The following is a 181,490-nucleotide window of genomic DNA, read 5'->3' on the forward strand; positions in this document are numbered from 1 at the left end:
GGGTGGCCACGCATTGCTCGCTGGCGCCAAGAATGGCGTGAATGCGATTCAGGCCGTCCTTGGCCGGGCAGCCGGTGCCAGGCTCGCGCTTGTTGCACGGCATCTTCGAATCATAGAAGTAGTAGCAACGCGTGCGTTGCAGCAGGTTGCCACCGGTGCTGGCCATGTTGCGCAGCTGCGGCGATGCGCCCGCCAGAATCGCCTGGCTGAGCAATGGGTAACGCTGTTCGATCAACGGATGCCAGGCCAGGTCGGCATTGCTCACCAATGCGCCGATGCGCACGCCGCCGTCGGCGGTCTCCTCGACTTCGCGCAGCGGCAGCCCGGTGATGTCGATGAGCTGCTCGGGCTGCAGGACGTTTTCTTTCATCAGGTCGAGCAGGTTGGTACCGCCGGCGATGAAGCGCGAGTGCGGGCCGGCCAGGCGTACGGCTTCATCGACGCCTGCAGGCTTGGCGTAGGTAAACGGATTCATGAGCGCTCACCCCCCTGCACTTCGACCACTTCTTCGATGGCCGCGCGAATGTTGCTGTAGGCGCCGCAGCGGCACAGGTTGCCGCTCATCAATTCCTTGATGTCGGCGCTGGATTCGGCGCGACCCTCGTTGATCAGGCCGACGGCGGAGCAGATCTGCCCGGGCGTGCAGTAACCGCACTGGAAAGCGTCGTGCTTGATGAACGCTGCCTGGACCGGATGCAGTTGGTCACCCTGCGCCAGCCCTTCGATGGTGGTCAGTTCGGCGCCATCGCACATCACGGCCAGGGTCAGGCAGGCATTGACGCGTTTGCCATTGAGCAGCACGGTGCAGGCACCGCACTGGCCGTGGTCGCAGCCTTTCTTGCTGCCGACCAGGTCGAGTTGTTCGCGCAACAGGTCCAGCAGCGTGGTCCAGGGCAGCACGTCGAGTTGACGTGATTGGCCATTGAGTTGCAGGGAAATGCTGTGGCTGGCGTACGGCTGCGCACCAGCGCTTGTAGAAAGCGTGTTCATCGGGTCGACCTCACGGTAATTCAGCTTGCTGCGCGACATTTTTCTTGTCGCGTCGTTTGCAGGTACGACTTTGAGCGGTCGCCATTCGTTCAGACGAGCTGATGAGTGTTTCCATGCGGTGCTGCTGGTATGATGCGCGGCTTTTTTTACCGCCCGGATGTGCTTTGCTATCAGGGTCGACACTACAACACTCGATAACAACGGCAACGGCGCAAAAAGCGCCACAGGGAGCAGGCATGCTGGAAAGGCTGTTTCAACTCAAGGCGCACAACACCAACGTGCGCACGGAAATACTCGCCGGGGTGACGACCTTCCTGGCGATGGCCTACATCCTGTTCGTCAACCCCAGCATCCTGGGTGAAACCGGCATGGACAAGGGCGCGGTCTTCGTCGCGACCTGCCTGGCTGCCGCCATCGGCTCGACGATCATGGGCCTGATCGCCAACTACCCGATCGCCCTGGCGCCCGGCATGGGCCTGAACGCCTTCTTCACCTACACCGTGGTCCTGCACATGGGCCACACCTGGCAAGTGGCGCTGGGTGCGGTGTTCATCTCGGCCGTGTGCTTTTTCCTGCTGTCGATCTTTCGCATCCGCGAATGGATCGTCAACAGCATTCCCCTGCCGCTGCGCTCGGCCATCGCCGCCGGCATTGGCCTGTTCCTGGCGCTGATCGCCCTGCAGGGCGCTGGCATCGTGGTCGGCAATCCGGCCACGGTGGTAGGCATGGGCGACCTGACCAAGCCTGGCGCGGTGCTGGCGATACTGGGCTTCTTCCTGATCGTCGCCCTGGAGGCGCGCAAGGTTCGCGGGGCGGTGCTGATCGGCATTCTGGTGGTGACCACGGCCTCTATTCTGCTGGGCTTCAGCCCGTTCAACGGGCTGGTGTCGATGCCGCCTTCGCTGGCACCGACGTTCATGCAGCTGGACATCGCCGGGGCCCTGGACATCGGCCTGCTGAGCGTGATCTTCGCCTTCCTTTTCGTGGACCTGTTCGACAACTCCGGGACCCTGATCGGCGTCGCCAAGCGCGCCGGCCTGATGGGCAAGGACGGCCACATGCCGAAGATGGGCCGCGCGTTGATCGCCGACAGCACGGCGGCCATGGCCGGCTCGCTGCTGGGCACCTCCACCACGACCAGTTACATCGAGTCGGCCGCAGGTGTAAGTGCCGGTGGCCGCACCGGGCTGACCGCCATCGTGGTTGCGGTGCTGTTTTTGCTGGCACTGTTCTTCGCTCCGCTGGCCGGCAGCGTACCGGCCTATGCCACGGCACCGGCGCTGTTCTTCGTGGCGGTATTGATGGCCTCGGGGCTGGCTGAAATCGACTGGGACGACATCACCGAAGCCGCACCGGTGGTGGTCACCGCTTTGGCCATGCCACTGACCTATTCGATCGCCAACGGTATCGCCTTCGGCTTCATCGCCTGGACCTTGATCAAGCTGCTGGCGGGCCGTACCCGCGACTTGAATTCGGCACTGGTGATTCTTTCCATTCTGTTCGTTGTGAAACTGGGCTGGTATCCATGAGTGCTGTTCTCGACCCCTCCTCCTACACCCAGCAACTGGATGAAAAAGTGGCGCGCCTGCGCGCGCTGCTGGCGCCATTCGACGCCCCGGAACCGGCTGTCTTCGATTCGCCGCGCGAGCACTACCGGCTGCGTGCGGAATTTCGCCTGTGGCGCGAGGCTGGCCAGCGTCACTATGCGATGTTCGCTCCCGGCGAGAAGCATGTGCCGATCCTGATCGACAGCTTCCCCATTGCCAGCATCCGCATCAACGAGCTGATGCCGCGCCTCAAAGCTGCCTGGCAGAACGATGCAGCGCTGAGCAACAAGCTGTTCCAGGTGGAGTTCCTGACCACCCTGGATGGCGACGCCATGGTCACCCTGTGCTACCACCGCCCGCTGGACGAGCACTGGCAGCGCGCGGCCGAGCAGTTAGCGAGCAATCTGGGCGTGAGCCTCATCGGGCGCTCCAAGGGCAAGCGTGTGGTCATCGGCCGCGACTATGCAGTCGAGGCGCTCGAAGTCGCTGGCCGTACCTTCCGCTATCGCCAGCCCGAGGGCGCGTTCACCCAGCCCAACGGCACGGTCAACCAGAAGATGCTCAACTGGGCGTACGAGGCGTTGGGCCCGCGTGACGATGATCTGCTGGAGCTGTATTGCGGCAACGGCAATTTCACCCTGCCGCTGGCCACACGAGTACGCAAGGTCCTGGCCACGGAGATCAGCAAGACGTCGGTTGCCGCTGCCCTGCACAACCTCGACGACAACGGGGTCGATAACGTGACGCTGGTGCGTCTGTCGGCCGAAGAGCTGACCGAGGCGCTGAACGAGGTGCGGCCGTTCCGCCGTTTGCAGGGCATCGATCTCAAGGCCTATGACTTCGGCAGCGTATTCGTCGACCCACCACGGGCCGGCATGGATGCGGACACCTGCGAGCTGACCCGGCGCTTCGACAACATCCTGTACATCTCCTGCAATCCGGAAACCCTGGCGGCCAACATCCAGCAGCTGCATGACACCCACAAAGTGGCCAAGTGCGCGCTGTTCGACCAGTTTCCGTATACCCACCACATGGAATCGGGGGTCCTGCTGGTGCGCCGTTGAGGCACGCCCTGCGCCATCGGCGAAAACCATTTGACGTAAGTAACTAGTTCGTACAATTTATCTCCATTAAACAAACAATAACAATGGAGTCACCCGATGAGCGGCAATAACGTCCTGGCAGGCCTGATCGGCGCCGGTATCCAGCAGTCCCGTACCCCGGCCATGCACGAGCGCGAAGGCGCCGCACAGGGCTTGGGTTATGTCTACCGATTGATCGATCTGGATGCGCTGAAGCTCGACAACGGCGCCCTCGAAGAGCTGCTCACTGCCGCTCAGCGCATGAGCTTTACCGGCTTGAACATCACCTTCCCTGCCAAGCAGGCGATCATTCCTCTGCTCGATGAGCTGTCGCCGGAAGCGGCCGGGATTGGCGCGGTGAATACCGTGGTGCTCAAGGATGGCAAACGGGTGGGCCACAACACCGACTGCCTGGGTTTCGCCGAAGGTTTTCGCCGCGGCATGCAGGGTGCCAAGCGCGACCGCGTGGTGCAGATGGGCGCCGGTGGCGCCGGTGCGGCGGTGGCCCATGCGTTGCTGCTCGAGGGTGTGGGGCAACTGAGCATTTTCGATGTCGAGCCGGCACGGGCGCAGGCGTTGGCGGACAACCTCAATCAGCATTTCCCGGGGCAGCCGGCGCGGGTGGGCAGTGACCTGCTGGCGGCCTTGTCCGAGGCCGACGGCCTGGTCAATACCACGCCGATGGGCATGGCCAAGCTGCCAGGCATGCCCGTGCCCAAGGCGGCCTTGCACCCGGCGTTGTGGGTGGCCGAAATCGTCTATTTTCCGCTTGAGACCGAACTGCTGCGTGAAGCCCGCGCCTTGGGTTGCCGCACGCTGGACGGTGGCACCATGGCGGTGTTCCAGGCAGTGAAGGCCTTCGAGCTGTTCAGCGGCCGGCAAGCCGATGCCGAACGCATGATGGCGCATTTCGCCGAAATGAACGGATAAGCCAGGACCTCGATCACGACCCGTGTCGGCGGCCAAGGTGGTGTGTCAGGTGGAATGCGGCTACGGGGCCTGGATGAAGCGCAGGAGCGATTCGCAGAGCATTTCGCGGTGGTGCAGCTTCAACGTGGCTTCGTTGAAATCGACCTGGAACAACTCGCCGAAGGTGTGCTTGTTGGACACTCGGTAGAAGCAGAACGAGCTGATCAGCAAATGCACGTCCATGGCATCCAGGCCCGGACGAAACACGCCCTGCTCGGTACCGCGCCGCAGCAGGTCCGCCAACGCCAGCAGCACGGTCTTGTTCAACTCACGAATGCTCGTGGACTTCTTGACGTACTCGCCCTTGTGCATGTTTTCGTTGCACACGATACGCACGAAATCCTCGTTGCGATCATGGTGATCGAAGCTGAACTCCACCAACCGCCGGATGCCTTCCACCGGCGTCAGCTCGTCCAGATGCAGCTTGGCTTCGGTACCGCGAATATCGCCGTAGAGCTTTTCCAGCACCTCAAGGTACAGCTGCTCCTTGCTGCTGAAATAGTAATAGATCATGCGCTTGGAGGTGTGCGTACGCTCGGCGATGGCATCCACGCGCGCGCCCGCCAGGCCCTGCTCGACGAATTCGGTGATAGCGGCCTGCAGGATGTTCTCGCGGGTCTTCTCGGGGTTGTTCTTGCGGGGCTTGCGAGGAACGTCGGTCGATTGCGCGTCCGCCTCTGAGATCGTAGTCATGCTGGGCTCACGGCCGTCGTTGGTCAGGGGCCATTATGCGGCGCGCCGCGCGCCCATGGAAAGCCCGCAGCACACCTGCGCTGCGGGCAGGCCTTCACAGCTTGGCGTGACGGATGCCACCGGCGCGCGCCTTGGCCATGGCCGACAGCCGCACGGCGACGTTGGCCGCGCCATAGCCGGCATAACCACCACGACGCTGCAGCACCTCGAAGAAGAAACGCTCCTCGAACGGCTCCGTGTACACGTGGAACAGCTCGCCACCGTTGGCGTCACGGTCGTACAGCACGTTGTAGTACGCCAGCTCGCTGAGGAATTCGTCGTCGAAATCGAACCGCGCGCCCAGATCGTCGTAATAGTTGAGCGGGATGTCCAGCAGTGCCACCCCAGCCTCCTTCGCCTTGCTCACGGCCGCGAATATGTCGTCGCAATCGAAGGCGATGTGATGCACGCCCGAGCCGCGATAAGTCGACAGCGCATGGGAGATCGCTGTGTTGCGGTTCTCCGAGATGTTCAGCGGCAGGCGGATCGAGCTGCACTGGCTGCGCACCGCACGGCTTTTCACCAGGCCGTAGGGGTCGGGCAGCACCACTTCGTCGTCGGCCTTGAAGTCCAGCACGGTCTTGTAGAACAGCACCCAGCTGTCGAGGGTGTCCGGCGGTATGGCCATGGCCATGTGGTCGATGGACTTGAGCATGCCGGGTGTCGCCGCGGGTGCACTGAGGCTGAAATCGGACTCGTAGATGGTCGGCCCGTCGCTGGCGTCGTCCACCAGGTAGATCAGGCTGCCATCCAGGGCCCGCACGGCGGCCAGCTGGCGCTCGTTGGGGCCGACCAGACCGCGGAAGGGCTGAGCCTTGTAGGCCACGGCGCGCTCCAGCGCCTTGGCGCTGTCCTTGACCCGCAACGCCGTGGCACACAGTGAGGGGCCGTGGGATTCGAAGAAGTTGTGGGCGAAGGAGTACGGTTCGGCGTTGAGGATCAGGTTGATATCGCCTTGGCGCAGCAGGCTGACGCTCTTGGAACGGTGCTGACCGGCCTTGGCGAAGCCCAGTTGCTGCAGCCAGTGGCTGAGCTTGGCGCCCAGGCTTTCGTCCACGGCGAACTCGAGAAACTCGATGCCCTGGTATTCATCCGCAGCCGGGGGCGCGAAGAGAATATCCAGGTTGGGCACCGGCGTAGCCTCATGTTCCAGCAGCTTGCGGGTCTTTTCCTCGAGGTACAGCAGCGAGCGCAAACCGTCGGCCGCGTTGGCCCGAGGCGGTGCGGCACGGAAACCGTCGTTGAAGATTTCCAGGGACAACGGCCCGGTGTAGCCGGTCTTGATGATCGGCGCGAGAAAGCCCGGCAGGTCGAACTCGCCCTGCCCGGGGAAGCAGCGGAAATGTCGGCTCCACTCCAGCACGTCCATGGCCAGAATGGGCGCATCGGCCATCTGCACGAAGAAGATCTTGTCACCGGGAATGTCGGCGATCGCTCGCGGATCGCCCTTGAGCGACAGCGTGTGAAAGCTGTCGAGCAACACGCCTAGTGCCTTGTGGTCGGCCTGGCGAACGATGTCCCAGACCTGCTGGTAGGTGTTGACGTGGCGGCCCCAGGCCAGGGCTTCGTAGCCGATGCGCAGGCCACGCTTGTCGGCGCGTTCGGCCAATTGGCGCAGGTCGTCGACGAGAATCTGCTGTTCGCCCAGGGAGTCGGCAGCGGTATTGCTGCATACCAGCACCAGGTCGGTACCCAGTTCCTGCATCAAGTCGAACTTGTGCTCGGCGCGGTCGAAGTTGCGCGCCATGCGCGAACGGTTGCCGCCTTCGAAGTCACGGAACGGCTGGAACAGGGTGATGGCGATGCCCAGGTCGGCGCACATCTGCCGAACTTCCCGGGGGCTGCCGTCGTAGTACAGCAGGTCGTTTTCGAAGATTTCCACACCATCGAAACCGGCGGCGGCAATGGCTTCGAGTTTTTCCGGCAGGGTACCGCTCAGGGACACAGTGGCGATCGAACGCTGCATGGCACGCTCCAATGGCTGTTCGAGGGCTTACGGGGAGGCCTCGAAACGAGCCTTTTTCTGCAGTTCTGCCCTGCCCTTGCAAGCAGGCAAAACCGTGATGAAAGAAGTGGTTGTATCAGCTTGCTACTCTACCCGAGCACGTACCAACCAGTTAGTTTTGCGTGCGATTATCGACCAATTACCACGTGGGTCGATTGATTCGCTCGGTCGGTGTGCCCACCATCGTTCCCGACAGTGAAGCTGGTCGATGCACATTTTGCCAATCGACCGAGCGCGGACCGTCAGCAACGCCGGTCAACACCCCATAAGAATTTCAAGAACCCAGGTAATCGCTCATGCACATCCCTATCTGCTTCTGCGCCGTGTCCGTACCCGCCCCCGGTTGCGTCGAAGACTACCAAGACGCACCCCTCTGACCCCACCGAGCGCCCCCCTGACGGCGACGTCTGATACCGTGCACGCCCCTGTATCGGACTGCGCCGCGCTCAGTCGAAGTTCGGCGGTGGCTCCTGCCCACCGCGCCTGTACGGAAGCACTCAACGATGACCCAACCTCACAGCTCCGCCCTGCCCCGCGCCCAACAGGCGCCCGATGCCAAAGTCGGTTTCCGGGAGATGGTCAAAGCCGGCGCCGCGGTCGGCAAGACTCGCTGGGGCATGCTCGCTCTGGTGTTCTTCGCGACCACCCTGAACTACATCGACCGCGCCGCGCTGGGCGTGATGCAACCGATCCTGGCCAAGGAAATGAACTGGACGGCGATGGACTACGCCAACATCAATTTCTGGTTTCAGGTGGGCTACGCGATCGGCTTCCTGCTGCAAGGCCGGTTGATCGACAGGATCGGCGTCAAGCGCGTGTTCTTTTGCGCGGTGCTGCTCTGGAGCCTGGCCACCGGCGCCCATGGCCTGGCCACTTCGGCGGTGGGCTTTATGGTCTGCCGGTTCATTCTCGGGCTCACCGAGGCGGCCAACTACCCGGCCTGCGTGAAGACCACCCGGCTGTGGTTCCCGGCCAGGGAGCGCGCGGTGGCTACCGGCATCTTCAATGCCGGCACCAACGTGGGCGCCCTGCTGACGCCGATGATGCTGCCACTGATCCTCAGCGTCTGGGGCTGGCAGGCGGCGTTTCTCACCATCGCCCTGCTGGGTCTGGCCTGGGCGGTGTTCTGGGGCCTGAAGTACTTCGACCCGGACCAGCACCCCCGGGTCAAGGCCAGCGAACTGGAATACATCCAGGATCAGGAAGCGCCTGAACAAGCGGGCGTGCCGTTCTGGAAGATCATGACCATGCGCGGCACCTGGGCCTTCGCCGGGGCGTTCATGATGACGGCCCCGGTGTTCTGGTTCTACCTGTACTGGCTGCCGCCGTTCCTCAATCAACAATACCAGTTGGGCATCAACGTCACCCAGATGGGCATTCCGCTGATCATCATCTACCTGAGTGCCGATGTCGGCAGCGTGGGCGGCGGCGTGCTGTCGTCGTTCCTGATCGGCCGCGGCATGCAGCCGGTCAAAGCGCGGCTGCTGTCGATGCTGGTGTTTGCTCTAGCGATCATCAGCGTGGTGTTCGCCGCTGGCGCGGCCAACCTGTGGGTGGCGGTGGCGGCGATTTCGCTGGCCATTGCCGCGCACCAGGCGTGGACGGCCAACATCTGGAGCGTGGTGATGGACTACACGCCCAAGCACATGATGAGCACGGTGTTCGGCTTCGGCGGCATGTGCGCGGCGGTGGGCGGGATGTTCATGACCCAGGTGGTGGGCTACATCCTGACGGTGACCAACAACAACTACACGGTGTTGTTCACGATCATTCCGGCGATGTATTTCATTGCCCTGGTGTGGCTGTACCTGATGGCACCGCGCAAGGTGCCGCAGGGGGGTTGAGCCAGGCGCGGATTTGCGGTGGAGCTCTTCGCGGGCAGAGCCCGCTCCCACAGAGGCCGGTGACCCCACCCTAGATCCCAGCCAATAACACCTGGGTTTTCTCGAGGGCCGTCCGCGCTCTTTCATAAGCGCTCACACCCTGTTCCAGCAGGCGCGCCGTGGGTATCTCCAGGCTCAATGGCACATCGTCAGGCAGTGCCCGCAGCAGGCCGACCAGGTCGCAATCACCGTCTCCGGGAAAACGTCGTTCCTGGCGCGCCTGGCGCAGTATCTCCGCCATGTCATCGGGACGCGGGCCCGCCACGTCGCACAGCTGGGCATAACGCAAGCGGTGCGCTGGCAGGCTGCGCAGGTCTTCGAGTCGCGAGTTGGAGCGGTCGAAATGAAAGGCATCGACCAGGATGCAGGCATTGTCGCGACCGGCCTTGTCGAGCATGACCATCGCGCTGGCCAAGTCCGGGCAGTCGGTCCAAGGCATGAATTCCAGGTGCGGATGGATGCCATAGGGCCGCGCCAGGTCGCACAGCTGGGCCAAGTTGTCGCTGGCTCTTTGCAGGTCTGGATCATTACCCGCCACCAGCAATTCGCTCGCGCCGAACTCGGCGCCCAAGGCCAGGTGAGCTTCGAACTCCGCCACGCGGGTAAACGGCTTGAGCCGCAGGATTTCGATGTCCAGCACCTTGATGCCGGTGTCACGCAACCGTGCGGCAGTCTGGCGTTGCAATGCCTTGTCGCGCAGCAAAGGATAATGGTGCTCTTCGGCGGTAGCCGGCTCGGTACGCAGGCCGACGTGGCTGTAGCCGGCGCGGGCAGCGACTTCGACCATCTCGGGGGGCGACAGCTCGAGCACGGTCAATGCGGCCAGGGACAGGATGCGATGAGTCATGGGCGGCTCCTTGGGGCGTGAAAGGGACGACGGTGGCCAGGGCACGAGGATGTCAGCCAACCCACCGGGCTAGCCCAAGGCGCGTGGCGCACAGGCGCATCCACTACGCATCGCTTCGCCGATGGCGTCGACCAACGCCAGGGTGCGCGCGGCATCCGCTGCGCTCACCAGTGGCTCGGCGCGCCCATGCGCGACCTCGACGAAATGCTCCAGCTGCACGCGCAGCGCCTCTGCGGAATCAAAGGTTTCCTGCACCTGCAGCAACGGCTCATGCCAACCCTCACCCGGTTCAGCGTAATGCCAGCGCCTGAGTTGCGGCACGCTCAGCGCACCGGCAGTGCCCGCCAGCAGGTAGCACGGCTGATCGGCCTGGCGGGGATAGACCGGGTTCTCGCCCGAGCCGAGCTCCCAGCTCCAGGGCGCAGCCACACCGTCGGAACCGGTCAAGGTGCCGAGCGCGCCGTTTTCGAACTGCAGCAACACGGCCAGACTGTCTTCGTTGCCGAAGCCGCGAATACCATTGCTGCCGAAGGCCTGCACCTGGCGGACTTCGCCGCACAGGTAGCGCAGCAGATCGAGGTCATGAATCAGGTTGGTCAGCAGCATTCCTGCCCCTGGTTCGCGACGCCAGGCGATGTCGAAGTAACTGTCGGGCTTCTGCAACTGCCACAGCGCCGTCACCGTGGTCAGACGGCCGAGCACGCCGCTTTGCACGACGTGCCGGGCCCGGCTGATCATCGGGTTGTGCCGCCGGTGATGGCCGACCAGGACCGGTACGCCGCTGGCGGCGCTGGCAGCCACCAGCGCGGCCACTTCGTCCAGATCGATCCCGACCGGTTTTTCCAACAGCACGGGCACACCGGCTGCCAGGCAATCGAGTGCCGTGCGCACATGCTGAGCATTGGGGTTGGCCACGATGACGGCTGCGGGCGCTACCTGTGCCAGCATCTGCCGATGATCGGTGAAATGCGGCACCGCGCATTCAGCGGCAAAGGCCCCAGCGTCAGGGCCGGGGTCGGCGATGGCGCAGAGTTGGGCTGCGTGCATCTCGCGCAGGTGCTGGTAATGCTGCCGGCCCATAGTGCCGGCACCGATCAGGGCAATTCGCAGGGGGACGGTCACGATGAAGTCCTTTGTTTATTATTTTCTCCACTTATTTAGAACCGAGTTCCGGAATATTTCAAGTCGCGGATAACGGATTGGCGAGGAATCGGTGGACCAAGACCACACCGCTGGTTCCAGCGCTCAGCTGAACAGCTCCGACGCCAGGCTGACCTGAGACAGCTCCTGTGCCGCAGCCAACAGCCCATTGGCCAATTCGTGCATGCGTGTCTCGGACAGTCGCGCGCTGGGCCCGGCCACACTCAGTACGCCCACCACATGGCCGTCCCGCGGATGCCGTATCACCGCCGCCAGTGCCGAGGTGCCCAATGCCGAACTCTCGACGACCCAGGCATAGCCGGCCTCGCGGGCCAGGCGCAGACGTTCCAGCAGATCGGCATTGGAACGCGGCGCATTGGGCCCGAAGTCTTCACCAGCGGTAATCCCCTGCTGCTCCACCAACGCCAGTGCCTTGGCATCACTGAGCGAAGCCAGCCAGGCGTGCCCTGAAGCGGTATAGAACAAAGGCGCATCACGCCCCATTTCCGGGTCGTAGCGCAGGCCGGAACGAGCGCCCTGGGATTTGGCGATCCACGTCTGACGGTCGCCCTCGACCACGCCCAGCCGGACCAGCTCACCGGTTGCCTGGGCCAGGCGATCGAGAATCGGCTGGACGATATCGGCACCGCTGCCGGACAGGTATTGAAAACCCAGCGCCACCAACTTGGTCGACAAGTGATAGCGCAGGGTTTCCGCGCTCTGCCGTACATAGCCCAGTCGGGCCAACTCGGTGAGCATGCGGTGAGCCGCGCTTTTGGGCATTCCCAGCTGTTCGGCAAGGGCTTGCAAGGCTTGGCCGCGTGGTTCGTTGGCAAGGCTTTCAAGCACGCTGAACGCCCGTTCGATCTGACTGCCGGCCATGGTGAGGCTCTCGTGAAGTTGGAACGCGATGAAAAATTCCGCTGATTCTACACTTGGCGATTCGGGCGGCAATCCATAGAATGTGGAACTAGGTTCCATAAAATTACAATTCATCGGACGTGTATACCTCGGAGATTCATCCAATGCAGGGGCCTGACAGCGAAACGAAGAGCGTGGATTGCGACGTGCTGGTCATCGGCTCCGGCGCTGCTGGCCTGGCCACCGCAGTGACCGCCGCCTACCACGGGCTGCGTGTGATCGTGGTCGAAAAGGACAGCACCTTTGGCGGCGCAACCGCCTGGTCCGGCGGCTGGATGTGGGTGCCACGCAATCCGCTGGCGCGCCGCGCCGGCATTGACGAAGATCCGGCATTGCCGCGCACCTACCTGCAACATGAGTTGGGTGAGCACTTCGATCCGGCACGCATCGATGCCTTTCTCGAGGCGGCCCCGCACATGGTGGCGTTTTTCGAGAAACACACCAGCCTGCAGTTCGCCGATGGCAATGCCATCGCCGATATCCACGGCGATACACCGGGTGCCGGCACCGGTGGCCGTTCGGTGATCGCGGCCCCCTATGACGCACGCCAACTGGACAAGCCGTTGCTCAAGCGACTGCGCAGAACGATGCGCGAAACCTCCTTCCTGGGCATGCCGATCATGGCCGGCGCCGACCTGACCGCCTTTCTGACCCTGACCCGCTCGTGGCGCTCGCTGCTGCACGTGAGCCGGCGCGTGGCTCGACATATGCTGGACCTGGCCCGACACGGCCGCGCCATGCAGCTGTGCAACGGGGTGGCACTGGTCGCACGCCTGGCCAAGTCGGCCGATGACCTGGGCGTGCTGCTGTGGGAGTCCGCGCCTGTCCGGCGCCTGTCGAAGGAAGGCTCACGCGTCTGCGGCGCCGTGATCGAGACTGCCGAAGGCGAAGTGGTGATCAAGGCGCGCAAGGCCGTGATGCTGGCCACCGGCGGCTTCGCTCATGATATCGACCGACGCCGGGCACTGTTCCCGCGAACGCCCAGCGGCCACGAACACCTGGCTCTGCCGCCGCTGGGCGTAAACGGCGATGGCCTGCGCCTGGGCGAGACCGCCGGTGGCGAGGTAGCCACCGGATTGGCCTCGGCCGCAGCCTGGTGCCCGGTGTCTCGAGTGCCCTACCGCGACGGCAGCATCGGCCACTTCCCGCACATCATCGAGCGCGCGAAGCCGGGCATCATTGCCGTGCTGGCCAACGGCAAGCGTTTCGTCAACGAAGCCGACGGCTACTATGACTACGTGAAAGCCATGGTAGCCCATGCCCCCGGCGCGGAAGTTGCCTCATGGCTGATCTGCAGTCACACCTTCCAGCGCCGCTACGGGCTGGGCATCTCACGGCCGTTTCCGCTACCGCTCAAGCCGCACATCGACAGCGGCTATCTCAAGGTGGGCGACACGCTGGAGGCGCTAGCCGCTCTATGCGGCATCGACCCGAACGGGCTGCGATCTACCGTAGACCACTTCAACGAGCACGCGCACCTAGGCCGAGACCCGCAGTTCGGCCGCGGCGGCAGCGCCTACAACCGCAAGCAGGGCGATGCGCTGCACCGGCCCAACCCGTGCGTGGCACCGATCGAACAGGGGCCGTTCTATGCGGTCAAGGTTGAAGCGGGCAGCTTCGGCACCTTCGCCGGGCTCAAGACCAACGCACAGGCGCAGGTGCTCGACAAGCAAGGCCTGCCGATTGCCGGGCTGTACGCCGCGGGCAGCGACATGGCCAGCATCATGGGCGGCCATTACCCGGCCGGGGGTATCAACCTGGGCCCTGCCGCCACCTTCGGCTATATCGCCGCCCGACACATGGCCGGGGCCACCCATCACGAATGACCGCCAGCGGAACAGGAGACCGACATGCAACTCATCACCAACGCGCAGCACCTGAAGATGCCGAAACTGGGGCTTGGCACGTGGCCAATGCTCGGCGACGAATGCACCACAGCTGTGATTCAAGCCCTGGACCTGGGTTACCGCCATATCGACACGGCTGCTGGCTACAACAACGAGGCCGCGGTGGGCCGTGCCTTGACCGAGTCCGGCGTGCCACGCGGCGACATTCATGTCACCAGCAAGGTCTGGTGGGACAAGCTGGCGCCCGACGCCATGCGCGAATCGTTCCAGAACACCCTGAACGCCCTGCAAAGCGACTACATCGACCTGTTCCTGATCCACTGGCCTGGCAAGGAGGGCTGGGATGTGAAAGCGGCCATCGACACCCTGGTGTCGTTCAAGCAGGACGGCCGTGCGCTGAACATCGGCGTGGCGAACTTTCCCCTGCTGCTGCTGCGCCATGTCATGGAGGAGTTGAACGCCCCATTGGCGGCGATCCAGGTTGAATACCATGTGACCCTGGGCCAGAACGCCCTGCTCGACTACGCCCGCAAACATGACATGGCGCTGACCGCCTACAGCCCGTTGGTGCGCAACAAGGTGTCGCAGATTCCCGAGCTGCAGCAGATCGCCAGCAAGCACGGCGTGCTGCCGACTCAGGTGGCGTTGAAGTGGTTGCTGGATCAGGACAATGTTGCCGCGATCCCGAAGGCGGCCAGCAAGGCCAACCAGCAAAGCAACCTGGATGCGTTGAAGGTGCAGCTGGACGATGAAGATCGCCGGATCATTGCGGCGTTGCCCAAGGATCAGCGGTTGGTGAGCCCGGATTTTGCGCCGAAGTGGGATTGAGGTAGGGCTTTGAATCGCGGTGCTCCCATTCGCGGGCAGAGCCCGCTCCCACAGATTGCCCAGAGGTCACATGGGAGACCTGTGGGAGCGGGCTCTGCCCGCGAATGAAGGCACCGCAGTATCCGATCAGAAATCGAAAAACACCGTCTCCCCTTCCCCTTGGATACGCATATCGAAACGGTAGGCCAGCTTGCCGTCCACCTCGCAGCGCGTTGCAATCAGGGTTTCCCGACGCGCGGGTTGTTCGATCAGATTCAACACCGGATCCTTGCCATTGGCCTCGGCCTCATCGCTGAAATACAGCCGCGTGTGCAGGTGAATGTTCACCCCGCGGGCGAACAGACTGATGTTGATGTGCGGCGCCATGGGTACGCCCGCGGCGTTGTTCACCACGCCCGGCTTGATCGTCTGCACGGTCCATTCGCCGGCATCGAACGTAGTGGCGGTACGGCCAAAGCTGTTGAAGGGTTGTTCCTGGTCGAAATCGATGTGGTAGTGGCCCTGATCATCGGCCTGCCACAGTTCCAGGAACGAGTCGCGCACCAGATGGCCATTGCCGTCGTAGACATTGCCCAGCAGCAGGATGTGCTCACCCGGCGCTTCGGGCTTGGCCATCTGGTTCCAGATTTCATGCTCGCGCGGCTCGATGCCGGCGGCCGCCAGGGCCAGGCCGATGTGAACGTAGGGGCCAGCCGTTTGTGACGGGGTTTCTTTAAGCAGTTCGATAGGCATGTCGATTCCCCTCAACGGTTTTCGAAGTGAGTCTTGCGCTGACCGCGCAGCACGATGTCGAAACAGTAGGCCAGGCAATCCATGGGATTGGCGTTGGCCATGTCCAGCCTGGCGATCAGGCTCTGCACCGCCTCGGGGTCGTTGATCGACTTGACGATGGGGCACATCGGGATCAACGGGTCGCCTTCGAAATACAGCTGGGTGATCAACTTGGTGGCGATCGACGGGCCGCTCACCGAGAAATGCACGTGGGCCGGGCGCCAGTCGTTCGGCCCGTTGCGCCATGGGTACGGGCCCGGCTTGATGGTACGGAAACTGTAGTAGCCCTCGCTGTCGGTCAACGTGCGGCCGACACCGCCGAAGTTGGGGTCCAGGGGCGCCAGGTAGCGGTCGTTCTTGTGCCGGTAGCGGCCACCGGCGTTGGCTTGCCACATTTCCACCAAAGTATTGGCAATCGGTTTGCCGAATTGGTCGCAGACGCGCCCGGCGAGAATGATCCGCTCACCGATCGGCAAGCCACCATGGTTGTAGTTGAGCAGCAGGTCATTGTCGAACTCGCCGAACTTGAGGTGGGCGAAATTGGGGCCGGTGCTTTCACTGGCCGACTGCGGAATGCTCACCAAGGCCTGGCGCGGCGAGCGCATGGTCGAGGTCTTGTAGTCCGGCGTCAGCGCCTTGGGGTGCCAGTTGCGATCACGGATGATGAAGCGACTGCTGTCTTGGGAAGACATGCCGTTCTCCTGTTATTCGATTTATAGAGGACCTGTTTTCAGGCTTCGTACTAGTCTCAAGGAAATGGCCGACAACGAATATTGAAAAACACGGTCACAGGCATACCCGAATGGTTATGCATGAATCGAGTGAGGATTTGCCATGTTATGGAAGAAAGGCCGACGCAGCGATAACGTCGTGGATGCCCGCGGTGATGGTGGCGGCAGTGGCGGCGGCGGAATGCGCATGGGCGGCAAGGGCCTGAGCCTGACCGCCGTGGTGCTGATCGTCGGCTTCGGCCTGCTGACCGGGCAGGACCCCATGCAGATCCTCGGTGAACTGACCGGCCAGGGTCAGCAGGCCGCGCCGGTCGACACCAGCCAGCGCAAGGCGCCACCGGCCAACGACGAGCAGGCCGAATTCGTCAGCACGGTACTGGGCGATACCGAGGACACCTGGAAGCAGATCTTCCAGCAAGGCGGCCAGACCTACAAGGAACCCAAGCTGGTGCTGTTCAGCGGCCAAGTGCAGTCGGCCTGTGGCTACGCGACGGCGGCCAGCGGACCGTTCTATTGCCCGGCCGATCAGCAGGTGTATCTGGACATGGCGTTCTTCCGCGAAATGTCCCAGCGTTTCGGCGCCGCCGGTGATTTCGCCCAGGCCTACGTGATCGCTCACGAGGTGGGTCATCACGTACAGACCTTGCTGGGCGTGTCGGATCAGGTGCAGAAAGCGCGTCAGGGTGGCCAGCGCATGGAAGGTGCCAATGGCCTGCTGGTGCGTCAGGAACTACAGGCCGATTGCTTCGCCGGAGTCTGGGCGTTCAATGGGCAGAAGCGCTTGAACTGGCTGGAGCCGGGTGACATCGAAGAAGCCTTGAACGCCGCCAATGCCATCGGCGACGATCGTCTGCAACAGCAGGGCCAGGGCCGTGTAGTGCCCGATTCGTTCACCCACGGCACTTCGGCACAGCGCGTACGCTGGTTCAAGGCCGGCTTCGCCCAAGGCCAGATTGCCCAGTGCGATACGTTTGCGGCCAAGAGCCTCTGAATGGTTTGCCAACCACCACCTGCCCAGCAGGTGGTAGCGGGTTCAGATCAGTTCGCGCAGGTGTTTGCAGTCCAGCGCATGCCAGTCCGCCAGTTCCGGCCAGAGGTTTTCTGGCTGATTCACCAGCACCGTGGCGGTGCCCGCCGCCCGACCTGCCAGCAGGTCCATTCGATGATCCCCCACCATGACCATCTCCGGCTGGCGTACGCCCCAGGCGTCGGCCAGGTGCAATAGCCCGGCCGGGTCGGGCTTGTGCGCAGCTTCGTCGCGGCCCAGCACATCGTCGGCCTGAAAGCAGTCGGCGATGCCGATCGCCTGCAGGCTGATGTGTGCCAGTTCGCGCGCGTTGCGCGTGAGGATGCCCAGGCGATGGCCACGGTCGGCCAGTTCGCGGACCAGTTCCACCGCGCCCGGTGCTGCCGTCGACGCTACGGCCAATGCGCGCTCGTGTTCCAGCAACCAGGCATGCTTGGCATGTGATTCTTCGGCCGGCAAGGTGGCCAGGTGGTCGAGGATGTCGGCCTCCTGCGGAATCTCCAGATGACGGCGGATGGCGGCGAAGTCGTGCACGGCCACCGTCAGCGTGCCGTCCAGGTCGAACACCCAGTGGCGAACCCGCGCCAGGCTCATGACCAGTCCTGCCGATGGCGGATCAGACCTTCCTGGGCCGAAGAGGCCACCAACTGGCCGGTGCGGTTGTACACGCTGCCGCGGGCGAAACCACGTGCGTTGCCCGCCCAGGGGCTGTCCAGGGCATACAACAGCCAGTCGTCGGCGACCAGGTTGCCGTGAAACCACAGCGAGTGATCGAGGCTGGCGATCTGCATGTCACGGTGCCACACCGACTTGCCGTGAGGCAGCAGCGAGGTGGTCAACAGGTTGAAGTCCGAGGCATAGGCCATGACGTACTTGTGCAAGGCCGGGGTCTGGGCGAGTGCGCCGTCGGCGCGAAACCAGATGTATTTGATCGGGTCGGTCGGCGTGGGGTTGTACGGGTCGCGCTCGGCCACCGGGCGCATCTCGATGGGTTTGCCGCACAGCAGTTTGTCGCGCATGTGCGCAGGGATCAGATGGGCCACCTGCTGCATCAGCTCGAGTTCGGTGGGCAGGTTTTCCGGACCGACCACCTCGGGCATCACACTCTGGTGGGCAAAGCCTTCTTCGTCGTACTGGAACGAGGTGGTGCCGGTAAAGATTGGCTGGCCCTTCTGCACGGCGGTCACCCGGCGCGTGCTGAAACTGCCGCCGTCACGCACTCGGTCGACCATGTACACCACCGGCAGCTGGGCGTCGCCGGGGCGCAGGAAGTAGCCATGCAGCGAATGCACGTGGCGATCGGGCTCCACCGTCTGGCTGGCGGCCGACAACGACTGGCCCAGCACCTGGCCACCGAACAGCTGGCGAAAGCCCAGGTCCTGGCTGCGGCCGCGGAACAGGTTTTCTTCTATGGGTTCCAGGCTCAGCAGCTCGACCAGATCGTCCAACACATGGCTCATTCAAAACTCCTCGGCATAGGCAACACCCACATAGGCAGAACCAAATGGGCGCAATGATAGCGGACACTTGTACTGCGGACACCTGTGGGAGCGCTAGCGGGTGTGCTGCCACTGATCCTGGGTGATGCGGTACAGCATGTGCCGCTGCAATTCATGCCCGGGCAGGTTCGGGTGGTCGAAGTCGCCCTCGTGGTCGCGCAACATGCCGATCGATTGCATCACCTTTTCCGACGACACATTGGCCACCGCCGTGAACGCTACCACCTCATCCAGCCCCAAGCGATCGAAGGCGCAAGCCAGGCAGGTCCAGGCCGCTTCACTGGCAAAACCCAACCCCCAATGCTCATAGGCCAGACGCCAGCCAACCTCGGTAGCCGGGACAAAAGGCGCATCGAAACCTACCTGGCCCAGCCCGGCGAAGCCGATGAACTGCCCACTGTCCTTGCGCTCCAGCGCCCACAGGCCATAGCCCAATTCGGCAAAGTGACCGCGCACACGACCGATGACCGCTGCGCTCTGCAGCCGTCCCAAGGTTTCGGGAAAATAACGCATGACCCGCGGATCGGCGCACATGTCGGCAAACGCGGGCAGATCGCTGTCCCGCCACTGACGCAAGATCAGTCGCGCACTTTCAAGTTGGAGGATCCCGCTCATTGCTGATTCCTTGTCGATACCCGCCCGCCCCGACCCGATTCGGCCTGGCAAGCACCTTCCCGCTCATTTCGAACGCGAGGTGGCAAGGGAGTTTTCACGGCAAGACCAACGGCGCATGCAGGCATGTCGAGCAGCCATTTCGACCGGACGCGTTTCCCTCGGCCTGGCGGGCTAGCGCCGGGTACTGCGCTCCCAAGCGGCCAGCACCGTACGCTCCGAACGCACCAGATAGGCCTCGAGCAACTGCGTGGCCTCTTGCGCACGCCCCTCTTCCAGGCAATGCAGAATGCAACCGTTCATGTCCAGGTAGGGCATGTGCAGGAACCGCGGATCGTCGAGCAGGCTGAAGGCCAGCCGCAATTGCGCCGATATCTGCGCATAGAACGCCTCCAGGCGCGGGCTGTCGGCCAGTTCGACGACCGCCTGGTGGAACATCATGTTGGCCGTGCCCACGGCCTTCCAGTCCTTGGCCTCGCCAGCCTGCTTGCCCATGGCAACCGCTTCGCGCATGCGCACTGTGCCTGGGTGCAGCGGATAGCCTTGGGCAAGGGCCTGGCACTCGATGAAGCGGCGTACCCGGTAGATGTCGATGATCGACGCCATGTCGGGCACCGCCACGGTCACGCCGCGGTTTGGCTCGTGTTTGAGCAAGCCTTCACGGGTCAGGCCCCTGAAGGCCTCGCGCAGGGTGTTGCGCGAGATCTGCAGGGTTTCCGCCAGGGCGGCCTCGGACAGGCGCTGGCCAGGGACCAGTTCACCTTCCACCAGCATCCGGCGAATCTCCTGGGTAATGGATTCACCCAGGGAACGAGGCGCAGAAAGTGAGAGGTCGGTCATGTACGGTCCAGGGTCGGAAAAGTCGATTCGATGTTCACCCACTGCCAGATCTCAGGCAAGGCGAATGGCACTTCTGTGCATCATTAAGTAACAGCGCTCCTTGCAAGCGTTACAAACTGGTGCACATTGTGGGGTACTTCAAAACGTATTGTTGAACAATCCAAAGCATACAGATCAACTCCTTCCGCCGGATTGGCAGGCTCTGGCATGTTCATTGCTCTGTCCCTGTCATCTCCCATCGCAGGAACGATGCCGTGACACAGACAGCCGCGACACAGACCGCCAAGGATTTCACCAAGGCGCGTCGCTCTTCCCTGATCGCCGCGATCTTCATGATGGCGACCTCGGCCATCGGCCCGGGCTTCATCACTCAGACCGCCACGTTCACGGCAAAAATGGGCGCGGCGTTCGCGTTCGGCATCCTGGCGTCGATTCTCATCGACTTCGTGGTCCAGTTGAACATCTGGCGCATCGTCACGCTAACGCGCATGCGGGCGGCCGACATCGCCAACAAGGCGATTCCAGGCAGCGGCTACTTGCTGGCCGTACTGGTCATCTTCGGCGGTGTGGTGTTCAACGTCGGCAACATTGCCGGTGCAGGCCTGGGCCTGAATGCACTGATGGGGCTGGATCCGAAATGGGGGGGCGCCTTGAGTGCGCTGATGGCCATCGGCATTTTCCTTTCTCGCCGTGCAGGCCTGGCCGTGGACCGAATGATTGTGGTGCTGGGCCTGGTGATGATTGGCATGACGCTGTTCGTCGCCTTCGCTTCCAACCCGCCGCTGGGTCAGGCGTTGTACCAAACCATCCTGCCGGAAACCGTGGATTTCGCCATCATCACCACCATCGTCGGTGGCACGGTGGGGGGCTACATCACCTACGCCGGCGCCCATCGCCTGCTCGATCGCGGCACCACCGGGATCGAGAATCTACAGGCGGTGAACAAGGCGGCTTTGAGCGGCATCCTGGTCACCGGCCTCATGCGCTACATCCTCTTCCTCGCCATTCTTGGCGTGGTAGCCAGTGGCGTGGTCATCGACATTTCGGGTCAGGGCGCAAATCCGGCGGCGCAGGCCTTCCAGGCCACCGCAGGCGAGTTCGGCCTGCGCATCTTCGGCCTGATTCTCTGGGCGGCCGCCATCACCAGTGTGATCGGTGCGGCCTATACCTCCATCTCCTTCATCACTGTGTTTTCGCCCACTATCAGCGAAAAGGCACGCAACCGTGCCACCACCGTGTTCATTGCCGTGTCGCTGCTGATCTATGTCCTGATGGGCACGGCGCCTGCCGCGCTGCTGCTCTTCGCGGGTGGTTTCAATGGCTTGATCCTGCCCATCGGTTTGAGCATCTTCATCTACGTGGGCTGGCGCCGGTCCGACCTGATGGGCGGCTACCATTACCCTCGCTGGCTGCTGGTGCTGGGCCTGCTGACGTGCCTGCTGACCTGGTACATGGCGATCAAATCGGTCGGGCCGATCTTTGCCTTCCTCAAGGTCGTATGAACCAGAACAATTACAAGGAATCTCTGCAATGCCAAGCATCGATATCAACAGCGACCTGGGTGAAAGCTTCGGCGCCTGGAGCATGGGCGACGACGATGCCATGCTCGACATCGTCACCAGCGCCAACGTTGCCTGCGGCTTCCACGCCGGCGATCCGGCCGGCATCCTGCGCACTCTCAAGGCTGCCGCGGCCCGGCAGGTCAGCATTGGCGCCCATGTGTCCTACCCGGACAAGGTCGGCTTCGGCCGCCGCAACATGGATGTGGCCAGCGACGAGCTGACCGCCGACGTGATCTACCAGATCGGTGCCCTGCAGGGCCTGGCCCAGGCCGCCGGCACCCGCGTCAGCTACGTGAAGCCCCATGGCGCTTTGTACAACACCATCGCCCACGACCGCCGTCAGGCGCTGGCGGTGATCGCCGCGATCCGCGCCGTCGACTCGCGCCTGGTGCTGGTGGCTCTGGCCGGCTCGAGCCTGATCGAGCTGGCACGTGAGCAAGGCCTGACCTGCATTGCCGAGGCCTTCGCCGACCGCGCCTACACCCCAGAGGGCACCTTGGTTTCACGCCGCGAGCCGGGCGCGGTGCTGCACGATCCGCAACTCATCGCCCAGCGCATGCTGCGCCTGGTCGAAGACGGCACCCTGGAAGCCATCGACGGCAGCATCACGCGCATCCAGGCCGACTCGATCTGCGTGCACGGCGACAGCCCGGCCGCCGTGGCCATGGCGCGCGAGCTGCGCCGGGTACTGGAGCAGGCGAACATGCGCCTGCAAGCGTTTGCCGGAGATCGACCATGAGCGCCCTGAAGCTCGCCGCCCGGCGCGCTGTCGACGCCGCCCGCGCCGCGCGCGCGGGCTACCGTGGTGGTCTGGTTGCACCTTCTGCCGGGATCGCGCCGGGCATGACCCAGGCCAACCTGATCGCCCTGCCCCGCGACTGGGCCTATGACTTCCTGCTGTACGCGCAGCGCAATCCGAAAGCCTGCCCCATCCTCGACGTCACCGATGCGGGCAGCCCGCACACCGTACTGGCAGAAGGCGCCGACCTGCGCACCGATCTGCCGCTGTACCGGGTCTGGCGCAACGGCCAGTTGGCCGAAGAGATCAGCGACGCCCGCCCCGCCTGGGCCGAACACGACGACATGGTGACCTTTCTCATTGGCTGCAGCTTTACCTTCGAAACCGCGCTGCAGGAAGCCGGTATCGAAGTCCGGCACATCGCCGACGGCAGCAATGTGCCGATGTACCTGAGCAACCGTGCCTGCCGCCCCGCCGGGCGACTGCGCGGTGACATGGTGGTGTCCATGCGCCCTATCCGCGCCGACCGGGTGGCCGAAGCCTGCACCATCACCGCCCGCTATCCCTCGGTGCATGGCGCGCCGGTGCACGTGGGCGACCCGGCGCTGCTGGGCATCGCCGACCTGGCCCATCCCGACTTCGGCGAAGCCGTGCGCATCGAACCGGGCGAAGTGCCAGTGTTCTGGGCCTGTGGCGTCACGCCCCAGGCGGCCGTCATGGCGTCGGGCGTGCCGTTCGCCATCACCCATTCGCCGGGCCATATGTTCATCACCGACGTGCCTGACAGCACGTACCACGTCTAGGAGATTGCCGTGCGTTTTCTACCGGTCAACCTGGACACCCTGCTGGTCGAGATGAACGACCTGGAGCAGACCCTGGCCCTGTTCGACGCCTTGAGCGCCGAGCCGCTGGCGGGGGTGGAAGAGATCATCCCGGCCGCGCGGACGCTGCTGATCCAGTTCCGCCCCAGTGCCATCACCCGCCAGGCGCTGGTCGACCACGTCGCCCGTCAGGACCTGGGCCAACGCCGGGCCGCCGAGCAGCGCCGGGTGGAAATTCCCGTGCACTACAACGGCGAAGACCTCGACGAGGTCGCCGCGCTGCTGCAGATCAGCCGCGACGAAGTGATCCGCCGCCATACCGCCGAGGACTACAGCGTGGCGTTCTGCGGCTTTGCGCCAGGCTTCGGCTACCTGACCGGCGGCGCCGGGTTCCAGGTGCCGCGCCGGCAGACGCCGCGCACGCGCATTCCGGCCGGTGCCGTGGCGCTGGCCGGCGAATTCAGTGGTATCTACCCCAAGGCCAGCCCCGGTGGCTGGCAGATCATCGGCGTCACGCCCTTGCAGATGTGGGACCTGGAGCGCACTGAACCGGCTCTGTTGCGCCCCGGCTACAAGGTACGTTTCATCGATGCCGGGCCGCTGCCTGTAGGTGGCTTGCCGGTGCCCAGCCAGCCCGCTGCGGCCCTGCCACCGAGCGGCGCGTACCTGCAGATCCTCAGCCCCGGCCTGCACAGTGTGCTGCAGGACACCGGCCGCATTGGCCAGACCGGCCAGGGCGTGTCCCGCTCCGGTGCGCTGGACCTGGGCGCGTTGCGGGCCGCCAACCGCGCCGTCGGCAACCGCTCGGACATGGCCTGCGTGGAAACCGTGCTCGGCGGCCTGCGCTTCGTCTGCCACGGCCACGCCGTGATCGCCGTCACCGGCGCGCAAACCCCGGTTACCCTGACCAGCGCCAGTGGCCTGCAATGGCCTGTGGACAACTATCGACCCCTCGAACTGGTACCGGGTGACACGGTCACCCTGGGTACGCCCAGCGCCGGGCTGCGCAGTTACCTGGCGATCCGCGGCGGCTTCGACGTGGCGCCGGTGCTCGGCAGCCTGTCGACCGACACCCTGGCCCAGGTCGGCCCGCCCGCCCTGGCTGCGGGAGACCAGTTGGGGTTCACCTCGCCTAAGGGCGGCACCAGCGTGTCGCTGAGCGAAGCCCCGGCGTTCGCCCTGCCCAAGACGGCCGACATCGTCACCCTGGATGTGCTGATGGGGCCGCGCAGCGACTGGTTCACCGCCGATGCCATCGAGCGCTTGAGCAGCCAGCTCTGGCAGGTCACCCCGCAATCCAACCGCGTCGGCATCCGCCTGGCCGGTGAAACGCCGCTTACGCGCAGCAACCCCCAGGAGCTGCCCAGCGAAGGCACCGCCGTGGGCGCGATCCAGGTGCCGGCCAGCGGCCAGCCCGTATTGTTCCTGGCCGACCACCCGCTGACCGGCGGCTACCCGGTCATCGCCGTGGTCGCCAGCTACCACCTCGACCTGGCAGGGCAGATACCGGTCAATGCACGGATCCGCTTCAACCCGGTGGCCGCCTTCGAAGACATCCAGCCCACCGCGCCCGCCCCTTCTTCCTCTGCCGATGTGGAAAGACTTCCATGAAAAAGCTTTTGATTGCCAACCGCGGCGAGATCGCCGTGCGCATCGCCCGTGCCTGCCGCGACCATGGCGTGCAATGCGTGGCGGTGTATGCCGATGCCGACATCGACGCGCTGCACGTGCGTCACGCCGATGAAGCCTACGGGCTCGATGGCCAGCGGCCCGCCGAAACCTACCTGAACATCGGGAAACTCCTGGAGGTGGCCCGGCGCAGTGGCGCCGATGCCGTGCATCCGGGCTATGGCTTTCTCTCGGAACGGGCCGATTTCGCCCGCGCGGTCATCGACGCGGGGCTGATCTGGGTCGGCCCCAATCCCGAAACCATCGACGTGCTCGGCGACAAGGTAGAGGCGCGCAAGATCGCCCAGGCCGTGGGCGCGCCTCTGGTTGCCGGTACGCCGGGGCCGGTGGCAAGCGCCGACGAGGTGCTGGCCTTTGCCGAACAGCACGGCCTGCCCATCGCCATCAAGGCCGCATTCGGGGGTGGCGGACGCGGCATGAAGGTCGCCTGGCGCCTGGACGAGGTGGCTGAACTGTTCGCCTCGGCGGTGCGCGAGGCAGAGGCCGCCTTCGGCCGTGGCGAATGCTACGTGGAACAGTTTCTCGACCGGCCCCGGCACATCGAAGCGCAGATACTGGCCGACAAGCATGGCCAGGTGGTGGTGGTGGGCACGCGCGACTGCTCCCTGCAGCGCCGCAACCAGAAGCTGGTGGAAGAAGCGCCCGCGCCGTTCATCACCGAACAGCAGCGCGAGCGTATTCACCAATCGGCCCGCGACATCTGCGTCAAGGCCGGTTATGTCGGCGCCGGCACGGTCGAATTCCTGCTCAGCCAGGATGGCACCCTGTCGTTCCTGGAGGTCAACACGCGCCTGCAGGTCGAACACCCGGTCACCGAGGAGACCACCGGCGTGGACCTGGTGATAGAGCAACTGCGCATCGCCGACGGCTTGCCGCTGTCGTTCGATGAAACCCCGGCGCCGCGCGGTCACAGTTTCGAATTTCGCATCAATGCCGAGGATCCGGGCAAGGGCTTTCTGCCCACTCCCGGCGAGATCGACGAGTTCATGCCGCCGTTCGGCCCAGGCGTGCGCCTGGACAGCGGCGTGACCAGCGGGTCGAGCGTGCCCAGCCACTTCGATTCGATGATGGCCAAGCTGATCGTCACCGGCGCCACCCGTGAGCAGGCCATTGCCCGCGCCCGGCGCGCCCTGGCCGAGTTCCGCATCGAGGGGATCGCCTCAGTGCTGCCGTTCCACCGCGCCGTGATGGACCACCCGGACTTCACCGGCAGCGACGGTTTTGCCGTGCACACGCGCTGGATCGAAACCGACTTCGCCGAGACCATCAGCCTTGCGCCGCGGGCCGCACCCATGGCCGACACGGACGTTCTGCGCACCTTCGTCGAGATCGATGGCAAGCGCCACGCCCTCGGCCTGCCAAGCGCGCTGTTGCGTGGCATGAGCCTGAATGCGCCGGCCGCGGCCCCACCGCACGCAACGGCCGCTGCAGACCTGGATCCCCACGCCTTGCTCACCCCGGTGGCGGGTAACCTGCACACCTGGGTAGTGGATGACGGCGCGACGGTGTCCAGCGGCCAGGTAGTGGCAGTGGTCGAAGCGATGAAGATGGAAAGCTCGGTGCTGGCCCCGTGTGCAGGCCGTGTACGCATCAGCCAGCAGGCCGGTGACTACTTCGAGGCAGGCGCCGTGATCGGTCGTATCCAGGCCGACGACTGACCCATGGCAGCAGGCGGCACCGGGTCATGGCCCAGGTGCCGTTACCTGGAAAAAGCCCAGCCGAACGCGCTGCGCATCTGGAATAATGCCGGCCTTCATCACCCGCACCACTCCATGGATTTTGCACAAGGCCTGCAACAATGCTTTCGATCGTCGCTTCACTCCTGCCCATTCTGCTGGCGCTGGCCGGCGGCTGGCTGCTGGCAATCTTCATCAGCCCCGCACTGCGCCAGCGGCTGGTGAAGCTGATCACCCCATTCATCTGGCTGCTGCTGTTTTCGATCGGCTACGAATTCGGCAATGTCTTGGGCGCCTTGAACTCGGCACGCGAATCGGCGCTCACCGCGCTGGTCTTCGCCCTGCTCACCACCGCCGTGCCCTGGTTGATGCTGTCGTGGGGCACCGCTGCTGCAGTGGCCCACCCAGCGTCGGCGCGTCAGGGGCTGGCGGGCATTGTCCCACCGCTCAAGGAGTGTCTGATCGCGCTGCTCGCCCTGGCGCTGGGCGTCGGCATGTATCACCTGTGGGGCGCGGCCGACGGCTCGGGTTTCGCCTGGCCTTCGACCAGCTACTTCCTCTATGTACTGATCGTGCTGGTTGGGCTGGACCTCTACGGAGTCCGGCCCGACCCGTCGTGGTACTCGCTGCGCACGCTGAAGATTCCCGCGATGGTGGTGATCGGCTCGCTGCTGGGCGGCCTGCTCGCGGCGTGGGCCACCGGCCAGCCACTGGCCATTTCCATGGCGCTGTCCAGTGGCTTTGGCTGGTTCACCTTGTCCGGCGTGCTGGTGGGCCACCATGCCGGTGAAGCCTTCGGCGCCATGGCCCTGCTGACCGATCTGTTCCGCGAGATCCTCGCCATCGGTCTACTCTACAGCCTGGGCGCGCGGCGTCCGCTGCAATGCATCGCTGCAGGCGGTGCCACATCCCTGGACTCGACCTTGCCGATCATCAAGCAGAAGTGCCCGCCACAATTGCTCCCGGTGGCCCTGGTCAGCGGTTTTCTGCTGACGGTGGTCGGGCCCTTGTTGATGGTGTTCTTCCTGACCGTATAAGTTATGCACACCGGCGCAGCGGTGGATAAGTTACGCACAATCGCTGTGCAACTGCCTGTGGATAATCTGCGCATAAGCGCCTGGCGTGCCGTACAGGCGGGGGTATGAGCGAAGCGGTCATTTTTTGATCAGTGCTGTCGAGCGGTTTTGCACGCGCACGCGCCAGTTACCCACATCCGCTGTGCAACCGCATGTGGATAACCTGCGCAAAACAGGCTGCAGGCCTTGCGCTGTGGGGCTTTCAGTGATGTGATCACATTTTGATCAGCGCCGCCTGTGGATACAGGGGCGGAACGAGCCGTGTAGAATTCTCGTTCTTTCCCTGTCGATCCGCTTACATGCACTCTTCTTCCCCTCGCGTCGCCGTGATCGGCGGCGGCCCGGCGGGCCTGATGGCCGCCGAAGTGCTGAGCCTTGCCGGCGTGGCCGTCGACGTCTACGACGGCATGCCCTCGGTGGGCCGCAAATTCCTCCTGGCAGGCGTCGGCGGCATGAACATCACCCATTCCGAGCCCTACCCGGCTTTCGTTTCGCGGTATGCGGAACGTGCGCAGGACGTTCGAGCATGGCTGGACCCATTCGATGGGCAACGGCTGCGCGAATGGATTCATGGCCTGGGTATCGACACCTTCGTCGGCACCTCCGGGCGGGTGTTCCCCGCCGACATGAAAGCCGCACCGTTGCTGCGGGCCTGGCTCAAGCGCCTGCGCGAGTCCGGCGTGGTTATCCACACCCGCCACCGCTGGCTGGGCTGGAACGCCGACGGCAGCTTGCGCATCGCCAATCCACAAGGCGAGTTGGCCATACCTGCGCATGCCACGGTGTTGGCGTTGGGTGGCGCTAGCTGGGCGCGGCTGGGTTCCGACGGCGCCTGGGTGCCGTTGTTGCATGATCGCGGTGTACCGATCAAGCCGCTGCAACCCTCCAACTGCGGCTTCGAAGTGCCGGGCTGGAGCGCGCTGCTGCGGGAGAAGTTCGCCGGCGCACCGCTGAAGAACGTTGCCCTCGGGCTGGCTGGCGAGCCCTTGCGCAGGGGTGAATTCGTGCTGACCGAAACAGGGGTGGAAGGCAGTTTGGTGTATGCACTGTCAGCCGGGATTCGCGAGGCGATCAACCACACAGGCAAAGCGACCCTGCATCTGGACCTGCTGCCGGACCGTCCTGTGGATAAGGTTCGGGCCGCGTTGCACAAGCCGCAGGGGTCTAAAAGCATGGCCCGGCACCTGCAGGGGCAACTGGGTCTGGAAGGGGTGAAGGCCGGCCTTCTGCGGGAGTTGATCGATGCGCAAGCCTTTGCCGACCTCGATGCGCTGACCTTGGCGATCAAGGCCCTGCCGCTGACGCTGGTGCGCGCGCGGCCGCTGGACGAGGCCATCAGCACGGCGGGCGGTGTGGACTTGCAAGGGTTGGATCGGCACCTGATGCTCAACACTGTGCCAGGCACCTTCTGCGCGGGTGAAATGCTGGACTGGGAAGCGCCTACCGGCGGCTATCTGCTGACAGCCTGTTTCGCCAGCGGGCGGCGCGCGGCGGATGGCGTGCTGGAGTGGCTGGCGCGGGGGTGATGTTTGCCTCGAGGGCCTCTTCGCGGGCAGAAGGCTCGCCGCCCGCCCCGCTCCCACAGGGTCGGCATTCCCTTTAACCTGTGGGAGCGGGCTCTGCCCGCGAAGAGGCCCTCAGCCCCCCCACACACCTCAAGGCTTGCGCTTGCGCGGCCCGGTATTGAACACCGGGACCTTGCGCACTGGCTTGACCACCGGCACCGCATCCACCGGTGAGTCACCGCTGTCGACCCACTTGCCCAGGTTCTTCTTGCTGCCACTGACCTTGGGCTTCTTCGGCTTTTTCGGTTTCTTCACCACCTGGCCGCTGGCATCGGTGTCCGGCACGCGGTGGTCGGGCACGAAGTCAGGCTCGTCGACGCGCTTCAGCGTCTGCCGGGTGAGCGTTTCGATGGCCGACAGCAACTGCACTTCGTCGGCGCAGACCAGCGAGATAGCCTCACCGGTGGCCCCGGCGCGACCGGTGCGACCGATGCGGTGAATGTAGTCTTCGGCGACGATGGGCAGGTCGAAGTTGACCACCAACGGCAGGTCTTCGATGTCCAGGCCGCGCGCGGCAACATCGGTGGCCACCAGGATCTGCACCTCCGAGGCCTTGAAGCGATCCAGCGCGCGCTGGCGCGTGGCCTGGGGCTTGTCGCCGTGGATGCCATCAGCGTTGACACCCAGACCTTGCAGCTTCTCGACCAACGCGTCGACGCCGTTACGGGTCTTGGCGAACACCAGCACCTGTTTCCAGCGCTGCTTCTTCAACAGATGGCAGAACAGCTCGGCCTTGCGCTTCTTGTCCACCGGCACGATCCACTGCTGCACCGAGCTGGCCGCCACGTTGCGCGGGCTGACTTCGATGCTCAGCGGGTCGTTGAGCATCTGCCCGGCGAGCAAGCGAATGGCATCGGAAAAGGTCGCCGAGAACAGCAAGGTCTGACGCTTCTTCGGCAAGGCCGCATAGATGTCGCGCAGCTCCTCGGAAAAGCCCAGGTCGAGCATGCGATCCGCTTCATCCAGCACCAGGGTCTGCAGCTGGGAAAACTTGACTGCGTTCTGCCGATACAGATCGAGCAGACGCCCAGGCGTCGCCACCAGCAGGTCGACGCCCTTGCGCAGCTTCATCATCTGCGGATTGATGCTGACCCCGCCGTACACGGCATAAGTGCTCAACGGCAGGTGCTCGCCATACTCGACGATATTGGCGTGGACCTGCTCGGCCAGCTCGCGCGTGGGGCACAGCACCAGCGCGCGCACTGAATTGCTTGCCACCTTGGGCCCTTCCATGGCCAGCAACTGCAGCAATGGCAGGGCGAAACCGGCGGTCTTGCCGGTGCCGGTCTGGGCCGCGGCCATCAGGTCGCGGCCGGCCAGTACCGCGGGAATGGCTTGGGCCTGCACCGGAGTCGGCGTTTGGTAGCCAAGCGTTTCAAGGGCGCGCTGCAGGGGTTCGATCAGGCCAAGGGTGGCGAATGTCATGGGTCTACCGTCAGAAGATGTTTCGCAATGGCCGGCAGTTTACCCTGTCGGCAGCGCTTTCGCCTTGCGCCATTGCGGCACCCCGATCAACACCACCGCACCGATGATCACCGCCATCGCCACGCACTCCTCGACGCCGATGTGCTCGCCGGCGAAGAGAATGCCCAGCAGCACGGCCACTGCCGGGTTGACGTAGGCATAACTGGTGGCGGCTGCCGGGCGCACGTGCTTGAGCAGGTACATATAGGCACTGAAGGCCACGATCGAACCGAAGAACACCAGGTAGGCCAGCGCGCCCCAGCCGGCGGCGGTCGGCCATTGCTGCAGGCGCTCGCCGGAAATCAGGCTGCCGAGCAGCAGCACCGCGCCGCCGATGAGCATTTCCGCCGCTGCTGCCATGGCGCCCTGGGGCAATGGCAGGCTGCGGCTCCACACCGAGCCAAAGGCCCAGGCGGCCGCTGCGAAAATCAGCAAGGTGGCGCCCAGCGGGCTGGCCTGCAGGTTGGAACCCAGGTTGAGCAGACCAATGCCAATCAGCCCGAGGACGATGCCGGCCCACTCCAGACGAGTATTGCGCTGGCCGCGAAACAGGCCGAAGAACAGGGTGAACAGCGGCACGGTGGCCACGGCCAGCGCCGCCACGCCGGAGGACACCCCGGCGTGCTCGGCGACCGTGACCCCACCATTGCCGCAACTGAGCAGCAGGATGCCCACGCACCCGGCTGCGCGCCATTGCGGCCAGCTGGGGTTGGGCGCCCCGCGCAGGCGCAGGAAGCTGTACAGCAGGGTTCCGGCGATGAGAAAGCGCACCCCGGCCATCAGCAACGGTGGCCAGGACTCGACGCCGATACGGATGAACAGGTACGTCGAGCCCCAGACGAAGTACAGGGCCAGAAAAGCGCCGATAAGCAGCAGGGGGAAGCGGGACTTGGCAGGCATTTCAAAGGTCATCCATGGTGTGTTTTTATTCTTTCCTGATGGGAACGGCGCGGGCGGCACTCCCCTCTACCCGCGAAGAGGCCCTCCAGCCCTAGCCCATCCGATACTTCTGCAACACCTCGCGCATCTTCGCCATCGGCACTTTCTGCAGCGTGCAGAACAACCCATGGGACACCTCGGCCAGCCCGTGGCGTTCGCGCAGTTCCAGCGCCAGGTGCTGGGTCAGGTTGGCGGCCATCTCGGCGTCGGCCATGGCCCGGTGAGCCTGGCCGGTGTGTGGCAGTTTCGCCCACTGGGTCAAGGTGCCCAGCTTGTGATTCGGCGCGCCAGGGAACAGGCGCCGGGCCATCAACATCGAGCAGGCGAAACTCTGCACCCGTGCCCGGCGCAGCAGGCTCAGCTCGTGGTCCCAGAACTTCTGGTCGAAGGACGCATTGTGCGCAAGCAACGGCGTGCTGCCGACGAACTCGGCCACTTCGGCCATGACCTCGGCGGCCGGTGGTGCCTTGCGCACCATGGCCGTGGTGATTCCGGTCAGGCTGGCGACGAAGCCGGGCACGGGCAAGCCGGCGTTCATCAGGCTCTGGTAGCGCCCGACGATTTCGCCGCGCTCGAGCATGACCACGGCAATTTCCGTGGCGCGGCAGCCCATATTCGGCGAGATGCCAGTGGTTTCGAAGTCGATGACAGCAATGCGTTCCAAAGCGGTGAAACCTCAGTTCTTCAACAGTAACGCACCTTCGATGGGCACGTAGCGGGTGGCGGCGCGGATCAGTGAGTTGGCGGTCAGGCCCGGCACCCCATAGGCCACGGCCTCGACGCCATGCTTGCCGATGATGCGATCGAGCAGCAGGTCGAAGTCGCCGTCGCCCGAGGCAAGCACGATTTCGTCGACGTGGTCGGCGGCGTCCATGATATCAATGGTGATGCCCACGTCCCAGTCGCCCTTGGCCGAGCCATCGCTGCGCTGGATATAGGGCTTGAGTTTGACCGTGAAGCCGAGGTTGCGCAGGATCTGCTGGAATTGCTGCTGCTTGCTGTCGCCACGGTCGATGGCGTAGGCATAGGCTTCGACGATCTGCCCACGCTGGCCGATGTCGGCCCACAGCGCGGCGTAATTGAAATGGCAGCCGTAGGCCTGGCGCACGGTGTAGTAAAGGTTCTGTACATCGGCGAACACCGCGATCTTCTTCACCGCACTTCCTCGTCGCGCTGGGCGCCTGAGCTTCTGGATAGCCAGTATGCCAGTGTTGAGGCAAGGATGGGGGTGACTGTGCCGGCCTCTTCGCGGGCAGAGCCCCGCTCCCACAGGATCGCGCGCAACCCTGTGGGAGCGGGTCTCTGCCCGCGAAGAGGCCATGAGGTCCACCGAGCAATGTAAAGGCAGGTCGACGAGCCCTCTGCCCGCGAAGAGGCCCTCGGCCTTTACACGAAATCATCATCCTCGGACATGAAGCCGCCGTCATCGCCGCTGTCATAACCGGCATCCGCCAAACCACCCTGTTCATTCCAGCTGTCATTGCTGACCTGTTGGGCATCGCCGCTTTCGTTCCAGCCACCGCCGTCGCTGGCCTGGGCGGGCTCTTCCTTGATCACCTCGACGACCTCCTGCGGATTGTCGTGATGAAACAGACTGCTGATGCCCTGCGCCAGCATCACACCACCGGCCACACCCGCGGCCGTCTGCAGGGCGCCGCGCATGAAACCGCCACCTGCGGCCGGCGCCTGAGCACCTGGGGCGGCGTAGTTCTGCTGTGGCGGTGGCTGGTACGCCGGCGCCTGGCGGGCCGGCTCGCGCCAGCCATTGCCCTGCGGCTGCACTGCCCGCGCAGGCTGCTGTGCATCGCGAGTGCCGCCGCCGAAAATGCTCGACAGGAAACCACCACCGCCCTGCTGTGCCGGTGCTGCCGATTGGCTGCGCGCCTGTTGCAATTCGGTCTGCAGCTGCTGGTTCTGCTCGCTCAGGCGCTTGATCGCCGCTTCCTGGACCAGGATCGCCTGCGCCATGTAATAAGGCGCGGCCGGCTGGGCGGCCACATGCCCCTTGATGCGTTCGTCAGCCTGCGCATCACGCGCACTGCCATCTTTTTCGGCCTGCTGGAGGCGGGTGAACAGACCGTCGATCAAGCTTTGTTCATCAGTGTTCATGGCGACCTCGCTCGATTGCCCACAAAATGGGTACAGCCGGCGCACAGTGCGTCGGTTCTGCTTCAATGATGGGGCTGGCGCCCCGCCTTTCAATGACCGGCCGCGATTAAACTTTGTTCACCCTCCCCCGTTGCCGCCGTTCGCAGCCTGCGGGCCGGGTGTTGAAAAGCGCCACCATCGGCTAAAGTGTCGACCTGCTTTTTGACCTGTGACCCGGCCCCATGAACCCGCTGATCGTATTGCGCGACTCGTTCTATTTCTTCCGCATCAACCTGTGGGCGATCCTGCGCCTGTGCCTGCCGCTGGTGGTCTGCGAGGCCCTGGCGCGCGAACTGGTGGCGCGCGCCAGTGGCCCCGACGCCACTGTCATGTACGACGTGGCCGTGGGCTTGCTGTTCTACCCGCTGTACACCGCCGCACTGATCCTGTTTCTCGACGCCCGCACCGACGGCTACGAGCCGCAGGGTCGGCACCTGCTGGGCAAGGCCTTGCACCTGTGGCCACGCTTCGCCCTGATGGCTGCCCTCAGCACACTGCTGATCATGTTCGGCATGTGGCTGTTCGTGCTGCCGGGCCTGTACCTGATGATCAAGCTGTCGTTCTCGGAATACCTGCTGGTGCTGCGCAACATCACCCCCTTGCAGGCCATGCGCGAAAGCTTCGACATGACCAAGGGCAAGTTCTGGCCGATCCTGTTCACCCTGCTGGCGATCATGATCCCGCTGTGGCTGCTCGACGGCCTGAGCGCCATGGCCTGGACCGACACCCAGCCCACGCTGGTGCGGCTGCTGGTGGACAGCGTCAACAGCTTCCTGCAGCTGCTGCCCAGCGTCGTGTTGTTTCGCCTGTTCATGTTGATGAGCAAGCCTGACTGACCACTGCGTTCAGGCGCTGGCCTGGGTGCCGGCCAGCTCGTGGTAGCGGCGAGCGAAGTAGACCAGCACATCGGCTTCGTTTTGCTGGCGAATATCCAGTACTTCGCACACCAGAATGTCGTGGGTACCGACGCTGGTACTGCTGGTGATCTTGCAGTCGAAAGACAGCTTGGCACCTTCCAGTATCGGCGCACCGGTGACCCCCTGGCTCCAGCAGCCGCCCTCGAAGCGCTGCGCCTGGGGCGTCTTGCCGCCAAAGGCATTGGACAAGGCTTGCTGGCCATTGCCTAGGGTGTTGACGCACACCGTGCCGTTGCCCGTGAACGATTCGTACACCGATGCAGTGCGATTGATGCACACCAGCAGCGTCGGCGGCTGGTCGGTCACGCTGCACACCGCCGTGGCAGTGAAACCCGCGCGCCCATGGGGGCCGTCGGTGGTGATGACGTTCACGGCGGCGGCCAGGCCGGCCATGGCGTCACGGAAGGCTTGACGCTCGACGGGAAGCGAATGAGGCACGGTCATAGTGAAAGTCCTTGAAAGTAGTCCAGCACAGCATGATGGAAGGGTTGCGGGTCGCTGACGCTTGACGCGTGCCCGCCGTATTCGAGTACCACCAGCGTGGCATTGGGCAGCCGATCGGCCAGGTGCCGGGAACGCTGCCACGGCACCAGCATGTCGTCCCTGTTGGCGATCAGCAGCGTGGGCGTGTGAATGCCTTGCAGCCGCGATTCGATGTCGAAGGTTTCCAGCGCGTTGATCCGCCGCAGCAGGTTGTCATGGCTGGGAAAGTGGGCCAGAGCATGGGCCTCGTCTTCGGCCAGACGCGCGCCGTTGCTGGCGATCCAGTCGGCGGGATACAGAAACAACGCCTGCGCTTGTACGTAAGCCTGCGAGCCGCAGTGGCGCAGCAGGTTCTTGCGTACCGCAAAACAACGGGCGCTGTGCGGATTGGGGCTGCTCCAGGCGTTGATCAGCACCAGGCTGCTCAACCGCTCCGGGCACATCGCTGCCAGTTCCAGCCCAACCAGTCCACCCAGGGCATGGCCCATGAAATGGCACTGTTCGATGTCGAGTTCATCGAGCAGTGCCAGCAGCTCTTCGGCCATGTGCGCGATGCAGTAGCCTTCGGGCAGTTGCGCAGGGCTGCGCCCGGTGCCGGCGTGATCGTAGGTCACGACCCGGAAATGCTCGCCGAGCAGCGCCAGATCACCGGCCCAGAACCCGGCCGAGCCGCCGAGACCGGAACTGAGCAGCAAAGTAGGTGCGCTGGGGTCCTGGCGACCTTGAATGGAGTGATACATGGAAACCTCCGGGTTGAGCGTCAGCCGACGTGAGCGATGCTGGCGATTTCGATCAGCGCATCGGGCTTGACCAGACCGCACTGGATGCAATAACGCGCAGGTTTCTCGCCGGCAAAGTACTCGGCATACACCTCGTTGACCTTGGGGTAGTCGGCCCAGTCGCGGATCATGATCATGTTGAAGGTCACGTCATCCAGGGTACCGCCGGCCGTTTCCACCACACCCTTGATGGTCTCCAGCACGTGACGGGTCTGCGCTGCCGCGTCACCGACGTGCACCACGTTGTTGTCCTTGTCGAACGGCAGGGTGCCCGAGACGTACAGCACGCCATCGGCCAGCGAACCCGGAACGAACGGCGCCAGGGGCTTGCCGGTGCCTGCAGGGATAATCGATTGCTTGGTCATCTGTGCGTCCTCAGGAGGGTTGCCCGACAGGGGCGAAGGTGGTGCAGAAGTCATCGACGCTGGAGACCCAGCCGAAGAAGGTTTCGATGTTGAACAACGCGGCTTGCTGAGCGAATGCGGGGCCCGCCTGATGAGTGGCATCGGCCAGCACCACGCCGAAGTACTCCAGATGGAAGCCGTCGCGCAGGGTCGACTCGACGCACACGTTGGTGGCAATGCCGGTGAACACCAGGTTGCGGATGCCGCGCGCGCGCAGCGTGCTGTCGAAGGTGGAGTTGAAGAAGCCGCTGTAGCGGGTCTTCGCGACTACGATGTCGCCCGGCTGGGGCTTGAGCTCGTCGACCAGGGCATAGTCCCAACCGCCCTTGGCCAGCAGCTGGCCTTGCAGTTCGGGGCGCTTGCGCATGGTTTTCAGCGCATTGGACTTGTGCCAGTTGGGCGAGCCGGGCCCGCCGGCCTCGACGTAGGACGGGTCCCAGCCGTTCTGGAAGAAAATCACCGGGATGCCAGCGGCGCGGGCTGCCGAAATGGATCGCTGAATGGCGGCGATCACCGGCCCCGTGCTCGACACATCGAAGCCGGCCAGGTCCAGGTAGCCACCCAGCGTGGCGTAGGCGTTCTGCATGTCGACCACCACCAGCGCGGTTTCGCTGGCTTTCATGCGCAGCGCTTCGGGGCGGGCGGGCAGTTCACGGGCAGGGTGCGGGTCCAGCGGCAGGGACACGCCGGAAACGCTCGCGGGCGTATTCATCACACGGCCTCCAGGGTGCGCAGCACATGGCGACGGCTGCTCATCAGCGGCTGTATCTTTTGCCCGAAGTCTTCGATGCCTTGCACGAAATCGTCGAACGTCAGCATCACGCCCTGGGTGCCCGGCACGCTGGCGACTTCGTCGAGCATGCGCGCCACATTGGCCCACGAGCCGACCAGGGTGCCCATGTTGATGTTGACCGCCGAGGTGGGGTCGGCCATCTGCCGCAGGTTGGAGCTGGCACTTTTGTCTGCCGAGCCCTTCTCGCCCAGCCAGGCAATGGCCTCCTGGTCGGCACCGGCCTTGATGTGCTCCCAGCGCGCGCGGGCCGCCTCGTCGCTGTCGGCGGCGATGATCATGAACAGCACGCAGGAGGTCACGTGGCGCCCGGTCTTCTTGTTGGCCTCGACCAGCGCCTGGGCGGTGGGGGCGAACGCGGTCGGGGTGTTGACGCCTTTGCCGAAGCAGAAGTTGTAGTCGGCGTATTGCGCCGAGAAGGCCATGCCCGCTTCGCTCTGGCCGGCGCAGATCAGCTTCATGTCGGCCTGCGGACGCGGGCTGACACGGCAGTCCTGCATGGTGAAATGTTCACCCTTGAAGTCGCTGCGCCCGGTACTCCAGAGGTCGCGCAGTACCTGCGCGTATTCGCCCAGGTACTGGTAGCGGGTACCGAAGAACTCGTCGCCGGGCCACAGGCCCATCTGCTCGTACTCCGGTTTCTGCCAGCCGGTGACCAGATTGACGCCGAAGCGGCCATTGGAAATCGAGTCGATGGTTGCCGCCATGCGTGCGGTGATGGCCGGCGGAATGGTCAAGGTGGCAACGGTGGCGAACAACTGGATCTTGCTGGTCACGGCGGCCAGGCCAGCCATCAGCGTGAACGACTCCATGTTGTGTTCCCAGAACTCGGTCTTGCCGCCGAAGCCGCGCAGTTTGATCATCGACAGCGCAAAGTCGAAGCCATAGTGCTCGGCCTTCTGCACGATCTGCTTGTTCAATTCGAAGGTGGGCAGGTACTGCGGCGCGTTTTCGGAAATCAGCCAGCCGTTGTTGCCAATAGGAGTGAAAACACCGATATCCATGTGGGTCCCTCTCTGAGTAATGAGCGTTACGCACCGGACAGGTTGCGCATGAAAGGGTACTTAGCAGGGATCGGGCCAGGTTTGATTAAGCTATGCTTTTCATAAACTTATGAATTAAACAGGCGTATTGGTGGACCAATTGGTCCGAAGTAGAGCACTTGGTTTGTGCGCTTTTCCGGCTGCCGGTGCAAAACGATGCACGCCGCTGCCCTGCCTGTATCGTCGGCAGACATTCGCCCGTTATCATGGCCGCCTACATCCAGCTGCAGGTTCCAGTCGCGTGAAAGAACAGCCACCCGCCAACGAGCCCCGTGCCAAGCGCGCGCGCAACGTCAAGCCCAAGCCTGTGGTCAAGGCGACCCGAGAGCCCAGCGCCGCGGCACTCAAGCGCCGGCTGCAACTGATGGAAAGCAAGCGCACCGCGATACTGGGCGCCGCACTGGATGTGTTCTCGCGCTATGGCCTGCACGGCAGCAGTCTTGATCAGGTAGCCACCCGGGCCGACGTGTCCAAGACCAATCTGCTGTACTACTTTTCCAGCAAGGACGACCTTTACCTGAGCGTGCTCAGGCAGTTGCTGGAGGTCTGGCTGAGCCCCCTGCAGTACTTCACTGCCGACAAGAACCCGGTAGAAGCCATCGGTGCCTATATAAAAGCCAAGCTCGAACTGTCCCGGGATCACGCAGCGGAATCGCGCTTGTTCTGCATGGAGATCATGCAGGGTGCCCCGCTGATGCTCAGTGAACTGCAGCAGCCCTTGCGCGAAACCGTCGACACCAAGGTTGCGGTGATCGAGCACTGGATCGCGACGGGCCAACTGGCGCCGGTCAACCCGCACCACTTCATCTTTTCGCTGTGGGCAACCACCCAGCACTACGCCGACTTCCGCACCCAGGTGGAGGCAGTGACCGGCAAGACCTTGCACGATCCGGTGTTCTTCGAAGAGGTCCTGGTGGGGTTGCGCGGGTTGATACTCGATGGCGTGCGACCCCGAGCCAGCTGAGCGCCCCGTAATCGTGCCGAGCGCACAAACCAAGTGCTCTACTTCGGACCAACTGCTCTGAATTAAGCTGGATGAATAACTCAAGCAACTGTTAAACAAGTGTTTTTCTGATATGGCACGGATGCTGCTTTCGAGCTTCGGGCGGCCAAGGGCAGATTTCTGGCCCTGGCAGCGCCCTGCTGCCCCACGCTCATATTTCAGGAAGGCGCCTCATGCTCAAGACACTGCTGCCAGGAATGCTGCTCGCCGCTTCGGCCTACGGGACAGGGAGTGCGGCATACGCCGAGGGCCTCACCCTCAAGGGCCCGGCCAAGATCGCCATGGTCTACATCAGCCCACGCAACGACGGTGGCTGGACCCAGGCTTTCGACGAAGCTCGCCTCAAGCTGGAAAAAAGCCTGGATCAGAAAATCCAGTACGTCGAAAGCGTCCCTGAAAACGCTGCGGCCGTCACCCCCGTGGTCGACCGCCTGATCGCGCGCGGCGCCAACATCATCATCGGCACCGCATTCGGCTACTCCGACACCTTCCTGGCGCTGGCGAAGAAATACCCCGAGGTAGCCTTCCTCAATGGTTCGGGCACCACCAACGCCGCCAATCTCGAATCCTTCTACGGCCGCACCTACGAAAGCCAGTACCTGTGCGGCATGGCGGCTGGGGCGGCGTCGAAGTCAGGCAAGCTGGGCTTCGTTGCTGCCAACCCCTTCGGCCAGGTCAACTGGACCATCAACGCGTACGAACTGGGCGCTCAGCAAATCAATCCCGCCGCCACGGTCACCGTCATCTACACCGGTGCGTGGAACGACCCGGTGAAGGAGCGCGCCGCGACCATGGCGCTGATCGACAACGGCATCGACGTGATCGGCCAGCATGTCGACAGCCCTACTCCGCAGATCGTGGCACAAGAGCGCGGTATTCATGGCACCGGTCATCATCGGGATCTGAGCGAGTTCGCGCCCAAAGCCACGGTGTGCTCGTCGATGTGGGTGTGGGATCGCTTCCTTACGCCTGAAATCAAGAAAATCATGGCGGGCAATTGGGTACCCGAGGCCAACGGCGCGTTGCTGTCGATGCAGCAGGGCGGCACCGATATCAGCCTGACCAAGGACGCCGCGATCAGCCCCGAGAATCGGGCGAAGATCGAAGCCGCCCGGGCTGAACTGCTGGCGGGCACGAAAACCCTCTACAAAGGCCCCATGGCCGACCGCGATGGCCAACAGCGGCTTGCTCCCGACCAGGTCATGAGCGATCCGGACCTGTGGAAAATGGACTGGTTCGTCGAAGGCGTGAAGACGCAGAAATGAGCCAGGCCAACGCGCTTCAACTCACCGGTATCAGCAAGTCGTTCGACGGTTTCAAGGCGCTGAGCGAAGCCGACTTCAGCGCACGCTGGGGCGAGGTGCATGCCCTGCTCGGCGAGAACGGCGCCGGCAAGTCGTCCCTGATGAACATTGCCGCAGGCCTGTACGCACCGGAAACCGGCAGCGTGCTGATCGACGATAACAGCGTGCGGCTCAACAGCCCGAAGGATGCCAGCCGGCACCGCATCGGCATGGTTCACCAGCACTTCAAACTGGTGCGCCCCTTCACCGTGGCGCAGAACATCCTGCTGGCCCTGCCCGAGCAACCGGGTGAAGGCAGCTATCGCAAGCGGCTTGCAGCGCTGGAACAGACCATCGCCAGCAAGGCCGAGGAACTGGGCTTTGTCCTCGATCCGCGCCAGGTGGTAGAGACCCTGTCGGTGGCCGAGCAGCAGCGCGTGGAAATCCTCAAGGTGCTGCTGGCCGGGGCGCGCATCCTGATTCTCGACGAGCCGACCGCCGTGCTTACCGACCAGGAAGCCGAGCGTTTGTTGAGCACCGTGCAGTCCTTTGCCCGCCAGGGCGCCGCCGTAGTGCTGGTCACTCACAAAATGGCCGATGTCAAACGCTACGCCGACCGGGTCACGGTCATGCGCGGCGGCCGCACGATAAAGACCCTGGACCCGCAAGGCGTCAGCATCGAAGAACTGGTGCGCCTGACGGTGGGCGAGTCGGCGCCCCACGGCGCGGTGTTGCCGGCAACGCCTGGCGAGCCGTTGCTGCGGGTCAGGAACCTCACCAGCGTGGCCGGCACCGGCGCGCTGCGAGGCGTCGACCTGACGCTCTGTGCCGGGCAGATCTACGGCATTGCCGGCGTCGGTGGCAATGGCCAGGGCGAGTTGGCCAATGCCCTGATGGGCCTTGAACAGCCCACCGAAGGGGATATCCATCTGCAGCCCTTCGGCGACCTGCGCAACGCCAGCGCCGCACAGCGTCGGGCCCTGCGCATCGCCGCCATCCCTGCCGATCGATACGGCGCCGCGTTGGCCGGCTCGCTCTCGGTCGCGGAAAACTTCGCCATCGGCCAATTGCACGATGGGCGCTACGGCTCCTTCCTGCGCTTGCGCGGCCAACGCCTGCTGGAAGATGCCGCCCAGGCCGTGGCCGATTTCGATGTGCAGGGTGTGCGCTCACTGCAGCAGAAAGCGGCGCTGCTGTCGGGCGGCAATGCCCAGAAGTTGGTGATCGCGCGCGAGTTCAGCCGTGATCCGCGACTGATCCTGGTGCACAGCCCCAGCCGTGGCCTGGACGTGCGCGCGAGCCAGGCGGTGCATGCACGCCTGCGCGCCGCGCGTGACGCCGGGGCCGCCGTGCTGGTGATCAGCGAAGACCTTGACGAGGTCATGGCCTTGGCCGATCGCATCGGTGTGATGAATGGCGGCCGCATCGTCGCCGAATTCGACTGCCCGGCAGACCGCCAGGCCATTGGCAAAGCGATGGTAAGCCATGACTGAACTCTCCCAACCCCTGATCAAGGCGCAACGCCAACCCTTGCTCGGCAGACGCTACACCCTGGAGCTGCGTCAGCAGATGGGCTGGAGCGGCCAAGCCCTGGTGATCGGCCTCGCGGTGATCGTCGGCCTGGCCTTGAGCACGGCCATTCTGGTGGCAGCAGGCGTGCCGGCCGATCAACTGCTGGAAGAGTTCGTCGGCCAGACGCTGCTCGATGCCGGCAACTTCAAGGCCGTGCTGTTCCAGGCGGCGCCGATGATCCTGGTCGGCATGGCTGGCTGCCTGGCATTCCGCGCCAGGTTCTGGAACCTGGGCCTGGAAGGCCAGATGATCTGGGGTGGCATTGGCGCGGCGGCCGTCTCGATCTTCCAGGTCGGCCCCGAAGCGTTGCGCCTGCCGTTGATGATGGCAGCGGCCATCGCCTGCGCGATGCTCTGGACCCTGGCCCCGGTTCTGCTGAAGTTGCGCCTGAAGGTCAACGAAGTGATCTCGACCCTGATGCTCAACTACATCGCCGCCAACTTTCTGCTGCACCTGCTCTACGGCAGTTGGAAAGACCCACGCGACAACTTTCCCTACTCACCGGCCTTCCAGCCGTTCGAACGCCTGCCGGACCTGTTCGCCGGCTACAACGTGGCGATCGTCATCGCCCTGGTCATCATGGCCCTGGCCGTGTGGTTCATCAGCGTATCGCGCGCCGGACTGTACCTGCGCTTCGTCGATGCCAACCCCAAGGTTGCCAGCGCGGTCGGCGTCCCCGTGCGGCGAATGATCCTCAGCACCGTGTTGCTCTCCGGCGCTCTGGCCGGGGTGGCAGGCTTCATCGTCAGCGCAGGCCAGGAAGGTCGGTTGACCCAGTCGTTCTATCAGGGCTATGGCTTCTCCGGAATCCTCATCGCGTTTCTGGCCCGCAACAACCCGTTCGCGGCCGCCGTGGTCGCGCTCGTGGTGGCGATGCTGTTCGTCGCCGGGCGCAACCTGCAGGTGTTCTACCAGATCCCCTTTTCGATGGTGCAGTTGATCCAGGCCATCCTGGTGATCTGCGTGGCCTCGTCGGACTTCTTCATACGCCACCGTTTGCGGCGCATCCAGGCAGGAGAACAGTGATGGATCTGGTGACTTACTGGCTGAGCAGCGTTCCCGAATTCGCCGTGCCCTTCGCCCTGGCCGCGCTGGGTCTGATCATCATCGAACGCGCCGGCGTGCTGGCCCTGGGCGCCGAAGGCATGATGCTGGTCGGCGCCCTCGCAGGCATCGGTATGCAACTGGCCCTTGGCCTGCCTGGGCTGTCGATGTTGGCGGCCATGGCGGCGGCCAGCGCGGTCTCGTTGCTGTTCGCGCTGATGGTGCTGTTACTGCGCATCAACCAGGTCATCGCCGGCCTGGCCCTGGTGTTTTTCTGCCAGGGCCTGACCGGGCTCTTCGGCACCTTGCTGGGCTGGACCAATCGTCCGGTCAGCGGTTTGCAGGCCGCGGAGCTCTGGCCATTGAGCGAGCTACCGGTGGTCGGCGGTCTGTTCAGGCAGAACCCGATGGTGTTCCTGACCGTGCTGATCTTTGTTGCGGTGGTCTGGTTTCTGAATCGAACGCGCACAGGGCTGAAGCTGCGGGCCGTTGGCGAAAACCCCCAGGCTGCCGATGCCGCGGGCCTGCCAGTGCTGCGCTATCGACTGGCCGCGATTCTGGCCGGCAGTGCGCTGATGGGGTTGGCCGGTGGGTTCATCGCCGTGCTCAGTACCAAGATGTGGATCGCCGACATGACCGGCGGCCGTGGCTGGATCGCCATTGCGCTGGTGATCTTCGCCCGCTGGTCGCCCTGGCGCGCCTTCGCCGGTGCCCTGCTGTTCGGCAGCATCGAGGCATTGATTCCGCAACTGGCCGCCGCCGGGGTGCAATTGCCGCAATATTTCATGCTGATGACGCCCTATGCCGTGACCCTGGCGGTCATGGTCTGGGTTGCCGCCAGCAAGCGTGCGGGCGCCAGCCAGCCCGGCGCGCTGGGTGAGCCCTATGTTCGCGAAGAGCGACGTTGACCGATTTTCACCTGTCGAGGTTTCAACATGAGCGGTACTGTTTTCATCACCGGTGCGACGTCCGGTTTCGGCCGGGCAACGGCCCGTCGTTTTGCCCGGGCGGGTTGGTCGCTGATTCTCACCGGGCGGCGCCTGGAGCGCTTGCATGCCCTGCAGGATGAACTGGGTGCGCGCGTGCCGGTGCATGTCGCCGCCATGGATGTGCGCGATGCCGCGGCCGTCGCCGCAGTGGTCACCGGCTTGCCCGAGGCTTTCCAGCGCGTCACGGCGCTGATCAACAATGCCGGCCTGGCCCTGGCACCCGTGCCGGCGCAGCAGGCCAGCCTCGACGACTGGCACACCATGATCGACACCAACGTCACCGGCCTGGTCAATGTCACTCACGCGGTCCTGCCGGCGCTGCTGGAAACCGGCGCCGGCGCCAGCATCATCAACATCGGCTCGATCGCCGGTGCATGCCCCTATCCCGGCAGTCACGTGTATGGCGCGAGCAAGGCGTTCGTCAAACAGTTTTCCTATAACCTGCGCTGCGATTTGCTCAGCACGGGCGTACGCGTCACCGACGTGGCCCCCGGCATCGCCGAAACCGAATTCACCCTGGTGCGCACCCAGGGCGACGAGAAGGCTGCAGGCCAGGTGTATCAAGGCACGACCCCACTGACGGCGGACGATATCGCCGAGCAGATTTTCCACGTCGCCACACTGCCCGCCCACATCAATATCAACCGCCTGGAAATGGTCCCCGTGCGCCAGGCCTGGGGACCGTTCGCGATTGACCGCGATTGAACAAGAAGCGTCGTACAACCGGTTTCGGTTTTCAAGACGCCATTGCGCTACACCCCTGCGCGTTGTGCAGGTTCAGCTATCGAACTGCGTGGTCTGCCCACCAATACGGCGCCCGGTCCTGGACATGCGTCCAACCAATACCGGTGCGCTCTGAATAAAACATTGATTGATGGGTAAAACATGAAAAACGCTTGGGGAGCATCACTGTGCATGTTGGGTCTGCTGGGAGCAGGCAGCGTTCATGCGCAAGGACCACTGTTGTGGCATGGCGAAAGTGTGTCGTATTTGTATGGCAAGAATTACAACGTCGATCCGGCCATCCAGCAAACCATTACACTGGAACATGCCAGCGCATGGACGTGGGGCGATCTGTTCGCCTTCGTCGATAACAGTTGGTACAACGGCGCCCGGTCCGGCAACGGCAATTACAGTTTGTATGGCGAGTTCAGCCCGCGCTTCAGCGCCGGCAAGCTGCTGGGCCAGGACCTGTCGTTCGGGCCGGTGAAAGACATACTGCTGGCCACCACCTACGAGTTCGGCGATGACGACGTCGACGCTTACCTGATAGGTCCGGGCTTCGATCTGGCCATTCCCGGCTTCGACTATTTCCAGTTGAACTTCTACTACCGCAAACCCGATGGCAACCGCGTCCCGTCAGGCGCCTGGCAGATCACTCCGGCCTGGTCCTACACCCTGCCGCTGGGCAACTCGAACCTGTTGATCGACGGTTTCATCGACTGGGTGGTGAACAACAAGAGCGGCCATGGCAGCAACCAGTCCGACTACCACGCCAACCTGCACTTCAACCCGCAGATCAAGTATGACCTGGGCAAAAGCCTGGGCTATGAAGCCAAGCATCTGTATGTGGGTGTGGAATACGATTACTGGTCCGACAAATATGGCATCAAGGATGACGGCTCTTTCACCACCGACCAGAACACGGCGAGTTTGTTGGTGAAGTACCAGTTCTAGGTTTCATTGCCGTGCTCGCCAGGTGGTTGACCGGGCACGGCAGGATTGACCAAGCCGCCGAGATTTTCCGCACCTGAACGGTGGCCGTGGCCACGCGGCTATCGAACTTCAATAGCGCATTGATCGCGTTCATGCATCGATTCATGCGAAATCAACAATTACCCTGACGTCCGGTTTGCCCGAGAATGTTCTGTTACACCTAGTTACAAACACTCTCGAAAGCGCTGGAGACACCATGAAATCGTTCGTCAAAACCCTGCCCGCACTGGCCCTCGCCGCCTTTGCGCTAAGTCCTCTCGCCCAAGCCCAAGAGCTGACCGTAATGACTTCCGGTGGCTTCACTGCCGCCTACAAAAGCTTGGCTCCTGGCTACACCAAAGACACTGGTAACACCCTGAACACCATTCTGGGACCGTCCATGGGCAAGGCCCAGGAAGCCATTCCCAATCGACTGGACCGTGGAGAACACGCCGACGTGGTGATCATGGTCGGCTACGCGCTGGATGAGCTGATCAAGCAGGGCAAGGTCGACGCCAGCTCGCGCGTCGAACTCGCCGATTCGCGCATTGGCCTGGCGGTCAAGGCGGGCGCGGCGAAACCTGCCATCGGCACTGACGCCGAACTCAAGCAGAACTTGCTGGCGGCGAAGTCGGTGGCCTACTCCGACAGCGCCAGTGGCGTCTATATCGAGAAACAGCTGTACAAGAAACTGGGCATCGAAGATCAACTGGCGCCCAAGAGCAAGATGATCGAGCGCATTCCCGTGGCTTCCGTGGTTGCCAAGGGCGACTACCAACTGGGCTTCCAGCAAGTCGCCGAACTGCTGCCGATTCCTGGCATCACCTTCGTTGGCAAGATCCCGGAAGACGTACAATCAGTGACTCGCTATGCCGCCGGCATTCCGAACAACGCCCAGCATCCCGCCGAAGCCAAACAACTGCTCCAGTACCTGGCCTCACCCGCTGCACAGCAAGCGGTACGTGCCACCGGGCTGGATTCGGTTCCACGCTAAGCGCTCTGGCAGCGGACCAATGATCGTTCGACCTGCGGCGCCTGCGTCTCAGGTCGGGTGACTATTGCGGCCACTGCTCCAGCAAGATCGCGACGAACTTCTCGGCGGCGGGCGACAGCGAGCTGCCCCGTCGCGTGACCAGGCCCAGGGTTCGGTCCACGACCGGCTCGATCAGCGGTACGCTCACCAGGGTGGGATGCTCCCCGGCCGGCATGGCCAGGCTGGGCATCACTGAAATACCCAAGCCGGCCTCCACCAAGCCCAGCGACGTGGACAGATGCTGCACCTCGTAGAACCATTTCAAGCGCCAGGGCAAGCCTGCCAGGGCGTTGTCGAGCAGCATGCGATTGCCGCTCAGCCTGCCGACCCCGATCAGTTGATGGCCCGCCAGTTCGGTCCACTTCACCGACTTGCGGCTCGCCAGTTCATGGTCGCGCCGGCAAGCCAGCACGAACGGCTCCTTGACCAGGGCATGGAACTCGATGTCCGGATGCTGGCCGCTCATCATGTTGATACCGAAATCCGCCTCGCCACGCAGAACGGCCTCCAGCCCCTCGTTGGCACTGAGGTCCAGAAGCCTGATGCGAATCTGCGGGTATTGCTGGTTGTAGATACGAATGACCGAAGGCAGGAAATAGAACGCCGCCGTGGGAATGCACGCCAACGTCACCTGCCCTACCTGCCGCTCGGCCAACTCCTTGATGTTGAGAATGGAGTCTTCGAAATCGTCGAGCAGGCGCCGTGCCTTGGGCAGGAAGTCGCGCCCGACGCTGGTCAGGCTGACTCGGCGAGTGGTCCGGTCGAGCAGTGATGTGCCCAGACCTTCTTCAAGCTTCTTGATACGCCGGGTCAGTGCCGGCTGAGAAATGTGCAGCTGATCCGCCGCCTCGTGAAAACTGCCCACTTCGGCGATTTTCACGAATGATCGTATGTCGACCAGCTCATATTGCATGAATTTCGCTCTCCCCTGCCGGAACGCTCCAGCCGCTTGTTTATTTCGTTTGATGGAATAATCGCTACGATATTTGCATTGGATCTAGCAATTCAAGCTGTGTAAATCTTCACTCCAATACATCAATGACGTCCATTGATTACCAGAGTCGTGACTTATGCAACTGATTCCTTGCGTACTGATGCGTGGCGGGACCTCCAAAGGGCCAGTGTTTCTGGCGTCCGATTTACCGGTCAGATCCGACGAGCGCGACGAGATGCTGCTGGACGCGATGGGCTCGGGGCATGAGCTCGAGATCGACGGCATTGGCGGCGGCAGCCCGCAGACCAGCAAGGTGGCCATCGTGTCGCGCTCCGATCACCCGGACGCGGACGTGGACTACCTGTTCGTCCAAGTGATGGTTTCGCAACGACGGGTGGACACCGCGCCCAACTGCGGCAACATGCTCTGCGCAGTCGGCCCGTTCGCCATCGACCAAGGCCTGGTCCAGGCGCAGTCGGGCGTGACCCAAGTACGCATTCGCAACCTCAATACCGGTACGTTCGTCTGCGCCGATGTGTGCACGCCCGACGGAAAGGTCACCTACGAAGGCGATACCGCGATCGACGGTGTACCCGGTACGGCCGCCCCGGTGGGGCTGACCTTTCTCGATGCCGCCGGCAGCAAGACCGGCAAGCTGTTTCCCACCGGTGCCACGGTGGACTGGCTGGGCGACGTACCCGTCACCTGTATCGACATGGCCATGCCGATGATGCTGGTCGAAGCGGCTCAGCTGGGCAAGACCGGCAGCGAAAGCCCGGCTGAACTCGACGCCGACAAGGACTTCCTGCACAAACTGGAAACCCTTCGCCTGCGCGCCGGCCAACTGATGGGGCTGGGTGACGTCACCGACAAAGTCATTCCCAAGCCTGTTCTGGTTGCCCCGGCCCAGGCCGGCGGTACGCTGCAGGTGCGCTATTTCATGCCGCACAATTGCCACACGGCACTGGCCATTACCGGTTCGATCGGCTTGGCGACCGCCTGTGTCACCGACGGCACGGTGCTGGAACGCATGCTCGGCCAGCGCCATGAGAAGCGTCTGACCACTGTGAGGCTCGAACACCCCAGTGGCGCCATCGAAGTCGGCCTGTCCTACGTCGGGCACAATGCCAGCATCGTACGGGCGTCGGTGGTCAGAACCGCGCGCAGGCTGTTCTCAGGCAGTGTCCATGTTCCCAATGCTCACCGGCTGGCCGGTTGAGGCAATACCCGCTTCACCCTGATCGACCTGCTTCTGCATCAGCGCAACTCCTCAAATAACTACAAGAGATAACTCATATGCTGGCGCTGTTAGGCTTAGCCATGGTGATCGTGTTCACCTACCTGATCATGTCCAAACGCTTGTCGCCCATCGCTGCACTGACCGTGGTGCCGATCGTGTTCGCCGTCATTGGCGGGTTCGGCGGATCCACCGGCAAGATGATCCTCGATGGCCTGAAAGTGGTCGCGCCGTCTGCCGCGCTGCTGCTGTTCGCCATCCTGTTCTTCGGCCTGATGATCGACTCCGGCCTGTTCGACCCGCTGATTCGCAAGATTCTCAAGAAAGTCAATGGCGACCCGGTGAAGATCGCCATCGGCACCGCGCTGTTGTCGCTGACCGTTGCGCTGGATGGCGATGGCACCACCACCTACATGATCACCTGCGCGGCCATGTTGCCCCTGTACAAGCGCATCGGCATGAACCCGATGGTCCTGGCCACCGTAGCCATGCTGGCGCTGGGCATCATGAGCGGCATGTCGCCCTGGGGCGGTCCCGCCACCCGAGCCATCGCCGTGCTGGGCATCGACGCGAGCGAGTATTTCATTCCGCTGTTGCCGACGATGGCGGGCGGCGCCGCCTGGGTGGTGTTCACGGCGTACCTGCTGGGCAGGGCCGAGCGCAAGCGCATCGGCAGCGTGCAGCTGCAAAGCGGCGGCGGCGAGTGCTATATCGAGGCGATCCTTGGCGATCAACCGTACAAGCGGCCCAAGCTGGTCTGGATCAACCTGTTGCTGGTGATCGGCGTCATGGTGGCGCTGGTCATGGGCCTGGCGCACTCGGCGGTGCTGTTTCTGATCGGCTTCGTGCTGGCACTGATGATCAACTACCCGCAACTCGACATCCAGAAAGAACGCATCCTCGCCCATTCCGGCAACGCCATGACGGTGGTGCTGCTGGTGTTTGCGGCGGGCGTATTCGCGGGCATCTTCAGCGGCACCAAGATGGTCGACGCCTTGGCACAGTCGCTGGTCGACATGATTCCGCCGTCCTGGGGCCACCTGTTCCCCCTGGTGGTTGCGGTTACCAGCATGCCGTTGACCTTCGTGCTGTCCAACGACGCCTACTATTTCGGCGTAGTGCCGATCCTGGCCAACGCTGCGGCCGCCTATGGCATCTCCCCCGTGGAAATCGCCCGAGCTTCCATCCTTGGCCAACCGGTACACCTGATGAGCCCACTGGTGGCGTCGACGTTATTGCTGGTCGGCATGGTCGACCGCGACATCGGCGACTTTCAGAAGGCGACCGTCAAATGGGCGGTGCTGACCTCCCTGGTAGTGACCGCCCTGGCACTGCTGACAGGTGCAATCACCTTGTTCGCGTGAACCTGATCCCCCGCTATTCATAACAAGAAGAGAGTCCATCTGATGCGTACAACCCTGATCGGCGGGTTCGCCTTGCCGTGCCTGAGCGTATTGCTCCAAGGCTCGGCCCTGGCCCAAGGTTTTATCGAAGACAGCACCTTGAAACTGCAACTTCGCAACGTGTACTTCAACGAAAACTTTCGCGATGAAAACGGCCTGAGCCCGCGCGCCGCCGCCACTGCCAAAAGCGAGCGAACCGAATGGGCGCAGGGCGTGCTGCTGGACTTCCAATCCGGCTATACCCCAGGCACCGTCGGCGTGGGCTTCGATGCCCTGGGCCTGCTGGGCGTCAAGCTCGACTCCGGTCGCGGCCGCAGCGGCACAGGGCTGCTGCCCGTGCACAGCGATGGCCGCGCCGCCGACGAGTCGACCAGCCTTGGCCTCACCGCCAAGGCCCGTGTCGCGCAAACCGTGGTCAAGCATGGCACCCTGCTGCCCAAGACCCCGGTACTGGTCTACAACGATGCACGCCTGGTGCCGCAGACCTATCAAGGCACTCAACTCGTCAGCAAGGACTTCGAGGGCTGGCTGCTCACCGCCGGCCAACTCGATCAGTTCAAGCTGCGTGACTCCACCGACAGCCGTTCGATCATCCCCGACGGCTATTCCGGCAAAGAAGGTGGCGACTTCACCTATGCCGGCGCCGACTACACGGTGAACAAGCAGCTGCGACTCAGCTACTTTCGCGGCCAGCTCGATGACTTCTACAGCCAGGACTTCTTCGGCCTGCTGCACACCCTGCCGCTGGGCACCGGCACATTGACCAGCGACCTGCGGTATTTCCTCAGCCGGGACGAAGGCAACCACTATTCCGGACAGATCGACAACGGCATGCTCAGCGGTCAGCTGAGCTTCGCGATTGCGGGCCACACCGTTGCCGCCGGCTACCAGCAGCTGCACGGCGACGGCGGCTTGCCCTACATCAACGGTGCTACCGTGTACTCGTTCAGCAACGTCGGCATCGGCAAATTCATCGAAGAAGATGAAAAGACCTGGCTCGCCAGTTACGGCTACGACTTCAAGCAGCTTGGGATGCCCGGCCTGAGCTTCATGACCCGCTACATCAGCGGCTCGGACGGCAAGTCGGGCCCTGCCGGCGTGAACGAGTGGGAGCGCGACATCGAACTGGCCTACGTGGTACCGGCCGGCACCTTGAAAGGCCTGGGGGTAAAGCTGCGCAACTACGTCTATCGCTCCGACACCGCGCGCGGGCGCGACAGCAATCGGCTGTATCTGACGTATGACATTGCGCTGTGGTAGGTGGGGTTTTACTTGCGGGGTTTGATGCGCGCGGTCGGTTCGGCCACCAGGGGGTTATCCGGCCAATAATGCTTTGGATACCGCCCCTTCAAATCCTTCTTCACTTCCTCGTAGGTGTTGGCCCAGAAACTGGCCAGGTCCTGGGTCACCTGCACCGGCCGCCGCGCCGGCGACAGCAGGTGCAGTTTCACCGCCTGCCGCGCACCGGCTATGCGCGGTGTTTCAGCCAGGCCGAACAGCTCCTGCAAACGCACCGCCAGAATTGGCGGGTGCTCGCTGTAGTCCAGGCGTACCGAAGAGCCTGACGGCACGGCGATGTGGGTTGGCGCCAGCTCGTCGAGTTTCTGTGGCAGCGGCCAGGGCAGGCTGTTGCGCAGGATGGAGGACAGGTCGAGCTGGCCGAAGTGGCTGAGGCGTGTGACCTTGCCCAGGTACGGCTGCAGCCAGTGTTCCAGCTGCTGCAACAACGCCGCGTCGCTGACGTCCGGCCAAGGGTTCTGGGTGTCCAGCGCGCGCAGCAGCGCGACCCGCGCCTGCCATTGGCGCAGTTCCGGGGTCCAGGGCAGCAGCTCCAGGCCCTTGCGCCGCACCAGCCCGAGCAGCGCGGTGGCGCGGGCGTCGGCGCCCAACCCTGGCAGCGGTTCGCGGCTGAGGATCAGTTCACCGACCTTGCGCTGACGTTCGGCGCGCAACACACCTTCACGTTCGTCCCATTCCAGGTGATCGACGCGGCTGACCTGTTCGGCCAGCACCGTATCGAACAACCCGGGATCGAACTCGGCAGCCAGGTAGATGCGTTCTTCACGCTGCCCCTGACGACTGCCCAGGTCGGCGATGACGATCCAGGCCTGTTTCATCAAGCCGTCCACCTCGCCGAACAAGGCAGCGCGGCCGTTGGCGAGGCGATACTCGGCGCCGCCTTCGCGACGCTGCTGCGCCACGCGATCCGGGTAGGCCAGGGCCAGCAGGCAGCCCAGCCAGCGCGGGTGCGCAGGGTTCTCGACCGGCGTCGCCGGCCTGCCACGCAAGTAGCCGCGGTACTGCCGGGACAACTGCCGTATGCGTTGCACGGCGCCGTGGCTCTGGCGCTGGGCCTTCTGCTCGCCGGACAGCAACACAATACGGCTGTGCAGGTCGGCACCGGCACCGCGCAAAATGTCGCGTTCACCTAACAATGCTGCCACATCGCAGGCCATGTCGCCGAGGCCCAAAGCGTGGCCGCGCAACAGCAGATGCGCGATGCGCGGGTGCGCCGGCAGTTGCGCCATGGCTTGGCCATGAGGGCTGAGACGGCCGTCGGGCAGGCGCGCGCCGAGGCGCAGCAACAGGTCCTGCGCCTGCGCATACGCCGCGCTGGGCGGCTGGTCCAGCCAGGTCAATTGAGCCGGTTCGACACCCCAGCGTGACAACTGCAGGGCCAGGCTGGCGAGGTCTGCCTGGAGGATTTCCGGACTGCCGTAGGCCGCCAACTGGGCGTGCTGGTCTTCGGACCACAACCGATAACACACGCCCGGCTCCAGACGCCCTGCCCGTCCGGCCCGCTGGGTGGCACTGGCGCGGGAGATGCGTTGGGTGTCCAGGCGGGTCATGCCGCTGCCGGGGTCGAAACGCGGCACCCTCGCCAGGCCGGCGTCGATGACTACGCGCACGCCATCGATGGTCAGGCTGGTTTCGGCAATGTTGGTCGCCAGCACGACCTTGCGCTTGCCGGCGGGCGCAGGCTCGATGGCGGCGCGCTGGGCATTGAGATCAAGCTCGCCATGCAGCGGGCACAGCAGCACATTTACATCGCCAGCCAGGGCTTCGGCCAACTGCTGATGCACGCGGCGGATCTCGGCCTGCCCCGGCAGGAACACCAGCAGGCTGCCAGCCTGTTCATCGAGGGCATCGAGGCAGGTCTGCACCACTCGTGGCTCGATGAACTCACCCGGCTGCCACGGCCGCCCCCAGCGCACATCCACCGGGTACATGCGGCCCTCGCTGCGCAACACCGGGGCATCGTCGAGCAATGCCGACAGGCGCTCGCCTTCCAGGGTGGCGGACATCAGCAGGATCTTCAGCGGCGGCTCGTCGCGCAGCAGCTCCCGGCCATTGAGGCTCAAGGCCAGCGCGAGGTCGGCATCCAGACTGCGTTCGTGGTACTCGTCGAAGATCACCAGCCCCACCCCGTCCAGGGCCGGATCATCCTGCAGGCGCCGGGTAAGAATACCCTCGGTCACGACCTCGATACGGGTGTTCGGACCTACCTTGCTGTCCAGCCGAATGCGGTAGCCGACCGTCTCGCCGACCTGTTCGCCCAACTCACTGGCCAGCCGCTCCGCCGCCGCCCGCGCGGCCAGGCGCCGCGGTTCGAGCATGAGAATGGTCTGCCCGGCCAGCCAAGGCTCGTGCAGCAGCGCCAAAGGCACGCGAGTGGTCTTGCCCGCGCCGGGCGGGGCTTCGAGCACCGCTTCATGGCGCTCGGCCAGGGCTTGGCGCAGGGCAGGCAGGACGGCGTCGATGGGTAGCGAGATCATGAATGCTCCAGGTCGGGCGCGAAGTATAACGCCGCTCCGAGGTGCGGGCGCCGAGCACGTATGGATAGCACGCCAAGGTCAGCGAACCGACCCTCAGGTGACAAGGTCCATCTACTCGGCTTGACCATTTGCTTGTATCGTTGCGGCCTATTCTGCGGAGATTGCCATGCGTATTCCTTCACGTTTGATCGGCGGCGCCGTTGTCGCTGCCTTGGTAACCCAACTGACCGCCTGCGGCACCCTGTTCTGGCCGGATCGGCGCGGGCAGATCGAAGGGCGTATCGACCCTGTGGTGGCCGCGCTGGACGCCATCGGCATCCTCTTCTATGTGCTGCCGGGGCTGATTGCCTTCGGTGTGGACTTCGCCACCGGCGCGATCTACCTCAACGACGGCAAGACCGCGCAGGTAGCGCCGGAAAAGCTGCAACATGCGATTGATCGCGACGGCAAGGTCGACAACCTGAAGCTGCAGGCCATCCTGGAAACCGAGCTGGGCCGCAGTTTGCCGCTCGACGATCCGCGCCTGATCCAGCACACCGGCAGCGTCGAACAGCTGGCCATGTATGGCTTGAAGCCGGTCATCTAGGGATTTGTAATGGCAACCAGCAAGGAACACGCACGCCTGCTGCGACTGGCGACAAGGGCGTCACTGGCGGTCGCCAGCATTCTCATCGTGGCCAAGGCCATTGCCTGGTGGCTCAGTGGTTCAGTGAGTCTGCTGGCGGGGCTCACCGATTCGGTGCTGGATGGCGCGGCGTCGTTTCTCAACCTGCTGGCGGTGCACTATGCGCTGCGTCCAGCCGATGACGATCATCGGTATGGACACGGCAAGGCCGAGGCTCTGGCGGGGATGGCCCAGGCGTTGTTCATCGGTTCGAGCGCGGTGTTGATCGGGTACCAGGCATGGAAACAGCTGCAGGACCCGCAGCCGCTGGGCGCGGCCGGGGTCGGCATCGCGGTGATGATTCTTTCGCTGGCGCTGACCGTGGCGCTGCTGGCCCTGCAATACAAGGTCGTTCGCGAAACCGGTTCGACCGCCGTGCGGGCGGACTCGCTGCACTACCGTTCCGACCTGCTGCTCAATGGCAGCATTTTGGTAGCGCTGGTCCTGGCCAGCTACGGTTGGCCGCAGCTGGATGCTTTCTTTGGCCTGGGCATTGCGCTGTACATCCTGTGGAGCGCGGTGCAGATCGCTCGCGAAAGCACGGCGATTCTGATGGACAAGGAGTTGCCAGTGGATGTCAGTGAACAGATGCTGGCGCTGGCGTGCGATGTGCCGGGCGTGCTTGGCGCCCATGACCTGCGCACGCGCATGTCGGGCAATCATTGGTTCGTGCAGTTGCATCTCGAGTTGCCGGGGCAGCTGTCGCTGGCCGAGGCCCATGGCATCTGCGAGAGCGTGGAAGTTGCCATTGAAAGCCGGTATCCACGTGCCGAAGTGCTGGTTCACGCAGACCCCATTTGAGAGAAGCGCGGTCAGCCTGCAAAACCGCAGTGTCCCCGGACGCGGCTCGCGCCGCTGCTACAGGGGATCTCGGCACCACATAAACCCATGCCGCGTGCCGACAAAACGCGATGCCTGTAGCAGCGGCGCAAGCCGCGTCGGCAGCGAATGCAGTGTCTCAGGCAAAACGCGATACCTGTAGCAGCGGCGCAAGCCGCGTCGGCGACGAATGCGGTATGTCAGCCAAAACGCGGCACCTGTAGCAGCGGCGCGAGCCGCGTCGGCGGTGGATGCGATGTGTCAGCCAGAACGCGGTGCCCCATTGCAGCGCTGCAAGGCCGATCAATTCACCGTGTACCCACGTGACGCGAAGCAATTGGCCAGGCTCTGCCGGTACACGCTGACCACTTCCGGCGACGGCGCATAGGTAGCACTGGCTGGGTCGAAGCGGCTCTGTTCGACAGCCCAGCGCTTGCACTCGTATTGATCCTGGGCGATCTGCTGCGGACTCTGACCCTGGGCCGGATAGGCTGCGACGTCATAGTTGGTCAAAGTCGGGGCGGGCTGCGGGATACTGGCATTCACCGGCGGATTCACCACCACGTATTCCTGGGTATTGTCGGCCCATTGATAGTAAGTGCCGGCCGCGACGAAGAACACCGAACTGCCGATCCACATGCGCTGGGCGTAGTCGGGCAAGACGCGTACCCGAACGCCGCGCGGCGGCTCGATCACCACGAATTGCGGGCCCTGGGGCCGATACCAGTACCCACCGGAGTAGTAGTAATCCTGCCCCCGATACGGCACGCGATAATTCTGGCCGGGGAAGCGATCAATCACCTGCCCCGGACGATACTGCGGGCCAGGCCCCCAACCACCGCCGTGGCCGCCGGGCCAACGGTCTCGACCGCCCTCCCAGCGCCTGTCGTTGTCGCGCCGCAGGTCTGGATAACTGCCGCGCAGCGGCGCCTGGGTCTGGCGCACTGCGTCGGGCTTGCCGATGATCGGCGGCCGATTGTCCTGCTGGCCACCTTCGGGACGACCCTGATCCGGGCGACCTTGTTCTGGGCGACCCTGCTCCGGCTGGTTGCCCTGCCACTGGTTCTGGCTGCCGCTACCGGGTCGTCCCTGCCACTGGCCCTGATTGCCCTGATTGCCTTGCGGCGGTCGCCCCTGCCACTGGCCCTGATTGCCCTGATTGCCTTGCGGCGGTCGCCCCTGCCACTGACCCTGATTGCCACCCGGCGGCGGACGGTACTGCCCACCGCCTTGCGGCTGCCCAGGCCCGGCATTGCCCCCTCCCTGCCCACGCTGGCCACCATTGGAACTGCCGCGCAATTGGTCTTGCGGGCCTTCCGCATACGCAGGCGCGCCCACAGCCAGGCAGAGCACAGCGACACCGGCCATACGCCATAGGGGCAAGTTCATGCTGTTCCTCGTAGAAAAAGGGGGTGACCCAGTATCAGACTGACAAACCCGAACGCGGTTCTGTGAAGATCCCGTCAGGTGCCTGCAAAGGATATCGGCACGTACCGCGCGTTCATGACCGCACTCCAGGCACCGGTCACACACATTTCGCAGACGAAAAAAGAGGAGACCCGCAGGCCTCCTCTCGCGAAACTGTGTCCTTGCTCGACGCTTGTGACGTCGGCTCACCTCACGCTGCCTTCTGGGCCGCATGCAGCCCGGGGGCCAGCGCGACCCCGGTGGGGGCGGTGGCCGCAATTCGCTTGATTCAGCGGATCGCAGTGGACGTCTGTCCGGGCAGTGATTCTGTGAATAACAATAGCGCCACGGGCGCAGCAGCCGATTGCGAACATTGCTGATTTACACAGCACTTGCGCAATTTTTGCCTTCGGATAGATAATTTGCCGCAACGCAAAACACGAAGGCAGATTTGATGAGCAAGCTTGATCGCTATGACCTGAGCATTCTGGCGGAACTGCAGCGTGACGCGCGCATTTCCAACCAGGAACTGGCCGAACGCATCGGTCTCTCTCCGTCGCCCTGCTCACGGCGCGTCAAGCAGCTCGAAGACGACGGCTACATTTCCCGCCAGGTCGCCCTGCTGGACCGCAAGAAGCTGGGGTTGAGCCTGACTGCCTACGTGCTGATCGGCATGGACCGGCACACGCCGGAACGCTTCGAAACCTTCGAAGCGGCGATTCGCGGACTGCCTCAGGTCCTCGAATGCAGCCTGGTGACCGGGATGGATGCCGACTATCAGCTCAAGGTGGTGGTGCCGGACATGGACCACTACCAGAAGCTGCTGCTGGGCCACCTGACGCGGATCGAGGGCGTCACCAGCGTGCGTTCCAGCTTCGTTCTCAACCAGGTCATGGCCAGCACTGAACTGCCGTTGACCCATCTGCGCTGAGCTTCAGGCCTGAGCCAGACTTGAAGCTCCTTCGCGGGTAGAACCCGCTCCCACAGGGGTGCAGGCCGGCTACAGACCTGAAACACCTTCGCGGGTAGAACCCGCTCCCACAGGGGTGCAGGCTGGCTTACAGCCCTGAAACACCTTCGCGGGTAGAACCCGCTCCCACAGAGGGACAGGCCGGCTAGAGACTGGCCGGCACCTCGCGCCACTCGCCCTGCCCCAGGCCCTCGAGGCTCCAGTCACCGATGCGCACCCGCACCAGGCGCAAGGTCGGCAGGCCCACTGCCGCCGTCATGCGCCGCACCTGACGGTTGCGCCCCTCCTTGATCACCAGCTCCAGCCAATGCGTCGGCACGCTCTTGCGAAAGCGCACCGGCGGATCGCGCGGCCACAGGTCCGGCTCGTCCAGCAGCCGCGCTTGCGCCGGCAGAGTCATGCCATCGTTGAGCTCGACCCCGGTGCGCAGACGCTGCAACTGGTCTTCGTCGGGTACGCCTTCCACCTGCACCCAATAGGTCTTGGCCAGCTTGTGCTTCGGGTCGGCAATGCGCGCCTGCAACTGGCCGTCGTTGGTCAGCAACAGCAGCCCCTCGCTGTCACGGTCCAGGCGACCGGCCGGATAGACCCCGGCAATGTCGATGAAATCCTTCAGCGTCGCCCGCCCTTCACCGTCGCTGAACTGGGTCAGCACATCGAACGGTTTGTTGAACAGCAGCAGCCGCGGCTGGGCCGGCGGGGCCTTGGCCACACGGCGGCCGCTGGCGGGTGGACGTTTGTTGGAGCGAGGAGGAAGAGGCATGACGAAGCGGCTTTCGGGCTGGCAAGGGCGCTCATGCTAGAGGCCCTTGCCAGCCACGGCAAACCTGTCAGCGGAACGGCGGCTCGTCGAAGCTGCGCAGCTTGCGTGAGTGCAGCGAATTGAGCTGGTTGCGCAGCAGGTTCAAGGCCGTGATGCCGATGTTGAGATGCTGGCTGACCGCGCGGTTGTAGAACGCGTTGGCCGAGCCCGGCAGTTTGATCTCACTGTGCAAGGGCTTGTCCGACACGCACAGCAGAGTGCCGTACGGCACCCGCAGGCGATAACCCTGGGCGGCAATGGTGCCGCTTTCCATGTCCACCGCCACGGCGCGCGACAGGTTGATCAGCGGTCGCTCCTGGGCCCAGCGCAGTTCCCAGTTGCGGTCATCGTAGGTCAGCACGGTGCCGGTGCGCAGGCGCTTCTTGAGGTCGTCGCCACGCTCGCCGGTGACCTGCGCCGCCGCTTCCTGCAACGCCAGCTGCACTTCGGCCAGGGCCGGAATGGGAATGTTCGGTGGCAGGACCCGATCGAGAATACCGTCCTGGCGCATGTAGGCGTGGGCCAGCACATAGTCGCCGATGGTCTGCGACTGTCGCAGGCCACCGCAGTGGCCGATCATCAGCCAGCAATGCGGACGCAGCACGGCCAGGTGGTCGGTGATGTTCTTGGCGTTCGAAGGGCCGACGCCGATATTCACCAGGGTCACGCCGTCGCCGTCCTCGGCAATCAGGTGATACGCCGGCATCTGATAGCGGTGCCATACCACGCTGGCCACCAGCGCCTGGGCCTCACCGTTGTCCATGCTCTTTTCGATGATCACATTGCCGGGCATCACCAGGCGCACGAAGCGCGGGTCGTTGCGCAGCTGTTCCAGGCCGTGGGTGACGAACTGGTCGACGTAGCGGTGGTAGTTGGTCAGCAGGATCCACGGCTGCACGTGCTTCCAGTCGCTGCCGGTGTAGTGGATCAGGCGACGCAGGGAGAAATCCACCCGCGCGGCGTCGAACAGCGCCAACGGCAGCGGATCGGCAGTGGCCCAGTCGTACAGGCCGTCGGCGATGCCGTCGGTGGCGGCAGACAGGTCGGTGCTGGGGAACACCCGCGCCAGTGCCGCAGCAGTCACGCCACTGCCGGCCAACTCGTCGCCCTGGTCGACGACATAGGGATAAGGGATGTTCTGCTCGCTGACGCCGACTTCGATGGTGACCGCGAAGTCGCGCATCAGCGGCCGCAACTGGTCCAGCAGATAACCGCGGAAGGCGGCCGGTTGGGTCACGGTCACCGAGTACACGCCAGGCAGGTTGACCTTGGCGTAGGCTCGGGTGATGGCAGGCAGTTCGCCGCCGTAGGCGTAGGTCAGGCGCAGTTCAGGGTAGCGAAACAGATCACGCTCGGCCGCATCCGGCTCGCTGCGATCCTTGAGGTAGCGCTTGAGCGCCTGGCTCAAGGCGCGAGTGGCCCGTTCGTGCAGTTCTGCCAACCGATCCACGGCTTGTTCGGCAGTTTGCACAACTACGAAGTCTGGAGCATTACTCATGGGGCATGTCCTGGCTGATCTGGCAGGCTTGCATCTTGCCTGCAATGCCGACGAAAGGCACCCCCGGTGCGACGGCCTTGGTTACGCCGGGGCAGCGCCGGGGGGCGCATCTGCAATCGGTGGCGACACAGGCTTGGGATGGCTGAGGATGCAGCCGTGCAAAACCGCCTGAAGCTCTTCGAAGCGCACCGGGCGCGCCAGGCAGATCGATACCCCGGCAGCCAGGGACGCCTCGCGCCGGGCCTGGCCGGGTTCGGTGATCGCCAGCACCGGCAATCGCTCGCACCCCGGCACGCTGCGCAGTTCGCGGGTGGTGTGCAGAGCGCTCTCTGCGGGCGGGCTGTGCTCGATGAGCACGGCATCGAAACGCTCGCGAGCCAGCAGGGCCAGCGCACCAGCGCCGTCCTCGGCGGTGCGCACGCGGTAGCCGAGCTTGAGCAGCATGGCCCGCACCACCAACTGGTCGACGCTGTTGGCGTCCACCAGCAATACCGTGCATTCATGGGCAGCGCGCTGCGCGCCAAGGGCACCGGCGCGGGTGCTCAAGGCACGGCCCGGATGCGCTTCGACAACCCCCAGGCGCACGCTCAGTTCGAAACAGCTGCCGCGTCCGGGCTCGGACTGATGATGAAGCTGCCCGCCTACCAGTTCGGCCAGCTGCCGACAGATCGCCAGGCCTATACCCAATCCGCCGTACTCGCGGGTCACCGAGCCATCGAGCTGGTAGAAGCGTTGGTAGAGGGTCTCTTCGTCGCGATGACTGAAACCGATGCCGCTGTCGCTGACCGTGAAGGTTATCTGCAGGTGATCACTTGCTGGCTCGCCGCCACTGACGCGCACATTGACACTGCCTTCGCGGGTGAACTTGATGCCGTTGTCGATCAGGCAGCCCAGGCACAGGGCAAGCTTCTGCGAATCGCCCTGCAGGCGGTCGGGCAGACCGGCTACGCGCTCCACGGTGAACGCCAGCCCCTTGCTCTGGGCCTGGCGGCTGAATTGCATCTGCATGCTGTCCAGCAGCGCCTGCAGGCTGAACGGTTCGTTGCGCGGATAGAGCCGCCCAGCCTGCAGCTCGGTGAGGATCAGGATGTCGTCGACCATGCGCATCATGTGCCGCGCCGAACCTGCCGCGGTGTGCTGGTACTGCGCCAGCTCCGGCCCCATGGGCACGGTCTGCATCAGTTCCAGGGAGCCGATCACGCCATTCATCGGGGTGCGCAGCTCATGGGTGACAGTGGCGAGAAATTCGTCCTTGAGCCGGTTGCTGGCCGCCAGTTCCTGGTTCGCCTGCTCAAGCTTCAGCCCGGCTTCCTTCAAGGTCTGCGCCTGCTGATCGCGCAGCACATTGATCCGGTCGGCCAGGGCCAGCGACAGCAGGCCGACCTCCAGCGCCGAACCGATCTGGCTGGCGTACATGGTGATGAACACATTGGGCAGATAGCCCAGCACCATCAGGGTATTGACGATGCCGCCCAGCAGGAACGCGCTCCAGGCAATGATGAAGTAACGCGCCAGGCGCATGCCACGCAGCCAGGCGAGGATGCCAGCGGAGAAGATCACCACGGTGAAACACAGCGCCAGCAACGTGGCCAGGCGCAATGCCAGGGCGTAGCTGGTCGACAGCGACAGCACCATGACCACCGCGCCGTAGACCATCAGGCCGAGCAGCAGTCGATCCATCCAGCGACTGTGCCGCGCCGTCTGCAGGAAGCTGCGCGAGAACTGGCAACCGAAGAAGCCGGCCGCGCCAATGAAGAACGGCGTGGCCGCGTTGGCCCACCATGGGTTGTCGGGCCAGAAATACTCGACCCCGGCACCGTTCACTGACACCTGATACAGGCCGAACGACGCGATATAGACGATGTAGTACAGGTAGCTGCGATCACGCACGCTGAGGAAGATGAACAGGTTGTACACCAGCATGCCCAGCAGTACGCCGTAGATCAGCCCGAGCACGTACAGCCTTGAAGGTTGGGCCTCGAGGTACGCGTTGGCCGACCACAGGCTGACCGGCGCCTGCACCGAGCCCTGGCTGTGCAGGCGCAGATACACGGTCTTCGCTTCACCTGGCTGGAACGGCAGTTCGAACAAGTAGTTGTTCTGTTTGATCTGGCGGCTGGCATACGGCAAGGCATCGCCGGTTCGCTGCACCGAGTGGTACTGGCCGGCGGCATCGGGCAAGAACAGTTCCAGATGGTCCATGGGCGGATAGGCCAGCTCCAGCAACCAGCTGTGCGACGATCCGTCGGCGGGCGGTACATAGCGCAGATCGATGCGCAGCCAGTACACGGACTGCGAGTAACCGGCATTGAGCACGTCGTTGTGGTGCTGACGAAAGGCAGGGGCCAGGTCGGTGGTGATCTGCTCGATGGTGGCGTCGCCCGACACATCTTCGTAGACCTGCATCGTGCGGCCCAGGGCGAGGCTGCGGGTGGTCTCGTCGAAGTCGACCGCACCTGCCAGCATGGGCAGCCAGGCCATTATCAAGATAAGCAAATAGCGCATGGTGCCTTCGGGAGTGTTGCAGCGTAGTGTCAATATGATACATAGCCCCCCTGCAAAGCGCGAACGCCGGTCGCCAACGCAGACCGTCAGACACGCGCACCGCCGCTTGCGGCCCTGCTACAACGGCGTGCGCCGTGATAAGCTCGCGCACCATGAATATCTATAGTTCCCGCCCCGTTGTCCTCTGTCTCTCCGGCCACGACCCCAGTGGCGGCGCCGGCCTGCAGGCAGATATCGAAGCCTTGCTCGCGCAGGGCTGCCATGCCGCGCCGACGATCACGGCGCTGACCGTGCAGAACACTGTCAATGTCAGCGATTTCCGCGTGCTCGACCGCGAGTGGATCCTGGCCCAGGCCAATGCCGTGCTCAGCGACTCGCCGGTGGCGGCCGTCAAGCTGGGCATGCTCGGTTCGGTAGACATGGTCGCAACCGTGGTCGAGCTGTTGTCCGCCCACCCCCATCTGCCGATGGTCTGTGACCCGGTATTGCGTGCCGGTGGTGGCGGCAGCCTGGGCAAGGACGAGGTCGGCTACGCGATGCGCGAACAGCTGCTGCCGCTGGCGACCATCGCGACGCCGAACCTGCCCGAAGCGCGCATTCTCGCCGACCTGCCCGACGGCAGCGCCGATGAATGCGCACAGAAGCTGCTGCCGTTCTGCAAGCACCTGTTGATCACCGGCGGCCATGGCGACGAGCACGAAGTGCACAACCGCCTGTACAGCCGCGACGGCAGTCGTCGCACGTTCACCTGCCAGCGCCTGCCTGGCAGCTACCATGGCTCCGGCTGCACCCTGGCCAGCGCCCTGGCCGGCCGCCTGGCGTTGGGCGAAGGCCTGGAAAGCGCGGTGCAGTCGGCGCTCGACTACACCTGGCGCACCCTGCGCGACGCCGAGCAGTTGGGCCACGGGCAATTCGTGCCGCGCCGCCTGCCCCTGGATTTCTGCTCTTGAGCCGAACCCCTGCCCCCTGCCTCAGGACCGAGCGATGAACCTACGTGGCGTCTATGCCATCACCGACAGCCAGCTGTTGGCCGGCAAGTTCCTCAAGTACGTCGAGGCTGCACTGGACGGCGGCATTACCCTGCTGCAATACCGTGACAAGAGCAACGACGACGCCCGGCGCCTGCGCGAAGCCGAGAAATTGCGCCAGCTGTGCGAACGCTACAAGGCGCACCTGATCATCAACGACGACGCCGAGTTGGCCGCGCGGCTCAACGTCGGTGTGCACCTGGGGCAGACCGATGGCCCGCTGACGCCTGCACGCGCCTTGCTTGGCCGCAGGGCGATCATCGGCAGCACGTGCCACAACCGTCTCGACCTGGCCCACCAGGCCGCCCGCGAAGGGGCCAGCTACGTGGCCTTCGGACGCTTCTTCGCCTCCCAGACCAAGCCCGACGCATCGCCTGCCAGCCTGGAACTGTTGGCGCAGGCGCGTGCCGAACTGAAATTGCCGATTGCCGTCATTGGCGGCATCACCCTGGACAACGCCGCCCCGCTGGTGGCCCAGGGTGCCAACCTGCTGGCCGTGGTGCATGCGCTGTTCGGCGCCGACACGGCCCAGGAAGTCACCCGCCGCGCCCGCGCGCTGAACGCGTTGTTCGAAACTGCCTGATGCAAGAGAGCTTATTTATGTCCCGTTCCGAAACCCTGTTCGCCAACGCCCAGAAGCACATCCCCGGGGGCGTCAACTCGCCCGTGCGCGCCTTCAAGAGCGTGGGCGGCACGCCGCTGTTCTTCAAGCACGCCGCCGGCGCCTATGTCACCGACGAAGACGACAAGCGCTACGTCGACTACGTGGGTTCATGGGGTCCGATGATTCTCGGCCACAGCCATCCGGACGTGCTCGATGCGGTGCGCAAGCAGCTTGAACATGGTCTGTCGTACGGCGCCCCCACCGAAATGGAAACGCAGATGGCAGACCTGGTCTGCGCGATCGTGCCGTCCATGGAAATGGTGCGCATGGTCAGCTCGGGGACCGAGGCAACCATGAGCGCCATTCGCCTGGCCCGTGGTTTCACCGGGCGCGACAGCATCATCAAGTTCGAGGGTTGCTACCACGGTCATTCCGACAGCCTGCTGGTCAAGGCCGGTTCCGGCGCCCTGACCCTTGGCGTGCCCAGCTCGCCCGGCGTGCCGGCGGCGTTCGCCAAACACACCCTGACCCTGCCGTTCAACGACATTGCCGCAGTAGAGCAGATGCTCGCCGAAGTCGCCGATGAAGTGGCGTGCATCATCGTCGAACCGGTGGCGGGCAACATGAACTGCGTACCGCCAGCGCCCGGTTTTCTGGAAGGCCTGCGTCGCCTCTGCGACCAGTACGGTGTGGTGCTGATCTTCGACGAAGTCATGACCGGTTTCCGCGTGGCCCTCGGTGGTGCCCAGGCCTACTATGGCGTGACGCCGGACCTGAGCACCTTCGGCAAGATCATCGGTGGTGGCATGCCCGTCGGCTGTTTCGGCGGCAAGCGCGAGATCATGTCGCACATTGCGCCGCTGGGTCCGGTCTATCAGGCCGGCACGTTGTCGGGCAACCCGCTGGCCATGGCCGCTGGCCTGACCACCCTGAAGCTGATCAGCCGCCCCGGTTTCCATGACGAGCTGAGCGACTACACCGCACGCCTGCTCGACGGCCTGCAGCAGCGTGCCGACGCCGCGGGCATCCCGTTCGTCACCACTCAGGCCGGGGGCATGTTCGGCCTGTACTTCAGCGGCGCCGATGACATCGTCACCTTCGAAGACGTCATGACCAGCGACGCCGATCGCTTCAAGCGCTTCTTCCACCTGATGCTCGACGGCGGCGTGTACCTGGCGCCAAGTGCATTCGAGGCAGGCTTCACGTCCATCGCCCACGGCGATGCCGAGCTGGCGATCACCTTGGATGCTGCCGAAAAAGCGTTTGCTGCGCTGAAATAACCACCTTCACTCCCGTAGGAGCGGTCAGCGGCCGCTCCTACGATCGGCTGGCCGTGCCTGTGAAGTCTTGCCATCTGAGCGATATCGCAGAAAAACGAGTAAAGACTTTGTAACAGCCCCCCCGCTTATTTCATAATGCAGCACCCGCCACGTTTCGACGTCGGGTCCGCCCGCATTTCGCAGAGGTAAGTCGATCCCCATGAACCGCACCGGCCGCGCCCTTGCATTGGGCTGCCTGTTGCTTCTTCAGCCGCTAATGGCTACCGCAGGCGGCAATTCGTTGTTGATTCCGGCGGTGGGTCGCTGCACCCTCAATACCTCTGCCCAGGCATTGCCCGCGGCGCTGACTGCGTGTCAGCAGGCTGCAAAGGACGGCGACGCCCAGGCGCAATTCGAACTCGGTCAGTTCTATTACGACGGTACTCGAACCGAACGCGACTTGAACCAGGCCCTCAGCTACTTCGAACAAGCCTCCCTGCAAGGCCATGCCGAGGCCCAGTATCACCTGGGCACGATGTTCTTCAAGGGCGAAGGCGTGGCGGCCAACAACATCCAGGCCTATATCGTGCTGAAGATGGCGGCGGTCAATGGCGCCGAGGATGCACTGGACGTCGCCGACGAGGTGTCCGGGCAGATGCGCCGCGAAGACCTCGAAGTGGCCACTCAGGTGCTGGGGCAGATTTTCCGCAAGTACCTGCTCGAATTGCAGACGGCCGAAGGCAGCCGCTCGCCTTTCGCCCCGCTGCCCTGAGCCTGGCAGCGGCCCGACTGATGACTACTTGTCGGGCATCGGCATCGGGAATGGCATGACATTGCCGGTCATGCGTGCCTCGCTGATCTTCGGCGTGCCCAGACGCTCCACTTCGTCGATGCGCACGATCGAGTGCATGGGCACGAAGCTGCGCGTCACGCCTTCGAACTGAGCCTTGAGCTTTTCTTCGCTGGGGTCGACGACCACGGTGGTGCGCTCGCCAAAGACGAATTCCTCGACCTCCAGAAACCCCCACAGATCACTCTGGTAGATCTGCTTGGCGTACATCTCGAATACCTGGCCCTGGTTGAGGAAAATCACTTTGTAGATTGGAGCTTCGCGTTTGGTCATCGTCGGCAGATATAAGGTCGTGAGCTTGAAAGAGTGCGAAAACTATAGCATAGCCGCCCGACAGGCAATGCTAGGAACCACCGACCACGGGCACTATAATGCGCGGTTCTTTGAACCACTTGATGATCACCCCATGGCCAAGAAGCTTTATATCGAAACCCACGGTTGCCAGATGAACGAGTACGACAGCTCGCGCATGGTCGACCTGCTGGGTGAACATCAAGCCCTGGAAGTCACGGCACGCGCAGAAGACGCCGACGTGATCCTGCTCAATACCTGCTCGATCCGCGAGCGCGCCCAGGACCGCGTCTATTCGCAACTGGGCCGCTGGCGCGAACTGAAGCTGGCCAAGCCGGACATGGTCATTGCGGTCGGCGGCTGCGTGGCCAGCCAGGAAGGCGCAGCCATCCGCGATCGCGCGCCCTACGTCGACGTGGTGTTCGGCCCGCAGACCCTGCATCGCCTGCCCGAGATGATCGACGCGGCGCGCATCACCCGCTTGCCGCAGGTGGACATCTCCTTCCCCGAGATCGAGAAGTTCGACCACCTGCCCGAACCGCGCATCGACGGCCCGACCGCCTACGTCTCGGTGATGGAAGGCTGCAGCAAATACTGCACGTTCTGCGTGGTGCCCTACACCCGCGGCGAAGAAGTCAGCCGACCGTTCGACGATGTCCTGGCCGAGGTCATGCACCTGGCGGACAACGGCGTGCGCGAAGTCACCCTGCTGGGGCAGAACGTCAACGGCTACCGCGGCCAGACCGACGACGGTCGCCTGGCCGACCTGGCCGAGCTGATCCGGGTGGTGGCACAGATCGACGGGATCGAGCGCATCCGCTACACCACCTCGCACCCACTGGAGTTTTCCGACAGCCTGATCCTGGCCCATGCCGAAGTGCCGCAGTTGGTGAAGCACCTGCACCTGCCGGTGCAATCGGGCTCGGACCGCGTGCTGGCGGCCATGAAACGCGGCCACACGGTGCTGGAATACAAATCCAAGCTGCGCAAGCTCAAGGCGGCGGTACCGGACATCTGTATCAGCTCGGACTTCATCATCGGTTTCCCCGGCGAAACCGAGAAAGACTTCGAGCAGACCCTGAAACTGGTGACCGATGTGGGCATGGATTTCTCGTACTCCTTCATCTATAGCCAGCGGCCTGGTACGCCGGCGGCGGATCTGGCCGACGACACGCCCGAGACGGTGAAGAAACAGCGCCTGGATGCGCTGCAGCATCGGCTGAACCAGCAGGGCTTCGAGATCAGTCGTCAGATGGTGGGCACTACCCAGCGCATTCTGGTCACCGATTATTCGCGCAAGGATCCCGGCCAGTTGCAGGGGCGTACCGAGAACAACCGTATCGTCAACTTCACCTGCTCGGATGCACGGCTGATCGGCCAGTTCGTCGACATCCACATCGCCGAGGCCCGCCCGCACTCGCTGCGCGGCGAACTGCTGGCCTGACAGATCCACACCGCGGCGCGACGTTCGCGGCCGATGACCGCTCCTACAGGGTGACCGCGATCCTTGTAGGAGCGGTCCGTGGCCGCGAAAGCCGCACCGCCGGCAGCCAGCCAGGCGCTGGCCAAGGCCATTCGCCGCCCACCCCTTTCGCCCCGCCCCTGACAGGGGTTATCCTTGGACTCATTTCAATTGCCGTCGGGCGGCCGAATACGACCTTGAACGCACCTATCGAACCACATCGCTTCCTGCTCGAGCCTTTCGAGGCTCGCCGCTTCGCCAACCTGTGCGGGCAATTCGACGAGCATCTGCGCTTGATCGAACAGCGCCTGGAAATCGAAATCCGCAACCGTGGCAATCAGTTCGAACTGATCGGCGACGCCCGACACACGCGCTCAGCAGAAAACCTGCTGCGCCGCCTGTACCGGGAAACCAAGGCCACCGAGCTGTCCCCCGATACGGTCCACCTGTTTCTGCAGGAGTCGGCGGTCCAGGAACTCGACGATCCAGCGTCCGGAGAAGTCCCGGTCGCGCTGCGTACTCGCAAGGGCATGATCAAGCCGCGCGGCTTGAACCAGCAGCGCTACGTCAAGGAAATCCTGAGCAACGACATCAACTTCGGGATCGGCCCGGCAGGTACTGGCAAGACGTACCTGGCCGTGGCCGCCGCCGTCGATGCCCTCGAGCGCGAGCAGGTCCGACGCATTCTTCTGGTGCGCCCTGCCGTGGAAGCGGGCGAAAAGCTTGGCTTCCTGCCCGGCGACCTGGCACAGAAGATCGATCCCTACCTGCGCCCGCTCTACGATGCGCTCTACGAAATGCTCGGCTTCGAACACGTCGCCAAGCTGATCGAGAAACAGGTCATCGAGATCGCGCCGCTGGCCTACATGCGCGGACGCACCTTGAACAACAGCTTCATCATCCTCGATGAAAGCCAGAACACCACCGTGGAACAGATGAAAATGTTCCTGACCCGGATCGGTTTCGGCTCCACGGCGGTGATCACCGGTGACATCACCCAGGTCGACCTGCCCAAGGGCACCAAGTCGGGCCTGAGCCAGGTCATCGAAGTGCTCAAGGACGTACCGGGCATTAGCTTCACCCACTTCAAGCCCAAGGACGTCGTCCGTCACCCGCTGGTGCAGCGCATTGTCGAGGCCTACGAGCGCTTCGACGCCCAGCCCGCCACCGCCAACGAGGCCGGGGACAAACGCCGCGATGCTTGAGCTTGACCTGCAACGGGCCAGCACCGCGCCTGGCCCGAGCGACGCCGAGTTCCGCCGCTGGTGCGAACTGGCATTGCGCCAGCGCAGCGCCGATTCGGAGATGACCATTCGCTTGGTCGATGAAACCGAAGGCCGCGAGCTGAATCTGACCTATCGTCACAAAGATTACGCAACCAACGTGCTTTCATTCCCTGCGGACGTGCCGGACGAGATGCTCGACATCCCGTTGCTGGGCGACCTGGTCATCTGTGTGCCGGTGGTGGAACGCGAAGCCGCCGAACAGGGCAAGGCCTTGGACGCCCACTGGGCGCACCTGGTGATGCACGGCTGCCTGCACCTGCTGGGCTACGACCACATCGACGACGATGAGGCCGAGGAAATGGAAGCACTGGAACGAGAGTTGCTTGCACAATTGGGTCATCCGGACCCCTATGCCGCCGACGAACACGTCGACGACACCCCCACCAAAGCAATTGGCAAGGATCACGAGTAAAGGGCTATGAGCGAAGATCGATCGAGCAACGGGCAGAAGTCATGGTTGGGTAAACTGACCCAGGCTTTTGCCCATGAGCCCAAGAACCGCCAGGAACTGCTGGAACTGCTGCGCGAAGCGCACCAGAACAAGCTCCTGGACAGCGAAGCATTGACCATCGTGGAAGGCGCCATCCAGGTCGCCGACCTGCAAGTGCGCGACATCATGGTGCCGCGCTCGCAGCTGATCAGCATCAAGTCCACCCAGACGCTGCAGGAATTCCTGCCCGCGGTCATCGACGCTGCGCACTCGCGCTACCCGGTGGTCGGCGAGAATCACGACGACGTGATCGGCGTGCTGCTGGCCAAGGACTTGCTGCCGCTGATCCTGCAGAACGACCACGCGAACTTCAATATCAAGGACCTGCTGCGTCCAGCCACCTTCGTGCCCGAGTCCAAGCGCCTGAACGTGCTGCTGCGCGAGTTCCGTGCCAACCACAATCACATGGCCATCGTCATCGACGAATACGGCGGTGTGGCGGGTCTGGTGACCATCGAGGACGTGCTGGAACAGATCGTCGGCGACATCGAGGACGAGCACGACGTCGAGGAAGACAGCTACATCAAGCCGCTGCCCAGCGGTGACTTCCTGATCAAGGCGCTGACGCCGATCGAGAACTTCAACGAGTTCTTCGAAAGCCAGTTCTCGGACGACGAATTCGACACCGTCGGCGGCCTGGTGATGAGTGCCTTCGGCCATCTGCCCAAGCGCAACGAGACGACCGAGATCGGTGCCTATCGCTTTCGCATCCTCAATGCCGACAGCCGCCGCATCCATTTGCTGCGCCTTACGCCAATCGCTCGCTGAGGCCTCTGCCCAGACTCCTCGTTAAGGAAAATAATGCGCTGGATCACCCGCCCCGGCTGGCCCGGTAACCTGCTGGCCATGGCGGCCGGCGGGTTGACCCCGCTGTTCCTGGCCCCATTCGATATCTGGCCGCTGGCCCTGCTTTCGCTGGCCCTGTTCTACCTTGGTCTGCGCGAGTTGAAACCACGCCAGGCGCTGGGCCGTGGCTGGTGCTATGGCTTCGGCCTGTTCGGCGCCGGCACCAGTTGGATCTACGTCAGCATCCACACCTACGGCGGTGCGTCGGTGGTGCTGGCGGCGCTGCTGATGCTCGGCTTCGTCGCCGCCGTGGCACTGTTCTTCGCCCTGCCCGCCTGGGCCTGGGCGCGCTGGTTCCGGCGCACCGATGCGCCGCTGGCCGACGCGCTTGCTTTCGCTGCGCTGTGGCTGGGCCAGGAAGCGTTCCGCGGTTGGTTTCTGACCGGTTTTCCCTGGCTCTACAGTGGCTACAGCCAGCTGCACGGCCCGCTCGCCGGCCTTGCACCCATGGGCGGCATGTGGCTGGTGTCCTTTGCCCTGGCCCTGAGCGCAGCGCTGTTGTGCAACCTGTCGCGCCTGCGCGAGCGCAAGCCGTTGCTCGCCGCAGGCGTGATCCTGCTGCTGGCGCCCTGGCTGTTGGGCCTGGCATTCAAGGGGCACGGGTGGACGGCACCCGCGGGCGAGCCACTCACGGTGGCCGCAGTGCAGGGCAACATTGCCCAGAGCATCAAATGGAACCCCGAAGCGGTCGACCATCAACTGCAGCTGTACCGCGACAAGACATTCGTCTCCAAGCCGGCGGATATCATCGTCTGGCCGGAAACGGCGGTGCCGGTGCTCATGGACTCGGCCCAGGGCTATCTGGCCGTGATGGGCCGGTTTGCCAGCGACCGTCATTCGGCGTTGATCACCGGCGTCCCCATTCGCCAGGTCGAGGACGGGCAGCGCCGGTTCTATAACGGCATCACCGTGGTGGGTGAAGGCGAAGGCCTGTATCGCAAGCAGAAGCTGGTACCCTTCGGTGAATACGTGCCCTTGCAGGATCTGCTGCGCGGCCTGATCGCGTTTTTCGACCTGCCCATGTCCGACTTCGCCCGCGGCCCGGCCGACCAGCCGTTGCTGCAGGCCAAGGGGTATCGGATCGCGCCGTTCATCTGCTACGAAGTGGTGTATCCGGAATTGGCGGCGAGCATGGCTGCGCGCAGCGACCTGCTGCTGACGATCAGCAACGACACCTGGTTCGGCACCTCGATAGGTCCGCTGCAACACCTGCAGATGGCGCAGATGCGCGCGCTGGAGGCCGGGCGCTGGATGATTCGCGCTACCAACAATGGGGTCACGGCGCTGATCGATCCGTTCGGCAACATCACCACTCAGGTGCCGCAGTTCGAAGAGGCGGTGCTGTATGGGGAGGTGACGCCCATGCAGGGTTTGACGCCTTATCTATTGCTGCGCTCGTGGCCGATGACAGTAGTGTGCGTATTGCTGCTGGGTTGGGCGTTGCTGCGTAGAAGGGCTGCTGGCAGGGTTTGATGGCGTTTGTGCTGGCCTCTTCGCGGGCAGAGCCCGCTCCCACCGGTTCGTGTTGTAGCCCGTTCTTTGTGGGAGCGGGGCGGGCGGCGAGCCCTCTGCCCGCGAAGAGGCCCTCAAGATCACCGATAAAACATCTTGTACCCTACCAACCCCACCGCTTCATTGAGCAGCTGGCCGTTCTGCCAGATGGCTTTGCTCTCAGGCAGCCAGCCTCCCAGCGGCCTTGCATTGTCGGTGCCCAGGAACCCCACCGGTGCCGGCACCACTTCCAACCCGTTCTGCTCGAAGCTCCAGCGCGAGCGCTGCATGTGCCAGGCCTGGGTCACCACCACCACACGCTTGATGCCATGCTCGGCGAGCAGTTCGGCGCTGAACCGGGCGTTCTCCCAGGTCGTGCGGCTGCGCTCTTCCATCCAGCGCGCGGAAGTGCCGAAATCGTCGCGCAACGACTGCGCCATGATCCACGCTTCGCTGGGCGGCGAGCCGAAGTGCAAGCCTCCGGACGTCAGCACCGGCAACCCGGATGCCTTGGCCAGCCGCGCCGCATAGCGAACCCGCTCGAGCGCGACGCCGGTGGGCTGGTCGATGCCATCCCAGGCCGGGTCGCCGCGCTCGCGACCGGCGCCGAGAATGACGATGGCGTCGGCACGCTGCGCCAGGCTGCTCCACGCTTGCACAGGCAGTGCCGGCTGGTCTTCCAGCCAGCCGGCCGCACCCTGCACCACCACCGGCAGGCTCATCAACCACAGCCCGCCCAGCCCGACCACGAAACAGGCCCCGGCCAGGCGCGGCCAACGACGGCGCAGCCACCAGCCCGCCAACAATAGGACGAGAAAGATACCGGGGGGCAATAACAGCTGTTTGAGCACAAAGCGGGAAAACATCGGGCATCTCCAGAAGATGCCCGAAGCCTAAGGGTTGCCACGATGACGAACAACTGCCGTCACGACTTTCCCGAATACCCGTGACCGTGCTTGCCGATTGGCGAACGGCGCCGATCGTGCTCGTGCAGCCAGTACACTTTCGCCGACGGCTTCAGCGCAGGCGCGACCGGAGCCGGAGCCTGGGGCTCGACGCAGACGCGTTCGCCACAGGCGTGCAGGTAGGCATCGATCAGTTCGTATTCGGCCCGGCTCAAACCGCGCAACTCCAGTTCCGCAGGTTTTTCATCGCGCAGGCGCACCGCAGTGCGGGCCACATCCAGGGCTAGCCCCAACCGGTCGATGAGTCGCTCGTAGACATCGGGCTGCGTGGCTTTGATAGGCGGCTCCAGCATTCGCTCACCTCACTTGAGAAAAAACGTTCTTTGCTTCATCAGCTTAGCGCTGGCTGGAAAATCAGCCGGTTGCAGCGACCAACGGAATGCGTCAAGTGCCTGCCACGTCCAGGCAGCTGCAATCAAGGTTTCCCTCGATAGAGGGGGGTCATGTATGCTACGGCGTTTAATATCATCGTACCTTGCCAACAGGCTCAGCCTATTTAGCAGCTGCCGGATAAGGTCACCCATTTCTCAGCGCAAAGTAGCCATGCACGAACTCTATCAGCCCCGCGAAATCGAAGCCGCCGCCCAGTCTTTCTGGGATGCGAAGAAGTCTTTTGAAGTGAGTGAACAGCCAGGCAAGGACACGTACTACTGCCTGTCGATGTTCCCCTACCCCAGCGGCAAACTGCACATGGGGCACGTGCGCAACTACACCATCGGCGACGTGATCGCGCGCTACCAGCGCATGCAGGGCAAGAACGTCCTGCAGCCGATGGGCTGGGATGCGTTCGGCATGCCGGCGGAAAACGCGGCCATGAAGAACAACGTCGCGCCGGCCAAGTGGACCTACGAAAACATCGCCTACATGAAGACCCAGCTCAAGAGCCTGGGCCTGGCCATCGACTGGTCGCGCGAAGTCACCACCTGCAAGCCCGACTACTATCGCTGGGAGCAGTGGCTGTTCACCCGCCTGTTCGAAAAAGGCGTGATCTACCGCAAGAACGGCACCGTGAACTGGGACCCGGTCGACCAGACGGTACTGGCCAACGAGCAGGTCATCGACGGTCGTGGCTGGCGTTCGGGCGCGCTGATCGAGAAGCGCGAAATACCGATGTACTACTTCAAGATCACTGCATACGCCGATGAGCTGCTGGAAAGCCTCGACGAACTGCCGGGCTGGCCGGAACAGGTCAAGACCATGCAGCGCAACTGGATCGGCAAGTCCAAGGGCATGGAAGTCCAGTTCCCGTACCACCAGGCCTCCATTGGCGAAGCCGGCACGCTGAAGGTCTTCACCACCCGTCCCGACACGCTGATGGGCGCCACCTACGTAGCCGTCGCTGCGGAGCACCCCCTGGCCACCCTGGCGGCACGCTCCGATTCTGCGCTTCAGGCGTTCATCGACGAGTGCAAGAGCGGCAGCGTGGCCGAGGCCGACGTGGCCACCCAGGAAAAACGCGGGATGCCGACCACGCTGTTCGTCGAGCACCCGCTCAGTGGCGAGAAGCTGCCAGTCTGGGTCGCCAACTACGTACTGATGCACTACGGCGACGGCGCGGTCATGGCCGTGCCGGCCCACGACGAGCGCGACTTCGAGTTCGCCTTGAAGTACGACCTGCCGATCAAGCCGGTGGTGCGCACCAGCGCAGGCGACCTGACGCCTGCGCCGTGGCTGGCTGCCTACAACGAGCACGGTCCGCTGATCAACTCCGGCGACTTCGACGGGCTCGATTTCGAAGGCGCTTTCGATGCCATCGAAGTGGCCTTGATCAAGAAGGACCTGGGCAAGTCGCGTACCCAGTTCCGCCTGCGCGACTGGGGCATCAGCCGCCAGCGCTACTGGGGCTGCCCGATTCCGATCGTGCACTGCGACGCCTGCGGCGACGTGCCGGTCCCGGAAGATCAACTGCCGGTCGTGCTGCCCGAAGACGTCGTTCCCGATGGCGCCGGTTCGCCGTTGGCGCGCATGCCCCAGTTCTACGAGTGCAGCTGTCCGAAATGCGGCGCGCCGGCCAAGCGCGAAACCGACACCATGGACACCTTCGTGGAATCGTCCTGGTACTTTGCCCGCTATGCATCGCCGCACTATGAAGGCGGCATGGTCGATCCGGCAGCGGCCAACCATTGGCTGCCCGTGGACCAGTACATCGGCGGTATCGAGCACGCGATCCTGCACCTGCTGTACGCACGCTTCTTCCACAAGCTGATGCGCGACGAAGGCCTGGTCAGCTCCAACGAGCCGTTCAAGAACCTGCTCACCCAGGGCATGGTCATCGCCGAAACCTACTACCGTCTCGAAGCCAACGGCAGCAAGACCTGGTTCAACCCGGCCGACGTCGAACTGGTACGCGATGCCAAGGCCAAGATCATCTCGGCCAAGCTCATCAGCGACGGCCTGCCGGTGGAAATCGGCGGCACCGAGAAGATGGCCAAGTCGAAGAACAACGGCGTCGACCCGCAATCGATGATCGACCAGTACGGCGCCGACACCTGCCGCCTGTTCATGATGTTCGCCTCGCCACCCGACATGAGCCTGGAATGGTCCGACTCCGGCGTGGAAGGCTCGCACCGCTTCCTCAAGCGCGTCTGGCGTCTGGCCCAGGCCCATGTTGGCCAGGGTTCGCACGCGCCCCTCGACGTCGCCGCGCTCGATGACGAGCAGAAGGCCATTCGCCGCGCCATTCACCTGGCGATCAAGCAGGCCAGCCAGGACGTGGGCCAGAACCACAAGTTCAACACGGCCATCGCCCAGGTGATGACCCTGATGAACGTGCTGGAAAAAGCCCCGCAGGCCACCGACCAGGACCGTGCCTTGCTGCACGAGGGCCTGGAAGCCGTGACCTTGCTGCTGGCGCCGATCACTCCGCACATCAGCCATGAGCTGTGGCAGCAACTGGGCCACACCGACGCCGTGATCGACGCCAACTGGCCGACCCTGGACGAATCGGCGCTGGTGCAGGACAGCCTGCAGCTGGTCATCCAGGTCAACGGCAAGCTGCGTGGGCAGATCGACATGCCTGCCAGCGCCAGCCGCGAAGAGATCGAAGCCGCCGCACGGGTCAATGAGAACGTGCTGCGTTTCACCGACGGCCTGACCATCCGCAAGGTCATCGTCGTACCGGGTAAACTGGTCAACATCGTCGCCAGCTGATCGACCGGCGCCCGTTTCATCGGGCGCCCGTCAAGCACGCCACAGCCAACAAGGTTTCAAGGGAGCAACAAGATGATCAAACGCAATCTGCTGGTTATGGGCCTGGCTGTCCTGCTGAGCGCCTGTGGTTTCCAGCTCCGGGGTACCGGCACCAACCAGCTGGCCATCAAGGAACTCAACCTCACTGCCCGCGACGCCTACGGCCAGACCGTGGTGCAACTGCGCAAGGCGCTGCAGGGCAGCGGCGTCAACGTGGCCAGCGGCGCTCCATACACCCTGGACCTGGTGGACGAGCGTGGCGACCAGCGCACGGCCAGCTACAGCGGTTCGGCGCGCTCGTCCGAGTACGAGCTGAGCAACACGCTGCAGTACGAGATCCGCGGGCAGAACAACCTGACGCTGCTCAACGACAAGCTCGAGGTGCAGAAGGTTTACGTTCACGACGGCAACAACCTGACCGGCTCCGATCAGGAGGCGAGCCAGGTGCGCCGTGAAATGCGCAACGAACTGGTGCAGCGCATGATGCTGCGTCTGCAGCAGATCACCCCTGCACAGCTGGAAAAGCTCCAGGTGGACGCCAACGCCCGTGCCAAGGCTGAAGCCGACGCTGCTGCCGAAGCTCAGCGCGTGATGGATTCGACGCCACAGCAGTCGCCGATCCAGATTCCCAACCAGTAAGGCAGACAAGGGCGCTCAGGCGCCCTTTTCGCTGTCATTGCCCCCGTGAAGATTTAAACCCTGTCGATGCGTCCATGAAGATCAGCCCCGCCCAACTCGGCAAGCACCTGCAAGGGCCGCTCGCGCCCGTCTACGTGGTGAGTGGCGACGATCCGCTGCTCTGTCAGGAGGCGGCCGACGCCATTCGCGCGGCGGCGCGCCAGCAGGGCTTCGACGAGCGCCAGGTGTTCAGCGCCGACAACAATTTCGACTGGGGCACGCTGCTGCAGGCCGGCGCCAGCCTGTCGCTGTTTGCCGAGCGGCGCCTGCTGGAACTGCGCCTGCCGTCGGGCAAGCCGGGCGACAAGGGCGCTGCGGCGCTGATCGAGTATTGCTCGCGGCCCGCCGAAGATACCGTGCTGTTGATCAGCCTGCCCAAACTGGACGGCAGTGCGCAGAAAACCAAGTGGGGCAAGGCGCTGGTGGATGGCGCGCAGACCCAGTTCGTGCAGATCTGGCCGGTCGATGCGCAGCAGTTGCCGCAGTGGATCCGCCAGCGCCTGGCCCAGGCTGGGCTGGCTGCGCAACCGGATGCGGTCGAGCTGATCGCCGCTCGGGTGGAAGGCAACCTGTTGGCGGCGGCGCAGGAAATCGAGAAACTCAAGCTGCTCGCCGAGGGCAATCAGATTACCTTGGAGACGGTGCAATCGGCGGTTGCCGACAGCGCCCGATTCGACGTGTTCGGCCTTATCGACGCGATCCTCAACGGCCAGGCCGAACACGCCTTGCGCATGCTCGAAGGGCTGCGTGGCGAGGGTGTCGAGCCACCCGTCATTCTCTGGGCGCTGGCCCGTGAGCTGCGCTTGCTGGCCAGCTTGTCGCAGCAGTACAGCCAGGGCGTACCGTTGGACAAGGCCTTCAGCCAGGCCCGTCCGCCAGTGTGGGACAAGCGCAAGCCATTGATGAGCAAGGCCCTGCAGCGGCATTCGGCGCTGCGCTGGGCACAGCTGCTGCAGGATGCGCAGCGCATCGACGCGCAGATCAAGGGCCAGGCGCCTGGGTCGGTATGGATAGGCCTGTCGCGGTTGTCGTTGCTGATGGCCGGCCAAAGGCTGAGCCTGCCCGCAGAATAGCAGCGCCCCCTTCGCGGGCAGAGCCCGCTCCCACAGGTGACCTGCGGTGTGGCCGCGAAAGCGGCGTGCGGTATGGCTGGTCAACCGCGCCGAACCCTTCGCGGCCGATGACCGCTCCTACAGGGTGACCGTGATCCCCGTAGGAGCGGTCCGTGGCCGCGAAAGCTGCACTGCGGTCTGTCGGGGTGATCGCTGACAAGGCTAAACCCATGCTACTGATTCGGCTGGCATGTTAAGGTTTGCCTCTGCCCCGAAAGCCCTGGACTTGTGAATGTCTTCTCGTCGTACCTCAGGCTGGCCCATGCGCCAGTTCGCCGTGACTACCTGCCTGGCCTTGCTGGTCGCCTGCGCGGAAAAACCCACCGTCGCCGATACCCTGCCCGCCCCCATCGTCCAGCCTGCGTTGCCGGTACCCATGGCGCCCGCGCCGAGCAGCGTCGACACTCCGGTGCTGCCCACCCAGACATTTGCCGAATGGCAGCAGGGCTTTCGTCAGCAAGCCCTGCGCAGCGGCGTCGACGCGCAGCTGTTCGACCGCGCCTTCGAGGGCGTCACACCGGACATGAGCGTGATCAAGGCCGATCGCAGCCAGCCCGAATTCAGCCGCCCGGTATGGGAATACCTCGACGGGGCGATCTCCCCGACCCGCCTGCGCCGCGGTCAGGCCATGCTCGAGCAGTACGCCGACGTGCTCTCGAGCATCGAACAGCGCTACCGCGTCGAACGCCAGGTACTGGTTGCCGTATGGGGCATGGAAAGCAGCTTCGGCCAGATCCAGGGTGACAAATCGGTGATCCGCTCATTGGCGACCCTGGCCTACGAAGGCCGTCGCCCCGAATTCGCCCAGAGCCAGCTGCTGGCGGCGTTGCAGATCCTGCAGAACGGCGACATCCAGCCCGACCGCATGCTGGGTTCGTGGGCCGGTGCCATGGGCCAGACCCAGTTCATTCCCACCACCTACAATTCCCATGCCGTGGACTTCGACGGCGATGGCCGGCGCGACATCTGGAACAGCGCCGCCGATGCCCTCGCCTCCACCGCCCACTACCTACAGAGTTCGGGCTGGCAGAGCGGCCAGACGTGGGGGCTGGAAGTGCGCCTGCCCGAGGGCTTCGACTACGCCCTGGCCGACGGCAACAGCCGCAGGCCGGTCAGCGAATGGCAGCGCCTGGGCGTTGCGGCGATGCCCGGCGGCACAGTCCCGGCGGGCAGCGAAAATGCCGCAGCAGCGCTGCTTCTGCCGGCGGGCTACCGGGGCCCGGCCTTCCTGGTCTTCGACAATTTCCGCGCGATCCTCAAGTACAACAATTCCTCGTCCTACGCATTGGGCGTAAGCCTCCTGGCCCAGCGCCTGCAGGGGTCGGGCTACATCCAAGGCACCTGGCCCAAGGATGACATGCCACTCACGCGCACCGAACGCATCGAGCTGCAGAGCCTGTTGAGCGCACGCAACCACGATGCTGGCGCTGCGGACGGCATCATCGGTGCCAATACCCGCAAGGCCATCCGCAGTGCCCAGCAAGCCATGGGCTGGCCAGCCGACGGGTACCCGACCCACAAGCTGCTCGAGGCGCTGCGTACGCAACAGTGAGTGCGCTGACCTGCACGGGTGGCCCAGGCCTCGCCTAGGCCACCACATCCTGCTCCAGCCAGACCTGCTGCGCAGTGGCATCCAGCCTGACCTGCACGCCCAACGGCAAGGTCAGGTTCGGGTCGCAGTGGCCACTGCGCCAGCCAGCCAGGACCGGGATACCCTCGGCCTGGAACGTCTCGAGCAGCAACGGGGTCATCTGCTCGACAGCGATTCCGGCGAAGTCTCCAACGATCACGCCCTGCACCCCCTTCAGCTTGCCTGCCAGACGCAGGTGAGTCAGAAAGCGATCCACGCGGTACAAGGGCTCGTTGACGTCTTCGATGAACAGCACGATGCCATCACCGGGAAGCTCGTACGACGTGCCGAGCGTGGCACTGATCATGGCCAGGTTACCGCCCATCAAGCAACCCTGGGCCTGCCCCGGCACTACCGTGGTCAACGGCCACTCGGGCGGATGACGCAGCAGGTCACCTGCGCCGATCTCGCCACGCAGCGCCTGCCACAGCGACGACTCGGTAGGCGCCCGCTTCTGCGTCAGCAGATCGGCCTTGAACAGTGGCCCATGGAAGGTGACGAACCCGGCGTGGCGAGCGATGGCCAGATGCAGCGCGGTGATATCGCTGTAGCCAACCAATGGCTTGGGGTGTCGCGCCAGCAGCGCGAAGTCGATCTTGTCCAGCAGGCGGGGGGTGCCATAGCCACCGCGCAGGCAAAGAACGGCGTCTACCTCGGGGTCGGCGAAAGCGTCGTGAAGGTCTTGCACACGGGCTTCATCGCTGCCGGCCAGGTAACCCTGGGCCAGCGCGACACCGGGGTAGATGCGCAGCGTATAGCCACGCGCGCGGACCCAGGCACAAGCTGCCTCTGCGTCCAGCTCGATGGGACCGGCGGGCGCGATCAAGGCGATCGTGCCGTGGTCGGGCAGGCGTGGGGGTAATCGCATGGTCGAAATTCTCAATCCAGGCAGGAACGAGCGGCGCGCCCTGCCCTCAGGCTATGCAGCGCGTGGGGGCGCTTCACGACCAGACGGCTCGCCGCCCGCCCCGCGCCCACATGATCTAGTCGATCAGAGCTTGATCTTGGCTTCGTGCGCCTGCTGATCGGCGTGGTACGAGGAACGCACCAACGGCCCGGAGGCGACGTTCTTGAAGCCCATCTTGTGGCCCTCTTCGGCGAACCAGGCAAAGATGTCCGGATGCACGAAGCGCTGTACCGGCAGGTGACTGCGCGAAGGCTGCAGGTACTGGCCCAGGGTCAGCATGTCGATGTTGTGCTCGCGCATGCGCTGCATCACCTCGATCACTTCCTCGTCGGTCTCGCCCAGACCCAGCATCAGGCCCGACTTGGTCGGCACATGAGGCACCAGCTCCTTGAACTTCTGCAGCAGGGTCAGCGACCACTGGTAGTCAGAACCGGGGCGCGCGGCCTTGTACAGGCGCGGCACGGTTTCCAGGTTGTGGTTGAACACATCCGGCGGCTCCTGCGCGGTGATGGCCAGGGCCACGTCCATGCGCCCACGGTAGTCGGGGACCAGGGTTTCCAGCTGCACGCCCGGCGACAGCTTGCGGATTTCCCGCAGGCAGTCGGCGAAGTGCTGGGCACCACCGTCGCGCAGGTCGTCACGGTCCACCGAGGTGATCACCACGTACTTGAGGCGCAGGTCGGCGATGGCCACGGCCAGGTTCATCGGCTCGTCGGCATCCAGTGCCTTGGGGCGACCATGGCCGACGTCGCAGAACGGGCATCGGCGGGTGCAGATGTCACCCATGATCATGAAAGTCGCGGTACCACCGGAGAAGCATTCACCCAGGTTGGGGCAGGAGGCTTCTTCGCAGACGCTGTGCAGCTTGTGCTTGCGCAGCAGTTGCTTGATCCGGTCGACCTCGGGAGACACCGGGATGCGTACCCGGATCCAGTCGGGCTTCTTCGGCAGCTCTTCGGTGGGGATGATCTTTACCGGGATGCGCGCGACCTTTTCGGCACCGCGCAGCTTGACGCCCGCCTCGACCCTGGGCCGTGGCGCATTGGCCTTGGGCGCACCCTCGGCGAGGTTCTGCAGGGGGATCAGCGTTTGCACAGCTTCTGTCGCGGTAGTCATATCAGTCGATTCCGCCCGTAAGGGTCGTCTGCTCAACATAGTCGAGGTGCTTGACCAGCTGCGCTCGCAGCCTCGCACTGACCTCGGCAAATTCAAGGGGTGCGACATGATCGCACATCTGCGTCATCGGCAGGCCGGCATATCCACATGGATTTATCCGCCGGAACGGCGCAAGGTCCATGTCGACGTTCAACGCCAGCCCATGGAACGAACAACCGCGGCGGATACGCAAGCCCAGCGAAGCGATCTTCGCCCCGTCCACGTAGACTCCGGGTGCATCCGCACGGGCGGCAGCCTGCACGCCGTAGGAGGCCAGCAGATCGATCAGGGTGTGCTCCATGCGGGTGACCAGCTCTCGCACCCCGTAGCCCAGCCGGCGCACGTCCAGCAACAGGTACACGACCAACTGCCCGGGGCCGTGGTAGGTCACCTGGCCGCCGCGGTCGACCTGCACCACCGGGATCTCGCCGGGCACCAGCAGATGCTCGGCCTTGCCGGCCTGGCCCTGGGTGAACACGGCCGGGTGCTGGACCAGCCAGACCTCATCGGCAGTCTCTGCATCGCGCTGGTCGGTGAACCGCTGCATCGCGTGCCATACCGGCTCGTAAGGCAACGGGCCGAGTTCGCGAAACCCCAGGCATTGCGGCATCACAGCACCATTTTGACGATGCCGGTGGCGCGCAGCTCACTGTTGATGTTGTAGAGCTGCTCTTGGCCGGTGGCCAGGATATGCAGCTGCAACGTGGTGTAGTTACCGTTGCTGCTCTGGCGCTCGGCATTCTTGTCGTGATTGACGGCTGCGTGCTTTTCGACGATCTGCACCACCGTGTCGCGAAAGCCCACACCGGTATCGCCGATGATCTTGATCGGGTAGTCGGCGTAGGGAAATTCGATTTTCGGCTCTTTTACTTCGGTATCGGTCATGGCGATGACGGCCTCGGGTAAACCGTGAAAACGACAACGCCCTCGCCTGTTGCAAAGGCGAGGGCGCGCGGTCGCGATATCAGTTGAACAAGCCGTAGAAGAATAGACGAACGCTATCCCATACGCGGCGGAAAATACCACCTTCCTGTACATCGTCCAGCGCGATCAGGTCGGTGGTCTGAACGATCTTGTCACCGTTCTTCACTTCGACCTTGCCGATCACGTCGCCCTTGGCGATAGGCGCGGTCAGCTGTGGATTCATGGTCATGCTCGCAGCCAGGTTCTTCAACTGGCCCTTGGGCAGGGTCATGGTCAGGTCTTCGGCCAGGCCGGCCTTGATTTCGCGGATGTCGCCTTTCCACACCGGTGCCTTGGCCAGCTCGGTGCCCTTCTGGTAGAAGGTCTGGGTTTCATAGAAGCGGAAGCCGTAGGTCAGCAGCTTCTGGGTTTCGGCAGCGCGGGCCTGCTCGCTGTTGGTGCCGAAGACCACGGCGATCAGGCGCATACCGTCACGTACGGCCGAGGACACCATGCAGTAGCCGGCTTCTTCGGTATGGCCGGTCTTCAGGCCGTCGACGGTCTTGTCGCGCCACAGCAGCAGGTTGCGGTTGGGCTGCTTGATGTTGTTCCAGAAGAACTCCTTCTGCGAGTAGATCGCATAGTGAGCCGGGTCTTCGTGAATGATGGCACGGGCCAGTACCGCCATGTCGTGGGCAGTGGAGTAATGCTCGGGGTTCGGCAGGCCGGTCGGGTTCATGAAGTGGCTGTTGGTCATGCCCAGCTTGCCAGCCGTGGTATTCATCATGTCGGCGAAGGCGTCTTCGCTACCGGCGATGTGCTCGGCGAGCGCCACCGAAGCGTCGTTGCCCGACTGGATGATGATGCCGTGCAGCAGGTCGCTGACCGATACCTGGGTACCGACCTTGATGAACATCCGCGAACCGCCCGTGCGCCAGGCGTTTTCGCTGACGGTGACCGGGTCGTTCTCGCCGATCTGGCCACGACGGATTTCCAGGGTCGCGATGTACGCGGTCATCAGTTTGGTCAGGCTGGCTGGCGGCAGACGCTGGTCGCCGTTGTTTTCAACCAGCACGTTACCGCTGGAAGCTTCCATCAGCACGTAGGATTTGGCAGCCAGTTGCGGCGGCGCTGGCATCATCTGATCTGCCGCCCAAGCGGCAGGGGCGATGATCAGCGGTACAAGCAGGCACAGGCGTTTGGCAAGTGTGGTGATGTTCATCCGTCTCTCGAAATTGCTGATGGGCACATGCCCTTGCGGGCAGTCTTGTTGTGGGCGGCGGCCCGGTGTCGCACGCCCGTTGCCGGGCGCTCATTGCAGCGCCGCCCGCAGGCGGCGCGGTTCAATCCAGTGTCACCAACTTGGGCACGCCAAGATTGGCCATGCGCACGTTGTCCTGAATCTGCTGGGCTTCACCCTGGGAATTGATCGGTCCCAGGCGTACCCGATAGAACGTCTGCTGGTTGACGGCGATCTGGCTGGTGAAAGCCGGCGCGCTGACCATCGAGCTCAGCTTGGAACGCAGCAGCTCCGCAGCGTCGGGGTTGGCGAACGCTCCCACCTGGAGATACAGGCCAGACGCTTGTGCAGAACCGTTTTTTTTGCGTCCATCTGCACCGGCAGCGTGGCGACCGCGTGCTGCTGCGGCGGCGGCGTGTATTGCTCGACCGTACCAGCCGACGGCGTGATGTTGGGCCGGGCCTGCGCCACCACCGGGCCCTGGTTGAGCACCAGTGGCGCCGGACGGCCGCGCTGCGCCCACCATTCCTGCGGGTCGATACCTTCGACACGTACCCGCGCCGTACCCGTCTCGGCGTAGCCCAGCTTTTTCGCCGCGGCATAGGACAGGTCGATGATGCGGTCGGAATAGAACGGCCCGCGATCATTGACCCGCAGCACCACGCTGCGGCTGTTGTCCAGGTTGGTCACGCGTACATAGCTGGGCAGCGGCAGGGTCTTGTGCGCCGCACTCATGCCATACAGATCGTAGACCTCACCGTTGGCGGTGTTCTGGCCATGGAACTTGGTGCCGTACCATGACGCCGTGCCGGTCGCCTGATACTGACGCGACTCGGCGATCGGAAAGTAGGTCTTGCCCAGTACCGTGTAGGGGTTGGCCTTGTACGGTCCGGTGTGCAGGGTGGGCACGGCGTCGGGAATCTTCGACACGTCGACGTCCCACCACGGCGCGCCGTCCTTGTGTGCCCGGTTGATGTTCAGGCCAGGCATGGCTTTGACGGTCGGGCCGGACTGCTTCACGGTACGCGACGGCGGCGGCGTCGATGAGCAACTGGCGAGCAGCAGGCCCAAGGCCGCGCAGGCCGCGATGGCGGAGGATGTATGTATCGGCATTGCCCGCATTACTTGACGCCCCGTGCTTGAACCAGCGATTCCGACAGTTGGTGCACAGCCATGGCGTACATCACACTGCGGTTATAGCGAGTGATTGCATAGAAATTCTTCAGGCCCAGCCAATATTCCGGGCCCTCGGCGCCCTGCAGGCGAAAGGCGGTCACCGGCAGGTCATCGCGTAGCGCATCATGACTCGACCAGCCCAGCGCCCGCAACTGCGCGACATTCTTGACCGGGTCGATGCCCGGGCTCAAGCCGTCGTCGACCTGCGGGCCGGAAACGCCGGCACGGCTGACCACCGGTTGACCGGCCACCCAGCCATGCTCCTTGAAATAGCTGGCAACACTGCCGATGGCGTCATCGGGGTTGGTCCAGATGTTGATGTGACCGTCGCCGTCGAAATCCACCGCGTAGGCGCGGAAGCTGCTGGGCATGAACTGCGGCAGGCCCATGGCGCCGGCGTACGAACCTTTGAGGGTCAATGGATCGAGCTGTTCGTCGCGGGCCAGCAGGAAGAACTCCCGCAGCTCCTTGCGGAAGAATGCCGCGCGTGGCGGGTAATCGAAGCTCAAGGTGGACAACGCGTCGATCACCCGAAAATTGCCGGTGTTGCGACCAAAGAAGGTTTCGACACCGATGATCGCGACGATGACCTGCGCCGGTACGCCGTATTCGCGTTGCGCACGGGCCAGCACCGCTTCGTGCTGGCGCCAGAAATCCACGCCGCGGGCGATGCGCGCATCGGTGATGAACATCGGCCGATACTCGCTCCACGGCTTGACCCGTTCGGCGGGACGCGAGATCGCGTCCAGAATCGACTGCTTGCGCTCGACTTCCCTGAACACTTCGTTCAACTGCTCGCTGGCGAAGCCATAGTCGCGGGTCATTTCACCAATGAACTGGGTCACCTGGGGCGAGCCACCGTAGTCGCCGGCGCTGGCATGCTGTGCCGACCCCAACAGGCCCATCAGGCCGATCCAGGGAACGTTCCGAGCTGCCCAGCTACGCATTACTTGCATGCAATTGCTCACCTTATTCAAACCTGTGCGATCCACTTGCGATGGGTGTGGATCGACATCAAAACGCCAAACGCTGACAGCAGGGTCACCAGCGAAGTTCCGCCGTAGCTAATGAAAGGCAACGGCACCCCCACCACCGGCAGCAGGCCACTGACCATACCGATATTGACGAAAACGTAAACAAAAAAAGTCATGGTCAAGCTGCCGGCGAGCAACTTTCCGTACAGGGTCTGGGCCTGCGCGGTGATCACCAGCCCACGGCCGATCAGCAGCAGATAGATCAACAGCAGCGCGCAGATACCGACCAGGCCGAACTCCTCGCCGAGCACCGCGATGATGAAGTCGGTGTGGCTTTCGGGGAGGAAGTCCAGGTGCGACTGGGTGCCCAGCAGCCAGCCCTTGCCGAACACGCCACCCGAACCGATCGCCGCCTTGGACTGGATGATGTTCCAGCCGGTACCCAGCGGATCGCTCTCCGGGTCGAGAAAGGTCAGGATCCGCTGCTTCTGGTAGTCGTGCATGATGAAGAACCACATGCCGACCGCCACCGGTACCGCCGCCGCCAGCACGCTGGCGATCCAGCGCCAGCGCAACCCGGCCATGAACAGCACGAAGGAGCCGGAAGCCAGGATCAGCAGTGACGTGCCGAGGTCTGGCTGGCGCACGATCAGCGCAAAGGGAATGCCGATCAGGGCCAGGCTCACCACCACGTGCTTGAGGGTCGGCGGCAGGGTCCGCTTGGCCAGGTACCAGGCGATGGTCGCCGGCATGATGATCTTCATGAACTCCGAGGGCTGGAAGCGGATGACCCCGGGGATGTTGATCCAGCGCGTGGCGCCCATGGCGTTGTGGCCCATGACGTCAACTACCACCAGCAGTATCACCCCGGTCACATAGGCCAGGGGCACCCAGCGCGCCATGAAACGCGGTTCGAGCTGGGCGATGACGAACATCGACACCAGGCCCAGGCCGAAGGACGTGGCCTGCTTGATCAGCAGGTCCCAGTTCTTGCCGCTGGCCGAATAGAGGACGAACAGGCTGCCCGCCGCCAGGGTCAGCAGCAGGATCAGCAACGGGCCGTCGATGTGAATGCGCTGCAAAAATGTTGCGCGGCGACGCATCACATCCTCACTGGAGAGGATGCGGTCGAAATTACTCTTCAAGGGCGGTGATCTCCGCGCCCGTGGCGCTGGCGTATTCGGGTTTCAACTGGCCGTCGGGGCCGAGCAGCCAGGCGTCCATGATCTGGCGCACCACCGGCGCCGCCACGCCCGAGCCGGACTCGCCGTTCTCGACCATGACCGAGACCACGATGCGCGGGTTGTCCGCGGGCGCGAAGCCGACGAACAAGGCATGGTCGCGATGGCGCTCCTGGACCTTGCTGCGGTCGTACTTCTCGCCTTGGCGAATGGCGACGACCTGGGCCGTACCGGACTTGCCGGCGATTCGGTACTTGGCACCGATGGCAGCCTTGCGCGCGGTACCGCGGGCACCCTGCATGACCTGCTCCATGCCGTGGGTGACCTTGGCCCAGTCGGACGGATTGCGCAGCACGATGTCGGGCACCGGATTCTCGTCCACCGGCGGCACGCCTTCGATGGTGCGCGCCAGCCGCGGGCGGTTCCACTTGCCCTTGTTGGCGACCAGGGCGGTGGCCTGGGCCAGTTGCAGCGGCGTGGCCTGCATGTAGCCCTGTCCAATGCCCAGAATGAGCGTTTCGCCGGGGAACCAGGCTTGCCGGCGGGTCTTGCGTTTCCATTCGCGCGAGGGCATCAGGCCCGGCGACTCTTCGAACATGTCCAGCGAGACCTTCTGGCCGATGCCGAACTGGCCCATGTAGTTGTCCAGCTTGTCGATGCCCAGCTTGTGCGCCAGGTCATAGAAATAGGTGTCGTTGGAACGCATGATGGCGGTGTCCAGGTCTACCCAGCCATCGCCTGTGCGGTTCCAGTTGCGGTATTTATGGTCGTAGTTGGGCAGTTGATAGAAGCCTGGGTCGAACACCCGCGACCCGGCGTTGATCACGCCTGAGTCCAGCCCGGCGATCGCCACCGCAGGCTTGATCGTCGAACCGGGCGGATACAGGCCGCGCAACACACGGTTGAACAGCGGTCGATCGATGGAATCGCGCAGGTCGGCATAGGCCTGGAAACCGATGCCGGTGACGAACAGGTTGGGATCGAAGCTGGGCTGGCTGACCATTGCCAGCACCTCCCCGGTGCGCGGGTCCATCGCCACGATCGCGCCGCGACGGCCGCCCAGCGCCTCTTCGGCGGCTTCCTGCAACTTGATGTCCAGGCTCAGGACGATGTCCTTGCCCGGTTTCGGATCGGTGCGCTTGAGCACCCGCAGCACACGACCGCGAGCGTTGGTCTCGACTTCCTCGTAGCCCACCGTGCCGTGCAGTTCCGGCTCGTAGAAGCGCTCGATGCCGGTCTTGCCGATATGGTGCGTGCCGCTGTAGTCCACCGGATCCAGGGTCTTGAGCTCCTTCTCGTTGATGCGCCCGACATAGCCCACCGAGTGCGCGAAATGCGCCCCCTGCGGGTAATGCCGTACCAACTGCGCGACCACCTCCACACCCGGCAGGCGAAACTGGTTCACCGCGACCCGGGCGATCTGCTCTTCGTTGAGTTCGAACAGGATCGGTACCGGCTCGAACGGTCGACGTCCCTGCTTCATGCGACGCTCGAACAGCTGCCGGTCTTCGTCGCTGAGCTCCAGCACCTCGACGATGGTATCGAGTACCTGACGCCAGTCACCGGAGCGTTCGCGGGTCATGCTCAGGCTGAAGCTGGGGCGGTTGTCGGCCACGACCACGCCGTTGCGGTCGAAGATCAGCCCACGGGTGGGGGGTATCGGCTGCACATGCACCCGATTGTTCTCCGAAAGCGTGGAGTGATATTCGTACTGGATCACCTGCAGGAAATACAGGCGCGCGATCAGCACGCAGATGAGAACCAGGATGGCCGCTGCACCGACCACGACGCGGCTGCGCACGGTGCGCGCGTCTTTCTCGTGGTCCTTGAGGCGAATCGGCTGGGACATCGGCTGGTTTACGGCCTATTTGTGATAAGGGTGCCCGGACAGCACGGTCCAGGCGCGATACAGCTGTTCACCGATAAGTATCCGTACCAGCGGGTGAGGCAAGGTCAGCGGCGACAGCGACCAGCGCTGCTCGGCACGGGCGCAGACTTCCGGCGCCAGCCCCTCGGGGCCACCGACCATGAAGTTCACCGTGCGCGAGTCCAGGCGCCAGCGATCCAGTTCCACCGCCAACTGCTCGGTGCTCCAGGGCTTGCCGTGCACTTCCAGGGTAACGATGCGCTCCCCCGGACCGACCTTGGCCAGCATCGCCTCGCCTTCCTGGCGGATAAAGCGGGCCACGTCGGCATTCTTGCCGCGGGTATTGAGCGGGATTTCGACCAGGTCCAGTGCCAGCTCGGCGGGCAGACGCTTGGCATATTCATGCCAGCCTTCTTCCACCCACTTGGGCATGCGCGAACCCACCGCGATCAGACGCAGACGCATGGCCCAGGCTTATTCGTTGCCAGGGGTGTGATGCGCGGCGCTGGCAGCACGGCTCTGCTCGGCACCCTGCCACAGGCGTTCCAGGTCGTAGAACTGGCGCGCGGCAGCGGTCATCATGTGCACCACGACGGTGTCCAGGTCCAGCAGCACCCAGTCGCTGTCGCCCGCGCCTTCTTCGCCCAGTGGCTTGACGCCCTTGGCCTTGACCAGCTCGCGCACCTTTTCGCGCATGGCGCTGATCTGGCGGTTGGAGGTACCGGTGGCGATCACCATGAAGTCGGTGATGCTGTTCTTGTCACGCACGTCGATGACCAGGATGTCCTGAGCCTTGACGTCTTCGAGGGCGAGCTGGGTCAGCTCGACGATTTCTTCAGCGGGGATTGCTTGCTTATTGCTCATAAAAAAACTCGTTCAGTTCAATTGGACGCACGGTACAGCCCGTGCGCCTCGATGTAGGCCAATACTGCGTCGGGCACCAGGAAACGTACCGACTTGCCGCTGGCCAGCAGTTGACGGATCTGGGTGGCCGACACCGCGAGCGGTGCCTGCCAGACGAAAGTAATCTGCCCGCAGGCTCCCTTGAGGGCTTGCGGGTCGCTGATGGAACGCGCCGCCACCAGGTTGCGCAGGGCATCCGGCAGCTCGGTGTCCGCATCAGGTCGCTGCAACACGACGATGTGGCAGTGTTGCAGCAGTTCTTCCCAGCGGTACCAGGAGGGCAAGCCACAAAAGGCATCCCACCCCAGCAGCAGGAGCAACTGGTCCTGCGGGTCGAGCTCGGCACGCATCGACACCAGCGTGTCGAGGGTGTACGACGGTTTGTCGCGCGCCAGTTCACGGTCATCCACGGTCAGGGGCGCCAGCCCCTCTACCGCGGCACGCACCATGGCCAGGCGCTGCTCGGCCGATACCTGCGGCTGGTCGCGATGCGGCGGCCGGGCGCTGGGCACCAATCGCAGATCGTCCAGGCCCAGGGCCTCGACCACTTCCACGGCGCCGCGCAGATGACCGATGTGCACCGGGTCGAAGGTACCGCCCAGCACGCCGATTCGACGTGCAGTGCGCGATTGTACAGCGTAGGGACCGGGCCGGTTCGGTGCGGTCAACTCAGACCGGCTCCTGGCCGCGCAACTGGCCATCGCCGATCACCACGTATTTCTCGCAGGTCAGGCCTTCGAGGCCCACCGGGCCGCGGGCGTGGATCTTGTCGGTGGAAATGCCGATCTCGGCACCCAGGCCATATTCGAAACCATCGGCGAAACAGGTCGGCGCGTTGACCATCACGGACGCGGAGTCGACTTCGGCAACAAAGCGACGGGCATGGCCCTGCTGCTCGGTGACGATCGCATCGGTGTGATGGGAGCCATGCTGGTTGATGTGTTCGATGGCTTGGTCCAGGCCGTCGACCACCCGAATGGACAGGATGGCGGCCAGGTACTCGGTGTTCCAGTCTTCTTCGCTGGCCGGTACGGCTTCGATCAGGTCGCGGGTGCGCGGGCAACCGCGCAGCTCGACGCCTTTCTCGCGGAACTGCGCCGCCATCGGCGGCAGAAAACTCGCCGCCACCGACTGGTCGACCAGCAGCGTTTCCATGGCGCCGCAGATGCCGTAACGATAGGTCTTGGCGTTGAACGCGATGCGTTGCGCCTTGGCCAGGTCGGCGCCTGCGTCGACGAACACATGGCAGATGCCGTCCAGGTGCTTGATCACCGGCACCTTGGCATCACGACTGACGCGCTCGATCAGCCCTCGCCCGCCCCGTGGCACGATGATATCGACGTACTCGGGCATGCTGATCAGCGCGCCGACCGCGGCGCGGTCGGTGGTGCCCACGACCTGTACCACGGCGGCGGGCAAGCCGGCTTCGGCGAGGCCGCGCTGGATGCAGGTGGCGATGGCACGATTGGAGTGGATGGCCTCGGAGCCGCCACGCAAAATGGTGGCGTTACCCGATTTCAGGCACAGGCTGGCCGCGTCGATGGTCACGTTGGGCCGCGACTCGTAGATGATGCCGACCACACCCAGCGGCACGCGCATCTTGCCGACCTGGATGCCCGAGGGCCGGTAGCTCATGTCTCGGATCGCCCCGACCGGATCCGGCAGACTGGCCACCTGGCGCAGGCCGACGATCATGCCGTCGATACGCGCAGGGGTCAGCGCCAGGCGCTCGAGCATGGCCGCGTCCAGGCCATTGGCGCGACCGGCTGCCAAATCCTGCTCGTTGGCGGCAACCAGTTCGGCACGGGCGCTGTCCAAGGCACTGGCCGCCGCCTGCAGGGCGCGATTCTTCTGCGCGGTGCTGGCACGGCCAATGACCCGCGAGGCTTCACGGGCAGCGCGACCCAGGCGGGTCATGTAGTCAAGAACGGACTCGGTCATGGTCTCTGTGGTCTTGGCAAAGAGGAAAGCGGCTGATTATAGCTGTCACGTACGCCCACTAACAGCGGTGACGGGCGGATGGTCGAAAACACCTCTTTAAACATATGTCCGCGGGCCTCACCGATGTGCAATTGCTATCATCCACCGCGACACCGAATGGACCCCGTTATGTTCAACCCGTTGCCCGATGCCTTTTTCGACACCGACGCGCAATCCCTCGCCCGTGCATTGCTGGGCAAGGTGATCCGCCACCGTCAGGGTCCGTACTGGTTGTCGGCGCGCATCATCGAAACCGAGGCGTACTACGTCACGGATCGCGGCAGCCATGCATCGCTGGGTTATACCCACAAACGCCGCGCGCTGTTCCTCGAAGGCGGGCACATCTATATGTACTACGCCCGTGGCGGCGACTCGCTGAACTTCAGCGCGCAGGGTCCGGGCAATGCGGTACTGATCAAGTCCGCCTACCCCTGGCTCGACGCGCACACCGGCGACGATGCCTTCGCCCGGATGCAGCTCAACAACCCCGACGCCAGCGGCCTGCCGCGCCCGGCCCAGCGCCTGTGCGCCGGGCAGACCCTGCTGTGCAAGGCCCTGGGGCTGAAGGTACCGGTGTGGGACGCCCAGCGCTTCGACACTGAACAGCTATTCGTCGACGACGTCGGCGCCGATGTCCCGCAAATCCTGCAGACCACGCGCCTGGGTATTCCCCTGGGCCGCGACGAACACCTGCCGTACCGCTTCGTGGATGCCGGCTATGCCCGGTTCTGCACGCGCAACCCCCTGCGTCGCGGCCAGACAGACGGCCGCGATTACTTCTCGATCTTTCAAGGAACCTGACTCATGGGCGAATGGCTGGACAGTCTGACGGGCTGGCTGACGTTGCATCCACAGTGGCTGGGGGTGGCGATCTTCGCCATTGCCTGCATCGAATGCCTGGCAATCGCCGGCATTGTCGTACCCGGCACCGTGGTGTTGTTCGCTGTGGCCGTACTGGCCGGCAACGGCGCGTTGTCGCTCAGCGAAACACTGATGCTGGGCTATGCCGGCGGTCTTCTCGGCGACGCCATCTCGTACGCCCTGGGTCGACGTTTTCAACAGAGCATCCGCGGCCTGCCGCTGCTGCGCACGAACCCGCAATGGCTGGAAACTGCAGAAGGCTACTTCCATCGCTATGGCGTGGCGAGCCTTTTGGTCGGACGTTTCATCGGCCCGCTGCGGCCAATGCTGCCCATGGTCGCCGGCATGCTGGAAATGCCATTGCCACGCTTCATTCTGGTCAGCCTGGTGGCTGCCGCCGGCTGGTCGGTGGCCTATCTGCTGCCGGGCTGGGCGACGGGCGCCGCTTTCCGCTTGCCGCTGCCCGAGGACTTCTGGCCCCAGGCCGGTATCGTTGCGGCCTGCATCGCCTTGTTGATGGGGCTCAGCCTGCATGCCACCTGGCGCGACCGCGAGCGCGGGACGTTATTGATCGCCCTCGCCTCGCTGATCATGCTGATCGCCCTGTTCTTCGGCTTCCCGCATCTGAGCGCACTGGATAACGGCCTCAAGGCGCTGGTTCAGGAACATCGCAGCGAAGCGGCGGAAACCTTCGTGGTGCTGGTCACGCGCATCGGTGATTTCCGCACCCAGTTCATGGTGGCCGGACTGCTCACCGCGCTGCTGCTGATCACCCGCCAATGGCGTCCGGCGCTGTTCGCCTGCGCGACCATGCTGATCACGGCGCTGCTCAACGGCTCGTTGAAACACCTGGTCGCCCGGCAGCGGCCCGACGTGCTGCTCGAGCCGCTGACCACGTTCAGCATGCCCAGCGGGCACAGCTCGGCGGCCTTCGCGTTCTTTCTGAGCCTGGCGATACTGGCCGGGCGTCGACAGACACCGCGCATGCGCCTGGTGTGGGTCATTCTGGCGAGCATTCCGGCGCTGTCGATCGCACTGTCGCGGGTGTACCTCGGTGCTCACTGGCCGACCGACATCATTGCCGGCAGCATGCTGGCCTGTTTTGTCTGTGCCTCGTGCCTGGCCGCCGTGGAATACCGTCGGCCACTGCCGGCGATGCCGTTGCATGTCTGGTGGCTGGTCGTGCCAGCGTGTACGTTGCTGCTGGGTTTCTTTGCCGTGCACGGGCTGCCGTCGGCGCTGGAAGGCTATCGCTACATGGAATGAGAGCGCACCAAGTGCCCTTGGCTTGCTTGCATCAGGCCAGGGCGTCGCCCTGCAGACTGTCGAGCAGCGCCTGGATTGCCACCAGGCGCAGGCCCGGGTCGCTTTCGGCGAGCAACTGTTCTTTCTCCTGCTCGGTGAACGGCAGCAGATAGGCCAATTGGTTGCCCAGCGACTGCTGGCCCTGAGCACCGGCGGTCATGCCCAGCGCCGCCACCATCGGGTGCTCGGCCAAGGCCAGCAGCAGGGCCTGCAGGTCGGCGTGGGTATCGCCCAGCGGCTGCTCGGCCTGATCTTCCAGCCACTGCACGTCTGCCGTCAGCAATTGATCGCGCTGCAGGTGGGTGGTCTCGATGCGGAAACGCCGAGCGCCCTGCACGCGGATACCCAACAGACCGTTTTCTTGCTGCTGGAAATCAGTGATTACCGCTTCGCAGCCGAACGTGGCATGCGCGCTGGGCGCCTGGCCCACTTCGCGCCCTGCCATGATGCCGACCACGCCAAAGCCGGCGCCCTGCTTCATGCAGCGCCCGATCATGTCCAGATAGCGCGCTTCGAATATCTGCAGATCCAGCACGCAACCGGGGAACAGCACGGTATTGAGGGGAAAGAGTGGCAATGTCATGGCTTGTGTCCTCACGCGAATACGCTGATGGCCAGGGGCAGAAAAACGGCGGTACCGACACCCATCAGACTCATGGCCAGCGCCGCGAAGGCGCCGGTTTCTTCACTTTCCTGCAACGCCAGCGATGTGCCCACGGCATGCGCGTTAAGGCCCAATGCCATGCCCCGCGCCGCCGGGTGGTCGATGCCCAGCAAAGACAGCAGGCCGGGGCCGAAGATTCCGCCGATGACGCCGGTGATCAGCACGAACACGGCCGCCAGCGCCGCGACGCCGCCGATCTGCTCCGCCACCAGCATGGCGATCGGCGAGGTGACCGACTTGGGCGCCATGGTCATCAGAATCATGTGGTCGGCGCCCAAACCCCAACCCAGCAGCAGGCACAGCACGGTCGCGAACAGGCCGCCCAGGCCCAGGGTAATCAGGGTCGGCCAAAGCAGTTGGCGAATGCGCCGCAGGTTGAGAAACAGCGGCACCGCCAGGGCCACGGTCGCCGGGCCGAGCAGGATGCCGAGAATCTCGGTGCTCTTGCGGTATTCGGCGTAGCTGATCCCGCAGCCTACCAGCACCGCAACCAGCAGCAACATGGACAGCAGCACCGGTTGCAGAAAGATCCAGCGGGTTTTTTCGTAGCCGGCGAGCACCAACTGGTAGGCGCCCAGGGTGATGCCGATGCCGAACAGCGGATGGTGGATGACCGCCTGCAGGGTGCCTTGCCAGTCCAGCATCATGGTTGCACCGGGTGATCATGCCGACGCCTGCGAATCAACCGCTGCATCAACCAACCGACGAACACGGTAGAGACCGTGACGGAAATCACCAGCGAGCCGACGATGGCCCAGAAGTCATCGGCGATCTGCTGGGCATAGACCATCACGCCCACCGCAGGTGGCACCAGCAGCAGCGGCAGGTAGCGCAGCAGGCTGTTGGCCGCCAGGCCCAGGGGCTCGCCGACCTCGCCACGTACCATGAGGTAGATGAGCAGCAGCACCAGGCCGATGATCGGACCGGGCAACACGGGCAGCAACAGATGATTGAGGGCAGTGCCCAGCAGCTGGAACAGGACCAGCCAGGTCAAACCGCGTAGCAACATTGCAGGTCTCCTTTGCAAGCCAGGCATTATAAGCCCCCAAGGCATGCCCCAGGGTGATGCAAGATGGCGCACCCCCATGATCGGATCCGGTAACGGTAAACCCATCCGACAGTCATCCGGCTCTGGCCTTAAAAGCGCCCTGCATCTGTTGTGCACCCTTGCATCTGCGGCATACTCGGCGCCTCAATCGCCCGGACCCCGTCATGCGCCCTCTCGCCCCCCTCGCCCTTTCGTTGTTGATCGCCGCTTGCGGAGATGGCGAGCCACTGTCGCCGCCCGACGCGCGACTGCCCGATGGCGGTCGCTACCGCGGAGAGGTGGTCAATGGGCTGTTGCAGGGTCAGGGCCGTGTCGACTATCCCAATGGCAGCGGCTACGCCGGGCAGTTCAAGGACGGCCAGTGGCAGGGTCAGGGCCAGTGGCATGGGCGCAACGGCGAGGTCTACACCGGCGGCTTCGATCATGGCCTGTTCCATGGCCAAGGCACCCTGATCGCTCGCGGCACCACCTACACCGGCGGCTTCGTCAAGGGTCGGCGCCAGGGCGAAGGGACCTTCAAGGAAGCCGGCGTGGCGTACCGCGGCGGGTTCAAGGAAGACCAGTATTCGGGCGCCGGGCACATCGAACTCGACGACGGCAGCCAGTACCAGGGCTGGTTCGCCCACGGCAAGCCCAATGGCGAAGGCACCCGCAGCGATGCCGCAGGCAACCAGTTCAGCGGCACCTTCGTCAATGGCCTGCTCGAAGGGCACGGCACGTTCAGCAATGCCGACGGCGATCAGTACATCGGCAACTTCCACCTCAACCAGCTGCATGGTCGCGGCCGCTACGAAAACGCCGCAGGCGATGTGTGGATCGGCACGTTCAAGGAAGGCGTACTCAGCGGCAAGGGCGAGATGTTCGCCAGCGACGGCAGCCACTACAAGGGCGAGTTCGCCGATTGGCGCTTCAGTGGCAAGGGCTGGCTGGCGCTGGCCGACGGCAGCATCTACAGCGGCACCTTCGAGAACGACACCTACCAGGGCCAGGGCAGCCTGACCCTGAAGGACGGCAGCAGCCAGGTCGGCTATTGGCTCAATGGCCAGCGTATCCGTGATGCGCAAGGTCATCTGTTGCCCGATCCGCTGGAACTGGGGCTGCTCAATCAGGGGCAACTGCTGGAACAAGCGCTCGCGGCAATCCCGCAGTCCACTGCAGCGATCGAGCTTTACAGCCTGGCGCTGGCCGGCGACGGCAAGCAAAGCGTGTTCATGCGCGAAGCCGATTACGTCTCCGGCATGCTGGCCAGTCGTTTTGGCGCGGTCGGACAGATCACCCTGGCCAACCACCGCGATCATCTGGCCGATCGGCTGATGGCCAGCCGCGAGACCCTCAGCCGCAGCGTGCAGACGCTGGCCGCGCGCAGCGGCCCGGAAGACCTGGTGTTCATCTACCTGACCAGTCACGGCACCAGCGAACATGAACTGGTGCTCGATCAGCCACGCCTGCAGTTGGGCGACCTGCCGGCCGATGAACTCGCCGCAGTGCTGGCGCCGCTCAAGGGCCGCGACAAGGTGGTGGTCATCTCGGCTTGCTATTCGGGCGGATTCATCCCCGCGCTCAGGGACGAGAAAACCCTGGTCATGACCGCTTCGCGGGCCGACCGGGTGTCTTTCGGCTGCTCCGAAGAAGCCGACTTCACCTATTTCGGCGACGCCTTGTTCGCCCAGGCCTTCAACCAGACGGACGACCTGCAGCAGGCTTTCGAACTTGCCAGCCGGCACGTTGCCGAACGGGAGATCGCCGATAATTACGAAGCCTCGCAGCCGCAGATCTGGGCGCCCAAAGGGGTCCTCGCGCATTGGCAGCGATTGCGCCAACAACAGGCCAAGCGGGCGCTGCTCGACGCCGCCACGCCTGACAACAAGCAATAGGGCATCTGCTTCACGCTGCCTGTATCAAGGGAGACATTGCATGTACTTGACGCCGCAGCACATCCTTCTGGCCGGCGCCACCGGCCTGACCGGCGAGCATTTGCTCGACCGCCTGCTCGCCGAGCCGACCGTGCAACGGGTCCTGGCCCCCACCCGGCGCCCGCTGGCCGAGCACGCGCACCTGGACAACCCGGTGGGGCCACTGCTGGCCTTGCTGGCGGATCTGCAGGGCCCGGTGGACATCGCCTTCTCGTGCCTGGGCACGACCATCAAGCAGGCCGGCTCGCAAGAGGCATTCCGCGAAGTCGACCACCAGCTCATCGTCGCCTATGCCCAGCGCGCCCGCGAGCTGGGTGCACGCCACTTCCTGCTGATCAGCGCCATCGACGCCGACCCGCAATCCTCGGTGTTCTACAACCGCGTCAAGGGTGAAACCGAGCAGGCCCTGCGTGCCCAGGGCTGGCCGCAACTGACCATCGCTCGGCCGTCGGTACTGATCGGCGACCGCGTCGAAGCACGCCTGGCCGAGCGCATTGCCGGGCCGCTGTCGAAGCTGATTCCGGGCAAGTACCACGGCATCGAAGCGCTGCAACTGGCGCGCGCCCTGTGGCGCCTGGCGCTCGAAGAGCAGGACGGCGTGCGCGTGGTGGAGTCGGACGAGCTGCGGCGCCTGGGCAAATAGCCCGCAGCCGGCGCGTCAGTCGTCGCTGCCGTGGTGGTGCTCGCCCCAGCGCGGCAGCATGTCCTGAGGAATATCCAGCAGGTTGAGCACCCGTGCGACGACGAAGTCGATCAGGTCGTCGATGGTCTGCGGCTGGTGATAGAAGCCCGGCGCTGCCGGCAGGATCACCGCGCCCATCTGCGACAGCTTGAGCATGTTCTCCAGATGAATGGTCGAGAACGGTGCCTCGCGCGGCACCAGGATCAACTGCCGACGTTCCTTGAGCGTTACATCGGCAGCGCGCTCGATGAGGTTGTTGCAGGCGCCGCTGGCGATGGCCGACAGGGTGCCGGTCGAGCACGGCACCACCACCATGGCGCTGGGCGCGCCGGAGCCCGATGCCACCGGCGACATCCAGTCTTCCTTGCCATACACGCGGATCTGTCCGGCGGACGCCCCGGTGTACTCGTTGAGAAAGGCCTGCATGGCCTGCGGCTTGGCCGGCAAGCTGACGTCGGTTTCCGTGGCCAGCACCAGTTGCGCGGCCTTGGAGATGAGGAAATGCACCTCGCGGTCTTCGCGCACCAGGCAGTCGAGCAGGCGCAAGCCGTACTGCGCGCCCGACGCGCCGGTCATGGCCAGGGTGATCCGCTGCGGGCCGCTCACTTGAGGGCCTGCGCCAGTTTCAGATGCAGGCCGCCGAAACCGCCGTTGCTCATGATCACTACGTGGGTACCTGGCCGTGCCTGGCTCTTGACCCGCTCGATGATGGCTTCCAGCGAATCGGCGACGATGGCCGGAACCGGGCACTGGGCAGCCGTGGCGGCCAGATCCCAGCCGAGGTTGGGCGGCGCATACCAAATGACCTGATCGGCATCGCGGACACTCTCGGGCAGACCGTCGCGGTGCGCGCCCAGCTTCATGGAGTTGGAGCGCGGCTCGATCACGGCGATCAACGCCGCATCGCCAATGCGCTTGCGCAAGCCGTCCAGGGTAGTGGCGATAGCCGTGGGGTGATGGGCGAAGTCGTCATAGAGGGTAACGCCCTGCACTTCGGCCACCCACTCCATGCGCCGCTTGACGCTCTTGAACGCGCACAGCGCCTCGATACCCAACGGCGCGACCACGCCCACGTGGCGGGCAGCAGCCAGCGTTGCCAAGGCGTTGGCCACGTTATGCTGGCCGGTCAGCGGCCACTCCACGGTGCCCTGCACGACACCTTCGAAGGAAACCTCGAAGCGCGACCCATCCGCACTGAGCAGGTTAGCCTGCCACTGGCCGTTCTCCCCCGTGGTCTGTACCGGTGTCCAGCAACCCATCTCGATCACTCGGCCCAGTGCCGGCTCGGTGGTGGGGTGGATCACCAGGCCCTCGCTGGGCACGGTTCGAATCAGGTGGTGGAACTGGCGCTCGATGGCGGCCAGGTCGGGGAAGATGTCGGCATGATCGAATTCGAGGTTGTTGAGAATCGCCGTGCGCGGACGGTAGTGGACGAACTTGGAACGCTTGTCGAAGAACGCACTGTCGTACTCGTCTGCCTCGACCACGAAGAACGGCGTCTGCCCCAGGCGCGCCGAAACCGCGAAATTCTGCGGCACACCGCCGATCAGGAAGCCGGGCGCCATGCCCGCATGCTCCAGCACCCAGGCCAGCATGCTGCTGGTGGTGGTCTTGCCGTGGGTACCGGCCACGGCCAGCACCCAGCGCCCCTGCAGCACATGATCGGCCAGCCACTGCGGGCCGGACACGTAGGGCAAACCCTTGTTCAGTAGATACTCGACCGCCGGGTTGCCGCGCGACAGGGCATTGCCGATCACCACCAGGTCGGGCGCAGGTTCCAGCTGGGTGGCGTCGTAGCCCTGGGTCAGCTCGATGCCCTGAGCCTGCAGCTGGGTACTCATGGGCGGATAGACATTGGCGTCCGAACCGGTGACACGGTGCCCCAGTTCCTTGGCGAGCACTGCCAGGGAGCCCATGAAGGTGCCGCAGATACCGAGAATGTGAATGTGCATGATTGGCCTCGTAAAACGTCGAGGCAGGGTAGCGTAGGGTAGGAAAAATCGCATCCTTTGATTGGTGATCCTTCCTCTTCGGCCTGCTGTTTACAGGTGTTTCAAGGCGCCGTGCTCGCCTTTGTTCTACGCTTACCGGGCGCTACGGCGCGTCCTCCACAGAACCACAACAGCAGGAGACACCCCATGCGTTACGCACACCCGGGCACCGAAGGCGCCAAGGTCGAATTCAAGACCAAATACGGCAACTATATCGGCGGTGAATTCGTCGCGCCGGTGGACGGCAACTACTTCACCACCACCTCGCCGGTGAACGGCCAGCCCATCGCCGAATTCCCCCGCTCCAACGCCAAGGATATCGACAAGGCGCTGGACGCCGCCCACGCCGCCGCCGATGCCTGGGGCGCCACCTCGGTGCAGGCCCGCTCGCTGGTCCTGCTGAAGATCGCCGACCGTATCGAACAAAACCTTGAAACCCTGGCCATCACCGAAACCTGGGACAACGGCAAGGCCATCCGTGAAACCCTGAACGCCGACATCCCGCTGGCGGCCGATCATTTCCGCTACTTCGCCGGCTGTCTGCGTGCCCAGGAAGGCAGCGCTGCCGAGATCGACGGCAACACCGTGGCCTACCATATCCACGAACCGCTGGGCGTGGTCGGGCAGATCATCCCGTGGAACTTCCCGATCCTGATGGCGGCCTGGAAGCTCGCCCCGGCCCTGGCCGCCGGCAACTGCGTGGTGCTCAAGCCGGCCGAGCAGACCCCCTTGGGCATCACCGTGCTGATGGAGCTGATCGGTGACCTGCTGCCGCCGGGCGTGCTCAACGTGGTCCAGGGATTCGGCAAGGAGGCGGGCGAGGCCCTGGCCACCAGCAAGCGCATCGCCAAGATCGCCTTCACCGGTTCGACGCCGGTGGGCTCGCACATCATGAAGTGCGCCGCCGAGAACATCATCCCCTCGACCGTGGAACTGGGCGGCAAATCGCCGAACATCTTTTTCGAAGACATCATGCAGGCCGAGCAGACCTTCATCGAAAAGGCCGCCGAAGGGTTGGTGCTGGCCTTTTTCAACCAGGGCGAAGTGTGCACCTGCCCTTCCCGCGCGCTGGTGCAGGAATCCATCTACCCGGCCTTCATGAAAGAAGTCATGAAGAAAGTCGAGCAGATCAAGCGCGGCGATCCGCTGGACACCGACACCATGGTCGGCGCCCAGGCGTCGGAGCAACAGTTCGACAAGATTCTGTCCTACCTGGAAATCGCCAAGAGCGAAGGCGCCGAGCTGCTGACCGGTGGTCAGGTGCAGAAACTCGAAGGTGCCCTGTCGACCGGCTATTACATCCAGCCGACCCTGCTCAAGGGCACCAACAAGATGCGTGTCTTCCAGGAAGAAATCTTCGGCCCGGTGGTCAGCATCACCACCTTCAAGGACGAAGCCGAAGCGCTGGCCATCGCCAATGACACCGAATTCGGCCTGGGCGCCGGCGTCTGGACCCGCGACATCAACCGTGCCTGGCGCATGGGCCGCGGCATCAAGGCCGGGCGTGTCTGGACCAACTGCTACCACCTGTACCCGGCGCACGCCGCGTTCGGTGGCTACAAGAAATCCGGTGTGGGCCGCGAGACGCACAAGATGATGCTCGACCACTACCAGCAGACCAAGAACCTGCTGGTCAGCTACGACATCAACCCACTGGGCTTTTTCTGACCCAAACGGCGGCGCAGGGACGCTTCGGCGTCCGTCGCCTGCCGCTGCGAACACGGGATGTTGCGCACGCCCGGCGCGCGACCGTTCGTCGGTTTGCCCGGCGTGACGAGCCTGCCCAACAAACCTGCCTCACCCATCGGTATACTGCGCGGATTCTTCACGACCGGATCCGCACAGGTACCTCCCATGGAATTCAGCTTCATCGACCTCATCCTGCACCTGGATGTGTACCTCAACATGCTGGTGACCCAGTACGGCACCTGGGTCTACGCGATCCTGTTCCTGGTGATCTTCTGCGAAACCGGCCTGGTGGTAATGCCTTTCCTGCCTGGCGACTCGCTGCTGTTCATCGCCGGCGCGGTAGCGGCAGGTGGCGGCATGGATCCGTTCCTGCTCGCTGGCCTGTTGATGACCGCCGCCATCCTTGGCGACAGCACCAACTACATCGTCGGGCGTACCGTGGGCGACAAGCTGTTCAGCAACCCGGACTCGAAGATCTTCCGCCGCGATTACCTAGACCAGACTCACGCCTTCTATGCCCGCCACGGCGGCAAGACGGTAACCCTGGCGCGGTTCCTGCCGATCCTGCGCACCTTCGCCCCGTTCGTGGCTGGCGTTGGCAAGATGCACTACCCGCGCTTCCTGGGCTTCAGTGTGCTGGGCACGGTGTTGTGGGTCGGTGGTCTGGTGACCCTGGGTTACTTCTTCGGCAACATGCCGTTCATCAAGCAGAACCTGACCCTGCTGATCGTCGCGATCATTCTGATTTCGCTGCTGCCGATGATCGTCGGCTTGCTGCGCAGCCGCACGGCCCGCACCGCACCGACGCGCTGAGCCCATGTGGTCGTACAAGGCCTGGCGGCGACAGCGAACCCTGAACCGCCACCGTATCGATGAATCGCTGTGGCAGGCGGTGCGTGCCGAGCTGCCGATCCTCGACGGCCTCGATGCCCGGCAGGACCTGCAACTGCGCGAAGCCTGCGTGCTGTTCCTGCAGGCCAAGACCTTGACCTGCCTGCCCGGCGTCGAACTCGACGACCGGGCGCGCCTGCACCTGGCGGCACAGGCGCAACTGCCGTTGCTGCAGCTGGGCGATCTGGACTGGTACCAGGGTTTCCACGAGATCGTCCTGTACGCCGACGATTTCGTCAGCCCGCAGCGCTACCGCGACCCCAGCGGCGTGGAGCATCAATGGGACGGCGAGCACAGTGGCGAGGCCTGGCAGCAGGGGCCGGTGATTCTCGCCTGGTCCGGTGTGGCAGCCAGCGGCGGCTGGGACGGCTACAACCTGGTCATCCACGAACTGGCGCACAAGCTCGACATGCTCAATGGCGACGCCAATGGGCTGCCGCCATTGCATGGCGACATGCGCGTGAGCGACTGGGCCCGCACCATGCAGGACGCCTACGACGACCTCGATCGCCAGCTCGATGCCAATCCTGATGCGCAAACCGCCATCGACCCCTATGCCGCGGAAAATCCGGCAGAATTCTTCGCCGTCACCAGCGAGTATTTCTTCACCGCGCCGGATTTGCTGCACCAGGCCTACCCACAGGTCTACGAGCAGTTGCGCCTGTTCTACCGCCAGGATCCGCTCGAACGGCTCTCGGCCCTCCCCCGACCTGCGTAACGCCGTGACGCGGCTTGCGCCGCTGCTACAGGGACCGCGTTCATCCACGCCGTGTCGGCCGTCGACATCCAATCCCATTCCCCAACGCCGTGCTTGATGGCAAAACCATTCCCTGTAGCAGCGGCGCAAGCCGCGTCGGCGGGCGCCGCATGATGTCACGTGGCCCACGGCGCATATGGCATGCGCCCCTGCAATGTGCCTATAATCGCGCCCACATTTTCGGCCTGCATGGCCTTCAGACTGGCCCAAACCACGGGGGCAACGCCCAATGAGCTACAGCAAGATTCCGGCTGGCAAAGACCTGCCGAACGACATCTACGTCGCCATCGAGATTCCGGCCAACCACGCGCCGATCAAATACGAAATCGACAAGGACAGCGACACGCTGTTCGTCGACCGTTTCATGGCCACGCCGATGTTCTACCCGGCCAACTACGGCTTCATCCCCAACACCCTGGCCGACGACGGCGACCCCCTCGACGTGCTGGTCGTCACGCCTTACCCGGTCACGCCCGGTGCGGTCATCCGCGCCCGTCCGGTCGGCATCCTGCACATGACCGACGACGGCGGCGGCGACGCCAAGGTCATCGCCGTACCGCACGACAAGCTGTCGCAGCTGTATGTCGACGTCAAGGAATACACCGATCTGCCGCCGCTGCTGCTGGAACAGATCAAGCACTTCTTCGAGAACTACAAGGATCTCGAAAAAGGCAAATGGGTGAAGATCGAAGGCTGGGGCAACGCAGACGCCGCCCGCGCCGAAATCACCAAGTCGGTTGCCGCGTTCAAGGGCTGAGCCGTCGCTGTACGAAAAACCCCGGCCATGGCCGGGGTTTTTCATGGGCGCTGCAAAGGTATCAGGCGAAAAGAGATTTGCACAGGCGAGCGGCCCTGCGTATTCTTTGGCCCTCACCAGCCCAGGCTGGTCATCAGTTGCAGGCGGTTGCGGCTTACCAAAAGTAAGGCAAGATCGTCGACGAGAAGCCGGCCATAAGCCGGCTTTTTAATGCCCCGAGAAAAGCCCGCAGCGCCTGTTTCGCGGCCACGGACCGCTCCTACCGAACAGCAGCGGCAAGTCGCCCCCTGTGAAAGCGGTCATCGGCCACGAAGACTCCACCGCGGCCGCCCCGACCCTGCCCTCATCACCCCTCGCAGAACCGAATCCGGTTACCGAACGGGTCATACACCTCTAACAGCCGCCCCCAGCCCTGCTCGACGATCTGCGGACGGCCGTAGCCATAACGCTTGGCCAGCAGCTCATCACGCAACGCTTCGACACCGTGCATCGGCACGAACACGGTCGAGCCCGGTGAGCAATCGCCGTGGTGTTCGGAAAGATGCAGCTGCAGACTCCCCCGCTCGACCCCCAGGTACAGCGGCAGGTCGGCCTCGAAGCGGTGCTCGAACTCGACCGTGAAACCCAGGAAGTCCAGATAGAACTCGCGCGCCTTGGCTTCGTCGAAAATCCGCAGGATGGGGATAGCCTTGTCGAAACCGATCACCGCTGACGCAGTCGGCGCCAGGGTGGCCGAAGCGGTGTTCCAGTCCTTGTGCCCCAACTGCCGGGCAACCATTTCCAGGGCGGTGGAATGCGATACGTCGTGACCCTGCGCCTGCAGTGCGACGCGCAGCGTCTTGGCCATCTGCTTGGCGTGCTCGATTGAAAACATGACAACTCCCGAGTCGATGCATGCTGGTGCTCGCGTTGCCAGGCCTCGACCATCAAGAGAGGTGTGAAGGCGTGAGGGTGCAACAATGCTTTCACCTTTCCTTGCGGAGCGAGCGGCGGGCAGCATGGGCCGCCGCCGATGTTAGCGCAAAGCGTCGAAGGGGTCACCACGAGACACTCTCGCCGCTGGAAAATCCCGTTTTTCAGACACGATTAAAAGGCCGGCATGGCCATCGAAAATATCGTGACTGGGGCGTGGGCAACCGGCGCGAAAAAACCCGTGTGCAGGAATTTTCAGACCCGCCGACTCGCATTCATGGGGATATCGTTGTGGGTGATTGGCGAGGGCTGCGATGACAGGCTAATGCGTGCGAACGGTGCGTGCCCGAGTGTAAGAATCCTTTCAAACCAAGCCTGTTCCGCCTCGATTGACCATGCCCTGGCGCGCTGCTAACTCTTAGGACAGCGACACCGACCGTCAGTTTTCCTTCGAGGCGCTATCCATGAATACAGCCACGACCGCCCTACCCCCGGCCTTGCCGCCAGAGGCTTCGAGCACCCGCTCGATCGCCGCTGCGCTCTCGCACCAGAGCATTCACAACTTGGAGCGCTATTACGATCACTGGGCTCGCCACTATGACGCCGACGTCGAGGCCGAGGCCTATTGCGGGCCGACGATGGTCGTCGACCTGCTCGATGCCGTGGCTCTGCGAGGCAACCTCGGTCACGACAGTCGCGTGCTCGATGCCTGCTGCGGCACCGGCCTGGTCGGACGCACCTTGCAGGAGCGCGGCTATCGGCAGATCAGCGGCTGCGACCTGTCCCGGCCCATGCTCGACCAGGCTCAGGCTTCCCGGGCCTACCAGCATCTGCACAGCCAGATAGACCTGACCCAGCCGTTGCCACCGGCCCTGCTTCGGCACTTCGACGCGGTGGTCTGCTGCGGCGCCTTCATTCCCGGGCACCTGCCTGCCTCCGCACTGCGCAGCCTGGTCGCCATGACCCGGCCTGGCGGCGTGGTGGTGCTGAGTGTTCGCGAGACTTACTTCGATACCGCCGGCTTCGAGCCGTTGTTGCAAAGCCTGGGGCGCGAGCAGGGACTCGTCGTGCTCGAAGCCCGGATGTCGGCCCGCTACCTGCAAAATGCGCGCGCCCACTACCTGGCCTTGTACGTCGCATGAACGGGGTCTACGACATGCCGGTTCTTCCTGTCATCTCCCTGGCGCAACTGGCGGCAGGTGAGCCTGGGGCAATTGCGCAACTGAGCGCAGCGTGCGCCGACGACGGCTTCTTCTATCTGGTGGATCACGGGCTTCCGGCCGCGTTGATCGAGCGCTACCTGAGTGCCGCCGAGGCGTTCTTCGCGCTGCCGGAACCGCTCAAGCAGCGCTTCGGCCATGATTACCAGCCCGGCTACCCGCACACCGCGCGGGGTTACGTCGGGGCCTATGGCGAAACGCTGCATCCCGATGCAGGCCCAGACAACAAGCAGCACCTGGACTGGGGCATCGACCGGCCCGGTGGCGCGCCGTTCAGCGGCCCGAGCCTGCTTCCCGGTGAAGACCTCGCACCTGGCCTCAACGCCTGCGCCTACGCCCTGCAGGGCAACGTCATGGAACAGGTGTTCCCCCAGCTGCGCCAGGCCATCGCCAGTGCCTTGCAGCTGCCACCGCAGGCGTTCGATGCACACTTCCGCCAGCCAACCCTGATCCAGCGCGCTTCATATTATCCAGCCGGGGCGGGAACGGCCGGCAAACATACCGACAACGGCTTTCTCACCCTGCTGATCCAGCAACCCCTGCCGCAGCCTTCACTGCGCATCTACAGCCGTGGCCAGTGGCTCGACGTACCGTGCCTGGAGGGCGCGGTACTGGTCAATCTGGGCGACATGCTGCAGCGCTGGACCAACGAGCGCCTGGTCAGCACCGCGCATCAGGTCCTGCATCGTCAGCCGAGCCCACGGGTGTCACTGGCGTTTTTCATCTACCCGGATATCGACGCGATCATCGCACCCATCGGCGGCGGGCCAAGCTTCTGCACGGCCGAGGTGATGCTGGAGAACTTCGATTCGATCTGGGTACGCAAGCAGGGCGCTGGAAGGGCCCGACAACTGGTTTGAACACACAAGGATTGGTTCGATGACCCCCTCTATCGGTTTTATCGGCGCAGGCAACATGGGCCGCCCATTCGTTCGCGCATTGCTCGACAACGGCTTCACAGTGACCGTCCACGACCATGACCCCGGTTGCGAGCGCTGGGTACGCAGCCAAGGTGCGCACTGGGCAGCGACCCCCGCCGCTGCGGCCGAAGGCGTCGCCCTGCTGATCACCTGCCTGCCGCTGCCCAGGCACGTACGCGAAACGATGCTCGGTCACGGCGGCGCCCTGGCTGCCCTGGGCAGTGGCGCGGTATGGATCGACACCTCCACCACCGACTACCACAACACGCTGGATATCGCCCGACTGGCCGGGCAGCGCGGGGTCATGAGCCTGGAAGCACCAGTCAGCAACCTCTCGCACATGGGCGTGGACTTCAACAACGTCTGCTTCTATGTCGGCGGCGAGCAAGCGGCGTGCGACATCGCGCGCCCGGTGCTGGATGCGATGGGCCAACATACCCTTCACGTCGGCGCCATCGGTCACGGCCAGTCGGTCAAGCTACTGACCAACCTGTTGTTCTACGGCGCCACACTGACCTGGGCCGAGCTGTTGCTGGTGGCACAGAACCAGGGCCTGGACCTGCGCTGGCTGTGGAACGTGGCGAAGGACTCGCGAGCCGATTGCTTCGTCGTCGACCAGGTCACACCGATGCTCCTCGACGGCAGCTATGACCACTCCTGCACCCTGGAGATCACCGTCAAGGACATGGCCCTGACCGTGGCCCTGGCCGACGAACTCGATGTCGAGCTGCGGCTGGGTCGCTGGATCGAGACGCGCTATCGCCAGGCCGGCAAACGTTATCCGGCCCATGCCAACCACCTCAAGGTGGTGGCGCTGATGGAAACGGAAAACCAGCGCCGCCTGCTGATCGACGGTTTCACCGCGCCCTCCCCCTATGGCGCCGACCGCACCTATCGCCATCCCGGCACCTTTGTCATCGACGCGCGCGGGCGGCGCAAGCCCAGCTTGCCGGAACGCTTTCGCTACCCGCTCAGCCATCCCGCCTGCGGTCGCTACGCCCAGTGCCTGCTGGAGGTCATGGCCTGGATCAACCACAACCTCCGGCAGGAGGCATTGCAACTGGGGCGCGCCATGGGCCTGGAGCCGTCGCTGCTCGAGCAGGTGGTCAGCCGCAGTTGCGGCGCCAGCTGGGTGGATGATCACCGCGACCACTACAGGCCGAACCTTGCGCTGCTGCGTGACCTCCCCGAACTGATGGGCTCGCTGCACCTGCCCATGCTGCATCAGCTGAACCTCGCCACCGTCGTCGACCCCGTGAGGCATGCATCATGAAGATCACCCGCCTGCGTATCTACCAGGTCGACCTGCCGCTGGACAAACCCTACGCGCTGTCCGGCGGGCGCCTGCACTACAGCGCGCTGGACAGCACCATCGTGGTGATCGAAACCGACCAGGGGCTGTTCGGAATCGGCGAAAGCTGCCCGTGGGGCGCCTCGTACCTGCCGGCGTTCGCCCTCGGCGTGCGTGCCGGGCTGGCCGAACTGGCACCTCACCTGCTGGGCTGCAACCCGCTCAACCTGAATGCGATCAACCAGGTCATGGACCAGGCACTGCCTGGCCACCCCTACGTCAAGACAGCGATCGACATGGCCTGCTGGGACATTCTCGGGCGCCACAGCAACCTGCCGGTACACGCCCTGCTGGGGGGGCGCCTGAACGCCGAGCTGACCCTGCAGAGCAGCATCCCCACCGCCACGCCCCGGCAAATGGTCGCCGACATGCACCTGGCGCATGCCGAAGGCTATCGGACCCATTCATGCAAGGTCGGATCGGGCGTGGTGGCGGATCTGGCGCGAATCCAGAGCCTGCTCGCCGAGCGCATGAACGGCGATCAGCTGACCTTCGACGCCAATCGTGCCTGGCTGCCGGCACAGGCGGTGGCCGTGATGAACGCCGTCAGGGAGTGCGATGTGCATTTCGAGCAGCCCTGCGAAACCCTGGAACAGTGCCAGCATGTCCGCAGCCTGACGCGGCAGCCGCTGATCCTGGACGAGTGTATTCACGGCGCTGGCGACCTGTACCGCGCCAGCGCCGCGAATACGGCCCAGGCCATCGGCCTGAAGATCGCCCGTGTCGGCGGGCTGACCAAGGCTCGGCAGCTGCGCGACTACTGCATCCAGCAGGGTATCCAGATGAACATCGAAGACGTCGGCGGCAGCCAGATCGCCGACACCGCGGCCATGCACCTGGCCCTGGCCACCCCCAATCAATACCTGCGCGCCAGCTGGAATGCCTGCCGCCATCACAGCATCGTCACGGCCCTGGGCGGCGTCCACGTGAGCTGCGGCATCGCCCGCCTGGACGACACGCCGGGGCTTGGGCTGACCCTGTGCCCGAACGCACTGGGCGAGGCGGTGGCCATTCATGAATGACTCATTGCCAAGGCCTGCAACCATGCCCCTGGACAGCGGTGACTTCCACCCCGATGCAGGACGCTCGCACAACCTGCCGGGCGCTTTCTACTTCGACCCGAATCACTACGGGCAGGAACTGCAGCAGATTTTCTACCGCACCTGGCAGTACGCCTGTCATGTCTCCAGGCTGGCCGTGGAAGGTGCCTATCTGGTGTGCGAGATCGGCGAGCAAAGCGTGCTGGTGCTGCACGGCCAGGACGGCCAGCTCAGGGCGTTCCACAACGTTTGCCAGCACCGTGCGCATCGCCTGCTCGAAGGCTGCGGACAGCTGCGTGGCGCGATCACCTGCCCCTACCATGCATGGCGCTACGATCACGCCGGCAGATTGCAGAGCGCGAGGCACAGTTGTGACGTGGCAGGCTTCGAACCCGCCCGCGCGCACCTCGCCGGCGTGCGCCTGGAAGTGATGTGTGGCCTGGTCTTCGTCAATCTGGACGCGCACGCCCCACCCCTGGCCAGCCAGCTCGCCGGGCTCGAAGCGCAACTGCGCAGTTTCGCGCCCGCGCCCGAGTCGCTGCACCACAGCTACAGCCATACCTATGCGCTGCGGGCGAACTGGAAGGTCTCGGTGGAAAACTATTCGGAGTGCTATCACTGTCCCGGCTGCCACCCCAGTCTGTCGCACCAGACCCTGGATCTGAGCAGCTACCGGATCGACATCCACCCGGGCTTCCACGCCCACCTGAGCAACGATCAGGGTGCACGGCAAGGCTACGCAACCAACCCTGACGCACCCCGCAGCGGCGAATTCGGTGCCTGGTACGTCTGGCCGAACCTGTGCATCGAGGTCTATCCGGGCGGCTACATGAACCTGTTGCACCACGTGCCAACGGGCGCGCAGCGCTGTGAGCAGCGTGTGCAGTGGTTCACCCAGAGCCCACACCCCGACCCTCTGGAACAGGCAGTGATCAATTTCGTGGCGGTGGTGCGTGAAGAGGACCTGCCCTTGTGCGAAAGTGTCCAGAAAGGTCTGCATAGCTACGGCTACAGCGGTGGCCGGTTGGTGGTGGACACGGCTCGCAGCGGTTTCAGCGAACATGCCGTGCATGATATTCAGAAGCGGGTGCTGGAAGCACTCGCCGGCCATGGAGCACGCGATGGATAGCCCTTCTTCCGACATCTCCCGACCGCCAACCTGGCGGCGCCTGGGCAGCCGGCCCACGGTCTTGTGGCTGACGGGCCTGCCGGCTGCCGGCAAGACCACCATCGCCAAGGCTACCCAGGTGGCACTTGCCGCCCTCGGCTATCACTGCCTGGTGCTCGATGGCGACGAACTGCGCCGCGGGCTCTGCCGGGACCTGAGCCTGAGCGACGACGACCGGCTGGAACACGTGCGCCGCACCGCCGAGGTCGCACGCCTGCTGTGTGCCGACGGCAGCCTGGTGCTGGTTGCGCTGATTTCACCGCGTATTGCGCACCGGGCCCTGGCGCGGCAGATCGTCGGCGACGAAGCCTTCGTCGAGGTGTTCGTCGATACACCGCTGGCGCTCGCAGAGGCACGCGATCCCAAGGGGCTGTATCGGCAGACGCGCGCCGGCGCGCTGAACGGTTTCACCGGGATCGATGCCACCTACGAAGCGCCGTCGGCGCCCCACCTCAGGCTAGCCACCGCCAGCATGAGTTGCGCATGCTCGGTGCAGGCCCTGCTCGACTGCCTGCAGCAACGCGCCGCCATAGACTGAAGATCAGGCCAATACGGGCCGAGGATCGAGCAACAGCTCCTGCAGCCATTGCACCAGCAGTCGGGCTGCCGGCGACAGCGGGTTGGCATGCCACTTGTAGACCCCCAACGCGTCGCCCATGGACCACTGCTTGTCGAACAGGCGCACCAGCCTGCCGTCGGCCAGCATCTGGCGCGTGGTCATTCCCCAGCCCAGGGCCACACCGTGACCTTCCAGGGCTGCCTGCATCATGACCGGGAAACTGTTGAAGCCCATGCCTTGGCTGCCAACGCGAAACGATGCACCGACGCTTTCCAGCCATTGATCCCAGATCACGAAGTCCTGCGCACGGGGTTCGTAATGCAACAGTCGGCACTTGGGCAGATTGTCCAGGCTCAGCCACGGGGCGATGCTCTTGAAGTAGTCGGGGCTGCAGACCGGGAACACTTCATCGGGCGCGCTGAACAGCAGCACGTGATCGGCACTGGCCCGGCCCATGGTCTGCACCGCCACGTCGAAACGCTCGCGCTCCTCGCCTATGGCCGCCAGCGTGGAATGCAGCTTGAGCTCGATGTGCGGATGTTTCTGATGAAAGCCGGCCAGCGCCGGCATGAACAGGTAGAACGCTTCCACCAACTGCGACGACAGCACCACGGTGCCGGTCGACGACTGCTGCTGACGCAGCTTTTCGGTTTGCCGAGCGATATCGAACAAGGCGGCTGCAACCGTCTGGCGAAAGCTTTCGCCCGCCTCGGTGAGAAAAACCCGCGGCTTTTTCGATCGAACAACTGCACGCCCAGGTTCTCTTCGAGGGAGCGAATCTGTCGGCTGATCGCCGTTTGGGTGAGGTGCAGTTCCTCTGCTGCGCGAGAAAAACTCTGCAGCCGGGCAGCAGCTTCGAAGGGAATCAGACTTGATAAAGGCGGCAGTTTGCGCCGGAGGTTTTCCATAACCTGAAGTTGCCCTGTCCTGCGAAATGGTCGTTTCAAACGATGTCATCTTTTGACGCATCATGCAAAGACTGACCGCCGGGGGTTCACCGCATGGAACAGCGACCGCACCTCCACGACACACGCTCGAGCGTGGCACTGATCATCGCGTCGGTGTTCCTGGTGTCTGCTTCCGATGCGCTGATCAAGCTGGGCAGCGCCGACTTCACGGTATGGCAGCTGTACGTGGTGCGTTCTTCGATCGCCATTGTCCTGCTGCTGCTGTGGCTGGGCGCTTCGCGAAGTGCCAGCGTGTGGCGCAACCTGGCCTGCGATCGCTGGATACTCATGCGCAGCACCGCCTTGACCCTGATGTGGGTCGCCTTCTACGCGGCGCTGCCGCACATGAGCCTGAGCCTGGCCGCTCTGGCGCTCTACACCGCGCCGCTGTTCATTGCGCTGCTGTCGGCGCTGGTGCTGCGCGAAAAGGTGAGCCCCAGCCGCTGGCTGGCCATCGCCCTGGGTTTCGTCGGTGTGCTGATCATTCTGCGCCCGACGGCTGCGGACTTTTCCAGCATGACCCTGCTGCCGGTGCTGGCCGCCCTGCTCTATGCCGTGGCCGCCGTACTGACCCGCGCCCGCTGCGGCGATCACTCGGCGCTGGCACTGGCGCTCAACCTGAACCTGTGCCTGTGCCTGTGCCTGGTCGGCGCGACGATGCTGCTGGGCCACCAACTGTTCAGTTCGCCCCATCCGCCACTGCCCAGCGACTTTTTGGCTCTGCACTGGGTGGTTCTGGGGCCTGTGCAGTGGTTATTGATGGGCGTGCTCGCGGTCCTCATGGTGCTGATGAGCGCTGGCGTGGCGAGGGCCTATCAGATCGGTCCGAGCGCGGTGGTGGGCGCCTTCGATTACAGTTATCTGCTGTTCGCGATGTTCTGGGGTTTTGTCCTTTTCAAGGAAGTCCCCGATGCAGGCATGGCCCTGGGCATGGGCCTGATTGCCGCATCCGGGGTCTGGGTACTGCGCAGTTGACCAAGGAGCTGGACATGTTGATGCGACCGCTGCGAGTGATCATCTGGGCCGTGTCCAGAAGCCGCTCTACCGCACTCGAACGCTGCGTGATGGAACACCCCGCCGTGCACGTGCTGCACGAGCGGCTGAGTGAACCGTTCCTGATGCAGCACTGGCCCCACAAGTACCGCAGCGTGCTCGACACTCGCCGCAAGACCGGCAACCGGGAGCCTGTCCCGACCTACGGCCAGACCCTGGAGGCACTCGCCCACGGCCCGCTGCCTGCGGGCAAGTCGGTGTTGCTGAGCAAGGAAATCGCCTGGTTCTGCGACTTCGCCCAGATCGACGATGGCTGGCTGCAGCAGTTCAAGCACGTCTTCCTGGTGCGCGAGCCACTGGCGGTCATGCGCTCGCTGTATCGCGTCGGCACGCAGGGCGAAAATACCTGGTTCGATCCCGACGAGTCAGGGTTCGAGGAGCTGCTGGCGCTGTATTGGCGCGTGCAGCGGGCGTGCCCGGCCCAGAGTCTGCTGGCCCTGGAAAGCGATCACGACTTGATGCAAGACGGCCCGGGCGGCTTGAGCACCCTGTGCGACTTCATGGGCATACCCTTCAACGCGGCCATGCTGCAATGGCAAGCGCGAGAAGTGCCCGCCTGGCAGTTTTTCAAGGGCTGGCACCAAGAGGCACAGCGCTCGACCGGTTTCGCCGCAGTGCACCATCCCGACCAGCCCTACCCTGCGGTGGTCGACGAATGCGCAGTCGGTGCGCAACCCACCTGGCGCTTCTTCGCCCTGCTGGCTGGTCGACATCGGCCGGGCAGTCCAGCGGGCCTGCTGCGCAGCCTGCATCGCGCGCCGTCGGCGCAGCTGGATATCGTCCTGTTGCACCGTGGCGAGGAAGATCTCAGCCATCTGCTCTGGAGCATTGCCCAGTTCCCCGAAGTGAACTGCCACGCCCTCGACACGTTGGCACTCATGTCCACGGACGCAGGGAAACTGCCAGAGCTGCATGACTTGGTCGGCCAGCCATTGCTGCTCGCCTGCAGCGAAGCAGACGCTGCCGGTCAGCAGCAGTTGCTCGACCGGCTGGCGGCGCAGGCGTGCGTGATCGGCCTGCTGACCGAAACCGGCTTCCATCTGCTCGATGCCCAGGGCCGGACCGGGCCTTCGCCATTGCCCGCGCCCCAAGCCTGCACGCTGCACCTGCAGCGCTTGCGCGAGCGCAGCCTCGATGACTGGGCCACGTTCAACCATTACAACCAAGGCACAGAAGCCGTTGCCGATTGGCTGGCCACGTTCAGCGCCGTCGTGGCTGCCGACCCGGATCACATTGCCGTCAGCGATGGACGCGACAGCCTGACCCTGCAGCAGTTGCACGACCGCGCCCAGCAGTTGGCCAAGGTTCTGCAAGCCCGCCTGGCGCCCGATGCATGGGCGGTGCTGTTCAAGCGCAAGAACATTCACACCGCCGTTGCCATGACAGCCTGCGCCCTGGCCGGCCGCCCGTATCTCGAGGTACCTGCCTGGTACAGCGCCGACCATTGCCAGCAGTTGCTGGAGCGTCTGGGCGAGTGCCTGGTGCTGTGCGACACCGACAGCGCACGGCAACTACCAACGGCACAACCCCATGTGCTGGAAAGCCAGTTTGCCCGCCAGGCGCCTGCCGATTGCCCGCAGTGGGCGCGCACGCGTTCGTCGATCGCCTACGGTCTGTTGACCTCGGGCACCAGCGGCCCGGCCAAGGTGGCGCTGATGCCAGCGCCGGCCATGCTCGACTCCCTGAGCCTGTGGCAGAGCTACCTGCAACCGGGGCAGCGCATAGGCCTGAATGCCTGGCTCACCGGCTACCTGTATTACCCGCTGCTCAGCCGATGCACCACGGTGGTCATTGCCGATGAGGTGGTGCTGGATCCGCTGCGCCTTATGGACTTCATCGCCGACAACCACTTGCAGCAGATCATGATCACCCCCTCGTTGTTGCAGGGGCTGGTCCGCGAAGAGATTCGCTTCGTGGCCTGCTGTACCGGGCTGCGGGTACTCTGGAGCAGCGGCGAGCACCTGTCGGCGGCCCTGCGCTCAAGGGTGCAGGCGCTGCTGCCCGACTGTTGCCTGGTCGACCTGTACGGTTCCAACGAAGCCGGCGACGTTGCGCTCAAGCACGAAGACGGCACCTTGCAGTTGATCAAGGGCGTGGAGGCACGCGTGCTCGACCGGCAAGGCCAGACCGTGCCCCGCGGCGCTGCGGGCCACCTGCACCTGCGCACGCCGGGGCTGTTGCGCGGCTACCTCGGCCAGCCCAGCGGCGTGCCGCTACCCAACGGCGGGCTGTTCGACACCGGGGACCGTGTGGTCTGGCTGGGCAACGGCCGCCTGCGGTTGCTCGGGCGCGACAGTGCCCACCTCAAGATACGTGGCTACAAGGTGCATCCGGAACACGTCGAACAAGTCTTGAACGGCCACCCACTGGTAGTCCAGAGCCACATCGGCAGCCGGCACGAAGGCGCCGCTCGCCAGTTGCTGGCCTACGTCGTCCCCGCCAGCCCGGAACATCTGCCCACGGCCACCGCCCTGCGCGCCTGGGCCAGCCTGCACCTGCCGTTCTTTGCCGTGCCCAGCGCCTACTACGCCGTGACCAGTCTGGGTGCGGGTCACAATCAGAAGCGCGAGGCGCTGAGTGAGGCGCACTTGAGCCAGGCCGTGCCACTGCCCGAGGATCAGGTTTCGCTGACCGCCACCCAGGCCCAGGTTTCCACGGTGTGGGAGGCCGTGTTGGGCAACGATATCCCCGCATTGCACCCGGACGATGATTTCTTCGACCGCGGCGGTAGCCTGCAACTAAGCGAACTGCTGCTCGAACTCAACCACAGCTTCGACGTGCAGCTTTCCCTGGCCGCGCTGCTCGAAGACACCCGCCTGCAAGGCATGGCACTGGCCATCGACCGCACTCGGGCCGGGCTGCCCGCCGCAGCGATCCTGCGCGAAGTCGCCGTGGAGGCGGCGCGCTACGCCTTCATTCCCGGACCGCAGCGCGGGGAAGACATTCTTCACGCCTATCGGAACAAACCGGGCAAGCGCATCCTGCTGACCGGCGCCACGGGTTTTTTCGGCGCCTTCCTGCTCGCCGCCCTGGCCCGCCAGCCCGAGGTCGAGCAGGTCATTTGCCTGGTGCGCGCCCAGAACCTGAGTGACGCGCGTCGGCGCTGCCTGGGCAACCTGCAGCGTCATGGCCTGGTTCCGCCCGGCGTGCCCCTGGACTGGCTCGGCAAGCTGCAGATGGCATGCGCCGACCTGGCGACCGAACATTTGGGCCTGTCGCCCGTCGCCTACCAGCGCCTCACGCAGACCGCGGATTGCGTGGTGCATGCCGGGGCCGAGGTCAATTGGGTCAAGCCTTACGCCAACCTGGTGCGGTGCAATGTCGAAGGCACCGCCCAGATCGTCCAACTGGCCCTCAACGGTTCGATGCCGCTGCTCATGGTCTCGACCCTGGCTGCAGGCGGTAGCGCGCGGACCGGGTACGAGGAAAGCAAGCATGTGGCCGAAGCCTTGGCACTGAACGCTGCACGCGAACATGGCCTGCCGGTCATCATCGCCCGCTGTGGCGACCTGGCCGCGCCGCTCGAAGTCGAGCACAGTACGATCAATGACAACGACTACGTGTGCCTGCTGCTGGGCGCCTGCCTATTGCTGGGGTGCTGGCCGGCCGACCTGGAAGGGGGCGTCAATCTGACGCCGGTCGACGTTGCCGCGCAGATCATGGCAAGCCTGGCCATCCAGGCACCCGCCAGCAAACTGGGTCGGGCCTCGAACCTGTGCCACCCACACGGCGCGCTGTCCTGGCGAACCCTTTGCGGCTGGGTGGCCGACAACCTCGCACCGGGCAGTTTCGCACCGCTGCCCCTGGCGCGCTGGCGGCTGCGCCTGGACAACGACCAGCGTCAGCACCCGATCATTGCCAAGACCCGCCTGATCCTGCCGATGATTCTCGACGACCTGGCCGCCGCAGCGCCGCACAATGATTTCGAGTTTCCCGCCACTTCTCCGATTCGCCTCAGCCCGCAATGGGCCGCCCGACTGACTCGGCAACTGCTGCATGACATCGGGCAGGCCTGTCGATGAATGGGCGAATGGTCACCGCCTGGGCGGCAGCACAACGCCAGCGTGAACTGATGACGCTCAGCTACCGCAGCCCACCCCTGAAGCCGATGGATGTGGAGATTCAGGTCACTCATTGCGGTCTGTGCAGCAGCGATCTGCACCTGATAGATGGCCACTGGGGCGAGGCCAGTGTCTTCCCTCAGGTGTGCGGGCACGAAGTGGTCGGCCGCGTCAGCGCCGTGGGTGAAAAAGTAGCCGGGGTGCGCCTGGGACAACGCGTCGGCGTGGGCTGGTACCGCAGCGCCTGCCTGGCCTGTGAATTCTGCCTGCGTGGCGAGGAGCAGCACTGCCCCTGCCTGATCGCTACCTGCACTCACGGAGAGCACGGCGGGCTGGCCGACTACCTGTACTGCGACAGCCGTTTCGTGTTCCCCATCCCCGACGAGCTGAACAGCGAACACGCCGCGCCCCTGCTGTGCGCCGGCGTCACCGTGCACACGGCGCTCAAGCGCGCCACCTGGCCCGGCATGGCCGTCGGCATCGTCGGCATCGGTGGCCTGGGCCATCTTGCCATCCAGTTCGCAGCCAAGCGCGGCTGCCGGGTCACCGCCCTCTCGAGCAGCCCGCACAAGCAGCGCGATGCCCTGACCCTGGGCGCCAACCGTTTCATCGACCTGAGCAAACCGGTGGAGTGCAATCAGGTCCGCAATGCCCTGGACTACATTCTGGTGACCAGCGCGGTCGCGTGCGACTGGTCAACCATCGTCGACATGCTCCGCCCCTTCGGCGTGCTGTGTTTTGCCGGCATGCCACCGCCGGTGACGTTCGATATCGCGTCCATGATGTACAAGACCCTGAGCATCACCACCGCCAATGTCGGCGGGCGCCAGGACATTCTGGACACGCTGGACTTCGCGGCAGCGCGCCAGGTACTGCCGTGGGTACAGTCGTGGCCGCTGGAAGATGTCAACCACGCCATACTGCAGTTGCGAAAAGGGCGGGTCCACTATCGAGCCGTGATGCACGTCGGCGAAGAGCGGGTCCAGGGCCTGTAGACGCGGCGCTCCATTTGCCCCGCAGCCGCCCGTCTGCTAACGTCGCCCGGTTTCAATCCTTCTCGCCGAGACCGCTGCCATGGCCCGCAAAAAAGCATCCCTGGATTTCGAACAATCCCTGGCCGACCTGCAGACGCTGGTCGAACGCCTGGAGAACGGCGAGCTGTCGCTGGAAGACTCGCTGAGCGCTTTCGAGAACGGCATCCGCCTTACCCGTGACTGCCAGAGCGCGCTGGCCCAGGCCGAGCAGAAAGTACAGGTCCTGCTGGAAAAGGACGGCGAGCTCACCGAAGAACCCTTCGATACGGAACAGCCTGAATGATCGCCGCCTACCAGGCTCTCTGCCAACAGCGCGTGGACGGCGCCCTGCAAGACCTGTTCGTGCCGCCCTCGGCCGAGCTGACCCGGTTATACCAAGCCATGCGCTACAGCGTCATGAACGGCGGCAAGCGGGTTCGTCCGCTGCTCGCCTACGCCGCCTGCGAGGCATTGGGCGCCGATGCTACCCAAGCCAATGGCGCCGCCTGTGCGGTGGAGCTGATCCACGCCTACTCGCTGGTGCACGACGACCTTCCGGCCATGGACGACGACGACCTGCGCCGTGGCCAGCCCACCACGCACAAGGCGTTCGACGAAGCCTGCGCGATCCTGGCCGGTGATGGCCTGCAAAGCCTGGCCTTCACCGCGCTGCTCGACCCAGCCCTGAGCCCGCAAAGCGATGCCATACGACTGAGCATGGTCCAGGTGCTGGCCCAGGCTGCTGGCCCGGCGGGAATGGTCGGTGGCCAGGCCATCGACCTGGGCTCGGTGGGCCTGCAGTTGAACCAGCAGGCGCTCGAATTCATGCACCGGCACAAGACCGGCGCCCTGATCGAGGCGAGCGTACGCCTCGGCGCGCTGGCCAGCGCGCGGGCGCAGCCGTCGCAGCTCGAGTGCCTGCAGACTTATGCACAAGCGGTTGGGTTGGCTTTCCAGGTGCAGGACGACATCCTCGACGTCGAAAGCGATACCGCCACCCTGGGCAAGCGCCAGGGTGCCGATATCGCCTTGAACAAACCGACCTACCCGGCGCTGCTCGGGCTCGATGCGGCCAAGGCCTATGCGCTGGATCTGCGCGATCAGGCGTTGCATGCATTGCGTCCGTTCGACGCCGCTGCCGAGCCGTTGCGCGAACTGGCGCGCTACATTGTGGCGCGACGCAACTGACGAGCGCGTGCGCACCCGACGCCGCATCAGGTAAACTGATCCATTCCTAGAACTCATAACGATTCGCCTGATGCCCACGACGTTTCAAGAGATCCCCCGCGAACGCCCGGCGACGCCTCTGCTCGACCGTGCTGACACTCCTGCCGGCCTGCGCCGTCTGGGCGAAGCCGAGCTCGAAACACTGGCAGACGAACTGCGCCAGGAGCTGCTCTATACGGTCGGCCAGACCGGCGGGCATTTCGGTGCCGGCCTGGGCGTCATAGAGCTGACCATCGCCCTGCACTACGTTTTCGACACGCCCGACGATCGTCTGGTGTGGGACGTCGGCCACCAGGCCTACCCTCACAAGATCCTCACCGGCCGCCGCGAGCGCATGGCCAGCCTGCGCCAGAAGGACGGCATCGCCGCCTTTCCGCGGCGCAGCGAAAGCGAATACGACACCTTCGGCGTCGGCCACTCCAGCACGTCCATCAGTGCCGCATTGGGCATGGCCATCGGCGCGCGCCTGCAGAACAGCGGGCGCAAGGCCATTGCCGTGATCGGCGATGGCGCGCTGACCGCAGGCATGGCCTTCGAAGCGCTGAACCATGCGCCTGAAGTCAATGCCGACATGCTGGTGATCCTCAACGACAACGACATGTCGATTTCGCGCAACGTCGGTGGGTTGTCCAATTACCTGGCCAAGATTCTCTCCAGCCGTACCTACACCAGCATGCGCGAGGGCAGCAAGAAGGTGCTATCGCGCCTGCCCGGTGCCTGGGAAATCGCTCGCCGCACCGAGGAATACGCCAAGGGCATGCTGGTTCCCGGCACCCTGTTCGAAGAACTGGGCTGGAACTACATCGGGCCGATCGACGGCCATGACCTGCCAACCCTGGTGGCCACCCTGCGCAACATGCGCGACCTCAAGGGGCCGCAGTTCCTGCACGTAGTCACCAAGAAGGGCAAGGGCTTCGCCCCGGCCGAGGTCGACCCGATCGGCTACCACGCCATCACCAAGCTCGACCCGCTCGACGCTCCGGTCGTGGCTCCAGCCAAGGCCAGCGGGCCGAAGTACTCGGGCGTGTTCGGGCAGTGGCTGTGCGACATGGCGGAAGCCGACCAACGCCTGGTCGGTATTACCCCGGCCATGAAGGAAGGCTCGGACCTGGTCGCTTTCAGCGAACGCTTCCCCGAGCGTTACTTCGACGTCGCCATTGCCGAACAGCATGCGGTGACCCTGGCGGCCGGCATGGCCTGCGAAGGCGCCAAGCCGGTGGTGGCTATTTATTCGACATTCCTGCAGCGCGGCTACGATCAGCTGATCCACGACGTGGCGGTGCAGAACCTCGACGTCCTGTTCGCCATCGACCGGGCAGGCCTGGTCGGCGAAGACGGTCCGACCCATGCCGGCAGCTACGACCTGTCGTACCTGCGCTGTATCCCCGGCATGCTGGTGATGACGCCCAGCGACGAAAACGAGCTGCGCCTGATGCTCAGCACCGGCCACCACTACCCGGGGCCGGCGGCCGTACGCTATCCACGCGGCAATGGCCCGGGCGCAGTGATCGGCGCCGGCCTGGACAGCATCGAGATCGGCAAGGGCGTGGTGCGTCGCAAGGGTCGTGGCATCGCCATTCTGGTGTTCGGTGTGCAGCTGACCGAGGCGCTGACAGTCGCGCAAAAGCTCGACGCCACCGTTGCCGACATGCGCTTCGTCAAGCCGCTCGACGAGCAACTGGTCCGTGAGCTGGCCGACAGCCACGATCTGCTGGTCACGCTCGAAGAGAATGCCATCATGGGTGGCGCAGGTTCAGCGGTCAGTGAATTCCTGGCCCGCGAAGGCGTGCTCAAGCCCGTGTTGCACCTCGGCTTGCCGGATGCCTATGTTGAACACGCGAAGCCTGCGCAGATGCTGGCCGAATGTGGCCTGGATGCGGTGGGTATCGAAGCGGCCATTACCCTGCGCCAGCGCCTGCTGCAACGCTGACGTCACTTCGCTGCAGGGCTCACACCGTCAGCCCTGCAGCGCGCTACATCCCTTCACTACCCTTGCGGATCGTGCCGACCACTTCCCCCTGATGCTCGCTGCCCATCATGTGGCCAAGCTTGCCGGCCTTGGTGGCCAGGTAGTATTTGTTGTGTGGGTTGTGCCCGGTGTGCAGCGGTACCCGCTCGGCCACGCTGATGCCCATGTCGGTCAACGCCTTGACCTTGCGCGGATTGTTGGTCATCAAGCGCAAGGCCTTGACCCCCAAGTGCTCGAGCATCGGTTCGCACATGCCGTAGTCGCGCTGGTCGGCAGCGAAGCCCAGGCGCTCGTTGGCCTCGACCGTATCGGCACCGCCGTCCTGCAATTCATAGGCACGGATCTTGTTCAGCAAGCCAATACCCCGGCCTTCCTGGCGCAGGTACAGCAAGACACCGCGCCCTTCCCGGGCAATGGCCTGCAATGCGGCTTCGAGTTGCGAGCCGCAGTCGCAGCGCTGGCTGAACAGCGCGTCCCCGGTCAGACATTCCGAATGCAGGCGCCCCAGTACGGGCGCGCCGTCAGCCACATCGCCCAGGCTGAGCACGACATGCTCGCGGCCCGTGGCCTCATCGAGAAAACCATGCATGGTGAACAAAGCGAAAGGCGTGGGAAGCTGAGAAGCAGCGACAAAAACGACGGGCACCGGGTGCTCCTGATTCTTGATGAACTTGACAAGGGCAGTATTGTAACAGCAGCTCTGCGCACCTGCTCAGTGGATGATCGTCGCGCCTGTGCCGCGGCTCGATCAAGGGGCTGGCAACGCGGGGTCGAACGGATAGGGTTGGCCCCAGCGCTGGTAGATCCCGCGCAGCTGCCCGGTCTTGACCAACTGTTCCATGCGCTGATCGTAGACGGCAAGCAATGCCCGGCCACGCGCACTGTCGCTGAAGCCCAGGTACAGCGGCAACTCGGCCACGTGCACGCGCTTGAAACGCTCGGGCTCGGCGGCCTGGCGCAGGATCACTTCGATTTCGGTCAGGGCATCGACGTAATAGTCGGCACGATCGTGTTCGAGCATGGACAGGATGCCGGTGCGGCGCTGGACCTCATTGTAGGTTCGCACGTTAGGCAGGTATTTCTGGAATTGGTAGCCGCGTACCCAGGCCAGTCGATAGCCGCCCAGGCTGGCGAAATCGACCTGAGGCTTGTCGGCCAGGCTCAAGGCGAAGATGTGATCGGTGTCATAATGCCAGCGCGGGTACAGGGCATGTGCCTCGTTCTGGTAAGAACCGACCCAGGCATCGGCCTGACCCTGCTGTACCAGCCCGACCGACCGAATGTAGGGCTCGCTGCGTGTGACCACGGCGATGCCTGCTGGCTGGAAGACCTCGCGCAGCACGTCCCAGGCCAGGCCACTGCCGTCAGCGTTGGTATAGTCTTCCCAGGCTTCGCTGACCAGATCGATGCGCGCAGGCGGCAGCGATACCTCTGCACTGGCTGCCCAGCACACCAACAGCATCGCCGCTCCCAGCAACCCTCGCCACCCAGCCATCCGTTGCGCCCTCAAAGCCGGCCTGCACGCCGATTCACACGAAGCTCCAGCCCCACACCAGCAGCTGCATGGCCAACCAGGCAAAGACCCCAGCCAGCACATCATCGAACATGATACCCACACCGCCATGCACGTGGCGATCTATCCAGCGAATCGGCCATGGCTTGAGAATGTCGAAGAAGCGGAACACCAGAAACCCCACCAACAGCCAGACCCAACCTTCGGGCACCAGCCACAGGGTGATCCACATGCCGACCATCTCGTCCCAGACGATGCCTTCGTGGTCATGCACGCGCAGGTCGTCGGCGACCTTGCCGCACAGCCAGATGCCGAACAGCATGCTTACGCCCAGCATCAGCCAGTAGCCCCAGTCGGGCAACATCTGCCACAACGGAATGAACGGCACGGCGACCATCGATCCCCAGGTGCCCGGCGCCTTGGGCAAGGTTCCGGAGCCAAAACCGAAGGCCAGGAAATGCCATGGATTACGCCACACCGAAGGGGGCACGAACTCCGCTGGAACCTGGTTGGGATGGTCTGTCACGGTGTCTCCGCAAAATGTTGGTAGCCCCGAATGGTCGGGGTGATGTCCTGGCCGTGACGGTCGACCAGCGTGACGCCTTCGCCAACACTCGCTTGGCCGATGACGAAAAACACCGCGCCCTGAGCGCGCAGGGTGGTTTCTTCTTCAGGAGGCAGGGTGAAGGCCAATACATAGTCGTCCCCCCCGCTCAGCGCCGCTGACCAGGCCTGTTCCAGGCCGAGCAGCGACTGCAGGGCATTGGACACCGGCAGTCGCTCGCGTTCCACCCGCAAGGCGACTTTCGATGCCCTGGCAATGTGGCCGCAGTCGGCCAACAGGCCGTCGGAGATATCCAGCGCCGCGCTGGCCCTGCCCCGCAAGGCCTGGCCCAGTTCGAATTGCGGCAGCGGTGACCAGTAGTGAGCCAGCAAGGGCCCGGCCACCGCAGGCTCGGCATGTCGCTGGCCAAGCACCAGCGGCAGCGCGCCCGCAGCGTCGCCCAGCCTGCCGCCGACGCACAGCAGATCACCCGGTCGGGCACCGCTACGCGTCAGCGCCAAGCCATGGGGCAGACGGCCGAACACAGTCAGGGTCAGGCTCAACGGGCCACGCGTGGTGTCACCCCCGACCAGGCGCAGGCCGCAGCGCTCGGCCATGGTATCCAGGCCGGTGGCGAACCCTTGCAACCACTGCGCCGAAAAGCTGGGCAGGGTCAGGGCCAAGGTGAATCCCAGAGGGCTGGCCCCCATGGCAGCCAGGTCGCTGGCCGCGACGGCCAGGGCGCGCTGGCCCAGCAGGAGGGGGTCGGCACCCTGGGGAAAATGCACGCCGGCCACCAGAGTGTCGGTGGAAACCGCCATCTGCTCGCCCGGTGCCAGCGCCAGCAGGGCACAATCGTCGCCGATGCCCAAGGCCACACCATCGCCGGCCCGCGCACAGGACGCGGCGGCGAAATAGTGTCGGATCAGCTCGAATTCGCCCATGGGCTGCATGTCCGCGATCAGCGCTTGTGCGCTGCCACTTCCGGGCCACGCAAGCTCGGCGCCAGCTTGTCGAGCACGCCGTTGACGAACTTGTGGCCGTCGGTGGAACCGAACACCTTGGCCAGCTCGATGCCTTCGTTGATCACCACACGGTAAGGCACGTCGACCCGCTTGAGCAGTTCCCAGGTGGACAAGCGCAGCACGGCCAACTCGACCGGATCGAGCTCGTCGATGGTGATGTCCAGGCACGGCGCCAGGGCGCTGTCGATTTCATCGCGGCTGGCCGGCACACCGTGCAGGATTTCGCGGAAATAGGCGCCGTCGACGTCACCGAAATCGTTGTCGACGCGGAACTGCGCTTCGATCTCGTTCAGCGAATGCTTGGCCATGTGCCATTGGTACAGGGCCTGGGTTGCCAATTGACGCGCCTCGCGGCGCTTGGCGCTGCGTGAAGGCTTGCCGGCGTCCGCAGGCTTGGGATCGCGTGGATTGAAGCGATCGCTTTCGTCGTTGATCACTTGGCCTCCAACTGCGCCAGCAGGCTGACCATTTCCAGGGCAGAAAGCGCAGCTTCCGCACCCTTGTTGCCAGCCTTGGTGCCGGAGCGCTCGATGGCTTGCTCGATGGTGTCCACGGTCAGTACGCCGAAGGCGACCGGCACACCGAACTCCATCGACACCTGGGACAGACCCTTGGTGCATTCGCCGGCAACGTATTCGAAGTGCGGCGTACCGCCCCGAATCACTGCGCCCAGCGCGATGATCGCGGCGTATTCGCTTTGCTGTGCAACCTTCTGCGCGACCAGCGGGATCTCGAACGCACCCGGGGCGCGAATCAGGGTGATGTCGCTTTCGCTGACGCCGTGGCGAACCAGGGCATCGACGGCGCCGCTCACCAGGCTTTCGACGACGAAGCTGTTGAAGCGGCCAACCACCAGGGCGTAGCGGCCTTTGGGGGCGATGAAGTTACCTTCGATGGTCTTCAGGGTCATTCGGGTCTGTCTCATCTTAAAGAGCCAGGCCGCCTGCAGGCGGCCTCTGCGGATAATGGATCACGAACATCGAGACTGCAGGTCACGGGCAGGCCTATGCATCGGCACCGCCGCCACCCTTGCAGCCTGTCTTTATTCGGAGGGCACGTATTCTACAACTTCCAGATCGAATCCGGATATCGCATTGAACTTCATCGGCGAGCTGAGCAGGCGCATCTTGCGCACGCCCAGGTCGCGCAGGATCTGCGAACCGGCGCCGACGATACTGTAGGTGGTCGGGGTTTTTGCCACGGCCTGCCCGGCACTTTCACGCAGGTGCGCCAGCAGTACGTCGCCGTCCTGCTGGTGGCCGAGCAACAGCACCACACCGCTGCCGGCCTCGGCAACCGCGCTCATCGCCGCGCGCAGGCTCCAGCGGCCCGGTTGCTTGACCATCAACAGGTCGCGCAGCGGGTCCATGTTATGCACCCGCACCAGGGTCGGCTGGTCCGCCACCACTGTGCCCAGGGTCAGCGCCATGTGCACGTCGCCTTCCACCGAATCACGATAGGTCACCAGGTTGAACTGGCCCAGTTCGCTGTCCAGCGGCTGCTCGGCAATCCGCTGAACGGTACGTTCATGGATCATCCGATAGTGGATCAGATCGGCAATGGTGCCGATCTTGATGTCATGCTGGGCTGCGAACACCTCCAGCTCGGCACGGCGCGACATGGTGCCGTCGTCGTTCATCACCTCGCAGATCACCCCGCTGGGCTCGAAGCCGGCCATCCGCGCCAGGTCGCACGCAGCCTCGGTGTGGCCCGCGCGGGCCAGCGTGCCGCCCGCCTGGGCCATCAACGGGAAGATGTGCCCAGGGCTGACGATGTCCTCGGCGCGCGCATCGGCCGCAGCCGCGGCCTGCACCGTGCGGGCGCGGTCGGCGGCGGAGATGCCGGTGGTCACGCCGGTGGCCGCTTCGATGGACACGGTGAACTTGGTACCGAAGCCCGACCCGTTGCGCGGCGCCATCAGCGGCAGCTTGAGCGTCTCGCAGCGCTCGCGGGTCATCGGCATGCAGATCAGGCCACGCGCGTGGCGGGCCATGAAGTTGATGTGCTCGGCCTTGCAGCATTCGGCGGCCATGATCAGGTCACCTTCGTTTTCGCGGTCTTCGTCATCCATCAGGATGACCATCTTGCCCTGGCGGATATCTTCCACCAGCTCTTCGATCGTGTTGAGCGCCACGCGGCACCCCCTTGTGTTCAGAACAGCGCGCTGTTCAGGATTTCAGGTAGCCGTTGGCCGCCAGGAAGCTTTCGCTGATGGCGCCCTGGCTCGGCTCGCTGGCCTTGTCGCCCAGCAGCAGACGCTCCAGGTAGCGCGCCAGCAGATCGACCTCGAGGTTGACCAGGCGACCTGGACGGTAGTCGTCCATGATGGTTTCGCTCAGCGTGTGCGGAATGATCGTCAATGCGAACTCGGCGCCATCCACGGCGTTCACCGTCAGGCTGGTGCCGTCGACGGTGATCGAACCCTTGTGGGCGATGTACTTGGCCAACTCTTTCGGCGCGCGGATACGGAATTCCACGGCGCGGGCGTTTTCCTGGCGTGAAACCACCTCGCCGACGCCATCGACATGGCCGCTGACCAGGTGCCCACCCAGACGCGTGGTGGGGGTCAGGGCCTTTTCCAGGTTGACCCGGCTGCCGTTCTTGAGCTGGTGGAAAGCGGTGCAGTCCAGGGTTTCGCGGCTGACGTCGGCGACGAAGCCGTTGCCCGGCAGTTCGACGGCCGTGAGGCAGACGCCATTGATGGCAATGCTGTCGCCGAGTTTGACATCGCCCAGGTCGAGCTTGCCGGTGTCGACGTGTACGCGCACGTCACCGCCCTTGGGGGTCAACGCACGGATGCTGCCGATGGATTCGATGATGCCGGTGAACATGAGTCCTCCTCGAGAACAAGGCTGGCGCCAGGCGCAAGCCGGAAATTATACGCGCTTTGCCGGTGCCGTAGCGGGCTGTGGCGCAAGGGTCGGGACGGCGATCACGCGCCAGTCGTCGCCCACCGCCGTCATGTCGATGATCTGCAACGGCACCGATTCGCTCATGTGCGCCAGTGGCCAGTCGAGCAACGGCCGCGCCGTGGAGCCCATGAACTTGGCGGCAATGAATATCTGATACTCGTCCACCAGGCCTTGGCGGGCGAAGGCCCCTGCCAGGCTCGCTCCGGCTTCCACCAGGACTTCGTTGAGGCCTCGGCGCGCCAACTCGCCGCACAGAGCCGGCAGATCGACTCGCCCATCCCTGCCCGGCAGGCTCAGCAGTTCGTGACCGGCCTGAACGTATTCGGGGTGATCCGTTGCGTCTGCGCAGGTCACGACCAGCGCCGGCCCGGCCAGGAAGAACGGCGCATCCAGCGGCACCCGCAGGCGGCCGTCGATCAGAATGCGCAATGGCACGCGGCGCGTTGCCAGCTCGGTAGCCTCGGCATCCAGCCCCAACTCGGTGGCGCGCACGGTCATCCGCGCACCGTCGGCAATCACGCTGTCGGCGCCGGTCAGTACGGCGCTGGATTGCGCCCGCAGGCGCTGCACTGCCGAACGCGCGGCAGGCCCGGTGATCCACTGGCTCTCGCCGCTGGCCATGGCCGTGCGCCCGTCCAGGCTCATGGCCAGTTTTACCCGAACGTAGGGCTGGCCGTGTTCCATGCGTTTGAGAAATCCGGGGTTCAGCGCCCGGGCCTCGGCGGCAAGCAGCGGGCACGTAACGGCGATGCCCGCTTGTCGCAGGCGCTCCAGGCCCTGCCCGGCCACCTGCGGATTGGGGTCCTGCATGGCCACCACCACCCGCGCCACGCCGGCTTCGACCAACGCCTCGGCGCATGGCGGCGTACGCCCGTAGTGGCTGCACGGCTCGAGCGTTACATAGGCCGTGGCGCCCCGCGCGCGGGTGCCGGCCTGGCGCAGAGCGTGCACCTCGGCATGGGGGCCGCCGGCCTGGACGTGCCAGCCTTCGCCGACCGTTTCACCGTCACGCACGATCACGCAACCCACGCGTGGATTGGGATGAGTGGAATACACGCCTTTGCGCGCCAACTCCAACGCGCGGGCCATGTGCCGGGTATCACTGGCCGTCGGGTCGGGCATGCTCATCATTCCTTCGCCGGCTCGCGCGCCAGGCGGTCGATTTCCTCGCGAAACTCGTCCAGGTCCTGGAAGCGCCGGTACACCGAAGCAAAACGGATGTAGGCCACTTCATCGAGCTTTTGCAGCTCGGTCATGACCCACTCGCCGACGACCAGCGACTTGACCTCGCGTTCGCCCGTGGCGCGCAACTGATGCTTGATGTGCACCAGCGCCGCCTCGAGGCGCTCGACACTGACAGGGCGTTTTTCCAGCGCTCGCTGCATGCCCGCGCGCAGTTTTTCTTCGTCGAAAGGCTGGCGGCTGCCGTCTTGCTTGATCAGTCGCGGGAGCACCAGTTCGGCGGTTTCGAAGGTGGTGAAACGCTCACCGCAAGCCAGGCACTCACGGCGCCGGCGTACTTGCTCGCCCTCGGCGACCAGTCGTGAGTCGATGACCTTGGTGTCGTTGGCACCGCAGAAGGGACAGTGCATGGTGGCAGGCAACAAAAAAAGGGAGGGCCATGGTAGCGCATCCCACTGGCAAGACAAGCCCGGGGCTTTGCGGTATACAGACGGCTCTACTTTCGTTGGGTTTCGAAATGCCGTCCAAGTCGCTCGTTCTGCTCGCTCTCTTCAGCCTGCTCGCCGCCTGCAGCAGCGATGCGCCCAAGCCCGTGGCCAGCGCTACCCCGCCGCCGACGGCAGCGCCCGTCATCAAGGCGCCCGTGGAACTGGGGCCGCTGCCGGCCTACCAGCGCCAGCTCAGCGGCAACCTGCTCGGCGTACCTACCGGCGCCGAAGTCGAGATGGCCCTGCTGGTGATCGATTCCCGGGCGCGTCCGCAGAAACTGCTGGCCAGCGCCAAGCAGCGGGGCACCGGCCAACCCCTGCCCTTCCAGCTGCGCTTTGCCGCCGAAGCCTTCCCGGCCGGTTCGCGGGTCGAGCTGCGCGCCCGCGCCAGTCAGTCGGGGCAGTTGATCCTGCACCTGCCTGCCGTGCAGATCAACCAGCCCACCACCCAGCTGCTGGGCAACCTGGAAATGATCAAGGCCCCCTGAAACGCTCGGGCAACGCCCACCACCCGGCCAAACGAGCGGCGGTGGTGGGCCCGATTCGAATCCCTTATAGTCCACCGAACCGCAGATCCGCGAGATTCACATGAGTCAAGAAACCCCGTATATCTTCGACGTGACCACAGCCGATTTCGATCAGGCCGTCATCCAGAACTCCTACATCAAACCCGTGCTGGTGGATTTCTGGGCCGAATGGTGCGCCCCCTGCAAAGTGCTGATGCCTTTGCTGCAACAGATTGCCGAGGGCTACGCAGGCGAGCTGGTTCTGGCCAAAGTCGACTGCGACGCCGAACCCGACATCGTCGGCCGCTTCGGCATTCGCAGCCTGCCCACCGTGGTGTTGTTCAAGGATGGTCAGCCGGTGGATGGCTTCGCTGGCGCACAACCTGAGTCGGCCATCCGCGCCCTGCTCGAACCGCATGTGCAGATGCCACCGCCGGCGGCGGCCGATCCACTGGAACTGGCGCAGGCCCTGTTCAGCGAGAGCCGCTTCGGCGAAGCCGAGCAGACCTTGAAGGGGCTGCTGGCCGAAGACAATGCCAACCCTGGCGCGCTGATCCTGTTCGCCCGCTGCCTGGCCGAGCGCGGCGAGCTGGACGAAGCGCAACAGGTACTCGATGCCGTCAGTGGTGACGAGCACAAGGCTGCGTTGGCCGGGGCCAAGGCGCAACTGACCTTCCTGCGTCAGGCGGCGGCCCTGCCCGATGCAGCCGACCTCAAGGCACGCCTGGCCCGCGACGCTGGCGACGACGAAGCAGCGTACCAACTGTGCATCCAGCAGCTGTCACGGCAGCATTACGAAGCAGCGCTGGACGGACTGCTACAGCTGTTCATGCGCAATCGCAGTTACAGCGAAGGGCTGCCGCACAAGACATTGCTGCAGGTGTTCGAGCTGCTCGGCAACGACCACCCGCTGGTGACCAGCTACCGCCGCAAGCTGTTCGCCGCGCTGTACTGACGGACTGCCGGGCACGCGGTGCTTTCGGCTAGCCGCCAACCCAGCAATAGACCGGCGCATCCGCGCCGGCTTCTACTCTCACCTGCGGGCAATGGCGCAAGCGCACCAGCATTCGCTTGCCAGCCGCCACGTCACCGACCAGCCCCTGCACCTGATCCAGCAATGCCGGACCGTCGATACGACCTGCCTGCTCCAGCAGATGAAGAACGCTGCGCCAGGCGCCATCGTCCTGGGCCTTGGCCTTGCCTGGCGCGGGCGCCGCTGCCGACGTCAGCACAGCCTCGGACGCTGTCGCGAATGGGCCAGCGAGGTGCGCCCAGTCCTCAGCGTCCATGTCTATGGCCAGGTCCACCGGCAGGTTGCCTACGGTACCTTTGATTCTGATCATGCGGATGCCCTTCCATAACGAGGCCTCGTTGTAGCAGCGCCTCGCGGGTGAAGCAATCCCGGCTTCGACTTCAAGCCCTCTGCACGCATTGCCTGAACCGAACATGAATCTTTACAGACACATGGCAACCCAATGTAAATTTGTTATAACATTGCGTTTCCATATCGCTCACGAGATTCCCCAATGCGCCGTCTCATGCTTGCCCTGCCCTTCGCTCTGCTGCCCTTCGTCGCCCATGCCCACGAGGAGGGCCACGAGCATGAGCATGAGCACGGCAGCCTCGGCGCCCACGAACACGGCGTGGCACGATTGGACGCCGCCCTGGATGGCCAATCCCTCGAACTGGAACTGCAAAGCCCGGCCATGAACCTGGTGGGCTTCGAGCATGCCGCCAGCAGCGATGCCGACAAGGCCAAGGTCGCCGCGGCACGCAAGACCCTCGAGCAACCCCTGGCCCTGTTCGGCCTGCCCGCCGCAGCCAATTGCAAAGTCGCCGAGCAGAAGCTGGAAAGCCCGTTGTTCGGCGACAAGCCTGCCCACGAGCACGACGCCGCAGAAACCAAGCAAGGTGAAGAGCATCACCACGAGCACAGCGAGATTCATGCGCACTACCACTTCACCTGCGCGTCGCCACAGGCCCTGGAACACCTGGACCTGGCGCGCTTGTTCAGCACCTTCCCCGCCACCCAGAAAATTCAGGTACAACTGATCGGCCCGTCCGGCCAGCAGGGTACGGACCTCACCCCCAAGCAAAGCAGCCTGAAATTCTGACCCATGAGCGATGCATTGATCGAGCTGGCCGAACTGGGCTTTGCCTGGCCTGGCCAAGCGATGTTGCTGGACATTCCCGCGTTCCGTCTGGAGCGTGGGGAAACCCTGTTCCTGAAGGGCCCCAGCGGCAGTGGCAAGACCACCCTGCTGGGCCTGCTCGGCGGCGTGCACACGCCGCAGCATGGCAGCGTTCACTTGCTCGGGCAGAACCTGAGCGAGTTGAGCTTTGCCGCCCGTGACCGGTTTCGCGTCGAACACACGGGCTACATCTTCCAGCAATTCAACCTGCTGCCGTTCCTGTCGGTGCGTGAGAACGTGGAGCTGCCCTGCCGCTTCTCCCGCCGCCGCACCGCTCGCGCCGTGCAGCGCCATGGCAGTGTTGCCCAGGCGGCCACGCAACTGCTGGCACACCTTGGCCTGACCGATCCGGCCCTGCTCCAACGCCGTGCCGACACCCTCTCCATCGGTCAGCAGCAACGCGTGGCGGCTGCGCGCGCGCTGATCGGCCAGCCCGAACTGGTGATCGCCGACGAGCCGACCTCGGCACTGGACAGCGACGCCCGTGAAGCCTTCATCCAACTGCTGTTCGCCGAATGCCGCGCCGCCGGCTCGAGCCTGCTGTTCGTCAGTCACGATCAAAGCCTGGCGCCTCTGTTCGACCGCCACCTGTCCCTGGCCGAACTCAATCACGCAGCACGCCCTGCCTCACCCGAGGTGTCTTGATGTACCTGCTTCGTCTTGCCCTGGCCAGCCTGGCCAACCGCCGCTTCACCGCGTTCCTGACCGCCTTCGCCATTGCCCTGTCGGTGTGCCTGCTGCTGGCCGTGGAACGTGTGCGCCACGAAGCCCGTGCCAGCTTCGCCAGCACGGTCAGCGGTACCGACCTGATCGTCGGCGCCCGCTCCGGCTCGGTCAACCTGCTGCTTTACTCGGTGTTCCGCATCGGCAACGCGACCAACAACATCCGCTGGGACAGTTTCGAGCATTACGCCAACAACCCGCAGGTCAAGTGGGCCATCCCCATCTCGCTGGGTGACTCGCACCGCGGCTACCGGGTCATGGGCACCAACCAGAGCTATTTCGAACACTATCAGTACGGCCGCCGGCAGTCGCTGCAGGTGGTCCAGGGCCGTGCCTTCCAGACCGACCCGTTCGAGGTGGTGCTTGGCGCGCAGGTCGCCGATGCCCTGCATTACAAGCTCGGCGACAAACTGGTGCTGGCCCACGGCGTGGCGGCGATCAGCCTGGTCAAGCACGACGACAAGCCGTTCACCGTCGTCGGCATCCTCGCCCGCACCGGTACGCCGGTCGATCGCACGCTGCACATCAGCCTGGGCGGCATGGAAGCGATCCATGTCGACTGGAAGAATGGCGTACCGGCGCGCGGCGCCGGACGCATAAGCGCCGACCAGGCGCGCAACATGGACCTCACACCCAGCGCCATCACCGCGTTCATGGTCGGCCTGAACAGCAAGATCGCCACCTTCGCCCTGCAACGCGACATCAACGACTTTCGCGGCGAACCGTTGATGGCGATCCTGCCCGGCGTGGCCCTGCAGGAGCTGTGGAGCCTGATGGGCACCGCAGAACAGGCGTTGTTCGTGATCTCCGTATTCGTCGTGCTGACCGGCCTGATCGGCATGCTCACGGCCATCGTCACCAGCCTCAACGAACGCCGTCGCGAGATGGCCATCCTGCGCTCGGTCGGCGCTCGTCCCTGGCACATCGCCGGCCTGCTGATTCTCGAAGCCTTCGCCCTGGCACTGGTCGGAATCCTCGCGGGCATGGCATTGTTGTACCTGGGCATTGCCTGCGCGCAGGGCTACGTGCAGTCCAACTACGGCCTGTATCTGCCGCTGAGCCTGCCCAGCGCCTATGAGTGGTCGCTGCTGGGGATCATCCTCGCAGCCGCAGTGGTCATGGGCGCGATTCCGGCCTGGCGCGCCTACCGGCAATCTCTGGCCGACGGCCTGTCGATCCACCTGTGAGGATTTCGCCTATGTTGCGCGCGGTAATGGCCCTGTTGCTGCTGACCAGCATGTCGCTGTCCGCAGCCGAGCTCAAGGAAGTCAGCTGGGAGGCGCTGATCCCGCCGGATGCGCCCAAGCTGACCCCGCAGATGACGCCAATGCACGATCTGGCGAACATCGGCACGACCTTGGCCGAAGCAGCGCCTGCCGTCCACCAGCAGGCGCCCGATGCACCCGTGGTCCAGGCACTGGACGGTCAGCAGCTGCGCATCCCCGGCTACATCGTGCCGCTGGAGGTCAACGAGGCCGGTCGGACCACCGAGTTTCTTCTGGTGCCCTATTTCGGCGCCTGCATCCATGTACCGCCGCCGCCGTCCAACCAGATCGTGCACGTCACCAGCGCCGTCGGGGTCAAGGTCGAGGAGCTCTACCAGCCCTACTGGATCGAGGGACCGATGCAGGTCAAGGCCAGCACCAGCGACCTGGCCCAGGCCGGCTACCAGATGGCTGCGGCGAAGATCTATGCCTACGAACTTCCCGACTGAGCCAATGACTTTTCATTGAGCCAGATCAAAAAACCGCAGCGACGCACTGACTACCATTGGGCGAATGTCCTTCGCATTCCCCAATGGAGCCCCCATGAACAAGTCCTTGCTCGGCGCCTCACTGATTGCCCTGGCGCTGGCAACCTCACAGGCCCAGGCCCACCAGGCCGGCGACATGATCATTCGCGCCGGCGCCGCCACCACCGCGCCCAATGAAGACAGCGGCCAGCTCAAGCTGGACGGCGCCAAGATCGCAGGCACCAAAGCCACCCTCGACAGCGACACGCAGCTGGGCCTGGCCTTCGCCTACATGCTCACCGACCACGTCGGCATCGAGCTGCTGGCGGCCACTCCATTCCAGCACACCGTAGGCGTGCGCGGAATCAGCGCCGCCACCGGTATCGGCGGGCTCGATGGCAAGCTGGCGGACGTCAAGCAACTGCCTCCCACCCTGTCATTGCAGTACTACCCGTTGGCGCCAACGTCGCGCTTCCAGCCGTACGCCGGCGTCGGCATCAACTACACCCTGTTCTACGACGAAGACCTGAGTGGCGCGCGCAAGCAGCAGGGCTTCGACAACCTGAAGATCCAGGACTCGGTGGGCATTGCCGGGCAATTGGGTTTCGACTACATGTTGGGCGAGCACATGATGCTCAACGCGTCGGTCTGGTACGTCGACATCGACACCAAGGCCAGCGTCGACGGCCCCACGGCGCTGGGCGTCGGCCGCACCAAAGTCGACCTGGAAGTCGATCCGTGGGTGTACATGGTGGGTGTGGGCTACAAGTTCTAGGCAACGATCCTGCCGCCAGCCCTGCCCCATCGGTGCGGCAACGGGCTGGCGGCAGTGGGCGGTTACAGTGCCAGGAGGCGCCGCAACCCTTCTTCCAGCGGCGTCACCGGGCCCAGTTCGAAGCGTTCCAGCAGCAAGGCGTTGTCGGCGCGCGAGTGACGGATATCGCCCGCACGCGCCGGGCCGTGGCTCACCGCCGGCAAACCGCCCAGCACTGCGCCCAGCCCAGCCAGCAGCTGATTGAGCGACGTCGCCTGGTTCAACCCTACGTTCACCGGCCCCGGTTGCACGGTGGCCTGCTGCAACCCCTGCATCAGCAAAGTCACCAGGTCACCGACATAGAAGAAGTCGCGGGTTTGTTCGCCATCGCCGAACAGGCTGATCGGCTGCCCACGCTGGGCACGCTCGCTGAAAATACTGATGACGCCCGAATACGGCGAGGAAGGATCCTGCCTCGGCCCGTAGATATTGAAGAAGCGAAACACCACCGGCTCCAGCCCATGCTCGCGGCGGTAGAAGTCCAGATAGTACTCACTGGCCAGCTTGTCCGATGCATAGGGCGTCAAAGGTGCCTTGGGTGTGTTCTCGCCGACCGCCTCACCTTCGCCATTGTTGCCATACACCGCGGCACTGGAAGCGAACAGCACACGCTTGACCCCCGCCAGACGCATCGCTTCGCACAGGTTCAAGGTGCCGATGAAGTTGCTCTGGTGAGTCTTCACCGGATCGTCCACGGAAGCCTGCACCGAAGCGACCGCGGCCAGGTGCACCACCGCTTTGCAGCCGCCTACCACCTGTGCCAACAGGCGTGCGTCGGCGACATCGCCTTCGATCAGCTCCAGCCTGGGGTTTTCCATCGGCAGGTTGCTGCGCTTGCCTGTGGACAAGTCGTCGAGCACCCGCACCGAGTGACCTTCGGCCAGCAACGCATCGACCAGATGGGAGCCAATGAAACCGGCACCGCCGGTGATCAGAATGGGTGTATCAGCCATGTCGGTAGTATCTGTCCAGAAGGCTCGGCAGCCCCGAACGCCAGGCGCGCGGCTTGATACCGAAGGTGTGCAGGATTTTCTTGCAGGCCAGCACGGCGTGCTGCGGTTCTTCCCCGGCATCGGGCCGCGCGGCGTGGGCCTGCGCGGTGGGCGCATCGATCGCCAGTGCGTGCATCGTCCTGGCTTCGCTGATGATCGCCTGGCCAAGGGCCAAGGCAGTGGTCGCCTCGTTGCCGGCATAGTGGTAGGTGCCCCACAGCGGCGCTTCGCAGTCCAGCTGCTTGAGCACCGAGAGGATCACCCGCGCGGCATCATCCACCGGGGTCGGATTGCCGCGCCGGTCATCGGCCAGCGGCAGCGGTTGCGGCAGCTCGGCGCGCTGCAGGTAGCGCCCCAGCACGCCGTCGGCGCTGTCGTCCAGCAGCCAGCCGAACCGCAACAGCACGTGCCGTGGGCAGGCCGCGCGCACGCTCTGCTCGATGCGCCACAGCGCCTGACCGCGCAGGCCAAGGGGCACCGGCTCATCCTTTTCGCTGTAGGCAGTGGCCCGCGAGCCATCGAACACACGATAGCTGGAAGGCTGCAACAGCACGATCTGGTGCTGCTGGCAGCGTTCGGCCAGGCGCTCTACCGCGATTTCTTGTTGGTCCAGGCGCGCCTGGCTCACTGCATCGGCCTGAAACCAGTCGAAGTAGTACGCCAGATTGATCAGCGCATCGGGGCGGGTTTCATCGAGCAGGTCGGTGAGGCTCGCCCCGTCCCAACCGTTTTCCGGCGGCCGCGGGGCCAGGAAGCCGATGCCCTCTTCCGCTCCGAGGCGAATCAGCGCTTGTCCTAGGGCATTCCCACCGCCCAACAGCATAAGGCGCATTCGCATAGAGTCAGCAGGTCCGTTCAAATTGGCAGTTCAGATTAACCGCAGGCGCGTGGTCGACGACAAAACCTTCGCCCGCACTCGAATCGAACAGCCATTTTGCGTTTTTCTGACGCTGACGTCACGTGCTATCAAAAACAGGGTTTCGTGACAGCGCTGCAGGCTCAGCCCGGCACGGCCTGCGCAGGCAATCGATGCCCCAGTAAACGACGCCCCAACTTCTGCCCGTTGACCTCGATCAGGTGGTAGGTGATGAAGGAAACCCCGATCACGGCCAGCAATACCAGGCCCACGAGCAGATTGTTCAGCCACGGGTAACCGCTGTCCAGATAACGGAAATCTCCGAACACCGGCGCCAGCGGCAAGCCGGTCTTCTTCTCCAACACCATGAACAGCAGGATCAACACACTCAAAATGATCACATGGGTCAGGTAGATCGAGTAGGACAGTCGCCCCAGCAGCTCGAACACACGCGTCTTCAGCACGTTGGAAACGATCCCGGCATCGAACGCATACAAGGTCACCGTCAGGCAGAACAGAGCGCTGGCCAGCATGGCCTTGTTCGGCTCGTCACTGCTGAGCACCCAGACAATAGATCCGCCCGCCACGACTTCGAGCAGCGAAGCCATTGCGAACCCCGGCTGCACCCGTCGGCGCAGTGCCTCGAAGGCCTTGTAGCACAGCGCCCCGGCGAAGAAGCACGCCAGCCCCTTGTAGGCCAGCGCCGTGAACGGCCCCGCACCGCTGTACAACAACGCCGCAGCACCCATGACGATGCCTGCCCAGGCCAGCACCCGACGACGCGCCGACGTGCACAGCACCACCGCGGCGAAAATCAAATACATGTAGTACTCGATGCTGATGCTCCAGGACGGATAGTTGAACGACATGTTCTCCGTCCACGGCGTCCACGCCTGGATCAACAGCAAGTTGGGCACGATCTGCGAAGGCGCATACATACCGGTGAACGGCTCCTTGTTGAAGTTGACCCCCTGCTGCGCGGCGCCCCACTTCACGAACTCGAAGACGATGAACACGCCCAGCAAACAGACATGCAAGGGCGCCAGACGAAAGGTGCGCAGAATGAAGAATCGACGCAAGTCCAGATCGTGCCGCGCGCCGTAGGCATGGGTGATCACGAAGCCGCTGAGCACGAAGAAGAAATCCACGAACAAATCGGCACTGCGAAAGAACGCCAGCTCCGTCACACTGCCGACCACGTGCAGGTGATACAGCACAACGGCCAACGCGCAGATACCGCGAAGACTGTCGAGCGCGTGAAAGCGTTGACCTGAAGCCATGACGTGATTCCGTTCGAAGGGTGTATCGGCTGCAGGCAGTGCGCTCCAGGTAACGAAGCGTGGGCAACAGGGCCGCGAAGTTGGAAAAATCTTAGTGAAGCGGCGGGGCCAGGGCAAGGTAATACGCGATGCATATATTTATATTTTGCCGCTGTGAAAACAGCTGAAAAACTGGCGTCAAAGCCGCTTTATGAGGCCTGCTCGAAGCAGCACCCTCGCCTGCTTTTTGGCGAGCGGCAAAAAGCCCCGGTGCCGGTTGGCAGCGGGGCTTTTTCAGTTCATACGGGCGGTGCAGATATGCGCTAGAACGGAATATCATCATCAAAGCTGTCAAAGTCCGGAGCCGGCTGCTGTGCTGGCTGCTGCTGCGCAGGCGGAGCCGAACGCTGCTGCGGCGCGGACTGCTGCGGGCGCGGCGCCTGCTGACGTGGGGCCGGTGCCGACTGCTGGTAGTTGTTGCCACCGCCGCCCTGCTGGTCGTTGTTCTGCGGACGGCCGCCCAACAGCTGCATGGTGCCCTGCATGTCGACGATGATCTCGGTGGTGTAACGCTTGATACCGTCCTTTTCCCACTCGCGGGTCTGCAGCTTGCCTTCGATGTACACCTGCGAGCCCTTGCGCAGGTACTCACCGGCGATCTCCGCAACCTTGCCGAACATCGACACACGGTGCCACTCGGTACGCTCGACCTTCTGGCCGCTCTGCTTGTCGGTCCACTGCTCGCTGGTGGCCAGGCTCAGGTTGGTGACCGCATTGCCGTTGGGCAGGAAACGGACCTCAGGATCCTGACCGCAAGTACCCACCAGAATGACTTTGTTAACCCCACGGGCCATAACGTTCTCCTAGGCTTCGCACGCTGTCGGCGCTGGGTTGACCAGGCGCTCGAGGGCGGTGCGATCCAAAATTTCTTTGTCCAATTTGATATAGATGGCGGCCTCTTCTGCCACCACCACCGCATCTGTTACACCGGGCACGGCTTTCAACCGCTCGGCCAATCCCGTCTCGCGCATCGCTTGGGGCGAAAGCGGCAAGCGCAGACTGGTCACGTAGGGTGGTTCGCGCATAGTAACAGCTATGGCCAGCCACAGGGCGCACAGCGCCGCGCATCCGATGAAGACCACACCCAGGCCACCCTGCTGAAACAACCAACCACCAAGGATGCCACCCATGGCCGACCCCAGGAACTGGCTGGTGGAATACACCCCCATGGCCGTGCCCTTGCCGCCGGCTGGCGAAACCTTGCTGATCAACGAAGGCAGCGACGCCTCCAGCAGGTTGAACGCCGTGAAGAACACCACCGTGCCAATGACCAGCGCCCTCAGGCTGTCGCCGAACGCCCAGAAGAACACCTCCACCAGCATCAAGGTCGCCACCGCGCCCAGCAGAACACGCTTCATCTTGCGCTTCTTTTCGCCGTAGATGATGAACGGAATCATTGCGAAAAAAGATACGACCAGGGCGGTCAGGTACACCCACCAATGCTGCTCCTTGGGCAACCCGGCGCGCTCCACCAATGCCAGTGGCAAGGCGACGAAGCTTGCCATCAGGATCGAGTGAAGCACGAAAATGCCGAGGTCCAGGCGCAGCAGATCGGGGTGCTTGAGGGTGGCCAGCATCTCGCTGCGGGTCACGCCCGACTCACGATGAAGGGTATGTGCCGTCGCCTTGGGCACCACGAAGGCCACCAGCGCGATGCCAACCAACGCCAGCCCGCCGGTCGCCAGGAACAGGCCATGCAGGCCGAAGGCGCGGGTCAGCAGTGGCCCGACCACCATCGCCACCGCGAACGACACGCCAATGCTCATGCCGATCATGGCCATCGCCTTGGTGCGGTTCTGTTCGCGGGTCAGGTCCGATAGCAGGGCCATGACCGCTGCCGATATCGCCCCGGCGCCCTGCAGAACGCGTCCAGCGATCACACCCCAGATGGAGTCGGACTGGGCCGCGACCACGCTGCCGATGGCGAAGATCACCAGGCCGCCGTAGATCACCGGACGACGGCCGATCCGGTCGGAGATGACCCCGAAAGGGATCTGCAGGAATGCCTGGGTCAGGCCATAGGCGCCGATCGCCAGACCGATCAGGGCCGGGGTGGCGCCCGCCAGGTCCATGCCATAGGTCGCCAGCACTGGCAGGACCATGAACATGCCCAGCATGCGGAAAGCGAACACCAGGGCCAACCCGCTGGCTGCGCGGGTTTCACCGCTGCTCATGCGTTCGCTGTGGGGATCGTGCATGGATAAACCTCGTGTGAACCGGTGACGATTCTACCAGTCCCACCCAGTAACGGCACAGACGGCGACGCTATGACGCGCCTTCTTCATCTTTGCGCGCACTCACCGTGCCGTGCCATTGACAAGCCCCGTATACTCACCTGTTTACGCCCGCCGCGCGAGGCCGCCTTGGACAAGATTCTGGTACGTGGGGCTCGAACCCACAATTTGAAAAACATCGACCTGACCCTGCCCCGTGACAAACTGATCGTGATCACCGGGCTGTCGGGTTCAGGCAAATCCTCCCTGGCTTTCGACACCCTCTACGCCGAAGGCCAACGCCGCTACGTCGAATCGCTGTCGGCCTATGCCCGGCAATTCCTGTCGATGATGGAAAAGCCCGACGTCGACACCATCGAAGGTCTGTCGCCGGCCATTTCCATCGAGCAGAAGTCGACATCGCACAACCCGCGCTCCACCGTCGGCACCATTACCGAGATCTACGACTACCTGCGTCTGCTGTACGCCCGCGTGGGCACGCCGCGCTGCCCGGATCACGACATTCCGCTGGAGGCCCAGACCGTCAGCCAGATGGTCGACCTCGTCCTGGCGCAGCCCGAAGGCGCCCGCCTCATGCTGCTGGCCCCGGTTATCCGCGAACGCAAAGGCGAGCACCTGGCCATTTTCGAAGAGCTGCGCGCGCAGGGTTTCGTCCGTGCGCGCATCAACGGCAAGCTCTACGAAATGGACGAGCTGCCCAAGCTCGACAAGCAGAAGAAGCACACCATCGAAGTGGTGGTGGACCGCTTCAAGGTCCGTGCCGACCTGCAACAGCGTCTGGCCGAATCGTTCGAGACGGCGTTGAAGCTGGCCGATGGCATCGCCCTGGTGGCGTCGATGGACGACGAACCGTTCGAAGAGATCATCTTCTCCGCACGCTTTGCCTGCCCGATCTGCGGCCACGCAATCAGCGAACTGGAACCCAAGCTGTTCTCCTTCAACAACCCGGCCGGCGCCTGCCCGACCTGCGATGGCCTGGGCGTGAAGCAGTTTTTCGACAACAAGCGCTTGGTGAATGGCGAATTGACCCTGGCCGAGGGCGCGATCCGCGGCTGGGACCGGCGCAACGTCTACTATTTCCAGATGCTCGGTTCGCTCGCCAGCCATTATCAGTTCAGCCTGGACGTGCCGTTCAACGAGCTGCCGGCCGACCAGCAGAAAGTCATCCTCACCGGCAGCGGCACTCACAACGTCGACTTCCGCTACCTGAATGACCGCGGCGATATCGTCAAACGTTCGCACCCGTTCGAAGGCATCGTGCCCAACCTCGAACGCCGCTACCGCGAAACCGAATCGGCCAGCGTCCGTGAAGAACTCGCCAAGTTCCTCAGCACCCAGCCCTGCCCGGACTGCCGCGGCACGCGTCTGCGCCGCGAGGCTCGGCATGTATGGGTAGGCGAGAAAACCCTGCCCGCCGTTACCGGCCTGCCGATCGGCGACGCCACCGAGTACTTCGGTACGCTGGCCCTGACCGGACGCAAGGGCGAAATTGCCGACAAGATCCTCAAGGAAATCCGCGAGCGCCTGCAGTTTCTGGTCAACGTCGGCCTGGACTACCTGACCCTGGACCGCAGTGCCGACACGCTGTCCGGCGGCGAAGCCCAGCGCATCCGTCTGGCCAGCCAGATCGGTGCGGGCCTGGTCGGCGTGATGTACATTCTCGACGAGCCCTCCATCGGCCTGCATCAGCGGGACAATGATCGGTTGCTGGGGACCCTCAAGCACCTGCGCGACATCGGCAATACCGTCATCGTCGTCGAGCATGACGAAGATGCCATTCGCCTCGCCGACTACGTTGTGGACATCGGCCCCGGCGCCGGCGTGCATGGCGGCCATATCGTCGCCCAGGGCACCGCGCAGGAGGTCATGGACCATCCCGACTCGCTGACCGGCAAGTACCTGTCCGGCCGCGTGAAGATCGCCGTGCCAGCCAAGCGTACGCCGCGCAACAAAAAGCTGGCCCTGACGCTCAAGGGCGCCCGCAGCAACAATCTGCGCAATGTCGATCTGGAGATCCCGATCGGCTTGCTGACCTGCGTCACCGGCGTTTCCGGCTCGGGCAAGTCGACCCTGATCAACAACACCCTGTTCCCCCTCAGCGCCACCGCTCTCAACGGGGCAACCACGCTGGAAGCTTCGGCGCATGACAGCATCAATGGCTTGCAGCACCTGGACAAAGTGGTCGACATCGACCAGAGCCCGATCGGACGCACGCCGCGCTCGAACCCTGCCACCTACACCGGATTGTTCACCCCAATCCGCGAACTGTTCGCTGGGGTGCCGGAATCGCGCTCACGCGGTTATGGCCCGGGCCGCTTCTCGTTTAACGTCAAGGGCGGTCGCTGCGAGGCCTGCCAGGGTGACGGCCTGATCAAGGTTGAGATGCACTTCCTGCCCGACATCTATGTGCCCTGCGATGTCTGCAAGAGCAAGCGCTACAACCGCGAAACCCTGGAGATCAAGTACAAGGGCAAGAACATCCACGAGACCCTCGAGATGACCATCGAGGAGGCGCGCGAGTTCTTCGATGCGGTACCGGCACTGGCGCGCAAGCTGCAGACGCTCATGGATGTCGGCCTGTCCTACATCAAGCTGGGGCAGTCGGCGACCACCTTGTCCGGCGGTGAAGCACAGCGGGTCAAGCTGTCGCGCGAGCTGTCCAAGCGCGACACCGGCAAGACCCTCTACATCCTCGACGAACCCACCACTGGCCTGCACTTCGCCGATATCCAGCAGCTGCTCGACGTGCTGCATCGCCTGCGCGACCACGGCAACACCGTGGTGGTGATCGAGCACAACCTCGACGTCATCAAGACTGCAGACTGGCTGGTCGACCTGGGCCCGGAGGGCGGCTCCAAAGGCGGCCAGATCATCGCCGTCGGCACCCCGGAGCAGGTTGCGGACATGAAGCAGTCCTACACCGGCCATTACCTCAAGCCCCTGCTCGAACGCGACAAAGCCTGAAACCAAAAAGCCCCGCACAAGCGGGGCTTTTTAGTTTCAGACAAAACGCCATCCCTGTAGCAGCGGCGCAAGCCGCGTCATCGGCCAGCACCATAACCCTGCAGAATCACCGTGCATCCTGCCTGGCCTTGAACCACTGCTACGATGAGATCAGAACTGCGACTGCAGGTAATTCTCCAAGCCAATGGACTTGATCAAACCCTGCTGCTTCTCCAGCCAGTACGTATGATCTTCCTCGGTATCCGCCAACTGCACCCGCAGTATGTCGCGAGTCACGAAGTCGCTGTGTCGTTCGCACAACTCGATACCCTTGCACAAGGCCGCACGCACCTTGTATTCCAGACGCAGATCGGCAGCGATCATGCTCGGGACATCCGTACCGACTTCAAGGTCGTCCGGACGCATGCGCGGCGTGCCTTCGAGCATCAGGATGCGACGCATCAAGGCGTCGGCATGACCTGCTTCTTCTTCCATCTCATGATTGATGCGCTCGAAGAGCTTGGCGAAGCCCCAGTCCTCGTACATCCGCGAGTGGATGAAATACTGATCACGGGCAGCCAGCTCGCCTGTGAGCAAAGTATTGAGGTAATCGATTACGTCCGGGTGGCCTTGCATCGCCGTATATCTCCTAGCAGAAAGGCATAGTTTGAACCAAGGTCGCGGATACGTCACGGCCCGCGGTGCAGAAATACGCTAAAAAGCAGAGAAAATGTGACGAAATAAAGCGAAAAACCGCCCAGATGAGGGCGGTTCTTCTTATCACTTAGGTTCAGCCCAGTTGGATGCCCAATGCCTTGGCGATCCCATTACCGTAGGCTTCGTCCGCACGGTAGAAGTGCTGCAACTGGCGCTCCACCACATCCGCGCTGACACCCATCATCGCGCCAGCGATGTTGTCGATGAGCAGAGTCTGCTGCTCGGCATTCATCAAACGAAAAAGAGCGCCGGCCTGGCTGTAGTAATCCGCATCCACGCGATGATCGAAGCGATCAGCATCACCGTGCAAGGCCAAGGCCGGCTCGCGATACTGAGGCGCCTGCTTTGGTGCATCGGTGTAGCTGTTGGGCTCGTAGTTAGGAGCAGCACCGCCATTGCTGCCAAAGGCCATCGAACCGTCGCGCTGGTACGAGTGAACCGGGCTGCGGGGTGCGTTCACCGGCAACTGCTGATGATTGGTCCCGACGCGATAGCGGTGGGCATCGGCATAGGCGAACACACGGCCTTGCAGCATGCGGTCGGGCGACAGGCCTACGCCGGGCACCATGTTGCTCGGGCCAAAGGTCGCCTGCTCTACTTCGGCAAAATAGTTCAGCGGATTGCGGTTCAGTTCCAGCATGCCCACTTCGATCAACGGAAACTCCTTCTGCGACCAGGTCTTGGTCACGTCGAACGGGTTTTCGTAATGAAGGTTCGCCTGATCCTCACTCATGATCTGCATGCATACCCGCCACTTGGGGAAATCCCCACGCTCGATTGCATCGAACAGATCGCGCTGTGCGTAATCCGGGTCGGTGCCGGCGATACGCGCCGCGTCGGCTGGAGCAAGGTTCTTGATGCCCTGAGCCGTCTTGTAGTGCCACTTGACCCAGTGACGCTCACCCTTGGCATTGATCAAGCTATAGGTGTGGCTACCGAAGCCGTGCATGTGACGATATCCGTCCGGAATGCCGCGGTCCGAGAACAGAATGGTCACCTGGTGCAACGCTTCGGGCGAATGGGACCAGAAGTCCCACATCATCTGCGCGCTCTTCAGGTTGCTTTGAGGCAAACGCTTCTGGGTGTGGATGAAATCGGGAAACTTCATCGGGTCGCGAATGAAAAACACAGGCGTGTTGTTGCCAACGATGTCCCAGTTGCCTTCCTCGGTGTAGAACTTGAGGGCGAAACCCGCGCGGATCGCGCTCGGTATCGGCTGAGCCGCGCTCGCCACCCACTGTGGAAAATCGCAGGAAGGTTTCGGTCTGCTTGCCTACGGTACTGAACAGCTTGGCACTGGAGTATTCCAAGATGTCACGGGTTACCGTAAAGGTGCCGTATGCGCCTGAGCCCTTTGCATGAACACGACGCTCGGGAATATTCTCGCGGTTGAAATGCGCAAGCTTCTCGATCAGATGGAAATCGTCCAGCAGCAAGGGACCACGCGGCCCCGCAGAACGGGAATTCTGATTGTCGGCGACCGGCGCGCCGCTGGCGGTGGTGAGGATCTTGCTCTGGCTCATGGACGATGTTCCTTGGTAAGGCTTGCTGTGTAGGCGCCGACTTCAGCGGCTTGGAGCAAGTATCCAAAAAACACCCTCATTCGACTAATGGGCAAATCTTCTTTGCCTGATAGATTTTGACTAATTAGCAGGCATAAAAAAACCGGACCTAAGCCCGGTTTTTCATGAACAGACTGTTCGTCTTATTCAGCAGCTTCAACCGAGCCACCAACAGGACGATCAACCAGCTCGACGTACGCCATAGGTGCGTTATCGCCAGTACGGAAGCCGCACTTGAGGATACGCAGGTAACCGCCCTGACGGGTGGCATAGCGCTTGCCCAGATCGTTGAACAGCTTACCAACCATTTCTTTCGAACGAGTACGGTCGAAAGCAAGACGGCGGTTTGCAACGCTGTCTACCTTGGCCAGGGTGATCAGCGGCTCGGCAACGCGGCGCAGTTCCTTGGCTTTTGGCAGGGTAGTCTTGATCAGCTCGTGCTCGAACAGCGACACCGCCATGTTCTGAAACATGGCCTTGCGGTGCGAGCTGGTACGGCTCAGGTGACGTCCACTTTTACGATGACGCATGGTTCATTCCTTACCAAACACAACGTTCGGTGATTACGACGATCAGGCAGTCGCCTTGTCGTCCTTCTTAAGACTTGCAGGCGGCCAGTTGTCGAGGCGCATGCCGAGGGACAGACCGCGGGAGGCCAGAACGTCCTTGATTTCGGTCAAGGATTTCTTGCCCAGGTTCGGAGTCTTCAACAGTTCTACTTCGGTACGCTGAATCAGGTCGCCGATGTAGTAAATGTTTTCCGCCTTAAGGCAGTTAGCCGAACGTACAGTCAGTTCCAGATCGTCAACCGGGCGAAGCAGGATCGGATCGATCTCGTCTTCCTGCTCGATTACCACAGGCTCACTGTCACCTTTGAGATCGACGAACGCAGCCAACTGCTGTTGCAGAATGGTTGCAGCGCGACGGATGGCCTCTTCAGGATCCAGGGTACCGTTGGTTTCCAGATCAATAACCAGCTTGTCCAGGTTAGTGCGCTGCTCGACACGGGCGTTTTCCACCACGTATGCGATACGGCGTACCGGGCTGAACGAAGAGTCGAGCTGCAAGCGACCAATGCTGCGGCTTTCGTCTTCATCGCTTTGACGCGAGTCGGCCGGTTCATAACCACGACCACGAGCTACGACGAGCTTCATGTTCAGGGCGCCGTTAGACGCCAGGTTAGCGATTACGTGATCGGGATTAACGATCTCGACATCATGATCCAGCTGAATATCGGCAGCGGTAACCACCCCCGAACCCTTTTTCGACAAGGTCAGCGTAACTTCGTCACGACCGTGCAGCTTGATAGCCAGGCCTTTCAGGTTCAACAGGATTTCAATGACGTCTTCCTGTACACCTTCGATGGCGCTGTACTCATGGAGTACACCGTCAATCTCGGCCTCGACTACTGCGCAGCCGGGCATTGAGGACAACAGGATGCGTCGCAGCGCGTTGCCCAGGGTATGGCCGAAACCACGCTCGAGAGGCTCGAGGGTGATTTTGGCGCGGGTTGGACTGACGACCTGCACATCAATATGGCGGGGCGTCAGGAACTCATTTACCGAAATCTGCATGGATGCACCTATTTTCTAGCCCTTACTTGGAGTAGAGCTCGACAATCAGGCTTTCGTTGATGTCGGCGGACAGATCACTGCGAGCAGGAACGTTCTTGAAAACGCCCGACTTCTTCTCAGTGTCTACTTCTACCCATTCTACGCGGCCACGTTGGGCACACAGATCGAGAGCTTGGACAATGCGAAGCTGGTTTTTAGCTTTCTCGCGAATCGCGACCACGTCACCAGCACGAACCTGGTAGGACGGAACGTTAACGGTCTTGCCGTTTACGCTGACCGACTTGTGCGATACCAACTGACGGGATTCGGCACGAGTCGAGCCGAAGCCCATACGGTATACGACGTTGTCCAGACGGCATTCGAGCAGTTGCAGCAGGTTCTCGCCGGTTGCGCCTTTCTTGCCGGCAGCTTCCTTGTAGTAACCGCTGAACTGACGCTCGAGAACGCCATAGATACGACGGACTTTCTGCTTTTCACGCAGCTGGGTGCCGTAGTCGGACTGGCGGCCACGGCGCTGACCGTGGATACCTGGGGCTGCTTCGATATTGCACTTCGATTCCAGGGCGCGAACGCCGCTTTTCAGGAACAGGTCAGTGCCTTCACGACGAGCCAGTTTGCATTTTGGACCAATGTAACGAGCCATTATCTATCGTCTCCTGAATTACACGCGGCGCTTCTTCGGCGGACGGCACCCGTTATGCGGGATTGGCGTCACGTCGGTGATGCTGGCGATCTTATAGCCACAGCCGTTCAATGCACGGACAGCGGACTCACGACCTGGACCTGGACCCTTGACGTTGACGTCGAGGTTCTTCAGGCCATATTCCAGCGCAGCTTGACCAGCACGCTCTGCAGCCACCTGGGCAGCGAACGGGGTGGACTTGCGTGAACCGCGGAAACCCGAACCGCCTGAGGTGGCCCAGGACAGGGCGTTACCTTGACGATCGGTAATGGTCACGATGGTGTTGTTGAAAGACGCGTGGATGTGGGCGATGCCATCAACCACTGTCTTTTTGACTTTCTTACGAGGACGAGCAGCAGGTTTTGCCATGACTAGATTCCTGTCGATTCGCTGGTGCGATTACTTGCGGATCGGCTTACGCGGACCTTTACGGGTACGCGCGTTGGTCTTGGTACGCTGACCGCGTACTGGCAGACCACGACGATGACGAAGACCGCGATAGCAGCCCAGATCCATCAAGCGCTTGATTTTCATGTTGATTTCGCGGCGCAGATCACCTTCGGTGGTGAACTTCGCCACTTCGCCACGCAGCTGTTCAATCTGCTCGTCGCTCAGATCCTTGATCCGTGCGGCTGGGTTGACCCCAGTGTCTGCACAGATTTTCTGTGCAGTAGTGCGACCAACACCATAGATGTAGGTCAGCGAGATAACAGTGTGCTTGTTATCTGGAATGTTAACGCCTGCAATACGGGCCATTCAGTGGGACTCCAATTGACAGCTACCTACGCCCCGGAAGCCAAGAAATAGGGCGCGAGATAATATCGCTGTAATAACAAATAATCAACCCGGCAGCGCACTAGCTGCCGGGCTTGTAGCACATCACAGTCAGCCTTGGCGCTGTTTGTGACGCGGCTCTGCGCTGCAAATGACTCGAACGACGCCTTCGCGACGAATGATTTTGCAGTTACGGCACAGCTTTTTCACCGATGCACGAACTTTCATTGCCAACTCCTCGAACCTTAAGGGACTGTCAGCGCAGCAGACCGCTGCCACCGTAGCCTTTCAGGTTGGCTTTCTTCATCAGGGATTCGTACTGGTGCGAAACGAGGTGCGATTGTACTTGGGACATAAAGTCCATCACAACCACTACCACAATCAGCAACGAGGTCCCGCCAAGGTAGAACGGAACGTTTGCAGCCACCACCAGGAACTGTGGAAGCAAGCAGACGCACATCATGTACAGGGCACCGAACATGGTCAAACGGGTCAGAACGCCATCAATGTAGCGCGCCGACTGCTCGCCTGGACGAATACCCGGAATAAAGGCACCGGACTTCTTCAGGTTTTCCGCCACGTCTTTCGGATTGAACATCAACGCCGTATAGAAGAAGCAGAAGAAAATGATCCCTGCACTAAACAGCAGAATGTTCAACGGCTGACCAGGAGCGATCGACTGCGAGACGTCCTGCAACCAGCCCATACCTTCGGACTGACCGAACCAGGAGCCCAGCGAAGCCGGGAACAGCAAGATGCTGCTCGCGAAAATGGCAGGAATCACACCGGCCATGTTCACTTTCAGCGGCAAGTGGCTCGTCTGCGCAGCGAAAACCTTGCGGCCTTGCTGACGCTTGGCATAGTGAACGGCTATTCGCCGCTGACCACGCTCGATGAACACCACGAAACCGATAATCGCTACCGCCAGCAGACCGATCGCAACCAGCGCGAAGATGTTGATATCGCCCTGACGCGCAGACTCGAAAGACTGCCCGATCGCTCTCGGAAGACCAGCAACGATACCCGCGAAGATCAACATCGAGATACCGTTACCCACACCACGCTCAGTGATCTGCTCACCCAGCCACATCATGAACATCGCGCCCGCCACGAAAGTGGAGACCGCCACGAAGTAGAAGCTGAAGCTTGCAGTGAACGCCACACCCTGATTGGCCAAGCCGATCGACATGCCGATCGCCTGCACCAAGGCCAGGATGACGGTGCCATAGCGGGTGTACTGGCTGATCTTGCGACGGCCAGCTTCCCCTTCCTTCTTCAACTGCTCCAGTTGCGGGCTCACGGCGGTCATCAGCTGCATGATGATCGATGCCGAAATGTACGGCATGATCCCCAGTGCAAAGATGCTCATCCGTTCCAGCGCGCCACCGGAAAACATGTTGAACAAGCTAAGAATGGTCCCCTCATTCTGTCGAAACAGGTCTGCGAGTCGGTCCGGGTTGATACCTGGAACCGGGATGTGTGCGCCAATTCTGTAGACGATGATCGCCAGGAACAGAAAACGCAGACGAGCCCAGAGTTCAGACATACCGCCCTTGCCTAGCGCTGAGAGAGCACCTTGCTTAGCCATTTATTCCTCGAACTTGCCGCCAGCTGCTTCGATAGCCGCACGCGCACCTTTGGTGGCGGCGATTCCCTTGATGGTCACAGCGCGAGTCACTTCGCCCGACAGCATGATTTTCACACGCTGTACGTTCTGGTTGATCACGTTGGCATCCTTCAGGGACTGCACGGAGACGATGTCGCCTTCCACTCGGGCCAGCTCGGACAGACGCACTTCTGCGCGGTCCATGGCTTTCAGGGAAACGAAACCGAACTTCGGCAAGCGACGGTGCAGCGGCTGTTGACCGCCTTCGAAGCCTGGAGCGATGGTGCCACCGGAGCGGGAGGTCTGACCTTTGTGGCCACGGCCACCGGTCTTGCCCAAACCACTACCGATACCACGACCCGGGCGATGCTTTTCGCGACGCGAACCGGGAGCTGGACTCAGATCATTGAGTTTCATCGATTAACCCTCTACGCGAAGCATGTAGTAGGCCTTGTTGATCATCCCGCGATTCTCGGGAGTATCCTGGACTTCTACAGTGTGACCGATGCGACGCAGACCCAGACCCTTAACGCACAATTTGTGGTTAGGGATACGGCCGGTCATGCTTTTGATCAGCGTAACTTTTACAGTAGCCATGATCAGATGATCTCCTCAACGTTCAGACCGCGCTTGGCGGCGATGGACGACGGGGACTGCATGGCTTTCAGACCCTTGAACGTAGCGTGAACCACGTTGACGGGGTTGGTCGAGCCGTAGCACTTGGCCAGAACGTTCTGGACACCAGCCACTTCGAGAACGGCACGCATTGCGCCGCCAGCGATGATACCGGTACCTTCCGAAGCAGGCTGCATGTACACCTTCGAAGCGCCGTGAGCGGACTTCATGGCGTACTGCAAGGTGGTCCCGTTCAGGTCCACTTGAATCATGTTGCGACGAGCTGCTTCCATAGCTTTCTGGATTGCAGCAGGCACTTCACGAGACTTGCCACGGCCGAAGCCAACACGGCCCTTGCCATCACCTACCACGGTCAACGCGGTGAAGGTGAAGATACGGCCGCCTTTGACGGTCTTGGCAACGCGGTTAACTTGAACCAGCTTCTCGATGTAGCCTTCGTCGCGCTTTTGGTCGTTATTTGACATAACTTAGAACTCCAGCCCAGCTTCACGAGCGCCATCGGCCAGCGCTTTGACGCGACCGTGGTACTTGAAGCCAGAGCGGTCGAAAGCCACCTGCGAGACGCCAGCGGCCTTAGCACGCGAAGCGACCAGCTGGCCAACCTTAGTGGCCGCGTCAATGTTGCCAGTGGCACCATCACGCAATTCTTTGTCCAAAGTCGAGGCACTTGCCAAGACCTTGCTGCCGTCGGCCGAGATGACCTGGGCATAGATGTGCTGCGAAGAGCGGAACACGCAGAGACGCACGACTTCGAGTTCGTGCATTTTCAGGCGTGCCTTGCGAGCGCGACGCAGTCGAGTAACTTTTTTGTCGGTCATTTGCTATGCCCTACTTCTTCTTGGCTTCTTTACGGCGGACGACTTCGTCTGCGTAACGTACACCTTTGCCTTTGTAAGGCTCTGGCGGACGGAAATCGCGGATTTCAGCGGCCACTTGACCCACCAGCTGCTTGTCGATGCCCTTGATCAGGATATCGGTCTGGCTAGGAGTCTCAGCGGTGATGCCTTGCGGCAACTCGTAATCCACCGGATGAGAGAAGCCCAGCGACAGGTTCAGCACTGTGCCTTTTGCTTGTGCTTTATAGCCAACACCGACCAGCTGGAGCTTGCGCTCGAAGCCTTGGCTTACGCCCTGGACCATGTTGTTGACCAAAGCGCGAGTGGTACCGGCCATTGCACGGGTCTGCTGATCGCCGTTCTTGGCAGCGAAACGCAGTTCGCCAGCCTCTTCAACGACTTCAACCGACGAGTGAACGTTCAGTTCCAGAGTGCCCTTGGCACCCTTCACCGAAAGCTGTTGGCCGGCGAATTTTACTTCGACACCAGCTGGCAGCTTAACGGGGTTCTTAGCGACGCGAGACATGCTTATCCCCCCTTAGAACACTGTGCAGAGTACTTCGCCGCCGACACCGGCAGCGCGCGCAGCACGATCCGTCATCACACCTTTATTGGTGGAGACGATGGATACGCCGAGACCGCCACGAACTTTCGGCAGGTCATCAACGGATTTGTACTGACGCAGGCCTGGACGACTTACGCGCTTGACTTCCTCGATGACCGGACGGCCTTCGAAGTATTTCAGCTCGATGGAAAGCGACGGTTTTGCTTCGCTGCTTACCTGAAAACCCGCGATGTAACCTTCGTCCTTCAGAACTTTGGCCACAGCTACCTTCAACGTGGAAGATGGCATGCTTACGACGGGCTTTTCAGCCATCTGGGCATTACGGATTCGAGTTAGCATGTCCGCTAACGGGTCCTGCATACTCATGGGCTAGACGCTCCTGATACAAAAATAATTAGCCTTGCGGCTACAACGTCGCCGAGCGTTTGATCCGGTCCAAAAACCCGGGCTCAGGCGAGCCGGCAATTCTAGACGTACGGCAGAAATGAATCAAGCCCCATGAGGGGCTTGATTCAGTCGCCGTGACACCGGCGGTCGGTTGATTGCTCAATCGAGCGCAGGCATCTCGTCGGTCCGACTTACCAGCTGGCCTTGACCAGACCTGGTACGTCACCGCGCATGGCGGCCTGGCGCAGCATGTTACGGCCGAGGCCGAACTTGCGGTACACGCCATGTGGACGACCAGTCAGGCGGCAGCGGTTACGCATGCGAGCAGCGCTCGCATCACGTGGCTGCTTCTGCAGGGCTACGGAAGCGTTCCAGCGCTCTTCTTCACTTGCGTTCAGATTGACGATGATTGCTTTGAGCTCAGCACGCTTCTTGGCGTATTTAGCTACCGTCAGCTGACGCTTCAGCTCACGGTTCTTCATGCTCTTCTTGGCCATTTTCCTACTCCAATCAGTTGCGGAACGGGAAGTTGAAGGCACGCAGCAAGGCGCGACCTTCTTCATCCGAACGAGCAGTGGTGGTCAGGGTAATGTCCAGACCGCGCAGAGCATCGATCTTGTCGTAATCGATTTCCGGGAAAATGATCTGCTCTTTCACGCCCATGCTGTAGTTGCCACGACCGTCGAAGGACTTGGCATTCAGGCCGCGGAAGTCGCGTACCCGAGGCAGGGAGATCGCCAGCAGGCGGTCCAGGAATTCGTACATCTTGTCGCGACGCAAGGTCACCTTGACACCGATCGGCCAACCCTCACGGACTTTGAAGCCCGCGATGGATTTGCGTGCGAAGGTCACAACGGCTTTCTGGCCGCAGATCTTTTCGATGTCGGCTACAGCGTGCTCGATGACTTTCTTGTCGCCGATCGCTTCGCCCAGACCCATGTTCAGGGTGATCTTGGTAACGCGCGGAACTTCCATCACGTTCGCAAGCTTGAGTTCTTCCTTAAGCTTGGGAGCGATTTCCTTCCGGTAAATCTCTTTCAGTCGTGCCATGGTCTTCTACCTAGCAGTGTTCAAGCATCAACCGCTTTTTGGGTCGACTTGAAGACACGAATTTTTTTGCCTTCTTCTACTTTGAAACCAACGCGGTCAGCCTTGTTGGTTTCGCCATTGAAGATGGCGACGTTGGAAGCGTGCAGAGGCGCTTCTTTCTCGACGATACCGCCTTGTACGCCCGACATCGGGTTAGGCTTGGTATGACGCTTCACCAGGTTGACCCCACCAACGACCAGACGGTCGTCAGCGAGAACCTTGAGCACCTTACCGCGCTTGCCTTTGTCTTTGCCGGCGATCACGATGATCTCGTCGTCACGACGAATCTTTTGCATGTCGGATCTCCTTACAGCACTTCTGGGGCGAGCGAGACGATCTTCATGAACTTCTCGGAACGAAGCTCACGGGTCACTGGCCCAAAGATACGGGTGCCGATTGGCTCTTGCTTGTTGTTCAACAGAACAGCAGCGTTGCCATCGAAGCGGATGATGGAGCCGTCAGCACGACGAACGCCGTGACGAGTGCGGACTACAACAGCAGTCATCACTTGACCTTTCTTCACCTTGCCACGAGGAATTGCTTCCTTCACGGTCACCTTGATGATGTCGCCGATGCCAGCGTACCGGCGGTGCGAGCCGCCCAGTACCTTGATGCACATGACGCGACGAGCGCCGCTGTTATCGGCCACATCGAGCATGGATTGAGTCTGAATCATAGAATTTCTCCGACCCCTAGCCCTTAGACTTCAACAGCGCGTTCGAGAACGTCAACCAGTGCCCAGGACTTGGTCTTGGCCAGCGGACGGGTTTCACGAATAGTGACCTTGTCGCCGATCTTGCACTGATTGGTTTCGTCGTGAGCGTGCAGCTTAGTCGAACGCTTAACGTATTTACCGTAGATCGGGTGCTTTACGCGACGCTCGATCAATACGGTGATGGTTTTGTCCATCTTGTCGCTGACCACACGGCCAGTCAGCGTACGGACGGTTTTTTCGGCTTCAGCCATGATCACTTACCTGCCTGCTGGTTGAGCACAGTTTTCACGCGAGCGATGTCGCGCTTCACTTGCGAGAGCAGGTGAGACTGCCCCAACTGGCCAGTTGCTTTCTGCATGCGCAGATTGAACTGGTCGCGCAGCAAGCCGAGCAGTTGCTCGTTCAGTTGCTGTGCTGATTTTTCACGAAGTTCATTCGCTTTCATCACATCACCGTCCGCTTAACAAAGGAGGTGGCGAGAGGCAGCTTTGCAGCCGCCAAGGCGAAAGCCTCACGCGCCAGCTCTTCGGAAACACCCTCGATTTCATACAGGACTTTGCCTGGCTGAATCTGGGCAACCCAATATTCCACGTTACCCTTACCTTTACCCATACGAACTTCGAGGGGCTTTTTGGAGATAGGCTTGTCCGGGAATACACGGATCCAGATCTTGCCGCCACGTTTAACGTGACGGGTCAGGGCACGACGCGCTGACTCGATCTGACGAGCGGTGAGACGACCACGAGCTACAGACTTCAGCGCATACTCGCCGAAGCTGACTTTGCTACCGCGCTGAGCCAGACCACGGTTGTGGCCAGTCATCTGCTTGCGGAACTTCGTACGCTTAGGTTGCAACATTTGGCGTACCCCTTACTTAGCAGCTTTTTTACGAGGCGCAGGTGCTTGTGGTTTCAGTTCTTCTTGGCGACCACCAATTACTTCGCCTTTGAAAATCCAAACCTTCACACCGATCACACCGTAAGTGGTGTGAGCTTCGTAGTTGGCATAGTCGATGTCGGCACGCAGGGTGTGCAAGGGCACACGACCTTCGCGATACCATTCAGTACGTGCGATTTCAGCACCGCCGAGACGACCGCTCACTTGGATCTTGATGCCTTTGGCACCAATGCGCATGGCGTTCTGTACGGCGCGCTTCATGGCGCGACGGAACATCACACGACGCTCCAGCTGCTGAGCTACGCTCTGCGCAACCAGCATACCGTCGAGCTCCGGCTTGCGGATCTCTTCGATATTGATGTGCACAGGCACACCCATTTGCTTGGTCAGGTCCTGGCGCAGTTTCTCAACATCTTCACCTTTCTTCCCGATAACGATACCAGGACGAGCGGTGTGGATGGTGATACGTGCAGTTTGGGCCGGACGATGGATATCGATACGGCTTACGGACGCGCTTTTTAGTTTGTCTTGGAGATACTCACGCACCTTCAGATCTGCGAACAAGTAGTCCGCATAAGTCCGACCGTCTGCGTACCAGACGGAGGTGTGCTCCTTGACGATTCCCAGGCGAATGCCAATGGGATGTACTTTCTGACCCATCTGATCGACTCCGTTACTTGTCAGCAACCTTGACAGTGATATGGCAAGACCGCTTGACGATGCGATCAGCCCGGCCTTTGGCACGAGGCATGATGCGCTTCAGCGAACGCCCTTCGTTGACGAAAACGGTGCTGACCTTCAGGTCATCAACGTCTGCGCCTTCGTTGTGCTCGGCGTTGGCTACGGCCGACTCCAGCACTTTCTTCATGATTTCCGCGGCTTTTTTACTGCTAAAAGCCAGCAGGTTGAGCGCTTCGCCCACCTTCTTCCCGCGGATCTGGTCGGCGACCAAGCGGGCTTTCTGGGCGGAGATTCGAGCGCCCGACAACTTAGCGGCTACTTCCATTTCCTTACCCCTTAACGCTTGGCTTTCTTGTCAGCCACGTGCCCACGATATGTGCGGGTACCGGCGAACTCGCCCAGTTTGTGGCCGACCATGTCTTCGTTCACGAGAACGGGGACGTGTTGGCGACCGTTGTGTACTGCGATGGTCAGACCGACCATTTGTGGCAGGATCATCGAACGACGCGACCAGGTCTTAACTGGTTTGCGATCGTTCTTTTCCGCCGCCACTTCGATCTTCTTCAGTAGGTGAAGATCAATAAAAGGACCTTTTTTCAGAGAACGTGGCACTGTCGTATCCCTCTATTTACTTGCGACGACGGACGATCATTTTGTCGGTACGCTTATTACCACGAGTCTTCGCGCCCTTAGTCGGGAAGCCCCATGGCGATACCGGATGACGACCACCGGAGGTACGACCTTCACCACCACCATGTGGGTGGTCAACCGGGTTCATGGCAACACCACGAACGGTTGGGCGAACGCCACGCCAGCGTTTGGCACCGGCTTTACCCAGCGAACGCAGGCTGTGCTCGGAGTTCGAGACTTCACCCAGCGTTGCGCGGCACTCGGACAGCACTTTGCGCATTTCGCCCGAACGCAGGCGCAGGGTCACGTAGACACCTTCACGAGCGATCAGCTGAGCCGAAGCACCAGCGGAGCGAGCGATCTGAGCACCTTTGCCAGGCTTCAATTCGATGCCGTGGATGGTGCTACCGACCGGGATGTTGCGCAGCTGCAGCGAGTTGCCTGGCTTGATCGGTGCCAGAGCACCTGCAATCAGCTGGTCGCCAGCGCTCACGCCTTTCGGTGCGAGGATGTAGCGACGCTCGCCGTCTGCGTACAGAACCAGAGCAATGTGAGCAGTACGGTTAGGATCGTATTCAATGCGCTCGACGGTGGCAGTGATGCCATCCTTGTCGTTGCGACGGAAGTCGATCATGCGGTAATGCTGCTTGTGACCACCACCGATGTGACGGGTGGTAATGCGGCCATTGTTGTTACGACCACCAGTCTTCGATTTTTTCTCGAGCAGCGGTGCGTGAGGAGCGCCTTTATGCAGCTCCTGGTTGACCACCTTGACCACGAAACGGCGGCCAGGGGAAGTCGGTTTGCATTTAACGATTGCCATGATGCACCCCTTCCTTACTCAGCACTGCTGCTGAAATCGAGATCTTGGCCTGGCTGAAGGGAGATAACTGCCTTCTTCCAGTCATTACGCTTGCCCAGACCGCGAGCAGTGCGCTTGCTTTTACCCAGTACGTTCAGGGTAGTAACACGCTCTACTTTCACGCTGAACAGGCTTTCGACGGCCTTCTTGATTTCCAGCTTGGTTGCGTCGGTAGCAACCTTGAAAACGAACTGACCTTTCTTGTCTGCCAGAACCGTAGCCTTCTCGGAAACGTGCGGGCCAAGCAGAACTTTAAATACGCGTTCCTGGTTCATCCCAGCAGCTCCTCGAATTTCTTCACGGCCGACACGGTGATCAACACCTTGTCGTATGCGATCAGACTAACTGGGTCGGAACCTTGGACGTCACGTACATCGACGTGCGGCAGGTTGCGAGCAGCCAGGTACAGGTTCTCGTCGACGGAGTCCGATACGATCAGAACGTCGGTAAGGCCCATGCCATTCAGCTTGCCCAGCAGGTCTTTGGTTTTCGGTGCTTCGACAGCGAAGTCCTGAACCACGACCAGACGGTCGGTACGCACCAGCTCAGCAAGGATGGAGCGCAGTGCTGCGCGATACATCTTCTTGTTTAGCTTCTGGGTGTGATCCTGAGGACGAGCTGCGAAAGTGGTACCACCGCCACGCCAGATAGGGCTACGGATAGTACCGGCACGAGCACGGCCAGTACCTTTCTGACGCCAAGGGCGCTTACCGCCACCACGAACGTCGGAACGGGTCTTTTGCTGCTTGCTGCCCTGACGACCGCCAGCCATGTAGGCCACGACTGCCTGGTGCACCAGCGTCTCGTTGAACTCGCCGCCGAAGGTCAGTTCGGAAACTTCGATCGCCTGAGCGTCATTTACATTTAATTGCATTTTCGCTTCCCCTTAACCGCGAGCCTTGGCTGCCGGACGCACAACCAGGTTGCCGCCGGTTGCGCCAGGAACAGCACCCTTGACGAGCAGCAGATTGCGTTCAGCGTCGACGCGCACAACTTCCAGGGACTGCACGGTCACGCGCTCAGCGCCCATATGACCGGACATTTTTTTGCCCTTGAATACACGGCCAGGAGTCTGGCACTGGCCGATGGAGCCAGGGACGCGGTGGGAAACGGAGTTACCGTGTGTGTTGTCTTGACCGCGGAAGTTCCAACGCTTGATGGTACCGGCAAAGCCTTTACCTTTGGACTGACCGGTAACATCTACCAGTTGGCCCGCTGCGAAGAGTTCAGCATTGATCAAGTCGCCAGCCTGGTATTCGCCTTCTGCAAGGCGGAATTCCCAGACGCCACGACCGGCAGCAACGTTCGCCTTGGCGAAGTGACCTGCTTGAGCAGCAGTCACACGCGAAGCACGACGCTCGCCGACAGTGACTTGCACTGCACGATAGCCATCAGTTTCTTCAGTTTTAAACTGGGTGACGCGATTCGGCTCGATCTCAATGACCGTGACCGGAATGGAGACACCTTCTTCGGTGAAAATACGGGTCATACCGCATTTACGACCGACTACACCAATAGTCATGTTGTAAACCTCATGAGTGTACGGGGCTTTCACCCGCTATGGCCGCCCATTTCAGAGCGTTACACGACTAAGACCCAAGTCTTAGCCGAGGCTGATCTGCACTTCCACACCTGCCGCAAGATCAAGCTTCATCAGCGCGTCAACGGTTTTGTCCGTTGGCTGGACGATGTCCAGAACACGCTTATGAGTGCGGATCTCGTACTGGTCGCGCGCGTCTTTGTTGACGTGCGGGGAAACCAGAACGGTGAACCGCTCTTTACGGGTAGGAAGTGGAATTGGACCACGCACCTGAGCACCAGTACGTTTCGCGGTTTCCACGATTTCCTGGGTGGATTGGTCGATCAGGCGATGGTCAAAAGCCTTCAACCTGATACGGATTTGCTGATTTTGCATTGGATTTCAGACTCCGGCTGCTGTTCCCACCGGGCGCAATGCACCCGTTAAAAGGAGGCGCAATTCTATAGACGCGCCCATCGAGTGTCAACCCAATAAAAAAGCCCCCGCTAAGCGGGGGCCTTTTCAAACGATCAACGATTACTCGATGATTTTGGCTACGACGCCAGCGCCGACGGTACGACCGCCTTCACGGATAGCGAAACGCAGACCGTCTTCCATTGCGATGGTCTTGATCAGGGTGACAACCATTTTGATGTTGTCGCCTGGCATTACCATTTCAACGCCTTCCGGCAGTTCGCAGTTACCGGTCACGTCAGTGGTCCGGAAGTAGAACTGTGGACGGTAGCCTTTGAAGAACGGAGTGTGACGACCGCCTTCTTCCTTGCTCAGCACGTAGACTTCAGCTTCGAACTTGGTGTGCGGCTTGACCGAACCCGGCTTGACCAGAACCTGGCCACGCTCGACGTCGTCACGCTTGGTGCCGCGCAGCAGCACGCCGCAGTTCTCGCCAGCACGACCTTCGTCCAGCAGCTTGCGGAACATTTCAACGCCGGTGCAGGTGGTGACGGTGGTGTCACGCAGACCTACGATTTCCAGCGAATCCTGAACCTTGACGATGCCGCGCTCGATACGACCGGTAACAACGGTACCGCGACCGGAGATCGAGAACACGTCTTCGATTGGCATCAGGAATGGCTTGTCGATGACACGGACTGGATCTGGGATGTAGCTGTCCAGAGTCTCAACCAGTTTACGAACGGAGCTGGTGCCCATTTCGTTGTCGTCTTTGCCTTCCAGCGCCATACGAGCCGAACCGATGATGATCGGAGTGTCGTCGCCTGGGAAGTCGTAGGTCGACAGCAGGTCACGAACTTCCATCTCTACCAGTTCCAGCAGCTCGGCGTCGTCTACCAGGTCGGCCTTGTTCAGGTAAACCACGATGTACGGAACGCCAACCTGGCGGGACAGCAGGATGTGCTCACGGGTTTGTGGCATCGGACCATCAGCGGCCGAGCAAACCAGAATCGCGCCGTCCATCTGGGCAGCACCGGTGATCATGTTCTTCACATAGTCAGCGTGACCTGGGCAGTCAACGTGAGCGTAGTGACGGATCAGCGAGTTGTATTCAACGTGCGCGGTGTTGATGGTGATACCACGAGCTTTTTCTTCTGGAGCGCTGTCGATCTTGTCGAAGTCGACGATTGCGGAACCGAAAACTTCGGAGCAAACGCGAGTCAGAGCAGCAGTCAGAGTGGTTTTACCGTGGTCAACGTGACCAATGGTGCCAACGTTGACGTGCGGTAGGGAACGATCAAATTTTTCTTTAGCCACGACAATTAACTCCTTGCCTAAAGGACTGAATCAGCCTTGTTTTTTGGATACAGTTTCAGCGATGTGCGCCGGAGCTGTGTTGTATTTTTTGAATTCCATAGAGTAGCTTGCGCGACCCTGGGACATGGAGCGAACGTCGGTCGCATAACCGAACATCTCACCCAACGGAACCTCGGCGCGAATCACTTTGCCGGAAACCGTATCTTCCATACCCAAGATCATGCCGCGACGACGGTTAAGGTCGCCCATGACATCACCCATGTAGTCTTCAGGTGTAACAACTTCTACCGCCATGATCGGCTCAAGCAACTCACCACCGCCCTTCTGGGCCAGTTGCTTGGTTGCCATGGAGGCAGCGACCTTGAACGCCATCTCGTTGGAGTCGACGTCGTGGTAGGAACCGTCGAAAACGGTCGCTTTCAGGCCGATCAGCGGATAGCCGGCAACAACACCGTTCTTCATCTGCTCTTCGATACCCTTCTGAATCGCCGGGATGTATTCCTTGGGAACCACACCACCGACGACTTCGTTCACGAATTGCAGACCTTCCTGACCTTCGTCAGCAGGGGCAAAACGGATCCAGCAGTGACCAAACTGACCACGACCGCCGGACTGACGAACGAACTTGCCTTCGATTTCACAGTTCTTCGTGATGCGCTCACGATAGGAAACCTGAGGCTTACCGATGTTGGCTTCGACGTTGAACTCACGGCGCATCCGGTCAACCAGGATGTCCAGGTGCAGCTCGCCCATGCCGGAGATGATCGTCTGACCAGTCTCTTCATCGGTTTTAACGCGGAAAGATGGATCTTCCTGAGCAAGCTTGCCCAGAGCGATACCCATTTTTTCCTGGTCATCCTTGGTCTTGGGCTCTACGGCAACCGAAATAACCGGCTCTGGGAAGTCCATGCGAACGAGGATGATCGGCTTGTCACCGTTGCACAAGGTTTCACCAGTGGTGACGTCCTTCATGCCGATCAAGGCCGCGATGTCGCCAGCGCGTACTTCCTTGATCTCTTCGCGGGCGTTGGCGTGCATCTGCACCATACGACCCACGCGCTCTTTCTTGCCCTTGACCGAGTTGATCACGCCGTCGCCGGAGTTCAACACGCCCGAGTAAACACGGACGAAGGTCAGGGTACCCACGAATGGGTCAGTGGCAATTTTGAATGCCAGAGCGGAAAACGGTTCTGCGTCGTCTGCATGACGCTCCAGCTCGATGGTCTCGTCATCCGGGTCAGTACCCTTGATGGCAGGAATATCGACCGGAGCCGGCAGGTAGTCGATCACAGCATCGAGAACCAGGGGAACGCCCTTGTTCTTGAACGAGGAACCGCAAACAGCCAAGACGATCTCGCCAGCGATGGTACGCTGACGCAGAGCAGCCTTGATTTCGTCGTTGGTGAGTTCTTCACCTTCGAGGTACTTGTTCATCAGCTCTTCGTTGGCTTCAGCCGCAGCTTCGACCATATTGTTGCGCCATTCGTCAGCCAGTTCCTGCAGCTCGGCAGGGATAGGCTTGCGAACAGGAACCATGCCTTTGTCAGCATCGTTCCAGTACACAGCTTCCATGGCCAACAGATCGATCTGGCCCTGGAAATTGTCTTCGGAACCGATAGCCAGCTGGATAGGCACAGGAGTGTGACCCAAACGCTGCTTGATCTGACCGATCACGCGCAGGAAGTTCGCGCCAGCACGGTCCATCTTGTTTACGTAAACAAGACGAGGAACGCCGTACTTGTTGGCTTGACGCCATACGGTTTCCGACTGAGGCTCTACACCCGAGGTACCACAGAACACAACGACAGCGCCGTCGAGTACGCGCAGGGAACGCTCAACTTCAATGGTGAAGTCTACGTGGCCCGGGGTATCGATGACGTTGAAGCGATGCTCGTCCTTGTACTGCTTCTCGGAGCCCTTCCAGAAGGCGGTGATAGCAGCAGAAGTGATGGTAATACCACGCTCCTGCTCCTGAACCATCCAGTCTGTGGTCGCGGCGCCGTCATGCACCTCGCCCATTTTGTGGCTTTTGCCGGTGTAAAAAAGGACGCGCTCGGTGGTCGTGGTTTTACCAGCGTCCACGTGAGCAACGATACCAATGTTACGGTAGCGGTTAATCGGTGTAGTACGAGCCATAAAGCCCTCGCAAAATTAGTGACGCTGAATTTAGAAGCGGTAGTGCGAGAACGCTTTGTTGGCTTCAGCCATACGGTGAACGTCTTCACGCTTCTTAACTGCAGCACCTTTGCCTTCGGCAGCGTCCAGCAGTTCGCCGGCCAAGCGCAGAGCCATCGACTTTTCACCGCGCTTGCGCGCGAAGTCTACCAGCCAGCGCATTGCCAGGGCGTTACGACGGGACGGACGAACTTCGACCGGAACCTGGTAAGTAGCACCGCCTACACGGCGCGACTTCACTTCGACCAGCGGAGCGATGGCGTCGAGAGCTTTCTCGAAGATTTCCAGGGGGTCGCTGTTCTTGCGTTCTTTAACCTTGTCCAGCGCGCCATAAACGATACGCTCGGCAACGGCTTTCTTGCCGCTTTCCATCACGTGGTTCATGAACTTGGCCAGGATCTGGCTGCCGTATTTTGGATCGTCAAGCACTTCGCGCTTGGCTGCTACGCGTCTTCTTGGCATGGATAAGCCCTCAAACGGTCTTCAGGTTAGCTCGGGACAGGCCCGACCTTACTCTTATCGACTCAGAAAAATAGATAACTGCAGTGTGCAAACGCCGATTACTTCGGACGCTTGGTACCGTACTTCGAACGACCTTGGTTACGACCTTTGACGCCGGAGGTATCCAGGGAGCCGCGAACGGTGTGGTAACGAACACCTGGCAAGTCTTTTACACGACCGCCGCGGATCAGTACCACGCTGTGCTCTTGCAGGTTGTGGCCTTCACCGCCGATGTACGAGGAAACCTCGAAACCGTTGGTCAGGCGCACACGGCATACTTTACGCAGTGCCGAGTTAGGTTTTTTCGGCGTGGTGGTGTACACACGGGTGCACACACCACGACGTTGCGGGCAGTTCTGCAGCGCAGGTACGTCGGATTTCTCGACGATACGCTTGCGCGGCTGACGTACCAGCTGGTTGATAGTTGCCATCTACTAGCTCCACTGTTGTCTTGCGACGCTATTGTCTTGCAAGAAAAGCAAAAATGGCAGGAATCAATCCCGCCAAATTTAGGGGTACAAGAGTCTAAAGAGGATCTCGTCCCCAGTCAAGACAAGGCCCCGGCCTCCCCTGCCAACTCCGCTGCGACATTTTGTGTCGTTGCGGAGTTGGCAAGGGCTACCAGGGCCCCGTCATCACTACCGCTGGTCTCAATTACCGCTTGAGTTCAGCGCTTCGGTCAACGCAGCTTCCACTTCACTGGCGCTGACGCGAGTCGGTTTGTCGAGTTCACGGCGACGCTTGCGCTCGCTGTGATACGCCAGACCGGTACCAGCCGGGATCAGACGACCCACGACCACGTTCTCTTTCAGGCCGCGCAGGTAATCGCGCTTGCCGGTGACTGCCGCTTCGGTCAGTACTCGAGTGGTTTCCTGGAAGGAAGCCGCCGAGATGAACGATTCGGTGGACAACGACGCCTTGGTAATACCCAGCAGCACGCGAGTGAATTTCGAAACGAATTTCTCGTCCGCGCTCAGACGCTCGTTCTCACCCAGTACGTGGGTCAGTTCCATCTGGTCGCCCTTGATGAAGCTGCTGTCGCCGGACTCGGAGATTTCGACCTTGCGCAACATCTGACGCAGAATCGTCTCGATGTGCTTGTCGTTGATCTTCACGCCCTGCAGACGGTACACGTCCTGAATCTCGTTGACGATGTACTTGGCCAGCGCACTCACACCCAGCAAGCGCAGGATGTCATGCGGGTCACTCGGACCGTCCGAGATAACTTCGCCGCGGTTCACTTGTTCGCCTTCGAAGACGTTCAGGTGACGCCACTTCGGAATCAGCTCTTCATACGGATCGGTGCCGTCGTTCGGCGTGATAACCAAGCGGCGCTTGCCTTTGGTTTCCTTGCCGAAAGCGATGGTACCGCTGACTTCCGCCAGGATCGAAGCTTCCTTTGGACGACGCGCTTCGAACAAGTCGGCAACACGCGGCAGACCACCGGTGATGTCGCGAGTCTTCGAAGTTTCCTGAGGAATACGGGCGATAACGTCACCCACACCCACTTGCGCACCATCCGCCACGCCGACCAGGGCGTTGGCTGGCAGGAAGTACTGGGCCGGTACGTCGGTACCTGGCAACAGCAGATCCTTGCCATCGACGCCAACCATCTTCACTGCCGGACGAATTTCCTTGCCCGCAGCTGGACGATCCTTGGCATCGAGCACTTCGATGTTGGTCAGGCCGGTCAATTCGTCTGTCTGACGCTTGATCGTGATGCCTTCTTCCATGCCCACGTAGGTCACGGTACCTTTCATCTCGGTGACGATTGGGTGAGTGTGCGGGTCCCACTTGGCCACGATAGCGCCAGCGTCGACCTTGTCGCCTTCCTTCACCGAAATCACTGCACCGTATGGCAGCTTGTAACGTTCGCGCTCACGACCGAACTCGTCGGCAATCGCCAACTCACCCGAACGCGATACTGCAACCAGGTTGCCGTCCAGACGCTCGACGTGCTTCAGGTTATGCAGGCGGACAGTACCGCCGTTCTTCACCTGGACGCTGTCGGCAGCCGAGGTCCGGCTTGCCGCACCACCGATGTGGAACGTACGCATGGTCAGCTGGGTACCCGGCTCACCGATGGACTGGGCGGCGATAACGCCGACCGCTTCACCGATGTTCACCTGGTGACCGCGAGCCAGATCACGGCCGTAGCACTTGGCGCAGATACCGTAACGGGTTTCGCAGCTGATCGGCGAACGCACGATGACTTCGTCGATGCTGTTGAGCTCGATGAATTCAACCCACTTTTCGTCCACCAGCGTACCGCCCGGAACGATCACCTCGTCGGTGCCAGGCTTGAACACGTCGCGGGCGATCACTCGACCCAGAACGCGCTCGCCCAGCGGCTCGACGACGTCACCGCCTTCGATGTGCGGCGTCATCAGCAGACCGTGCTCGGTACCGCAGTCGACTTCGGTAACGACCAGATCCTGTGCAACGTCAACCAGACGGCGAGTCAGATAACCGGAGTTAGCTGTCTTCAATGCGGTATCCGCCAGACCCTTACGAGCACCGTGAGTCGAGATGAAGTACTGAAGTACGCTCAAGCCTTCACGGAAGTTCGCGGTGATCGGCGTCTCGATGATCGAGCCGTCCGGCTTGGCCATCAGGCCACGCATACCGGCCAGCTGGCGAATCTGAGCAGCCGAACCCCGGGCACCGGAGTCAGCCATCATGTACATCGAGTTGAACGATTCCTGGTCCACTTCGTTGCCATGACGATCGATGACCTTCTCTTTCGAGAGGTTCGACATCATTGCCTTGGACACTTCGTCGTTGGCCTTGGACCAAAGGTCGATCACCTTGTTGTACTTCTCGCCCTGGGTTACCAGGCCGGAAGCATACTGGCTCTCGATCTCTTTCACTTCGTCGGTCGCGGTACCGATGATGCGAGCTTTCTCATCCGGGATGACAAAGTCGTTGACACCGATGGACACGCCCGAGATCGTCGAATAGGCGAAACCGGTGTACATCAACTGGTCAGCGAAGATCACAGTCTCTTTCAGACCAACCACGCGATAGCACTGGTTGATCAGCTTGGAGATTGCCTTCTTCTTCATCGGCAGGTTGACGACATCGTACGACAGACCTTTTGGCACAACCTGGTACAACAAGGCACGGCCGACAGTGGTGTCGACAATACGAACGTTGCTCACGCTGCCGCCGTCACGGTCGTTGACGGTTTCGTGGATACGCACTTTGACCTTGGCGTGCAGTGCGGCTTCGCCGGCACGGAACACACGGTCAACTTCCTGCAGATCCGCGAACACACGACCTTCGCCTTTGGCGTTGATCGCTTCACGCGTCATGTAGTACAGACCCAATACAACGTCCTGCGACGGAACGATGATTGGCTCACCGTTGGCTGGCGACAGGATGTTGTTGGTCGACATCATCAGCGCACGGGCTTCGAGCTGGGCTTCCAGGGTCAACGGTACGTGGACCGCCATCTGGTCGCCGTCGAAGTCGGCGTTGTACGCAGCACAGACCAGAGGGTGCAGCTGGATAGCCTTACCTTCGATCAGTACCGGTTCAAACGCCTGGATACCCAGACGGTGAAGGGTCGGTGCACGGTTGAGCAGCACGGGGTGTTCGCGAATCACTTCGGCAAGAACGTCCCATACTTCCGGCAGCTCGCGCTCGACCATCTTCTTGGCGGCCTTGATGGTGGTCGCCAGACCACGCATTTCCAGCTTGCCGAAAATGAACGGCTTGAACAGTTCCAGAGCCATCTTCTTCGGAAGACCACACTGGTGCAGGCGCAGGGTCGGGCCCACGGTAATAACTGAACGACCCGAGTAGTCGACGCGCTTGCCGAGCAAGTTCTGACGGAAACGACCCTGCTTACCCTTGATCATGTCAGCCAGGGACTTCAGGGGACGCTTGTTCGAACCGGTAATAGCACGACCGCGGCGACCGTTGTCGAGCAGTGCATCCACAGCTTCCTGCAGCATGCGCTTTTCGTTGCGCACGATGATATCGGGAGCCGACAGATCCAGCAGGCGCTTCAAACGGTTGTTGCGGTTGATCACTCGACGATACAGATCGTTGAGGTCGGAAGTCGCAAAGCGACCGCCATCCAGCGGAACCAGTGGACGCAGGTCTGGCGGCAGAACCGGCAGAACGGTCAACACCATCCACTCAGGCAGGTTGCCGGAGCCCTGGAAGGCCTCCATCAACTTCAGGCGCTTGGACAGCTTCTTGATCTTGGTTTCCGAGTTGGTCTGCGGAATCTCTTCGCGCAGGCGGCCAATCTCGTGTTCCAGGTCAATGGCGTGCAGCAGTTCACGAACGGCTTCGGCACCCATGCGGGCATCGAAATCGTCGCCGAACTCTTCGAGTGCTTCGAAGTACTGCTCGTCGTTCAGCAGCTGGCCCTTTTCAAGGGTGGTCATGCCCGGGTCGATAACGACATAGCTCTCGAAGTAGAGAACGCGTTCGATATCACGCAGGGTCATGTCCATCAGCAGGCCGATACGGGACGGCAGCGACTTCAGGAACCAGATGTGGGCGACTGGCGAAGCCAGTTCGATGTGAGCCATGCGCTCGCGGCGAACCTTGGCCAGTGCGACTTCGACGCCGCACTTCTCGCAGATCACGCCACGGTGCTTCAAGCGCTTGTACTTGCCGCACAGGCACTCGTAGTCCTTGACCGGGCCAAAGATCTTGGCGCAGAACAAGCCGTCACGCTCGGGCTTGAACGTACGGTAGTTGATGGTTTCCGGCTTTTTAACTTCACCGAAGGACCACGAACGGATCATTTCAGGCGACGCGAGGCCGATACGGATCGCATCGAACTCTTCGACTTGACCCTGGTTTTTCAGCAAATTCAGTAGGTCTTTCAAGGCCTTTCCTCCTGGCGGAGCAGGGAGTGGACGGTAGCCGCCCACTCCCGATTCGCGTCACGTGTTATTCGGTTTCCAGATCGATGTCGATACCCAGAGAACGAATCTCTTTGATCAGCACGTTGAAGGACTCGGGCATGCCCGGCTCCATACGGTGATCGCCGTCCACGATGTTCTTGTACATCTTAGTACGGCCGTTCACATCGTCCGACTTCACTGTGAGCATTTCTTGCAGGGTGTATGCCGCGCCGTATGCTTCCAGCGCCCACACTTCCATCTCCCCGAAACGCTGACCACCGAACTGCGCCTTGCCACCCAGCGGCTGCTGGGTAACCAGGCTGTAGGAACCAGTGGAACGCGCGTGCATCTTGTCGTCCACCAAGTGGTTCAGCTTCAGCATGTACATGTAGCCAACGGTGACCGGACGCTCGAACTTGTTACCGGTGCGACCATCGAACAGCTGCATCTGGCCGCTTTCCGGCATGTCGGCCAGTTTCAGCATGGCCTTGATTTCGCTTTCCTTGGCACCGTCGAACACCGGGGTGGCCATTGGAACGCCGCCCTTGAGGTTCTTCGCCAGGTCCAGGATTTCCTGGTCGGAGAAGGTTTCCAGCTGCTCTTGACGGCCACCGATCTCGTTGTAGATCTCGGTCAGGAACTTGCGCAGATCAGCTACCTTACGCTGCTCTTCGAGCATGGTGTTGATCTTCTCGCCCAGGCCCTTGGCCGCGAGGCCCAGGTGGGTTTCGAGAATCTGACCAACGTTCATGCGCGACGGTACACCCAGAGGGTTGAGTACCACGTCCACCGGCGTACCGTTGGCGTCGTGCGGCATGTCCTCGACAGGCATGATCACCGAGACCACACCTTTGTTACCGTGACGACCGGCCATCTTGTCACCCGGCTGGATGCGACGGCGGATGGCCAGGTAGACTTTGACGATCTTCAGCACGCCTGGAGCCAGGTCATCGCCTTGCTGCAGCTTGCGCTTCTTGTCTTCGAACTTGTCGTCCAGCAGACGGCGGCGATCGACGATATAGGCCTGAGCCTTCTCGAGCTGCTCGTTGAGCGCGTCTTCGGCCATGCGCAGCTTGAACCACTGACCGTGTTCCAGCCCGTCGAGGACCTCGTGGGTGACCTCGGTGCCTTTCTTCAGGCCAGCGCCGCCTTCGACCATCTGACCCATCAGGGCCGAGCGCAGACGTTCGAAGGTCGCGCCTTCGACGATGCGGAACTCTTCGTTCAGGTCCTTGCGGATTTCGTCCAGCTGGCTCTTCTCGATCGACAGTGCACGAGCATCACGCTCGACGCCGTCACGGGTGAAGACCTGTACGTCGATGACGGTACCCTTGGTGCCGGTAGGCACGCGCAGGGAGGTGTCCTTAACGTCGCTGGCCTTCTCGCCGAAGATCGCACGCAGCAGTTTTTCTTCCGGAGTCAGTTGGGTCTCGCCTTTCGGAGTGACCTTGCCGACCAGGATGTCGCCGGCGCCGACTTCGGCACCTACGTAAACGATACCGGCTTCGTCCAGCTTGTTCAGCGCCGCTTCGCCCACGTTCGGGATGTCGGCAGTGATTTCCTCTGGGCCAAGCTTGGTGTCACGGGCCACACAGGTCAATTCCTGGATGTGGATCGTGGTGAAGCGATCTTCCTGAACCACACGCTCGGACAGGCAGATGGAGTCTTCGAAGTTGAAGCCGTTCCACGCCATGAACGCGATGCGCATGTTCTGACCCAGCGCCAGCTCACCCATGTCGGTGGACGGACCGTCGGCCATGATGTCGCTGCGCTGAACCACGTCGCCCTTGTTCACCAGCGGACGCTGGTTGATGCAGGTGTTCTGGTTCGAGCGGGTGTACTTGGTCAGGTTGTAGATGTCGACACCGGCTTCGCCAGTCTCGACTTCGTCATCGGCAACCCGGACCACGATACGGCTGGCATCGACGGAGTCGATCACGCCACCGCGACGAGCCACGACGCAGACGCCGGAGTCACGGGCAACGTTGCGCTCCATGCCGGTACCTACCAGCGGCTTGTCGGCACGCAGGGTCGGTACAGCCTGACGCTGCATGTTCGAGCCCATCAACGCACGGTTGGCGTCGTCGTGCTCGAGGAACGGAATCAGCGATGCTGCTACCGAAACAACCTGCTTGGGCGAAACGTCCATCAGGGTGACGTCTTCCGGCGCCTTGACGGTGAATTCGTTCAAGTGACGCACTGCAACCAGCTCGTCGATCAGGACTTTCTTGTCGTTCATCGTGGCCGAGGCCTGAGCGATCACGTGATCGGCTTCTTCGATGGCGGACAGGAACACGATCTCGTCGGTGACCAGAGCGTCCTTCACCACACGGTACGGGCTCTCCAGGAAGCCGTACTGGTTGGTGCGCGCATAGGCCGCCAGGGAGTTGATCAAGCCGATGTTCGGACCTTCCGGCGTTTCGATCGGGCACACGCGACCGTAGTGCGTCGGGTGAACGTCGCGCACTTCGAAGCCGGCACGCTCGCGAGTCAAACCACCAGGGCCGAGTGCAGAGACACGACGCTTGTGGGTGATCTCGGACAGCGGGTTGTTCTGGTCCATGAACTGCGACAGCTGGCTGGAACCGAAGAACTCTTTCACCGCGGCAGCAACAGGCTTGGCGTTGATCAGGTCCTGCGGCATCAAGCCTTCGCTTTCGGCCATCGACAGGCGTTCCTTGACCGCACGCTCGACGCGTACCAGGCCTACACGGAACTGGTTCTCGGCCATCTCGCCGACGCAGCGAACACGACGGTTACCCAGGTGGTCGATGTCGTCGACGATGCCCTTGCCGTTGCGGATGTCGACCAGGGTCTTCAATACGGCAACGATGTCTTCCTTGCTCAGAACACCCGAACCTTCGATCTCGGTACGACCGATACGACGGTTGAACTTCATCCGGCCGACCGCAGACAGGTCGTAGCGCTCGGGGCTGAAGAACAGGTTGTTGAACAGGGTCTCGGCGGCATCCTTGGTTGGAGGCTCGCCTGGACGCATCATGCGGTAGATTTCCACCAGCGCTTCAAGCTGATTGCCGGTAGAGTCGATCTTCAAGGTGTCGGAGATGAACGGACCACAGTCGATATCGTTGGTATACAACGTCTCGATGCGAACGACCTGCGCCTTGGCGATCTTGAGCAGCAGGTCGGTGGTCAGTTCGGTGTTGCACTCGCACAGGATCTCGCCAGTCGCCGGGTGCACGATGGCCTTGGCCGTGGTGCGACCCAGAACGTAGTCCAGCGGCACTTCCAACTGCTTGATGTTGGCTTTTTCGATCTGGTTGATGTGTCGAGCCGTGATGCGACGGCCTTGCTCGACAATCACCTTGCCTTTCTCATCAAGGATATCGAGGACGGCAATTTCACCACGCAGGCGCTGGGGCACCAGTTCCAGGCTGAGCACTTCGCCCTGCACGTGGAATACGTTGGTGGTGTAGAACGCATCGAGGACCTGCTCGGTGCTGTAGCCCAGAGCGCGCAGCAATACCGAGGCAGGCAGCTTGCGACGACGGTCGATCCGGACGAATACACAGTCTTTCGGATCGAACTCGAAGTCCAGCCAGGAGCCACGGTAAGGAATGATACGGGCCGAATAGAGCAGCTTGCCCGAGCTGTGCGTCTTGCCACGGTCGTGGTCGAAGAACACACCCGGCGAACGGTGCAACTGGGAAACGATGACGCGCTCGGTACCGTTGATTACGAAGGTACCGTTCTCGGTCATCAGGGGGATTTCCCCCATGTAGACTTCCTGCTCCTTGATGTCCTTGATCGCTTTGTTCGACGATTCTTTGTCGAAAATGATCAGGCGCACTTTCACGCGCAGCGGCACAGCGTAGGTCACGCCACGCAGTACGCACTCTTTGACGTCAAAGGCCGGTTCGCCCAGACGATAACCAACGTACTCCAGAGCAGCGTTGCCGGAGTAGCTGATGATCGGGAAAACGGATTTGAAGGCCGCATGCAGACCGACATCACGGAACTGGTCCTTGGTCGCGCCCGCCTGCAAGAATTCGCGATACGAATCCAGCTGGATAGCCAAGAGGTACGGTACGTCCATGACGTCCGGCAACTTGCTAAAGTCCTTGCGGATACGTTTTTTCTCAGTATATGAGTAAGCCATCAGCGTTCCCCAGCTTGGTCACCTGCTTGTGGCTTCTCCCGACGGGAGCAGCCAGAAAATCGTGCAAACCCCGTGGTTTGCGCCACCCTTGGGTGGTTACAGCGCGTTGCCGGCGTCGACCTGATCGACTGCCAGTAACGGAAAAAGGCCGGTGGCATGAGCCACCAGCCATCAGCCTTTCGCTTGACGCTCGGGCTGGAGACGCAAGGTCGATGCTTACTTCAGCTCGACTTTGGCGCCTGCTTCTTCCAGCGTTGCTTTGGCTTTGTCGGCTGCGTCTTTGGCAACAGCTTCCAGAACCATGGCAGGAGCGCCGTCAACTACAGCCTTGGCTTCTTTCAGGCCCAGACCGGTCAGTTCACGAACTGCCTTGATCACGTTTACTTTCTTCTCGCCAGCTTCCAGCAGCATGACGTTGAATTCGGTTTGCTCTTCAGCAACAACTGCAGCAGCAGCTGGGCCAGCAGAAGCAGCGGCAGCGGAAACGCCGAATTTTTCTTCGAAAGCTTTGATCAGCTCAACAACCTGCAGAACCGACATTTCAGCTACGGCGTTGAGGATATCGTCTTGGGAGATAGACATTGCTGTATTTCCTGAATTGGGGGACGGCCTACACGGCCATCGAAATAAACAAAAAAGCGCGAGAGAAAATGCTCAGCCTCAGGCTGCAGCAGCTTCTTTTTGCTCGCGAACTGCGGCCAGAGTACGAGCCAGCTTGCTGGTAGCGCCTTGAATCACGCTCATCAGCTGCGAAATGGCTTCGTTACGGGTCGGCAGTGTTGCCAGTACGTCGATTTGGTTAGCTGCGAGGAACTTGCCCTCGAACGCAGCTGCCTTGATCTCGAACTTGTCCTGACCCTTGGCGAATTCCTTGAACAAGCGAGCAGCAGCACCCGGGTGTTCGGTAGAGAATGCGATCAGGGTCGGGCCGGTGAACACGTCGTTGAGGACACTGTATTCAGTGTCGGCAACAGCGCGCTTGAGCAGGGTGTTACGTACGACACGTACGTATACGCCAGCTTCACGAGCCTCTTTACGGAGTCCGGTCATAGCGCCTACTGTCACACCACGGGCATCAGCCACGACAGCGGACAGAGCAGCTTTGGCAGCCTCGTTGACTTCAGCGACGATGGCCTTCTTGTCTTCGAGATTAATTGCCACGGGTTTAACTCCTGCTTGTTACCGTTTCATCTGGCCGAAGCCGGATGTCGTTTTGGTGTCTGATTCGGTAAGGAACCGGGAGCACCATCTGCGTAGGCTTGAGGTTTAAGGCTTGCGCCGCCTACGGTCTTGGATAGCCCCCGCCAGGCAGGGACCCCAATTTTTCAGCCAATGGCACGGTCACCCGCGCCACCAGCAAAGTCTTACGCGTCCAGCGAGCCTTGGTCGATGACCAGACCTGGGCCCATGGTGGTGCTCAGGGTGACGCGCTTGACGTAGATGCCTTTTGAGGAAGCCGGCTTGATGCGCTTCAGATCAGCGATCAGGGCTTCAACGTTTTCCTTCAGCTTGACGGCGTCGAAACCGACCTTGCCAACGGAAGTGTGGATGATGCCGTTCTTGTCGGTGCGGTAGCGAACCTGACCAGCCTTGGCATTCTTGACGGCGTTGGCGACGTCTGGCGTCACGGTACCGACTTTCGGGTTAGGCATCAGGCCACGTGGACCGAGGATCTGACCCAATTGACCAACAACGCGCATGGCATCCGGGGATGCGATGACGACGTCATAGTTCAGGTCGCCGCCTTTCATTTCGGCAGCCAGGTCGTCCATGCCTACGCGGTCTGCGCCGGCAGCCAGAGCAGCTTCGGCAGCTGGACCCTGGGTGAACACGGCAACCCGTACGGTCTTGCCAGTGCCGTGCGGCAGCACAGTAGCGCTACGTACGACCTGGTCGGATTTACGTGGGTCAACGCCCAGGTTAACGGCCACGTCAACGGACTCGCTGAACTTGACGGTGGACAGTTCGGTCAGCAGCGCAGCTGCGTCTTCGAAGTTGTACAACTTGCCTGCTTCGATCTTGGAAGCAATAGCTTTTTGGCGCTTGGTCAGCTTAGCCATTACACACCCTCCACGTTGAGGCCCATGGAGCGAGCAGAACCGGCGATGGTACGCACGGCTGCTTCCATGTCAGCGGCAGTCAGGTCCGCATTCTTGGCTTTTGCGATGTCTTCGAGCTGAGCGCGAGTCACGGTACCGACTTTGACGGTGTTCGGACGAGCCGAGCCGCTGGTCAGGCCGGCTGCTTTCTTCAGCAGTACCGAAGCAGGGGTGCTTTTGGTCTCGAAGGTGAAGCTGCGGTCACTGTAGACAGTGATGATTACAGGAGTCGGCAAGCCGGCTTCTTGACCCTGGGTACGGGCGTTGAAGGCCTTGCAGAATTCCATGATGTTCACGCCATGCTGGCCCAGAGCCGGGCCGACGGGCGGGCTAGGGTTGGCCTGGCCGGCCTTTACTTGCAGCTTGATGTAAGCCGTGATTTTCTTAGCCATGAGCTACTCCACTATTGGGTACGAGCGCCTTTCGGCTCCCCAGTTGCTTGCGTTTTATCCCAGTGACGACAAAACCCCGCAGCTTACGCCTGCGGGGTATGGGATCCGTTTCCAATCAGACCTTTTCGACCTGACTGAACTCGAGCTCTACCGGAGTAGAGCGACCGAAAATGAGCACCGCGACCTGGATCCGGCTCTTTTCGTAATTGACTTCTTCGACGGTACCGTTGAAATCCGCGAAAGGACCATCGGTTACGCGAACGACTTCGCCCGGCTCGAACAGCGTCTTTGGCTTGGGCTTGTCGCTACCGTCAGCGACGCGACGCAGGATAGCTTCAGCTTCCTTGTCGGTAATCGGAGCAGGCTTGTCTGCCGTGCCGCCGATGAAACCCATGACCCGAGGCGTGTCCTTGACCAAGTGCCAAGTACCTTCGTTCATGTCCATCTGAACCAGCACATAGCCTGGAAAGAACTTGCGTTCGCTTTTACGCTTTTGGCCATTTCGCATCTCGACCACTTCTTCAGTGGGGACGAGAATTTCGCCAAAACCGTCTTCCATACCAGCCAGCTTTACACGCTCGATCAAAGAGCGCATAACATGCTTCTCGTAACCCGAGTAAGCATGCACAACGTACCAACGCTTAGCCACGGGACACCCTTAGCCAACAATCAAGGAAACAAGCCAGCCGAGCAGGGAATCGAGCCCCCACAACAGCAACGCCATGACCAGAACGACCGCGACTACGATCAGCGTGGTCTGTGTGGTCTCTTGGCGAGTCGGCCAAACGACTTTACGTATTTCGGTGCGCGCTTCCTTAGCCAGGATGAAGAACGACTTGCCTTTGGCAGTCTGCAGCGCCACATAGGCGGCCACAGCGGCAATAGCGAGAAGCGCAAGCACCCGGTACAGGATCGGCGACGCGGAGTAGTACTGATTACCAACCACGCCAACCACTACCAAAGCGATAACAACGAGCCACTTCAGCAGATCGAAACGAGATTCTGGGGCTTCAGCCTTGGGAGTCATCTAGGAGGATCCTGTGAAAAGAAAGCCAGACACACCGAGTGAATCTGGCAGGTCAGGAGGGAATCGAACCCCCAACCTACGGTTTTGGAGACCGTCGCTCTGCCAATTGAGCTACTGACCTAAAACAAATCAGGCCGAACATTATGCCGACCCGGGAAAGCTATTTCAACACCTGATTGGACTGCCATGTTGCACAAGGAGACATCAATCACCTCTGGCACAGACCTCACAACCCAAGATGCCAACAGCAGAGATGCGCAACACCCACAGGAGCGACACACATCTACCATTAAAACAAAGGCAGATATTTTCATATCTGCCTTGCAAAAATGGAGCTCTTGAGCGGATTTGAACCGCTGACCTCACCCTTACCAAGGGTGTGCTCTACCAACTGAGCTACAAGAGCTTGAAACCATGCACAAACAGCAAACTTGGAGCGGGTAGCGGGAATCGAACCCGCATCATCAGCTTGGAAGGCTGAGGTTCTACCACTAAACTATACCCGCGGAGCTTGCAGCTCACGCTAAAAATGGTGGAGGGAGAAGGATTCGAACCTTCGAAGTCGTAGACGTCAGATTTACAGTCTGATCCCTTTGGCCGCTCGGGAACCCCTCCTTAACGTGGCGGCATTCTACGCTATGCCACCTCACTGTCAAGCTTTTTCTCATTAAAATCTTGAGGTTAGCTACATCGACAGCTGTTTCACAGTGCTGGGCTTTCGCACCATCGCTGTGAAGCGGGCGCCATTCTATGCAAACCATCAGGGCCTGGCAATACCCCAGATCAGATTATTTTATGTTTTAAGTCATTGAATTCATTGGGGCCGAACATACACCCACTCACCCGGGGAGGATCGCTCACCGCACTGGCGGGACAAACGTGCCGAGCGCGTCCCACGAGAATGCTCAGCGCTGGGTTTCAGGCTTTTCGTTCAGCAGCTGGATGTGGTGCCTCTCACCCTTGTAGGTAGACAGGGGCGCCAACTCTTTGGGCCGCACGGGAAGCTCCTGGTGGTGCCACCCGGCATAGAACACGTTGAGGACCAAAAGCAGTAGTACAAGCCAACGCATCGTTACTCCTCCCTCGGATCGGAAGCTGCGGAAGGCCCGCCGTCTCCTACAAGGCGCAGACTGAGCTCTCCGCCACTGAACACCTGTTCGATGCCACCTACAGAAAGCCGCAGGCCACCTTGGCCATCTATTCCCAACACCCGGCCTTCAATGGCCTTCAACCCGGCACTGAGGACGGCATTCCTGCCCTGCCAAGCATGCAGCTCCTCCCACTCCTTCCGCAACTGCTCGAACCCGGACAGTGCGTGACGCTCCAGGTGACTCTGAAGCTGCACGTTGAGTTCGGCAACCAAGTCATTGCGATCGACCAGGCTCATCCGCTGCAGGCGTACGGAAGTCCAAGGCTGATCCACCGCCGTGTTCTGCCTCATATTCACATTGATACCAATACCGATGACGACATGACATACATCACTGGGATCGCCAACCAGCTCCAGCAGTATCCCTGCGAGCTTCTTTTCTCCCACCAGAATGTCGTTAGGCCACTTGAGCCTTGCCTCGCCTACACCTTGCGCATGCAGCGCTCGGACCACGGCAAGCCCCACCACCAGGCTCAAGCCTTCCAGGCGAGCCATTCCCCCCTCGATACGCAGCGCCAGGCTGTAGTAGAGATTTTGCGCATAGGGACTTACCCAAGGCCTACCCCGCCGGCCCCGTCCCGCTGTCTGCTGCTCTGCAACGATCAAGAGCGGCATCTGGCTCCCGTCAGCGACGGCACGCAATGCTTCGGCATTGGTGGAGTCGACGCTGTGCATGACACGCAGCTCCCAGCCCGCTGGAGCGCTTGCCGCAAGTGTCTCGCTGGAGAGCGCAGAAACAGGATCGGCAAGGCGATAGCCTTTGCCGCGCACTTTGTGCACATCGATGCCCAGTTCGGCTTGCAGCTGCTGCAGCTGCTTCCACACAGCACTGCGGCTGACCCCCAGAGCCTCGCCCAGCGCTTCGCCAGAGTGAAAATGACCGTCTTTAAGTAGATCCAGCAATGGTGACATAGCGAACTCGGCGTCTCGGTAGGGCGCAATGATAGCGATGGCGGACACTGATTTGAAACGCTAAAAAGACAAAACCCCTACCTGCTTGCGCAGATAGGGGTTTCGGAATTGAATCTTGACGATGACCTACTCTCACATGGGGAAACCCCACACTACCATCGGCGATGCATCGTTTCACTGCTGAGTTCGGGATGGGATCAGGTGGTTCCAATGCTCTATGGTCGTCAAGAAATTCTGTAGCCGGGATGCCCTTGGGAGGCACTCCAGCGAATCGGGTATGTGATGTTTGTGGGTTGTCTTGCTGCGAACTTTCGGTTCGTGTCATCTCCACAGTCACCGCAATCTGGTCGTTCGACGCAAATTGCTTGGGTGTTATATGGTCAAGCCTCACGGGCAATTAGTATGGGTTAGCTCAACGCCTCACAGCGCTTACACACCCCACCTATCAACGTCGTAGTCTTCGACGGCCCTTCAGGGAACTCAAGGTTCCAGTGAGATCTCATCTTGAGGCAAGTTTCCCGCTTAGATGCTTTCAGCGGTTATCTTTCCCGAACATAGCTACCCGGCAATGCCACTGGCGTGACAACCGGAACACCAGAGGTTCGTCCACTCCGGTCCTCTCGTACTAGGAGCAGCCCCTCTCAAATCTCAAACGTCCACGGCAGATAGGGACCGAACTGTCTCACGACGTTCTAAACCCAGCTCGCGTACCACTTTAAATGGCGAACAGCCATACCCTTGGGACCGGCTTCAGCCCCAGGATGTGATGAGCCGACATCGAGGTGCCAAACACCGCCGTCGATATGAACTCTTGGGCGGTATCAGCCTGTTATCCCCGGAGTACCTTTTATCCGTTGAGCGATGGCCCTTCCATACAGAACCACCGGATCACTAAGACCTACTTTCGTACCTGCTCGACGTGTCTGTCTCGCAGTCAAGCGCGCTTTTGCCTTTATACTCTACGACCGATTTCCGACCGGTCTGAGCGCACCTTCGTACTCCTCCGTTACTCTTTAGGAGGAGACCGCCCCAGTCAAACTACCCACCATACACTGTCCTCGATCCGGATAACGGACCTGAGTTAGAACCTCAAAGTTGCCAGGGTGGTATTTCAAGGTTGGCTCCACGCAGACTGGCGTCCACGCTTCAAAGCCTCCCACCTATCCTACACAAGCAAATTCAAAGTCCAGTGCAAAGCTATAGTAAAGGTTCACGGGGTCTTTCCGTCTAGCCGCGGATACACTGCATCTTCACAGCGATTTCAATTTCACTGAGTCTCGGGTGGAGACAGCGCCGCCATCGTTACGCCATTCGTGCAGGTCGGAACTTACCCGACAAGGAATTTCGCTACCTTAGGACCGTTATAGTTACGGCCGCCGTTTACCGGGGCTTCGATCAAGAGCTTCGCTTGCGCTAACCCCATCAATTAACCTTCCGGCACCGGGCAGGCGTCACACCCTATACGTCCACTTTCGTGTTTGCAGAGTGCTGTGTTTTTAATAAACAGTCGCAGCGGCCTGGTATCTTCGACCGGCATGAGCTTACGGAGCAAGTCCTTCACCCTCACCGGCGCACCTTCTCCCGAAGTTACGGTGCCATTTTGCCTAGTTCCTTCACCCGAGTTCTCTCAAGCGCCTTGGTATTCTCTACCCAACCACCTGTGTCGGTTTGGGGTACGGTTCCTGGTTACCTGAAGCTTAGAAGCTTTTCTTGGAAGCATGGCATCAACCACTTCGTCGTCTGAAAGACAACTCGTCATCAGCTCTCGGCCTTAAGATCCCGGATTTACCTAAGATCTCAGCCTACCACCTTAAACTTGGACAACCAACGCCAAGCTGGCCTAGCCTTCTCCGTCCCTCCATCGCAATAACCAGAAGTACAGGAATATTAACCTGTTTTCCATCGACTACGCTTTTCAGCCTCGCCTTAGGGACCGACTAACCCTGCGTCGATTAACGTTGCGCAGGAAACCTTGGTCTTTCGGCGTGGGTGTTTTTCACACCCATTGTCGTTACTCATGTCAGCATTCGCACTTCTGATACCTCCAGCAAGCTTCTCAACTCACCTTCACAGGCTTACAGAACGCTCCTCTACCGCATCACCCTAAGGTGATACCCGTAGCTTCGGTACCTGGTTTGAGCCCCGTTACATCTTCCGCGCAGGCCGACTCGACTAGTGAGCTATTACGCTTTCTTTAAAGGGTGGCTGCTTCTAAGCCAACCTCCTAGCTGTCTAAGCCTTCCCACATCGTTTCCCACTTAACCAGGATTTTGGGACCTTAGCTGACGGTCTGGGTTGTTTCCCTTTTCACGACGGACGTTAGCACCCGCCGTGTGTCTCCCA

General features: G+C 62.6%; 181 protein-coding genes, 4 tRNA genes, 2 rRNA genes and 3 pseudogenes (2 of these 190 cut by a window edge). 70 read left to right on the forward strand and 120 right to left on the reverse strand.

What is annotated here, in order from left to right; genetic code table 11:
- Together ONG87_RS17955 and ONG87_RS17960 are read right to left on the reverse strand one after the other, a co-directional pair.
- A protein-coding gene (locus tag ONG87_RS17955) for a xanthine dehydrogenase family protein subunit M (RefSeq protein WP_122475387.1) crosses the window boundary here: on the reverse strand, window positions 1–475 show its 5' portion. The gene continues 515 nt to the left of window position 1, outside the view; only the first 475 of its 990 coding nucleotides appear in the window; its start codon is at window positions 473–475; the stop codon falls past the left edge of the window.
- Window positions 472–990 carry a (2Fe-2S)-binding protein gene (locus ONG87_RS17960; protein WP_122475723.1) on the reverse strand — a complete coding sequence of 173 codons (519 nt, stop codon included), beginning with the start codon at window positions 988–990 and terminating at the stop codon, window positions 472–474. The genes ONG87_RS17955 and ONG87_RS17960 overlap by 4 nt, the downstream gene beginning before the upstream one ends.
- A gap of 236 nt (window positions 991–1,226) precedes the next feature.
- Here ONG87_RS17960 and ONG87_RS17965 point away from each other — a divergent pair, with 236 nt between their 5' ends.
- The 3 genes from ONG87_RS17965 (at window position 1,227) to ONG87_RS17975 (ending at window position 4,549) form a co-directional block, all read left to right on the forward strand.
- On the forward strand, window positions 1,227–2,519 hold the full coding sequence (locus ONG87_RS17965; protein WP_122475388.1) for an NCS2 family permease: 1,293 nt from the start codon (window positions 1,227–1,229) through the stop codon (window positions 2,517–2,519).
- Window positions 2,516–3,601, forward strand: coding sequence for a tRNA (uridine(54)-C5)-methyltransferase TrmA (trmA, locus tag ONG87_RS17970; RefSeq protein WP_264381775.1), 1,086 nt, complete (start codon window positions 2,516–2,518; stop codon window positions 3,599–3,601). Before ONG87_RS17965 ends, trmA begins: the two co-directional genes overlap by 4 nt.
- Window positions 3,602–3,697: 96 nt before the next feature.
- Window positions 3,698–4,549, forward strand: a complete 852-nt coding sequence (locus tag ONG87_RS17975) for a shikimate dehydrogenase (RefSeq protein WP_122795408.1) — start codon at window positions 3,698–3,700, stop codon at window positions 4,547–4,549.
- Window positions 4,550–4,609: 60 nt separating this feature from the next.
- On the opposite strand, the gene ONG87_RS17980 is transcribed toward ONG87_RS17975, so the two are convergent.
- Window positions 4,610–5,281 (reverse strand): TetR/AcrR family transcriptional regulator, encoded by a 672-nt coding sequence (locus tag ONG87_RS17980; RefSeq protein ID WP_122475393.1) that lies wholly within the window; start codon window positions 5,279–5,281, stop codon window positions 4,610–4,612.
- A gap of 94 nt (window positions 5,282–5,375) precedes the next feature.
- The gene (gene quiC, locus ONG87_RS17985; RefSeq protein ID WP_264381776.1) at window positions 5,376–7,286 is read right to left on the reverse strand and encodes a 3-dehydroshikimate dehydratase QuiC; all 1,911 of its coding nucleotides are present in this window, start codon (window positions 7,284–7,286) and stop codon (window positions 5,376–5,378) included.
- A 614-nt stretch (window positions 7,287–7,900) separates the two neighbouring features.
- Between quiC and ONG87_RS17990 the strand changes: the two genes are divergently transcribed.
- Window positions 7,901–9,169: an MFS transporter gene (locus tag ONG87_RS17990; protein WP_192058755.1), complete on the forward strand. Its 1,269-nt coding sequence runs from the start codon at window positions 7,901–7,903 to the stop codon at window positions 9,167–9,169.
- Between the two features lie 70 nt (window positions 9,170–9,239).
- On the opposite strand, the gene ONG87_RS17995 is transcribed toward ONG87_RS17990, so the two are convergent.
- From ONG87_RS17995 to ONG87_RS18005, 3 genes are all read right to left on the reverse strand, one after another.
- Complete coding sequence (locus tag ONG87_RS17995) at window positions 9,240–10,055, reverse strand: sugar phosphate isomerase/epimerase (RefSeq protein WP_192102673.1); 816 nt, start codon at window positions 10,053–10,055, stop codon at window positions 9,240–9,242.
- A gap of 69 nt (window positions 10,056–10,124) precedes the next feature.
- Window positions 10,125–11,177: a Gfo/Idh/MocA family protein gene (locus tag ONG87_RS18000; protein ID WP_264381777.1), complete on the reverse strand. Its 1,053-nt coding sequence runs from the start codon at window positions 11,175–11,177 to the stop codon at window positions 10,125–10,127.
- A 123-nt stretch (window positions 11,178–11,300) separates the two neighbouring features.
- On the reverse strand, window positions 11,301–12,077 hold the full coding sequence (locus ONG87_RS18005; RefSeq protein WP_192054791.1) for an IclR family transcriptional regulator: 777 nt from the start codon (window positions 12,075–12,077) through the stop codon (window positions 11,301–11,303).
- A 143-nt stretch (window positions 12,078–12,220) separates the two neighbouring features.
- Between ONG87_RS18005 and ONG87_RS18010 the strand changes: the two genes are divergently transcribed.
- Window positions 12,221–13,942: an FAD-dependent oxidoreductase gene (locus ONG87_RS18010; RefSeq protein WP_264381778.1), complete on the forward strand. Its 1,722-nt coding sequence runs from the start codon at window positions 12,221–12,223 to the stop codon at window positions 13,940–13,942.
- 24 nt (window positions 13,943–13,966) lie between these two features.
- The gene (locus ONG87_RS18015; RefSeq protein WP_264381779.1) at window positions 13,967–14,791 is read left to right on the forward strand and encodes an aldo/keto reductase; all 825 of its coding nucleotides are present in this window, start codon (window positions 13,967–13,969) and stop codon (window positions 14,789–14,791) included.
- A 126-nt stretch (window positions 14,792–14,917) separates the two neighbouring features.
- On the opposite strand, the gene pcaG is transcribed toward ONG87_RS18015, so the two are convergent.
- Together pcaG and pcaH are read right to left on the reverse strand one after the other, a co-directional pair.
- Complete coding sequence (gene pcaG, locus ONG87_RS18020; RefSeq protein WP_185795182.1) at window positions 14,918–15,523, reverse strand: protocatechuate 3,4-dioxygenase subunit alpha; 606 nt, start codon at window positions 15,521–15,523, stop codon at window positions 14,918–14,920.
- A gap of 11 nt (window positions 15,524–15,534) precedes the next feature.
- Window positions 15,535–16,254, reverse strand: coding sequence for a protocatechuate 3,4-dioxygenase subunit beta (pcaH, locus tag ONG87_RS18025; protein WP_264381780.1), 720 nt, complete (start codon window positions 16,252–16,254; stop codon window positions 15,535–15,537).
- 142 nt (window positions 16,255–16,396) lie between these two features.
- On the opposite strand from pcaH, the gene ONG87_RS18030 reads away from it, so the two are divergent.
- Window positions 16,397–17,284: a neutral zinc metallopeptidase gene (locus ONG87_RS18030; protein ID WP_264381781.1), complete on the forward strand. Its 888-nt coding sequence runs from the start codon at window positions 16,397–16,399 to the stop codon at window positions 17,282–17,284.
- A gap of 42 nt (window positions 17,285–17,326) precedes the next feature.
- On the opposite strand, the gene ONG87_RS18035 is transcribed toward ONG87_RS18030, so the two are convergent.
- From ONG87_RS18035 to ONG87_RS18050, 4 genes are all read right to left on the reverse strand, one after another.
- Entirely contained in the window at window positions 17,327–17,914 is a 588-nt protein-coding gene (locus ONG87_RS18035) for an HAD family hydrolase (RefSeq protein ID WP_264381782.1), read from the reverse strand.
- Window positions 17,911–18,780 carry an acyl-CoA thioesterase II gene (tesB, locus tag ONG87_RS18040; RefSeq protein WP_264381783.1) on the reverse strand — a complete coding sequence of 290 codons (870 nt, stop codon included), beginning with the start codon at window positions 18,778–18,780 and terminating at the stop codon, window positions 17,911–17,913. The genes ONG87_RS18035 and tesB overlap by 4 nt, the downstream gene beginning before the upstream one ends.
- A 93-nt stretch (window positions 18,781–18,873) precedes the next feature.
- Complete coding sequence (locus ONG87_RS18045; RefSeq protein WP_264381784.1) at window positions 18,874–19,434, reverse strand: GNAT family N-acetyltransferase; 561 nt, start codon at window positions 19,432–19,434, stop codon at window positions 18,874–18,876.
- 171 nt (window positions 19,435–19,605) lie between these two features.
- Window positions 19,606–20,271 (reverse strand): GntR family transcriptional regulator, encoded by a 666-nt coding sequence (locus tag ONG87_RS18050; protein WP_264381785.1) that lies wholly within the window; start codon window positions 20,269–20,271, stop codon window positions 19,606–19,608.
- Window positions 20,272–20,525: 254 nt separating this feature from the next.
- On the opposite strand from ONG87_RS18050, the gene ONG87_RS18055 reads away from it, so the two are divergent.
- The 7 genes from ONG87_RS18055 (at window position 20,526) to ONG87_RS18085 (ending at window position 29,360) form a co-directional block, all read left to right on the forward strand.
- Window positions 20,526–21,773, forward strand: coding sequence for an NRAMP family divalent metal transporter (locus ONG87_RS18055; protein WP_185795177.1), 1,248 nt, complete (start codon window positions 20,526–20,528; stop codon window positions 21,771–21,773).
- Between the two features lie 28 nt (window positions 21,774–21,801).
- Window positions 21,802–22,572: a LamB/YcsF family protein gene (locus ONG87_RS18060; RefSeq protein WP_122475422.1), complete on the forward strand. Its 771-nt coding sequence runs from the start codon at window positions 21,802–21,804 to the stop codon at window positions 22,570–22,572.
- Window positions 22,569–23,375 carry a putative hydro-lyase gene (locus tag ONG87_RS18065; RefSeq protein ID WP_122475424.1) on the forward strand — a complete coding sequence of 269 codons (807 nt, stop codon included), beginning with the start codon at window positions 22,569–22,571 and terminating at the stop codon, window positions 23,373–23,375. Before ONG87_RS18060 ends, ONG87_RS18065 begins: the two co-directional genes overlap by 4 nt.
- A gap of 9 nt (window positions 23,376–23,384) precedes the next feature.
- The gene (locus tag ONG87_RS18070) at window positions 23,385–25,004 is read left to right on the forward strand and encodes a 5-oxoprolinase/urea amidolyase family protein (protein WP_264381786.1); all 1,620 of its coding nucleotides are present in this window, start codon (window positions 23,385–23,387) and stop codon (window positions 25,002–25,004) included.
- The gene (locus ONG87_RS18075) at window positions 25,001–26,740 is read left to right on the forward strand and encodes a biotin carboxylase N-terminal domain-containing protein (RefSeq protein ID WP_264381787.1); all 1,740 of its coding nucleotides are present in this window, start codon (window positions 25,001–25,003) and stop codon (window positions 26,738–26,740) included. Before ONG87_RS18070 ends, ONG87_RS18075 begins: the two co-directional genes overlap by 4 nt.
- A gap of 140 nt (window positions 26,741–26,880) precedes the next feature.
- On the forward strand, window positions 26,881–27,795 hold the full coding sequence (locus tag ONG87_RS18080) for a lysine exporter LysO family protein (protein ID WP_192058488.1): 915 nt from the start codon (window positions 26,881–26,883) through the stop codon (window positions 27,793–27,795).
- Between the two features lie 338 nt (window positions 27,796–28,133).
- Window positions 28,134–29,360 (forward strand): TIGR03862 family flavoprotein, encoded by a 1,227-nt coding sequence (locus ONG87_RS18085; RefSeq protein WP_264381788.1) that lies wholly within the window; start codon window positions 28,134–28,136, stop codon window positions 29,358–29,360.
- 129 nt (window positions 29,361–29,489) lie between these two features.
- Here ONG87_RS18085 and ONG87_RS18090 read toward each other — a convergent pair whose 3' ends face one another.
- The 5 genes from ONG87_RS18090 to ONG87_RS18110 form a co-directional block, all read right to left on the reverse strand.
- Entirely contained in the window at window positions 29,490–30,824 is a 1,335-nt protein-coding gene (locus ONG87_RS18090; protein WP_122475438.1) for a DEAD/DEAH box helicase, read from the reverse strand.
- 39 nt (window positions 30,825–30,863) lie between these two features.
- Complete coding sequence (gene yedA / locus ONG87_RS18095) at window positions 30,864–31,763, reverse strand: drug/metabolite exporter YedA (protein ID WP_122475725.1); 900 nt, start codon at window positions 31,761–31,763, stop codon at window positions 30,864–30,866.
- Window positions 31,764–31,854: 91 nt separating this feature from the next.
- Window positions 31,855–32,466 (reverse strand): PolC-type DNA polymerase III, encoded by a 612-nt coding sequence (locus ONG87_RS18100; protein ID WP_185795169.1) that lies wholly within the window; start codon window positions 32,464–32,466, stop codon window positions 31,855–31,857.
- A gap of 12 nt (window positions 32,467–32,478) precedes the next feature.
- On the reverse strand, window positions 32,479–32,958 hold the full coding sequence (locus tag ONG87_RS18105) for an NYN domain-containing protein (protein WP_043192734.1): 480 nt from the start codon (window positions 32,956–32,958) through the stop codon (window positions 32,479–32,481).
- Window positions 32,959–33,188: 230 nt separating this feature from the next.
- Window positions 33,189–33,911: a DUF2076 domain-containing protein gene (locus ONG87_RS18110; RefSeq protein ID WP_185795168.1), complete on the reverse strand. Its 723-nt coding sequence runs from the start codon at window positions 33,909–33,911 to the stop codon at window positions 33,189–33,191.
- A 221-nt stretch (window positions 33,912–34,132) separates the two neighbouring features.
- Here ONG87_RS18110 and ONG87_RS18115 point away from each other — a divergent pair, with 221 nt between their 5' ends.
- A complete protein-coding gene (locus tag ONG87_RS18115; protein WP_122475444.1) occupies window positions 34,133–34,786 on the forward strand; it encodes a YciC family protein in 654 nt (217 codons plus the stop codon).
- Between the two features lie 9 nt (window positions 34,787–34,795).
- On the opposite strand, the gene rutF is transcribed toward ONG87_RS18115, so the two are convergent.
- From rutF to rutA, 5 genes are read right to left on the reverse strand one after another with little or no spacing between them, the layout of a single operon-like run.
- Window positions 34,796–35,311, reverse strand: a complete 516-nt coding sequence (gene rutF / locus ONG87_RS18120) for an NADH-dependent FMN reductase RutF (RefSeq protein WP_122795430.1) — start codon at window positions 35,309–35,311, stop codon at window positions 34,796–34,798.
- Entirely contained in the window at window positions 35,308–36,090 is a 783-nt protein-coding gene (gene rutD / locus ONG87_RS18125) for a pyrimidine utilization protein D (RefSeq protein ID WP_192058481.1), read from the reverse strand. The genes rutF and rutD overlap by 4 nt, the downstream gene beginning before the upstream one ends.
- 20 nt (window positions 36,091–36,110) lie before the next feature.
- On the reverse strand, window positions 36,111–36,494 hold the full coding sequence (rutC, locus tag ONG87_RS18130; protein WP_122475450.1) for a pyrimidine utilization protein C: 384 nt from the start codon (window positions 36,492–36,494) through the stop codon (window positions 36,111–36,113).
- 10 nt (window positions 36,495–36,504) lie between these two features.
- Entirely contained in the window at window positions 36,505–37,245 is a 741-nt protein-coding gene (gene rutB, locus ONG87_RS18135) for a pyrimidine utilization protein B (RefSeq protein ID WP_264381789.1), read from the reverse strand.
- Entirely contained in the window at window positions 37,245–38,327 is a 1,083-nt protein-coding gene (gene rutA / locus ONG87_RS18140; protein ID WP_122475453.1) for a pyrimidine utilization protein A, read from the reverse strand. The genes rutB and rutA overlap by 1 nt, the downstream gene beginning before the upstream one ends.
- Before the next feature lie 280 nt (window positions 38,328–38,607).
- Between rutA and rutR the strand changes: the two genes are divergently transcribed.
- From rutR to ONG87_RS18180, 8 genes are all read left to right on the forward strand, one after another.
- A complete protein-coding gene (gene rutR / locus ONG87_RS18145; protein ID WP_192054818.1) occupies window positions 38,608–39,330 on the forward strand; it encodes an HTH-type transcriptional regulator RutR in 723 nt (240 codons plus the stop codon).
- A gap of 212 nt (window positions 39,331–39,542) precedes the next feature.
- Window positions 39,543–40,634: a BMP family ABC transporter substrate-binding protein gene (locus ONG87_RS18150; RefSeq protein WP_185795164.1), complete on the forward strand. Its 1,092-nt coding sequence runs from the start codon at window positions 39,543–39,545 to the stop codon at window positions 40,632–40,634.
- Window positions 40,631–42,145 (forward strand): ABC transporter ATP-binding protein, encoded by a 1,515-nt coding sequence (locus ONG87_RS18155; RefSeq protein WP_264381790.1) that lies wholly within the window; start codon window positions 40,631–40,633, stop codon window positions 42,143–42,145. Before ONG87_RS18150 ends, ONG87_RS18155 begins: the two co-directional genes overlap by 4 nt.
- Window positions 42,138–43,250 (forward strand): ABC transporter permease, encoded by a 1,113-nt coding sequence (locus ONG87_RS18160; protein WP_264381791.1) that lies wholly within the window; start codon window positions 42,138–42,140, stop codon window positions 43,248–43,250. The genes ONG87_RS18155 and ONG87_RS18160 overlap by 8 nt, the downstream gene beginning before the upstream one ends.
- Window positions 43,250–44,176, forward strand: coding sequence for an ABC transporter permease (locus ONG87_RS18165; protein WP_264381792.1), 927 nt, complete (start codon window positions 43,250–43,252; stop codon window positions 44,174–44,176). The genes ONG87_RS18160 and ONG87_RS18165 overlap by 1 nt, the downstream gene beginning before the upstream one ends.
- A gap of 27 nt (window positions 44,177–44,203) precedes the next feature.
- Window positions 44,204–44,962, forward strand: a complete 759-nt coding sequence (locus ONG87_RS18170) for an SDR family NAD(P)-dependent oxidoreductase (RefSeq protein WP_122475465.1) — start codon at window positions 44,204–44,206, stop codon at window positions 44,960–44,962.
- 210 nt (window positions 44,963–45,172) lie between these two features.
- A complete protein-coding gene (locus tag ONG87_RS18175) occupies window positions 45,173–45,934 on the forward strand; it encodes an outer membrane protein OmpK (protein WP_264381793.1) in 762 nt (253 codons plus the stop codon).
- A gap of 235 nt (window positions 45,935–46,169) precedes the next feature.
- Window positions 46,170–46,946, forward strand: coding sequence for a substrate-binding domain-containing protein (locus ONG87_RS18180; protein ID WP_264381794.1), 777 nt, complete (start codon window positions 46,170–46,172; stop codon window positions 46,944–46,946).
- A gap of 61 nt (window positions 46,947–47,007) precedes the next feature.
- On the opposite strand, the gene ONG87_RS18185 is transcribed toward ONG87_RS18180, so the two are convergent.
- Window positions 47,008–47,898, reverse strand: a complete 891-nt coding sequence (locus ONG87_RS18185) for a LysR family transcriptional regulator (protein WP_043192710.1) — start codon at window positions 47,896–47,898, stop codon at window positions 47,008–47,010.
- Window positions 47,899–48,055: 157 nt separating this feature from the next.
- Between ONG87_RS18185 and ONG87_RS18190 the strand changes: the two genes are divergently transcribed.
- The 3 genes from ONG87_RS18190 (at window position 48,056) to ONG87_RS18200 (ending at window position 51,819) form a co-directional block, all read left to right on the forward strand.
- Window positions 48,056–49,138, forward strand: a complete 1,083-nt coding sequence (locus ONG87_RS18190) for a 4-oxalomesaconate tautomerase (RefSeq protein ID WP_264381795.1) — start codon at window positions 48,056–48,058, stop codon at window positions 49,136–49,138.
- A gap of 77 nt (window positions 49,139–49,215) precedes the next feature.
- Window positions 49,216–50,520, forward strand: a complete 1,305-nt coding sequence (locus tag ONG87_RS18195) for a CitMHS family transporter (RefSeq protein ID WP_264381796.1) — start codon at window positions 49,216–49,218, stop codon at window positions 50,518–50,520.
- A gap of 42 nt (window positions 50,521–50,562) precedes the next feature.
- Window positions 50,563–51,819 (forward strand): OprD family porin, encoded by a 1,257-nt coding sequence (locus ONG87_RS18200; RefSeq protein WP_264381797.1) that lies wholly within the window; start codon window positions 50,563–50,565, stop codon window positions 51,817–51,819.
- Between the two features lie 8 nt (window positions 51,820–51,827).
- On the opposite strand, the gene hrpB is transcribed toward ONG87_RS18200, so the two are convergent.
- Window positions 51,828–54,335, reverse strand: a complete 2,508-nt coding sequence (gene hrpB / locus ONG87_RS18205) for an ATP-dependent helicase HrpB (protein ID WP_264381798.1) — start codon at window positions 54,333–54,335, stop codon at window positions 51,828–51,830.
- A 166-nt stretch (window positions 54,336–54,501) separates the two neighbouring features.
- Here hrpB and ONG87_RS18210 point away from each other — a divergent pair, with 166 nt between their 5' ends.
- Window positions 54,502–54,921: a polyribonucleotide nucleotidyltransferase gene (locus ONG87_RS18210; RefSeq protein WP_192058461.1), complete on the forward strand. Its 420-nt coding sequence runs from the start codon at window positions 54,502–54,504 to the stop codon at window positions 54,919–54,921.
- Window positions 54,922–54,930: 9 nt separating this feature from the next.
- Complete coding sequence (locus ONG87_RS18215; protein ID WP_192102692.1) at window positions 54,931–55,800, forward strand: cation diffusion facilitator family transporter; 870 nt, start codon at window positions 54,931–54,933, stop codon at window positions 55,798–55,800.
- Window positions 55,801–56,121: 321 nt separating this feature from the next.
- Here the strand turns inward: ONG87_RS18215 and ONG87_RS18220 are convergent, their stop codons facing one another.
- A complete protein-coding gene (locus ONG87_RS18220; RefSeq protein WP_264381799.1) occupies window positions 56,122–57,207 on the reverse strand; it encodes a DUF6515 family protein in 1,086 nt (361 codons plus the stop codon).
- A 472-nt stretch (window positions 57,208–57,679) separates the two neighbouring features.
- On the opposite strand from ONG87_RS18220, the gene ONG87_RS18225 reads away from it, so the two are divergent.
- Window positions 57,680–58,156, forward strand: coding sequence for an Lrp/AsnC family transcriptional regulator (locus ONG87_RS18225; RefSeq protein ID WP_122475484.1), 477 nt, complete (start codon window positions 57,680–57,682; stop codon window positions 58,154–58,156).
- 184 nt (window positions 58,157–58,340) lie between these two features.
- On the opposite strand, the gene ONG87_RS18230 is transcribed toward ONG87_RS18225, so the two are convergent.
- From ONG87_RS18230 to ONG87_RS18240, 3 genes are all read right to left on the reverse strand, one after another.
- Window positions 58,341–58,907, reverse strand: coding sequence for a pseudouridine synthase (locus ONG87_RS18230; protein WP_163007396.1), 567 nt, complete (start codon window positions 58,905–58,907; stop codon window positions 58,341–58,343).
- 118 nt (window positions 58,908–59,025) lie between these two features.
- Entirely contained in the window at window positions 59,026–60,495 is a 1,470-nt protein-coding gene (gene amn / locus ONG87_RS18235; protein WP_122475488.1) for an AMP nucleosidase, read from the reverse strand.
- An 81-nt stretch (window positions 60,496–60,576) separates the two neighbouring features.
- Window positions 60,577–63,000, reverse strand: coding sequence for a hybrid sensor histidine kinase/response regulator (locus tag ONG87_RS18240; protein ID WP_264381800.1), 2,424 nt, complete (start codon window positions 62,998–63,000; stop codon window positions 60,577–60,579).
- A gap of 152 nt (window positions 63,001–63,152) precedes the next feature.
- Here ONG87_RS18240 and ONG87_RS18245 point away from each other — a divergent pair, with 152 nt between their 5' ends.
- The 4 genes from ONG87_RS18245 to ONG87_RS18260 all read left to right on the forward strand — a co-directional run bounded on the left by ONG87_RS18245 (window position 63,153) and on the right by ONG87_RS18260 (window position 66,663).
- The gene (locus tag ONG87_RS18245) at window positions 63,153–63,950 is read left to right on the forward strand and encodes a hydroxymethylpyrimidine/phosphomethylpyrimidine kinase (protein WP_192175865.1); all 798 of its coding nucleotides are present in this window, start codon (window positions 63,153–63,155) and stop codon (window positions 63,948–63,950) included.
- 34 nt (window positions 63,951–63,984) lie between these two features.
- The gene (gene thiE, locus ONG87_RS18250; RefSeq protein ID WP_122475493.1) at window positions 63,985–64,611 is read left to right on the forward strand and encodes a thiamine phosphate synthase; all 627 of its coding nucleotides are present in this window, start codon (window positions 63,985–63,987) and stop codon (window positions 64,609–64,611) included.
- 17 nt (window positions 64,612–64,628) lie between these two features.
- A complete protein-coding gene (gene hemL, locus ONG87_RS18255) occupies window positions 64,629–65,912 on the forward strand; it encodes a glutamate-1-semialdehyde 2,1-aminomutase (protein ID WP_122715033.1) in 1,284 nt (427 codons plus the stop codon).
- A 199-nt stretch (window positions 65,913–66,111) separates the two neighbouring features.
- The gene (locus ONG87_RS18260) at window positions 66,112–66,663 is read left to right on the forward strand and encodes a tetratricopeptide repeat protein (RefSeq protein ID WP_185795148.1); all 552 of its coding nucleotides are present in this window, start codon (window positions 66,112–66,114) and stop codon (window positions 66,661–66,663) included.
- A gap of 24 nt (window positions 66,664–66,687) precedes the next feature.
- On the opposite strand, the gene ONG87_RS18265 is transcribed toward ONG87_RS18260, so the two are convergent.
- On the reverse strand, window positions 66,688–67,014 hold the full coding sequence (locus ONG87_RS18265) for a DUF1820 family protein (protein WP_043192686.1): 327 nt from the start codon (window positions 67,012–67,014) through the stop codon (window positions 66,688–66,690).
- A 133-nt stretch (window positions 67,015–67,147) separates the two neighbouring features.
- Here ONG87_RS18265 and miaB point away from each other — a divergent pair, with 133 nt between their 5' ends.
- The 5 genes from miaB (at window position 67,148) to lnt (ending at window position 72,589) form a co-directional block, all read left to right on the forward strand.
- The gene (gene miaB / locus ONG87_RS18270) at window positions 67,148–68,476 is read left to right on the forward strand and encodes a tRNA (N6-isopentenyl adenosine(37)-C2)-methylthiotransferase MiaB (protein ID WP_122475500.1); all 1,329 of its coding nucleotides are present in this window, start codon (window positions 67,148–67,150) and stop codon (window positions 68,474–68,476) included.
- Between the two features lie 215 nt (window positions 68,477–68,691).
- Window positions 68,692–69,699: a PhoH family protein gene (locus ONG87_RS18275; RefSeq protein ID WP_264381801.1), complete on the forward strand. Its 1,008-nt coding sequence runs from the start codon at window positions 68,692–68,694 to the stop codon at window positions 69,697–69,699.
- Window positions 69,692–70,192: an rRNA maturation RNase YbeY gene (gene ybeY, locus ONG87_RS18280; protein ID WP_185795146.1), complete on the forward strand. Its 501-nt coding sequence runs from the start codon at window positions 69,692–69,694 to the stop codon at window positions 70,190–70,192. The genes ONG87_RS18275 and ybeY overlap by 8 nt, the downstream gene beginning before the upstream one ends.
- 6 nt (window positions 70,193–70,198) lie before the next feature.
- Complete coding sequence (locus tag ONG87_RS18285) at window positions 70,199–71,038, forward strand: HlyC/CorC family transporter (protein ID WP_122475507.1); 840 nt, start codon at window positions 70,199–70,201, stop codon at window positions 71,036–71,038.
- 33 nt (window positions 71,039–71,071) lie between these two features.
- Window positions 71,072–72,589 carry an apolipoprotein N-acyltransferase gene (gene lnt / locus ONG87_RS18290; protein ID WP_192058452.1) on the forward strand — a complete coding sequence of 506 codons (1,518 nt, stop codon included), beginning with the start codon at window positions 71,072–71,074 and terminating at the stop codon, window positions 72,587–72,589.
- A gap of 119 nt (window positions 72,590–72,708) precedes the next feature.
- Here the strand turns inward: lnt and ONG87_RS18295 are convergent, their stop codons facing one another.
- Together ONG87_RS18295 and ONG87_RS18300 are read right to left on the reverse strand one after the other, a co-directional pair.
- On the reverse strand, window positions 72,709–73,473 hold the full coding sequence (locus ONG87_RS18295; protein WP_122475511.1) for a YdcF family protein: 765 nt from the start codon (window positions 73,471–73,473) through the stop codon (window positions 72,709–72,711).
- Window positions 73,474–73,532: 59 nt separating this feature from the next.
- Window positions 73,533–73,865 carry a hypothetical protein gene (locus ONG87_RS18300; RefSeq protein ID WP_264381802.1) on the reverse strand — a complete coding sequence of 111 codons (333 nt, stop codon included), beginning with the start codon at window positions 73,863–73,865 and terminating at the stop codon, window positions 73,533–73,535.
- Between the two features lie 250 nt (window positions 73,866–74,115).
- Between ONG87_RS18300 and leuS the strand changes: the two genes are divergently transcribed.
- From leuS to ONG87_RS18320, 4 genes are all read left to right on the forward strand, one after another.
- Window positions 74,116–76,722, forward strand: coding sequence for a leucine--tRNA ligase (leuS, locus tag ONG87_RS18305; protein WP_185795142.1), 2,607 nt, complete (start codon window positions 74,116–74,118; stop codon window positions 76,720–76,722).
- A 72-nt stretch (window positions 76,723–76,794) separates the two neighbouring features.
- Window positions 76,795–77,400 carry an LPS assembly lipoprotein LptE gene (gene lptE / locus ONG87_RS18310; RefSeq protein WP_122475517.1) on the forward strand — a complete coding sequence of 202 codons (606 nt, stop codon included), beginning with the start codon at window positions 76,795–76,797 and terminating at the stop codon, window positions 77,398–77,400.
- A 74-nt stretch (window positions 77,401–77,474) separates the two neighbouring features.
- Complete coding sequence (gene holA / locus ONG87_RS18315) at window positions 77,475–78,512, forward strand: DNA polymerase III subunit delta (RefSeq protein WP_192102701.1); 1,038 nt, start codon at window positions 77,475–77,477, stop codon at window positions 78,510–78,512.
- 271 nt (window positions 78,513–78,783) lie between these two features.
- The gene (locus ONG87_RS18320) at window positions 78,784–80,103 is read left to right on the forward strand and encodes a lytic murein transglycosylase (protein WP_264381803.1); all 1,320 of its coding nucleotides are present in this window, start codon (window positions 78,784–78,786) and stop codon (window positions 80,101–80,103) included.
- A 34-nt stretch (window positions 80,104–80,137) separates the two neighbouring features.
- Here ONG87_RS18320 and ONG87_RS18325 read toward each other — a convergent pair whose 3' ends face one another.
- The 13 genes and pseudogenes from ONG87_RS18325 to ONG87_RS18385 all read right to left on the reverse strand — a co-directional run bounded on the left by ONG87_RS18325 (window position 80,138) and on the right by ONG87_RS18385 (window position 92,428).
- Window positions 80,138–81,049: an LD-carboxypeptidase gene (locus ONG87_RS18325; RefSeq protein WP_264381804.1), complete on the reverse strand. Its 912-nt coding sequence runs from the start codon at window positions 81,047–81,049 to the stop codon at window positions 80,138–80,140.
- Window positions 81,050–81,172: 123 nt separating this feature from the next.
- Window positions 81,173–82,204 carry a lipoyl synthase gene (gene lipA, locus ONG87_RS18330; protein ID WP_122475523.1) on the reverse strand — a complete coding sequence of 344 codons (1,032 nt, stop codon included), beginning with the start codon at window positions 82,202–82,204 and terminating at the stop codon, window positions 81,173–81,175.
- A gap of 1 nt (window position 82,205) precedes the next feature.
- Window positions 82,206–82,853, reverse strand: coding sequence for a lipoyl(octanoyl) transferase LipB (lipB, locus tag ONG87_RS18335; protein ID WP_122475525.1), 648 nt, complete (start codon window positions 82,851–82,853; stop codon window positions 82,206–82,208).
- Window positions 82,853–83,128 carry a DUF493 domain-containing protein gene (locus tag ONG87_RS18340; RefSeq protein ID WP_264381805.1) on the reverse strand — a complete coding sequence of 92 codons (276 nt, stop codon included), beginning with the start codon at window positions 83,126–83,128 and terminating at the stop codon, window positions 82,853–82,855. The genes lipB and ONG87_RS18340 overlap by 1 nt, the downstream gene beginning before the upstream one ends.
- Window positions 83,129–83,207: 79 nt before the next feature.
- Complete coding sequence (locus ONG87_RS18345; protein WP_122475529.1) at window positions 83,208–84,368, reverse strand: D-alanyl-D-alanine carboxypeptidase family protein; 1,161 nt, start codon at window positions 84,366–84,368, stop codon at window positions 83,208–83,210.
- 121 nt (window positions 84,369–84,489) lie between these two features.
- Window positions 84,490–85,508 (reverse strand): annotated as a pseudogene (locus ONG87_RS18350) (septal ring lytic transglycosylase RlpA family protein).
- Window positions 85,508–86,518, reverse strand: a complete 1,011-nt coding sequence (gene mltB, locus ONG87_RS18355) for a lytic murein transglycosylase B (protein WP_264381806.1) — start codon at window positions 86,516–86,518, stop codon at window positions 85,508–85,510. Before mltB ends, ONG87_RS18350 begins: the two are co-directional and overlap by 1 nt.
- 17 nt (window positions 86,519–86,535) lie before the next feature.
- On the reverse strand, window positions 86,536–87,639 hold the full coding sequence (rodA, locus tag ONG87_RS18360) for a rod shape-determining protein RodA (protein WP_163007397.1): 1,104 nt from the start codon (window positions 87,637–87,639) through the stop codon (window positions 86,536–86,538).
- Between the two features lie 31 nt (window positions 87,640–87,670).
- The gene (mrdA, locus tag ONG87_RS18365; protein WP_122795465.1) at window positions 87,671–89,566 is read right to left on the reverse strand and encodes a penicillin-binding protein 2; all 1,896 of its coding nucleotides are present in this window, start codon (window positions 89,564–89,566) and stop codon (window positions 87,671–87,673) included.
- 15 nt (window positions 89,567–89,581) lie between these two features.
- Window positions 89,582–90,049: a 23S rRNA (pseudouridine(1915)-N(3))-methyltransferase RlmH gene (gene rlmH, locus ONG87_RS18370; protein ID WP_043192648.1), complete on the reverse strand. Its 468-nt coding sequence runs from the start codon at window positions 90,047–90,049 to the stop codon at window positions 89,582–89,584.
- A gap of 9 nt (window positions 90,050–90,058) precedes the next feature.
- Window positions 90,059–90,448, reverse strand: a complete 390-nt coding sequence (rsfS, locus tag ONG87_RS18375; protein ID WP_122475539.1) for a ribosome silencing factor — start codon at window positions 90,446–90,448, stop codon at window positions 90,059–90,061.
- A gap of 17 nt (window positions 90,449–90,465) precedes the next feature.
- The gene (gene nadD, locus ONG87_RS18380; RefSeq protein ID WP_122475541.1) at window positions 90,466–91,188 is read right to left on the reverse strand and encodes a nicotinate-nucleotide adenylyltransferase; all 723 of its coding nucleotides are present in this window, start codon (window positions 91,186–91,188) and stop codon (window positions 90,466–90,468) included.
- Window positions 91,157–92,428 carry a glutamate-5-semialdehyde dehydrogenase gene (locus ONG87_RS18385; RefSeq protein ID WP_264381807.1) on the reverse strand — a complete coding sequence of 424 codons (1,272 nt, stop codon included), beginning with the start codon at window positions 92,426–92,428 and terminating at the stop codon, window positions 91,157–91,159. The genes nadD and ONG87_RS18385 overlap by 32 nt, the downstream gene beginning before the upstream one ends.
- Window positions 92,429–92,596: 168 nt before the next feature.
- Here ONG87_RS18385 and ONG87_RS18390 point away from each other — a divergent pair, with 168 nt between their 5' ends.
- Window positions 92,597–93,268: a DNA-3-methyladenine glycosylase gene (locus tag ONG87_RS18390; RefSeq protein WP_264381808.1), complete on the forward strand. Its 672-nt coding sequence runs from the start codon at window positions 92,597–92,599 to the stop codon at window positions 93,266–93,268.
- A gap of 3 nt (window positions 93,269–93,271) precedes the next feature.
- Complete coding sequence (locus tag ONG87_RS18395; RefSeq protein ID WP_122795468.1) at window positions 93,272–94,594, forward strand: bifunctional DedA family/phosphatase PAP2 family protein; 1,323 nt, start codon at window positions 93,272–93,274, stop codon at window positions 94,592–94,594.
- Between the two features lie 31 nt (window positions 94,595–94,625).
- On the opposite strand, the gene ONG87_RS18400 is transcribed toward ONG87_RS18395, so the two are convergent.
- Genes ONG87_RS18400 through ONG87_RS18410 form a run of 3 tightly spaced genes read right to left on the reverse strand, consistent with a single transcriptional unit; the run spans window position 94,626 to window position 96,306 of the window.
- Window positions 94,626–95,216: an LON peptidase substrate-binding domain-containing protein gene (locus ONG87_RS18400; RefSeq protein ID WP_264381809.1), complete on the reverse strand. Its 591-nt coding sequence runs from the start codon at window positions 95,214–95,216 to the stop codon at window positions 94,626–94,628.
- Window positions 95,217–95,227: 11 nt separating this feature from the next.
- A complete protein-coding gene (locus tag ONG87_RS18405; protein WP_122475551.1) occupies window positions 95,228–95,944 on the reverse strand; it encodes an LrgB family protein in 717 nt (238 codons plus the stop codon).
- Window positions 95,941–96,306: a CidA/LrgA family protein gene (locus ONG87_RS18410; protein WP_122475553.1), complete on the reverse strand. Its 366-nt coding sequence runs from the start codon at window positions 96,304–96,306 to the stop codon at window positions 95,941–95,943. Before ONG87_RS18410 ends, ONG87_RS18405 begins: the two co-directional genes overlap by 4 nt.
- Window positions 96,307–96,509: 203 nt before the next feature.
- Here ONG87_RS18410 and ONG87_RS18415 point away from each other — a divergent pair, with 203 nt between their 5' ends.
- Both ONG87_RS18415 and ONG87_RS18420 read left to right on the forward strand, forming a co-directional pair.
- Window positions 96,510–98,219: a C13 family peptidase gene (locus ONG87_RS18415; RefSeq protein WP_192054846.1), complete on the forward strand. Its 1,710-nt coding sequence runs from the start codon at window positions 96,510–96,512 to the stop codon at window positions 98,217–98,219.
- Window positions 98,220–98,259: 40 nt separating this feature from the next.
- Window positions 98,260–98,901, forward strand: coding sequence for an oxidoreductase (locus tag ONG87_RS18420; RefSeq protein WP_122475557.1), 642 nt, complete (start codon window positions 98,260–98,262; stop codon window positions 98,899–98,901).
- Window positions 98,902–98,916: 15 nt separating this feature from the next.
- On the opposite strand, the gene ubiX is transcribed toward ONG87_RS18420, so the two are convergent.
- A complete protein-coding gene (ubiX, locus tag ONG87_RS18425) occupies window positions 98,917–99,546 on the reverse strand; it encodes a flavin prenyltransferase UbiX (RefSeq protein ID WP_122795472.1) in 630 nt (209 codons plus the stop codon).
- Window positions 99,543–100,892 (reverse strand): UDP-N-acetylmuramate:L-alanyl-gamma-D-glutamyl-meso-diaminopimelate ligase, encoded by a 1,350-nt coding sequence (gene mpl / locus ONG87_RS18430; protein WP_264381810.1) that lies wholly within the window; start codon window positions 100,890–100,892, stop codon window positions 99,543–99,545. Before mpl ends, ubiX begins: the two co-directional genes overlap by 4 nt.
- Before the next feature lie 186 nt (window positions 100,893–101,078).
- On the opposite strand from mpl, the gene ONG87_RS18435 reads away from it, so the two are divergent.
- Entirely contained in the window at window positions 101,079–102,599 is a 1,521-nt protein-coding gene (locus ONG87_RS18435) for an aldehyde dehydrogenase family protein (RefSeq protein ID WP_122475563.1), read from the forward strand.
- Here ONG87_RS18435 and ONG87_RS18440 read toward each other — a convergent pair.
- Entirely contained in the window at window positions 102,569–102,802 is a 234-nt protein-coding gene (locus ONG87_RS18440; RefSeq protein ID WP_264381811.1) for a hypothetical protein, read from the reverse strand. The two genes, ONG87_RS18435 and ONG87_RS18440, sit on opposite strands and share 31 nt — an antisense overlap.
- Here ONG87_RS18440 and ONG87_RS18445 point away from each other — a divergent pair.
- The 3 genes from ONG87_RS18445 (at window position 102,786) to ppa (ending at window position 105,025) form a co-directional block, all read left to right on the forward strand.
- Window positions 102,786–103,433, forward strand: coding sequence for a DedA family protein (locus ONG87_RS18445; protein WP_122475565.1), 648 nt, complete (start codon window positions 102,786–102,788; stop codon window positions 103,431–103,433). The genes ONG87_RS18440 and ONG87_RS18445 overlap by 17 nt on opposite strands.
- 4 nt (window positions 103,434–103,437) lie before the next feature.
- Complete coding sequence (locus ONG87_RS18450) at window positions 103,438–104,229, forward strand: zinc-dependent peptidase (protein ID WP_122475567.1); 792 nt, start codon at window positions 103,438–103,440, stop codon at window positions 104,227–104,229.
- 268 nt (window positions 104,230–104,497) lie between these two features.
- Window positions 104,498–105,025 carry an inorganic diphosphatase gene (gene ppa / locus ONG87_RS18455; RefSeq protein ID WP_122475569.1) on the forward strand — a complete coding sequence of 176 codons (528 nt, stop codon included), beginning with the start codon at window positions 104,498–104,500 and terminating at the stop codon, window positions 105,023–105,025.
- 346 nt (window positions 105,026–105,371) lie between these two features.
- Here the strand turns inward: ppa and ONG87_RS18460 are convergent, their stop codons facing one another.
- Window positions 105,372–105,899, reverse strand: a complete 528-nt coding sequence (locus ONG87_RS18460; protein ID WP_192054854.1) for a glyoxalase superfamily protein — start codon at window positions 105,897–105,899, stop codon at window positions 105,372–105,374.
- Between the two features lie 502 nt (window positions 105,900–106,401).
- Here ONG87_RS18460 and ONG87_RS18465 point away from each other — a divergent pair.
- Genes ONG87_RS18465 through cysC form a run of 6 tightly spaced genes read left to right on the forward strand, consistent with a single transcriptional unit; the run spans window position 106,402 to window position 112,174 of the window.
- On the forward strand, window positions 106,402–107,079 hold the full coding sequence (locus ONG87_RS18465; protein WP_264381812.1) for a class I SAM-dependent methyltransferase: 678 nt from the start codon (window positions 106,402–106,404) through the stop codon (window positions 107,077–107,079).
- A gap of 14 nt (window positions 107,080–107,093) precedes the next feature.
- Window positions 107,094–108,017, forward strand: coding sequence for an isopenicillin N synthase family oxygenase (locus ONG87_RS18470; RefSeq protein WP_264381813.1), 924 nt, complete (start codon window positions 107,094–107,096; stop codon window positions 108,015–108,017).
- A 19-nt stretch (window positions 108,018–108,036) separates the two neighbouring features.
- Window positions 108,037–109,350, forward strand: a complete 1,314-nt coding sequence (locus tag ONG87_RS18475; RefSeq protein WP_264381814.1) for an NAD(P)-dependent oxidoreductase — start codon at window positions 108,037–108,039, stop codon at window positions 109,348–109,350.
- The gene (locus ONG87_RS18480; RefSeq protein ID WP_264381815.1) at window positions 109,347–110,450 is read left to right on the forward strand and encodes a mandelate racemase/muconate lactonizing enzyme family protein; all 1,104 of its coding nucleotides are present in this window, start codon (window positions 109,347–109,349) and stop codon (window positions 110,448–110,450) included. Before ONG87_RS18475 ends, ONG87_RS18480 begins: the two co-directional genes overlap by 4 nt.
- Window positions 110,443–111,597 (forward strand): aromatic ring-hydroxylating dioxygenase subunit alpha, encoded by a 1,155-nt coding sequence (locus tag ONG87_RS18485; protein WP_264381816.1) that lies wholly within the window; start codon window positions 110,443–110,445, stop codon window positions 111,595–111,597. Before ONG87_RS18480 ends, ONG87_RS18485 begins: the two co-directional genes overlap by 8 nt.
- The gene (gene cysC, locus ONG87_RS18490; protein WP_264381817.1) at window positions 111,590–112,174 is read left to right on the forward strand and encodes an adenylyl-sulfate kinase; all 585 of its coding nucleotides are present in this window, start codon (window positions 111,590–111,592) and stop codon (window positions 112,172–112,174) included. The genes ONG87_RS18485 and cysC overlap by 8 nt, the downstream gene beginning before the upstream one ends.
- 3 nt (window positions 112,175–112,177) lie before the next feature.
- Here cysC and ONG87_RS18495 read toward each other — a convergent pair whose 3' ends face one another.
- Both ONG87_RS18495 and ONG87_RS21150 read right to left on the reverse strand, forming a co-directional pair.
- Window positions 112,178–112,867 (reverse strand): LysR substrate-binding domain-containing protein, encoded by a 690-nt coding sequence (locus ONG87_RS18495; RefSeq protein ID WP_264381818.1) that lies wholly within the window; start codon window positions 112,865–112,867, stop codon window positions 112,178–112,180.
- 110 nt (window positions 112,868–112,977) lie between these two features.
- Window positions 112,978–113,103 (reverse strand): annotated as a pseudogene (locus ONG87_RS21150) (LysR family transcriptional regulator); the annotation flags it as partial.
- A gap of 93 nt (window positions 113,104–113,196) precedes the next feature.
- Here ONG87_RS21150 and ONG87_RS18505 point away from each other — a divergent pair.
- The 6 genes from ONG87_RS18505 (at window position 113,197) to dxs (ending at window position 122,426) form a co-directional block, all read left to right on the forward strand.
- Entirely contained in the window at window positions 113,197–114,117 is a 921-nt protein-coding gene (locus ONG87_RS18505; RefSeq protein ID WP_264381819.1) for a DMT family transporter, read from the forward strand.
- Between the two features lie 14 nt (window positions 114,118–114,131).
- Window positions 114,132–118,217, forward strand: a complete 4,086-nt coding sequence (locus tag ONG87_RS18510) for an SDR family oxidoreductase (protein WP_264381820.1) — start codon at window positions 114,132–114,134, stop codon at window positions 118,215–118,217.
- Window positions 118,218–118,225: 8 nt separating this feature from the next.
- Entirely contained in the window at window positions 118,226–119,251 is a 1,026-nt protein-coding gene (locus ONG87_RS18515) for an NAD(P)-dependent alcohol dehydrogenase (protein WP_264381821.1), read from the forward strand.
- A 79-nt stretch (window positions 119,252–119,330) separates the two neighbouring features.
- Window positions 119,331–119,573, forward strand: a complete 243-nt coding sequence (locus ONG87_RS18520; protein ID WP_090360636.1) for an exodeoxyribonuclease VII small subunit — start codon at window positions 119,331–119,333, stop codon at window positions 119,571–119,573.
- Window positions 119,570–120,457, forward strand: a complete 888-nt coding sequence (gene ispA, locus ONG87_RS18525) for a (2E,6E)-farnesyl diphosphate synthase (protein WP_185795428.1) — start codon at window positions 119,570–119,572, stop codon at window positions 120,455–120,457. The genes ONG87_RS18520 and ispA overlap by 4 nt, the downstream gene beginning before the upstream one ends.
- 70 nt (window positions 120,458–120,527) lie before the next feature.
- Complete coding sequence (dxs, locus tag ONG87_RS18530) at window positions 120,528–122,426, forward strand: 1-deoxy-D-xylulose-5-phosphate synthase (RefSeq protein WP_192058413.1); 1,899 nt, start codon at window positions 120,528–120,530, stop codon at window positions 122,424–122,426.
- A gap of 43 nt (window positions 122,427–122,469) precedes the next feature.
- Here the strand turns inward: dxs and ribA are convergent, their stop codons facing one another.
- The 10 genes from ribA to nrdR all read right to left on the reverse strand — a co-directional run bounded on the left by ribA (window position 122,470) and on the right by nrdR (window position 130,051).
- Window positions 122,470–123,111, reverse strand: a complete 642-nt coding sequence (ribA, locus tag ONG87_RS18535; RefSeq protein ID WP_264381822.1) for a GTP cyclohydrolase II — start codon at window positions 123,109–123,111, stop codon at window positions 122,470–122,472.
- A 102-nt stretch (window positions 123,112–123,213) separates the two neighbouring features.
- Complete coding sequence (locus ONG87_RS18540; RefSeq protein WP_122475598.1) at window positions 123,214–123,960, reverse strand: ABC transporter substrate-binding protein; 747 nt, start codon at window positions 123,958–123,960, stop codon at window positions 123,214–123,216.
- Between the two features lie 34 nt (window positions 123,961–123,994).
- Window positions 123,995–124,504 (reverse strand): phosphatidylglycerophosphatase A, encoded by a 510-nt coding sequence (locus ONG87_RS18545; protein ID WP_049860803.1) that lies wholly within the window; start codon window positions 124,502–124,504, stop codon window positions 123,995–123,997.
- On the reverse strand, window positions 124,501–125,466 hold the full coding sequence (gene thiL / locus ONG87_RS18550; RefSeq protein ID WP_264381823.1) for a thiamine-phosphate kinase: 966 nt from the start codon (window positions 125,464–125,466) through the stop codon (window positions 124,501–124,503). Before thiL ends, ONG87_RS18545 begins: the two co-directional genes overlap by 4 nt.
- A 17-nt stretch (window positions 125,467–125,483) precedes the next feature.
- Window positions 125,484–125,984, reverse strand: coding sequence for a transcription antitermination factor NusB (gene nusB, locus ONG87_RS18555; protein WP_122475600.1), 501 nt, complete (start codon window positions 125,982–125,984; stop codon window positions 125,484–125,486).
- Entirely contained in the window at window positions 125,981–126,457 is a 477-nt protein-coding gene (gene ribE / locus ONG87_RS18560; RefSeq protein ID WP_122475602.1) for a 6,7-dimethyl-8-ribityllumazine synthase, read from the reverse strand. Before ribE ends, nusB begins: the two co-directional genes overlap by 4 nt.
- A 132-nt stretch (window positions 126,458–126,589) precedes the next feature.
- Entirely contained in the window at window positions 126,590–127,681 is a 1,092-nt protein-coding gene (gene ribBA, locus ONG87_RS18565; protein ID WP_185795431.1) for a bifunctional 3,4-dihydroxy-2-butanone-4-phosphate synthase/GTP cyclohydrolase II, read from the reverse strand.
- Window positions 127,682–127,715: 34 nt separating this feature from the next.
- Window positions 127,716–128,378, reverse strand: coding sequence for a riboflavin synthase (locus tag ONG87_RS18570; RefSeq protein WP_122475606.1), 663 nt, complete (start codon window positions 128,376–128,378; stop codon window positions 127,716–127,718).
- A gap of 45 nt (window positions 128,379–128,423) precedes the next feature.
- Complete coding sequence (gene ribD, locus ONG87_RS18575; RefSeq protein ID WP_264381824.1) at window positions 128,424–129,581, reverse strand: bifunctional diaminohydroxyphosphoribosylaminopyrimidine deaminase/5-amino-6-(5-phosphoribosylamino)uracil reductase RibD; 1,158 nt, start codon at window positions 129,579–129,581, stop codon at window positions 128,424–128,426.
- A 5-nt stretch (window positions 129,582–129,586) separates the two neighbouring features.
- On the reverse strand, window positions 129,587–130,051 hold the full coding sequence (nrdR, locus tag ONG87_RS18580; protein WP_161804299.1) for a transcriptional regulator NrdR: 465 nt from the start codon (window positions 130,049–130,051) through the stop codon (window positions 129,587–129,589).
- Window positions 130,052–130,158: 107 nt separating this feature from the next.
- Here nrdR and ONG87_RS18585 point away from each other — a divergent pair, with 107 nt between their 5' ends.
- Window positions 130,159–130,617 carry a YbaY family lipoprotein gene (locus ONG87_RS18585; RefSeq protein ID WP_122475735.1) on the forward strand — a complete coding sequence of 153 codons (459 nt, stop codon included), beginning with the start codon at window positions 130,159–130,161 and terminating at the stop codon, window positions 130,615–130,617.
- Window positions 130,618–130,717: 100 nt separating this feature from the next.
- A complete protein-coding gene (gene trxA, locus ONG87_RS18590) occupies window positions 130,718–131,590 on the forward strand; it encodes a thioredoxin (RefSeq protein ID WP_264381825.1) in 873 nt (290 codons plus the stop codon).
- 28 nt (window positions 131,591–131,618) lie between these two features.
- Here the strand turns inward: trxA and ONG87_RS18595 are convergent, their stop codons facing one another.
- Window positions 131,619–131,978, reverse strand: coding sequence for a hypothetical protein (locus tag ONG87_RS18595; RefSeq protein ID WP_192054899.1), 360 nt, complete (start codon window positions 131,976–131,978; stop codon window positions 131,619–131,621).
- A 183-nt stretch (window positions 131,979–132,161) separates the two neighbouring features.
- Between ONG87_RS18595 and ONG87_RS18600 the strand changes: the two genes are divergently transcribed.
- The 5 genes from ONG87_RS18600 (at window position 132,162) to ONG87_RS18620 (ending at window position 136,057) form a co-directional block, all read left to right on the forward strand.
- Entirely contained in the window at window positions 132,162–132,749 is a 588-nt protein-coding gene (locus tag ONG87_RS18600; RefSeq protein ID WP_192058407.1) for a DUF2796 domain-containing protein, read from the forward strand.
- Window positions 132,750–132,752: 3 nt separating this feature from the next.
- On the forward strand, window positions 132,753–133,472 hold the full coding sequence (locus tag ONG87_RS18605) for an ABC transporter ATP-binding protein (RefSeq protein ID WP_122475615.1): 720 nt from the start codon (window positions 132,753–132,755) through the stop codon (window positions 133,470–133,472).
- Window positions 133,472–134,737 (forward strand): ABC transporter permease, encoded by a 1,266-nt coding sequence (locus tag ONG87_RS18610; RefSeq protein ID WP_122475617.1) that lies wholly within the window; start codon window positions 133,472–133,474, stop codon window positions 134,735–134,737. The genes ONG87_RS18605 and ONG87_RS18610 overlap by 1 nt, the downstream gene beginning before the upstream one ends.
- Window positions 134,738–134,748: 11 nt before the next feature.
- Window positions 134,749–135,264, forward strand: a complete 516-nt coding sequence (locus tag ONG87_RS18615; protein ID WP_264381826.1) for a DUF3299 domain-containing protein — start codon at window positions 134,749–134,751, stop codon at window positions 135,262–135,264.
- A 94-nt stretch (window positions 135,265–135,358) separates the two neighbouring features.
- A complete protein-coding gene (locus ONG87_RS18620) occupies window positions 135,359–136,057 on the forward strand; it encodes an OmpW family protein (protein WP_192175885.1) in 699 nt (232 codons plus the stop codon).
- Window positions 136,058–136,119: 62 nt separating this feature from the next.
- On the opposite strand, the gene ONG87_RS18625 is transcribed toward ONG87_RS18620, so the two are convergent.
- The 5 genes from ONG87_RS18625 to ONG87_RS18645 form a co-directional block, all read right to left on the reverse strand.
- Window positions 136,120–137,049, reverse strand: coding sequence for an NAD-dependent epimerase/dehydratase family protein (locus ONG87_RS18625; protein WP_264381827.1), 930 nt, complete (start codon window positions 137,047–137,049; stop codon window positions 136,120–136,122).
- Entirely contained in the window at window positions 137,042–137,926 is an 885-nt protein-coding gene (locus tag ONG87_RS18630; RefSeq protein ID WP_122475625.1) for a sugar nucleotide-binding protein, read from the reverse strand. The genes ONG87_RS18625 and ONG87_RS18630 overlap by 8 nt, the downstream gene beginning before the upstream one ends.
- Before the next feature lie 161 nt (window positions 137,927–138,087).
- Window positions 138,088–139,224, reverse strand: coding sequence for an acyltransferase (locus tag ONG87_RS18635; protein WP_264381828.1), 1,137 nt, complete (start codon window positions 139,222–139,224; stop codon window positions 138,088–138,090).
- Between the two features lie 302 nt (window positions 139,225–139,526).
- Window positions 139,527–140,057: a single-stranded DNA-binding protein gene (locus ONG87_RS18640; protein WP_122475629.1), complete on the reverse strand. Its 531-nt coding sequence runs from the start codon at window positions 140,055–140,057 to the stop codon at window positions 139,527–139,529.
- 9 nt (window positions 140,058–140,066) lie between these two features.
- Window positions 140,067–141,461, reverse strand: a complete 1,395-nt coding sequence (locus ONG87_RS18645) for an MFS transporter (RefSeq protein ID WP_192054910.1) — start codon at window positions 141,459–141,461, stop codon at window positions 140,067–140,069.
- A gap of 165 nt (window positions 141,462–141,626) precedes the next feature.
- Between ONG87_RS18645 and uvrA the strand changes: the two genes are divergently transcribed.
- A complete protein-coding gene (gene uvrA, locus ONG87_RS18650; RefSeq protein WP_264381829.1) occupies window positions 141,627–144,461 on the forward strand; it encodes an excinuclease ABC subunit UvrA in 2,835 nt (944 codons plus the stop codon).
- Window positions 144,462–144,611: 150 nt separating this feature from the next.
- Here the strand turns inward: uvrA and bfr are convergent, their stop codons facing one another.
- The 50 genes and pseudogenes from bfr to ONG87_RS18900 all read right to left on the reverse strand — a co-directional run.
- Window positions 144,612–145,076, reverse strand: a complete 465-nt coding sequence (gene bfr, locus ONG87_RS18655; protein WP_122475635.1) for a bacterioferritin — start codon at window positions 145,074–145,076, stop codon at window positions 144,612–144,614.
- A gap of 154 nt (window positions 145,077–145,230) precedes the next feature.
- Window positions 145,231–146,680: pseudogene (locus tag ONG87_RS18660) on the reverse strand (catalase).
- Between the two features lie 182 nt (window positions 146,681–146,862).
- Window positions 146,863–147,249: a 50S ribosomal protein L17 gene (gene rplQ, locus ONG87_RS18665; protein WP_122475639.1), complete on the reverse strand. Its 387-nt coding sequence runs from the start codon at window positions 147,247–147,249 to the stop codon at window positions 146,863–146,865.
- Between the two features lie 42 nt (window positions 147,250–147,291).
- Window positions 147,292–148,293, reverse strand: coding sequence for a DNA-directed RNA polymerase subunit alpha (gene rpoA / locus ONG87_RS18670; protein WP_007924176.1), 1,002 nt, complete (start codon window positions 148,291–148,293; stop codon window positions 147,292–147,294).
- Between the two features lie 22 nt (window positions 148,294–148,315).
- Entirely contained in the window at window positions 148,316–148,936 is a 621-nt protein-coding gene (rpsD, locus tag ONG87_RS18675; protein ID WP_043192542.1) for a 30S ribosomal protein S4, read from the reverse strand.
- Window positions 148,937–148,954: 18 nt separating this feature from the next.
- Window positions 148,955–149,344: a 30S ribosomal protein S11 gene (gene rpsK, locus ONG87_RS18680; protein WP_002555466.1), complete on the reverse strand. Its 390-nt coding sequence runs from the start codon at window positions 149,342–149,344 to the stop codon at window positions 148,955–148,957.
- Window positions 149,345–149,374: 30 nt separating this feature from the next.
- The gene (gene rpsM / locus ONG87_RS18685; protein ID WP_043192541.1) at window positions 149,375–149,731 is read right to left on the reverse strand and encodes a 30S ribosomal protein S13; all 357 of its coding nucleotides are present in this window, start codon (window positions 149,729–149,731) and stop codon (window positions 149,375–149,377) included.
- A 129-nt stretch (window positions 149,732–149,860) separates the two neighbouring features.
- Window positions 149,861–149,977 carry a 50S ribosomal protein L36 gene (gene rpmJ / locus ONG87_RS18690; RefSeq protein ID WP_002555468.1) on the reverse strand — a complete coding sequence of 39 codons (117 nt, stop codon included), beginning with the start codon at window positions 149,975–149,977 and terminating at the stop codon, window positions 149,861–149,863.
- 28 nt (window positions 149,978–150,005) lie between these two features.
- Window positions 150,006–151,337, reverse strand: a complete 1,332-nt coding sequence (secY, locus tag ONG87_RS18695; protein ID WP_043192540.1) for a preprotein translocase subunit SecY — start codon at window positions 151,335–151,337, stop codon at window positions 150,006–150,008.
- Window positions 151,338–151,772, reverse strand: a complete 435-nt coding sequence (rplO, locus tag ONG87_RS18700; protein WP_122475641.1) for a 50S ribosomal protein L15 — start codon at window positions 151,770–151,772, stop codon at window positions 151,338–151,340.
- Window positions 151,773–151,775: 3 nt separating this feature from the next.
- On the reverse strand, window positions 151,776–151,952 hold the full coding sequence (rpmD, locus tag ONG87_RS18705; RefSeq protein ID WP_003176408.1) for a 50S ribosomal protein L30: 177 nt from the start codon (window positions 151,950–151,952) through the stop codon (window positions 151,776–151,778).
- Window positions 151,953–151,954: 2 nt separating this feature from the next.
- Window positions 151,955–152,455 carry a 30S ribosomal protein S5 gene (rpsE, locus tag ONG87_RS18710; protein ID WP_043192537.1) on the reverse strand — a complete coding sequence of 167 codons (501 nt, stop codon included), beginning with the start codon at window positions 152,453–152,455 and terminating at the stop codon, window positions 151,955–151,957.
- Between the two features lie 3 nt (window positions 152,456–152,458).
- On the reverse strand, window positions 152,459–152,809 hold the full coding sequence (rplR, locus tag ONG87_RS18715; RefSeq protein ID WP_043192536.1) for a 50S ribosomal protein L18: 351 nt from the start codon (window positions 152,807–152,809) through the stop codon (window positions 152,459–152,461).
- Between the two features lie 10 nt (window positions 152,810–152,819).
- Complete coding sequence (rplF, locus tag ONG87_RS18720) at window positions 152,820–153,353, reverse strand: 50S ribosomal protein L6 (RefSeq protein ID WP_122475643.1); 534 nt, start codon at window positions 153,351–153,353, stop codon at window positions 152,820–152,822.
- A gap of 12 nt (window positions 153,354–153,365) precedes the next feature.
- On the reverse strand, window positions 153,366–153,758 hold the full coding sequence (gene rpsH / locus ONG87_RS18725; protein WP_122475645.1) for a 30S ribosomal protein S8: 393 nt from the start codon (window positions 153,756–153,758) through the stop codon (window positions 153,366–153,368).
- 212 nt (window positions 153,759–153,970) lie between these two features.
- Window positions 153,971–154,276 (reverse strand): 30S ribosomal protein S14, encoded by a 306-nt coding sequence (gene rpsN, locus ONG87_RS18730; RefSeq protein WP_122475647.1) that lies wholly within the window; start codon window positions 154,274–154,276, stop codon window positions 153,971–153,973.
- A gap of 13 nt (window positions 154,277–154,289) precedes the next feature.
- Window positions 154,290–154,829 carry a 50S ribosomal protein L5 gene (gene rplE / locus ONG87_RS18735; protein WP_122475649.1) on the reverse strand — a complete coding sequence of 180 codons (540 nt, stop codon included), beginning with the start codon at window positions 154,827–154,829 and terminating at the stop codon, window positions 154,290–154,292.
- 20 nt (window positions 154,830–154,849) lie between these two features.
- A complete protein-coding gene (rplX, locus tag ONG87_RS18740) occupies window positions 154,850–155,164 on the reverse strand; it encodes a 50S ribosomal protein L24 (protein WP_049860773.1) in 315 nt (104 codons plus the stop codon).
- A gap of 11 nt (window positions 155,165–155,175) precedes the next feature.
- The gene (gene rplN / locus ONG87_RS18745) at window positions 155,176–155,544 is read right to left on the reverse strand and encodes a 50S ribosomal protein L14 (RefSeq protein WP_003243907.1); all 369 of its coding nucleotides are present in this window, start codon (window positions 155,542–155,544) and stop codon (window positions 155,176–155,178) included.
- A gap of 23 nt (window positions 155,545–155,567) precedes the next feature.
- Complete coding sequence (gene rpsQ / locus ONG87_RS18750) at window positions 155,568–155,834, reverse strand: 30S ribosomal protein S17 (RefSeq protein ID WP_043192528.1); 267 nt, start codon at window positions 155,832–155,834, stop codon at window positions 155,568–155,570.
- A gap of 2 nt (window positions 155,835–155,836) precedes the next feature.
- Complete coding sequence (rpmC, locus tag ONG87_RS18755; RefSeq protein WP_002555481.1) at window positions 155,837–156,028, reverse strand: 50S ribosomal protein L29; 192 nt, start codon at window positions 156,026–156,028, stop codon at window positions 155,837–155,839.
- Complete coding sequence (gene rplP / locus ONG87_RS18760) at window positions 156,028–156,441, reverse strand: 50S ribosomal protein L16 (protein WP_122475651.1); 414 nt, start codon at window positions 156,439–156,441, stop codon at window positions 156,028–156,030. The genes rpmC and rplP overlap by 1 nt, the downstream gene beginning before the upstream one ends.
- 12 nt (window positions 156,442–156,453) lie before the next feature.
- Window positions 156,454–157,140 carry a 30S ribosomal protein S3 gene (rpsC, locus tag ONG87_RS18765; RefSeq protein WP_003176422.1) on the reverse strand — a complete coding sequence of 229 codons (687 nt, stop codon included), beginning with the start codon at window positions 157,138–157,140 and terminating at the stop codon, window positions 156,454–156,456.
- Between the two features lie 13 nt (window positions 157,141–157,153).
- Window positions 157,154–157,486 carry a 50S ribosomal protein L22 gene (gene rplV, locus ONG87_RS18770; protein WP_003103908.1) on the reverse strand — a complete coding sequence of 111 codons (333 nt, stop codon included), beginning with the start codon at window positions 157,484–157,486 and terminating at the stop codon, window positions 157,154–157,156.
- A gap of 11 nt (window positions 157,487–157,497) precedes the next feature.
- Entirely contained in the window at window positions 157,498–157,773 is a 276-nt protein-coding gene (gene rpsS / locus ONG87_RS18775) for a 30S ribosomal protein S19 (protein ID WP_002555486.1), read from the reverse strand.
- Window positions 157,774–157,789: 16 nt separating this feature from the next.
- Window positions 157,790–158,614, reverse strand: coding sequence for a 50S ribosomal protein L2 (rplB, locus tag ONG87_RS18780; RefSeq protein WP_122475653.1), 825 nt, complete (start codon window positions 158,612–158,614; stop codon window positions 157,790–157,792).
- Between the two features lie 14 nt (window positions 158,615–158,628).
- Window positions 158,629–158,928: a 50S ribosomal protein L23 gene (gene rplW / locus ONG87_RS18785; protein ID WP_002555488.1), complete on the reverse strand. Its 300-nt coding sequence runs from the start codon at window positions 158,926–158,928 to the stop codon at window positions 158,629–158,631.
- Window positions 158,925–159,527: a 50S ribosomal protein L4 gene (rplD, locus tag ONG87_RS18790; RefSeq protein ID WP_043192522.1), complete on the reverse strand. Its 603-nt coding sequence runs from the start codon at window positions 159,525–159,527 to the stop codon at window positions 158,925–158,927. Before rplD ends, rplW begins: the two co-directional genes overlap by 4 nt.
- Window positions 159,528–159,539: 12 nt before the next feature.
- A complete protein-coding gene (gene rplC, locus ONG87_RS18795; RefSeq protein ID WP_043192521.1) occupies window positions 159,540–160,175 on the reverse strand; it encodes a 50S ribosomal protein L3 in 636 nt (211 codons plus the stop codon).
- Between the two features lie 81 nt (window positions 160,176–160,256).
- A complete protein-coding gene (rpsJ, locus tag ONG87_RS18800; RefSeq protein WP_003186070.1) occupies window positions 160,257–160,568 on the reverse strand; it encodes a 30S ribosomal protein S10 in 312 nt (103 codons plus the stop codon).
- Between the two features lie 141 nt (window positions 160,569–160,709).
- Window positions 160,710–161,903: an elongation factor Tu gene (tuf, locus tag ONG87_RS18805; RefSeq protein ID WP_122475655.1), complete on the reverse strand. Its 1,194-nt coding sequence runs from the start codon at window positions 161,901–161,903 to the stop codon at window positions 160,710–160,712.
- Between the two features lie 30 nt (window positions 161,904–161,933).
- The gene (fusA, locus tag ONG87_RS18810) at window positions 161,934–164,039 is read right to left on the reverse strand and encodes an elongation factor G (protein ID WP_122475656.1); all 2,106 of its coding nucleotides are present in this window, start codon (window positions 164,037–164,039) and stop codon (window positions 161,934–161,936) included.
- Window positions 164,040–164,069: 30 nt separating this feature from the next.
- Window positions 164,070–164,540 (reverse strand): 30S ribosomal protein S7, encoded by a 471-nt coding sequence (gene rpsG / locus ONG87_RS18815; protein WP_010490886.1) that lies wholly within the window; start codon window positions 164,538–164,540, stop codon window positions 164,070–164,072.
- A 98-nt stretch (window positions 164,541–164,638) separates the two neighbouring features.
- Window positions 164,639–165,010 (reverse strand): 30S ribosomal protein S12, encoded by a 372-nt coding sequence (gene rpsL / locus ONG87_RS18820; RefSeq protein WP_003186084.1) that lies wholly within the window; start codon window positions 165,008–165,010, stop codon window positions 164,639–164,641.
- Window positions 165,011–165,229: 219 nt separating this feature from the next.
- Window positions 165,230–169,429, reverse strand: a complete 4,200-nt coding sequence (rpoC, locus tag ONG87_RS18825; protein WP_122475658.1) for a DNA-directed RNA polymerase subunit beta' — start codon at window positions 169,427–169,429, stop codon at window positions 165,230–165,232.
- A 64-nt stretch (window positions 169,430–169,493) separates the two neighbouring features.
- Window positions 169,494–173,567 carry a DNA-directed RNA polymerase subunit beta gene (gene rpoB / locus ONG87_RS18830; protein ID WP_185795442.1) on the reverse strand — a complete coding sequence of 1,358 codons (4,074 nt, stop codon included), beginning with the start codon at window positions 173,565–173,567 and terminating at the stop codon, window positions 169,494–169,496.
- 216 nt (window positions 173,568–173,783) lie between these two features.
- Window positions 173,784–174,149, reverse strand: coding sequence for a 50S ribosomal protein L7/L12 (gene rplL / locus ONG87_RS18835; RefSeq protein ID WP_122475662.1), 366 nt, complete (start codon window positions 174,147–174,149; stop codon window positions 173,784–173,786).
- A gap of 78 nt (window positions 174,150–174,227) precedes the next feature.
- Window positions 174,228–174,728 carry a 50S ribosomal protein L10 gene (gene rplJ, locus ONG87_RS18840; protein WP_122475664.1) on the reverse strand — a complete coding sequence of 167 codons (501 nt, stop codon included), beginning with the start codon at window positions 174,726–174,728 and terminating at the stop codon, window positions 174,228–174,230.
- Between the two features lie 203 nt (window positions 174,729–174,931).
- Window positions 174,932–175,627, reverse strand: a complete 696-nt coding sequence (rplA, locus tag ONG87_RS18845) for a 50S ribosomal protein L1 (RefSeq protein ID WP_043192511.1) — start codon at window positions 175,625–175,627, stop codon at window positions 174,932–174,934.
- A complete protein-coding gene (rplK, locus tag ONG87_RS18850; RefSeq protein ID WP_043192510.1) occupies window positions 175,627–176,058 on the reverse strand; it encodes a 50S ribosomal protein L11 in 432 nt (143 codons plus the stop codon). The genes rplA and rplK overlap by 1 nt, the downstream gene beginning before the upstream one ends.
- 115 nt (window positions 176,059–176,173) lie before the next feature.
- Window positions 176,174–176,707, reverse strand: a complete 534-nt coding sequence (gene nusG, locus ONG87_RS18855; RefSeq protein ID WP_010443972.1) for a transcription termination/antitermination protein NusG — start codon at window positions 176,705–176,707, stop codon at window positions 176,174–176,176.
- A 9-nt stretch (window positions 176,708–176,716) separates the two neighbouring features.
- Window positions 176,717–177,085 (reverse strand): preprotein translocase subunit SecE, encoded by a 369-nt coding sequence (gene secE / locus ONG87_RS18860; protein WP_122475668.1) that lies wholly within the window; start codon window positions 177,083–177,085, stop codon window positions 176,717–176,719.
- Between the two features lie 45 nt (window positions 177,086–177,130).
- Window positions 177,131–177,206: transfer RNA gene (locus ONG87_RS18865), tRNA-Trp, on the reverse strand.
- Window positions 177,207–177,415: 209 nt separating this feature from the next.
- Window positions 177,416–177,491: transfer RNA gene (locus ONG87_RS18870), tRNA-Thr, on the reverse strand.
- Between the two features lie 26 nt (window positions 177,492–177,517).
- A tRNA-Gly gene (locus ONG87_RS18875) sits at window positions 177,518–177,591 on the reverse strand.
- Between the two features lie 24 nt (window positions 177,592–177,615).
- Window positions 177,616–177,700 (reverse strand) — tRNA-Tyr (locus ONG87_RS18880).
- Window positions 177,701–177,990: 290 nt separating this feature from the next.
- Window positions 177,991–178,155, reverse strand: coding sequence for a hypothetical protein (locus ONG87_RS18885; RefSeq protein ID WP_185795443.1), 165 nt, complete (start codon window positions 178,153–178,155; stop codon window positions 177,991–177,993).
- Between the two features lie 2 nt (window positions 178,156–178,157).
- Window positions 178,158–179,147 (reverse strand): bifunctional biotin--[acetyl-CoA-carboxylase] ligase/biotin operon repressor BirA, encoded by a 990-nt coding sequence (gene birA / locus ONG87_RS18890; RefSeq protein ID WP_264381830.1) that lies wholly within the window; start codon window positions 179,145–179,147, stop codon window positions 178,158–178,160.
- A gap of 113 nt (window positions 179,148–179,260) precedes the next feature.
- Window positions 179,261–179,376: ribosomal RNA gene (rrf, locus tag ONG87_RS18895) — 5S ribosomal RNA — on the reverse strand.
- A 147-nt stretch (window positions 179,377–179,523) separates the two neighbouring features.
- Window positions 179,524–181,490: ribosomal RNA gene (locus ONG87_RS18900) — 23S ribosomal RNA — on the reverse strand; it runs 927 nt beyond the window's last position.

This window comes from Pseudomonas sp. MM227 (assembly GCF_947090715.1).
GTDB lineage: Bacteria > Pseudomonadota > Gammaproteobacteria > Pseudomonadales > Pseudomonadaceae > Aquipseudomonas > Aquipseudomonas baltica.

What these genes read in the sequence shown, in the direction of transcription:
- ONG87_RS18170 (WP_122475465.1), top strand. Translation starts at nt 44,204, where the DNA reads ATGAGCGGTACTGTTTTCATCACCGGTGCGACGTCCGGTTTCGGCCGG.
- ONG87_RS18340 (WP_264381805.1), bottom strand. Translation starts at nt 83,128, where the DNA reads ATGACCGATACCGAAGTAAAAGAGCCGAAAATCGAATTTCCCTACGCC.
- ONG87_RS18415 (WP_192054846.1), top strand. Translation starts at nt 96,510, where the DNA reads ATGCGCCCTCTCGCCCCCCTCGCCCTTTCGTTGTTGATCGCCGCTTGC.
- ONG87_RS17980 (WP_122475393.1), bottom strand. Translation starts at nt 5,281, where the DNA reads ATGACTACGATCTCAGAGGCGGACGCGCAATCGACCGACGTTCCTCGC.
- ONG87_RS18295 (WP_122475511.1), bottom strand. Translation starts at nt 73,473, where the DNA reads ATGTTTTCCCGCTTTGTGCTCAAACAGCTGTTATTGCCCCCCGGTATC.
- lptE (WP_122475517.1), top strand. Translation starts at nt 76,795, where the DNA reads ATGATCAAACGCAATCTGCTGGTTATGGGCCTGGCTGTCCTGCTGAGC.
- tesB (WP_264381783.1), bottom strand. Translation starts at nt 18,780, where the DNA reads ATGAGCCATGTGTTGGACGATCTGGTCGAGCTGCTGAGCCTGGAACCC.
- ONG87_RS18090 (WP_122475438.1), bottom strand. Translation starts at nt 30,824, where the DNA reads ATGACATTCGCCACCCTTGGCCTGATCGAACCCCTGCAGCGCGCCCTT.
- lipA (WP_122475523.1), bottom strand. Translation starts at nt 82,204, where the DNA reads ATGACTACCGCGACAGAAGCTGTGCAAACGCTGATCCCCCTGCAGAAC.
- ONG87_RS18615 (WP_264381826.1), top strand. Translation starts at nt 134,749, where the DNA reads ATGTTGCGCGCGGTAATGGCCCTGTTGCTGCTGACCAGCATGTCGCTG.
- rutB (WP_264381789.1), bottom strand. Translation starts at nt 37,245, where the DNA reads ATGAATACGCCCGCGAGCGTTTCCGGCGTGTCCCTGCCGCTGGACCCG.
- ONG87_RS18885 (WP_185795443.1), bottom strand. Translation starts at nt 178,155, where the DNA reads ATGCGTTGGCTTGTACTACTGCTTTTGGTCCTCAACGTGTTCTATGCC.
- ONG87_RS18390 (WP_264381808.1), top strand. Translation starts at nt 92,597, where the DNA reads ATGTTCAACCCGTTGCCCGATGCCTTTTTCGACACCGACGCGCAATCC.
- ONG87_RS18440 (WP_264381811.1), bottom strand. Translation starts at nt 102,802, where the DNA reads ATGAAGCTGAATTCCATGGGAGGTACCTGTGCGGATCCGGTCGTGAAG.
- fusA (WP_122475656.1), bottom strand. Translation starts at nt 164,039, where the DNA reads ATGGCTCGTACTACACCGATTAACCGCTACCGTAACATTGGTATCGTT.
- ONG87_RS18630 (WP_122475625.1), bottom strand. Translation starts at nt 137,926, where the DNA reads ATGCGAATGCGCCTTATGCTGTTGGGCGGTGGGAATGCCCTAGGACAA.
- secY (WP_043192540.1), bottom strand. Translation starts at nt 151,337, where the DNA reads ATGGCTAAGCAAGGTGCTCTCTCAGCGCTAGGCAAGGGCGGTATGTCT.
- ONG87_RS18485 (WP_264381816.1), top strand. Translation starts at nt 110,443, where the DNA reads ATGAATGACTCATTGCCAAGGCCTGCAACCATGCCCCTGGACAGCGGT.
- ONG87_RS17990 (WP_192058755.1), top strand. Translation starts at nt 7,901, where the DNA reads ATGGTCAAAGCCGGCGCCGCGGTCGGCAAGACTCGCTGGGGCATGCTC.
- rplR (WP_043192536.1), bottom strand. Translation starts at nt 152,809, where the DNA reads ATGACCGACAAAAAAGTTACTCGACTGCGTCGCGCTCGCAAGGCACGC.
- mltB (WP_264381806.1), bottom strand. Translation starts at nt 86,518, where the DNA reads ATGCAAGTAATGCGTAGCTGGGCAGCTCGGAACGTTCCCTGGATCGGC.
- nrdR (WP_161804299.1), bottom strand. Translation starts at nt 130,051, where the DNA reads ATGCACTGTCCCTTCTGCGGTGCCAACGACACCAAGGTCATCGACTCA.
- ONG87_RS18215 (WP_192102692.1), top strand. Translation starts at nt 54,931, where the DNA reads ATGGCAACCAGCAAGGAACACGCACGCCTGCTGCGACTGGCGACAAGG.
- yedA (WP_122475725.1), bottom strand. Translation starts at nt 31,763, where the DNA reads ATGCCTGCCAAGTCCCGCTTCCCCCTGCTGCTTATCGGCGCTTTTCTG.
- thiL (WP_264381823.1), bottom strand. Translation starts at nt 125,466, where the DNA reads ATGGGCGAATTCGAGCTGATCCGACACTATTTCGCCGCCGCGTCCTGT.
- ONG87_RS18600 (WP_192058407.1), top strand. Translation starts at nt 132,162, where the DNA reads ATGCGCCGTCTCATGCTTGCCCTGCCCTTCGCTCTGCTGCCCTTCGTC.
- ONG87_RS17965 (WP_122475388.1), top strand. Translation starts at nt 1,227, where the DNA reads ATGCTGGAAAGGCTGTTTCAACTCAAGGCGCACAACACCAACGTGCGC.
- rplB (WP_122475653.1), bottom strand. Translation starts at nt 158,614, where the DNA reads ATGGCAATCGTTAAATGCAAACCGACTTCCCCTGGCCGCCGTTTCGTG.
- rplK (WP_043192510.1), bottom strand. Translation starts at nt 176,058, where the DNA reads ATGGCTAAGAAAATCACGGCTTACATCAAGCTGCAAGTAAAGGCCGGC.
- rplP (WP_122475651.1), bottom strand. Translation starts at nt 156,441, where the DNA reads ATGTTGCAACCTAAGCGTACGAAGTTCCGCAAGCAGATGACTGGCCAC.
- rlmH (WP_043192648.1), bottom strand. Translation starts at nt 90,049, where the DNA reads ATGCGTCTGCGTCTGATCGCGGTGGGTTCGCGCATGCCCAAGTGGGTG.
- rplV (WP_003103908.1), bottom strand. Translation starts at nt 157,486, where the DNA reads ATGGAAGTAGCCGCTAAGTTGTCGGGCGCTCGAATCTCCGCCCAGAAA.
- rpsC (WP_003176422.1), bottom strand. Translation starts at nt 157,140, where the DNA reads ATGGGTCAGAAAGTACATCCCATTGGCATTCGCCTGGGAATCGTCAAG.
- rplE (WP_122475649.1), bottom strand. Translation starts at nt 154,829, where the DNA reads ATGGCACGACTGAAAGAGATTTACCGGAAGGAAATCGCTCCCAAGCTT.
- ONG87_RS18625 (WP_264381827.1), bottom strand. Translation starts at nt 137,049, where the DNA reads ATGGCTGATACACCCATTCTGATCACCGGCGGTGCCGGTTTCATTGGC.
- rutA (WP_122475453.1), bottom strand. Translation starts at nt 38,327, where the DNA reads ATGGATATCGGTGTTTTCACTCCTATTGGCAACAACGGCTGGCTGATT.
- rpmC (WP_002555481.1), bottom strand. Translation starts at nt 156,028, where the DNA reads ATGAAAGCGAATGAACTTCGTGAAAAATCAGCACAGCAACTGAACGAG.
- ONG87_RS18065 (WP_122475424.1), top strand. Translation starts at nt 22,569, where the DNA reads ATGAGCGCCCTGAAGCTCGCCGCCCGGCGCGCTGTCGACGCCGCCCGC.
- rplQ (WP_122475639.1), bottom strand. Translation starts at nt 147,249, where the DNA reads ATGCGTCATCGTAAAAGTGGACGTCACCTGAGCCGTACCAGCTCGCAC.
- hemL (WP_122715033.1), top strand. Translation starts at nt 64,629, where the DNA reads ATGTCCCGTTCCGAAACCCTGTTCGCCAACGCCCAGAAGCACATCCCC.
- ONG87_RS18420 (WP_122475557.1), top strand. Translation starts at nt 98,260, where the DNA reads ATGTACTTGACGCCGCAGCACATCCTTCTGGCCGGCGCCACCGGCCTG.
- rplN (WP_003243907.1), bottom strand. Translation starts at nt 155,544, where the DNA reads ATGATTCAGACTCAATCCATGCTCGATGTGGCCGATAACAGCGGCGCT.
- ONG87_RS18645 (WP_192054910.1), bottom strand. Translation starts at nt 141,461, where the DNA reads ATGCACGATCCCCACAGCGAACGCATGAGCAGCGGTGAAACCCGCGCA.
- ONG87_RS18005 (WP_192054791.1), bottom strand. Translation starts at nt 12,077, where the DNA reads ATGGCCGGCAGTCAGATCGAACGGGCGTTCAGCGTGCTTGAAAGCCTT.
- ONG87_RS18620 (WP_192175885.1), top strand. Translation starts at nt 135,359, where the DNA reads ATGAACAAGTCCTTGCTCGGCGCCTCACTGATTGCCCTGGCGCTGGCA.
- ONG87_RS18210 (WP_192058461.1), top strand. Translation starts at nt 54,502, where the DNA reads ATGCGTATTCCTTCACGTTTGATCGGCGGCGCCGTTGTCGCTGCCTTG.
- leuS (WP_185795142.1), top strand. Translation starts at nt 74,116, where the DNA reads ATGCACGAACTCTATCAGCCCCGCGAAATCGAAGCCGCCGCCCAGTCT.
- rplW (WP_002555488.1), bottom strand. Translation starts at nt 158,928, where the DNA reads ATGAACCAGGAACGCGTATTTAAAGTTCTGCTTGGCCCGCACGTTTCC.
- ONG87_RS18240 (WP_264381800.1), bottom strand. Translation starts at nt 63,000, where the DNA reads ATGCGCTATTTGCTTATCTTGATAATGGCCTGGCTGCCCATGCTGGCA.
- ONG87_RS18445 (WP_122475565.1), top strand. Translation starts at nt 102,786, where the DNA reads ATGGAATTCAGCTTCATCGACCTCATCCTGCACCTGGATGTGTACCTC.
- ONG87_RS18085 (WP_264381788.1), top strand. Translation starts at nt 28,134, where the DNA reads ATGCACTCTTCTTCCCCTCGCGTCGCCGTGATCGGCGGCGGCCCGGCG.
- trmA (WP_264381775.1), top strand. Translation starts at nt 2,516, where the DNA reads ATGAGTGCTGTTCTCGACCCCTCCTCCTACACCCAGCAACTGGATGAA.
- pcaG (WP_185795182.1), bottom strand. Translation starts at nt 15,523, where the DNA reads ATGCCTATCGAACTGCTTAAAGAAACCCCGTCACAAACGGCTGGCCCC.
- ONG87_RS18450 (WP_122475567.1), top strand. Translation starts at nt 103,438, where the DNA reads ATGTGGTCGTACAAGGCCTGGCGGCGACAGCGAACCCTGAACCGCCAC.
- ONG87_RS18385 (WP_264381807.1), bottom strand. Translation starts at nt 92,428, where the DNA reads ATGACCGAGTCCGTTCTTGACTACATGACCCGCCTGGGTCGCGCTGCC.
- ONG87_RS18435 (WP_122475563.1), top strand. Translation starts at nt 101,079, where the DNA reads ATGCGTTACGCACACCCGGGCACCGAAGGCGCCAAGGTCGAATTCAAG.
- birA (WP_264381830.1), bottom strand. Translation starts at nt 179,147, where the DNA reads ATGTCACCATTGCTGGATCTACTTAAAGACGGTCATTTTCACTCTGGC.
- rpmJ (WP_002555468.1), bottom strand. Translation starts at nt 149,977, where the DNA reads ATGAAAGTTCGTGCATCGGTGAAAAAGCTGTGCCGTAACTGCAAAATC.
- rpoA (WP_007924176.1), bottom strand. Translation starts at nt 148,293, where the DNA reads ATGCAGATTTCGGTAAATGAGTTCCTGACGCCCCGCCATATTGATGTG.
- rutC (WP_122475450.1), bottom strand. Translation starts at nt 36,494, where the DNA reads ATGACCAAGCAATCGATTATCCCTGCAGGCACCGGCAAGCCCCTGGCG.
- ONG87_RS18220 (WP_264381799.1), bottom strand. Translation starts at nt 57,207, where the DNA reads ATGAACTTGCCCCTATGGCGTATGGCCGGTGTCGCTGTGCTCTGCCTG.
- ONG87_RS18165 (WP_264381792.1), top strand. Translation starts at nt 43,250, where the DNA reads ATGGATCTGGTGACTTACTGGCTGAGCAGCGTTCCCGAATTCGCCGTG.
- ONG87_RS18225 (WP_122475484.1), top strand. Translation starts at nt 57,680, where the DNA reads ATGAGCAAGCTTGATCGCTATGACCTGAGCATTCTGGCGGAACTGCAG.
- ribE (WP_122475602.1), bottom strand. Translation starts at nt 126,457, where the DNA reads ATGACCCTGAAGACCATCGAAGGTAACTTCATCGCCCCCAAAGGCCGC.
- ONG87_RS18050 (WP_264381785.1), bottom strand. Translation starts at nt 20,271, where the DNA reads ATGACCGACCTCTCACTTTCTGCGCCTCGTTCCCTGGGTGAATCCATT.
- ONG87_RS17960 (WP_122475723.1), bottom strand. Translation starts at nt 990, where the DNA reads ATGAACACGCTTTCTACAAGCGCTGGTGCGCAGCCGTACGCCAGCCAC.
- lipB (WP_122475525.1), bottom strand. Translation starts at nt 82,853, where the DNA reads ATGCCGCAATGCCTGGGGTTTCGCGAACTCGGCCCGTTGCCTTACGAG.
- rpmD (WP_003176408.1), bottom strand. Translation starts at nt 151,952, where the DNA reads ATGGCTACTGTAAAAGTTACGCTGATCAAAAGCATGACCGGCCGTATC.
- miaB (WP_122475500.1), top strand. Translation starts at nt 67,148, where the DNA reads ATGGCCAAGAAGCTTTATATCGAAACCCACGGTTGCCAGATGAACGAG.
- ONG87_RS18190 (WP_264381795.1), top strand. Translation starts at nt 48,056, where the DNA reads ATGCAACTGATTCCTTGCGTACTGATGCGTGGCGGGACCTCCAAAGGG.
- quiC (WP_264381776.1), bottom strand. Translation starts at nt 7,286, where the DNA reads ATGCAGCGTTCGATCGCCACTGTGTCCCTGAGCGGTACCCTGCCGGAA.
- rplD (WP_043192522.1), bottom strand. Translation starts at nt 159,527, where the DNA reads ATGCAATTAAATGTAAATGACGCTCAGGCGATCGAAGTTTCCGAACTG.
- ONG87_RS18200 (WP_264381797.1), top strand. Translation starts at nt 50,563, where the DNA reads ATGCGTACAACCCTGATCGGCGGGTTCGCCTTGCCGTGCCTGAGCGTA.
- ONG87_RS18115 (WP_122475444.1), top strand. Translation starts at nt 34,133, where the DNA reads ATGAACCCGCTGATCGTATTGCGCGACTCGTTCTATTTCTTCCGCATC.
- ONG87_RS18195 (WP_264381796.1), top strand. Translation starts at nt 49,216, where the DNA reads ATGCTGGCGCTGTTAGGCTTAGCCATGGTGATCGTGTTCACCTACCTG.
- rplL (WP_122475662.1), bottom strand. Translation starts at nt 174,149, where the DNA reads ATGTCTATCTCCCAAGACGATATCCTCAACGCCGTAGCTGAAATGTCG.
- ribD (WP_264381824.1), bottom strand. Translation starts at nt 129,581, where the DNA reads ATGCCCGACCCGACGGCCAGTGATACCCGGCACATGGCCCGCGCGTTG.
- rpsN (WP_122475647.1), bottom strand. Translation starts at nt 154,276, where the DNA reads ATGGCCAAGAAGAGCATGAAGAACCGTGAGCTGAAGCGTCAGCTGACG.
- mrdA (WP_122795465.1), bottom strand. Translation starts at nt 89,566, where the DNA reads ATGTCCCAGCCGATTCGCCTCAAGGACCACGAGAAAGACGCGCGCACC.
- ONG87_RS18460 (WP_192054854.1), bottom strand. Translation starts at nt 105,899, where the DNA reads ATGTTTTCAATCGAGCACGCCAAGCAGATGGCCAAGACGCTGCGCGTC.
- rpsM (WP_043192541.1), bottom strand. Translation starts at nt 149,731, where the DNA reads ATGGCCCGTATTGCAGGCGTTAACATTCCAGATAACAAGCACACTGTT.
- ONG87_RS18180 (WP_264381794.1), top strand. Translation starts at nt 46,170, where the DNA reads ATGAAATCGTTCGTCAAAACCCTGCCCGCACTGGCCCTCGCCGCCTTT.
- rplA (WP_043192511.1), bottom strand. Translation starts at nt 175,627, where the DNA reads ATGGCTAAGCTGACCAAGCGCCAAAAAGCTATTGCTTCCAAGATCGAA.
- ONG87_RS18635 (WP_264381828.1), bottom strand. Translation starts at nt 139,224, where the DNA reads ATGGCTTCAGGTCAACGCTTTCACGCGCTCGACAGTCTTCGCGGTATC.
- secE (WP_122475668.1), bottom strand. Translation starts at nt 177,085, where the DNA reads ATGACTCCCAAGGCTGAAGCCCCAGAATCTCGTTTCGATCTGCTGAAG.
- rodA (WP_163007397.1), bottom strand. Translation starts at nt 87,639, where the DNA reads ATGCGTCGCCGCGCAACATTTTTGCAGCGCATTCACATCGACGGCCCG.
- hrpB (WP_264381798.1), bottom strand. Translation starts at nt 54,335, where the DNA reads ATGATCTCGCTACCCATCGACGCCGTCCTGCCTGCCCTGCGCCAAGCC.
- nadD (WP_122475541.1), bottom strand. Translation starts at nt 91,188, where the DNA reads ATGGCCAGTTGCGCGGCCAGGAGCCGGTCTGAGTTGACCGCACCGAAC.
- ONG87_RS18185 (WP_043192710.1), bottom strand. Translation starts at nt 47,898, where the DNA reads ATGCAATATGAGCTGGTCGACATACGATCATTCGTGAAAATCGCCGAA.
- ONG87_RS18345 (WP_122475529.1), bottom strand. Translation starts at nt 84,368, where the DNA reads ATGAACATCACCACACTTGCCAAACGCCTGTGCCTGCTTGTACCGCTG.
- rpsE (WP_043192537.1), bottom strand. Translation starts at nt 152,455, where the DNA reads ATGTCAAATAACGACCAAAAGCGCGACGAAGGCTACATCGAGAAGCTG.
- ONG87_RS18015 (WP_264381779.1), top strand. Translation starts at nt 13,967, where the DNA reads ATGCAACTCATCACCAACGCGCAGCACCTGAAGATGCCGAAACTGGGG.
- ONG87_RS18610 (WP_122475617.1), top strand. Translation starts at nt 133,472, where the DNA reads ATGTACCTGCTTCGTCTTGCCCTGGCCAGCCTGGCCAACCGCCGCTTC.
- rplO (WP_122475641.1), bottom strand. Translation starts at nt 151,772, where the DNA reads ATGAAACTCAATGATCTGAGTCCAGCTCCCGGTTCGCGTCGCGAAAAG.
- rutD (WP_192058481.1), bottom strand. Translation starts at nt 36,090, where the DNA reads ATGTATCACTCCATTCAAGGTCGCCAGGACCCCAGCGCACCTACTTTG.
- dxs (WP_192058413.1), top strand. Translation starts at nt 120,528, where the DNA reads ATGCCCACGACGTTTCAAGAGATCCCCCGCGAACGCCCGGCGACGCCT.
- rpoB (WP_185795442.1), bottom strand. Translation starts at nt 173,567, where the DNA reads ATGGCTTACTCATATACTGAGAAAAAACGTATCCGCAAGGACTTTAGC.
- ONG87_RS18260 (WP_185795148.1), top strand. Translation starts at nt 66,112, where the DNA reads ATGAACCGCACCGGCCGCGCCCTTGCATTGGGCTGCCTGTTGCTTCTT.
- ONG87_RS17975 (WP_122795408.1), top strand. Translation starts at nt 3,698, where the DNA reads ATGAGCGGCAATAACGTCCTGGCAGGCCTGATCGGCGCCGGTATCCAG.
- ONG87_RS18520 (WP_090360636.1), top strand. Translation starts at nt 119,331, where the DNA reads ATGGCCCGCAAAAAAGCATCCCTGGATTTCGAACAATCCCTGGCCGAC.
- ONG87_RS18010 (WP_264381778.1), top strand. Translation starts at nt 12,221, where the DNA reads ATGCAGGGGCCTGACAGCGAAACGAAGAGCGTGGATTGCGACGTGCTG.
- rpsL (WP_003186084.1), bottom strand. Translation starts at nt 165,010, where the DNA reads ATGGCAACTATCAACCAGCTGGTACGTCAGCCGCGCAAGCGTATCGTC.
- mpl (WP_264381810.1), bottom strand. Translation starts at nt 100,892, where the DNA reads ATGCACATTCACATTCTCGGTATCTGCGGCACCTTCATGGGCTCCCTG.
- rutF (WP_122795430.1), bottom strand. Translation starts at nt 35,311, where the DNA reads ATGACCGTGCCTCATTCGCTTCCCGTCGAGCGTCAAGCCTTCCGTGAC.
- rplX (WP_049860773.1), bottom strand. Translation starts at nt 155,164, where the DNA reads ATGCAAAAGATTCGTCGTGACGACGAGATCATCGTGATCGCCGGCAAA.
- ONG87_RS18515 (WP_264381821.1), top strand. Translation starts at nt 118,226, where the DNA reads ATGGTCACCGCCTGGGCGGCAGCACAACGCCAGCGTGAACTGATGACG.
- ONG87_RS18465 (WP_264381812.1), top strand. Translation starts at nt 106,402, where the DNA reads ATGAATACAGCCACGACCGCCCTACCCCCGGCCTTGCCGCCAGAGGCT.
- ONG87_RS18150 (WP_185795164.1), top strand. Translation starts at nt 39,543, where the DNA reads ATGCTCAAGACACTGCTGCCAGGAATGCTGCTCGCCGCTTCGGCCTAC.
- ONG87_RS18155 (WP_264381790.1), top strand. Translation starts at nt 40,631, where the DNA reads ATGAGCCAGGCCAACGCGCTTCAACTCACCGGTATCAGCAAGTCGTTC.
- ONG87_RS18405 (WP_122475551.1), bottom strand. Translation starts at nt 95,944, where the DNA reads ATGATGCTGGACTGGCAAGGCACCCTGCAGGCGGTCATCCACCATCCG.
- ONG87_RS18160 (WP_264381791.1), top strand. Translation starts at nt 42,138, where the DNA reads ATGACTGAACTCTCCCAACCCCTGATCAAGGCGCAACGCCAACCCTTG.
- amn (WP_122475488.1), bottom strand. Translation starts at nt 60,495, where the DNA reads ATGAGTAATGCTCCAGACTTCGTAGTTGTGCAAACTGCCGAACAAGCC.
- pcaH (WP_264381780.1), bottom strand. Translation starts at nt 16,254, where the DNA reads ATGTCTTCCCAAGACAGCAGTCGCTTCATCATCCGTGATCGCAACTGG.
- rpsH (WP_122475645.1), bottom strand. Translation starts at nt 153,758, where the DNA reads ATGAGTATGCAGGACCCGTTAGCGGACATGCTAACTCGAATCCGTAAT.
- ONG87_RS18540 (WP_122475598.1), bottom strand. Translation starts at nt 123,960, where the DNA reads ATGGCTGGGTGGCGAGGGTTGCTGGGAGCGGCGATGCTGTTGGTGTGC.
- ONG87_RS18410 (WP_122475553.1), bottom strand. Translation starts at nt 96,306, where the DNA reads ATGTTGCTACGCGGTTTGACCTGGCTGGTCCTGTTCCAGCTGCTGGGC.
- ONG87_RS18400 (WP_264381809.1), bottom strand. Translation starts at nt 95,216, where the DNA reads ATGACATTGCCACTCTTTCCCCTCAATACCGTGCTGTTCCCCGGTTGC.
- trxA (WP_264381825.1), top strand. Translation starts at nt 130,718, where the DNA reads ATGAGTCAAGAAACCCCGTATATCTTCGACGTGACCACAGCCGATTTC.
- ONG87_RS18570 (WP_122475606.1), bottom strand. Translation starts at nt 128,378, where the DNA reads ATGTTCACCGGCATCATCGAATCCATCGGCAGCATCCGTGCGTTGACC.
- ONG87_RS18060 (WP_122475422.1), top strand. Translation starts at nt 21,802, where the DNA reads ATGCCAAGCATCGATATCAACAGCGACCTGGGTGAAAGCTTCGGCGCC.
- cysC (WP_264381817.1), top strand. Translation starts at nt 111,590, where the DNA reads ATGGATAGCCCTTCTTCCGACATCTCCCGACCGCCAACCTGGCGGCGC.
- rsfS (WP_122475539.1), bottom strand. Translation starts at nt 90,448, where the DNA reads ATGAGCAATAAGCAAGCAATCCCCGCTGAAGAAATCGTCGAGCTGACC.
- bfr (WP_122475635.1), bottom strand. Translation starts at nt 145,076, where the DNA reads ATGCAAGGCCACCCGGACGTAATCGATTACCTCAATACTTTGCTCACA.
- ONG87_RS18505 (WP_264381819.1), top strand. Translation starts at nt 113,197, where the DNA reads ATGGAACAGCGACCGCACCTCCACGACACACGCTCGAGCGTGGCACTG.
- ONG87_RS17995 (WP_192102673.1), bottom strand. Translation starts at nt 10,055, where the DNA reads ATGACTCATCGCATCCTGTCCCTGGCCGCATTGACCGTGCTCGAGCTG.
- ONG87_RS18030 (WP_264381781.1), top strand. Translation starts at nt 16,397, where the DNA reads ATGTTATGGAAGAAAGGCCGACGCAGCGATAACGTCGTGGATGCCCGC.
- ONG87_RS18595 (WP_192054899.1), bottom strand. Translation starts at nt 131,978, where the DNA reads ATGATCAGAATCAAAGGTACCGTAGGCAACCTGCCGGTGGACCTGGCC.
- ONG87_RS18585 (WP_122475735.1), top strand. Translation starts at nt 130,159, where the DNA reads ATGCCGTCCAAGTCGCTCGTTCTGCTCGCTCTCTTCAGCCTGCTCGCC.
- ONG87_RS18035 (WP_264381782.1), bottom strand. Translation starts at nt 17,914, where the DNA reads ATGAGCCTGGCGCGGGTTCGCCACTGGGTGTTCGACCTGGACGGCACG.
- rplF (WP_122475643.1), bottom strand. Translation starts at nt 153,353, where the DNA reads ATGTCTCGCGTCGCTAAGAACCCCGTTAAGCTGCCAGCTGGTGTCGAA.
- ppa (WP_122475569.1), top strand. Translation starts at nt 104,498, where the DNA reads ATGAGCTACAGCAAGATTCCGGCTGGCAAAGACCTGCCGAACGACATC.
- ONG87_RS18395 (WP_122795468.1), top strand. Translation starts at nt 93,272, where the DNA reads ATGGGCGAATGGCTGGACAGTCTGACGGGCTGGCTGACGTTGCATCCA.
- ONG87_RS18245 (WP_192175865.1), top strand. Translation starts at nt 63,153, where the DNA reads ATGAATATCTATAGTTCCCGCCCCGTTGTCCTCTGTCTCTCCGGCCAC.
- ONG87_RS18175 (WP_264381793.1), top strand. Translation starts at nt 45,173, where the DNA reads ATGTTGGGTCTGCTGGGAGCAGGCAGCGTTCATGCGCAAGGACCACTG.
- ONG87_RS18605 (WP_122475615.1), top strand. Translation starts at nt 132,753, where the DNA reads ATGAGCGATGCATTGATCGAGCTGGCCGAACTGGGCTTTGCCTGGCCT.
- rpsQ (WP_043192528.1), bottom strand. Translation starts at nt 155,834, where the DNA reads ATGGCTGAAGCCGAAAAAACCGTCCGTACGCTGACTGGCCGTGTGGTC.
- ONG87_RS18640 (WP_122475629.1), bottom strand. Translation starts at nt 140,057, where the DNA reads ATGGCCCGTGGGGTTAACAAAGTCATTCTGGTGGGTACTTGCGGTCAG.
- holA (WP_192102701.1), top strand. Translation starts at nt 77,475, where the DNA reads ATGAAGATCAGCCCCGCCCAACTCGGCAAGCACCTGCAAGGGCCGCTC.
- thiE (WP_122475493.1), top strand. Translation starts at nt 63,985, where the DNA reads ATGAACCTACGTGGCGTCTATGCCATCACCGACAGCCAGCTGTTGGCC.
- ONG87_RS18300 (WP_264381802.1), bottom strand. Translation starts at nt 73,865, where the DNA reads ATGCTGGAGCCGCCTATCAAAGCCACGCAGCCCGATGTCTACGAGCGA.
- ONG87_RS18470 (WP_264381813.1), top strand. Translation starts at nt 107,094, where the DNA reads ATGCCGGTTCTTCCTGTCATCTCCCTGGCGCAACTGGCGGCAGGTGAG.
- ONG87_RS18045 (WP_264381784.1), bottom strand. Translation starts at nt 19,434, where the DNA reads ATGAGCGGGATCCTCCAACTTGAAAGTGCGCGACTGATCTTGCGTCAG.
- ONG87_RS18080 (WP_192058488.1), top strand. Translation starts at nt 26,881, where the DNA reads ATGCTTTCGATCGTCGCTTCACTCCTGCCCATTCTGCTGGCGCTGGCC.
- rpsK (WP_002555466.1), bottom strand. Translation starts at nt 149,344, where the DNA reads ATGGCAAAACCTGCTGCTCGTCCTCGTAAGAAAGTCAAAAAGACAGTG.
- lnt (WP_192058452.1), top strand. Translation starts at nt 71,072, where the DNA reads ATGCGCTGGATCACCCGCCCCGGCTGGCCCGGTAACCTGCTGGCCATG.
- ONG87_RS18320 (WP_264381803.1), top strand. Translation starts at nt 78,784, where the DNA reads ATGTCTTCTCGTCGTACCTCAGGCTGGCCCATGCGCCAGTTCGCCGTG.
- rpsD (WP_043192542.1), bottom strand. Translation starts at nt 148,936, where the DNA reads ATGGCTCGTTACATTGGTCCAAAATGCAAACTGGCTCGTCGTGAAGGC.
- ONG87_RS18285 (WP_122475507.1), top strand. Translation starts at nt 70,199, where the DNA reads ATGAGCGAAGATCGATCGAGCAACGGGCAGAAGTCATGGTTGGGTAAA.
- ONG87_RS18265 (WP_043192686.1), bottom strand. Translation starts at nt 67,014, where the DNA reads ATGACCAAACGCGAAGCTCCAATCTACAAAGTGATTTTCCTCAACCAG.
- ispA (WP_185795428.1), top strand. Translation starts at nt 119,570, where the DNA reads ATGATCGCCGCCTACCAGGCTCTCTGCCAACAGCGCGTGGACGGCGCC.
- ONG87_RS18510 (WP_264381820.1), top strand. Translation starts at nt 114,132, where the DNA reads ATGTTGATGCGACCGCTGCGAGTGATCATCTGGGCCGTGTCCAGAAGC.
- ONG87_RS18325 (WP_264381804.1), bottom strand. Translation starts at nt 81,049, where the DNA reads ATGCGATTACCCCCACGCCTGCCCGACCACGGCACGATCGCCTTGATC.
- ONG87_RS18110 (WP_185795168.1), bottom strand. Translation starts at nt 33,911, where the DNA reads ATGAACACTGATGAACAAAGCTTGATCGACGGTCTGTTCACCCGCCTC.
- ONG87_RS18475 (WP_264381814.1), top strand. Translation starts at nt 108,037, where the DNA reads ATGACCCCCTCTATCGGTTTTATCGGCGCAGGCAACATGGGCCGCCCA.
- ONG87_RS18075 (WP_264381787.1), top strand. Translation starts at nt 25,001, where the DNA reads ATGAAAAAGCTTTTGATTGCCAACCGCGGCGAGATCGCCGTGCGCATC.
- rpsJ (WP_003186070.1), bottom strand. Translation starts at nt 160,568, where the DNA reads ATGCAAAATCAGCAAATCCGTATCAGGTTGAAGGCTTTTGACCATCGC.
- ybeY (WP_185795146.1), top strand. Translation starts at nt 69,692, where the DNA reads ATGCTTGAGCTTGACCTGCAACGGGCCAGCACCGCGCCTGGCCCGAGC.
- rplC (WP_043192521.1), bottom strand. Translation starts at nt 160,175, where the DNA reads ATGACTATTGGTGTAGTCGGTCGTAAATGCGGTATGACCCGTATTTTC.
- ONG87_RS18480 (WP_264381815.1), top strand. Translation starts at nt 109,347, where the DNA reads ATGAAGATCACCCGCCTGCGTATCTACCAGGTCGACCTGCCGCTGGAC.
- rpsG (WP_010490886.1), bottom strand. Translation starts at nt 164,540, where the DNA reads ATGCCAAGAAGACGCGTAGCAGCCAAGCGCGAAGTGCTTGACGATCCA.